This window comes from Falsiruegeria litorea R37 (assembly GCF_900172225.1).
In the GTDB taxonomy this organism is placed as follows: Bacteria; Pseudomonadota; Alphaproteobacteria; order Rhodobacterales; family Rhodobacteraceae; genus Falsiruegeria; species Falsiruegeria litorea.
The window spans coordinates 1-226,769 of sequence record NZ_FWFO01000001.1 but is presented as its reverse complement, the minus strand read 5'-3'; the positions used below and the strand labels follow the sequence as shown (position 1 = coordinate 226,769).

General features: G+C 58.4%; 221 protein-coding genes, 3 tRNA genes, 1 rRNA gene and 1 riboswitch (1 of these 226 running past the window's edge). Of the genes, 106 read left to right on the top strand and 119 right to left on the bottom strand.

The features are described 5' to 3' along the window. Window positions 1-1,664, top strand: the 3' portion of a protein-coding gene (locus TRL7639_RS01125; protein WP_085793978.1) for an NADPH-dependent 2,4-dienoyl-CoA reductase. It extends 364 nt beyond the left edge of the window; the window shows 1,664 of its 2,028 coding nt (coding positions 365-2,028); its start codon lies off the left edge, out of view; the stop codon is at window positions 1,662-1,664. A 116-nt stretch (window positions 1,665-1,780) separates the two neighbouring features. After that, window positions 1,781-3,301 carry a trimethylamine methyltransferase family protein gene (locus tag TRL7639_RS01120; protein WP_085793977.1) on the top strand — a complete coding sequence of 507 codons (1,521 nt, stop codon included), beginning with the start codon at window positions 1,781-1,783 and terminating at the stop codon, window positions 3,299-3,301. 17 nt (window positions 3,302-3,318) lie between these two features. Here TRL7639_RS01120 and TRL7639_RS01115 read toward each other — a convergent pair whose 3' ends face one another. Both TRL7639_RS01115 and TRL7639_RS01110 read right to left on the bottom strand, forming a co-directional pair. Continuing rightward, on the bottom strand, window positions 3,319-3,759 hold the full coding sequence (locus tag TRL7639_RS01115; RefSeq protein ID WP_085793976.1) for a DUF4399 domain-containing protein: 441 nt from the start codon (window positions 3,757-3,759) through the stop codon (window positions 3,319-3,321). Between the two features lie 98 nt (window positions 3,760-3,857). Then, window positions 3,858-4,190 carry an NIPSNAP family protein gene (locus tag TRL7639_RS01110; protein WP_085793975.1) on the bottom strand — a complete coding sequence of 111 codons (333 nt, stop codon included), beginning with the start codon at window positions 4,188-4,190 and terminating at the stop codon, window positions 3,858-3,860. 71 nt (window positions 4,191-4,261) lie between these two features. Between TRL7639_RS01110 and TRL7639_RS01105 the strand changes: the two genes are divergently transcribed. Both TRL7639_RS01105 and TRL7639_RS01100 read left to right on the top strand, forming a co-directional pair. Further along, window positions 4,262-4,942, top strand: coding sequence for an ArsR/SmtB family transcription factor (locus TRL7639_RS01105; RefSeq protein ID WP_085793974.1), 681 nt, complete (start codon window positions 4,262-4,264; stop codon window positions 4,940-4,942). A 314-nt stretch (window positions 4,943-5,256) separates the two neighbouring features. Next, window positions 5,257-6,162 (top strand): LysR family transcriptional regulator, encoded by a 906-nt coding sequence (locus TRL7639_RS01100; RefSeq protein ID WP_085793973.1) that lies wholly within the window; start codon window positions 5,257-5,259, stop codon window positions 6,160-6,162. A gap of 87 nt (window positions 6,163-6,249) precedes the next feature. Here the strand turns inward: TRL7639_RS01100 and TRL7639_RS01095 are convergent, their stop codons facing one another. The 6 genes from TRL7639_RS01095 to TRL7639_RS01070 all read right to left on the bottom strand — a co-directional run bounded on the left by TRL7639_RS01095 (window position 6,250) and on the right by TRL7639_RS01070 (window position 10,448). Next, window positions 6,250-6,846, bottom strand: a complete 597-nt coding sequence (locus tag TRL7639_RS01095) for a pyridoxamine 5'-phosphate oxidase family protein (RefSeq protein WP_085796197.1) — start codon at window positions 6,844-6,846, stop codon at window positions 6,250-6,252. Between the two features lie 70 nt (window positions 6,847-6,916). After that, complete coding sequence (locus TRL7639_RS01090; protein WP_085793972.1) at window positions 6,917-7,825, bottom strand: OmpA family protein; 909 nt, start codon at window positions 7,823-7,825, stop codon at window positions 6,917-6,919. Next, entirely contained in the window at window positions 7,822-8,394 is a 573-nt protein-coding gene (locus TRL7639_RS01085; protein ID WP_085793971.1) for a peroxidase-related enzyme, read from the bottom strand. The genes TRL7639_RS01090 and TRL7639_RS01085 overlap by 4 nt, the downstream gene beginning before the upstream one ends. Window positions 8,395-8,409: 15 nt before the next feature. Beyond that, the gene (locus tag TRL7639_RS01080) at window positions 8,410-9,120 is read right to left on the bottom strand and encodes a GNAT family N-acetyltransferase (protein WP_085793970.1); all 711 of its coding nucleotides are present in this window, start codon (window positions 9,118-9,120) and stop codon (window positions 8,410-8,412) included. Further along, the gene (locus TRL7639_RS01075) at window positions 9,117-9,839 is read right to left on the bottom strand and encodes a competence/damage-inducible protein A (protein ID WP_085793969.1); all 723 of its coding nucleotides are present in this window, start codon (window positions 9,837-9,839) and stop codon (window positions 9,117-9,119) included. The genes TRL7639_RS01080 and TRL7639_RS01075 overlap by 4 nt, the downstream gene beginning before the upstream one ends. Window positions 9,840-9,908: 69 nt before the next feature. Continuing rightward, a complete protein-coding gene (locus tag TRL7639_RS01070) occupies window positions 9,909-10,448 on the bottom strand; it encodes a TetR/AcrR family transcriptional regulator (protein ID WP_085793968.1) in 540 nt (179 codons plus the stop codon). 98 nt (window positions 10,449-10,546) lie between these two features. Between TRL7639_RS01070 and TRL7639_RS01065 the strand changes: the two genes are divergently transcribed. Genes TRL7639_RS01065 through TRL7639_RS01055 form a run of 3 tightly spaced genes read left to right on the top strand, consistent with a single transcriptional unit; the run spans window position 10,547 to window position 12,536 of the window. Further along, window positions 10,547-11,302, top strand: a complete 756-nt coding sequence (locus TRL7639_RS01065) for an SDR family NAD(P)-dependent oxidoreductase (protein ID WP_085793967.1) — start codon at window positions 10,547-10,549, stop codon at window positions 11,300-11,302. A 41-nt stretch (window positions 11,303-11,343) separates the two neighbouring features. Beyond that, window positions 11,344-12,051: a DNA/RNA nuclease SfsA gene (sfsA, locus tag TRL7639_RS01060; RefSeq protein ID WP_085793966.1), complete on the top strand. Its 708-nt coding sequence runs from the start codon at window positions 11,344-11,346 to the stop codon at window positions 12,049-12,051. Between the two features lie 5 nt (window positions 12,052-12,056). Continuing rightward, window positions 12,057-12,536 carry a GNAT family N-acetyltransferase gene (locus tag TRL7639_RS01055; protein ID WP_085793965.1) on the top strand — a complete coding sequence of 160 codons (480 nt, stop codon included), beginning with the start codon at window positions 12,057-12,059 and terminating at the stop codon, window positions 12,534-12,536. Between the two features lie 21 nt (window positions 12,537-12,557). Here TRL7639_RS01055 and TRL7639_RS01050 read toward each other — a convergent pair whose 3' ends face one another. Further along, window positions 12,558-12,986, bottom strand: coding sequence for a VOC family protein (locus TRL7639_RS01050; RefSeq protein ID WP_235820226.1), 429 nt, complete (start codon window positions 12,984-12,986; stop codon window positions 12,558-12,560). A gap of 162 nt (window positions 12,987-13,148) precedes the next feature. On the opposite strand from TRL7639_RS01050, the gene map reads away from it, so the two are divergent. Continuing rightward, complete coding sequence (gene map / locus TRL7639_RS01045) at window positions 13,149-13,955, top strand: type I methionyl aminopeptidase (protein WP_085793964.1); 807 nt, start codon at window positions 13,149-13,151, stop codon at window positions 13,953-13,955. On the opposite strand, the gene TRL7639_RS22950 is transcribed toward map, so the two are convergent. The 4 genes from TRL7639_RS22950 to TRL7639_RS01030 form a co-directional block, all read right to left on the bottom strand. Then, window positions 13,949-14,119: a hypothetical protein gene (locus TRL7639_RS22950; RefSeq protein WP_165759716.1), complete on the bottom strand. Its 171-nt coding sequence runs from the start codon at window positions 14,117-14,119 to the stop codon at window positions 13,949-13,951. The two genes, map and TRL7639_RS22950, sit on opposite strands and share 7 nt — an antisense overlap. A gap of 37 nt (window positions 14,120-14,156) precedes the next feature. Beyond that, the gene (locus TRL7639_RS01040; RefSeq protein ID WP_085793963.1) at window positions 14,157-14,792 is read right to left on the bottom strand and encodes an HAD family hydrolase; all 636 of its coding nucleotides are present in this window, start codon (window positions 14,790-14,792) and stop codon (window positions 14,157-14,159) included. Between the two features lie 91 nt (window positions 14,793-14,883). Then, complete coding sequence (gene rsmD / locus TRL7639_RS01035) at window positions 14,884-15,444, bottom strand: 16S rRNA (guanine(966)-N(2))-methyltransferase RsmD (protein ID WP_085793962.1); 561 nt, start codon at window positions 15,442-15,444, stop codon at window positions 14,884-14,886. Next, window positions 15,441-16,652, bottom strand: a complete 1,212-nt coding sequence (locus TRL7639_RS01030) for an NAD(P)/FAD-dependent oxidoreductase (protein ID WP_085793961.1) — start codon at window positions 16,650-16,652, stop codon at window positions 15,441-15,443. Before TRL7639_RS01030 ends, rsmD begins: the two co-directional genes overlap by 4 nt. 98 nt (window positions 16,653-16,750) lie before the next feature. Here TRL7639_RS01030 and TRL7639_RS01025 point away from each other — a divergent pair, with 98 nt between their 5' ends. Beyond that, window positions 16,751-17,236 (top strand): peroxiredoxin, encoded by a 486-nt coding sequence (locus tag TRL7639_RS01025; RefSeq protein ID WP_085793960.1) that lies wholly within the window; start codon window positions 16,751-16,753, stop codon window positions 17,234-17,236. Window positions 17,237-17,383: 147 nt separating this feature from the next. On the opposite strand, the gene TRL7639_RS01020 is transcribed toward TRL7639_RS01025, so the two are convergent. The 4 genes from TRL7639_RS01020 to TRL7639_RS01005 are packed head-to-tail and all read right to left on the bottom strand — an operon-like array spanning window position 17,384 to window position 20,145. Beyond that, entirely contained in the window at window positions 17,384-17,677 is a 294-nt protein-coding gene (locus TRL7639_RS01020; protein ID WP_085793959.1) for a 4a-hydroxytetrahydrobiopterin dehydratase, read from the bottom strand. Continuing rightward, window positions 17,674-18,861 carry a GNAT family N-acetyltransferase gene (locus TRL7639_RS01015; RefSeq protein ID WP_085796195.1) on the bottom strand — a complete coding sequence of 396 codons (1,188 nt, stop codon included), beginning with the start codon at window positions 18,859-18,861 and terminating at the stop codon, window positions 17,674-17,676. The genes TRL7639_RS01020 and TRL7639_RS01015 overlap by 4 nt, the downstream gene beginning before the upstream one ends. A 58-nt stretch (window positions 18,862-18,919) precedes the next feature. Continuing rightward, window positions 18,920-19,690, bottom strand: a complete 771-nt coding sequence (locus TRL7639_RS01010) for a glycerophosphodiester phosphodiesterase family protein (RefSeq protein WP_085793958.1) — start codon at window positions 19,688-19,690, stop codon at window positions 18,920-18,922. Continuing rightward, window positions 19,687-20,145, bottom strand: a complete 459-nt coding sequence (locus TRL7639_RS01005; RefSeq protein WP_085793957.1) for a RidA family protein — start codon at window positions 20,143-20,145, stop codon at window positions 19,687-19,689. The genes TRL7639_RS01010 and TRL7639_RS01005 overlap by 4 nt, the downstream gene beginning before the upstream one ends. Window positions 20,146-20,460: 315 nt before the next feature. Between TRL7639_RS01005 and TRL7639_RS01000 the strand changes: the two genes are divergently transcribed. Then, on the top strand, window positions 20,461-21,252 hold the full coding sequence (locus tag TRL7639_RS01000) for an MlaA family lipoprotein (protein ID WP_085793956.1): 792 nt from the start codon (window positions 20,461-20,463) through the stop codon (window positions 21,250-21,252). Further along, window positions 21,242-21,850 (top strand): MlaC/ttg2D family ABC transporter substrate-binding protein, encoded by a 609-nt coding sequence (locus TRL7639_RS00995; protein ID WP_085793955.1) that lies wholly within the window; start codon window positions 21,242-21,244, stop codon window positions 21,848-21,850. Before TRL7639_RS01000 ends, TRL7639_RS00995 begins: the two co-directional genes overlap by 11 nt. 334 nt (window positions 21,851-22,184) lie before the next feature. Here TRL7639_RS00995 and TRL7639_RS00990 read toward each other — a convergent pair whose 3' ends face one another. Beyond that, window positions 22,185-24,368: a transglycosylase domain-containing protein gene (locus TRL7639_RS00990; RefSeq protein WP_085793954.1), complete on the bottom strand. Its 2,184-nt coding sequence runs from the start codon at window positions 24,366-24,368 to the stop codon at window positions 22,185-22,187. 258 nt (window positions 24,369-24,626) lie between these two features. Between TRL7639_RS00990 and TRL7639_RS00985 the strand changes: the two genes are divergently transcribed. Further along, on the top strand, window positions 24,627-24,965 hold the full coding sequence (locus TRL7639_RS00985; RefSeq protein ID WP_085793953.1) for a P-II family nitrogen regulator: 339 nt from the start codon (window positions 24,627-24,629) through the stop codon (window positions 24,963-24,965). A gap of 34 nt (window positions 24,966-24,999) precedes the next feature. Continuing rightward, the gene (locus TRL7639_RS00980; RefSeq protein WP_085793952.1) at window positions 25,000-26,316 is read left to right on the top strand and encodes an ammonium transporter AmtB; all 1,317 of its coding nucleotides are present in this window, start codon (window positions 25,000-25,002) and stop codon (window positions 26,314-26,316) included. 59 nt (window positions 26,317-26,375) lie between these two features. On the opposite strand, the gene TRL7639_RS00975 is transcribed toward TRL7639_RS00980, so the two are convergent. The 3 genes from TRL7639_RS00975 to sseA all read right to left on the bottom strand — a co-directional run bounded on the left by TRL7639_RS00975 (window position 26,376) and on the right by sseA (window position 29,740). Continuing rightward, entirely contained in the window at window positions 26,376-27,569 is a 1,194-nt protein-coding gene (locus TRL7639_RS00975; RefSeq protein ID WP_085793951.1) for a patatin-like phospholipase family protein, read from the bottom strand. A gap of 132 nt (window positions 27,570-27,701) precedes the next feature. After that, window positions 27,702-28,886 (bottom strand): amino acid aminotransferase, encoded by a 1,185-nt coding sequence (locus tag TRL7639_RS00970; protein WP_085793950.1) that lies wholly within the window; start codon window positions 28,884-28,886, stop codon window positions 27,702-27,704. Further along, window positions 28,886-29,740 carry a 3-mercaptopyruvate sulfurtransferase gene (gene sseA, locus TRL7639_RS00965; protein ID WP_085793949.1) on the bottom strand — a complete coding sequence of 285 codons (855 nt, stop codon included), beginning with the start codon at window positions 29,738-29,740 and terminating at the stop codon, window positions 28,886-28,888. The genes TRL7639_RS00970 and sseA overlap by 1 nt, the downstream gene beginning before the upstream one ends. A gap of 186 nt (window positions 29,741-29,926) precedes the next feature. Here sseA and TRL7639_RS22860 point away from each other — a divergent pair, with 186 nt between their 5' ends. From TRL7639_RS22860 to TRL7639_RS00950, 3 genes are read left to right on the top strand one after another with little or no spacing between them, the layout of a single operon-like run. Continuing rightward, complete coding sequence (locus TRL7639_RS22860; RefSeq protein ID WP_133057586.1) at window positions 29,927-30,271, top strand: hypothetical protein; 345 nt, start codon at window positions 29,927-29,929, stop codon at window positions 30,269-30,271. Window positions 30,272-30,322: 51 nt separating this feature from the next. After that, window positions 30,323-31,045 (top strand): HupE/UreJ family protein, encoded by a 723-nt coding sequence (locus TRL7639_RS00955; RefSeq protein ID WP_085793947.1) that lies wholly within the window; start codon window positions 30,323-30,325, stop codon window positions 31,043-31,045. 20 nt (window positions 31,046-31,065) lie between these two features. Continuing rightward, window positions 31,066-31,671, top strand: a complete 606-nt coding sequence (locus TRL7639_RS00950; protein WP_085793946.1) for a transmembrane anchor protein — start codon at window positions 31,066-31,068, stop codon at window positions 31,669-31,671. A 51-nt stretch (window positions 31,672-31,722) separates the two neighbouring features. On the opposite strand, the gene smpB is transcribed toward TRL7639_RS00950, so the two are convergent. The 3 genes from smpB to TRL7639_RS00935 form a co-directional block, all read right to left on the bottom strand. Next, complete coding sequence (smpB, locus tag TRL7639_RS00945) at window positions 31,723-32,199, bottom strand: SsrA-binding protein SmpB (RefSeq protein ID WP_085793945.1); 477 nt, start codon at window positions 32,197-32,199, stop codon at window positions 31,723-31,725. A gap of 56 nt (window positions 32,200-32,255) precedes the next feature. Continuing rightward, window positions 32,256-32,525, bottom strand: coding sequence for a CBU_0592 family membrane protein (locus TRL7639_RS00940; protein WP_085793944.1), 270 nt, complete (start codon window positions 32,523-32,525; stop codon window positions 32,256-32,258). 69 nt (window positions 32,526-32,594) lie between these two features. After that, window positions 32,595-33,491, bottom strand: coding sequence for a LysR family transcriptional regulator (locus tag TRL7639_RS00935; protein ID WP_085793943.1), 897 nt, complete (start codon window positions 33,489-33,491; stop codon window positions 32,595-32,597). Between the two features lie 86 nt (window positions 33,492-33,577). Here TRL7639_RS00935 and TRL7639_RS00930 point away from each other — a divergent pair, with 86 nt between their 5' ends. Further along, window positions 33,578-34,216 carry a class I SAM-dependent methyltransferase gene (locus tag TRL7639_RS00930; protein WP_085793942.1) on the top strand — a complete coding sequence of 213 codons (639 nt, stop codon included), beginning with the start codon at window positions 33,578-33,580 and terminating at the stop codon, window positions 34,214-34,216. A gap of 18 nt (window positions 34,217-34,234) precedes the next feature. Here TRL7639_RS00930 and TRL7639_RS00925 read toward each other — a convergent pair whose 3' ends face one another. Beyond that, window positions 34,235-35,050: a sulfotransferase family protein gene (locus TRL7639_RS00925; protein ID WP_085793941.1), complete on the bottom strand. Its 816-nt coding sequence runs from the start codon at window positions 35,048-35,050 to the stop codon at window positions 34,235-34,237. Window positions 35,051-35,196: 146 nt separating this feature from the next. Between TRL7639_RS00925 and TRL7639_RS00920 the strand changes: the two genes are divergently transcribed. Next, window positions 35,197-36,774 carry a DUF5928 domain-containing protein gene (locus TRL7639_RS00920; RefSeq protein ID WP_085793940.1) on the top strand — a complete coding sequence of 526 codons (1,578 nt, stop codon included), beginning with the start codon at window positions 35,197-35,199 and terminating at the stop codon, window positions 36,772-36,774. Between the two features lie 39 nt (window positions 36,775-36,813). Here the strand turns inward: TRL7639_RS00920 and TRL7639_RS00915 are convergent, their stop codons facing one another. The 9 genes from TRL7639_RS00915 to TRL7639_RS00875 form a co-directional block, all read right to left on the bottom strand. Further along, window positions 36,814-37,332, bottom strand: coding sequence for a hypothetical protein (locus tag TRL7639_RS00915; protein WP_085793939.1), 519 nt, complete (start codon window positions 37,330-37,332; stop codon window positions 36,814-36,816). A 126-nt stretch (window positions 37,333-37,458) separates the two neighbouring features. Further along, window positions 37,459-38,100 carry a DUF1523 family protein gene (locus tag TRL7639_RS00910; protein WP_085793938.1) on the bottom strand — a complete coding sequence of 214 codons (642 nt, stop codon included), beginning with the start codon at window positions 38,098-38,100 and terminating at the stop codon, window positions 37,459-37,461. 12 nt (window positions 38,101-38,112) lie between these two features. Continuing rightward, the gene (locus TRL7639_RS00905) at window positions 38,113-38,382 is read right to left on the bottom strand and encodes a hypothetical protein (RefSeq protein WP_085793937.1); all 270 of its coding nucleotides are present in this window, start codon (window positions 38,380-38,382) and stop codon (window positions 38,113-38,115) included. 1 nt (window position 38,383) lies between these two features. Further along, entirely contained in the window at window positions 38,384-39,727 is a 1,344-nt protein-coding gene (locus TRL7639_RS00900) for a DUF6638 family protein (protein WP_085793936.1), read from the bottom strand. Window positions 39,728-39,855: 128 nt separating this feature from the next. Further along, window positions 39,856-40,425 carry a hypothetical protein gene (locus TRL7639_RS00895; RefSeq protein ID WP_133057585.1) on the bottom strand — a complete coding sequence of 190 codons (570 nt, stop codon included), beginning with the start codon at window positions 40,423-40,425 and terminating at the stop codon, window positions 39,856-39,858. A gap of 129 nt (window positions 40,426-40,554) precedes the next feature. Next, the gene (locus tag TRL7639_RS00890; RefSeq protein ID WP_085793934.1) at window positions 40,555-42,492 is read right to left on the bottom strand and encodes an AAA family ATPase; all 1,938 of its coding nucleotides are present in this window, start codon (window positions 42,490-42,492) and stop codon (window positions 40,555-40,557) included. A gap of 54 nt (window positions 42,493-42,546) precedes the next feature. Continuing rightward, window positions 42,547-43,665, bottom strand: a complete 1,119-nt coding sequence (locus tag TRL7639_RS00885) for a hypothetical protein (RefSeq protein WP_085793933.1) — start codon at window positions 43,663-43,665, stop codon at window positions 42,547-42,549. 1 nt (window position 43,666) lies between these two features. After that, complete coding sequence (locus TRL7639_RS00880; protein WP_085793932.1) at window positions 43,667-43,888, bottom strand: hypothetical protein; 222 nt, start codon at window positions 43,886-43,888, stop codon at window positions 43,667-43,669. 131 nt (window positions 43,889-44,019) lie between these two features. Further along, window positions 44,020-45,099 carry a coiled-coil domain-containing protein gene (locus TRL7639_RS00875; RefSeq protein ID WP_085793931.1) on the bottom strand — a complete coding sequence of 360 codons (1,080 nt, stop codon included), beginning with the start codon at window positions 45,097-45,099 and terminating at the stop codon, window positions 44,020-44,022. A gap of 236 nt (window positions 45,100-45,335) precedes the next feature. On the opposite strand from TRL7639_RS00875, the gene TRL7639_RS00870 reads away from it, so the two are divergent. After that, window positions 45,336-46,151, top strand: coding sequence for a cyclase family protein (locus TRL7639_RS00870; RefSeq protein WP_085793930.1), 816 nt, complete (start codon window positions 45,336-45,338; stop codon window positions 46,149-46,151). A 224-nt stretch (window positions 46,152-46,375) separates the two neighbouring features. Further along, complete coding sequence (locus TRL7639_RS00865; RefSeq protein WP_085796194.1) at window positions 46,376-47,497, top strand: serine/threonine protein kinase; 1,122 nt, start codon at window positions 46,376-46,378, stop codon at window positions 47,495-47,497. 70 nt (window positions 47,498-47,567) lie between these two features. Here TRL7639_RS00865 and TRL7639_RS00860 read toward each other — a convergent pair whose 3' ends face one another. Both TRL7639_RS00860 and TRL7639_RS00855 read right to left on the bottom strand, forming a co-directional pair. Continuing rightward, the gene (locus TRL7639_RS00860; RefSeq protein ID WP_085793929.1) at window positions 47,568-48,488 is read right to left on the bottom strand and encodes an NAD-dependent epimerase/dehydratase family protein; all 921 of its coding nucleotides are present in this window, start codon (window positions 48,486-48,488) and stop codon (window positions 47,568-47,570) included. A 175-nt stretch (window positions 48,489-48,663) separates the two neighbouring features. Continuing rightward, window positions 48,664-49,881, bottom strand: coding sequence for an aminopeptidase P family protein (locus TRL7639_RS00855; RefSeq protein WP_085793928.1), 1,218 nt, complete (start codon window positions 49,879-49,881; stop codon window positions 48,664-48,666). Between the two features lie 273 nt (window positions 49,882-50,154). Between TRL7639_RS00855 and TRL7639_RS00850 the strand changes: the two genes are divergently transcribed. Continuing rightward, window positions 50,155-51,630, top strand: a complete 1,476-nt coding sequence (locus tag TRL7639_RS00850) for an NAD-dependent succinate-semialdehyde dehydrogenase (protein ID WP_085793927.1) — start codon at window positions 50,155-50,157, stop codon at window positions 51,628-51,630. Here TRL7639_RS00850 and TRL7639_RS00845 read toward each other — a convergent pair. After that, the gene (locus TRL7639_RS00845) at window positions 51,627-52,043 is read right to left on the bottom strand and encodes a globin domain-containing protein (protein WP_165759715.1); all 417 of its coding nucleotides are present in this window, start codon (window positions 52,041-52,043) and stop codon (window positions 51,627-51,629) included. The two genes, TRL7639_RS00850 and TRL7639_RS00845, sit on opposite strands and share 4 nt — an antisense overlap. A 168-nt stretch (window positions 52,044-52,211) precedes the next feature. Between TRL7639_RS00845 and TRL7639_RS00840 the strand changes: the two genes are divergently transcribed. Together TRL7639_RS00840 and TRL7639_RS00835 are read left to right on the top strand one after the other, a co-directional pair. Further along, window positions 52,212-54,392: an esterase-like activity of phytase family protein gene (locus tag TRL7639_RS00840; RefSeq protein ID WP_085793925.1), complete on the top strand. Its 2,181-nt coding sequence runs from the start codon at window positions 52,212-52,214 to the stop codon at window positions 54,390-54,392. Between the two features lie 103 nt (window positions 54,393-54,495). Beyond that, window positions 54,496-55,743 (top strand): Hsp70 family protein, encoded by a 1,248-nt coding sequence (locus tag TRL7639_RS00835; protein WP_085793924.1) that lies wholly within the window; start codon window positions 54,496-54,498, stop codon window positions 55,741-55,743. A gap of 264 nt (window positions 55,744-56,007) precedes the next feature. Here the strand turns inward: TRL7639_RS00835 and TRL7639_RS00830 are convergent, their stop codons facing one another. The 7 genes from TRL7639_RS00830 to TRL7639_RS00800 all read right to left on the bottom strand — a co-directional run bounded on the left by TRL7639_RS00830 (window position 56,008) and on the right by TRL7639_RS00800 (window position 63,549). After that, entirely contained in the window at window positions 56,008-56,475 is a 468-nt protein-coding gene (locus TRL7639_RS00830) for an Hsp20 family protein (protein WP_085793923.1), read from the bottom strand. A gap of 147 nt (window positions 56,476-56,622) precedes the next feature. Beyond that, a complete protein-coding gene (locus TRL7639_RS00825) occupies window positions 56,623-57,426 on the bottom strand; it encodes a trypsin-like serine peptidase (protein WP_085793922.1) in 804 nt (267 codons plus the stop codon). After that, complete coding sequence (locus TRL7639_RS00820) at window positions 57,423-58,235, bottom strand: trypsin-like serine peptidase (protein WP_370808703.1); 813 nt, start codon at window positions 58,233-58,235, stop codon at window positions 57,423-57,425. Before TRL7639_RS00820 ends, TRL7639_RS00825 begins: the two co-directional genes overlap by 4 nt. Window positions 58,236-58,331: 96 nt before the next feature. Continuing rightward, window positions 58,332-59,525 (bottom strand): iron-containing alcohol dehydrogenase, encoded by a 1,194-nt coding sequence (locus tag TRL7639_RS00815; RefSeq protein WP_085793920.1) that lies wholly within the window; start codon window positions 59,523-59,525, stop codon window positions 58,332-58,334. A 63-nt stretch (window positions 59,526-59,588) separates the two neighbouring features. Further along, window positions 59,589-60,911, bottom strand: coding sequence for a glycolate oxidase subunit GlcF (gene glcF / locus TRL7639_RS00810; RefSeq protein ID WP_085793919.1), 1,323 nt, complete (start codon window positions 60,909-60,911; stop codon window positions 59,589-59,591). Window positions 60,912-60,914: 3 nt separating this feature from the next. Continuing rightward, window positions 60,915-62,042, bottom strand: a complete 1,128-nt coding sequence (locus TRL7639_RS00805; protein ID WP_085793918.1) for an FAD-binding protein — start codon at window positions 62,040-62,042, stop codon at window positions 60,915-60,917. Window positions 62,043-62,100: 58 nt separating this feature from the next. Then, the gene (locus TRL7639_RS00800; RefSeq protein ID WP_085793917.1) at window positions 62,101-63,549 is read right to left on the bottom strand and encodes an FAD-linked oxidase C-terminal domain-containing protein; all 1,449 of its coding nucleotides are present in this window, start codon (window positions 63,547-63,549) and stop codon (window positions 62,101-62,103) included. A gap of 80 nt (window positions 63,550-63,629) precedes the next feature. On the opposite strand from TRL7639_RS00800, the gene TRL7639_RS00795 reads away from it, so the two are divergent. Then, complete coding sequence (locus TRL7639_RS00795; protein WP_085793916.1) at window positions 63,630-64,340, top strand: DUF599 domain-containing protein; 711 nt, start codon at window positions 63,630-63,632, stop codon at window positions 64,338-64,340. A gap of 36 nt (window positions 64,341-64,376) precedes the next feature. Beyond that, window positions 64,377-64,724, top strand: coding sequence for a hypothetical protein (locus tag TRL7639_RS00790; protein WP_085793915.1), 348 nt, complete (start codon window positions 64,377-64,379; stop codon window positions 64,722-64,724). Here the strand turns inward: TRL7639_RS00790 and rlmH are convergent. Both rlmH and rsfS read right to left on the bottom strand, forming a co-directional pair. After that, a complete protein-coding gene (gene rlmH / locus TRL7639_RS00785; RefSeq protein ID WP_085793914.1) occupies window positions 64,721-65,191 on the bottom strand; it encodes a 23S rRNA (pseudouridine(1915)-N(3))-methyltransferase RlmH in 471 nt (156 codons plus the stop codon). The genes TRL7639_RS00790 and rlmH overlap by 4 nt on opposite strands. Window positions 65,192-65,231: 40 nt before the next feature. After that, window positions 65,232-65,591: a ribosome silencing factor gene (gene rsfS / locus TRL7639_RS00780; RefSeq protein ID WP_085796193.1), complete on the bottom strand. Its 360-nt coding sequence runs from the start codon at window positions 65,589-65,591 to the stop codon at window positions 65,232-65,234. A 253-nt stretch (window positions 65,592-65,844) separates the two neighbouring features. On the opposite strand from rsfS, the gene TRL7639_RS00775 reads away from it, so the two are divergent. From TRL7639_RS00775 to TRL7639_RS00745, 7 genes are all read left to right on the top strand, one after another. Beyond that, window positions 65,845-65,943 carry an isopropylmalate isomerase gene (locus TRL7639_RS00775; RefSeq protein ID WP_235820224.1) on the top strand — a complete coding sequence of 33 codons (99 nt, stop codon included), beginning with the start codon at window positions 65,845-65,847 and terminating at the stop codon, window positions 65,941-65,943. Between the two features lie 53 nt (window positions 65,944-65,996). Further along, on the top strand, window positions 65,997-67,403 hold the full coding sequence (gene leuC, locus TRL7639_RS00770) for a 3-isopropylmalate dehydratase large subunit (protein ID WP_085793913.1): 1,407 nt from the start codon (window positions 65,997-65,999) through the stop codon (window positions 67,401-67,403). A 38-nt stretch (window positions 67,404-67,441) separates the two neighbouring features. Then, entirely contained in the window at window positions 67,442-67,984 is a 543-nt protein-coding gene (locus tag TRL7639_RS00765; RefSeq protein WP_085793912.1) for an HdeD family acid-resistance protein, read from the top strand. Between the two features lie 58 nt (window positions 67,985-68,042). Continuing rightward, window positions 68,043-68,870, top strand: coding sequence for a hypothetical protein (locus tag TRL7639_RS00760; RefSeq protein ID WP_085793911.1), 828 nt, complete (start codon window positions 68,043-68,045; stop codon window positions 68,868-68,870). Continuing rightward, window positions 68,870-69,475, top strand: a complete 606-nt coding sequence (gene leuD / locus TRL7639_RS00755; RefSeq protein WP_085793910.1) for a 3-isopropylmalate dehydratase small subunit — start codon at window positions 68,870-68,872, stop codon at window positions 69,473-69,475. Before TRL7639_RS00760 ends, leuD begins: the two co-directional genes overlap by 1 nt. A gap of 332 nt (window positions 69,476-69,807) precedes the next feature. Beyond that, on the top strand, window positions 69,808-70,641 hold the full coding sequence (locus TRL7639_RS00750; protein ID WP_085793909.1) for a hypothetical protein: 834 nt from the start codon (window positions 69,808-69,810) through the stop codon (window positions 70,639-70,641). After that, window positions 70,638-71,711 (top strand): endonuclease/exonuclease/phosphatase family protein, encoded by a 1,074-nt coding sequence (locus TRL7639_RS00745; RefSeq protein WP_085793908.1) that lies wholly within the window; start codon window positions 70,638-70,640, stop codon window positions 71,709-71,711. The genes TRL7639_RS00750 and TRL7639_RS00745 overlap by 4 nt, the downstream gene beginning before the upstream one ends. Here the strand turns inward: TRL7639_RS00745 and TRL7639_RS00740 are convergent. Further along, window positions 71,658-72,566: a Rossmann-fold NAD(P)-binding domain-containing protein gene (locus tag TRL7639_RS00740; RefSeq protein WP_085793907.1), complete on the bottom strand. Its 909-nt coding sequence runs from the start codon at window positions 72,564-72,566 to the stop codon at window positions 71,658-71,660. The two genes, TRL7639_RS00745 and TRL7639_RS00740, sit on opposite strands and share 54 nt — an antisense overlap. 88 nt (window positions 72,567-72,654) lie before the next feature. Between TRL7639_RS00740 and TRL7639_RS00735 the strand changes: the two genes are divergently transcribed. Then, window positions 72,655-73,566: a LysR family transcriptional regulator gene (locus TRL7639_RS00735; RefSeq protein WP_085793906.1), complete on the top strand. Its 912-nt coding sequence runs from the start codon at window positions 72,655-72,657 to the stop codon at window positions 73,564-73,566. On the opposite strand, the gene TRL7639_RS00730 is transcribed toward TRL7639_RS00735, so the two are convergent. Further along, window positions 73,542-74,075: a redoxin domain-containing protein gene (locus TRL7639_RS00730; protein WP_085796191.1), complete on the bottom strand. Its 534-nt coding sequence runs from the start codon at window positions 74,073-74,075 to the stop codon at window positions 73,542-73,544. The genes TRL7639_RS00735 and TRL7639_RS00730 overlap by 25 nt on opposite strands. 93 nt (window positions 74,076-74,168) lie before the next feature. Between TRL7639_RS00730 and leuB the strand changes: the two genes are divergently transcribed. Next, window positions 74,169-75,272: a 3-isopropylmalate dehydrogenase gene (leuB, locus tag TRL7639_RS00725; RefSeq protein ID WP_085793905.1), complete on the top strand. Its 1,104-nt coding sequence runs from the start codon at window positions 74,169-74,171 to the stop codon at window positions 75,270-75,272. 7 nt (window positions 75,273-75,279) lie between these two features. Here the strand turns inward: leuB and TRL7639_RS00720 are convergent, their stop codons facing one another. Continuing rightward, window positions 75,280-76,872: a Na/Pi cotransporter family protein gene (locus tag TRL7639_RS00720; protein WP_085793904.1), complete on the bottom strand. Its 1,593-nt coding sequence runs from the start codon at window positions 76,870-76,872 to the stop codon at window positions 75,280-75,282. A 127-nt stretch (window positions 76,873-76,999) separates the two neighbouring features. Here TRL7639_RS00720 and TRL7639_RS00715 point away from each other — a divergent pair. Continuing rightward, a tRNA-Pro gene (locus tag TRL7639_RS00715) sits at window positions 77,000-77,076 on the top strand. Window positions 77,077-77,145: 69 nt separating this feature from the next. Here TRL7639_RS00715 and TRL7639_RS23245 read toward each other — a convergent pair. The 6 genes from TRL7639_RS23245 to TRL7639_RS00690 form a co-directional block, all read right to left on the bottom strand. Continuing rightward, on the bottom strand, window positions 77,146-77,331 hold the full coding sequence (locus TRL7639_RS23245; RefSeq protein WP_235820223.1) for a tyrosine-type recombinase/integrase: 186 nt from the start codon (window positions 77,329-77,331) through the stop codon (window positions 77,146-77,148). Between the two features lie 64 nt (window positions 77,332-77,395). Then, window positions 77,396-78,106 (bottom strand): tyrosine-type recombinase/integrase, encoded by a 711-nt coding sequence (locus TRL7639_RS00705; protein ID WP_085793903.1) that lies wholly within the window; start codon window positions 78,104-78,106, stop codon window positions 77,396-77,398. Continuing rightward, a complete protein-coding gene (locus TRL7639_RS22945) occupies window positions 78,106-78,342 on the bottom strand; it encodes a hypothetical protein (protein ID WP_165759714.1) in 237 nt (78 codons plus the stop codon). The genes TRL7639_RS00705 and TRL7639_RS22945 overlap by 1 nt, the downstream gene beginning before the upstream one ends. A 160-nt stretch (window positions 78,343-78,502) precedes the next feature. Then, the gene (locus TRL7639_RS00700) at window positions 78,503-80,521 is read right to left on the bottom strand and encodes a head maturation protease, ClpP-related (RefSeq protein WP_085793902.1); all 2,019 of its coding nucleotides are present in this window, start codon (window positions 80,519-80,521) and stop codon (window positions 78,503-78,505) included. Further along, the gene (locus TRL7639_RS00695) at window positions 80,487-81,095 is read right to left on the bottom strand and encodes a hypothetical protein (RefSeq protein WP_133057584.1); all 609 of its coding nucleotides are present in this window, start codon (window positions 81,093-81,095) and stop codon (window positions 80,487-80,489) included. The genes TRL7639_RS00700 and TRL7639_RS00695 overlap by 35 nt, the downstream gene beginning before the upstream one ends. A 64-nt stretch (window positions 81,096-81,159) precedes the next feature. Next, window positions 81,160-81,357, bottom strand: coding sequence for a hypothetical protein (locus TRL7639_RS00690; RefSeq protein WP_085793900.1), 198 nt, complete (start codon window positions 81,355-81,357; stop codon window positions 81,160-81,162). Window positions 81,358-81,470: 113 nt separating this feature from the next. Here TRL7639_RS00690 and TRL7639_RS00685 point away from each other — a divergent pair, with 113 nt between their 5' ends. Beyond that, window positions 81,471-81,722 (top strand): helix-turn-helix domain-containing protein, encoded by a 252-nt coding sequence (locus TRL7639_RS00685; RefSeq protein WP_085793899.1) that lies wholly within the window; start codon window positions 81,471-81,473, stop codon window positions 81,720-81,722. A gap of 1,571 nt (window positions 81,723-83,293) precedes the next feature. On the opposite strand, the gene TRL7639_RS00675 is transcribed toward TRL7639_RS00685, so the two are convergent. From TRL7639_RS00675 to speB, 4 genes are all read right to left on the bottom strand, one after another. Next, a complete protein-coding gene (locus TRL7639_RS00675; protein WP_085793898.1) occupies window positions 83,294-84,988 on the bottom strand; it encodes a DUF262 domain-containing protein in 1,695 nt (564 codons plus the stop codon). Window positions 84,989-85,137: 149 nt separating this feature from the next. After that, the gene (locus TRL7639_RS00670; protein ID WP_085793897.1) at window positions 85,138-86,232 is read right to left on the bottom strand and encodes an AAA family ATPase; all 1,095 of its coding nucleotides are present in this window, start codon (window positions 86,230-86,232) and stop codon (window positions 85,138-85,140) included. Next, a complete protein-coding gene (locus tag TRL7639_RS00665; RefSeq protein ID WP_133057583.1) occupies window positions 86,229-86,657 on the bottom strand; it encodes a hypothetical protein in 429 nt (142 codons plus the stop codon). Before TRL7639_RS00665 ends, TRL7639_RS00670 begins: the two co-directional genes overlap by 4 nt. 723 nt (window positions 86,658-87,380) lie before the next feature. Continuing rightward, window positions 87,381-88,310, bottom strand: coding sequence for an agmatinase (gene speB / locus TRL7639_RS00660; RefSeq protein WP_085793895.1), 930 nt, complete (start codon window positions 88,308-88,310; stop codon window positions 87,381-87,383). Between the two features lie 201 nt (window positions 88,311-88,511). On the opposite strand from speB, the gene TRL7639_RS00655 reads away from it, so the two are divergent. The 6 genes from TRL7639_RS00655 (at window position 88,512) to TRL7639_RS00630 (ending at window position 93,659) form a co-directional block, all read left to right on the top strand. Continuing rightward, window positions 88,512-89,123 (top strand): TetR/AcrR family transcriptional regulator, encoded by a 612-nt coding sequence (locus tag TRL7639_RS00655; protein ID WP_085793894.1) that lies wholly within the window; start codon window positions 88,512-88,514, stop codon window positions 89,121-89,123. A gap of 226 nt (window positions 89,124-89,349) precedes the next feature. Next, on the top strand, window positions 89,350-89,628 hold the full coding sequence (locus tag TRL7639_RS00650; RefSeq protein ID WP_085796189.1) for a (2Fe-2S)-binding protein: 279 nt from the start codon (window positions 89,350-89,352) through the stop codon (window positions 89,626-89,628). Beyond that, the gene (bfr, locus tag TRL7639_RS00645) at window positions 89,591-90,076 is read left to right on the top strand and encodes a bacterioferritin (RefSeq protein ID WP_085793893.1); all 486 of its coding nucleotides are present in this window, start codon (window positions 89,591-89,593) and stop codon (window positions 90,074-90,076) included. Before TRL7639_RS00650 ends, bfr begins: the two co-directional genes overlap by 38 nt. Then, complete coding sequence (locus tag TRL7639_RS00640; protein WP_235820221.1) at window positions 90,048-91,574, top strand: di-heme oxidoreductase family protein; 1,527 nt, start codon at window positions 90,048-90,050, stop codon at window positions 91,572-91,574. The genes bfr and TRL7639_RS00640 overlap by 29 nt, the downstream gene beginning before the upstream one ends. Continuing rightward, window positions 91,574-92,578, top strand: a complete 1,005-nt coding sequence (locus TRL7639_RS00635) for an imelysin family protein (RefSeq protein WP_306456272.1) — start codon at window positions 91,574-91,576, stop codon at window positions 92,576-92,578. Before TRL7639_RS00640 ends, TRL7639_RS00635 begins: the two co-directional genes overlap by 1 nt. A gap of 1 nt (window position 92,579) precedes the next feature. Then, window positions 92,580-93,659, top strand: coding sequence for a DUF1513 domain-containing protein (locus TRL7639_RS00630; RefSeq protein WP_085796188.1), 1,080 nt, complete (start codon window positions 92,580-92,582; stop codon window positions 93,657-93,659). Here the strand turns inward: TRL7639_RS00630 and TRL7639_RS00625 are convergent. Then, window positions 93,646-94,161 (bottom strand): potassium channel family protein, encoded by a 516-nt coding sequence (locus TRL7639_RS00625; RefSeq protein WP_085793891.1) that lies wholly within the window; start codon window positions 94,159-94,161, stop codon window positions 93,646-93,648. The genes TRL7639_RS00630 and TRL7639_RS00625 overlap by 14 nt on opposite strands. Window positions 94,162-94,433: 272 nt before the next feature. Next, complete coding sequence (gene trhO, locus TRL7639_RS00620) at window positions 94,434-95,351, bottom strand: oxygen-dependent tRNA uridine(34) hydroxylase TrhO (protein ID WP_085793890.1); 918 nt, start codon at window positions 95,349-95,351, stop codon at window positions 94,434-94,436. Between the two features lie 173 nt (window positions 95,352-95,524). On the opposite strand from trhO, the gene pncA reads away from it, so the two are divergent. The 3 genes from pncA to pncB all read left to right on the top strand — a co-directional run bounded on the left by pncA (window position 95,525) and on the right by pncB (window position 99,765). Next, window positions 95,525-96,118, top strand: a complete 594-nt coding sequence (gene pncA / locus TRL7639_RS00615) for a bifunctional nicotinamidase/pyrazinamidase (RefSeq protein WP_085793889.1) — start codon at window positions 95,525-95,527, stop codon at window positions 96,116-96,118. A 198-nt stretch (window positions 96,119-96,316) separates the two neighbouring features. Continuing rightward, window positions 96,317-98,413, top strand: a complete 2,097-nt coding sequence (locus TRL7639_RS00610) for a hybrid sensor histidine kinase/response regulator (protein WP_235820220.1) — start codon at window positions 96,317-96,319, stop codon at window positions 98,411-98,413. Between the two features lie 62 nt (window positions 98,414-98,475). After that, window positions 98,476-99,765, top strand: a complete 1,290-nt coding sequence (gene pncB, locus TRL7639_RS00605; protein ID WP_085793887.1) for a nicotinate phosphoribosyltransferase — start codon at window positions 98,476-98,478, stop codon at window positions 99,763-99,765. Here the strand turns inward: pncB and TRL7639_RS00600 are convergent. The 7 genes from TRL7639_RS00600 to TRL7639_RS00570 all read right to left on the bottom strand — a co-directional run bounded on the left by TRL7639_RS00600 (window position 99,762) and on the right by TRL7639_RS00570 (window position 108,305). Next, a complete protein-coding gene (locus TRL7639_RS00600; RefSeq protein WP_085793886.1) occupies window positions 99,762-100,682 on the bottom strand; it encodes a DMT family transporter in 921 nt (306 codons plus the stop codon). The genes pncB and TRL7639_RS00600 overlap by 4 nt on opposite strands. After that, entirely contained in the window at window positions 100,675-102,126 is a 1,452-nt protein-coding gene (locus tag TRL7639_RS00595) for an aldehyde dehydrogenase family protein (RefSeq protein ID WP_085793885.1), read from the bottom strand. The genes TRL7639_RS00600 and TRL7639_RS00595 overlap by 8 nt, the downstream gene beginning before the upstream one ends. A 57-nt stretch (window positions 102,127-102,183) precedes the next feature. Further along, on the bottom strand, window positions 102,184-103,782 hold the full coding sequence (locus TRL7639_RS00590; RefSeq protein ID WP_085793884.1) for an ABC transporter ATP-binding protein: 1,599 nt from the start codon (window positions 103,780-103,782) through the stop codon (window positions 102,184-102,186). Further along, complete coding sequence (locus TRL7639_RS00585) at window positions 103,779-104,594, bottom strand: ABC transporter permease (protein ID WP_085793883.1); 816 nt, start codon at window positions 104,592-104,594, stop codon at window positions 103,779-103,781. Before TRL7639_RS00585 ends, TRL7639_RS00590 begins: the two co-directional genes overlap by 4 nt. A 121-nt stretch (window positions 104,595-104,715) precedes the next feature. After that, window positions 104,716-105,663 carry an ABC transporter permease gene (locus tag TRL7639_RS00580; protein ID WP_085793882.1) on the bottom strand — a complete coding sequence of 316 codons (948 nt, stop codon included), beginning with the start codon at window positions 105,661-105,663 and terminating at the stop codon, window positions 104,716-104,718. A gap of 10 nt (window positions 105,664-105,673) precedes the next feature. Next, a complete protein-coding gene (locus tag TRL7639_RS00575; RefSeq protein WP_235820219.1) occupies window positions 105,674-106,687 on the bottom strand; it encodes a ligand-gated ion channel in 1,014 nt (337 codons plus the stop codon). Window positions 106,688-106,817: 130 nt separating this feature from the next. Next, on the bottom strand, window positions 106,818-108,305 hold the full coding sequence (locus TRL7639_RS00570) for an ABC transporter substrate-binding protein (RefSeq protein ID WP_085793880.1): 1,488 nt from the start codon (window positions 108,303-108,305) through the stop codon (window positions 106,818-106,820). Between the two features lie 174 nt (window positions 108,306-108,479). Here TRL7639_RS00570 and panB point away from each other — a divergent pair, with 174 nt between their 5' ends. The 4 genes from panB to TRL7639_RS00550 all read left to right on the top strand — a co-directional run bounded on the left by panB (window position 108,480) and on the right by TRL7639_RS00550 (window position 112,143). Next, window positions 108,480-109,319 (top strand): 3-methyl-2-oxobutanoate hydroxymethyltransferase, encoded by an 840-nt coding sequence (panB, locus tag TRL7639_RS00565; protein WP_085793879.1) that lies wholly within the window; start codon window positions 108,480-108,482, stop codon window positions 109,317-109,319. Continuing rightward, window positions 109,316-110,167, top strand: coding sequence for a pantoate--beta-alanine ligase (gene panC / locus TRL7639_RS00560; RefSeq protein WP_085793878.1), 852 nt, complete (start codon window positions 109,316-109,318; stop codon window positions 110,165-110,167). Before panB ends, panC begins: the two co-directional genes overlap by 4 nt. A gap of 69 nt (window positions 110,168-110,236) precedes the next feature. After that, the gene (glpK, locus tag TRL7639_RS00555) at window positions 110,237-111,715 is read left to right on the top strand and encodes a glycerol kinase GlpK (protein WP_085793877.1); all 1,479 of its coding nucleotides are present in this window, start codon (window positions 110,237-110,239) and stop codon (window positions 111,713-111,715) included. Then, a complete protein-coding gene (locus tag TRL7639_RS00550; protein WP_268875827.1) occupies window positions 111,679-112,143 on the top strand; it encodes a VOC family protein in 465 nt (154 codons plus the stop codon). The genes glpK and TRL7639_RS00550 overlap by 37 nt, the downstream gene beginning before the upstream one ends. Before the next feature lie 278 nt (window positions 112,144-112,421). Here TRL7639_RS00550 and TRL7639_RS00545 read toward each other — a convergent pair whose 3' ends face one another. The 11 genes from TRL7639_RS00545 to TRL7639_RS00495 form a co-directional block, all read right to left on the bottom strand. Next, window positions 112,422-113,675, bottom strand: a complete 1,254-nt coding sequence (locus TRL7639_RS00545) for a flavin-dependent oxidoreductase (protein ID WP_085793875.1) — start codon at window positions 113,673-113,675, stop codon at window positions 112,422-112,424. A gap of 61 nt (window positions 113,676-113,736) precedes the next feature. Continuing rightward, window positions 113,737-114,279, bottom strand: coding sequence for an isopentenyl-diphosphate Delta-isomerase (gene idi / locus TRL7639_RS00540; protein WP_085793874.1), 543 nt, complete (start codon window positions 114,277-114,279; stop codon window positions 113,737-113,739). Window positions 114,280-114,478: 199 nt separating this feature from the next. Beyond that, window positions 114,479-114,892: a c-type cytochrome gene (locus TRL7639_RS00535; RefSeq protein ID WP_085793873.1), complete on the bottom strand. Its 414-nt coding sequence runs from the start codon at window positions 114,890-114,892 to the stop codon at window positions 114,479-114,481. Window positions 114,893-114,994: 102 nt separating this feature from the next. After that, complete coding sequence (locus TRL7639_RS00530; RefSeq protein ID WP_085793872.1) at window positions 114,995-116,011, bottom strand: P1 family peptidase; 1,017 nt, start codon at window positions 116,009-116,011, stop codon at window positions 114,995-114,997. A 4-nt stretch (window positions 116,012-116,015) separates the two neighbouring features. Continuing rightward, window positions 116,016-116,369, bottom strand: a complete 354-nt coding sequence (locus tag TRL7639_RS00525) for a cupin domain-containing protein (RefSeq protein WP_085793871.1) — start codon at window positions 116,367-116,369, stop codon at window positions 116,016-116,018. Beyond that, a complete protein-coding gene (locus TRL7639_RS00520) occupies window positions 116,366-117,112 on the bottom strand; it encodes an SDR family oxidoreductase (RefSeq protein ID WP_085793870.1) in 747 nt (248 codons plus the stop codon). The genes TRL7639_RS00525 and TRL7639_RS00520 overlap by 4 nt, the downstream gene beginning before the upstream one ends. 316 nt (window positions 117,113-117,428) lie before the next feature. Continuing rightward, entirely contained in the window at window positions 117,429-117,848 is a 420-nt protein-coding gene (arfB, locus tag TRL7639_RS00515) for an alternative ribosome rescue aminoacyl-tRNA hydrolase ArfB (protein WP_085793869.1), read from the bottom strand. Between the two features lie 296 nt (window positions 117,849-118,144). Then, a complete protein-coding gene (locus TRL7639_RS00510) occupies window positions 118,145-118,774 on the bottom strand; it encodes a queuosine precursor transporter (RefSeq protein ID WP_085793868.1) in 630 nt (209 codons plus the stop codon). Window positions 118,775-118,871: 97 nt separating this feature from the next. Beyond that, the gene (locus tag TRL7639_RS00505) at window positions 118,872-119,717 is read right to left on the bottom strand and encodes an esterase-like activity of phytase family protein (RefSeq protein WP_235820218.1); all 846 of its coding nucleotides are present in this window, start codon (window positions 119,715-119,717) and stop codon (window positions 118,872-118,874) included. A gap of 11 nt (window positions 119,718-119,728) precedes the next feature. Next, window positions 119,729-120,565, bottom strand: a complete 837-nt coding sequence (gene mepA, locus TRL7639_RS00500) for a penicillin-insensitive murein endopeptidase (RefSeq protein WP_085796187.1) — start codon at window positions 120,563-120,565, stop codon at window positions 119,729-119,731. Window positions 120,566-120,590: 25 nt separating this feature from the next. Then, window positions 120,591-121,973 carry an MFS transporter gene (locus TRL7639_RS00495; protein ID WP_085796186.1) on the bottom strand — a complete coding sequence of 461 codons (1,383 nt, stop codon included), beginning with the start codon at window positions 121,971-121,973 and terminating at the stop codon, window positions 120,591-120,593. 190 nt (window positions 121,974-122,163) lie between these two features. On the opposite strand from TRL7639_RS00495, the gene TRL7639_RS00490 reads away from it, so the two are divergent. The 3 genes from TRL7639_RS00490 (at window position 122,164) to yaaA (ending at window position 125,394) form a co-directional block, all read left to right on the top strand. Next, complete coding sequence (locus TRL7639_RS00490) at window positions 122,164-122,451, top strand: YggT family protein (RefSeq protein ID WP_085793866.1); 288 nt, start codon at window positions 122,164-122,166, stop codon at window positions 122,449-122,451. A 100-nt stretch (window positions 122,452-122,551) separates the two neighbouring features. After that, entirely contained in the window at window positions 122,552-124,591 is a 2,040-nt protein-coding gene (gene recQ, locus TRL7639_RS00485; RefSeq protein WP_085793865.1) for a DNA helicase RecQ, read from the top strand. A gap of 32 nt (window positions 124,592-124,623) precedes the next feature. Then, complete coding sequence (gene yaaA, locus TRL7639_RS00480) at window positions 124,624-125,394, top strand: peroxide stress protein YaaA (protein ID WP_085793864.1); 771 nt, start codon at window positions 124,624-124,626, stop codon at window positions 125,392-125,394. On the opposite strand, the gene TRL7639_RS00475 is transcribed toward yaaA, so the two are convergent. Further along, on the bottom strand, window positions 125,385-127,613 hold the full coding sequence (locus tag TRL7639_RS00475) for a response regulator (RefSeq protein ID WP_085793863.1): 2,229 nt from the start codon (window positions 127,611-127,613) through the stop codon (window positions 125,385-125,387). The two genes, yaaA and TRL7639_RS00475, sit on opposite strands and share 10 nt — an antisense overlap. A 136-nt stretch (window positions 127,614-127,749) precedes the next feature. Here TRL7639_RS00475 and TRL7639_RS00470 point away from each other — a divergent pair, with 136 nt between their 5' ends. The 4 genes from TRL7639_RS00470 to TRL7639_RS00455 are packed head-to-tail and all read left to right on the top strand — an operon-like array spanning window position 127,750 to window position 136,624. After that, a complete protein-coding gene (locus TRL7639_RS00470; protein WP_085793862.1) occupies window positions 127,750-133,179 on the top strand; it encodes an alpha-2-macroglobulin family protein in 5,430 nt (1,809 codons plus the stop codon). Next, on the top strand, window positions 133,176-133,736 hold the full coding sequence (locus TRL7639_RS00465) for a putative glycolipid-binding domain-containing protein (protein WP_085793861.1): 561 nt from the start codon (window positions 133,176-133,178) through the stop codon (window positions 133,734-133,736). The genes TRL7639_RS00470 and TRL7639_RS00465 overlap by 4 nt, the downstream gene beginning before the upstream one ends. Next, entirely contained in the window at window positions 133,726-135,759 is a 2,034-nt protein-coding gene (gene pbpC / locus TRL7639_RS00460) for a penicillin-binding protein 1C (protein ID WP_085793860.1), read from the top strand. Before TRL7639_RS00465 ends, pbpC begins: the two co-directional genes overlap by 11 nt. A 19-nt stretch (window positions 135,760-135,778) precedes the next feature. Then, on the top strand, window positions 135,779-136,624 hold the full coding sequence (locus TRL7639_RS00455; protein ID WP_085793859.1) for a 2-keto-4-pentenoate hydratase: 846 nt from the start codon (window positions 135,779-135,781) through the stop codon (window positions 136,622-136,624). Between the two features lie 27 nt (window positions 136,625-136,651). On the opposite strand, the gene TRL7639_RS00450 is transcribed toward TRL7639_RS00455, so the two are convergent. The 7 genes from TRL7639_RS00450 to TRL7639_RS00420 all read right to left on the bottom strand — a co-directional run bounded on the left by TRL7639_RS00450 (window position 136,652) and on the right by TRL7639_RS00420 (window position 143,984). After that, window positions 136,652-138,151, bottom strand: coding sequence for a TRAP transporter large permease (locus tag TRL7639_RS00450; RefSeq protein ID WP_085793858.1), 1,500 nt, complete (start codon window positions 138,149-138,151; stop codon window positions 136,652-136,654). Continuing rightward, window positions 138,148-138,732, bottom strand: a complete 585-nt coding sequence (locus TRL7639_RS00445) for a TRAP transporter small permease (protein ID WP_085793857.1) — start codon at window positions 138,730-138,732, stop codon at window positions 138,148-138,150. Before TRL7639_RS00445 ends, TRL7639_RS00450 begins: the two co-directional genes overlap by 4 nt. Window positions 138,733-138,793: 61 nt before the next feature. Next, complete coding sequence (locus TRL7639_RS00440; protein WP_085793856.1) at window positions 138,794-139,840, bottom strand: TRAP transporter substrate-binding protein; 1,047 nt, start codon at window positions 139,838-139,840, stop codon at window positions 138,794-138,796. Window positions 139,841-139,921: 81 nt separating this feature from the next. After that, entirely contained in the window at window positions 139,922-141,112 is a 1,191-nt protein-coding gene (locus TRL7639_RS00435; RefSeq protein WP_085793855.1) for a 3-hydroxybenzoate 6-monooxygenase, read from the bottom strand. Window positions 141,113-141,115: 3 nt separating this feature from the next. Further along, the gene (locus tag TRL7639_RS00430; RefSeq protein ID WP_085793854.1) at window positions 141,116-141,814 is read right to left on the bottom strand and encodes a fumarylacetoacetate hydrolase family protein; all 699 of its coding nucleotides are present in this window, start codon (window positions 141,812-141,814) and stop codon (window positions 141,116-141,118) included. Further along, entirely contained in the window at window positions 141,811-142,848 is a 1,038-nt protein-coding gene (locus TRL7639_RS00425) for a cupin domain-containing protein (RefSeq protein ID WP_085793853.1), read from the bottom strand. The genes TRL7639_RS00430 and TRL7639_RS00425 overlap by 4 nt, the downstream gene beginning before the upstream one ends. A 569-nt stretch (window positions 142,849-143,417) precedes the next feature. After that, window positions 143,418-143,984, bottom strand: coding sequence for a helix-turn-helix domain-containing protein (locus TRL7639_RS00420; RefSeq protein WP_085793852.1), 567 nt, complete (start codon window positions 143,982-143,984; stop codon window positions 143,418-143,420). Window positions 143,985-144,073: 89 nt separating this feature from the next. Between TRL7639_RS00420 and TRL7639_RS00415 the strand changes: the two genes are divergently transcribed. Further along, window positions 144,074-144,370 carry a DUF6525 family protein gene (locus TRL7639_RS00415; RefSeq protein WP_085793851.1) on the top strand — a complete coding sequence of 99 codons (297 nt, stop codon included), beginning with the start codon at window positions 144,074-144,076 and terminating at the stop codon, window positions 144,368-144,370. Window positions 144,371-144,504: 134 nt separating this feature from the next. Further along, window positions 144,505-145,680: an acetyl-CoA C-acyltransferase family protein gene (locus tag TRL7639_RS00410; RefSeq protein ID WP_085793850.1), complete on the top strand. Its 1,176-nt coding sequence runs from the start codon at window positions 144,505-144,507 to the stop codon at window positions 145,678-145,680. A gap of 31 nt (window positions 145,681-145,711) precedes the next feature. Here the strand turns inward: TRL7639_RS00410 and TRL7639_RS00405 are convergent, their stop codons facing one another. From TRL7639_RS00405 to ubiE, 3 genes are read right to left on the bottom strand one after another with little or no spacing between them, the layout of a single operon-like run. After that, the gene (locus tag TRL7639_RS00405) at window positions 145,712-146,698 is read right to left on the bottom strand and encodes a 4Fe-4S dicluster domain-containing protein (RefSeq protein ID WP_085793849.1); all 987 of its coding nucleotides are present in this window, start codon (window positions 146,696-146,698) and stop codon (window positions 145,712-145,714) included. 26 nt (window positions 146,699-146,724) lie between these two features. Further along, window positions 146,725-148,254, bottom strand: a complete 1,530-nt coding sequence (ubiB, locus tag TRL7639_RS00400; RefSeq protein WP_085793848.1) for a 2-polyprenylphenol 6-hydroxylase — start codon at window positions 148,252-148,254, stop codon at window positions 146,725-146,727. 3 nt (window positions 148,255-148,257) lie between these two features. After that, on the bottom strand, window positions 148,258-149,010 hold the full coding sequence (gene ubiE / locus TRL7639_RS00395) for a bifunctional demethylmenaquinone methyltransferase/2-methoxy-6-polyprenyl-1,4-benzoquinol methylase UbiE (RefSeq protein WP_085793847.1): 753 nt from the start codon (window positions 149,008-149,010) through the stop codon (window positions 148,258-148,260). Window positions 149,011-149,096: 86 nt separating this feature from the next. Between ubiE and mutM the strand changes: the two genes are divergently transcribed. From mutM to gyrB, 8 genes are all read left to right on the top strand, one after another. Then, window positions 149,097-149,948 (top strand): bifunctional DNA-formamidopyrimidine glycosylase/DNA-(apurinic or apyrimidinic site) lyase, encoded by an 852-nt coding sequence (gene mutM / locus TRL7639_RS00390; protein WP_085793846.1) that lies wholly within the window; start codon window positions 149,097-149,099, stop codon window positions 149,946-149,948. A 65-nt stretch (window positions 149,949-150,013) separates the two neighbouring features. Then, complete coding sequence (gene acuK, locus TRL7639_RS00385) at window positions 150,014-150,790, top strand: acryloyl-CoA hydratase (protein WP_085793845.1); 777 nt, start codon at window positions 150,014-150,016, stop codon at window positions 150,788-150,790. Between the two features lie 236 nt (window positions 150,791-151,026). Further along, window positions 151,027-151,290 carry a 30S ribosomal protein S20 gene (gene rpsT, locus TRL7639_RS00380; RefSeq protein ID WP_085793844.1) on the top strand — a complete coding sequence of 88 codons (264 nt, stop codon included), beginning with the start codon at window positions 151,027-151,029 and terminating at the stop codon, window positions 151,288-151,290. Window positions 151,291-151,832: 542 nt separating this feature from the next. Next, complete coding sequence (dnaA, locus tag TRL7639_RS00375; protein WP_085793843.1) at window positions 151,833-153,236, top strand: chromosomal replication initiator protein DnaA; 1,404 nt, start codon at window positions 151,833-151,835, stop codon at window positions 153,234-153,236. A 247-nt stretch (window positions 153,237-153,483) separates the two neighbouring features. Beyond that, window positions 153,484-154,602, top strand: a complete 1,119-nt coding sequence (gene dnaN / locus TRL7639_RS00370; RefSeq protein WP_085796185.1) for a DNA polymerase III subunit beta — start codon at window positions 153,484-153,486, stop codon at window positions 154,600-154,602. 62 nt (window positions 154,603-154,664) lie between these two features. After that, window positions 154,665-155,762: a DNA replication/repair protein RecF gene (gene recF, locus TRL7639_RS00365; RefSeq protein WP_085793842.1), complete on the top strand. Its 1,098-nt coding sequence runs from the start codon at window positions 154,665-154,667 to the stop codon at window positions 155,760-155,762. After that, window positions 155,759-156,379, top strand: coding sequence for a LysE family translocator (locus TRL7639_RS00360; RefSeq protein ID WP_085793841.1), 621 nt, complete (start codon window positions 155,759-155,761; stop codon window positions 156,377-156,379). Before recF ends, TRL7639_RS00360 begins: the two co-directional genes overlap by 4 nt. Window positions 156,380-156,457: 78 nt before the next feature. Next, complete coding sequence (gene gyrB, locus TRL7639_RS00355) at window positions 156,458-158,875, top strand: DNA topoisomerase (ATP-hydrolyzing) subunit B (protein ID WP_085793840.1); 2,418 nt, start codon at window positions 156,458-156,460, stop codon at window positions 158,873-158,875. 539 nt (window positions 158,876-159,414) lie between these two features. Here gyrB and TRL7639_RS00350 read toward each other — a convergent pair. Continuing rightward, window positions 159,415-160,878, bottom strand: a complete 1,464-nt coding sequence (locus tag TRL7639_RS00350; RefSeq protein WP_235820214.1) for an adenylate/guanylate cyclase domain-containing protein — start codon at window positions 160,876-160,878, stop codon at window positions 159,415-159,417. Between the two features lie 399 nt (window positions 160,879-161,277). After that, complete coding sequence (locus TRL7639_RS00345) at window positions 161,278-162,078, bottom strand: class I SAM-dependent methyltransferase (protein WP_085793838.1); 801 nt, start codon at window positions 162,076-162,078, stop codon at window positions 161,278-161,280. Window positions 162,079-162,215: 137 nt separating this feature from the next. Here TRL7639_RS00345 and TRL7639_RS23520 point away from each other — a divergent pair, with 137 nt between their 5' ends. Further along, window positions 162,216-162,602, top strand: coding sequence for a GFA family protein (locus TRL7639_RS23520; protein ID WP_085793837.1), 387 nt, complete (start codon window positions 162,216-162,218; stop codon window positions 162,600-162,602). Window positions 162,603-162,831: 229 nt separating this feature from the next. Here the strand turns inward: TRL7639_RS23520 and TRL7639_RS00335 are convergent, their stop codons facing one another. Next, window positions 162,832-163,461: an MSMEG_1061 family FMN-dependent PPOX-type flavoprotein gene (locus tag TRL7639_RS00335; RefSeq protein ID WP_085793836.1), complete on the bottom strand. Its 630-nt coding sequence runs from the start codon at window positions 163,459-163,461 to the stop codon at window positions 162,832-162,834. A 1,212-nt stretch (window positions 163,462-164,673) separates the two neighbouring features. After that, on the bottom strand, window positions 164,674-165,663 hold the full coding sequence (locus TRL7639_RS00330) for an AraC family transcriptional regulator (RefSeq protein ID WP_085793835.1): 990 nt from the start codon (window positions 165,661-165,663) through the stop codon (window positions 164,674-164,676). Window positions 165,664-165,904: 241 nt separating this feature from the next. On the opposite strand from TRL7639_RS00330, the gene TRL7639_RS00325 reads away from it, so the two are divergent. From TRL7639_RS00325 to TRL7639_RS00260, 14 genes are all read left to right on the top strand, one after another. After that, complete coding sequence (locus TRL7639_RS00325; RefSeq protein ID WP_085793834.1) at window positions 165,905-167,146, top strand: dipeptidase; 1,242 nt, start codon at window positions 165,905-165,907, stop codon at window positions 167,144-167,146. Window positions 167,147-167,199: 53 nt separating this feature from the next. Next, on the top strand, window positions 167,200-167,685 hold the full coding sequence (locus TRL7639_RS00320) for a FixH family protein (protein ID WP_085793833.1): 486 nt from the start codon (window positions 167,200-167,202) through the stop codon (window positions 167,683-167,685). Then, window positions 167,675-168,847, top strand: a complete 1,173-nt coding sequence (locus TRL7639_RS00315; RefSeq protein WP_085793832.1) for a cytochrome-c peroxidase — start codon at window positions 167,675-167,677, stop codon at window positions 168,845-168,847. The genes TRL7639_RS00320 and TRL7639_RS00315 overlap by 11 nt, the downstream gene beginning before the upstream one ends. Window positions 168,848-168,862: 15 nt before the next feature. Continuing rightward, the gene (locus TRL7639_RS00310) at window positions 168,863-169,258 is read left to right on the top strand and encodes a GYD domain-containing protein (RefSeq protein ID WP_085793831.1); all 396 of its coding nucleotides are present in this window, start codon (window positions 168,863-168,865) and stop codon (window positions 169,256-169,258) included. After that, window positions 169,251-170,720, top strand: coding sequence for a metal-dependent hydrolase family protein (locus TRL7639_RS00305; protein WP_165759712.1), 1,470 nt, complete (start codon window positions 169,251-169,253; stop codon window positions 170,718-170,720). Before TRL7639_RS00310 ends, TRL7639_RS00305 begins: the two co-directional genes overlap by 8 nt. A gap of 60 nt (window positions 170,721-170,780) precedes the next feature. Beyond that, window positions 170,781-171,044 (top strand): DUF3302 domain-containing protein, encoded by a 264-nt coding sequence (locus TRL7639_RS00300; RefSeq protein ID WP_085793829.1) that lies wholly within the window; start codon window positions 170,781-170,783, stop codon window positions 171,042-171,044. Continuing rightward, window positions 171,041-171,964 (top strand): efflux RND transporter periplasmic adaptor subunit, encoded by a 924-nt coding sequence (locus TRL7639_RS00295; protein ID WP_085793828.1) that lies wholly within the window; start codon window positions 171,041-171,043, stop codon window positions 171,962-171,964. The genes TRL7639_RS00300 and TRL7639_RS00295 overlap by 4 nt, the downstream gene beginning before the upstream one ends. Next, entirely contained in the window at window positions 171,946-173,208 is a 1,263-nt protein-coding gene (locus TRL7639_RS00290) for a carbohydrate porin (RefSeq protein WP_085793827.1), read from the top strand. Before TRL7639_RS00295 ends, TRL7639_RS00290 begins: the two co-directional genes overlap by 19 nt. Before the next feature lie 495 nt (window positions 173,209-173,703). After that, window positions 173,704-174,126, top strand: coding sequence for a hypothetical protein (locus TRL7639_RS00285; RefSeq protein WP_085793826.1), 423 nt, complete (start codon window positions 173,704-173,706; stop codon window positions 174,124-174,126). Then, on the top strand, window positions 174,119-174,616 hold the full coding sequence (locus TRL7639_RS00280; RefSeq protein WP_085793825.1) for a hypothetical protein: 498 nt from the start codon (window positions 174,119-174,121) through the stop codon (window positions 174,614-174,616). Before TRL7639_RS00285 ends, TRL7639_RS00280 begins: the two co-directional genes overlap by 8 nt. A gap of 1 nt (window position 174,617) precedes the next feature. After that, window positions 174,618-175,910: an AAA family ATPase gene (locus tag TRL7639_RS00275; protein WP_085793824.1), complete on the top strand. Its 1,293-nt coding sequence runs from the start codon at window positions 174,618-174,620 to the stop codon at window positions 175,908-175,910. 88 nt (window positions 175,911-175,998) lie between these two features. Further along, the gene (locus TRL7639_RS00270; protein WP_085793823.1) at window positions 175,999-176,256 is read left to right on the top strand and encodes a hypothetical protein; all 258 of its coding nucleotides are present in this window, start codon (window positions 175,999-176,001) and stop codon (window positions 176,254-176,256) included. A gap of 198 nt (window positions 176,257-176,454) precedes the next feature. After that, window positions 176,455-176,796: a hypothetical protein gene (locus tag TRL7639_RS00265; protein WP_165759711.1), complete on the top strand. Its 342-nt coding sequence runs from the start codon at window positions 176,455-176,457 to the stop codon at window positions 176,794-176,796. Window positions 176,797-177,056: 260 nt separating this feature from the next. After that, window positions 177,057-180,359: a DEAD/DEAH box helicase family protein gene (locus TRL7639_RS00260; RefSeq protein ID WP_235820212.1), complete on the top strand. Its 3,303-nt coding sequence runs from the start codon at window positions 177,057-177,059 to the stop codon at window positions 180,357-180,359. A 348-nt stretch (window positions 180,360-180,707) separates the two neighbouring features. Here the strand turns inward: TRL7639_RS00260 and TRL7639_RS00250 are convergent, their stop codons facing one another. The 4 genes from TRL7639_RS00250 to TRL7639_RS00235 form a co-directional block, all read right to left on the bottom strand. Beyond that, entirely contained in the window at window positions 180,708-181,652 is a 945-nt protein-coding gene (locus tag TRL7639_RS00250) for an ornithine cyclodeaminase family protein (protein ID WP_085793820.1), read from the bottom strand. 75 nt (window positions 181,653-181,727) lie between these two features. Beyond that, window positions 181,728-183,383 (bottom strand): TniB family NTP-binding protein, encoded by a 1,656-nt coding sequence (locus TRL7639_RS00245; RefSeq protein WP_165759710.1) that lies wholly within the window; start codon window positions 183,381-183,383, stop codon window positions 181,728-181,730. Then, window positions 183,380-184,072, bottom strand: coding sequence for a Mu transposase C-terminal domain-containing protein (locus TRL7639_RS00240; RefSeq protein WP_085793819.1), 693 nt, complete (start codon window positions 184,070-184,072; stop codon window positions 183,380-183,382). Before TRL7639_RS00240 ends, TRL7639_RS00245 begins: the two co-directional genes overlap by 4 nt. A 36-nt stretch (window positions 184,073-184,108) precedes the next feature. Further along, on the bottom strand, window positions 184,109-185,338 hold the full coding sequence (locus TRL7639_RS00235) for a TnsB C-terminal domain-containing protein (RefSeq protein WP_085793818.1): 1,230 nt from the start codon (window positions 185,336-185,338) through the stop codon (window positions 184,109-184,111). A gap of 562 nt (window positions 185,339-185,900) precedes the next feature. On the opposite strand from TRL7639_RS00235, the gene TRL7639_RS22855 reads away from it, so the two are divergent. The 6 genes from TRL7639_RS22855 to TRL7639_RS00205 all read left to right on the top strand — a co-directional run bounded on the left by TRL7639_RS22855 (window position 185,901) and on the right by TRL7639_RS00205 (window position 189,815). Then, the gene (locus TRL7639_RS22855) at window positions 185,901-186,215 is read left to right on the top strand and encodes a hypothetical protein (protein WP_165759709.1); all 315 of its coding nucleotides are present in this window, start codon (window positions 185,901-185,903) and stop codon (window positions 186,213-186,215) included. Between the two features lie 96 nt (window positions 186,216-186,311). Beyond that, complete coding sequence (locus tag TRL7639_RS00225; RefSeq protein ID WP_165759708.1) at window positions 186,312-186,743, top strand: c-type cytochrome; 432 nt, start codon at window positions 186,312-186,314, stop codon at window positions 186,741-186,743. A gap of 11 nt (window positions 186,744-186,754) precedes the next feature. Beyond that, window positions 186,755-187,096 carry a copper resistance CopC family protein gene (locus tag TRL7639_RS00220; protein WP_085793816.1) on the top strand — a complete coding sequence of 114 codons (342 nt, stop codon included), beginning with the start codon at window positions 186,755-186,757 and terminating at the stop codon, window positions 187,094-187,096. 2 nt (window positions 187,097-187,098) lie between these two features. Next, the gene (locus tag TRL7639_RS00215) at window positions 187,099-187,965 is read left to right on the top strand and encodes a CopD family protein (protein ID WP_085793815.1); all 867 of its coding nucleotides are present in this window, start codon (window positions 187,099-187,101) and stop codon (window positions 187,963-187,965) included. Between the two features lie 8 nt (window positions 187,966-187,973). Beyond that, window positions 187,974-188,411, top strand: a complete 438-nt coding sequence (locus TRL7639_RS00210) for a c-type cytochrome (protein ID WP_085793814.1) — start codon at window positions 187,974-187,976, stop codon at window positions 188,409-188,411. 864 nt (window positions 188,412-189,275) lie between these two features. Further along, window positions 189,276-189,815 (top strand): RNA 2'-phosphotransferase, encoded by a 540-nt coding sequence (locus TRL7639_RS00205; RefSeq protein WP_085793813.1) that lies wholly within the window; start codon window positions 189,276-189,278, stop codon window positions 189,813-189,815. 145 nt (window positions 189,816-189,960) lie between these two features. Here TRL7639_RS00205 and TRL7639_RS00200 read toward each other — a convergent pair. Continuing rightward, window positions 189,961-190,036 (bottom strand) — tRNA-Lys (locus TRL7639_RS00200). 212 nt (window positions 190,037-190,248) lie between these two features. Here TRL7639_RS00200 and dapF point away from each other — a divergent pair. Continuing rightward, a complete protein-coding gene (gene dapF / locus TRL7639_RS00195) occupies window positions 190,249-191,091 on the top strand; it encodes a diaminopimelate epimerase (protein WP_085793812.1) in 843 nt (280 codons plus the stop codon). After that, window positions 191,088-192,344 carry a tRNA (N(6)-L-threonylcarbamoyladenosine(37)-C(2))-methylthiotransferase MtaB gene (gene mtaB / locus TRL7639_RS00190; protein WP_085793811.1) on the top strand — a complete coding sequence of 419 codons (1,257 nt, stop codon included), beginning with the start codon at window positions 191,088-191,090 and terminating at the stop codon, window positions 192,342-192,344. Before dapF ends, mtaB begins: the two co-directional genes overlap by 4 nt. A gap of 3 nt (window positions 192,345-192,347) precedes the next feature. Here the strand turns inward: mtaB and TRL7639_RS00185 are convergent, their stop codons facing one another. The 5 genes from TRL7639_RS00185 to TRL7639_RS00165 form a co-directional block, all read right to left on the bottom strand. Further along, window positions 192,348-193,046, bottom strand: a complete 699-nt coding sequence (locus TRL7639_RS00185) for a methyltransferase family protein (RefSeq protein WP_085793810.1) — start codon at window positions 193,044-193,046, stop codon at window positions 192,348-192,350. 75 nt (window positions 193,047-193,121) lie between these two features. Further along, entirely contained in the window at window positions 193,122-193,910 is a 789-nt protein-coding gene (locus TRL7639_RS00180) for a cytochrome c1 (RefSeq protein ID WP_085793809.1), read from the bottom strand. Window positions 193,911-193,925: 15 nt separating this feature from the next. Next, entirely contained in the window at window positions 193,926-195,257 is a 1,332-nt protein-coding gene (gene petB / locus TRL7639_RS00175; protein ID WP_085793808.1) for a cytochrome b, read from the bottom strand. Between the two features lie 12 nt (window positions 195,258-195,269). Beyond that, complete coding sequence (gene petA, locus TRL7639_RS00170; protein ID WP_085793807.1) at window positions 195,270-195,830, bottom strand: ubiquinol-cytochrome c reductase iron-sulfur subunit; 561 nt, start codon at window positions 195,828-195,830, stop codon at window positions 195,270-195,272. Window positions 195,831-196,042: 212 nt separating this feature from the next. Continuing rightward, window positions 196,043-196,654: a glutathione S-transferase gene (locus tag TRL7639_RS00165; protein ID WP_085796182.1), complete on the bottom strand. Its 612-nt coding sequence runs from the start codon at window positions 196,652-196,654 to the stop codon at window positions 196,043-196,045. A gap of 174 nt (window positions 196,655-196,828) precedes the next feature. Between TRL7639_RS00165 and TRL7639_RS00160 the strand changes: the two genes are divergently transcribed. Together TRL7639_RS00160 and TRL7639_RS00155 are read left to right on the top strand one after the other, a co-directional pair. Then, window positions 196,829-197,716 (top strand): amidohydrolase family protein, encoded by an 888-nt coding sequence (locus tag TRL7639_RS00160; protein WP_085793806.1) that lies wholly within the window; start codon window positions 196,829-196,831, stop codon window positions 197,714-197,716. A 106-nt stretch (window positions 197,717-197,822) separates the two neighbouring features. Continuing rightward, on the top strand, window positions 197,823-198,722 hold the full coding sequence (locus TRL7639_RS00155) for an alpha/beta fold hydrolase (protein WP_165759707.1): 900 nt from the start codon (window positions 197,823-197,825) through the stop codon (window positions 198,720-198,722). Here TRL7639_RS00155 and TRL7639_RS00150 read toward each other — a convergent pair. After that, window positions 198,710-199,336, bottom strand: coding sequence for an FMN-binding negative transcriptional regulator (locus tag TRL7639_RS00150; RefSeq protein ID WP_085793804.1), 627 nt, complete (start codon window positions 199,334-199,336; stop codon window positions 198,710-198,712). The two genes, TRL7639_RS00155 and TRL7639_RS00150, sit on opposite strands and share 13 nt — an antisense overlap. A gap of 61 nt (window positions 199,337-199,397) precedes the next feature. Continuing rightward, window positions 199,398-199,546: riboswitch (FMN riboswitch) on the top strand. Between the two features lie 69 nt (window positions 199,547-199,615). On the opposite strand from TRL7639_RS00150, the gene TRL7639_RS00145 reads away from it, so the two are divergent. From TRL7639_RS00145 to TRL7639_RS00130, 4 genes are all read left to right on the top strand, one after another. Then, entirely contained in the window at window positions 199,616-200,056 is a 441-nt protein-coding gene (locus TRL7639_RS00145) for a 6,7-dimethyl-8-ribityllumazine synthase (RefSeq protein ID WP_085793803.1), read from the top strand. Window positions 200,057-200,198: 142 nt separating this feature from the next. Continuing rightward, complete coding sequence (gene aroC, locus TRL7639_RS00140; protein WP_085793802.1) at window positions 200,199-201,299, top strand: chorismate synthase; 1,101 nt, start codon at window positions 200,199-200,201, stop codon at window positions 201,297-201,299. Then, a complete protein-coding gene (locus TRL7639_RS00135; RefSeq protein ID WP_110647087.1) occupies window positions 201,283-201,942 on the top strand; it encodes an HD domain-containing protein in 660 nt (219 codons plus the stop codon). The genes aroC and TRL7639_RS00135 overlap by 17 nt, the downstream gene beginning before the upstream one ends. Continuing rightward, window positions 201,939-202,883, top strand: a complete 945-nt coding sequence (locus TRL7639_RS00130) for an AEC family transporter (RefSeq protein ID WP_085793801.1) — start codon at window positions 201,939-201,941, stop codon at window positions 202,881-202,883. The genes TRL7639_RS00135 and TRL7639_RS00130 overlap by 4 nt, the downstream gene beginning before the upstream one ends. Here the strand turns inward: TRL7639_RS00130 and TRL7639_RS00125 are convergent. Then, a complete protein-coding gene (locus TRL7639_RS00125; protein WP_085796180.1) occupies window positions 202,880-204,196 on the bottom strand; it encodes a CoA transferase in 1,317 nt (438 codons plus the stop codon). The genes TRL7639_RS00130 and TRL7639_RS00125 overlap by 4 nt on opposite strands. After that, entirely contained in the window at window positions 204,189-205,697 is a 1,509-nt protein-coding gene (locus tag TRL7639_RS00120) for a malonate--CoA ligase (protein ID WP_085793800.1), read from the bottom strand. The genes TRL7639_RS00125 and TRL7639_RS00120 overlap by 8 nt, the downstream gene beginning before the upstream one ends. Window positions 205,698-205,791: 94 nt before the next feature. On the opposite strand from TRL7639_RS00120, the gene TRL7639_RS00115 reads away from it, so the two are divergent. From TRL7639_RS00115 to TRL7639_RS00105, 3 genes are all read left to right on the top strand, one after another. Further along, complete coding sequence (locus TRL7639_RS00115) at window positions 205,792-206,730, top strand: DMT family transporter (protein ID WP_085796179.1); 939 nt, start codon at window positions 205,792-205,794, stop codon at window positions 206,728-206,730. 56 nt (window positions 206,731-206,786) lie between these two features. Continuing rightward, window positions 206,787-207,386, top strand: coding sequence for a cob(I)yrinic acid a,c-diamide adenosyltransferase (gene cobO, locus TRL7639_RS00110; protein WP_085793799.1), 600 nt, complete (start codon window positions 206,787-206,789; stop codon window positions 207,384-207,386). 123 nt (window positions 207,387-207,509) lie between these two features. Further along, on the top strand, window positions 207,510-208,520 hold the full coding sequence (locus tag TRL7639_RS00105; RefSeq protein WP_085793798.1) for a hypothetical protein: 1,011 nt from the start codon (window positions 207,510-207,512) through the stop codon (window positions 208,518-208,520). A gap of 47 nt (window positions 208,521-208,567) precedes the next feature. On the opposite strand, the gene TRL7639_RS00100 is transcribed toward TRL7639_RS00105, so the two are convergent. The 3 genes from TRL7639_RS00100 to TRL7639_RS00090 form a co-directional block, all read right to left on the bottom strand. After that, window positions 208,568-210,136, bottom strand: coding sequence for an alkaline phosphatase D family protein (locus TRL7639_RS00100; protein ID WP_085793797.1), 1,569 nt, complete (start codon window positions 210,134-210,136; stop codon window positions 208,568-208,570). Window positions 210,137-210,268: 132 nt separating this feature from the next. Beyond that, window positions 210,269-210,634, bottom strand: coding sequence for a hypothetical protein (locus TRL7639_RS00095; protein ID WP_085793796.1), 366 nt, complete (start codon window positions 210,632-210,634; stop codon window positions 210,269-210,271). A 183-nt stretch (window positions 210,635-210,817) separates the two neighbouring features. Then, complete coding sequence (locus TRL7639_RS00090; protein WP_085793795.1) at window positions 210,818-211,684, bottom strand: branched-chain amino acid aminotransferase; 867 nt, start codon at window positions 211,682-211,684, stop codon at window positions 210,818-210,820. Window positions 211,685-211,841: 157 nt separating this feature from the next. Here TRL7639_RS00090 and TRL7639_RS00085 point away from each other — a divergent pair, with 157 nt between their 5' ends. The 6 genes from TRL7639_RS00085 to dxs are packed head-to-tail and all read left to right on the top strand — an operon-like array spanning window position 211,842 to window position 217,071. Beyond that, window positions 211,842-212,354, top strand: coding sequence for a MarR family winged helix-turn-helix transcriptional regulator (locus tag TRL7639_RS00085; RefSeq protein ID WP_085793794.1), 513 nt, complete (start codon window positions 211,842-211,844; stop codon window positions 212,352-212,354). Beyond that, on the top strand, window positions 212,351-213,052 hold the full coding sequence (locus tag TRL7639_RS00080; protein ID WP_085793793.1) for a response regulator: 702 nt from the start codon (window positions 212,351-212,353) through the stop codon (window positions 213,050-213,052). The genes TRL7639_RS00085 and TRL7639_RS00080 overlap by 4 nt, the downstream gene beginning before the upstream one ends. A 42-nt stretch (window positions 213,053-213,094) precedes the next feature. Then, entirely contained in the window at window positions 213,095-214,021 is a 927-nt protein-coding gene (locus TRL7639_RS00075; RefSeq protein ID WP_085793792.1) for a histone deacetylase family protein, read from the top strand. Beyond that, the gene (locus TRL7639_RS00070; protein ID WP_085793791.1) at window positions 214,018-214,260 is read left to right on the top strand and encodes an exodeoxyribonuclease VII small subunit; all 243 of its coding nucleotides are present in this window, start codon (window positions 214,018-214,020) and stop codon (window positions 214,258-214,260) included. Before TRL7639_RS00075 ends, TRL7639_RS00070 begins: the two co-directional genes overlap by 4 nt. Continuing rightward, entirely contained in the window at window positions 214,261-215,127 is an 867-nt protein-coding gene (locus tag TRL7639_RS00065; protein WP_085793790.1) for a polyprenyl synthetase family protein, read from the top strand. A gap of 15 nt (window positions 215,128-215,142) precedes the next feature. Beyond that, window positions 215,143-217,071 carry a 1-deoxy-D-xylulose-5-phosphate synthase gene (gene dxs / locus TRL7639_RS00060; protein WP_085793789.1) on the top strand — a complete coding sequence of 643 codons (1,929 nt, stop codon included), beginning with the start codon at window positions 215,143-215,145 and terminating at the stop codon, window positions 217,069-217,071. Between the two features lie 58 nt (window positions 217,072-217,129). On the opposite strand, the gene TRL7639_RS00055 is transcribed toward dxs, so the two are convergent. Further along, a complete protein-coding gene (locus TRL7639_RS00055) occupies window positions 217,130-218,002 on the bottom strand; it encodes an SDR family oxidoreductase (protein ID WP_085793788.1) in 873 nt (290 codons plus the stop codon). Window positions 218,003-218,091: 89 nt separating this feature from the next. Here TRL7639_RS00055 and TRL7639_RS00050 point away from each other — a divergent pair, with 89 nt between their 5' ends. Then, entirely contained in the window at window positions 218,092-218,724 is a 633-nt protein-coding gene (locus TRL7639_RS00050; protein WP_085793787.1) for a class I SAM-dependent DNA methyltransferase, read from the top strand. A gap of 104 nt (window positions 218,725-218,828) precedes the next feature. On the opposite strand, the gene TRL7639_RS00045 is transcribed toward TRL7639_RS00050, so the two are convergent. From TRL7639_RS00045 to TRL7639_RS00030, 4 genes are all read right to left on the bottom strand, one after another. Next, entirely contained in the window at window positions 218,829-219,608 is a 780-nt protein-coding gene (locus tag TRL7639_RS00045) for a carnitinyl-CoA dehydratase (RefSeq protein ID WP_085793786.1), read from the bottom strand. Continuing rightward, window positions 219,605-221,623, bottom strand: coding sequence for an acetate--CoA ligase family protein (locus tag TRL7639_RS00040; protein WP_085793785.1), 2,019 nt, complete (start codon window positions 221,621-221,623; stop codon window positions 219,605-219,607). The genes TRL7639_RS00045 and TRL7639_RS00040 overlap by 4 nt, the downstream gene beginning before the upstream one ends. A gap of 284 nt (window positions 221,624-221,907) precedes the next feature. Then, a complete protein-coding gene (locus tag TRL7639_RS00035; protein ID WP_085793784.1) occupies window positions 221,908-222,207 on the bottom strand; it encodes an Rdx family protein in 300 nt (99 codons plus the stop codon). Window positions 222,208-222,211: 4 nt separating this feature from the next. Next, window positions 222,212-223,375 (bottom strand): acyl-CoA dehydrogenase family protein, encoded by a 1,164-nt coding sequence (locus TRL7639_RS00030; protein WP_085793783.1) that lies wholly within the window; start codon window positions 223,373-223,375, stop codon window positions 222,212-222,214. A gap of 80 nt (window positions 223,376-223,455) precedes the next feature. On the opposite strand from TRL7639_RS00030, the gene TRL7639_RS00025 reads away from it, so the two are divergent. Next, window positions 223,456-224,394, top strand: coding sequence for a GlxA family transcriptional regulator (locus TRL7639_RS00025; protein WP_085793782.1), 939 nt, complete (start codon window positions 223,456-223,458; stop codon window positions 224,392-224,394). Here the strand turns inward: TRL7639_RS00025 and TRL7639_RS00020 are convergent. From TRL7639_RS00020 to rrf, 4 genes are all read right to left on the bottom strand, one after another. Then, the gene (locus TRL7639_RS00020) at window positions 224,391-225,485 is read right to left on the bottom strand and encodes a hypothetical protein (protein WP_370808702.1); all 1,095 of its coding nucleotides are present in this window, start codon (window positions 225,483-225,485) and stop codon (window positions 224,391-224,393) included. The two genes, TRL7639_RS00025 and TRL7639_RS00020, sit on opposite strands and share 4 nt — an antisense overlap. Before the next feature lie 208 nt (window positions 225,486-225,693). After that, window positions 225,694-226,395 carry a gamma-glutamylcyclotransferase gene (locus TRL7639_RS00015; protein ID WP_165759706.1) on the bottom strand — a complete coding sequence of 234 codons (702 nt, stop codon included), beginning with the start codon at window positions 226,393-226,395 and terminating at the stop codon, window positions 225,694-225,696. Between the two features lie 134 nt (window positions 226,396-226,529). After that, a tRNA-Met gene (locus TRL7639_RS00010) sits at window positions 226,530-226,606 on the bottom strand. Between the two features lie 69 nt (window positions 226,607-226,675). After that, window positions 226,676-226,769, bottom strand: a 5S ribosomal RNA gene (gene rrf, locus TRL7639_RS00005); the annotation flags it as partial.

The window sequence follows — 226,769 nt, the reverse complement described above, 5'->3', positions numbered from 1 at the left end:
CTCCGATCTCTCCCTTCCCGCCGAATGAGTTGGACGAGGATGGGATCGAAAAGCAGATCGCAGACATCGTGAACGCATCCGTTTTGGCCCAGAAAGCGGGCTATGACGGGGTCGAGATCATGGGATCCGAGGGGTATTTCATTAACCAGTTCCTGGTCACCCACACCAACAAGCGCGAGGACCGCTGGGGCGGGTCTTATGAAAACCGCATGCGCCTGGCCATCGAGGTGGTGCGCCGCACGCGTGAGGCCGTCGGGACAGATTTCATCATCATCTACCGTCTGTCGATGATTGATCTCATCCCCAACGGTTCGACCCACGACGAAGTTGTGCAACTTGCACAAGAGATCGAAAAGGCGGGCGCCACGATCCTCAACACTGGCATCGGCTGGCACGAGGCGCGTATTCCCACCATCGCCACTTCAGTCCCACGTGCAGCCTTTGCCTGGGTCACCAAAAAGCTGATGGGCAAGGTGTCGATCCCGGTCATCACCTCGAACCGGATCAACACACCCGAAGTGGCCGAAGAGGTTCTGTCCACCGGATGCGCCGATATGGTCTCGCTCGCGCGCCCGATGCTGGCGGATGCGGATTTCGTCAACAAAGCCATCGCCGGGGACGCGGCCAAGATCGCGCCCTGCATCGCCTGCAATCAAGCCTGCCTTGATCACACGTTTGGCGGCAAATTGACGTCCTGCCTGGTGAACCCTCGTGCTTGCCATGAAACGGAACTGGTGATCAACAAGGCCGAGACCACCAAATCCGTCGCCATCGTCGGTGCTGGTCCGGCGGGGCTGTCCACCGCAATGGCCGCTGCTGAACGGGGGCACACCGTAACTGTGTTCGACCGCGCTGATGAGATCGGCGGGCAACTCAACATGGCCAAGCAGGTGCCCGGCAAGGAAGAGTTCTGGGGCCTCGTCGATTGGTACCGCACCATGATGGCCGATCTGGGCATCTCCGTCGAATTGGGCCGCGAGGTCGGCGCGGATGACCTGGCGGGCTTTGACGAGGTGATCATCGCAACCGGCGTCACGCCACGCGATCCCGGAATCCCCGGTCAGGACCGCGGCAATGTCCTCAGCTACATCGACGTGCTGCGCCACAAGGCCCCCGTGGGCGACCGCGTGGCAGTGATCGGCGCAGGCGGTATTGGCTTCGATGTTTCGGAATTCCTGCTGCACGACGGCGACAGCCCAACCGAGAACCTGCCGCTGTGGATGAAGGAATGGGGCGTGACCGACCCGGCCGAACACCGCTCGGGTCTGGCTCCGGAAGGTCCCCAGCCGCATGCGCCTGCCCGACAGGTAACCCTGCTTCAGCGCAAGAAACAGGCACACGGCAAGGGCCTGGGCAAGACCACCGGCTGGATTCACCGCGCCACACTCAAGATGAAGGATGTGAACTTTGTCGGCGGGGTGAACTACGAACGTATCGACGATCAGGGCCTGCACATCAGCTTTGGCGAGGAACGCGCAGAGCCAACCGTCATCGAATGCGACACCGTCGTGCTTTGTGCCGGTCAGCTCTCGGAGCGTAGCCTTGCGGATGCGCTGGAGGCCAAAGGCGTGAACTGCCACGTGATCGGCGGTGCTGATGTAGCTGCTGAGCTGGACGCCAAACGCGCGATCAATCAGGGCACGCGCCTGGCCGCATCTCTCTAACGCGCCAACACATCCATGTGACACCTGCCCCGGGACCGACGCTTTGTCGTTTCCGGGACAGAACGGCACCCCATATCCCTCTCACGGTTTTCTGACCAACAGCCGAGAGAGGGATCATGACACGCCCAGCCCGTCGCCGCCGCACCCAAAGACCCACAGGCAAAATCGCCCCGCAGATCATCACTGGCGCGCGTCGAGAAATCCCAACCTATGACTTGATCAGCACCGAAGGCCTGGAACAGATCGAGGCCCGGTCAGAGCAATTGTTGCAACAAATCGGCGTCCGCTTCGTCGAAGACCCAGAGGCGCTCCGCCTGTTTCACGACGCAGGCGCCGAGGTCCAAGGCGACCGGGTCCGTTTCCCGCCCGGGCTGCTGCAGAAGGCACTGGAAACCGCACCCAAGACCTTTCGCCAGCACGCGCGCAATCCCGCGCGGACGATTGATCTGGGTGGCAAGAATGTAGTCTTTGGCCCAGGCTATGGCATGCCCTTTGTAAGCGATCTGGATGGCGGGCGGCGCTATGGCACGATCCGCGATTTCGAGAACCTGACTAAGTTGGTCTACATGTCGCCTTGGCTGCACCATTCCGGCGGCACCACCTGCGAGCCCACCGACCTGCCGGTGAACAAGCGCCATCTGGACATGGTCTATGCCCATCTGAAGTGGAGCGACAAGCCCTTCATGGGTTCGGTCACCGCCCCGGAACGGGCCGAAGACAGTATCGAAATGGCGCGTCTTGCCTTTCGGGCGGAGTTTGTCGACCAAAACTGCGTGATCATGGCCAACATCAACATGAACTCACCGCTGGTTTTTGACTATGCCATGTCCGGCGCCATCCGAACCTATGCCGCCGCCAATCAATGCCCGGTCATTGTCCCCTTTGTCCTGGGCGGCGCGACGGCGCCGGTGTCGATGATCGCTGCTGTAACGCAAGCCTATTCCGAAGTGCTGGTGGGATGCGCATTGGCCCAATTGGTCAGGCCCGGTTCACCGGTGGTCTTTGGCAACTTCGTGACGACCGTGGACCTGAAATCCGGCTCGCCCTCATTCGGCACACCTGAATCCGCACTCGCCTCTTACGTCGCCGGGCAACTGGCACGCCGGGTCGGGCTGCCGATCCGCTGCTCAGGCGCCTTCACCAGTTCCAAGGTACCGGACGGACAAGCCATGATGGAAAGCGTCACCGCCTTGCATGCCGCCGTCCTGAGCGGCGCCAACTTTGTGCTGCAATCGGCGGGCTGGTTGGAAGGCGCGCTGACCATGTCTTACGAAAAACTGGTCATGGACGCGGATTATCTCGGCGCCATGCACCGCTTCTTAGGTGGCCTGCCCCTGGACGACGAAGCCTTTGCAATGGACGCCTTTGCCGAGGTTGGCCCCGGCGGTCACTTCTTCGGCTGCGGCCACACCATGCGCAACTATGAAACCGCGTTCTACGACGCCGAGCTGTCCGACACGCAACCGTTTGAGACCTGGTCGGAACAGGGCGGCCCAGATTCGATTCGGCGCGCCAATCGAAAGTGGAAAGAAGACCTGCAGCGGTACGAAGCCCCTTCGCTGGATGCGGCCATAGACGAAAGTCTGAGGGACTTCATGGACCGTAAAAAAGCCACCCTACCGGACCTTTGGCACTAGGCAGTGTGGCAACCGCGTTATTCCACCGTGATGGTGATCACATCGGACACAACCGGTGTGGAATGGGGCACATGTCCATAGTCACCCAGCACCAATTGCAGCGTATGTTGTCCGGGCGACAGATCTAAGGTCACTTCGGTCTGGCCTCCGCCAAAGTGCAGATGGTTGTCGTCTGCTGGTAAGCCGTTTGACAACTCATCCGCACCATCCTCGCCCTCACCCAATGGCGGGCGGTCGATGAGCAGGTGGTGATGGCCTGTGTTTTCCTTTTCCGTACCCGAAGGCGCCACGCCCATACCGCTGAGGCCAAAGACCACTGTAACCGGAGACGAAACGGCGTCCCCATCGGATAGGTTCGCAAAGTAGACACGCGCATCGGGACTGGACGGCGTTTCCCCGCCAGCCCAGGCGGGGACCGCGAGCAAGGTCAGTGCTAGAATGGCAGCAAGGTGTTTCATCTATCTCTCTCCTCAAAAAATGTCTTTCGACATCTATGGACGATAGCACAACGCGCCCAGTTTTCGAATTTGGCCGCGTCAATCGCCAACACGCCGTTTCATTCCGAAGGGTGTTTTGCGCTGTGCGGGGTGGAAACACATTTCAACCAGGTGCGATCCTCACGCAGTAGGAACTTCTCCCGTTGCGCAAAATCGTAATTCTTCCGCCCTAAAGGATCTGCAGCCAATCGCAGGCGATAGGCCTCATACTCAGCCAAGTTGGGAATGTTGTAGACCCCATATGCCAAAGTGGACGACCCCTCGTGCGGAGCAAAATAACCCATCAGGTCAGCGCCGCATCTTGGAATGGCTTGCCCCCAGTTTCGCGCATATTCAGCGAACTGCTCGGTCTTGGTCGGGTCGATGTGGTAACGAATGAAACATGTCAGCATGTGGATCTCCTGTGTCAGTAGCGATGGTCTAAACACTTTCGCCCCGCTGATGCTTCGACTATGATCGAAGTATGAAAAACGGACCTGACATCGCACGCGTGGCCGCCTTGATCGGCGATCCGGCGCGCGCCAACATTCTGACCGCCCTGATGGCTGGCAAGGCGCTCACCGCGACCGAGCTTGCGTCCGAGGCCGGTGTTACGGCGCAGACCGCCAGCACCCATCTCAAACGGCTTTTGGATGGCGGGCTGTTGCGCCTGCGCGGGCAAGGACGCCATCGGTACTATTCGCTCTCGGGGCCGGACGTGGCGGCAACTTTGGAAAGCCTGATGGGCTTGGCTGCAGGCCACGGGCACCTGCGAACGCGGACCGGGCCCAAGGATGCCAAGTTGCGAGAAGCGCGGGTCTGCTACAATCACCTGGCCGGAACGCGGGGCGTGCAGATGTATCGCGCGATGATCCAGCGCCGGTTTCTGACAGAAGCGGACGATCTGGTGAAACTGACCGATCAAGGGCGCGCGTTTGTTACCGAATTCGGGATTGATCTGTCTGCTCCTACCCGCAGCAAAGCACCCTTATGTCTTGGCTGCCTGGATTGGAGCGCGCGGGAAACCCACCTTGCCGGGCGATTGGGGCGCGCGATGTTTGCGCATATGGAAGAGCGGGATTGGATCCAACGCACGTCCGGATCGCGGCATGTACAGTTTACTGCGGCGGGCCGCAAAATGTTCGAACAATGGTTTCCTGTTTGATCGAAAGTGACCTGTACGAAAAAACAAGCCCTCCCGCCCGTCGTCTAGGTTCCTGAGCGGAACCTCTCCTCCCGTTGGGCCCGGCAGCGCGCGGGCAATGCCCGCGCGCTGCCGGGCCCCCGCCGTCCGCAGGACGCAAGACCGAAGGTCGCGCAGGTGGCGATGAAAGAGGGCCGGAAACGATTGTTTCGTCGTTTCCATGACGCAAACGATCCGCGACAAAACCCTGATATTATCTCACCTCTGCCCCGTTCTCGCCCAGATTGACCAGCATAACCGACCCTCGAAACGCTGAATAAGCTGAGGAACCGAGCATGGATCGACTGACCGAAATGGAAGCCTTTGCCAATGTGGTGGACCAAGGGGGTTTTACAGATGCCGCCAAGAAAATGGGCATCTCAAAATCGGCTGTCTCCAAGCACGTCTCAAGCCTGGAGGCCCGCTTGGGTGCGCGCCTTTTGAACCGCACCACGCGGCGTGTCAGCCCGACCGAGATCGGCCTGGCCTATTACGACCGTGCCCGCCGTGTTCTGAACGATGCAGGCGAGGCGGACGCGCTTGTCACCTCGATGCAATCTGCGCCCTCGGGCTTGCTGCGGATCAGCGTGGCCACCGATTTTGGCGTCAATCACCTGTCGCCGGTTCTGTCGGATTTCCTATCTGATTTCCCGGACATCACGGTCAACATGGTCCTCAACAACCGTTATGTTGAGCTGATTTCCGAAGGCTTCGACATGGCCGTGCGCATTGGTGAGCTCGAAGACAGCACTCTGCGCGCCCGCAAGTTGACGGAAACCACCAAACGCATGATCGCAAGCCCGGAGTATTTCGAGAAATACGGCCGCCCGCAAAAGATCGACGACCTGAACGAACACAAGCTGTTGCATTATTCCAACCAGTCCAGCGGCAACGTCTGGAAACTGACGGCCCCTTCGGGTGAAAAGCGTCAGGTGCGCACCGCTGGCTGGCTGAGCGTCAATGACGGACAATCCCTGCTCAACGCCGCCATCTCGGGTCTGGGGATCGCCTACTTGCCCAGCTACCTCTATGCTGATGCACTGGAACAGGGATTGGTCGAGGACGCCATGCCGTCGCTGCCGGATGAAACTCAGGGCATCTATGCGGTCTACCCGCCCGGACGTTTCACACAACCCAAAGTCCGCGCTTTCATCGACTTTCTTGTCCATTCCTTTTCCGAAAAAGGCCCGATGGACTGGTAACGCCAATTTTGCTTCCCTTGGCAGACCAACTGGACCCCGTTTGCTTCTGCATGCGGGGTCAATTTCATTTCTGCCTTGAGTTCCCGATTAGTACAGCGTCTCGCGATAACGCTGTTCCGTGTAGGCCTGATCGGTCGAAGCCACGTCCAGTTCCGAATGATCCCGAACCATTTCATAGAGTGTCGCAACCGGCCGTTCCGCGGGCCAACTTTCTGGCTTCCACAGCCTCGCGCGCATTGGCGCCTTGCCGCAATGGGTAAAGACCTCGTCCGCCGTAACCCGAATGACCGTTTTGGGGCTGCGGCCATTGATTTGGAACTGATCACACAAGTCCCGTTCCTCAAGGACTTCGGCAGTTCCGTTCACGCGCAACGTCTCGGACACCGACGGGATCAGAAACAGAAGCGCCACTTTGGGATGAGCCAGAATATTCATTAGCCCATCAATCCGGTTGTTGCCGGGACGATCGGGGATCAGCAGTGTTCTATCGGTTTCGACTTTGACGAATCCCGCAGGGTCCCCCTTGGGAGATACGTCCAGATTTGTGCCATCTGACGTCGCAAAAATCAGGAAAGAGGCGTGTTCAATGAAAATGCGGCAATGATGATCAAAATGCGAAATGACCTTGGCCGCCGCATGTTGGGACGCGTCCCCATAAAGTTCTCTGAGTCGTGCAGGAGTCAAACTACTGTTCCCTTTGTAAATGCTGTCGGGGGGGCTGAAAACCAGCGGCATCCCCCCTTTCAATCACGGCTTATCGAACCGGCAAAACAACGGCTTCGACACGTCGGTTCGCTTCACGTCCCTCAGGTGTCGCATTCGAATCCACCGGCGCAAGATATCCTGCTCCCGCCGTTTCCAGTTGTTCCGCCGCCACCTCAAAGGCCTCGATCAGGCGCGCCTTTACGGCCTCGGCACGGCGTTGGCTTAGCGCGGTGTTGCGTTCAAGCAGCCCGATGTTGTCCGTGTGCCCCACAAGAACAACCCGGCGCGCTTCATCCTGTTTCAACCAGTCGGCCAATTCAGACAAAACAGCAAAGGGTCCGTTGCCCAAGGCATCTGCCCCAGTTTCGAATTCGAGATCATTCAGAATCACATGCCCCGAGGCTTCTAGGTTTGCTGCAATACCTGGCTCGGGCACCTCTTCAGCTTCATCCGTTTGAGCAACCTCCAATGGGACGACCTCGGCGGGTGTCACCGTGATGACCTGAACATACGCGTCAGGAGGATTGCGGCTGACCAGCAGGCTCAACACCTCATCTTCTCGGATTGCGGACATGAACCGGTAATCTCGAATCGAGACATACATATCCGGCGATGGAACCACCTCGGTGCCGAAACGGAAATCAAATCCCCCGCAAGCCTCTGCGGGGCAATCCAGCAAAACGTCATACCCCTGGGCCTCGATCTGATTCCGCAGCGCGGCAAAGACCTGCAATGTCGTCTTTGAGCCCACGGACATGCGCCAGGTGCGCTTGACCACGCGCCCCTGCACCTCTCGCGAGGGAACACCGGTGCCGTCCCAGACGGCAATCGGCAATTCGTAGCTGTCCAGCGGATTGTCCCTGTTGGTGAGCTGCCGCGCCTCAGGCGGCAAAGCCAGCTCCTGCGCCGCAGCAGGCAAGGCCGCAAACACGGCGCAGAGAGCAAGGGACCGGATCATCTGAACTGACTGTGATACTCGTCGTTGGGCACCATAGCAGTGGCGCTGGCCACGCGGTTGGACATGTTGAAGAACCCGATCACGTTGGCCAGATCCCAGATGTCCCGATCAGAGAGCCCCACGTCGCGCAGCGCTTGGCGATCAGCTTCTTCGGTCTTGGCGCTGGCAGTGGTGACCTTTTCGGCAAAATCCAACATCGAACGCTGGCGCACATCCAAGGGCGCGACGCGATAGTTCATCACCAACATCTCGCCCAGCTTGGGGTCGCCTGACAATTGCCGCACGGCTGCGCCATGCGCCACAAGGCAGTAGAAGCATTTGTTGATCGACGACACCACAACAGCGACCATCTCGCGCTCCAGCTTGCTCAACCCGCTAGGGGCCAGCATCAGGTCGTTATACATGTTGGTAAAGGCGTTCAGCTTGTCGATGTCAAAGGCGTTGGCCTTGAGCACGTTGGGCACCATGCCCAGCTTTTCGACGCAGATGTCGAAATAGCGCTGCGTCTCTTCCGGCAGCGGATCGACCATGGGCAGATCCAAGGCGGTGGGTTGGTTGTCTTTGGTCACGTCTGTCTCTCTCCCCTAGACAAGATGGCGGTAGTGATACTTGCTGACCGGTAGCATTCCCAGCGAGCGGTAGAGCGCATTGGCGCCTTCGTTTGCATCGGTGCACATCACGCTCAAGGTGTTGGCACCGTTTTCCTGCGCCCAAAAGGCCGCGCCGCGCATCGCCCATTTGCCCAGGCCCTGCTTGCGTTGGAATGGGACGACTTCGACAGCGTGGACCATGGCAACCCCGTCATGAATGGCGGCATAGGCAGCCCCACCGGGTTTGTCATTGAAACGCATCAGGATACCGGTCTTGGGTCCTTTGGCACGATCCATCACGGCCAGTCGCGCGGGACCAATCCCACCGGCTGCCCAGATCTCGCGCATGATCGCCAGCGGTTCCCAAATGGTAAAAACGGTGACACGCGGGATGACCAGATCGGTCAGCTGTGCCACCGGGCAGGAATAGATCGTGACAGCATCGACAACCTGATAGCCGCGCGCGTCCAATTGCGCGTCCAGCGCCTCGTCCCCCGGACGGATCATGAAGATCTGCTTCTGTCCAAGGTTGCGCATTGCGCCCTCAACCGTTTCAATCTCTGCCTCGGTCACGGGGCCATCTGCGGTCGCGGCTGACACACGGCTGCCGCCGCCTTTCCCCTCGCGCAGCACAAAAGGACCGACAGCATGTCGTGCTGCGGCAGGCCAGGTCTGGTCGATGACATCAAACCAGTTCACGCTCACAGCTCCAACTCCCGCGCCAGCCGGGTCACTGCGGCGTCAATGCGTGCCCCATCGGTGCCACGCACAACCACATTCGCACCGAACACACCGTCTTTTTGAAACGGGTAGCAGCCGATCGACAGATCAGCGAAATCCTCGGCCAACGTTGAAAGGGTCGAGGCGATGTCCCCCTCGCCGCGATTGACGCGAAGGGTTTGTGACAAAAGCGGAGCACCGCCAGTCAATGTGGGCAGGACGCTGGCGACCATGGCGCGGAACACGCTGGGGACGCCGGCCATCACATGGACATTCTCCAATGTGAAACCGGGCGCGGTCGAGACCGGGTTTTCGATCAGAACAGCGTCGTCCGGAATACGGGCCATGCGCAGGCGGGCCTCGTTCAGCTCCAGCCCAGTCGCTTGGTAATGCGCCTCGAGCAGTGCCCGCGCGTCCGCACGCACGTCGATGTGCTTACCAAAGGCGCGCGCGATGCAATCGGCGGTGATGTCGTCATGGGTGGGGCCAATGCCGCCGCTGGTGAACACATGGTCATTGGCCGCCGACAGCGCCTTGACCGCCTGCTCGATGGCAGTTGCATCGTCGCTGACAATCCGCACCTCGCACAGATCGATGCCGTGTTTCGTCAGCTCCCCAGCCAGGTGAAACATGTTGGCATCACGGGTCCGCCCCGAAAGGATCTCATCCCCGATGACAAGCATGGCAGCCTTTGGGTTCGACATGGGTCGGCCTCCTGTGAAACGCGATTGCAAGATATCTGTCCTGCCCTGCCCCGCAAGGGCAGAAAGCGTCTAAGGCGCAGGTGTCGCAGATATCCGGTCAAAAAGCGCCATGTCATCCAGGCTGCGTGCCAAGATCATCGCACCCTCTAGCTGCGCGATCAAAGCACCTGCCTTGACGCGCGCGTTCCCCGCATCAAAGTCCTTGGCGACATAAACATTGCTCAGCCAGTCCATATTGCGTTCGAAGAACATACGGGTTTTTACGGCAACCGGAGCAGGCAGATCGCTGATCTCCGCGCCGAACATCCCACACAGACACATCAACCCATCGTCCAACAACGCACTGCGATAAGCCGCTACGTAGCGCTGGATCATATCATCAGGGGCAGCATCCCCCGGCTCGCCCAAAGCAGTCAGGAAGTTCTCTGTGTATCGCTCGGCTATCGCGGCCCCAAGCGCCTCTTTGTTGGCAAAGTGGTAGTGCACGCTGGCAGCTTTGATCCCGATCTCACCCGCGATGTCGCGGAAGCTGAACGAGTTGTATCCGCCCTGCCGCGCCATGCGCTCTGCAATGTCCAGAATACGGGTCACAGTGTCGGGTTGGGCCATGTGGTTTCACCAAATTTTCTACCTATCAGTAGATAGGGGTTGAAATAAAAAACGCAATCGCCAATCTATCTACCTACTAGTAGATAGGGAAATACTTCATGACACAGACAACCACATTCATCATCGGCGGGTCGAGCGGTATGGGCCTTGCCTCAGCGCGCATTCTGGTCGAACGCGGAGAACACGTGACACTTGTCGGCTCGTCCAAGGACAAGTTGCAAGCCGCGCAAGCCGACTTGGGCGAGGCGGTCGAAACACTGCAGGCCGATCTGCGCGACACAGCTCATGTAAGCCGCCTGATCCAGGCCATCGACGCCACCCCCCGACACATCACCGGCCTGATCAATGCCGCGGGAACCTTTACCCCCCAACCCTTCCTGGATCATGACGCGCAGGATTATGACAGCTACATGGACCTGAACCGCGCGACCTTTTTTGCGACCCAGGCCGTGGCGCGCAACATGGTCAAACATGGCAGCGGCGCGATCGTGAATATCGGGTCGATGTGGGCAAAACAGGCAATCAAAGCCACGCCATCCTCAGCCTATTCCATGGCCAAGGCCGGGCTGCATTCCCTGACCCAACATCTTGCGATGGAACTCGCCCCGCACAACATCCGGGTCAACGCCGTTTCGCCCGCTGTCGTCGTCACCCCGATCTATGGCGCCTTTATCAACCCCGATGAGATCGAGGCCACACTGACTGACGGGTTCGACAGCTTCCATCCCATTGGACGCGTGGGTCAGGCACAGGATGTGGCCGAGACGGTCGTGCATCTGCTGTCGGACCGCGCGACTTGGGTAACTGGCGCGATTTGGGACGTGGACGGGGGTGTAATGGCCGGCGTGGCCTGATCCCTCTTTTCCCATGGGCGGGGGTGCGATAGGCCTGGGGCATGAACTTCCCCACCCCCCTGATCCCCGCCCGCCTGATCCGCCGCTACAAACGCTTTCTGGCCGATTGCACGCTAGAGGACGGGCGCGAAGTGACGGCGCATTGCGCCAACCCCGGCTCGATGATGGGGTTGGCGGAACCGGGATCGAAAATCTGGCTGGAGCCCAATGACGATCCCAAGAAAAAGCTGAAATACGGCTGGCGGCTGGTCGATCACGAGAACGGGCATTTCACCGGCGTCGACACCTCGGTCCCCAACCGGGCCTTGCGCGCGACTCTTGAAGCGCGGGAGCTCCCTGAGTTAGCGGCCTATGACACCGTCCGGGCTGAGGTGAAGTATGGCGAGAAAAGCCGGATCGACTTTCTGCTCTCGGGCCCCGACCTGCCCGATGCCTATGTCGAGGTCAAAAGCGTGACCCTGTCACGCCGGCCGGGCCTGGCCGAATTTCCCGACAGCGTCACCGCACGCGGCACAAAGCACCTGAACGAATTGGCCAAAATGGTTGAACACGGCCATCGCGCCATCATGCTCTATCTGGTGCAACGGACCGATTGTGATCGCTTTGCCCTGGCCGCAGACATCGACCCGGCCTATGCGGCGGCTTTTGATGCCGCGCATCAAAACGGTGTCGAGCGTCTGATCTATGCCACGCGGATCTCTCCCGATGGGATCACCGTCGATACCTCGCGCACCCTGCGGACCGAGTAACAATTATGAGTTATGAGATAACCGAACTGACAACAGACCTAATTCCGCAAGCGGCTGAGGTGTGGCACGCAGGCTGGCACGAAGCGCATGCTGACATTGTGCCAAGTGATCTGACCAAGCTGCGCACCCTGGACAGCTTCGCCTCGCGGCTGGTGAAGTACGCAGCTACAACCCGTATCGCGGTTCAGGATGGGCAAGTCTTTGGTCTGTGTGTGGTTCTGAAGGATGAGATCAATCAGATGTATGTCTCTGCCCAGGCACGCGGCACGGGGTTGGCGGCTGACCTGATCCAAGACGGTGAGCGGCGTATTCAAGCGAGCGGCCACGCGACCGCCTGGTTGGCCTGTGCCGTCGGCAATGACCGCGCCGCGCGATTTTATGAAAAGCGTGGCTGGGTCAACGCACGCACTGAAATCTTGCGCTTCGAGGCAGGCGTCGGAACCTATCCATTGGAAATCTGGCGGTTCGAGAAGTCTCTGACCTGAGCGGCCAGAGACCGTAAAGGTTCAGCCAAAGACGTAGAAGCACAGCTTGTTGCCGTCGGGGTCGCGCACATAGGCACCGTAGAATCGATCCGGCACACGCTGTCCCGGTTCGCCTTCGTCTGTGGCACCCAGGCTGATGGCACGGTCGTACATGGCCTGTGCTGCGTCCTTACTGTCGGCAGGAAAAGCGATCATGCCGCCGTTGCCGTGGTGACACGCCTCGCCATCGTAAGGCGTGCAAACGGCCACCATGGGCGCGCCCGGTTCAGCGCCGATAAAAGCGATGCGGCCCGCGTCGATCACGACCTTTGCGCCCTTGTCGGCAAACAGTCCTGTGTAAAAGCTTTTGGCGCGTTCCATATCTGACACGCCGACGGTGACATAACCGATCATCTGATTGTCCTGTTCTGTTTGGGTTCGTAGTTGCGCCAAACGCTTGACCAAGCCCATGGGATTATCAAATCACGAAACCGATATGTCCGACGAAACAACATAGGACCTTGCGTCTCACTCGGGTATGGGCCAAAGGCCAGCAATCGAACGCCCTCTGGCCCTTTCCGCGCAAGCAGACTAAATAAGGGCCAAGCGCGCAACGAATGGAGCCCCGCGTTGATGAAAGAACATCGTGGCCGCCTGACAAAGGACGGCATCCGCATTTACGAACAAGGCGACTTTGCCGGCATGCACGCCGCAGGGGCGCTTGCGGCGCAGATTCTGGACGACATCGCACAGCACGTGTTTCCGGGCCAGACCACAGGTGCCATCGACGGGATGATCACCCAGATGGTCGAAGACGCGGGCGCGACCTCGGCCACCATCGGTTACAAGGGCTATCAGCACGCCAGTTGCATCAGTGTGAACCATGTGGTCTGCCACGGCATTCCGGGGGACAAGCGGCTCAAGGATGGCGATATCCTGAACATTGACGTGACCGTTATTGTCGACGGCTGGTTCGGTGACACCTCACGGATGTATGTGGCGGGCAAATTGCCACGCAAGGCCGAGCGCCTGATCCAGGTGACCCATGACGCCCTGTTCAAAGGCATCGAAATGGTCAAGCCGGGCAACACGTTCGGAGATATCGGTCACGCGATTCAAGCTTACGTCGAAGCGCATCGGATGAGCGTTGTCCGCGATTTCTGTGGTCATGGCCTGGGTCAGGTGTTTCACGCTCCGCCCAACGTTCTGCACTATGGCCGTCCCGGCACCGGTGCGGTTCTGGAAGAGGGCATGTTCTTTACCATCGAACCGATGGTGAACCTGGGCCGTCCCGAGACCAAGACACTGGCCGACGATTGGACCGCCGTGACCCGCGACAAATCACTGTCGGCGCAGTTCGAACATTCCGTGGGTGTGACAGCGGACGGGGTCGAGATCTTTACCCTGTCACCGGGCGGCAAGTTCCACCCAACTTACTGATCGTCCTCTTTGGCTTGCTGGTTCTGCCAAAGCGCCAGCAACAAGGTCGTATCCCCCACGGGCGTCACCGAATCATGGATGAACACGGATGACCGGCGCGGCTTACGCTCTGGTCCCGTAGCTTCTTTTGTACGCTCAAACGGCCCCCATAGGCTCGGTGTCATCGTGCGATCCATGCAAAGCACGGTAGCACAAATTGCCTCACAGTTCCAAAAGCGCGGGCAAATCGGCCATGTCGTGGAACACCTGCGCGCCATGGGCCGCCAATCGGGCACCGTCATCATGCTCGGCATACCCAAAGCACCGCATGCTTGCCCGTTGCGCCGCAAGAGTGCCGCTTGGGCTGTCTTCGATCACAGCTGGTGACTTGGCCCCAAAATGCTGCGCGGCTGCCAGGAACAGATCGGGTTCAGGCTTGCCGACACCGAACTCATGCGCCGAGAACATGACGGTCTCGAACCGCTCCCACAGGCCATTCTGACCCAGAGTGATCCGCATCTTCTCGCGACTGCCATTTGAAGCGACGCAATAGGGGATGCCGCGCGTATCCAGATGCGCGAGCACTCCGGGAATACCCCGCACCACAGGCACGCCGCCCTTCAGCGCAGCATAGGTCTCGGCATAGATTTCATCGATCCAGTTGTCCGGCAAGTCCGCGCCCATGTCGCGCGCCATCTGCATACCGCCCATCATCGTGGTGCCGACGAACTGGCTCATGCAATCTTTCAGCGTCATTTGCACACCGTAGCGGGCCAGATTGTCGACCATCACCTGGTTCGATACCACTTCGCTGTCCACAAGCACGCCATCGCAATCGAAAATCACCAAATCAACCATGTCTCTGCTCCAAATCGCTTTTCGGGACAGGTCTAGCGGTCGGGATTGTTGGTCGCAAACGCAGGCTCGGCAAAGGCCCGCCCGTATCATTTCACTCTGAAACAGAGCGCCACAGCAGCGTGACATGCGTGTCGCCGTATTTGCGCCGGTCGTGCAGATCGAACCCCTCTGGCACGTCCATCGGGGCGCTTTCCTCCCAGACGATCAGGGCGTCATCTGCAATCCATCCACCGGCCGCGGCCAGGTTCAGCGCCTTTTGACCCAGGTCCTTGCCGTACGGCGGATCAAGGAACACCAGATCATAAGGCGCGTCAGCGTTGGGTCCCAATCGCGTGGCATCCCGCCGGATCATCGCCGTGCGGTCCCTGCTGCGGGTCAGGTCGATATTCTTGCGGATCAACCCCTGCGCCACGCGCCCGTCATCGACAAAGCTGACGTGGGCCGCACCACGCGACAACGCCTCAAGCCCGAGCGCGCCAGTACCCGCAAACAAATCAAGCACGCGGGCGTCTGGAATAGCGCCCGTGTGCATCAGAACATTGAAGAGGCTTTCGCGGACGCGGTCCGTGGTGGGACGCAGGTGTGCGCCCGCATCCCCTTTACCGACCGAGGCCAAGGCGCGGCCTCGGAAATCGCCCGCAATGATCCTCACGCTTTCAAAAGCGGTTTCAGATCCGCCTCGGGATCACCCACAACTGCGGGATCAGCTGTCTTGCCACCATCAATCAGTCGCTTGCCGACCATATAGGCGCGCGGGTCGTTCATGGCGTCGACGGCCAGCAGCTGATCGCCCTTGTAGTACCAGAACGAGGTTGTCAGCCCCTCGCCCTTGCGGGTCACGACGCGGTCATAGCCGGTGTTCAAACCCGCGATTTGCAGTTTGACGTCATACTGATCCGACCAGAACCATGGGGTGGCGATGTAGTCCTTGTCCACACCCATCATGTTCTGCGCCACAACCTCGGCCTGATCGATCGCGTTGGGAACGCTTTCCAGACGGATACGCTCGCCTTGGTAGGGGAACGACGCGCAGTCACCAGCGGCCCAGATCGACGGATCAGAGGTGCGGCCGTGCGCGTCGGTCTTGATGCCATTGTCCAGCTCGACACCGGCCATCTCGGCGAGTTGGGTTGCGGGGGTAATGCCCACGCCCACAACGGCAAAATCGATCTCAAGCTCGGTGCCATCGGTCAAAACAGCACCGGTCACCTTACCATTGGTGCCGACGAGGTGATCCAAGCCCACGCCTTCGCGGATGTCGGCGCCATGGCTGCCGTGTAGGTTGCGGAAATAGTCACTGGTTTCAGGCGCAGCAACACGTTGCAGGATGCGGTCGGCCATTTCGACCAGGGTGACCTGAACACCGCGCTTGGCGCAGACAGCCGCCGCCTCGAGCCCGATGTAACCGCCACCGATGATCAGGGCACGCGCGCCATCCTTGAACTCGGGCGCCATGGCATCGGCATCAGCCAGATCGCGAACAAGGAACACGTTTTCCAGATCGCCGCCGATCTTGGCGGGCAGGCGGCGCGGGTCCGAGCCGGTGGTCAGCGCAAGTTGGTCGTAGCTGATCACCTCGTCGCCCACAGTCACGGTCTTGGCAGCTGCATCGATTGCTGTCACACGGCTGCCCAGTTTCACGGTGATATTCTGCTCTTCGTAGAAAGACGCAGGCCGCAGGAACAGGCGTTCCAACTCCATATCGCCCAGCAGGTATGCCTTGGACAGCGGCGGGCGCTGATATGGCAGAACGGGCTCGGCCCCGATCAGGGTGATCTCGCCCTCGAACCCATCCTTGCGCAGCTTAGCTACAAGGGACGATCCCGCCTGTCCGGCCCCGATCACGACGATATGGCTCATTTTCTTCCTGCCTCACTAAAAAATGATGGTCACCTGTCGGCCAACAGCTATATGCCCAAGGGCACAGAACCGCAAATCCAACAACGAGGTATCAAAGTATGATTGCAGTTGGCGAACAAATTCCCGACGCCACAGTGACGTTTATGGGCGCTGAAGGGCCGGAGCAGATCAACATCGCGGACAAGGCCAAAGGGCGCAAAGTTGTGATTTTCGCGGTGCCCGGCGCTTTCACTCCGACCTGCCATTCCGCCCATGTTCCCAGCTTCATCCGCACCAAGGATCAGTTCGACGCAAAGGGCGTGGACGAGATCATCTGTGTCTCCGTCAACGACCCCTTTGTGATGTCCGCCTGGGGCGAGGCAACCGGTGCATCCGAGGCCGGATTGACCATGATTGCCGACGCAGAATGCACATTCACCGACGCCATCGGAGCCCGCTTTGATGCACCGCCCGCGGGCCTGATTGCCCGTTCGATCCGCTACGCGATGCTGGTCGAGGATGGCAAGGTCGTGGCCGTGAATGTCGAAGAAAACCCCGGCATGTGCGAGCTGTCTGCTGGTGAAGGTTTGTTGGACGTCATCTGAGTTTGAACGCCCCGAAGCTGCTGGTTTCGGGGCGTTTTTCTACCCGCTCTATAATTGTCACATATGACAAGCAAAAATCCGCCTATGGGCCGACAAATTGATCAAAGCTTGAGCAACTGGACTAAATTCAGACGCGTTTGATTCGGCTCAGACCAGCGAATCCATCTTACGCGCCAGTTTGGCATCCAACGACGACACCCCACCCACATCATGCGTGGTCAGCACCACCTCGACCGTACGATAAACGTTGCTCCACTCTGGGTGGTGGTTCCATTTTTCGGCCCAGATGGCGGCCCGTGTCATCCAGCCAAAGGCCTCGACAAAATTGTCGAAGATGAAGGTCTTGGTGATCGCATCGCGTCCCTCGACCATGGTCCAGCCGTTGTCGAACAGCGGATCCAGCAGCGGGCCGCGGGTGGCGTCAGAGAGTTTCTCGGTCATTGCTGTTCCTCCACATCCACCTTCTTGAAGGGGCCATAGTCCGTCAACAGCTCAATCTCCTGGTCAATCGCCTCGCGCTCGGCCTCAAGGTACTTGGCGATGGCATCAGCAAAGCCGGGATCACCCACCCAATGCAGACTGTGGGTCTGTGTCGGCATGTACCCGCGTGCCAGCTTGTGTTCGCCCTGTGCGCCTGCCTCAACCCGGTGCAGCCCTTCGGCAATCGCCAAGTCGATGGCGCGATAGTAGCACAGTTCGAAATGCAGGCAGGGATGATGTTCGATGCAGCCCCAATACCGGCCAAAGAGAGTCTCGCGGCCGATGAAATTCAACGCCCCGGCCACATAGGCTCCGTTCCGTTCCGCCAGTACCAGCGCCATGTCATCACCCATCGTGTCATGGGCGATCTCAAAGAACTGTCGTGTCAGGTAGGGCGATCCCCATTTGCGCGCGCCGGTGTCCTGATAGAACATCCAAAAGGCATCCCAATGTTCCGGGCGCAATTCGTCGCCAGAAAACGTTTGGATCGTGCCGCCAAAGTCATTGGCCTGCCGCCGCTCTTTGCGCAGCGTCTTGCGCTTGCGTGAGGACAGCGCCTTCAGAAAGCCGTCGAAATCTGCGTAGCCATCGTTGAGCCAGTGAAACTGCTGCGTGGTGCGGTGCATCAGGCCCATCTCGCGACCGATCTCGGCTTCGGCTTCGGTGCAAAAGGTGACATGTAGGGATGAGACAGTGTTGTCTGCCGCCAGTTGCACCATCCCCTGCACCAGCGCCGATTGCCCGATCCCCTCATAACCTGGCTTGACCAGAAACCGTCGACCCGTGGCCGGGGTAAAGGGCACAGCGACCTGCAGCTTGGGGTAATAGCGCCCGCCAGCACGCTCATACGCATGGGCCCAATTGTGGTCGAAGATGTATTCACCCTGACTGTGTGACTTGGCATACAGCGGCGCGGCGGCGATCATCATGCCGTCCAGATAGGCGGTCAGATATTGCGGCTGCCAACCGGTTCCAGGTCCAAGAGAGCCGCTCTCTTCCAGCGCGCTCAGAAATCGGTGTGTGGTAAACGGGTCTAACGGACGGCCGCCATCTGCAGCCTCGGGACAGGCGCAGGCATCCCAATCCTGCGCTGAAACCTGCGACAGTGATCCCAGAACCTGTATTTCGATCTGCGCCTGATCCATCATCCCCTCGAAATTCCTTTGGGCTGTGATCCTCTATCTGTGGTTCCGGCTTCGGCGATCAAGCGGGCGCTTGAGCAAGATAACCCTCAAAGGTCACGTTTTGGGCGATCCTGCGTGCCAGGTGATCTTGCGCTGCCGACTTGGAGGTCCAACACAGGATATCCGCCCCGCCTGCCTTCAGTTCGGCCACGCGCGGACGGTCCAGATCCTCAACCTCGTGGCTGATAAAGCATGACTGGGTCCGGTCAAAGTCGGGAATGTCCCGCAGATGGTCACACACAACCTGTGACAGCGGCCATTCCGCCGGATCATAGGCGCTGGTCACGATCCCACGTGGCACGTCCGGCATCAGATCGGCCAGCAGGGCCACGCTGTTGGGGTTGAACGACATCAGCGCGACCGGCCCCTCATAGCCTCGCAGCGCTGTCACTGTGGCACGCTCTAGTGGACCGATTGCGGTGCCCATAGCCCCATCCTGATCCTTGAGCTCGATAAGCAGAGGCACGCGACCAGCCACCAGCTCCAGCACCTGGGTCAGGCTGGGAATGTGTTCTTCCGCGTTGCCCAAAAGCGTCGTGGCCTGCGCCTGCTGGGATGAGATCAAACGGATCGCGCCAGGCGAGCCGGTCAGGCGCCTCATGTCATAGTCATGAAACACCATGGCCTGCGCGTCCGAGGTCATCTGCAGATCGATCTCGATCCCGTATCCCGCATCCATTGCCGCGCGGATGGCCGCGCGGCTGTTTTCCGGGCGCCCGTCCTTCACATCATGCAGACCACGATGCGCGATAGGCGCGCCCAAAAAGCTCTGTGGCAGTCGAGGGATCATTTGATCTGGAAGAAACCTTCGATTTCTACTGCAACGCCTAGCGGCAGAGCCGCCGCGCTGACAGCAGATCGGGAATGACGGCCCGCGTCCCCCAACGCTTCGACCATGAAATCGGACGCGCCGTTGATGACCTGCGGCTGCGCGGTAAAATCTGCGGTCGAATTCACAAAACCGGTCAGCTTGACGACGCGCACCAGACGATCCAGATCACCACCACAGGCGGCCTTGACCTGCGCCAGTAGGTTAATGGCACAACGACGGGCGGCAGCGGCGCCGGCCTCGACCTCCATATCGTCACCCAGTTTACCCAGAATCAAACCGTTTTCATCGTTCGAGATCTGTCCAGAAACATAGACCATGTCCCCCACCTGAACATAAGGCACGTAGTTGGCCGCCGGAGCCGGAGCATCCGGCAGCGTCACACCCAGGCTTTCAAGTTTGGCTTCGATGCTCATGGCGCGTCCTTTCGAATTTCGCAATCGCGGGGACGCTAGCCGGGATCGCGAGTTTCGAAAAGCCCGAAACGCAAGCTGAATTGGTCACATCAGCAAAAACCATGTTTGTGCCAAACCAGAAAACAATCGCCCATATTCAGCGGAAAGAACCGCAGACTGCTTTACGCGCTGCACTTAGCAAGTTAAATGCGGGTTTGTTCCTTTTGTGTCACACATCGGCCTGTATACTGCGATGCTGCTGTCAGGGACATTGGTTGCGATTATATCCAAGGCTTGGCAATCTAGCTGGAACTTGTTGAACGGATTACGAACAGAATGACCAATTTCGCCGGAACCGCTCTGCGCTTGTGCACCATGGCTCTGGCCCTGTTTGTTGCGGCCTGCGCTCAGACGACTACTGTCGAACAAGCCAACGGCGCATTCCATGACCCTTACGAGAACGCCAACCGCTCGGTTCACTCGTTCAATCGAGGCGTCGACAGATATCTGTTCCGGCCTGCGTCGAAAGGATACGTGAAAATCTTTCCCGATCCGATGGTCACCAGCTTCAACTCTTTTGCCGAGAATATCTCTTTGCCGGGCCAGGCGGTCGACTATCTGCTGCAGGGCAAACCCAAGGAAAGCGGCATTGCTCTTTATCGGTTCCTAATCAATTCCACCGTTGGCTTTGCTGGTCTTGCCGACCCCGCCACTGACTTCAAGGTCCCACAGGTCGACACGGACTTTGGTGAGACGCTCCATGTTTGGGGCGTGGGCGAAGGCCCCTATTTGGAGTTGCCACTGTACGGCCCATCGACCACTCGAGACGCGGTCGGCGTCATCGTCAACCTGTTCACCAACCCGTTGGATTTCGCCCCAACACGCCCGGTCGACAACCTTGGGCTTTATACGGAAATCGTACGCCGCATGGGCGATCGGGGCCGGTTCTCGGACACTGTCGATTCGATTTTGTATGAAAGCGCAGACAGTTACGCCCAGGCCCGCCTGATTTACCTGCAAAACCGCCGCTTCGAACTGGCAGGCGATGACGAGGACGCCTATCTTGGTCTGTACGCCGATCCCTATTCCGATGCGTCAGACCCCTACGAGGACCCCTATGCCGAGTGATCTTTTGAACCGCCGCACTTTTGTAGCTTCTGCCGCTGCAGGGCTTTCCCTGGCAATGCTGCCGTTGCCTGCCGTCGCCCTGACCGAAGCCGGCGCGCGCAACCTGGTGAACAATGTTGTTTCCGAAATCAACCGGGTCATCGCCTCTGGCAAATCCGAAGCAGCGATGTTGCGCGACTTTGAAAAATTGTTCGTTCGCTATGCGGACGTGCCGATCATGGCGCGCTACGCCTTGGGCGCAGACGCCCGGTCAGCGTCAAAGGCACAGATGCGAAACTTTACGAAGGCGTTTCAGGGTTACATATCGCGTAAATACGGCCGTCGGTTCCGCGAGTTCATTGGCGGTGAGGTGACCGTGAAATCGGCCCGCAAGATCAAGGCTGGTTATGAGATCAAGAGCCTGGTCAAACTGCAGGGCTCGGCCCCGTTCGATGTGACCTTCCTGGTGTCAGACAAGTCCGGCAAGGACAAGTTCTACAACATGTTCATCGAGGGCGTGAACCTACTGCTGACCGAACGCACGGAAATTGGCGCGATGCTGGATCGACGCAAAGGCGATCTGAACAAGCTGATTGCGGACCTGTCCAAGGCGGGCTGAAGCGCCAGCACCCGGATGATGTGATCAAAGTAGCCGCCCGCCACTACAAGGGGCGGCTCTCTCTTTATGAGTACTTATCTGGCTGGACCAGGGCACTCCCGCCCGTCGGTCGTGCATCGAAGATGCACGCCTCCCGTTGGGCCGGGCCGCCGCGCTGCGCGCGGCGGCGGGTGACCGTTCGCAATCTTGAGGAATGGAATGGAGAACTCACGTCTGGTCGCAACCGCGCCGAGCCGTTAGGCGAGGCGCCCGGCCCAAGGCCGCCAGCGTCGCCTGCGCAGCAGGGGACAGCGCGGGCGCGGGAGCACTCCCGTTTTGCCACACCTGACTGCGCTCAGTTCCGCCCGCCAAAGATATCCTTGAGCAGCTGATCCACCGCATCGCCAAATCCGCCGCCTTCACGATTACGTTTTGGTTCCGGAATGCGCGTCGGTCGCACCGGCGCACGCATAGGCAGCGCTTTGGGTGTCAGACCGTCCTGAACCCGCACCATCGTTTCATGCCAAATCTCGGCTGGAAGGCCGCCCCCCGTCACACCGGACAGCGGCGTATTGTCGTCATACCCCATCCACACGCCGGCCACATAGTCCGCCGTAAACCCGATGAACCAAGCATCCCGTGCGGCCTGTGTCGTCCCGGTCTTGCCAGCCGCTTGCCAACCCGGAAGTGCGGCACGGCGACCAGATCCTTCGGCAACAACTTTTTCCATCATCCAGATCAGCTGCTCTGCCGCGCCGGTTTGGATCACCCGCTCACCGATGCCGCCACCAGAGCCCATCAACGGCGTTTCGTCCCCCAGCAACTGCAGCTCGACCAGACCATAGGGTGTCACAGACGAACCGCCGTTCAGAATTCCGGCATAAGCCCCGGTCATCTCCAGCAGCGTACTTTCCGATGCCCCCAAGGCGAGTGCGGGACCTGCGGCCAGGTCGCTGTCGATACCAAAATCCGACGCCACCTTGCGCACCAGATCGCGCCCAACGGCTTCGGACACTTTAACCGCCGGAATGTTCAGAGAATCCTTGAGCGCCTGCGTTAGCGTGACCTGACCATAGTACTTGTTGGTATAGTTCTTGGGACACCACTCGCCCGAACCTGGAATGTTCAGGCAATAGGGCGCGTCCACAACGGTATCGAGCGGTGAGTACCCAAGCTCCAACGCCGTGGCATAAACAAAGGGTTTGAAGGCTGAACCGGTCTGGCGCATCGCTTGCGTCGCCCGATTGAACGCACCAGTCACACGGGTCTTGCGACCGCCCACCATACCGCGCACGGCGCCATCTGCCGACATCACCACAATCGCGGCCTGCGCCTTTGACCCTTCGCGTACCTTTTCCTGGAACACGAAATTCATCGCCTCTTCAGCCGAGGTCTGAATGCGCTGATCCAGCGTCGTGCGAATGATCACATCTTCGGTGGTGTTGCGGGTGAAATACTCCGGCCCGCTCGACATCACCCAATCTGCAAAATAGCCACCTGCCCGAGCCGCGGCCGCTGCTGACAGCTCGGCTGGGTTCGCTCTCGCGCCATCTGCTTGCGCAGAGGTCAGATACCCTTGGTCCTCCATCAGCCCGACAATCACACGCGCACGGTCTTGCGAACGTTTGAGGTTGTTCGTAGGCGCATATCGCGTGGGCGCCACCAGCAAGCCTGCCAGCATCGCTGCCTCTGACGGGTTCACTTCGGCCGCCGACTTGCCGAAGTACCGCTGGCTTGCGGCCTCGAACCCACGGGCACCTGCCCCCAGGAACGCGCGGTTCAGGTAGATAGTCAGGACCTCGTCCTTCGAGTATTTGACCTCCATCGCCATCGCATAGACGGCTTCCTTGATCTTGCGCCACAGCGATCCCTGGCGGCAGTCGTCTTCATAGGCTTTCTCGGAGTCCCACTGCGTCTCGTCATAGGGCACGCCAAGACATAGTAGCTTGGCGGTCTGTTGTGTGATGGTCGACCCACCATGGCCAGACAATGGCCCGCGCCCCTCGCTCAGGTTGATGCGCACCGCGCTGGCAACGCCTCGTGGGCTGATCCCGAAGTGACGATAGAACCGCTTGTCCTCGGTCGCGATGACCGCGTTCTTGAGGTGGGGCGAAACCGTGTCCGTTGTGACCACGCCTCCAAACTGGTCACCGCGCCAGGCAAACACATTGCCGTCCTTGTCCAGCATCGTCACGGATCCACGCGCGCGCCCGTCAAGCAGGGCCGTTACATCCGGCAAGGTGGTATAGACCAGGCCAATCGCCAGAGCCAGCAACAGAGCAACAATCATGCCGATGCGCCAGGTGAACCCCCAGATCAGGCCAAAGACCCAGCCAATGGCACGCCGAACCCATCCAAAGATCCCACCGCCCCCCGACTTGCGGGCTGGCTTGCGGGTCTTGCGACTGGCTGTTTTCCTGGTGGTGGCCTTCTTCTTGGGCGCGGCTTTGGATTTGGGCTTGGCCGCCGTCTTGCGGGTTGCCGACGGATACCGTCGGTCCGCAACCAATGGCGGTTTCCGCCGCTTTGAATCACTCATGCTCTACCCTGCCCGGTTCTGGCTTTTGCCGCACAATACCCCGATGCGCCTCGGGTGTTGAGGTGTTATTCACATTCAATTCCCCTTTTGCGTCCGCCTAAATTTTAATCCTAGGCGCTATTTTGTGCAAAAAATGTGCAAATCTTCCAGATTTTCGCATGATTTCCGCTGCGCCACGGTTTCTCTGCATCGCAGCAACAGTCTTGATCACCTCATCAAGACACGCAGGCCCACACCTGCTCAATCGAGGGGAACACAGTGAAACTCATCATCGCAACGATCAAACCGTTCAAGCTGGAGGAGGTCCGCGAAGCTCTGACCGAGGCCGGCATCCGCGGCATGATGGTCACCGAGATCAAGGGCTTTGGTTCACAGTCGGGCCATACAGAAATCTATCGCGGCGCGGAATACGCCGTGAATTTTGTCCCCAAGATCAAACTGGAAATCGTAGTTGCCGCCTCGATGGTCGATCAGATCGTCGAAACCATTTCCAGCACCGCCCGCACCGGCAAGATCGGTGACGGCAAGATCTTTGTCCTGGACGTCGAACAGGCCGTGCGCGTGCGCACCGGGGAAACCAATGACGACGCGCTCTAAGCGTCCGCACACTCTTATCCAAGGGAAAATCGAAATGAACCTTCTCAAGACACTTCCTGCTGCGGCCGCGCTCATTGCCCTGCCGTCGCTGGCCCTGGCGCAGGACGCTGCCGCGCCGGGCTTTGACGAAATCGGCCCCTATATCATGACCACGCTGCTGTTCTGTATGGCGGGCTTTCTGGTCTTCTTCATGGCTGCAGGCTTTGCCATGCTCGAAGGCGGCCTGGTGCGGTCCAAGAACGTCACCATGCAGATGACCAAGAACATCGCGCTCTATTCGATTGCCGCCATCATGTACTGGTTCGTGGGCTTCAACACGATGTACCCCGGTGATTTCAACGGCTTCTTCGCCATTGGCGGCCCGACCGTGCTGGACGCGGTTGGCGTGTCGGCGGCAGACGCAGCTCTGGATTACGCCTCGGTGGGTTCGGACTTCTTCTTCCAACTGGTGTTTGTGGCCGCGACCGCGTCGATCGTGTCGGGTGCATTGGCCGAGCGGATCAAGCTGTGGCCCTTCCTGATCTTTGTCGTAGTTCTTACCGGTCTGATGTATCCGATTTCCGGTTCGTGGAAATGGGGCGGTGGCTGGTTGGATGCCATGGGTTTCCAGGATTTCGCCGGTTCGACCGTCGTACACTCGGTCGGTGGCTGGGCCGCTCTGGCAGGTGCCATCGTGCTGGGTCCGCGTATCGGTAAATACGGCAAAGACGGTAAGGTCATCCCGATCCCGGGTTCGAATCTGGCGCTGGCCACCCTGGGTACCTTCATCCTGTGGCTGGGTTGGTTCGGCTTCAATGGCGGCTCGCAGTTGGCCATGGGCACCGTGGGTGACGTATCGGACGTGTCGCGCATCTTTGCCAACACCAACATGGCTGCGGCAGCTGGCGCAGTAACCGCGCTGATCCTGACCCAGGTGATGTTCAAAAAGCCCGACCTGACCATGGTGCTGAACGGTGCTCTGGCTGGCCTGGTATCGATCACCGCTGAACCGCTGGCACCGACCCTGTTCGGCGCGCTGTGGATCGGTGCTGTGGGTGGCGTGATCGTGGTCTTCGCCGTGCCCTTCCTGGACAAGCTCAAGATCGACGACGTCGTTGGTGCGATCCCGGTTCACCTGTGCGCCGGTATCTGGGGCACCATCGCCGTGATCTTCTACAACTCGGACGCAACCCTGATGACTCAGCTGACCGGTATCGTGGCCTATGGCGTCTTCACCTTCGCCGTCAGCCTGGTGCTGTGGTTCATCCTGAAATCGACCCTGGGCATCCGCGTCAGCGAAGAGGATGAGGTCAACGGCCTGGATATGGCCGAACTGGGGATGGAAGCTTATCCCGAATTCTCGCGCGGCTGATCCGTCATAGATTGAAACCAATGGCCCGAGCCTACTGGCTCGGGCCTTTTTCATGCGCCCTACTCAAAGTCCTCGACTGTCCAATCTTGAATGTCATAGAGCCACCCTTCGCGCGCGCTGCCCGCAGCATGACCCACCGTGAACAGTGCGTTCATGTAGTCGCGATCAAAGGGTTCATCCGGCTTTTGCGTGAAGTCACGCGGAATGTAGGTGATGTTGGCACCCAGCCCGTCCCGCTTGGCCAGCGACAGAATGCTTTCGATGTTGCCGATGCTTTGCGAGCGGATCAGCATCTCGAACGCGCGGTCCGCCACTGCTGTGGCATTGCCAGGAAGCGGATCAAAAGTAGGCTCTAACGTCTTGTTGTGGATCAGCCAGATGGTGTTGCTTCGCCCGCTCAACCCCGCCCGTCGCAGCATCTGGCCCATAGGCAAGCCAGCCGGATAGACAAACACCTCGCGGGTTAGCCCGCCGTCGACATGCAGCTCTTCTCGGCGGATATCGCCATCTGTCACCTCGATGGTGATGGGCGGGAACACAACCGGGATGGCGGCCGAGGCCAAGATCACATCGCGGATCAGGGTACGGGCCTGCGGCGTTTCGATCTGCGCCATCTGCCCGATGTCCCAAAGAACGGGTCGCTCGGCATCGATGTTGGTGGTACCTACCAGCAGGCGGCGCCCTTTGCGGTGTTCGACGGCGATAGCAGTGATCAGATCATCCGAAAGTTCACGCTCGATCGCGGCGCGCAGCGGTGTCGTCTTGCCCAGGAAACCCCGCCCAAAAATCGCGCCTGCCACATCCAGCCGCGCCACGTCCCGCGTGGTTGTCTGGGTATAGAACCGTCGTAGCCGCGCGTCATATTCCGAACCTAGAAAGGCGAAGGGCGCAATCAGGGACCCGGTCGAAATGCCGGTGACAATATCGAAATCCGGCCGTTGACCGGATGCCGTCCACCCGTTCAGGACGCCGGCCCCATAAGCACCGTGCTGCCCGCCTCCTGACAACGCCAGAATGTTCAATCCACGCCCGCCCGGCACCTGCGCCAGGGTCGGTTGCAAGTTCGATTGAAGCGATACCAATTCTTCGCGCCCTCCGTCTTCGAACAGACGCACATCAGCCGTAGCTGCAGAAGGGTAGAAACGTTCATAGGTCTCGGCGGTCGGCGTGACGTTGGTGCGGTCATAGCTGCCCGCACAGGCCACCAGAACGAGACTCAGCAAAAGAAAGAGGGCAAATCGGAAACTGGGCATGGGACAGCAAGTCTGTTCGAGGAACGTTGACCTGCGGGTGCCACAGAACGCTCAACAAAAAAAGCCGCCTGTTGCGTAAACAGGCGGCTTTTTCGTCATTTTTGGCAGATTAACAGCACTTTGGTGCGAAAATCAGACCCCGGCGTCCACAATCGCCTTGGCCAGAATCGGCACCGTCTGCGCGTTCAGGCCTGCAATGTTCATGCGGCTGTCGCCCACCATGTAGATCGCGTGCTCAGCGCGCAATTTCTCGACCAGCTCGGGCGTGGTGCCCAGGCGCGAGAACATGCCGCGGTGCTGTGCGATGAACCCAAAGCGATCCGAGCCGGTCAGGCGCTGTAGCTCGTCCGCCAACTGCTGACGCAGACCCAGCATCGAGATGCGCACGTCTTCCAGCTCGGCCATCCAGTCCGCGCGCAAGGCGTCGTCGTTCAGGATGGTGGTCACGATACGTGCGCCGTGATCAGGCGGGAAGGAGTAGTTTTGACGGTTCAGGAACGCCAGCGTCGCCTGGTTCAGCGCTGTCTGGCTGCTGTCGTTCGACACAGCCATCAAGAGGCCGGTGCGCTCACGATAGACACCAAAGTTCTTAGAACAGGACGCCGCGATCAGGCATTCCTTGACCGACGAGGCCACCAGGCGCACGGCCTGCGCGTCTTCTTCCAGACCGTCACCAAAGCCCTGATAGGCAATGTCGACCATCGCAACCAGGTTCTGGGCATTGATCAGGTCCACGACCTCTTGCCACTGCACCAGGTTCAGGTTGGCACCGGTCGGGTTGTGGCAGCAACCGTGCAGCAGCACCACGTCGCCCGCTTTGGCGGTTTTCAGGTCCTCGATCATCCCGTCGAAATCGACGCCGCGCGTTTCGCTGTCAAAATAGCGGTAAGGCACGGTTTCCATACCCAGATAGTTCAGGATCGAAATGTGGTTCGGCCAGGTCGGGTTCGACACGAACACGCGTGCGTCGGGTGAGGCCATCTGGATCAGCTCAAACGCCTGACGGCACGCGCCGGTGCCGCCGGGGGTCGCTGCTGCCCCCACGTTTTCGCGTGCAACAGAATCGCCCAGGATCAGCTTGATCATGGCATCCGAATAGGCCGGATCGCCCACCAAACCCACATAGGACTTGGACTCTTGCTCTTCCCAAATCTGCTGCTCGGCCGCCTTGACCGCACGCATCACCGGGGTGACGCCCTCGGCGTTCTTGTAAACCCCGACACCCAAGTCGATCTTGGTGTCGCGCGGGTCTTCGCGATAGGCTTGCATCAGCGCCAGGATCTTGTCTGCTGGCTGCGCTTTGAGGTTTTCGAACATCAGTTCTCTCCGGTTGCGACGGGCAGGGTTGGGAAGGCACCCCATTCGGCCCAGGAGCCGTCATAAAGCGAGTAGTCGGATTTGCTCAAGCGGTGCAGGGCCAGCGCCAGAACGGCAGCGGTCACGCCTGATCCGCAGGTGGTGATGGCGGGTTTCGACAGATCGACCCCGGCGGCCTCGAAAATCTCGCGGCAGGCTTCGGGGGATTTCATCGTCCCGTCTTTGTTCAAAAGTGTATTGAACGGCACATTCTTTGAGCCGGGAATGTGACCCGACCGCAGCCCTTCGCGCGGCTCGGCAGCTTCGCCCCGGAAGCGCGCAGCAGAGCGGGCATCGATGATTTCGTGATCTTCCAGCTTGGCGGCCGCGGACACCTGGGTCACATCTCGCACCAGATGGTTCTGTACGCGGACCGTCATGTGACGGTCCCGGATCACCGGCGGCAGATCTTCGATCTCGTGCCCTTCGGCTTGCCATTTGGGCAGACCTCCGTCCAGCACGGCGACATTGTCCTGCCCCATCAGCTTGAACAGCCACCAAACACGCGCCGCTGACATCAAACCAGCGCCGTCATAGACGACAACCTGATGCCCATCACCTACGCCCATGGCCCGCATCCGCGACATGAACTTTTCAACCGGCGGCACCATATGCGGCAAATCCGAGCGACGATCAGAGATGTCGTCGATATCAAAGAATCGCGCGCCGGGAATATGGGCCGCCTGATATTCGGCCTCAGGGTCGCGATTCTCGGTCGGGAGATACCAGGACGCATCCAGAACCCGCAGGTCCGGATCCTTAAGGTGATCGGCCAGCCAACTGGTGGATACGAGTGTTTTCGGATCGTCGGTCATACATGCCTCCCCTATGCGCTAGATTGTCCGTATACCCACTGGAAATCTGGTGCAAGTCCAGCACAGGGCCATGCGGCACAAGAACCGCATCCAGGGCCCGAAAACCGCCGATACCGCCGAGTCGGCAGACTTGACCCCATCCCCCAAGGGGGGATATGCACACCTAAATCAATCGAGCACCCGGTCATGAGCAGACTCACCTACATGTTGCAAATGCTGTTTGCTGTCGTTCTGACGGCGGGCATTCTGCTGCAGGGTCTGACCGGGGTAACGAACCACCTGCCGCAGATCGACCTTGAGGGCGCTGCCCAGATCAACGATCACGGCCACAGCCATGATCCGGTGGTGGATGTCGCCTGGTCCGACCACGGACACAGCCACGACGTAACCGATCACGACCACAACCCCGGCCTCACGGTTCCGAGCGAGGATCCGTCTCCCCTTCCACCCCTCACCAAAGACGCTTGGACAATAGTTTCGCTGATGGTCTGGGATATGCAGCACGGGCTGGAGCGACCTCCGAGAGTTTGACGTTTCCTTAAACGAAACACACGCAAACAAACTCTATCGGAGCATATACTCATGACTTCTGTACCCCGCAGCGGGGTTGGACGGCGCACGCCCGTTTTCGCAACCCTGTTGGGCCTTCTCGCACTGTGGTTCAGTGCCAGTGTGGCCGCTGCACATAACGTGACCCCCGGCGATGCCGGTTACATTCAGGAAATCTGGGGCGTCAAGCTGATCCCCTTTGCCTATCTGGGCGCCAAACACATGGTGACGGGATACGACCACATCCTGTTTCTGTTCGGTGTCGTGTTCTTCCTTTACCGGATGCAGCACGTCGCCATCTATGTCAGCTTGTTCGCTGTCGGCCATTCCACAACCATGCTGTTGGGCGTCTGGTTTGGCTGGAACGTCAACGCCTATCTGATTGACGCCATCATCGGCCTGTCGGTTGTCTACAAGGCGCTCGACAACCTGGGTGCCTATCAGCGCTGGTTCGGGTTCCAGCCCAACACCAAGGTGGCGACGCTGATCTTTGGCTTTTTCCACGGCTTGGGACTGGCGACCAAGATCCTGGACTACGAAATTGCGCAGGACGGCCTGTTGCCAAACCTTCTTGCCTTTAACGTCGGCGTCGAGATCGGTCAGATTCTGGCCCTGTCCTTGATCCTGATCGTCATGGGCTACTGGCGTCGCAGCACCAGCTTCTGGCGCCATGCCTATACCGCAAATGTTGTGATGATGACCGCTGGTTTTGTCCTGATGGGCTATCAGCTCACCGGTCTTGTCCTGTCCTCATAATTCGAACATCGAGATATCCAATGTACAACGCAGAAAAACCGAACCTCGAAGAGCTGCCCAGCAGCGCACAATTGCTCAAGTCGACCATCATCGCGGCTGTTGCCGCTGTGGCGATCCTGATCACCATCGTCCTGCCTTCTGAATACGGCATCGACCCCACCCGCATTGGCCGTGTTCTGGGCCTGACCGAAATGGGCGAGATCAAGACGCAATTGGCAGAAGAGGCGGAGCAAGACCGTCAAGCCGCCGGGGAAGAGCAATCCAGCATTCTGGACCTGTTCTTTTCGGCCGCCTATGCACAGCAGGCCGAGACCTGGAAAGACGAAATCAGCTTTGAACTGACGCCCGGACAAGGTGCGGAATGGAAGCTGGTTATGGACAAGGAGGCAGAGGCCGAGTTCCGCTGGTACACCTCGGACGCTGTCGTGAACTATGATCTGCACGGCGACGGCAGCGGTCAGTCGATCTCGTACAAGAAAGGTCGCGGCCTTTCGAGCGAGACCGGTACAATCACCGCAGCGTTCACAGGCAACCACGGCTGGTTCTTCCGCAACCGGACAAGCGCGCCGCTCACGATTACCCTGCAGCTGCGTGGGGCTTATTCGGACGTCAAGCGCACCTACTGACCAAAGTGGGGCGGCCGAACGGTCGCCCCGCAAAACCCCAGCCCATCAATGTCAGCCGTGATCCTTGAGCAGGCGCTGTTTTTGGCGCGACCAATCTCGCTTGGCCTGGGTTTCGCGCTTGTCATGGTTCTTCTTGCCCTTGGCGATGCCGATCTTGATCTTGGCCTTGCCACGGTGATTGAAATACAAAACCAGCGGCACCAGGGTCATCCCCTTGCGCTGTGTTGCGTTCCACAGGTCAGACAGTTCCTTGCGCGAGACCAGCAGTTTGCGACGGCGGCGTTCCTCGTGCTTGAACATCTTGGCCTGCTCATACGGTGCGACGTAGGAGTTCACGAGCCACAGTTCACCGTCATCCACAGTGGCATAGCTTTCGGCAATATTGGTTCCGCCGACGCGCATCGACTTAACCTCGGACCCTTCGAGCATGATGCCGCATTCGAGATCGCTCTCGATGGCATAGTCGAAACGGGCCCGCCGGTTCTCGGCAACCACTTTATAGTTCGGATCTGTCTTTTGCTTGGCCATGGGGGCCAGATTTAGGCGCGCAAGCGTCCCGGTGCAAGCGGGTCTTGCACCGAAAATCAGCCTGAGCGGCGCGCACGCAGGTTCTGAACAATGCCCACGATGCTGATGATGATCCAGAACCCTTCCATCAGAACCGAGGCCAGGTTGAAGTTGTGGCTGAGCGAATAGATCAGCAACAGCGCCCCCAGCAGGTTCACCAAGGGGAACAGCAGATCGTCCGAGTTCAGATATCTCATCTGGGTCGCGAAATAGGCCAACGCGATGATCAACGTGCCAAGGGTGCCAACAGCATCGGGCCAACTGAGTGTGGAAAGGAAATCGGACATAGAACCTGCTCAGAAACGTTTGACCTGCGACCTACCCGGCCCAAGGCAGGCAGGCAAGGGATCACCAACTTACGCCGCGTCCTTGGACAGGAAGTCCCCCAGCAGATCAAACACCAATCGAATGCGGCGCGATGTGTGAAGCTCTCGATGTGTTGTCAGCCAAATTGGAAAACGTACCGGCTCCAACGCGCTCACCACACGTTCGACCGATGGACAGCGGCGGGCAACCTGATCGGCCATCAGCGACAGCCCCAGCCCCTGTTCCACCATCGCCCAGGCCGCACTGCCCGAGGTCGAGCCCATGCGGAAGTTGTCCTGCGAAAGTTCCACCCCTTGCTCACCGAAAAAGGCGATCATCCGCGAGATGTCTCCGAACGAAATGAAATCATGCGCCTTCAGGTCCGCCAAAGAAACAGGCCGCCCGCGTTCCGCGAGATAACTGGGCGCTGCGTAAAGATGCGCGGTCGTTTCGGCGACCAAACGGGCAAACAGCTCGGGTTGTTCGGGTCGCACATGCCGGATCGCGATGTCCGCCTCGCGCATTTGCAGATCGCGCAGGTCATCGGCCGATACCACATCGACCTCAAGCTTGGGGGCAACTTCACGCAGGCGCAGCAGAGCCGTTGGCATGACATGGGTGCAGAACACTTCGGACGCGGTGATGCGTACGGTGCCGTCGATGGACTGGGACTGCCCACTGGCCACCAGCGACAGGTGCATCGCGGCCGCGCGCATCGATTTCGCATGGCCCAGCATCTCGCGCCCGGCGTCCGTCAGAGCAACGGATCGACCGGAACGCTCGAAAAGGGTCACGCCTAGGTCTTGCTCTAACGCCGCGATCTGACGCCCGATGGTGGGCTGGGTTTGTCGCAACACGCGCGCCGCCGCCGACAGGGACCCCTCCTCTGCCGTCGCCAGAAAAGCCCGCACATGGGACCAATCAAATGAGACACCCTGCCAATTCATGCATTTCTGTATAACAGCTGAACAGATTTGGACAATTCACCAATGATTTCCGCATGGGTTAAACAGTATTCAAAGGAGATTACACCATGGCGCAAGCAACTGCATTCTGGGATGGCATCGCCGAACGCTATGCGAAATCCCCCATCAAAGACGTCGAAGCTTATGAATACACGCTAGAGCGGACCCGTTCCTACCTCAGCGCCAATGACCAGGTGCTGGAACTGGGTGCAGGTACCGGTTCAACCGCGCTTCTGCTGGCCCCCAATGTGGCCCGCTATGTGGCCAGCGATCTATCCCCCAAAATGACCGAAATCGGCCAAACCAAGGCCACCGATCAAGGAGTGACCAATGTGGAGTTCATTGCAGCGGATGTATCGGATCCGCAGTTTGCGGGCGCGCCTTTTGACACAGTGCTGGCCTTGAACCTACTACACCTGCTGCCCAACCTGACCCAGGATCTGAAGCACATTCATCAGATGGTCAAACCGGGCGGGTTGTTCATCTCAAAATCCGTGTGCCTGAACGCAAAGGGCCTGCCCCTGCGCCTGCGGTTCATGAAGCTCGCCATTCCGCTGATGCAGATTCTGGGCAAGGCCCCCTTTGTCCGTTCCCTGACGATCGAAGAGTTGGAACGCGAAGTGACAGAAGCCGGATTCGACATCATCGAAACCGGCAGCTACCCGGCAGTTCCACCAAGCCGATACCTCGTGGCGCGCCGGGTCTGATCCCGGCGCAAGGCCGCCTCAGGACAGTTTGGCGTGCACTTCGTCCAGGTCGATCTGATCAATCGGCATCTTGTTGGCCGGGTTTTCAAAGTCGTATTTGAAAAGATCGAAATCGCGCTTGTAGATCTCGTACACCAGATGCATCGACAGATCGTCGAAGTAATCTTCGACCGGATGCGCACGCTTGGGACCGTGACCTTCGGATTCGTTGAAACGCGGGATCTGGCTCAGGTCGATTTTCACCGGAGTTTCGATGTGGTTCAGAACGTCCTGCATGCCATCGTTGAACTGCTCCGTCCAGACGATGTTATCATAGCGCCCGCCATTGGCGATGAAGGTTGAGACATGACCAGACATAGCCGACCAATGAATGTCCGGATCCATAGGGCGGCGCCAGCGGATGGTGTCACGTGCAAACAGCAGGAACCGGCGAAAGCTCTTGATCTGGTCAAACTCTTGCTTGCCGTCATCACCTCCGACCTCGATCCCGTATTTGTAGATCAGAGTCGGCACCAGATTGCCACGATACCGCTTGCCGTTGCGCTGAATGCCACAGATCTTGTCAAAGAAAGACGACAGGATGCGCGTGTAGGGGTTGCGGACACAGGTGAAGGCGTAAGACTTGTGCGCCTGCACATTGCGCGTGATGGGCCCCTGGCTTTCGTCTAGCGCCCACTTGTGCAAGCCGCCTTTGGCGTCGTGAATGTCCCCATCAAAGAACTCGCCATGATCCGAGTAATACATGATCTGCCCAATGGTCGAGCAGGCACATTTTGGCACCACTCGATACACAACACTTTCACTTTCCGTCATCCAGGTGCCTGGAAAACCCATCTGTCTTGCCTCCGTACCCCATTTAGCCCTAGCTTAAGCGTCAGGCGTCTTTGCCTCAAAAAACCAAATAAACCCTGTTTATTCAATCGGTCTTCATCTTTAACAGGGTAAACAAAGGGCAGAAACAAGGGTTCATCGTTTCCAATATGGCAAAAATTGCCTACATCTTGCTGTGCCACAAGGATCCGGATGCCATCATCATGCAGGCCGAGCGGTTGACTGCGGCCGGCGACTATATGTCGATCCACTTTGATGCTAGCGCGAAATCCGAACATTTTCGCAAGATCAGAACCGCCCTCGCCGACAACCCCAACGTCACATTTGCCCGCAAGCGCATCAAATGCGGCTGGGGGGAATGGTCGCTGGTTCAGGCAACGCTTTATGCGATCGAAGCTGCAGTAGACGAGTTTCCGCGCGCCACGCATTTCTACATGCTGTCGGGCGACTGCATGGCAATTAAGACGGCGGAATACGCGCATCAGTTCCTTGACGACAACGACAAGGACTTTGTCGAAAGTTTTGATTATTTCGAAAGCGATTGGATCAAGACCGGCTGGAAAGAAGAGCGGCTGATCTACCGCCACTGGTTCAACGAGCGCACCCAGAAGAAACGCTTTTACGCCATGTTCAACCTGCAACAGCGGTTGGGGTGGACACGCGAAATCCCCGCCGACATCCAAATCATGATCGGCAGCCAATGGTGGTGCCTGCGCCGCCGAACCGTTGAATGGATCCTGGATTTCACCCGCACCCGCCGCGACGTGATGCGGTTTTTTTCGACCACCTGGATCCCGGACGAGACGTTTTTCCAGACCCTGGTGCGTCACCTGATCCCCGAGGATGAGATCGACAGCCGCACGCTGACCTTCTTGATGTTCTCCGACTACGGGATGCCCGTCACCTTTTACAACGATCACTATGATCTTCTACTCAGTCAGGATTTCCTGTTTGCCCGCAAGATCAGCCCCGAGGCCAAAGAGCTCAAATCCCGACTAGGGCGGCTGTATGCGGCGCATGACGTTGAATTCCAGATCTCGAACGAAGGGCGCAGTCTTTACAAATTCTTGACTGGCCGTGGCCGCATCGGACGGCGGTTTGGCATGCGGTTTTGGGAGACCGAAAGTTCTTTGGGGCGAGAGCGTGAGTTGATGATTGTCGTCTCCAAGAAATGGCACGTCGCCAAGCGTCTTCTGGATCAGATCCGTCATGTCATGAACGTGCCCACCATAGAATACCTGTTCAACGAGGAGGGCGCGCCGCTGCCCGACTTGGGCGGCATTCAGGCAACACTGGAAAAGCGCACTCGTCACCGCCGCGCACTGATGCGCATGCTGTTCGAATACTATGACACCGATCGTCTGATCATCTGCATGGATCCCTCGAACCTGGACCTGATGCATGACTTCTTCTCGGACCGCTCAGTGACCCGAATGCTCGAGATCGAATGCAAATTCACGGACGAATACCTGATCGGCCACGCCCACCGTGTCGGCCTTGCGGGCGAGCGGACTCCGCAGGCTACGTTGGAACGTCTGCTACCCACGATCCGCAACGATCTGGCTTATGAAGGGGACCGCATCCGCGACGCTGGTTTTGCGCGCTATGGCCGCATACGAGAGTCTGCGCAGCCCGAAGAAAACGCCGAAAAGCTGTCCGAGTTTCTTTCGATTTCCTGGGAACAGGGTCTGCGCCTGGCGCAGACCGAGTATTTGTTTGCGGACTAGACGCAGAATTCAGGGGTCCTGCGGCTAAAGTTTCCAACGTTACTTGAACGTCAGCACACCCTTGTAGTCCGCAATCAATGGTGTCTCGACACCTTCTGGGAAGTTGATCACAAAGGTGTCGGTCTGGATGTTCTGACCTTTGTAGGCCTTCATTTCATAGTTCTGCACCGCCTGACCAGTAACCGTGACAGTATCGCCGGTCTCTTCGGCGCCCAGGATCTTGTAGCTGCGATCCAATTCTTTGTAGTCCTTGAAGTACTCCAGGTACTCCTCGGGAATTTCGATATCCGCATAGGCCTGAACCTCTTCGCGGGTAAAGTTGAACACGTCATCGGGAAGCCCATAACCATATTTGGTCGTGTACTGGGCTGTGGCGTTTGGCATGAACATGTTGATCATCGGAGGGTAATTCTCTGCGATCAGGTTCGAATAAAAGCTGTCCACCAGCGCCTTTGCGTCCTCGACCTTATCAGCCAGGGCAACCTGCCCCGACGCAACCACTGCCACTGCAGCAGCAAAAATAGCACGTGTCGAATTGGTGAAATTGGTAGCGGTCATTATCGTTCTCCTAATTACTGTCATATATGACAGGAATTTGAACATAAGTGAGCGCTGCTGCGTTTCAACCACTTAACCCGCAAGAAAAAAGCGCCGCAGTTTCAGCGGCGCTTTTGGCTTTGTGTATCAGGCCTTCCAGCTGTCCAACCATCTGCGGAACCGGCCCCGCTTTTCGTCGATGGCATCGCCAGCGGCATAAAGGCTGTCCTCGACGCTTTCGACCATCGGATCGATCTTTGCAGCGCGGAACCTGCGCCAGCGCACGTAGATCGCCCAAAGGATCGCCGCCAGAACGGTCAGGAAGATGATGTTGAACCAGGGGATCGGGCTGTAATCCGGCCCATCCACCGGGGTGACTGAAATCGCGTTGGGAAAGATGGACAGAAACTCATTTCGCCAACCATAGTGCATCACTGACACCCATTCCGGGTTGTCCTTGGACGACACTTTGTCCGCCGCTTCGGTATACAGGTTCGCGGTGTCGAACTTGAAATAGAACGGCCAGCCCCAGCCCGTATCCTCGTTCCGATAGACGATCGGCCGCCCATTGGCGCGCACTGCCTGGATGAATTGCACATCCCGATTGATCAGGGTGGCAGATTGATCATCCGGCGTGGCCCAGAACATCCGGGTCCAATCGTTCAGCTCCTGACGCTCTTCATAGGTGTTGACGATGCGCACCGTGTCGTGCTGCGGCAGCGCATAATGCAGCGTGGCCCCGACAAAGCCCCAAAAGATCAGGATGATCGCCCATTTCACATAGCCCATGCTGTCAGGCCCTCACATAAAGTTCCGAATATAGATCAAGGCCACAATCGCGACCCATGGCACGATATAGACCCCAAGGATAAGTTTGCGGCGAAACGACTGGTCATAGCGTTTCAGCCCACGTTCGACAAAGGCATCCTTGTCGCCCTTCATCGCCTCTTTGCGTTCCCAATGCTCTGCCAGCTTCCGCTTGCGCACCGCGCGTGAATAAAACGACAACCCGACATAGGCAATCGTTTGCACCACAAACAGAACAACCAACAAGCGGAACAAGGCAATCATCTCAACGTCTCCTGACTGCGCCCCACGGACCGACCCGATCAATCAGATCGTCGCGACGCTCAGGTTCTGCGCCGCTCATGTCCGGCTCATGACCAAAGAGTGCCTCGCGTGCGCCTGCCTTGTCCACCTGATACTCCTGCGCCAGGAAATCAGCAACAAAGGCCTTCTTGACCTCGGGCCAGTGCGCATAGGTGCGGTAGAACAGCTCTTTGTGGCAGATGAACAGCTGGCGCACGTCCAACGGGCACAGTTCCGCCAGCAGCATGTTGACCAGATCGCGGTGCGGCGTGTCAGCCGCGCGCAGGGTGTAGAAATACGCCGGATGGTCCGAGCTGATGCGCGGCCAGCTGCCCCCGGACTTGGCCCAGGACATCAGCTGCGACAGCCCGTGATACACTTCCGGTAATTCATCCACATGCCGCCGCGCCAGCCGCCGCATGTCGCTCCGCCCCAGTTCGCTCAGGTCGATACCAGCGTTCGCTGCCGTGTCGATGGTGATGAAATCCATCTTTTGCTGCAGGATCGCCGCCGCATCCACTCCGCGCGCCTTGACGATGGGTTCGGCCAGATCGTTGTAATCCAGAAACTTGGCGATCCGGTTCCGGTCGCTCAGGTCAAAGACATATTTGATCGGCAGCGCGTCGTCGGGCTTTTCGCCGCTCACGATCACCGCCGGATGGTCCAGGTCGGTGAACAGATACATGCCACCAAAATGCGCCGTCCAGAACGCGCCCTGCTCAAACGTCCCCTGGCTCAGATGCACCGGGTTACGCGTCACATCGCCGGTCTGTTTCGCCGCCCCGATCATGTCGGCAATCAGCACATCATCGAACCAGGCGTCTTCCTCGGTTTTGAACCGCTCGACCATATTCGCCAACTGCGTCGCGGTCTTGAGCGTCCCACCCACGGTGTCGGCCTCAACCTCAACGCTTTTCAGGTCAAACAGATCCCGCGCCGATCGGATCTTGAAGACCGAGTTCACCAGCTCCCCCGCCACAGCATCCGTGGCCGTCAGGGCAAACAGCTGGCTTTCGTTATCCTCGATGAACTGGCGCAGAATATCCCGCGAGGTCGAGAATTTCACATTCAACAACGGCGCCCGCTTCTGCTCGGTCGTGAGCAGAATGAACTGCCGATTGACCCCATTGGGGTTAAGGTAGAGCGGATCCCCCAGCTCCTCCCCCACTTCCGGCGAAAACCCAGAGATATCGACGTGAAAGTCATTCAGCTGCGTGGCCTTGCCGCTCAGATGCTCAAGCGCACGGTTATAACGTTCGATCAGGGCCGGGCTGGAGATATGGACCAGATTTCCAAACATTAGGCCCTTCTCAATCAATCTCTTCATGAAACCTCCTGTCTGCCCCACCGGTAGCGGCGCGCCCGGCCCGAGGGCTGGTGCGGAACGCGCCCGCCCTGTGGGGCGGGTCGGGCGCGTCGCGGCTGCGCCGCGCAGTCCGTAATTCGACGCATCGCTCAAACCTTCCCTTTAAGAAAATCAACGATTGGCCGAAATGCCGTTTGAATCTCACGAGCGGCTTCGCAGGTTTTTTTGTAAGCTAAATCTTTCAAGAACTCATCAGCGGAATGAACACCAGAAATACGTTCCTGATTGGAAGCATAAGCAGTCTCGTCCGTAGCTAAAATCTTGCGCAGCAAGTTTCTCTCAGTCTGTTCTATTGGCTCAAACATGCGATAGATTTCGCTACCCCACCTCAGTTCTCCCTCAGCCAATATCTCTTCTACGGCCTTCAGGGGAACTTTGGTTTTTCCAAAGCGAAACCAATAAACAAAATAGTTTGGCCCCAAGTTTTCCTGTGGGCCATTCTCTAGTTGGCGCTCTTCAGGTGAAACGTCGGGATGAGTTATTTCCAAAAGCGACTTTCGGTATTGATAGATTGCCGCTGCCAAACGCTTGGCCAGATCCGACTCGCGCTCTTTTCTCCATGTCTCTAGGCCGCGGCACGCTGAGTAAGCACCCCACATCGCTGCTGAACCACCTAAGAGAGTTCCGATTGCGATAAGAACGTTCGGAGCTTCAGACATGGTCCACATTCTCTCTTCTTTCCCGATCCGTTTGAACTCCAATCACTCCCCAAGCCCCCTCCCCAAGGGGGGGAGGGAGGGGGCTGCGCGGCAGAGCCGCGCTGGTCTGCGGACACATTTGTTGTGTGTTCACCCCTTCCCCTCCAAATACCGCTTCTTCGCCTCTTCCTGACGGCCAAAGTCGCGGACCATGGCGTCAATCGCGACCTCGTCGCTCTTGTCGGCGTAGCGGAATTCGCTGTCGGCGTAGCGGTTGATCTCTTGCAGGACCATGTCCACCGTGATCGGCACGCGCAGCTCGGATATCATCGCCTTTTTGGTGTCGTAATCCTTGAACAGGAACAGCTCGGGGTTCTCCATCCACTCATCCGGCAGCTCAAAATCCATCGCGCGGACCTTGACCGCATCGGTGATGTTCTTGATCGCACGACCCGTGAACCGCTCATCCGCCTGTTGGATGCCCTTGAGGTAGGTGCCCAGCTTAGCAATCGTATCCAGCGTGCCGATCTGGTTCGACACCCGGTCGAACACATCCAACAGCCCCGCTTCATGGGGCCGATTGTGCCCCTCAAAACTCGCCGCCACTGCGCGTTTTATTTCCTGCGCCGCCATCAGGTCGTGATCACCCAGAGGGATGTCGTGGTTCTTGCCCATCAGCAGCGACAGGATGTCGATGTAATCCTCGCGGCTTTGCGGCCCATCCACAAGGAACCGCGCCCCCGCCCGCTGGCGCAGGGCGTCGTCGACATTCTCGGGGTAGTTCGAAAACATGCCGAATGTGCAGTTGCCCCGCACAACCGTATTGGCGCCCGCAAAGCTTTCCATCAGCACTGCGGTGATTTCCAGCTGCCCGGCGGAGGACTGCCGGTCGCCCCGCTTGCCCGCCAGTTGGTCAATGTCGTCGATGGTGCCAAAGCCAATCACCGACGGGTCGATGATCGTGTTGATGAATGCCTTGGCGTTCTGGCCAGATTTGCCCTGATAGCTGTCGATGTTGTCGGTCGACAGGTTCTGGTAGCGGAACGGATAGCCCGCGACCTGACAATAGTCGTTCAGCAGCCCCGCCATCATCTGGATCAGCGTCGTCTTGCCCGTCCCCGGCTTGCCGTCGCCCATAAAGGTAAAGATGAACCCACCAAGCTCGGCAAAGGGGTTGAGGCGGCGGTCAAAGTCATAGGCCATCAACATCTTGGCCAGCCGCAGCGCCTGATACTTGGCGATATGGTTGCCCACCACCTCGGTCGGCTTTTTGAAGGTCATCGTCAGCGTGGTGGATTTCGCCTTGGAGGCCGGTTCAAACCCCCGCAGGGTCAGGTCATCCGCCTCGACATGCCACGCGCTGCCCGCGAACCCCGCCAGATGCTGCGCCGATTGCGCCCGCTGCGCGGCCTTCTCCATCAACGCTTCGGCATAGGCGCTGACCGCAGCCACCAAGTGTGCGTCATCGGGCGCTTTGGTCGCAAGCACCTGATCCAGTTCCCACAACGCGCCGTGCAAGGCAATCTGACCATTGTCGGTCAACAGCTCCTCCACCTCACCCACGTCCACGGTGGTCTCGGTCAGATGCGACGACATCAGATAGGCCAGCGCATTGCCCAGAACATGGGCCGAAATCAGCGCCTCGGCCGTCAGCAGTTCCGAAAACTCCGCCTTGCGCGCAGGCGGCAGATCCCCCGCCAGATTGGCCCGTTTCAGATCGCCCAGCGCGGTTTGATCGGAATACACCTCACCCATCGCCAGCGAGATCGCCACCGCCCGCCGCAACCCGTGCTGCACCGTCGCTTGTAGCGGAGAGGTCAACGCGTCCCCATCATCCGCCGCCTCGATCCGGTCAATCAGATGCACCCCATCGGCCTGCACCGTGCGGCGCGTCACCAACCCCGGCGTGGTGGATCGAAACCGCCGCCGCGCGCCAACGCCGGGGCTGCGTTCGGGTGCGGTGCTTTCCGCGACGGGTTTGGCGATCCGGGGCGCATGATCGAACCCCTCAAGCAGCGCGGTCGCTGCGGTGTAATGCTTGCGAATATCCTCTTCGCGCAATTCCATCTGGTCAGACGTCAAACTCATTTCACCAACCCACTTTTCTTCTCGTTCAAAATACGGCCGCCGGAGGCATTAAATTCAGTAACGCAACACCTGCCCCGACCTGCTCACGACAAACTTGCGCACATCGCCAAAGCCGGGCGGATCCTGCTCGGCCAGCACCTGAAACGGGCGCTGCGGCAGGATGATCGAGCGTTGTGTATGCGTCGCCCCGGTTTCGGCCCCGCGCCCGCCAAATGGATCAAGCGCAAAGACCTCGCGTTCGACGGTGGAAAACCAGCCGGCGCGCTCTTCGACCACATCCTCGCTTTCCAGCTCTTCGGTGGTCCAGGCCAACGCCCAATCCTGCCCCTCGGGCGCGCCCGCATCCTCAAGCACCTGGCGCAAGGGCCCCGATTGCTCGGTATAGGCCGAGGAATACATCGGCCCCACGTGGAACCGTTTCAGCCGCTTGGGGTGCAGGTCGTCGAAATCCTGATCGAAGCCTTTGGCGATGGTCACCAGCTTCAGCCCGCCCAAACTTTGCGCCATCAGATGAGCCTGCACCTCAGGCCAGCGGCGTTCGTCTTTGGGCAGGGCGGTCTTGCCGCTGTCCTCAACCTCCATCAGGTAGATCACCGGCAGGTTGATCTGGCTGTCATAGACTGCCCAGTGGAGCATAAACTTGCGCCGGTCCCCCGTGTTGCCAATCCAAATGCTTTCCGGGTCATTGCGCGCCCAGAACAGCTCTCCCTTCATCAGCTCTTCGTAATAGAGCCGCTGAGACAGCGCGAATTGCAGCCGCGTGGGCACCTGTTGCTCGCCAATGATCTGGCGCACCATGTCATGCTTCAACTGCGCCTCGGACGGCATGTTCTCCAGATGCCTCTGCGCCTGTTGCGCGTCGTTAGCCATGGTCATCAGCTCGGCCGCCACCGGAAAACCGCTGTCGCGCCGGTCCATTGCCAAAGAGCCGAAAAACCGCCCCGTATCGCGCCCAACCAGCAGATACTTCATGCTGAGCGCGCGAAAGGTGTAGAGCAACCCTGACAGATAGCGCGAGACGATCTTGACCTCTTCTTTCGAGATCGCCCCCTCGGCCTGCATATTCGCGGCCACGCGCAGCAGGTGCACGGTGATCACCTCGAACTTGCGGAAGTACCGGCGCGAAGCAAAGGTGTCGGTCAGGCCGACGTGGTCATGGGCTGGGTCGGTCACTTCACTTTCTCCAATCCAAATCCCGTTCCAGCCAAGCATCCAACCGAGCCGCAGTCAGTGCCAACGCAGGGAACCAATACCCCAGCGTGACCAGAACGTTAGTGCCCCACTTAAGAAGGAACATCACGACAAAGCTGCCCCCGAGGGCATAAAATCCAATGCTGGCAAGCCAGGCGCGCTCCAAGGAAATACCGGTAATCAACAGCAAAACGAGCAGTATCATGGCTAGAAACAACCGGACCTCCAATTTGTGCCAACGCGGCCTGAAACTTGGGTCCAGCTCTCTGATACTCTTAACGTGTGTTGGTCGGCCAACGCGCACGGAACTGCGCGGCCTGTCTCCCCACAATCGCATCACCCACCATACAAGTTCTTGTCGTGCTTCTCGACGATCGAGGCGAAGCGGCGGGCGAAACGCTCGTCCGCCTTGGCCTTTTTCTCCAGCACGTCGCGGGCAAAGACCATATGGTCCTCATGCGCTTCCAACATGTCGGCCATCTTCTGGTTGGTCGCGGTGCCGATGGCGGCCATGGCGGTCTGCGCCTCTTGGTCGGTCTGAACACCGATCTCGTTGATCCGGTGTGCCACGTCCTGCTGCTGCGCCGTCTTCAACGATTTGGTCAGCGCATCGTAAAGAACCACACGCTGCTGCGTGTCTGTCTGCAGCTTGTTGATCAGCACCATCTGCGTCGCCGCCTGGTTCTGCAGTGAATCGACCCAGGATTTACCCTTTTCGATGTAACGCTCCAACGTCTGGCTTTTGGCCAGCTTCACCTGCTCGTCCTGCACCAACGCGTTATAGGTCTTGTTCAGATCGGCCAGCTCGGTTTCCAGCTTGGTCCGCGCGGCGGCGTCCTGTTCGACGCTGATCTTGTTTTCCAACTCGATGATCTTGGGATCCATGCCCAGGATCTCGGCCCGCACGCTTTCCAGTTCCTGCACCGTGAATTCGCGGTCATCCAGCGTCGAGGTCAGGTTGGTTTCCACCTTCTCGCGCTGTTCTTCGAGCACGCCCAACTGCCCCTGCAACAGCTGCACGATCACATCGGATTTCGCGATCAGATCCTGCAGCTTGTCGTCGATATTGGCCGTGCGCATCCGCTCTTGCCGCATCGATTCCGATTTGGCCTTGGCAAAGATGCCGACAAAGCTTTCCCAACCGGTTTTCGAGCGCATTTCGTCGAAATCCTTGGAAAAGGCCGATGTCACGTCGTCCAGCCCCATGATCAACTCGGCGATGTTGGAATTCATCACCTCGGTGTGGGCGTGGACGTCTTCCAGAGTGGCATTTTCGATGTCAATGTCCGCCTCGGCCGTGCCGATTTTGTCGCGCGCGGCCTCGATCCGGCTGGTCAGCCCTTCGATCTGCGACTGGCTTTCGCGCACGCGCCGCTGGGTTTCCTGGATCATCGTTTCAAATTCACTATTCGACATCCCGCTCTATCCCTTTTTGTTTGTATACAATTGCATATAGGGGATGTTACAATGATTTACATCCCCCGCGAGTCTGAGTTTGGTGAAAGTCTCGCAAAGCGGGATCGGAATTGAAAGGGGAATGCGCACCCAATCAGGATGGGGATCAACCTGACAAACGCGTGTACGGACATCGATCCTGCCATATCCATGCTAGGATAATCCGCATTGACCCATCCACAGCAGGAGAAAGTGCAATGTGTGACATCTGTGTAATGAATGCCGTGAAAGACCGAATGCTGAGCCGACGTTCGCTGTTCAAAGGGGCAGCACTGGCTGGCGCAGCGGCAACACTTGGCAGCGCCACGACCTCTCCTGCATTGGCACAGGGTCACGGTGGCGCCGAAGACATGACCCACACCGTCAGCCCTGAATTTCCGACCTATTTCGGTGCGCCGGGAATCTCGTCCGAGCAACCCTTCAACTTTGCCGAAAACGGCTTCAACCTGCTGAATCTGCAGATCAATGAACACACAGGAACCCATATCGACGCGCCGCTGCACTTTTCGGCCGATGGGGCCTCGGTTGACGAAATCCCGGTCAGCCAACTGGTCGCGCCGCTCTGCGTCATCGACATCGCGGCAAAGGCAGCAGAAAACGCGGACGCGCAGGTTACACCCGACGACATCAAGGCGTGGATCGCTGCCCACGGGGATATCCCCGCCAATGCCTGCGTTGCGATGCATTCAGGCTGGGGTGGCAAAACCGCAACCGACGCCTATCGCGGATTTGACGGGCAGGCGATGCATTTTCCGGGCTTCCATGTCGAGGCTGCGCAAATGTTGATGGAAGATACGGCAGCCGCATCCATCGCCGTGGACACCCTGTCATTGGATCATGGTCCCTCTGCCGATTTTGCGGTGCATTATGCCTGGTTGCCAACAGGTCGGTTCGGCATCGAAAACATTGCCAACCTCGACAAAGTGCCCGCCAGCGGCGCGACCTTGGTTATTGGCGCACCCAAACACAAGGGCGGCACCGGAGGGCCTGCGCGCATTCTGGCGCTGGTCTGACATTCAAACCACGCGCGCATGCGACGGTTGCGCGCGGGCAGGGCGTGTGTATTGAACAGTCTTCCCCGCGCGCAGCGGCAGTGCTATATCGCCACAGGGCTCATCGGCGATGGCGTCGCCAGAGAGGTTCTCTCGCCCTGCACCCACGCTCCTGTACGCCGGGACTTTCAATCGGGAGATTGAGGGCCCCGCCTGATGCCTCCCCCAAAAAGATGGAGGCACCCATGGCTTGGTCGCCTGATAAAACTGAAGTCAAAAGCTGGAATGAATGGGACACGTTGCGCCATGTGATCGTGGGCCGTGCCGATGACTGCCACATCCCCCCCGAAGAGCCCGCGCTGGACGCCAAAGTGCCCGAAGACAGCGACATGCGCGGCCAATGGGGCCGCCGCCCGCAGGAAACGATTGATCGCGCCAACGAACTGCTGGACAATTTTGCCGATCAGCTGCGCAAGCGTGGTGTCCGCGTCGATCGCCCGGTGTCCATCGACCATTCGCAGCCCGTGACAACCCCGGATTTCCACACCGACAGTCAATTCGGCTGCATGCCGCCGCGCGACGTGCTGCTGACTGTGGGGCACGAGATGCTTGAAGCGACGATGTCTTATCGCTGCCGCTGGTTCGAATACCTGAACTATCGCCCGCTGCTGAAGCAATACTGGGAGGAAGACCCGAACTTCCGTCACGAGGCCGCGCCAAAACCGCGTCTGACTGATGCGGATTATCACCCGGACTATCTGAGCGAAAAGATCGGCGACGCGAAACGTCTGGAGTGGGCCGCTGAGAAGTTCTTTGTCACCACCGAAGAAGAGCCCTTGTTCGACGCCGCCGACGTGCTGCGGTTCGGCAAGGACCTGGTGGTGCAGCATGGCTTCACCACCAATCTCAAGGGCATCGAGTGGCTGCGCCGTCATTTCCCCGATCACCGCGTGCACACGGTGAACTTCCCCGGCGACCCTTACCCGATCCACATCGACGCAACATTCACGCCGCTGCGCCCGGGCCTGATCCTGAACAACCCACAGCGTCGCCTGCCCGAAGATCAGCGCGGCATGTTCGAAAAGAACGGTTGGGAGATTGTGGATGCTGCACAGCCGGCGCACAACACTCCGCCGCCGCTCTGCTATTCGTCGACCTGGCTGTCGATGAATGTACTGGTGTTGGACCCCAAAACCGTCTGTGTGGAAAAGTCCGAGGTCTATCAAGCCGAGCAAATGGACAAGCTTGGCATGGAAGTGGTCGAGGTCGACCTGCGCGACGCCTATGCATTTGGCGGCGGGTTGCATTGCTGCACCGCAGATGTCTATCGCGATGGGGAGTGCGAGGACTACTTCCCGAACCAGTGATCCGGACGAAACCATGCCAGAATATGAAAACCCCGCCAAATTGGCGGGGTTTTTTCATTGGCGCAGTTGCTCACGTATTCAGAATACGCTTCTCACCATCTGTAGTGGCCGATGCCTCAACCAACGCATCCCGGTCATAGCTCAGAAATGTATTTTCGATCCCCTGATTAAAGCTGAATGTGAAATCCCATCTGAAATCGCGGACAAACCTGCTTACATCCAAGGCGCAAGGGTAATCGCGGAAGGGAAAGAACTGTCTTGCCGCAATGCCCACCGCATGGTTCCTGGCATGAATGATGCTCACGCCTTCGCCAGATGCAGCAGCGACCTTACGAACCCAGGTTTCAGCGTTCATCGTTTCCGGCTCGGCCACGTTGTAGATTGCCTTCTGGCCAAAATTCGTCTCGGCAAAACGCACAATGATGCGGGCCAAATCTTGCACGTGAAGAAATTGCAGCTGCGCGGACCCATCGCCCGGCACAATCACAGGTCGCCCACTCAGCACACGCGACCAGACAAAGGTTTCGCGATCATTCGCATTGTTCGGGCCATACAGATACGGTGGCCGCAAAATCGCAATAGGGCATTCTGTGCGCTTGGTCAGAAACTCATCCACCTCAGATTTATCAGCGCCATATTCGCCCCAAACCTCGGCCCCGCCCAATTGGTCATCTTCCGTCGGCAGATGAGGCGTCTCACGATAGACGGCAGCGCTGCTTAGGTGAATCCACCGCCCAGCAGAGGGGCCAAACGCCGAAAACGCGATCTCAACCTGCTGCTTCGTGTATCCACTGGTGTCGACAACCACATCATACGCAGCCTGATGCAGACCAACCGCTGCAGGGTCATCGCGATCCGCAACAAGTTGGGTGACAACCTCTATCCGCTGATTGCCCCGATTCAAAACCGATACGTCATGGCCTGAATTCAGCAGCGCCGGAATAAGCGCCCGACCAACAAACCCTGAACCACCAATAACCAGTACTTTCATCAATACGTTCCTAAAGGTCCAAAAGAATAGCCGCAGCGATAACCGCACAACCCTAACGGGTCAAACGTCTTCTTCAGGAAGCCCTAGGAAACAGGGCATAGCGGGGTGAGATCTGCTCAAACCCCAAAAATGGATCGGGCCGCACCCAATGATGCGGCCCTCCTGATTGACCGCCTTACCCAACCACGTTGAATTCAGGCCCATAGGGGTAGCCAGTGATGTTCTCGTTGCCGTCTTCGGTGATCACCAGGATATCATGCTCGCGGTAACCACCGGCACCTGGCTCTCCATCCGCGATGGTCAGCATCGGTTCCATCGAGATGACCATCCCCGGCTCCAGCACCGTGTCGATGTCTTCGCGCAACTCCAGCCCGGCTTCGCGGCCATAGAAATGCGACAACACGCCAAATGAATGGCCATAGCCAAACGTGCGGTATTGCAGCAGATCGCGCTCTTGGAAGAATTCGTTGATCTTATGCGTGACGTCCGCACAGCTGACCCCCGGTTTCAGCAGCGACATACCGTATTCATGCGCGGCCACGTTCGCCTCCCAGATCTTGAGCGAGGCGGGATCAACCTCTTGGACAAACATCGTCCGTTCCAGCGCGGTGTAATAGGCGCTGATCATCGGGAAGGTGTTGAGGGACAGGATGTCACCACGCTCCAGAACGCGGCCCGTCACCGGGTTGTGTGCGCCGTCGGTGTTGATGCCGGATTGGAACCAGACCCAGGTGTCACGGTATTCCGCGTCCGGAAACCGCTTGGCGATCTCCTGCTCCATCGCATCACGACCAGCCATCGCCACATCGATCTCGCGCACGCCAGCCTTGACCGCATCGCGGATAGCGTAGCCGCCCACGTCAGCCACATTGGCACCATGCCGGATCAGAGCAATCTCGGCAGGCGATTTATGCATCCGCTGACGCATGGTCGTCTCGAACAGATCAACCATGGTGATCGGTTTCAGAAAATCTTCCATCTTGTCGCGCTGCATCAGCGTCAGGTGATCGCCCTCGTACCCGATCACCTGCCCCTCGCCGGTCACCGACAGAATCGCCCGCCAGTAATTGTCACGCTGCCAGTCGGTGTAAGTGATGTTGTCACCATATGAGCGGCGCCAGGGCTGGCCCGCATCAATGCCCGCACTGATGGTGACGCATTCGGTCTCGGTCACGACCAACGCGTAAGGACGGCCAAAGGCGCAGTACAGAAAGCCGGAATAATACGCGATATTGTGCATCGAGGTGAACACGGCTGCCGAGGCTCCCGCGGCTTCCATCCGTTCGCGCAGCTCGGCAAGACGCGCCTCATACTCGCTGTCGTCAAACGGCAGCGGTGCCTTTACCCCGTTGTGATAACGGTAGAAATCCGGACGCGGTGTGGTGATGGTCATTCGTGTGACCCTCCTTTTCAGAAAGGTCCTGGCGTTCAGGACAGAACATGGGCGCATGCATGCTGCATGAGGCGACGCCATCGCCAGAGCCCGCGCGCACATTGACGAGAACCCACGAGTCGTGCAACCCCTTTCGTGACACGATCTGAAAGGTGCTTGAGTGAACGTTCACTTTACTCTGGACTGCTCATCCTTTATGGCTTGGCACTAGACAAACCCACCCGCAGATGCATTGTGTGCACACAAACGACTTTATGAGCCGGAGGCCAACCCATGCTGGACGCAACAACCGATCTGAAATCGCTGCTCAAGGACCCCGAGCTCTTGGCGACCAAAGCCTATATTGGCGGTCAGTGGGTCGATGGCGATAACGGCACCTTTGCCGTGACCAATCCCGCCCGCGGTGACGTGATCGCCGAGGTCGCGGACCTGAGCCGCGCACAGGTAGCCGGTGCCATCGCACAGGCCGAAGCCGCCCAGAAAGAATGGGCCGCAATGACCGGCAAGGAACGCGCCGTGATCATGCGCCGCTGGTTCGACCTGATGATGGCGAACGCGCAGGATCTGGGCACCATCCTGACCGCCGAACAGGGCAAACCCCTTGCCGAAGCCGTGGGCGAAATCGGATATGGCGCGTCTTTCATCGAATTCTTCGGCGAAGAAGCCAAGCGCATCTATGGCGAGACGATCCCGGGCCACCAGCGTGACAAGCGCATCACCGTACTTAAACAGCCCATCGGCGTTGCCGCCTCGATCACACCTTGGAACTTCCCCAACGCGATGATCACCCGCAAGGCCGCACCTGCGCTGGCCGCTGGCTGCGCGTTTGTGGCACGCCCCGCCAAGGAAACCCCGCTTTCGGCCATCGTCATGGGCGTTCTGGCCGAGCGTGCAGGCATCCCCGCAGGCGTCTTCAACGTTGTGCCGTCGTCGTCGTCCTCGGAGATCGGCAAGGAATTTTGCGAAAACCCCGGCATCCGCAAGCTGACCTTCACCGGTTCGACCGAAGTGGGTCGCATCCTAATGAAGCAGGCCGCCGATCAGGTCATGAAATGCTCGATGGAACTGGGCGGCAATGCGCCGTTCATCGTATTCGACGATGCCGACCTGGACGCCGCCGTCGAAGGCGCGATGATGTGCAAATTCCGCAACAACGGACAGACTTGTGTCTGTGCCAACCGCATCTATGTGCAGGCGGGAGTCTATGACGAATTCGCCGCCAAACTGAAGGCCGCTGTCGAGGCGCTGCAAATCGGTGATGGCCTGGCCAATGGCACCACCACTGGCCCGCTGATCAACGCCGAGGCCGTCGCCAAGGTCGAAGAGCATATCAAGGACGTCACCGACAAAGGCGGCGCAGTCCTGAGCGGCGGCCTGCCACACGATCTGGGCGGCACCTTCTTCCAGCCCACCATCGTCACGGGCGTGACTCAGGACATGATGGTTGCCCAGGATGAAACCTTTGGCCCGCTGGCCCCGCTCTTCAAGTTCGAGAACGAAGATGACGTCATCGCCATGGCCAACGACACCATCTTTGGTCTGGCGTCGTATTTCTATGCCAAGGACCTGAGCCGCGTGTACAAAGTCGCTGAGGCGCTGGAATATGGCATCGTTGGCGTGAACACCGGCATCATCTCGACCGAGGTTGCACCGTTTGGCGGCATCAAGCAGTCGGGCCTGGGCCGCGAAGGCAGCCACCACGGCATCGAGGACTATCTGGAGATGAAATACATCTGCATGTCGGTCTAATCGGCGTTTTTGGCAGGGCGCGTGACCATCATCGACGTTAGTTTGATGATGGCGCGGGTCCAGGCCGCTTCTTCTTCGGGGGTCAATTTCCCCTCCATCACCTCATGCAACGCGGCCACAAGCGATTGGGCCGCGTTTTGCATATGCGCCTCACTTAGATGAAATCGCGCATGGTTGCTGGCCAGAATCTTGGCCAGTTGCTCAAATGACTCGTAATTCGAAAGGCTGCGCACAGTCGACGCAAGCATGGTCGTGAACATCTCTTTCTGCTTGATGAAATCACCTTGAAACAACGACTCGACTTCAGGGATCCGGGCAAACAGATGCTTATAGAAATGATCCGTCAATTCGGCTTTCCGCGCGAAGATGCGGGCAAAACTGGCTTGAACCAAAGCGATATCAGAGCTGTCCATTGAACTGGGCCTTCTGCTGGGCGGAGCCGCAGTATCCCGACGAACGATTAACGATCGGTTTCCGTGAGACGAACTCATTCTCACAAATCTGATTCAAAACTGTCGCACAGCCTTCAACTTTGACGGTCATCCCCCATTCATCTGACAAATGAATTGAGGATTCCTGGCATGACCGCACGTCTGATGTGTCTGACCTCCGCCCTCGCCCTAACCGCCGGTTCGGCGCTGGCCGAGATGAATTTCAACCGGATTGCGACTTTCCCAGTGGTCCAGAACATAGACGAAGGTCAGGACAACAGCCGCGAAACCTCGCCCGAGATCATCGCCGCCACGGCCGATGGCATGACGCTGGTCTACACCGACAGCCCCTTGGGCGGCATCGGCCTGATCGACATCACCGACCCCGCCAACCCCGCGCCCCTGGGCAACCTGGACCTGGGCGGCGAGCCGACATCCGTGGCCGTGATTGGCCAAACCGCCTTTGTCGGCGTCAACACGTCCGAAAGCTACACCGCGCCTTCGGGTAAACTGGTCTCCATCGACTTGACCAGCAAAAGCCAGATCGCCGCCTGTGATCTGGGTGGCCAGCCCGACAGCATCGCCGCCGCGCCAGATGGCAGCTTTATCTCGGTCGCCATCGAAAACGAACGCGACGAGGACCTGAATGACGGAATCATCCCGCAATTGCCCGCAGGCAACCTAGCGATGGTTCCGCTGACAGATGGCGATTTGGACTGCGCAGGTATGAAGCTGGTCGACCTGACTGGATTGGCCGAAGTTGCCTCTACCGACCCGGAACCCGAATTCGTCGACATCAACGCCCTGGGCGAAACCGTCATCACCCTGCAGGAAAACAACCACATCGCCGTGGTAGGCAAAGATGGCACAGTGATCAGCCATTTCTCGGCCGGGGCTGTTGACCTGACCGGTATCGACGCCACGGATGAGCGCGGCGCGCTGATTTTCACCGAGAGCCAACAGGGCCGGTTGCGCGAACCCGACGCGGTGAAATGGATCGACGATCAGCATTTCGCCACCGCCAACGAAGGCGACTATCAGGGCGGCTCGCGCGGCTGGACGATCTTTGCCAAGGACGGCACGGTCGTCTACGACAGCGGCACTTCGTTCGAACACGCGATCATTGAAATCGGCCACTACCCCGACAAACGCTCGGACAGCAAAGGGGTGGAGCCTGAAAGCGTGACCGCCGCAACCTTCGGCGATACACCGATGATCTTTGTGGGGGCCGAGCGCGCCTCCATCGTGGGCGTCTATGATGCCACCGACCCCACCAATCCCGTTCTGAAACAGCTGCTGCCGTCAGGTGTCGGCCCCGAGGGCTACGTCGCCATCCCCGAGCGCGGCCTGCTGGTTTCAGCCAACGAAAAGGACCTGATCGAGGACAAAGGCCCCCGCGCCCATGTCTCGATCTTTGAGTACCAGAACGCACCGGCCAACTATCCGCATCTGACGTCCGCCGGAGCAAACGAGCTGATCGGTTGGGGTGCCCTGTCTGGTCTGGTCGCGGATCAGGACGGCATGATCTATGCGGTCAACGACAGCTTCTACGGCTTCCAGCCCTCGATTTTCAAGATCGACCCCAGCCAGTCCCCCGCCCGCATTGTCGACGTGATCCGCATCACCCGCAACGGCATGCCTGCGCAGAAACTCGACCTCGAAGGGATCACCCTGGACGGCAAGGGCGGCTTCTACGTCGCTTCTGAGGGGCGCACCGACCGCGTCATCCTTCATGCGATCTATCACGTGCAGGCAGACGGTTCGATCAAGGCCAAGAAGGGCGAGATCGGCCTTCCACCCGAGTTGATGGCGGTAGAGAAACGCTTTGGGTTCGAAGGCATCACCAAAGTCGGCGACACCCTGTGGATGGCCGTGCAGCGGGAATGGAAAGACGACCCGGCCCACCATGTGAAACTGGTGGCCTACAATCTGGAAACCCAGGAATGGGGCGCTGTGCACTACCCCAAGGCCGCGCCGGACACCGGTTGGGTCGGCCTGTCGGAAATCGTGACACACGGCGAGCATGTCTATGTCATCGAGCGCGACAACCAGCATGACCATCGCGCCGTCACCAAAAAAGTCTATCGCATCCCACTGACCGAAATGGTCCCCGCGCCCCTCGGCGGCACGCTGCCTGTGGTCAGCAAAGAGCTTGTCCGCGACCTGATCCCCGACCTGACATCAACCGGCGGCTATGTCCTGGACAAGGTCGAAGGCCTGGCCATTCTGCCCTCAGGTCAGGGCTGGATCATCACCGACAACGACGGGGTCGACGACGCCTCGGGCGAGACGATGTTCTTCACCATCGGTAACGTCTCGACCGGCAGCTGATCCCGCAAAGCGTGAAAAAGGGCGTCAGGCTTTCCCCGCTTGACGCCCTTTTTGCCCACGCCTACACAGGCCGCTTTCCAGTTTCAGGCAAGAGGGGTCGGGCATGGCACAGAACAGCCCTGTTTTGGGTATTGATTTCGGAACCTCCAACTCGGCGGCAGGCATCCTGCTGGATGGCAAACCGCATCTGATCGAAATCGAACCGGGGCAACAGACCCTTCCGACGACGTTTTTCTTTGACTTCGACACACGCCAAACCCTGATCGGTTCGTCCGCCAACGCCGCCCTGACCGACGGGCTCGAGGGGCGGTTCATGCGCGCCCTGAAACGTGTGCTGGGCACCGGCCTGATGCACGAAAAACGCCAGATCCTGAACGAGCGCGTGACCTTCGTCGACATCATCGCCCGCTTCCTGAACCGCATCAAAACCCGGGCCGAGGCGCAAACAGGGCTGACATTTGAAATCGCCCTCTCAGGTCGCCCCGTCAACTTCCACGGTCCGGGCGACACCCGCGAAGCGCAGGCCGAAGATGACTTGCGCCAATGCTACCTTACAGCTGGGTTCAAGAATGTGAGCTTCATGGCCGAACCCGAGGCCGCCGCGATTGCCAGCGGGGCCACCCTGGGTCGCGGTCTGATCGTCGACATCGGTGGCGGCACGTCCGACTTTTCCCTGTTTGAGACGGGTGCAAGCGGGAAGGTTACGATCCTCGCCAACCACGGCATCCGCATCGGCGGCACCGATTTCGACCGCGCCATCAACGTCGATACGGTGATGCCCCTGCTTGGCAAAGGCACCCAGCTGCGCAAGGACATTGGCGCGGGTCTGCTGACCGCCCCCAATGCGATCTTCAACGATCTGGCAACGTGGGAAAAGATCCCCTTTCTCTACACCGCCCAAACCCGCCGCATGGCGTCCGACATGGCAAACCTCGCCGAAGAACCCGCCAAGCTGCAACGGTTGGTGACCGTGCTAAAGGACGAGTTGGGCCACGATCTGGCCTTTGCCGTCGAACGCGGCAAGATCGACGCCAACAAGGCCGAAGTTGTACAGGCGCACATTTCTCTGGACATGATCGAACATGCCCTTGCTGCGCCATTGGATGCCCTCGACATATCCCGCAGTTTGGCCGCCTTCTCGACCGCGCTCTACGCCGGTGCCCGCGACACGCTGCACATGGCCGACTGCGCGCCGGGCGACGTGGGTCACGTGATCTATGTTGGCGGCTCCAGCCTGATGTCGTTGGTGCCTCAAGCGATGCAGGCTCTTTTACCCGAAGCCGAACACAGCTTTACCGAGGTCTTCACCGCCGTCGCCGACGGCCTTGCCATCGCGGCCAACCGTCCTTGAGACAAGCCCCTGACACCTGCGACGGAACACAACCGCGCCGCGCGTCAGCGCGGCGCCCGGCCCAACCCCGAGGGGTCTTTCGCCAGAAAGGCGCCAAGGGGGCGGGAGCCCCCCGAAAATGCCAAACCCCGCACCACTGTGGCACGGGGCAGGATAACCGAGGGAGGGAGCGGTTATCACGCGCATCTTGTGTGAAACACGACGCGCAGTCTTGGCCCCCTCGCGCCCGAATTCCGCAATGGACGCGAGGGGTGGGAGGTTTCTTCAGTTGACGGGCTTGGCGTCCACCAGCTCCTGCTCAACCGATGTACCGGATGCGATCTCGATCCGACGCGGTTTCAGGGCTTCGGGCACTTCGCGCTGCAACTCAATGTGCAGCATCCCGTCCGTGTGGCTGGCGCCGGTCACGCGCACATGGTCTGCCAGGGTGAACCGACGCTCAAACGCGCGGGTGGCGATGCCACGGTGCAGATAGGTGCGCTCGGTTTCGTCCGCGGCCTTCTTGGCCGACACAACCAGCGAATTTTCTTTCATCTCGACCGACAGGTCGGCATCCGAAAACCCAGCCACGGCAATCGAAATACGATAGGCATCAACGGCGGTTTTCTCGATGTTGTAGGGGGGGTAGCTGGGCTGTGCCACGTCGTTGGTCAGAACCCGGTCCATCAGGTCCGCAATCTGGTCAAAGCCGATGCTGGCACGGTGCAGCGGTGCAAAATCAAAACTACGCATAGGTCGTCATCCTCATCTCTTGAGCGAATTAACTCTGTTGCCCTCCAACTGGACGGGCGGTTGTTTTCCACCGAACCCCTGTCTCAGGCGGTCCGGTAAAATTCAGATGGGATGTTGGAAATCGGGTTTCAAGACCCGGCGTCGAACTTAAGGTCGGACGAATTTGGCGCCTGTCGAATTGCGGCTCGACCCGACCTGCACTCGACGAACACTCGCCTTCGGCACGGCGGCTTCAACCCGCAACCGCTGTTTCAAATATGAAACCATATCAGGTAGTTCCATACCCCATGCCACCTTGCGCCCCTGCGCCTGCGACATGGCGGACACCACAGACAGAATAAGTCCCCGGTTGCCCACTTGCGCAAAAACCGCAGACCCGGACGACCCAAAGGTGACGTTGCAGTCAAAGGCTAAAAGCCCCTCGGCCCGATGCAGCACCTGACACGATCGCTGACGCGAAATTGCCTCAGCGCGTCCCCGACCATAAGACGAAACACTGACTTCGAGCCCGTCCAGGTTCCCCGAATGCAAAACGAACGGATCGGCCTGCGCCACCGTGATCGGCTCGGCCAATCGCATCAATGCAACGTCGACACGCACGCGCTCGGCCGACGGTGGTTGGTTGGCTACAAAATCGGGATGGGTCGCAATCTGGCGCACGCGACGTTCCGCAATCGCCTGACCATCACGCAGACCTGCGCGAAACACGATCTCGTCTACCGGGTAATGCGCGCCTGTCGATTTATCAAAGGCGCAATGCGCAGCCGTCAGCACCAGATCAGGCGCAATCAGGGTTCCGGTACAAAACCCCTTGCCTGCCAAATCCAGACGCCCCACGGCCTCCCAGCCAAGAACATCCTCACGATCCGTCAAACGCACCAAACCTGTGTTCTGTGCCTGGGCCATTCCACCCATCGCAACCCCAAGGATCAGTGCAATCAAACCCTTCATGGTTTCACGAACTTTGCGCCCATCTCGCGACGTCCTTGACCAACCTGAATGCGGTTGGTCGAGGGTGGCGGGGCTTGGTTGAATCCCTGTCCGGATGCCAATTGTGCCCTGAGCAGCACCAGAGATTCCTCAAGCGCCGTGCCCAAAGCGACCCGGTCGCCCTGCACCTCGGCCTTGGCCGAGACCACCGACACAATGCGCGGCTCCTGCCCCGAGAAAGAAAAGATCGGCGCTCCGGATGATCCGAAGTCCACATCACACGACATCACCAGAATGCCCTGTTGCTGCGCCATGACCGAGCACACTTCTTGCAACGATGGCGCCTCGGACCGGCTTTGCGCGTAGGACACGACGCCCACATCCTCGCCTCGCGTCGGACGTTTTCCAGTCTGGAACGGCACAACGGTCGTGTTTCGGATCGGGCGCTGCAGCTCCAGCAGGGCGACATCATTGCGCACACGTTCGGTCGAGACCGCGCCGTCATAGACGTAATCTGGATGGATCACCGCGCGGCGGACGTAACGATAGGCCGAGGCGCGCCCATTGCGCCAGCCAGCCAGAAACTCGATCTGCTCAGCGTCGATGCGGCCCTTGGTGGATTTGTTGAACAGACAATGCGCCGCCGTCAGCACCAGATCAGGTGCGATCAACGCACCCGTGCAGAAACCGGTACCGTTGATGTCCAGACGGCCAACCGCCTCCCAGTCGCGTCCCGAATGGGTGGTATCCAGTCGCTGCAGGTGCGCATCCTCGGCCGCTGCCGCACATGGCATCAGGGCCAGAACAAGGGTTTTCAATAGGGTGCGCACGCAAACCTCCGGGACTTGAGTTGTCTCAGATTGGTAGGAGCGCGGTGGGGCGAAATTAGGGCACACCTGCGGCAACTTGGGATCGCTTTTGCGCGCTTATCTGGCCTTTCGGATCGCCTGTTCGACCAACTGGCGCGCGGTGTTCAGGTCAACGGCTACGGGATTGGTTCCCGCAGCACTGTCGTGCAGCGATTTTTCTGCAATTCTTTCAACGCAGTCCAAAGGCACGCCAATCTCGGCCAGGGATTTCGGGATCTCCAAATCGTCCAAAACGCGCTCGACCGCCATGACCAACCCGACCGGACGGCCATCGGCAACCTGCATCGCCTCAGCCATGCGCCGCGTCTTGACCTCCATATCGGGCAAATTGAACCGCATCACCACCGGCAGGATGATCGCATTCGTCAACCCGTGCTGAGTGTCATACTCGGCCCCCACCATGTGCGAGATCGCATGCACCATCCCCAGCCCTTTCAAAAAGGCGATCCCGGCCAGACAGGACCCAACCAGCATCCCACCCCGCGCCGCCATGTTGTCGGGCTCGCGGTAGGCCACCGGCAACCATTGCGAAATCAGGGCCAACGCTTCCAACGCCAGGCCATCGCACAGCGGATGAAATTCAGGCACGCAATAGGCCTCGATCGCGTGGGTCATCGCATCGACCCCGGTCCACGCGGTCAGATGCGGCGGCAGACCAACCGTCAGCACCGGGTCCAACAGGGCCAGCGCCGGTTTCAGATCGGGATGCCAGATGCAGAACTTCATGCCCTTTTCGACATGCGTAACCATCGCCGTACTCTCGGTCTCGGCCCCGGTTCCGGCGGTTGTCGGAATGGTGATCAACGTGGGAAAGGGTTGATCGGCAGGCACGTCCGGCACGGGCTGTTCAAATTCAAACGCCCATAGGTCGATGTCATTGTTGGCGGTCAGGCAAATCGCCTTGCCCCCATCCATCGCGCTGCCACCGCCAATGGCGATGATGGCGTCATGTTTCCCGGCGCGAAAGACATTACACCCCGCGCCGATCTCGTCACCCCGGGGGTTGGGAGAGATCTCGGAAAAGACCTGACTCTCCAGACCGGCGGCTGAAAGATACCCGCTCAGCTCTGCAATGAACGGCAGGTCACGACTGCCCCGGTCCGTCACGATCAACGGGTTGCTTGCGCCCAGCGCGGCGCAACGCGCGCCGATTTCGGACAGACGCCCAGGACCATAGGCGATGGGAACGGGAAACGTCCAATCATGCGGCTCCAGCAGTCTGTCTTGGTCAATTCCCGCCGGGTTCCCCATCTGCGCCTCACTTTGTTACGAGCTGTTGACGGGCACCCTAGCAGCCCAGAAGAGCGCGGCAAGTCAACGCAAGATCGGCACCTCGGGTGCGCGTTTGCCCGGCGCGGTCATCGCAGGCGGCTGCGGACCGCCGGTCGCCCAATCGAGTAACTCGACCGTGTGCACAATCGGCACCTCGGTCCCCGATCCAATCTGCATCATGCACCCAATGTTTCCCGCGGCGATCAGATCAGGCTTCTTGGCCTCCAGCGTCCGCACTTTGCGCGCCTTGAGCTGCCCGGAAATCTCGGGCTGCATCAAGTTGTAGGTGCCCGCGCTGCCGCAACACAGATGCGAATCCGCAGGCTCCACGACTTTGAACCCGGCCCGCTTCAGCAAGGTCTTGGGATGCGTCTTGATCTGCTGCCCGTGTTGCAATGAACAAGCCGCATGATAGGCCACGGTCAGCCCCTTGTCCTCGCCTTGCGGCAAGTCCAGCTGCATCAACAGCTCGCTGATATCCATAGCGATCCCCGACACCCGTGCGGCATCTTCGGCCAGTGGGTCATTGCGGAACATGTGGCCATAGTCCTTGACCGTGGTGCCGCAACCAGAGGTATTGATTACAATCGCATCCAGCCCTTTGCCATCCATCTCAGCCACCCAGGCGTGGATGTTTTTGGCAGCGGTTTTGTGGCTCTCAGCCGTCTTGCCCATGTGATGGGTCAGAGCACCGCAACACCCCGCACCCTCGGCCACCACAACCTCACACCCCAACCTCGTCAGCAGCCGGATCGTGGCGTCGTTGATGTCGGTGTTCAGCGCCTTCTGTGCACAGCCTGTCATCAGCGCCACCCGCTTCTTGCGCGGCTCAACAGGCGCAAAACTCTGTGGATCGTCATTGCGACTGACCGGCGGGATCGTCTTGGGCGCCATGTCCAACATCGCCCGCAGCCGCGCGTCCGGCATCAGCCCCCGCAACGGCCGCCCGATCTTCGCCCCCAACAGCGCCAACCGGAACCGGGTGGGATAGGGCAGGATCTGCGCAAGCACCCAGCGCAACGCCCGATCCGACAGGGGCCGTTTGTAGTTGTCCTCGATGTACTCTCGCGCGTGGTCCACCAGATGCATGTAGTGCACACCCGACGGACAGGTGCTCATACAGGCCAGACAGGACAGGCAACGGTCAACATGTTTGACCACCTTCTCATCCGGCACGCGGTTGTTTTCCAGCATGTCCTTGATCAGATAAATCCGCCCCCGCGGACTGTCCAATTCATCCCCCAGCACCTGATAGGTGGGGCATGTCGCGGTGCAGAACCCGCAATGCACGCAAGACCTCAAAATCTCGTTCGAGCGCTGGATCGCAGGGTCCTGCAACTGCTCTGGCGTAAATGTCGTCTGCATGTCTTACCCCATCAGTCCCGGATTAAAGAGCCCACGCGGATCAAACCGCTGCCGCAACTGCGCGCTAATCGCTGCCAGCGGTACGGGTTCAGGGTGGAACCGCCCAAATGCTTCGAAATCATTCATACCTGCACGCACAAGGCTGACGTGCCCATCGAGTTTGCCAAGCTTTGCCCGCAGGTCGACGCCCTCGGGTGCAAGTGTCCAAATCAGACCACCACCCCAATCCAAGATGTGTTCAAAATCCCAAGTTCCAGCCACCCGAAGCAGGTCCGTCGGCTTTATGGATGTCTTCCAGATATTTCCGGATCGACCGGAAAAAGGCGTTACATCCCGGACAGAACGCCAAAGTAGCTGGTTTTCTTCGGACTCCGAAACGACCTGATCTGGCTTCAGATCCGAAAACAATTCGAGCAACTTACTCACCCGATACTTCACGGAATCTTCAAAACCCTCCACACGAACAAGAGTTCTTGAGACCCCGTTCGGATCCGTCTTGGGTTCAGGCAACCGCGCAGCCCCAGAAACTTCATAAGGTGAGGTCAGCGCGTCCGAGAAAATTTTACTCGCAGCGGTCCATCCACATCCATGCCAAACCAACGTCGCAACTGTTTCGGGCTTGGGCAGCACTTTTAGCGACACTTCGGACAACACACCCAAAGTGCCCCAAGACCCGGCCATCAGCTTGACCAGATCATAGCCGGTGACGTTCTTCATCACTCGGCCACCATTCTTGATCACCTGCCCCGACCCGTCGACATAGCGAACCCCCAACAGGAAATCGCGGCACGCCCCCGCCTGCACCCGGCGCGGGCCCGATACATTGGCGGCCACAACCCCGCCAATCGTCGGCTCACCTGTTGTGCCCAACACCCCGCGATGGTCCATCGGCTCAAACGCCAACCGCTGACCTTCGGCAGCCAGTGCCGCCTCGATCTCGGCCACCGGCGTGCCGGCCTTGGCCACCAGCGTCAAAGCGCCCGGCTCATACAGCTCGATGCCGCTAAGCCCAGCCACACTCAACTCGGCTCCTGGCCCGGTAACACCCCGCGTGCCGCCGCCCACAATCCGCACAGGCTCATTCAATCCGGCCACGATCTCGGCCAGCTGGCCCTCGGTCTCTGGTCTCATTTCATCTTTTCCAAAATACTCTGGGGATTTTGGGGCAAAGCCCCCATCAACGCCTTGATTACTCGGCCGCGATCTTTGCCTCGCGCCGCGTTTCCGTCACCGACAGGGGGAACACCTTCGCCGGGTTGAGCAGCCAGGCCGGATCAAACACGTCCTTCACCGCCATTTGCGCTTCCAGATCTTCGGCCGTGTACTGATGCAGCATCAGATCGCGCTTTTCGACGCCTACCCCATGCTCGCCGGTCAGACAGCCACCCGCATCGACACAGAGCTTCAGAATCTCGGCGCCGAACTCTTCACAGAGTTCCAGATCACCTGGCTTGTTCGCATCAAACAGGATCAGCGGGTGCATGTTGCCGTCGCCCGCGTGGAACACGTTGCCCACCGGCAGGCCGTACTGTTCGCTCAGCTCACCAATCCTGCGCAGGACCATGGGCAGCGACGACACCGGGATTGTACCGTCCAGACACATGTAATCGTTCATCTGCCCCATGGCACCAAAGGCCGATTTGCGCCCCAGCCAGATCTTGGCGCTTTCTTCCGCCGACTGGCTTTCGCGCAATTCAACCGGGTTGTGGCGCTTGGCGATCTCAACGATCTTAGACAGCTGATAGTCGATCTCGGCCTCAGAGCCCTCGACCTCGACAATCAGCAAGGCGTGACAATCGGGATAGCCTGCTTTGGCAAAGTTCTCGCAGGCTTGAATGCATAGCGTATCCATAAACTCGATCGCCACAGGCAGGATGCCTGACTTGATGATGTCGCTGACGCAATGACCTGCAACCTCATTGTCGTCAAACGCGATCAGAACAGGCCGTGCGCCTTCGGGTTTGCGCAGAATCCGCAAGGTGGCCTCGGTAACGACACCCAGCTGCCCTTCGGAGCCACAAATGACGCCCAGCAGGTCCAAACCGCCAGCGTCCAGATGCCCGCCACCAATTTCGACCACGGTTCCGTCCATCATCACCATAGTCACGCCCAACAGATTGTTGGTGGTCACACCATACTTCAGACAATGCGCCCCGCCCGAGTTCATCGCCACATTCCCGGCAATGGCGCAGGCCAGCTGTGACGAGGGGTCGGGGGCGTAAAAGAAATCCTCTTCCTCAACTGCGCCGGTGACGCTCAGGTTGGTGCGTCCTGACTGCACCCGGATGATCCGGTTGGCATAGTCGGTTTCCAGAACGTCATTCATCCGCGCCACGCCCAGGATCACACTATCCGCCGTCGGCAGCGCCCCACCGGCCAGCGACGTGCCCGAGCCACGCGGCACCACCGGCACGCCTTCTTCGTGGCAGATGCGCAGGACGCCCGACACCTCTTGGGTCGAGGCTGGAAGCACCGCCAACATTGGCGGACACTTGTAGGCTGTCAACGCGTCGCACTCATAGGCGCGTGTCTCTGCCTCGTCATGAATGACGGCATCTTCGGGCAACACACGCTGCAACCGCTCAACCAGCCGTGCCTTACGCGCCAGAACGGCCGCGTTGGGTGTGGGCATTTCCATAAGGGATCCTCCAGTTGGTAAAATAATATTACCAATTATGCGATCTGGCAAGTCCAACTGGTAAGTCGTAGGGTCGCGCCATGACCTGGATTGACCGCGCCCTGTTGTTTTCGCCGCTGGATTATGTGGCCGTGACCTGCCTGATTGCCGGATGGCTTTGGATTGGGTGGCGGATCGAAAACCCAACCCCGAGCAAACCTTCGGTCTCGGCGTTGATGGACGCGTTTCGGCGCGACTGGATGACGCAAATGGTGACACGGCAGCCGCGCGTTTTCGACGCGCAACTGGTGGGCAACATGCGTCAAAGCACATCCTTCTTTGCCTCAACCTCGATGATCGCGATCGGTGGTGCGCTCGCGCTGTTTGGCAATACCGAAAGCCTGGCAGGCGTTGCCGAAGATCTGGCCATTGGCAGTGCTCCCGCCATGGTGTGGGAGATCAAGATCCTGATTGCGCTGCTTCTTTTGTCCAACGCCTTCCTTAAATTTGTCTGGTCTCACCGTCTGTTTGGCTATTGCGCGGTGTTGATGGCGGCCGTTCCAAACGACCCCGACGATGTCCACGCCCATCCCCGGGCAGCCCAAGCCGCCGATATTTCGATCACGGCCGCGCGCAGCTTCAACAAGGCGCTCCGCACGATCTATTTCGCGCTGGCCTCTACCGCCTGGATGCTGGGGCCTGTGGCGCTGCTTTTGGCCACTGCCGCGACGCTTGCCATTCTCTATCGACGCGAGTTCGCCTCGCATTCGCGCGGGGTTCTGCTCAAGCTGCCCCCAAACACACAGACGTGACCTGAACCCTCATCGAATTCACGATAAGCTTCGCGCATGAGATATCTGATCCCCGCCCTGTTTCTGGCTGCACCCGCTCTAGCCGACGCGCCTGTTGTCGAAAAAGTCACGGCCCGCGCCAGCGGCGACACTTGGCGATTCGACGTCACCATTCGCCACCCAGATACAGGCTGGGACGACTATGCCGACGGATGGCAGGTTTTGGACATGGACGGCAAGGAGCTGGGGATGCGGGTGTTGCATCACCCACATGTGGACGAGCAACCGTTCACCCGGTCGCTGAGTGGGGTGAAGATTCCCACAGGCACAAAACAGGTGCAAATCCGCGCCCGCGATTCGGTTGGGGGATGGGCAGAGGAATCGACCGTCATCGACCTGCCCTAGGTTCGGTGATACGGCCCGCCCGCCAGAATTGTCGCGGCACGATAGAGCTGCTCGGTCAGCATCACCCGCACCAACATATGCGGCCAGACCATCTTGCCGAACGAGATCGAAAAATCCGCCTCGGCGCGCAGCGACGGGTCGATCCCGTCCGCCCCCCCGACGACCAGAGCCAGATCCTGCCGCCCGGCATCGCGCCACTTGCCAAGCTGTCCGGCAAAATCGGGCGATGACAGAACTTTGCCGCGCTCATCGAGTGTGCAGATCACCGCCCCCTTCGGCAGCGCCTTGCGCAGCAACGCAGCCTCGGCCCCCACACCTGCGTTTTTCTTATCCTCAACCTCGATCACCCGCGCAGGGCCAAGGCCAAGCGCCCGCCCTGTCCGGTCGAACCGGGTCAGATAATCGTCAATGAGGGTTTTCTCGGGTCCGGCCCGCAAGCGGCCGACCACGCAAATGCTGATACGCATGATGTGTCACCCGCCCCAAACACTCAGGGGCGAAAGCGCCTCAGTTCGCCGAGGCGCTGCTACCTTGCGGCAGCCACATCTTTTCCAGCTGGTAGAATTCGCGCACCTCTGGGCGGAAGATGTGCACAACCACATCGCCCGTGTCGATGAGAACCCAGTCGCCGGCATCCTTGCCTTCGACCTTCGAGGTGAACCCGAACTCCTGCTTGATGCGGTCTGTCAGCTTCTCAGCCATCGACGACACCTGACGCGTCGAACGACCTGATGCGATGATCATGTAATCACCAATCTCGGTCTTGCCGCGCAGGTCGATCTGCACAACATCTTCGGCCTTGTCATCGTTAAGAGAAGAAAGGATACGCTCAAGCAGCTTTTCGCTGGTGAGTTGGGACCCGGCCATCACTGCGGCCTGGCCATCGGTGGTTTTGACCACCTCTGCATGCGTTGACAGGACATTGTCCTCCTTTGTTTCGCACATTTGGTTTTCACCCGATTCCCGCCGGGGAATTCCGGCGCCGGGTGCATTTAAGGTAACAACGCCCAGATGACAATTCAATGAACGCAGATAGTGAGCTCACGCAGCTGTGCCCTCACGGCACCGCGAAACCACAGCAGACCTTGATAGACTCACTTTGCGCCTGTATCTGGGGCACATGACACCCGTTTATGCCTCATGCATCTATCTGCAAGACCGCGCCCGCCTGCGCGAGCGGTTCTTTGGGGCTGCCCGCACGGTTCTGGCCCGCCTATAAGCGGCGACCAGCCACCACATTGCCAGCTATTTCCAAACCACGGGAGAGGACCGATGTCCCCCAAGACACTCTATGACAAAATCTGGGATGCGCATGTCGCGCATGAGGCCGAAGACGGCACAACCCTTCTGTATATCGACCGCCACCTGGTGCACGAAGTGACCAGCCCGCAGGCGTTCGAGGGTCTGCGCATGACCGGCCGCAAGGTACGCGCACCGGAAAAGACCATTGCCGTTCCGGACCACAACGTGCCGACCACAGCAGGCCGCGAAGATCCGAGCCAGATGACCGAGGAAAGCCGCATCCAGGTCCAGGCGCTTGACACCAATGCCAAGGAATTCGGCATCCACTATTACCCGATGAACGACGTCCGTCAGGGCATCGTGCACATCGTCGGCCCGGAACAGGGCTGGACCCTGCCCGGCATGACCGTGGTCTGCGGCGACAGCCACACCGCCACCCATGGTGCCTTTGGCGCGCTGGCGCATGGCATCGGCACATCCGAGGTTGAACACGTTCTGGCCACCCAGACGCTGATCCAAAAAAAGTCCAAGAACATGAAGGTGGAAATCACTGGCAAACTGAAGCCGGGCGTGACCGCCAAGGACATCACTCTGGCCGTAATCGGCGAAACCGGCACTGGCGGCGGCACCGGTTACGTCATCGAATATTGCGGCGAAGCGATCCGCGACCTGTCGATGGAAGGCCGCATGACCGTCTGCAACATGGCCATCGAAGGGGGCGCACGCGCCGGCCTGATCGCGCCGGACCAGACCACATACGATTATGTCCAGGGTCGCCCGCACGCTCCCAAAGGCGCTCAGTGGGAAGCCGCGCTTGACTGGTGGAAGACACTCTTCACCGACGAGGGCGCGCATTTCGACAAGGTTGTCACGCTCAAAGGCGAAGACATCCAGCCCGTCGTCACCTGGGGCACCTCGCCCGAAGACGTGCTGCCGATCACCGGCGTTGTCCCCTCGCCCGAGGATTTCGAGGGCGGCAAGGTCGAAGCGGCCCGTCGCTCGATCGAATACATGGGCCTGACACCGGGTCAGAAACTGACCGACATCGAAATCGACACCGTGTTCATCGGCTCGTGCACCAATGGCCGCATCGAAGATTTCCGCGCCGTGGCCGAAGTGGTCAAAGGCAAGAAAATCAAGGACGGCATGCGCGCCATGATCGTTCCGGGGTCTGGCCTTGTCCGCGCCCAAGCCGAAGAAGAAGGCCTAGCCGACATCTTCCGCGAGGCCGGTTTCGAATGGCGTCTGGCAGGTTGCTCGATGTGCCTGGCCATGAACCCCGATCAGCTGTCTGAAGGTGAGCGCTGCGCCGCCACCTCGAACCGCAACTTCGAAGGGCGTCAGGGCTATAAGGGCCGCACCCATCTGGTCAGCCCCGCAATGGCTGCCGCTGCGGCACTTACAGGACGGCTGACAGACGTGCGTGAACTGGTATAAGCTCCACTCAAATATGAATATTTGAGAGGAATAGAGACATGAGTGACTGGCTGAAAATGCTCCTACTGGGGCTTCTATCCATCGTATTTGGCGTGTTCATCTTGGGCGCGCCGGTCGTGGCCTCGATCGCGGTAACCGCGATCACCGGCATTTTGTTGCTGATCAGCGGCGGTTTGCAGGTGGTTGGCGGCTTCACGGTCGAGGGTATGGGAAACAAGATCCTGTCCATCCTGATGGGCGCGATTATGCTGTTCCTTGGCTGGTCATTCCTGGCTCATCCGCTGCAGGGCACCATCTCGCTCGCGATGCTGGTGCTGATCCTGTTCATGGCAGGCGGTATTGCCCGGGTCATCCTGTCGTTCCAGATGCGCGGCACCGCGTATTTCTGGCCGACACTCATCTCAGGCATTCTGTCCATCGTGCTGGCTGGTATCATCTGGACCAACGCGGCGGCTGAACCTGCATGGTTGCTGAACCTGGTCGGAATCCTTTTGGGGATCGAGATGCTGTTCAACGGCTTTGGCCTGCTCTTTGCCGCGCTCTTCATGCGCGGCGCCGAAAAGGACACCGGATCGGCCTGATCTGACACCGGTTCACCGGACAGACCCATGAGGCCGACGAGACGCAAAAAGGTAGTGAATGTCATTCAGTACGCCCTTGCCGCCCGTCGCCAGCCTGTGGGTTGGAGGTGAGCTGAACTGGCTGCACAAACTGTGCCTGGCCAGCTATGCCTATCGTGGGCATGAGGTCGTGCTGTTTTTCATGGCAGACACGGCCCCATCCGTTCCACCCGGGGTCCGCACGGCACCGATCACCGACATCTGGGACCCGGCCCCGGCCGGTCACGCAGATGCGCCTGCTTCGATGCTGTCGGACCTGTTTCGGCTTCACTTGCTGAAAAAGACGGACATGGTCTGGATCGACACTGACATGTTGGCCGTGCGCCCCATGCCGACTGCCGACTACCATTTCGGGTTTGAACCGACAGGTTCGATCAACGGAGCTGTTTTACGTCTTCCAAAGGCATCCAAAGCGCTGAACAAGCTGCTCGAATGGTTTGATGACCCAGAGTGGATTACGCCTTGGCTCGGCGAAAAAGACCAGGCTGAGATCGCAAAGGCTCCACCAGGCAAGCGATTGCTGCGGGCCTTCGAACTTAGACGCCCTGCGGTTGGCCCACGGGCCCTTGCTTACACACTTCGCAAATGCGGCGAGCTCAAACACGCTCAAAAGCCAGATGTCTTCTACCCGTTGCGCGGCGTCATGACCGACGTTCTGTTCAGCGGACACTGTCACCAGGACAACTGGCTGACCGAAAACACTTTGGCGGTGCATCTCTATGACTCGATGGTCCGCCTCTATCACAAACGACACAGACCTCAAAAACACAGCTTCATCGCCCGTACGGCACATCAGATCGGCTTTGATCTGAGCGGGCTGAAGCACCAGAAGCAAGGAAACCTCTAATGGAAAAGTTTGAAAAACTTCACGGCATCGCGGCTCCCATGCCCCTCGTCAACATCGACACTGACATGATCATCCCCAAGGTGTTTCTGAAGTCGATCCAGCGCACCGGCTTTGGTGTGAACCTGTTTGACGAGATGCGTTATAACCGCGACGGCACCGAAATCGCCGATTTCGTGCTGAACAAGCCGCAATACCGCAGCGCCGAGATTCTGGTGGCGGGCGACAATTTTGGCTGCGGTTCGTCGCGCGAACACGCGCCTTGGGCGATTGCCGATTTCGGCATCAAATGTGTGATCTCGACCAGCTTTGCCGACATCTTCTTCAACAACTGCTTCAAGAACGGCATCCTGCCCATCGTCCTGCCCCAGGAACAGGTCGACGTTCTGATGGCGGATGCCGAAAAGGGTGAAAACGCGCGTATGACCATCGATCTGGAAGCGCAGGAAATCACCACCTCGGATGGTCAGGTGTTCTCCTTTGACGTGGACGCGTTCAAAAAGCACTGCCTGCTCGAAGGTCTCGATGACATCGGCCTGACCATGGAGAAAGCCAGCTCGATCGACACCTTCGAAGCACAGGCCGCACAAGCCCGTCCCTGGGTTTGATTCAGGTCTCAAATCAAGATCAATGATTCCAATCACTTGGGCCGCATTTCGATGCGGCCCATTTGCGTTTTGCGGTCCCCGCCACAAATTCCACAACATTTAGTGCCTGCCGGGTGCTTTGCCCCATTTCTGCACCACCAATGATGCAAAGACGCACCAGTCTTGCCATCTTTTCGCCTGAAATCAGGTATTTCGTGGGTCGGTGACTTGAGCGGGTGACCAAATGGCGGCACAAATGGGGCCAAAATGAGGCACAGACCCTTCGGGGTTTGATCAAGTTGGAACAAAGGCTCGGCAACGCATCGGCCTGTCCAGTTTGAAGGGATCGGACAGTGATTGCACGCATCACGGGCGCGGCTTTGCGCGGGATATTGGTGGCCTTGATGGTGGTCACGCCCGCGTTGTATTTGCCGGGCTATACAACGAATTCTCCTGAGATCGTGGTTCTGCTCGCGATCCTTGCATTCGTGCTGACTTTTGCCGAGTACAACTCGACCTTTCCCAGCTTTATCGAATTCCGCGATGCCCCGCCCCTGAACCGCTTGCGGTTCATCGCGCTGATGTCGATGGTGGTCTTGCTGACACTGATCTGCAAACACAAATACGCCCCCACCAATGTCACCACGCTGTTTGCCGGGATGGGCGTTTTGATCGCGCATCTGGTTGATTTCCCGTTCTCACCTGTTCGCCTGGTTGTTCTGATGCTGCCAGACCATGCGACTTTGAACACCGTCAATTCAGTACGCATTGCGGCGGGCGTGTCTTACGTTGTGGCGCTTGCCACTGTTGCTGCATTCTATATCGCCATCCGGGTACGTGGCTGGCCGATTGGAAACGGCGCGTTCAATGTTTGGATCAATCTGCCGCTGTTTGACCCAACCACTGGCGGTGACGTGGTCTCGCGCCTGCAACGCGATGGTCGGATCAACGTGGTCCTGGGCGTGTTGCTACCGTTCTTCATCCCCGCGCTGGTCAAGGCGACGTCCGATTTGGTCAACCCGATTATGCTCGACAACCCGCAAACGCTGATTTGGACAATGAGCGCATGGGCTTTCCTGCCCGCCTCGATGATCATGCGTGGCATGGCGATGCTGCGCGTTTCGGACCTGATCGAAGAAAAGCGCCGTCGCGCCTATGCCAACGCCGAGGCCGTGCAAACCGCATGAGGTGGCTGCTGCTTGTGCTGGCCCTGTTGCCGAGCATAGCCACAGCCGAGCCCCTGCGTATAGCAAGTTTCAACACAGAACTGTCTCGCGATGGCCCCGGCCTGCTGCTACGCGATCTGCAAAAGGGCAAGGACAAACAGATTGCCGATGTTGTAGCGGTCATAGGCGAAACCTCACCCGATATTCTGGCCCTACAGGGCGTGGATTGGGATCATGACGGGCTGACGCTGGATGCTCTGGCCAGTGCCTTGGCCGACGCCAGCTCCCCCTACCCCCACCGGCTGGCCTTGAAACCCAACAGCGGGATGATGACTGATCTGGATCTGGACGGAGACGGTCGCCTGGGCGGACCGGGGGACGCCCAAGGGTATGGCAAATTCACAGGTCAAAACGGCATGGTCATCCTGTCGCGCTATCCCATTGACCACGCCGAAGTGCAGGATTTCTCGACACTTCTGTGGAAAGACCTCCCTGGCGCGCGTCTGCCCCAACGCAATAGCGCCCCCTTCCCGTCCCAAGCTGCGCAAGACATACAACGCCTGTCCTCTGCCGGGCATTGGGTCGTGCCGATTGAAACCCCTGTGGGTCGCATTCACCTGCTGACATCCCAGGCCGGACCGCCCGTGTTCGACGGGCCTGAGGATCGCAACGGGCTGCGCAACCGGGACGAAAACCGCTTTTGGACGCTGCTTCTGGACGGCACACTTGGCCTTGCCCCGCAAAACCGCTTCGTTCTGCTGGGCGGCACCAATCTGGACCCTTGGGACAGTGACGGCTATGGCGAGGTGGTGCAGGGCCTGCTTGACGACCCGCGCCTGCAAGACCCCGCCCCCACCAGCGACGGGGCGGCAGAGGCACCCGACCAAGGGCACCGCAGCCCCAATGCCACTGACACGGTTGAGTGGGAGGGCGTCGGCAGGTTGCGGGTCGATTACGTCCTGCCGTCCCGCGATTGGACCGTTCAGGCCTCGGGTGTCTATTGGCCGGCCAAAGGCGAGCCAGACCATGAGACAGCTCTAGGTGCCAGCCGCCATCGCTTGGTTTGGGTTGACCTGACCGCCAAGGAGTGAAGCCGGAATGGCCGATGCCAATGCTTGCTCCACCGGCGTCTCTTGAAACTCCGGCAACAACTCGTGAAACCGCGTCCCATCCAGACTGTGAGCGGTGCGCCACAAATAGCTCATCTCGGCCAAGCACCGCGCCATCGGCCAGACCGGCTGCAACATCTTGATCGGCAACCAGTTCATTCGCTTGATCGCCACATCACGACCCAGGAGGACGCCCAGATGCTGCGCCAGTTCCAAGCCGCTTGCGGTGTAACCCGGAAACGGCACATCGCAGAACCGGGGCAGGTCATGCCGCATCTCGGCAAGTTGCACCGCGGCGCGACACAGGTCCGGCAGATAGACCCAGCTGTGATCAATATTGGGATCGCCCGGATAGACGAACCGCCCGCTAGACAGCTTCTTGGCCATGATCATGTCGAACCAATTGCCCGAGGCTTGGGTGTCGATGAAGTCCCCCGCCCGCAAGATGATCGTCCGCACGCCGGACTCGGCATAGGCGCGCTCCATCTCAACCCGAATGCGCCCCAGCGGGTTCTGCGCCTGGTGCGGTGTGGCCTCAGACCAAGGCGCGGGTGTGTCGGCGCCAAAGACATAGATGTTGCCCGGAACAAACACGGTGGCATTGCTCAGTCGCGCCGCCTCGATCACTTGCGCATGCAGCCGGGGTACCTGCTTGGCCCAATCGGGATAGGCCGGGTTCCAGCCATTCACGATCACATCGACACCTTGAGCAGCCAGGTTCAGACTGTCGCGTTTGCGATCAAAGGTTTTGACGGTCCACCCGGCGGTCCAAAATTGCTCGGCAGCATTGCGGCCAAATCGGCCTGTAGCGCCCAGAATAAGTGCGGTTCTGGTCATGGAAATCCTCCTTAGCTTGGCACAAGGGTATCCATTCACTTGGGCAGTATGAATTGCCCTAGAATGCAGATCGTGTATTCACTCGTGAATGGACGATACACTCACCTCAACCGACTGGACCCTGATCCAAAGCTTCGTCGCCGTTGCCGAACACGGCTCTCTCTCTGGTGCGGCCCGCGCATTGGGCCGCAGCCAACCCACTTTGGGGCGGCAAATTCAGGCGCTTGAGACGTCGCTTGGCGTATCCCTCTTCGACCGCCACGCCCGCGGGCTGAGCTTGAGCGACACCGGCAGCCGCCTGCTCCCACTGGCGCAACAGATGCACGAGGCCATGCAGGCGTTGACCCTGACGGCAGCCGGACAGTCCAAGGACTTGAGCGGCACAGTGCGCCTGACCGCCTCTGTCTTCATGTCCCATCATGTGTTGCCTGACATACTGGCCAGGATCCGGCAAACGGAACCGCAGATCCAACTGGAACTGGTCCCAACAGATGCCACCGAAAACCTGCTCTACCGCGAGGCCGACATTGCCATCCGCATGTACCGCCCCAGGCAGCTCGACATCATGGCGCAACGCGTAGGCAGCATCGAACTCGGCGCCTATGCCGCGCACAGCTATCTTGACCGCAAAGGGCACCCAGAAAAGATCGAGGATTTGTTTGACCACGACATTGTTGGCTATGACGCCAACGATCTGATCATCCAGACAATGCAAGAAATGGGTTATTCGGTGAGCCGCTCGCAATTCCCGGTGCGCTGCGACAACCAAAGCGCCTATTGGCAGCTGGTGCGCGCGGGCTGTGGCATCGGGTTCTGCCAGACATCCGTGGCCGACGCAGACACGACAGTTGCAAAGCTTGACCTGGACCTGAACATTCCCCCGCTCGAGGTCTGGCTTGCCGCGCCCCAAGCGATGCACCAGACCCCGCGCATTCGCAGGGTCTGGGATTTGTTGGTGACAGAGCTATTGGCCGTTCAGGACGGCAAGTCCCCGGTGTAAGCGCCACGCGGCGGATAGTTGTTTTCCAACGCCCATTTGATGCCACCCAGCATGTCCGCCGTTGAAGGCCGCGCAAACGGCGTCGTCTGCTGCCAGCCGAAATACAGCGTCCGGTCTGGTGCGATGTAGAAATGCCCCGGCTCTGCAAACAGGTCTGCCTCGGCCGAATCCGGGCGCTTGGACGAAATCCACAGCCCCCAATCCTCATGCGCGGCTTTGAGCGACAGCTCATACCCCACGCGCAGCTTCGACGTACCCGCCTTTTCAACCGTCTGCTCGGCACGATCCTTGGTGTCGGTGCTGATCATCACCACCTCGATCCCCTGCGCCGCAAAGTCATCCAGCGCCGCCTCGACCTCGGCCATCTGGCGAATGCAGATCGGGCAATGCAGGCCCCGGTACACGATCACCACGGTCCCATTTTCCCCGTGATTCTTATCCAGATCAAAGGTCCCTTGACCCAAAGTTTCAATTGTTAGCGCAGGAACCTGTTTTCCCGGTGTCAGCATCATCAATTTCCCTTGTTTTTGCCGGGATCGTCACATTGACCCCTCTGGCTGCACACGCTAGGCCCATTGCGACAGAACGCAAGGAGAGCCCCGATGTCCAACCCCTCGCTCCTCATCCTTCCCGGTGATGGAATTGGCCCTGAAGTCATGGCCGAAGTGCGCAAAATCATCACTTGGTTCGGCGACAACCGTGGTCTTCAATTTGACGTGAGCGAGGACCTGGTCGGCGGTGCAGCCTATGACGCGCATGGTGCCCCCCTCTCGGACGAAACGATGGCCAAGGCGCAAGAGGCCGACGCCGTCCTGCTGGGTGCCGTGGGTGGCCCCAAATATGACGATCTGGATTTTTCGCTGAAGCCCGAACGTGGCCTGCTGCGCCTGCGCAAGGAAATGGACCTCTATTCGAACCTGCGCCCGGCGCAGTGCTTTGATGCGCTGGCCGACTTCTCGTCATTGAAAAAGGACATCGTCGCCGGTCTGGACATCATGATCGTGCGCGAGCTGACCTCGGGCGTCTACTTTGGCGAGCCGCGCGGCATCTTTGAAGAAGGCAACGAGCGCGTGGGCATCAACACCCAGCGTTACACCGAGTCCGAAATCGAACGTGCGGCCCGCTCGGCGTTTGAACTGGCGATGCGCCGGGGCAAAAAAGTCTGCTCGATGGAGAAGGCCAATGTAATGGAATCCGGCATCCTGTGGCGCGAAGTTGTGACCCGCGTGCATGCCGATTATCCCGAAGTGGAACTCAGCCACATGTACGCCGACAACGGTGCCATGCAGCTGGTCCGCGCGCCCAAACAGTTCGACGTCATCCTGACCGACAACCTGTTCGGCGACATCCTGTCCGACTGCGCCGCCATGCTTACCGGCTCGCTCGGCATGCTGCCGTCCGCCAGCTTGGGTGCACCCATGGCCAATGGCCGCCCCAAGGCGCTGTACGAACCCGTACACGGCTCGGCACCCGACATCGCGGGCGAAGGCAAGGCGAACCCGATCGCCTGTATCCTCAGCTTTGCCATGGCGTTGCGCTATTCGTTTGATAATGGCGCCGAGGCGGACCGCCTTGAAGCTGCCATCGAAAAAGTTCTAGCCGATGGCGCCCGCACCGGCGACCTGCTGGGCGAAGAGGGCGTGACCCCGCTCTCGACCTCGGAAATGGGCGACACCATCGTCGCTGCTCTGAACGACAGCCTGTAATCCAGGTTTAGCCCGCGTCGGATACTTCTGGCGCGGGCAGCTCCTCGATCGCGACCATGTGGTGATGCGAGACGCGTTCAACATGATGGAGCGCCCGCTGCAACCAACGCAAGGCGTCGGTATGCGCAAACACCTGATCAAGTGAATACAGCCCCGCGTGCTCGCTCAACATCATCGCCCGGCGATGACGCTTGCGACGCTGTTCGACCAGATGCCCCAATCGCTCGACCCGTAACACGTTGCGCGAGGTGCCCAGATTGTCCGCCGACCGGCGCAGCAACGCGCCCGCGGCCAAAGCCGGACGTCGCAAGATCGGATCGCCCAACAAATCAGCAATGCGTTCTGTCTGCGCACTGCGCTCTAACAGCCGCGACAGGTGATCCAACTGGTGCAACATCGCGGCATAGGCCAGTTCGTCCTCAGCGTTGTCCTCGGCCAAGCGGACGTCTGACAGAAATTCTTGCAGCTCGGCCAAGCCGTCCCGGCACGACTGCAACGCGGCGAGCGGGCGATAATCCTGCTCAGGTGCCATCGCAGCCCCCAAGGCGCGAAATTGACGCTCAGCGATCAAAGCCATCGCACTGCGTGCGGCCAACAAGGCAGACCGCCCATCGCTAAGCAGCCCTCGGTCCAGTTCAAACAGCCGCTCGGGGTGTCTTTCCGGCAAAACCTGCGCGATGAAGGCTGCGAACCGTGGCGTAATCGGCAGAAACAGCCCCGCCCCGACCAGATTGAACCCGGTGTGAAACACCAAAAGCGCGGTCATCTCATCGGTGCGGATCGCCAATTCCTCTAACCCGCCCTTCACCAATAACAACAGCGGAAAGGCCACGGCCGAAGTCACGATGTTGAAGATAAGATTGGCCAGTGCAGTCTGCCGCATGGACGTCGACCCACCCAGGGCCGCCAGCAAAGCGGTAAAGGTCGTGCCAATGTTCATACCAATGACAATCGTCGCCGCCTGCACCAATGTGATCGCCTGCGCCGACAGCATCACCAGCGCCAAGGCCATCGCCGCACTCGACGATTGCATCAGAATGGTGACCACCGCGCCAATCCCGGCCAAGGCCAGCAAGCCGCCCAGGCTCGCGCCAGGCAGCATATCCGGGGTCAAATGCTCGGTCAGGTCACCCATACCCGTCTGCATCAGGTCGATCCCGATCAGCACCAAACACAAGCCCGACGCAACGCGCCCCACCCGCGCCAAGGCACCGCGCCCCAACAGATCGACCAGCGCGGCGGGAAACAGAACGGCCATTGCTATGGTTCCCAATTGCAGCTTCAGCCCTAGCAACGACACCAACCAGCCCGTTGCCGTCGTCCCGATATTGGCGCCATAGATCACGCCCAAAGCCTGCGCCATACTCAGCAGCCCAGCCCCAACAAACCCGACGATCATGACGGTTGTGGCGCTCGATGACTGCACGATGGCTGTCATCAGCGCGCCTGTGCAAACCCCGCGAAACGGAGTCGTCGTGAACCGCGTCAGAACCTCACGCAGGTTGCTTCCGGCGGCAGATTTCAAGGCGGCGGTCATGATCTCCATGCCGACCAGAAACATGCCGATGCCACCAACCAGAAAATAGAGGTTCCCGCTCATGTCCGCTCCCCGTTTTGCCTTACGTTTACAATCAAGCCACCCATGCACAAGAGGCGCGAATTTCGCCAGCGTCTTAACGAATCCCCTTGCGCAAGCCAAACTGCGAGTATAGATCACGCGCCACGGTCGGAGTGTAGCTCAGCCTGGTAGAGCACTGTCTTCGGGAGGCAGGGGTCGGAGGTTCGAATCCTCTCACTCCGACCAATAAATTAAGGCGCCCAAGGGCGCCTTTTTGTGTTTAAGACAGTGCTCCGAGGTTCATTGAACCTGAGCCTAGTCAAACTCCAACGCGCTAGCGACCTTGCGGAGGTGTTCCGGACTGTAGCGCGCATAGACGGACGCCGTGATCCGCGGATCCGAATGGCCGAGAAACTGGGCGATCTCCTCTATGGCTATGCCTGCCTCGGCCATGTGAACAGCGGCCGTGTGCCGTAGCACGTGAGGCGAGACATCTAGCAATCCAGCATCGACTGCGGCCGCCTTGAAGCCCTTCTTGATGGACTTTACCGGGCCGCCTGCCCATTCAATGACGTAGTTCGTTCTTGATTAGCTTTTCAAAGCCGTGATCGGCCAGCCGATCACCCTTGAGGTTCTGCCACCCGAGCTTGACGACATCAGACCGTGCGCAGGCGGTGTACAGCATCAGCGTGACCGCTGTATGCGCCACAGAGCCCGCCTTGTGATACTCAAAGAACTTTTGCAGCTCATCCTCTGTCCAAGTGTGGAACCCTTGCTTGTTGGTCCGCATTTTCTTGATCCCAGCCGTTGGATTGGATGTTCGCCACCCGATCTCAACAGCGTGGTTCAAGAGCATCTTGAGCATCCGCAGGCGATTGTTGCGCGCGGATGGCCGATCTGTCAGCGGTTCCAGCAACTTGATCACATGTTGCCGCTTCATTTGCTTCACAAGCCTATGGCCATGATCCTCTCGCAATCGCTCGATTTCCCGCCGATAGGTTGATTTGGTGCTGTCTTTCAGCGACACAAATTCAGGGCTTTTGTAGTACGAAACGGCAAGCGCATTGACGGTGCCTCGTTTGGTGCCCTGTCCGCCAATCTCTTGCGACTTGTAGCCGCTCAGGGCCCTCTCATAATTTCGACGGAACTCATTCGAGCCATACTCGCCGTGAATTTCAGTCGAGAAACCCTTTTTGCGAAACCGGTAGCGGCGCTTTTGGTGGCGATCAAAGTATGCGGTAATGCCCGGAAACTCGCGTTTGATCCGACGAGACATCAGAGATCGCCCCAAGTGTCTTCCTCATCCTGTGAGGGCAGTGCGGCCGCGCAGGTGTAAAGCTCAGTCACCAACCAGAGGCGACGAGAACCCACACAACGCGGTTTCGGCATTGCACCGGTTTCGACAAGCTCAGAAAACTTGCCGGGCGACAGGTTGAGCATGGCGGCGGCGCTGGACTTGCTGACGCAAATCGCGGGAATACTGGATTGAATTGGGTTACTGGACAACTTCATTCCCCGGTGGATATGCCCCGGCGAGGAAAAGGAAAAAACCTCACCGGGGCCGTCAAGGATGCTGGCATGTCGACAGCCAGACATCCCGCTACATGTGGCATCAGGCACAACCAAACCTCGCCACACGTTTGATAAGGGCGCAGCTCACAGCGCCCTTTGCTTATGCGGATGGGCTCATGTACCAGCCGCGATGATCGGTGAAGCCCGCGCCGAAATCCATGCGGACTTTGTATTCGATGCCATCCACCTCGAAGCCCTCGCGCGTAAAAAGCTGAGGCCCAGCCACACCGTCAAGGTAGGCGTGCTGCAAACCATCGGGAGCACCGGGGGCCGCGCACACATACCATGCGCTTGCGCTGGTCAGGCGGGGCTCTACGAGCAGTTTCAGCTTGCCAGCGAACGGGTTAGCATTTACCACCTCGCTTGCCGCGATTTCGGTTAGGACTTGCTCAGCGAGCGTTTCCAGCTCAGGCGGCACCACAAGGAATGTCGGGACCACATTGATTGCCTCACCCGCAATGCCGGTCTGGCGGCGCATTGCGACCCGAGCGGTGCCAAGGCTAGCGACTGACAGGGTTGCCGACGCTTGCGCAAGGTTCCCGTGATCCGCATGGAACAGGGTTTTGCCATCCGAAAGCTTAGGCCCGAGCCCCGCGTTTTCTTCCAGCAGCCCGGCGAACAGTTTGGCCTCAGTATTGGCCGCACCTTGGCCCAGCAGCGGGAACATGTTCGAAAACACGTCGAGATCATCATTCACGATGGCTTGGCGCGTGATCCCGAAAATTTTGCCATAGGTTTTCACCGCAAAGGTTTCGTCGCCTTCCTCAATCGTCCCGGCCTTGAATTCGCCTTGCTCATTCACTTCCTCAAGATCAGGGCCAGCGGAAACTTTGACGGAATGCAGCGCCCGAAAATTGGACGCGGCGATTTCGCGGCTGGTCTGTTTGATGGCCGATTGCGAAGCCTCATAAGCGCTCGACAAGGACATGTTGCCCACATCCCGCAGGATGTTGGGGAAGTCGCTGGTTCCATGCAGCGCCATCTCCACCCGTGAGGCGACAGAGGCCATAGCGGTGCTTTTGCCGTTTTGCTGCAAACAGATGTCAGCGATCTCCGACAGCGATGCGCCCGCAAACTCACGGCCCATTGTCGGCTCATGCGCCCGGTTCACGCGCGAGTAGATGCCATCGGCAACCTTGCGGGCGAAGCCATCACCGCTATCCCAAGAGTGGCCGACTGAATTTCGGCCATAATAAGATTCATCAGACGTGCGGCGCGTGACAGGGGCGGACTGCGCTGCAAGTTCGCTCAGTACAAATGTTTGGGCGGCTTCGAAAGTTACGCCCTCATTGATCCACCCCTCTAGCCGGGATTGCGCATCTACACGCTGTGCAAGCGGCTGCATTGCCAAGTTTGTAAGCGCTGTTACACGTTTGAGTTCTTTGCGGGGGTCGCTACGGTCCGCTGCGCCCATTACCGGCGAAAGGCTGGGGGGCGTTGCCGTGGTTTCGGGGGTTTCAGTTTGAACTGTCGATTGGTTTGCCATTATTTTTGCCTTTGAAAAGTCGTTGATCCAATGGTTTTGAACTGACATTTGGATCAGGTTTGAAGGGGAGTGTGCATAGGCCCGGTAATCAAATTCCGCCGGGCTCGTTTGTTCGCCATCGGGCAACGCAACGTTTGCGAAGCCTGCCGCGACCGCCTCTTCCGGCGTGAACCAGCTCTCAGCAGTCATGATTTGGCGGATTTCGCTGATCGGCTTGCCTGACCGTTGTGCATAGATTTGCGCTACCGCGTCAGAAATCTTGTCCAGACTATCCGCAACCCGCCGGTGCTCCCCACTGGTGCCGCGATAGCTAGTAATGTCCTGTGAGGGATCGTGGATCATTAGAACCGATCCGGCGGACATTTCGATCCGGTCGCCAGCCATCATGATCACCGAAGCCGCACTTGCGGCGATGCCCTGAACGATGATCGTCTTATGGCCGGGATAATCAGAAAGAACCGAGTGGATAGCAGTTCCGTCAAAGGCAATGCCGCCGCCAGAGTTCAAACGGATGCGGATAGGGCCTGAAAGCAATGCGAGAGCGTCGGATACAGTTTCAGCGTCAAAGTCGATGCCGACGACGCCATTTAGGGCTAGTTCATGCATCGTGCTTCTCAGCAAAGTCGAGAACATCGGAAACCTGCGATTGTTTCCCCGCCTCAATCACTCCACGCAATACGCTAGTGACATTGAACAGGATCGCACGAACTTGGTGTTCTTTCCGATCTTCAATTCTCTCGGCACATTCAACAAGCGATCCAGCGAAGTGTTCCGAGCCATACCAGAGCTCACCTTGATGCATAGTCGCATCAACTGTTGTCACGTGCCAAGTGTCATTTGATTGAGCCAGAATTCCGGCCAAGCCACCATCATACTTCGCGCACGCGTTAAGGATGCTATTTTGAGCAATCGCTGACGCGGCCATAGGTGGCAAGCCATCATACCGTTTGCTGATTTCAGGCTCTTTGGCCTTGTCGGGAGATTTGTACTCCGACAAATTCACCATCACTTGAAGCCTCAGAGCGTCTTCAAGCGTGTAGTCCGTCCAACGCGAATGAAGCTTTTCACCGGGCGGAACGGAAAACTGTTCTCGATCCATAAAAGGAAGTTGATCTCGCCGCTTGTAGTTTTTGAACTGTGCTGCATCCAAGCGCACGCAGCTCAAAAGTTCATTTAGTCTCATGGGTTTTTCCTCAAAAAGTGTCACTTGACACTCTTTAGATAGGGCTTGATCAAAAAGGTGTCAAGTGACGCCTTTCCGTTTTCAGAGATTAGTTTGGGACGATACCCACGACACCAGTGACTTCATCGGCCAAAATGACAATCTCTCTTGCGGCCCGTTGAAGTGCCGCTCGCCCTTCAAACGTTACCTCGCCCTCAGGGGCGTACAGGGCCAACTCCACAAGGTTGGCGAGGGTTTTGAGGCGTTCCGCAGAAGAGGCAAATTCAAGCTCAGGATGATAGGTCATAGCGAAGTTCCTTGGTTTGTTGTTTGTTGTCGCGAACCTTAAAAGGTGATACCTTTGGGTCACACTGACAGGATTAGATCAAAATGATCTAAGATCAATAGGAAAAGATCAAAGTGAGCGAAAAATATCATCCGACAGGCAGGCAGATCGCTGCAGCACGAACTCTAATTGGCATGTCGCAGCCGGATTTAGCGGATGCGGCAAACATCTCGGTGCCGACACTTCGCCGGATGGAAGCTAGCCCCGGTGAAGCAACAGGGCTGGCGAATAACGTGGCAGCGGTTCAAGCGGCGCTTGTGGCGGCGGGCATTGAATTCATTCATCCAAACGGCGGAGGTGCTGGCATTCGCCTCACTGGCGCATAGTCGCGGTGCATTGGCCGCCTAGCGGCGGCAAACTCTTTCGATGAAGGGGGAAGAATTGCTTCGGGCGCACTCGGACCACGGCATGAATGCAGGATTTTTAGCGGCTGTTGATCCCAAGTTGGGACTAGCGGTGCCGATTTGGGACTAGGCTGGGACTAGCGAAATCAAGGGCTTCTTGGAGAAAACTTGTAATATCAATAACTTAAGTTGCAATCTGGGATTAAGGGATCATTGGGACTAGTATTCCGGGGCTCTCTATGGGCGAGCGCCAATAATACACAAGCGAAAAGATCATGTATAACTTTCGGTTTTCTTCACATTAAGGGGATTACTAGTCCCTTAGTCCCAAATGGGGAAAATACGAGGAAAAGTGATGCAAAAACAGCAAGTTGAAGTTGGGATTAGCAAATTCCACTAATCCCAACTAGTCCCAGATCAGGCTTGTTAATCCCAAATGGTTTATTCCTTGAACCAGCACCTTCCGGACTCGCGATGCGCATCGCTTTTCGGGCTAAACAATCAAGCCTTTAAAAAACAACAACAACCCAAACCTGCAGGTATTATTTTACCTCAAATACAGAACTTACATGCGGCGCGAATTACCCGCATGATGCAATGTCACCGGAAGGACCCAAGATGCTCACTCGGATTAAAAGTGCGACCCAAAAATTTGATAACGGCAAAATACCCCCCCAGCTCCTCCACCCCCATCGGATGGCACCCCCAAAATGCGTCGTGAACAAATCGCCTGTCTGCTCAGATGCAAATTTACCTCTCGTGCTTGGCTTTGCTCTCAGAAGCCGGAGAAGTGAAATCAAAGGCGCGGACACCGTTGTTAGCTCCACAATTGAGACAAAGTCGCCAGTCCCACCTTGTCTCGACCTGTCTCGGTGATAGTGGGATGGGACACGGGAGAGGGACACCCCCCGTAGGGGGGTGCCCTCCTGTCCCGTTCTACACCCCAAGGACTTGCCTCTGTCTCATTTTCAAATGCTACTAACAACCCAATGGTCCATATCGCCTGATCCAGCGACGCCGGAACACCACACTGGCCTCGAACAATCTGGGCGAACAAGCGTTCACCTTGGCCAGACCCTAAAAGATAGTCGGGCCACAAAGCGAAATTTGCCACCTGAGCCGCAGAGAAGCACCTCAGAGCACCGCAAGGCCCTTTAGAGCACCCCCCACGCCGCGCATTGTTCCCGCCCTCAGAGAGTCCCTCAACGACTCACCTGATTGAAGTGCTGAGTTTGGGCCGGTAGTGGCGGCAGGAATGACTTCCAGCATTTAGAGTGCGGCGCAATTTCCTTGCTGCGTGGCAATTGCAATGCCCCTGAGGTCCCCCTTCCGAACGGTAGGCACCATGGCCTATTTCCCATTCGGTTTGACCGCCCTGTGAGCTAGTTAAGACCCGAAGCCCGGCGCTCAAGGCTCTCAAGGCTCTCAAGGCTCTCAAGGCTCTCAAGGCTCTCAAGGCTCTCAAGGCTCTCAAGGCTCTCAAGGCTCTCAAGGCTCTCAAGGCTCTCAAGGCTCTCAAGGCGAGTGGCGCAGAGGATTGCACTACGCAAACACTAAACCTTCCAGATTTTTGTTCTGGCTAGCTCGGATAGCCGCATCGTATTGAGGCGGATAACATCCGAGTCCAGCATATCAACTTCCTCCAATATGTCAGGAAGCTTATAACCGCGCTCCTTTAGTATTTCCTTTTTCTGTTTAAATTTGTTGGTGGAAAGCATCTCGTTGGTTTTCGAATCCACCAGCATTAAGTTCCCAAGCTGGCCAATTAGGTCATCGGATTCCCCATCTTTTGCACTCGATTGAGGCAGTAGATGTTCTATTGTCAAATCATCAGTTTCGCCGATGTAAGGCTGGCTTTCGAACAGCGCGACCTTTTTGAGAACGTACTGTACAAGCGCCTTCTGTGAGGAATGGCTCTTTGTGTAAATGATTTGCTCGAAGCCCGCGTCGAACTCTGAGGTCGGCACTTCCCGTTCCCGCAGCTTCCCAACCAAGTCAGCTATAGCCTTTCCAACTTCGTTGCTATCACTGGCTGCAAAAACCTGACGGCCAAACGACGAGTACATACCCGAAATGCCGCCAGACGACCTTGAAGATGTCACCGCGTTGAAAGAAAAGTGAAATTTTTCGATATTTGCCAGCGCATTACGCAACACTTTGTATTTGATCACGCCATCCTTGTATGCCCTGATCAGTGACAGCATTCCTGGCGTCGGCTGAACGACTTTGAATGTTCGCATTGCCGCCAGCGAGCGGGAAACGTCCTTTTCGGGCTTATCCCACCCATAGTCAGTGTCGAAAATCGAACGCCAAAGATCAGAATCAGACAGCAGTCGATTCAGGTGTGCCTTTGCATTCTTCTTCGTAACTGCCTCTTTGAACTTTTGGAATGTCTTTGCCTTTGTGACAAAATCGTATCTAGATTGCCATGAGTGAACTATGAAGGTGTCTGGGTCTAAAGGCATCGGAGCACTCGAGATAGTATCCAAAACCTTACCCCACTTTAGTTTCGACTGATCAACGCCAGCCTCGGGTTTGACAAACTTTGTAAAATGGTTTCGAAGCAAATCTGACAATGCGAGGTCCTTTCCTCGCGTATTCAACGTTTCAAAGATCAGGTACGCATCGTCTTCGTTGTCCAGCGTGACCAGAATAACGTTCAAATCAAAAACTGTATCCCTGACCCTTGACAGCCAATCTGTTGCATCCTGCACATTTTCGTCTTTTGTCTGTTCCTTGTTGCCTAAAAATTCGCTGATCGCATGGCCGATTTTTTCATTAAATATTCCAAACGCCTTTTGGATCGCCTCCTCTTCACGCCCGATTTCATACGGAGCCTCTGCAGGGCCGTTCTTCAGAATTTCCTCCTGAAGATAAGGAAATGATGTCTCAGTTTGCAGCACGTAGACGGTTTGGTTTTCGCGGTCCTTTTGCTCAACAAATGCCTGCAATCCGTCCGCAAGATCAATTTGATCTAGTGATTTGAAGCCCTCGCGGATCGCGCAAAGAAGAATTGTCAGCGTTGTCAATCGTTGCTGACCATCCACAACAGCCAGTGAAGACCGACCCACCGTATACACGACCATAGAGCCGATAAAGTAGGCCTCGGACAGATTTTCGATGATGTCTGACCAAAACTCGTTGACGTGGTCCGGCTCCCAAGAGTACGCCCTCTGGAACCTTGGAATTAGAAATGTGCTGCCCTTCAAAAGCTGATCAATTCTCTTGTCTTGGGATTCGATCTTCAATTTTTCGCTGCCTTTTGATGAATTTCTTTTTCAGCAGCAGGTTAACCTCCGGTTGAGACCAATACAACCAAATCGTGTGAGGTGATGGTGGGTCCGAGCACCTCACTCCTTTGGGTTTGTAACCGTTCTTACCGTTCTCGCACCTTTGCTCAATCCTTCAGTGCCCAAACCAGATTGTCGCGCACCGAAACCAAGCCTTTGCCCTTTAGAACCTCAACCTCGCGATTGAATACCCGCCGGTGGGTTTCTCGTTTGTCCGAGGCGGATAGCTGACCGCCCGCAATGCTCGCTTCCATCCATTCCTTGTGCGGCACGCAGGGGGTGCCGGGATAGCGTGGATCGCGCAAAACTTCACCGCGCTCTACAAGCAGCTCACCCAAAGTATTCAGTGCCGCCAGAGCTGGGCCGCTGACTTGAGGCCTTTCGTTGTTACCCCCATTGATTGGTTCGACAAGGCAAGTCGTGACGGGGTCGCCGTCTTGATCGCGCCCCAGCTCGATCTGTTGAAGCGAATAGACGAACTTGTACCCAGTCGGCCCGTCCCGTTGTTTTGTCACCTCAGCGGTGATCACCCCGACCTCATCGCGGGTCAGTTCAATCTCAGTATCAACCGCCGCCCTGAGCGAAGAATGCCCTCGCGCGCCCCTCGCAATGTCTTTGCCGGAATGGTGGATCAGCATGATATTCGATCCGGTGCCACGCCGCAGCACGTCGAGGTTCTTAACCAGATCAGCAATATCCGGTGCGGTGTTCTCATCGCCTTCCCCCATCACACGCGACAGGGTATCTACAACGATGAGATCAAACTTGCCGCTCTGTGACGCCAAGTACTGCACCATTTCGACCATTGAGGCGGCATCGGATGCTTTGCCCGCGAAAGTCACCGGCGCGGCAATGACCCAGAATTCAGGATCATCCAAAGCGGAAACCCGGTTCGGAAAGGATGAGCCGCCCTCTGCCGCGATGTAGAGAACGTTGCCCTTGTTGACGCGGTGATTGCCCCAAGGCTCGCCCTTTGAAATGTGGTGTGCCAAATCCAGCGCAAAGAACGATTTGCCCACGTTGGATTGACCAAAGACAACCGTCAGGGTGCCCTTATCCAACCATCCCTTCACGAGATAATCCCGATCCAAGGACGGTTCAAAATTCCCGGCCCATGTTGCCGCTGCCAGCAATTCCTTGGCTTTTGGCTTCAACAGCGCTGGATCGCTCCGCATCGGCGTCACGTTGTCAAAATCGCTCATGACGCCACCTGCCGAAACGCGCCAGTCGGATCAACACGCGACAGGAATGCCCTCTTGTCCTCAAGCTCGAAGCCATTCCACAAACGGACAAACAACCGCTTCCTGTCCGGCAAGGGAGCGCTGTCAGTGTGCAGCTTGGTCAAGAAATCGGGATCATCAAAATCAGGAAGATCGCACTCGATTTCAGGATGCGGATCAGCCGGGCGATTGCGGCGATATTCTTCCGCGACCTCAGCAAAGAGCGAGCCGCCGCCCCAAGCTTCCCGCGTTGCCCAGGCTTCCTCCAAAATCTGGATTGCCAGTTGATCAGCATCATCGGGCGAAATTTCATGTGCGAGTTCCTCAACCTCATAGACATCCAGTGCCGCGATGCACTTCAAAACGAATTTTACTGCCCTTGAAAGCTCAGGGACAAAGTTCGACACAGGGGAAGATTTCTGTGACGTTTCAACGGGGATGTTTTGGCCGGTTCGACACTCCAAGTCATTGGAATGAATGGGACTACCCGGTCCTCTCACTCCGACCAAATTTTTCAACGTAATTTTGAGATTTCAGGGAGTTTCTCCCAGGAACCGTCACTTTTTCTATCTGCACCCACTTTGCCCAAAGCACTGGAAAGGTTGGAACCCAACAGCACCATTAGCGTGGAATGATCAGTCCGAACCCCAAGGGTGACATGCAAGGACACGTCTGTACGCTGGCCGGGATCGATCTGTGTGTGCATCACCGCAGGTCGAAATGATCGGCGGACATCGAACTGCGCATGCGAATAAGGGCACCGGGGTCGGTTCAACGCCGCGCCAATCACGGGGGTGGTGCACCCATTTGTCTGGGTTCAAAGCGCGTTGTAACTGCCACATGGATGCCAGGTGATCCAATTGAACCGACTGTCAAACCTTTGGACCGTCCCCGCACAACGGTGAGACATGGTTGGTGATGCGTTTTGCAATGCCACGCATACATTTGACATTCGCTCTGGAGACGCGCACTTCAGTCGTTGCCACGCTGTTCGCGGCAATAATGCCCATGGCAGCAAACGCTGAGCACAAGAAGATCTTATCCATTTGAAACTTCACTGGGTCTCCTGCCCAAGATTTTCCGGCGAAAGCAGTGCAATAAGCCCCCTTTCGGCGTTTCTGCGAATACGGTCAAGATTTTCGACTTACCCGGGCCGCGCGCAGGCAGAGCATTTCGGCACAAACCATTGCCGCCGCCAGGGCAGTGATGTCGACTACGTCATGCGCGGGCAGTACTTCGACCAGGTCAGACGCGACAATATTGATGTCGGTAAGTTCTCGCCTGATCGACAACGCTTGGTACGAGCTCAATCCGCCTGGAACCGGTGTTCCTGTGCCGGGCGCGAAAGCGGGATCCAGGCAATCGATATCAAAGGTCAGATAGGTTTTGTTGTCACCTACAACCTTGCGAACAATTTCAGCAATTTCACCCGGGCTGCTGGCGTGCACCTTATCCGCGCCAAGGATGGTCATTCCAAAGTCACCTTCGCCCTCAAAGGTGGTGCGGATACCGATCTGAACGGACTTCTTCGGGTCTATTACACCGTCTTCGATGGCATATCCGAAAATTGCCCCATGATCCTGCACACGATCGTCGGACGGCTCGACGTCGCGATGCGCGTCGAAATGAATAAAGGCCAAAGGCCCGTGAACCGCAGCGACCGCCTTGAGCAGCGGGTAGGAACAATAGTAATCACCGCCCAGTGAAAGCAGATAAGCCCCGCTTTCAACAATTGGGCGGACGTGTGCTTGGATCGTTGCATCTATCGATGGCGCGTCCGCGTAATCAACAGGACAATCGCCATAATCTATCGCAGCCAGTGTATCAAAGGGGTCGAACTTCCAGGGCCAGATCGGACCAGTTGCAAAATGAGCCGACGCCTTGCGAATGGCCGCCGGCCCGAACCGAGCGCCAGGCCTATGAGAGACCGCGCAATCGAACGGAATTCCGGTGACGGCAACGTCCACCCCGGCAAGATCGCGCGAGTATTTGCGACGCATAAAGCTTAGCGCGCCGGCAAACGTGTTTTCGCATTGGGTGCCTTTCAGATCTGTACGCAAAAAGCCTGATCTACTTCATCCCAGGGCACGTTGACCTCAATGATTTTGCTTCGACGATGGAGGGACGCTATGTGATTTCATAAAATGATTAAATACTCAGTTTTAAAGTTCCAACCCGGTGAACCGTCTGGTTCCTCGCAATCGAAGTTGCTACTTTGAATTTGCGGACCCAAACCGTTCAGACGCCAATGCTGAAAATTCATGAAAGAAATGAGCGCGATGCGCAAAACGCCACTTCAACCGCGTGCCCGAGCCAAAGTGGAAGAAATCCTTGCAGCATCGCGGCAAGTCCTTGTGGAGCGTGGGTTTGAAAACTTCACGACGAACCACGTGGCCGATGCCGTCGGGTGCCGTATCGGCACTGTCTATCGATACTTCGCCCATAAAGACGACATCTATCGACGCCTGTATGACGAATGGCTCGCCGAAGAAAAGCGGGTAAACATGCAGGCATTAGAAGACCTGACTGAACCAATGAATGCCGCGGACTTGGTAGCTTTTCTGTTTCGACGACATATTAGTGAACACACGGCCTTTGACCACGCGCTTGCGGTTGAGCTGACCAAGGCAATGATGATGAACGATCGCATTCGCGAGGCCGATAAAAGTTATGAGGCCGACATTGTGAACACCGTGCGCGATAACGTTCTGGCATATTCGAACCAACAGTTTTCGCCCATGCAGATCAAATTTGCGATGCGTTTGGCCGTGTCGCTGTTGTTGATGGTAAGCATCGCCGAAGATCACGAACGCAAACAGATCGAGGACCTGGCGATCGAAACCCTGAGGAACACTGTCAAAAGTTGGATGTAGGGATAAATTCGATGCCCGGCGCGCTTTGGAGCGTTGGCAATTGGATCTACAGGCGTGAGACAGGTCTTGCTGAACTTTGCCTTTGCTGCGGTTTGACAGGAATCTTTTCTTATTCCTGAGTGTTTTACTTAAAAAATGTCTGAATCTTGGATTTTGCCGCTGGCACAGACCTCAATACCCGACTATTAAACTTGGGTAAATGGATTTTCGCTACGGCCAGAAAAACATGATCGTATGTCACTGTACCAATATCTCAGACCACGAGATCCGCGCGGCAATCGACTGGATGCGCGCGTCCGATCCCAAAGCGATCATCACCCCTGGGAAAATCTATCACGCCCTTGGAAAGGCAGCGGATTGTGGCGGATGCATGCCATTGTTTCTCGACACGATGCGGTCGAATGATAACCTAGAAGTACCAATGCAATTGCGGCGGTTGCGCGTCGCAACAACACGGGAGAGTGGTTATGAAGGGCGACGCAAAGGTTATCGAGTATCTCAATAATTCCCTACGGCATGAGTTGACGGCAGTCAGCCAATACTGGTTGCACTACCGTTTGCAGGAAGACTGGGGCCTGGCCCATATGGCCAAGAAAAGCCGCGAGGAATCCATCGAAGAGATGGAGCATGCCGACAAGCTGATCGAGCGGATCATTTTCCTTGAAGGTCACCCCAATCTGCAGAAACTGGACCCGCTGCGCATTGGGCAGAACCCTCGTGAAACGCTGGAGTGCGATCTGGCGGCTGAAATCGACGCTCGGGCGCTTTATGCCGAGGCGCGTGATTACTGCCGCGAGGCCGGCGATTATGTTTCGATGTCGCTGTTCGAAGGGCTGCTCAAAGACGAAGAAAGCCACATTGATTTCCTTGAAACTCAACTTGACCTGTATGATCGGATTGGCGCCGAAAATTATGCGATGCTCAATGCCGCAAAAATGGACGAGGGCGAGTAAATCGCTCTTTGGGGTTGCCGTTCTGGCGGCGACCCCTGGTTTGTCGGACGTCCAGTCCGACCCACATCTGAACACCATTCCCCGAACACAAGACGAGTTGCACCGCATTCAAGCAGTGACAGCACCCGCGCGCGATTTTTCTGGGGCCGAGAAATTTGAAACCCGCCCCGGCGGTGCCGCATCTGTCCCTGCAAGGAATGATACAGACGCATTTTCGCAACCTTCCGGCAACATGGAGTTCGAGCGCGAGTTAGACTTCCAACTCGGCAATGGCCTGTTCAAAAAGCTCTGGGTATCGTCGCCATCTTCAACTCTGGCCTCGGATGGGTTGGGGCCGCTCTACAATGCGCGTTCTTGTCAGCGTTGCCACATCAAGGACGGACGCGGCCATCCGCCCAATGGATCGCAGGACAAAGCGGTCTCGATGTTCCTGCGTGTTTCGATCCCAGGCGGAGCCGAACCCGAAGGGATCGAGGATTACATCGCGACACGGCCTGATCCCACCTATGGGCAACAACTCCAGGATTTCGCGCTGCCGGGTCATCCGGCGGAATACACGCTGCAGGTCACCTACTCCGAGCATCCGGTTGTTCTATCGGGCGGTGAAGTCGTCACTTTGCGCGAGCCAAAGTATGAGGCGGCGAACCTGGGGTACGGACCGCTGCACCCCGATGCGATGCTCAGCCCCCGCGTCGCCCCACAGATGATCGGTTTGGGCCTGCTCGAAGCCATTCCGGCCAGTGACATCCTTGCGCATGTGGACGAGAATGACGCAGATGGCGACGGTGTTTCCGGGCGCGCGAACATTGTGTGGTCGGCGGAATTCGATCAGCCAATGTTGGGCCGCTTTGGCCTGAAAGCCGGTTCACCAACGGTCAATGAACAGTCCTCTGCCGCTTTTTCCGGTGACATTGGCATATCGAGCCCGCTGTTCCCCGATCCCTGGGGCGAATGCACAGAAACTCAGACCGCCTGTCGCGCTGCGCCACATGGGGACACCGACGTGCGCGGGTACGAGATCGACATGGATGCGATGAACCTCGTCACATTCTACGGCCGCAATCTGGCCGTGCCCAACCGTCGAGACGAAAACGACTCGCAAGTGCTGCGCGGTAAGCAGGTGTTTTACGAAACCGGCTGCATCGCCTGCCACACACCCAAGTTTGTGACCCACCGGTTGCGGGGTCAGCCCGAGCAGAGTTTTCAGCTGATCTGGCCTTATTCGGACATGTTGTTGCACGACATGGGTCCTGGCTTGGCTGACAATCGCCCCGAAGCACGCGCAACCGGATCTGAATGGCGCACGCCACCGCTGTGGGGAATTGGCCTGACACGGCAAGTCAGCGGTCACACGCAATTCCTGCACGACGGGCGCGCGCGGTCGCTGCTCGAGGCCGTCTTGTGGCACGGCGGTGAGGCCCAAGCCCAACGTGAAGCCGTGGTTGCCATGCCCAAGCCCGACCGCGATGCCCTTGTTCGATTTCTGGAGAGCCTTTGATGATCCGCGCACTTGCCCTGTCTTTTGCCATGATCTTACCTATTTCAGCCACGGCAGATCAGGTGGATGCGATTTTGGACCGGCACGTTTTACCCGGCTTCACCGACCTGGCTGAATCAAGCCTTGTCATGGCCCAAGTCGCGCAATCCGACTGCGCGCCGTCATCCGAACGGCTCCAAGCGGCCTATTCAAGCTCCTTCGACGCCTGGATCGCCGTCAGCCATCTTCGCTTTGGTCCGACCGAGATCGAGAACCGTGGCTTTGCCCTGGCGTTTTGGCCCGACAGCCGAAACAGTACACCCAAAACCCTCGGCGCCTTAATCAAAGATCAAGACCCGATCGTCAGTGACCCAGAGGCGTTTCAGTCCGTATCAATCGCGGGGCGTGGTTTCTTTGCACTGGAATATCTGCTGTTCGACGAACGGTTGAGCACGCTGGGCAATGAGACTTATCGTTGCTCTTTGGTTCAGGCCATCACGCAGGATATTGCCGTGGTCAGCCAAGCCGTAAACCGCGATTGGCAAGACCGATATGACGCCCTGATGCGAACGCCGACCCAAGGCGGCATTTATCAAACGCGGGCAGAGGCCTTGCAAGAGTTCTACAAGGCGCTCGACACTGGGTTGCAGATCAATGCCGACCTGCGTTTGGGGCGCCCTTTGGGCACGTTCGCCAAGCCCCGCCCCAAACGGGCCGAGGCCTGGCGGTCTGGTCGGTCTTTGCGTCATGTCCGATTGTCTCTGGAACAGTTGCGCGTTTTGGCCTGGCTTCTGACTGCAGGGAATGCTGAACTGGCACAAGAGTTGGACACCAAATTCGGGACAGCCTTGACCAGAATCTCGGCGCTGGTAGATCCCGATTTCTCGAGTGTCGCGACTCCGGCAGGTCGGATCCGGGTCGAAGCGTTGCAGCAGGCAATTAACGACATTCGGACCGAGGTGACGCAGTCGCTTGGGCCAGCCTTGGGCGTGTCTGCGGGCTTTAATTCTCTGGATGGTGATTGAGATGGCGACGCGACGCAGATTTCTGGCCGGGCTTGCAGTCAGTGGCCTGATCCCCACAACGGGATGGGCGGACGTTGGCGCTCCTGCATTCTTGTCTGCTGCTGGCGGTTCAGATGGCACCTATTGCCTTGTTGGGCTGACAGATCGGGGCGAACCTGTGTTTCAAATCCCCCTGCCCGCCCGAGGGCATGCAGCTGCGGCCCACCCCAATCGCGCCGAGGCCGTGGCGTTTGCTCGCCGACCCGGTCGCTTTGCGATTGTTCTGGATTGTGCAACAGGATCCGTTCTGGCCAGGCTTGATGCTCCGAAGGGGCGGCATTTTTATGGCCATGGTGCATTTTCCGCCGATGGCCTGCTGCTTTTTACCACCGAGAATGCCTATGACGCCGCCCGCGGTGTCGTGGGCATTTGGGACACGCGAACATACCGTAGGCAAGGAGAGTTCCCCTCGGGCGGCATTGGTCCCCATGACATACGGCTCATGCCTGACGGAGAGACATTGGTTGTCGCCAACGGAGGTATTGAAACGCATCCCGACAGCGGACGTGCCAAGTTGAACCTGCCGCTGATGCAACCCAACCTGACCTATCTGTCGGCAGAGGGAGAGGTGCTGGAACAGGCGGAATTGGCGCCCGAGATGCACATGAATTCAATCCGCCATCTGGATGTGAGGGCAGACGGCTTGGTGGGCTTTGCCACCCAATGGCAGGGCAGCACGGCCGACAGCCCCTCGGTCGTTGGCCTGCACCGTCGTGGAGAAGCGCCCGAGCTTTTGAGCGCCACGCTGACTCAGGCGCGAGCAATGGACGGATATGGCGGCAGCGTTGCGTTTTATGAAGGGGGAACGCGCATCGCCGTGTCGTCGCCGCGCGGCGGATTGGTGCAATTGGGGGATGTTGGGGCGCGCGTTGTCGATAGCCAGCTCAACATGCCGGACGTTTGCGGTTTGGGTGTGTCTGATGGGGCTTTGCGGGCGTCGACTGGAACAGGGGCGTTCTGGGCGGCAACGGCCACGCCCACGATCCTGACCCAGCAACCCGTGGCGTGGGACAACCACTTGGTACGGGTCAGTCGCGGTTGAAACGGCGCTGTGCGCGGTGGGAATAAATCCCCACAGCCGCGGACACGAACAGGCCTAGCAGGATGTAGCCAGTTACGGCCTCTGCCACGGCGACGCCACGGCAAACGCCCTTTGGGTGCAGATCTCCGAACCCGACCGTCGTGAAGGTGACGTACGAGAAATAGAGCACATCGGCCGCGTTCTTTGCACCCACAACGCAGAGGTCGTAGTACCCGAACGAGCCATAGACGGCAGCAAACAGAAATGGCACGACCTGAATGAAGGACACTCCCATCAGCAACAGCTGATGGTGTGGGGATTTGATGCGGGTGGCGTAGACCCAAATCTGCGAGATCATCCAGACCGTGAGCCCGATAATAGCCCAGGTGCCGATGGTGTTGCCTGCGGTGTCTTCATGCAGGTGGGACAGAGCGTAGAAGGCCACTGAACTGACAACCATCAGCCCGAGCGACCCAATCAAAGTCGAGCGCCACCATTCAAGGTTCATTTCCGGCTCTGTCATTTTCCCTATCCCATCGGCCCACTCTGCTTTCGCCTTGAAACATAACGCTTTTGCTCAGGTGAGAGAATGTCGAATTATTGGTGATCCTCTGCACGTCGGGGGGGGATCGCTCCCGCCCGTCGTCAATGCCCCTTGCGGGACATCTCCTCCCGTTGGGCCGGGCGCCGCGCTTTGCGCGGCGCGACACCCAAGGCCGCCAGCGGTGCTGACAAAGTCAGGATCGCGCGGGCGCGGGAGCTTCCCCCTCACCTTAAGTTACGTTCGGCAGACGCTCACTTTGTTTGCGGTGTGGTGCCAAGATGCTCTTCGCCACGGGCTCGCGACAGCACGATCTGTTTTTGTCGTTCGCGAAACCGATTTTTGTCCGCTTCCGAGGTTTCATCCACGCAGCGGTGGCACGATACGCCGTGTTCGTATTCCGGGCGTTTCATGTCTTCGGGCAGGATCGGTCGGCGGCAGCCGTGGCACAAGGCGTGCGGCCCTTCAACCAACCCGTGCCCCACCGACACACGGTTGTCGAAGACAAAACACTCACCCTCCCAGGTGCTGTCTTCTGCTGGCGTCTCTTCAAGATAGCGCAGAATACCACCCTTTAGGTGATAGACATCCTGAACCCCTTGCCCCAGCAGGAAATTCGTCGATTTTTCACAGCGAATGCCGCCCGTGCAAAACATGGCCACACGTTTGTTGTGAAAGCGATCCTTGTTCTCCTCCCACCAGGCCGGGAATTCACCGAAGCTGGTCGTCTTGGGGTCGATAGCCCCCTCGAACGTGCCAATCTCGACCTCGTAGTCGTTGCGGGTATCAATCACCACCACGTCGTCCGAGCGGATCAGGTTGTTCCAGTCTTCGGGCTCGACATAATGACCCACGCGCGCCACTGGATCGACATCGGGTTGGCCCATGGTCACGATTTCTTTCTTCAGCCGCACCTTCATCTTTCCGAAGGGAGGGTGGTCGCTTGTGGCCTCTTTCCATTCCAGACCTGCGCAACCAGGCAAAGCCCGCACGTGCGCCAAAACCGCGTCAATACCTGCCCGAGGCCCCGCGATCGTACCGTTGATCCCCTCTTGCGCCAAAAGCAACGTACCTTTGACACCCTTGGCTTGGCACAGCTCAAGAAGCGTCGGCTTGATGGCTGCCGGATCAGGGAATCGGGTGAAGTGATAGAGTGCTGCAATCGTGTACATATGACGGGCCTTAGAACCATGTTCCATTGTGTGCAAGGGGCCGAAACACCTTATTTCCATGAGCAAAACTTGCAAATTACAGACATGTTATTCGGTTTTCACCAGATCATGAGTGGTTTGCAAAGCACTGTCAGCGGGTTACACCCGTGATCAGAGACCAAGGGAGAGCGGGAATGAGCAACGCGCTGATCGTCATTGATGTGCAGAACGATTTTTGCCCGGGCGGCGCGCTTGCCGTGGCCCAGGGGGATCAGATCGTGTCTGGGATAAACGCCATGATGGCGGATTTCGATGCGGTGATCCTGACGCAGGACTGGCATCCATCGGGGCACTCGTCCTTTGCCAGCTCGCATCAAGGCAAGTCCCCGTTTGAAATGACCGAAATGCCTTATGGCCCTCAGGTTCTATGGCCGGATCACTGTATTCAGGGCACAAAAGGGGCCGCGTTTCACCCCGGGCTGGACACGTCTGGCGATATGATCATTCGCAAGGGGTTTCGGGCAGGTATCGACAGCTATTCGGCGTTCTTCGAAAATGATCAGGTTACGCCGACGGGGCTCGAAGGGTATCTGAAAACACGCGGGATAACGGACCTTGTTATGGTGGGATTGGCGTTGGATTTCTGCGTTCATTTCTCGGCCGTCGATGCGGCTCGTCTTGGGTTTCAGGTTACTGTTGATCGCCTCCACTGCCGAGCCATCGACATGGATGGCTCTCTGGTGGCTGCCGAAACTGCCATGCAGAATGCAGGCGTGAGACTGACCTGAGGCAAAAGTTGTAATTTCTTAACCGACGGACCGTTACGCTTCGGACAATGGTGATCATTGTTCTAAGGGCCGGTCATGCCTGAGAATGCCTCGTCAGACGTGGGTCGCTTGGCCGCGTACGAGCGACAATACAGCCGCAGGGGGTTGCTAATTCGATACGCGCGCGGGCGGGTGGCGAATTTTTCTGCGCGTCAAATCATGACATTGATCGGTGGCGTGGTCCTGGGCACCATGAACAGCCCATGGGTGGGCGCGCTGACCATGTGCATTGCCCTGCTGGGTGAAGCTGTCGACTGTCTCTACCTGCGGAACGCGGACCGGTGGATTGCCCAAGGTGTGCCATTTCCCCAATTGCGTCTTGTCAGCACACTGACAGCAGGGTTTCAGGCCGCAACCATATCCATCTGTGTAATCTTGGCGTGGACAGGACCCGTGACCGGGTTGTCGCCCCTGTTTTCAGCGGCTTTTTTGGCAGGCGCCGCGATCAACGCAGGATTGGTTCTGCCGTTTCACCGTCCGGCAGCGGTGGCTCGGCTCAGTGTTTATGGCGCAACGGCTATTGGCCTTTTGGCCTATGACATGCTCACCAGCAAAGTGTTTGGTTCAGACTTGATGATGAATGTGGCGGGCGCGTTCATGCTCGCCTACATGGTCGTGCTGTTTTTGCAATTCGTAGTCAGTGGGTTTCATCGCCACAAGCGGTCGATGTTCGAACTTACGGAAAAAGGACGCGAGTTGGTCAACAGCCGGAAAGAGGCAGACAGGCTGTCTTTGGTAGCGCGCAACGCAAACGACAGTGTGATCGTGTCCGGCCCCAAGGGTGAAATCCTGTGGGTCAATGACGCGTTCAGTCGAATAACCGGCTACGCCCCGGAAGAGGCCGTCGGGCACAGCCCAGGTGAATTGCTCAACTCTGCGGACACTGACCCAAAAACGATCAAGGAAATCCGAGACGCCATTTTGAGCGGGCAACCCTATCGCGGCGAAATCCTGAACACCACAAAGGATGGCCGGGCAATCTGGGTCGAAACCAACCTGGTTCCAGTCCTGGATGACAACGGCCAGGTCGAGGTGGCCGTGGCCGTCGAACGCGATATCACTCAGGCCAAGATACATGCTCGTGAGATGGCGGCTGCCCGTGAGGCTGCAGTCGAAGGTGCGCGCGCCAAGGCCGAGTTTCTCGCCACCATGAGCCACGAGATCCGCACCCCCATGAATGGCGTGATCGGCATGACCGAGCTTTTGCTGGACACACCTCTGACCCAGGATCAACAAGACTACACCGACACCATCCGCAGCTCAGCGCGTGCCCTGCTGACCATCATCAATGACATTCTCGATCTGTCGAAAATTGATGCGAAAAAAGTAGTTCTGAGCCTTGTTGACTTCGATCTCGATCGCTGTTTTCAAGAAACACTCCGCTTGCTGCGCCCACAAGCATTGGACAAGGGACTGACCCTCACACTTGATGTGTCGGGTCCCTTGCCAAACAAGGTTCATGCAGATGACGGACGACTACGGCAAATTCTGATCAACCTGATCGGAAACGCGATCAAATTCACTGAAACAGGTGGGGTTACAGTGGAACTGTCAGCCAGCCGCTGGGGCGACGGACATTTGCTCAGGTTCGATGTGATTGACACAGGGATTGGTATCCCGCCGGACAAGATCCAGCGCATTTTCGAACGGTTTTCACAAGCTGACGCAGCGACCACCCGCCTTTATGGGGGGACCGGTCTTGGACTGACGATTTCACAAGAGCTGGTTCAAATCATGGGCGGAGAGATCCGCGCCGAATCCAGCGAGGGGGCCGGGTCCCGGTTTAGCGTCGAATTACCTGTGGCAGCGGTCAAAGAGAGAGAACAGCAAGAGATTGGCGCAATCTCCGCTTGCGAACGGGATTTTGATAGCCTGACGGGAAAACGCGTGCTCGTGGCCGAAGACAACAAGGTCAACCGCCTGCTGATGCGCAAATTTCTGGCCGATACTCCCATTGACCTGACTTTTGCTCACGATGGGCAACAGGCCGTTGATTGCGTTTCTGACAATCCGCCAGACCTGATTTTCATGGATATGTCGATGCCGGTGATGGGGGGCATCGAAGCCACTCGACACATACGCAAAATGGCCGGCAAGCAACCCGCCATCGTCGCACTGACAGCAAACGCATTTGACAGCGACAAAGCTGCCTGCCGTCAGGCTGGGATGAACGACTTTCTCAGCAAGCCGGTCCGCCGCGCCGATCTGCTGGCTTGCATGTTGGCGCAATTGAATGACGACAAGGCGCCAACGTAATCAAATTGCGTTGCCGGTGAACGTGGCGTATCCATGCTGAAGTCAAACGACGAGGACTGCCCGTGGACATTGCTACACGCGTCTATAATCACAAGTGGAAGATCGACCCGATCGTCCGCTCGTTGATTGATACCGATTTCTACAAACTTCTGATGTGCCAATCGGTGTTCCGCAACCGTCCGGACACGGATGTGACCTTTTCGCTGATCAACCGCTCGACCCATATCCCGCTGGCCGATCTGATCGACGAGGGAGAGCTGCGCGAGCAGTTGGATCACATTCGGTCATTGCGGTTGAGTCGTGGCGAAAGCACCTGGCTGCGCGGCAACACCTTCTATGGCAAGCGCCAGATGTTCCGCCCCGATTTCATGGAATGGTTCGAGGGTCTGCAATTGCCGCCCTACCACCTGGAACGAAAGGGCGATCAGTATGAGCTGACGTTCGAGGGCAAGTGGCACGAAGTCATGCTGTGGGAAATCCCCGCCTTGGCGGTGTTGATGGAGCTGCGTTCTCGCGCGGTAATCAACGACATGCGCCGGTTCGAACTCCAAGTGCTTTATGCCCGCGCGATGACCCGCGTCTGGGAAAAGATCGAGCGCTTGCGGGGCATTCAGGGTTTGAGCATCGCCGACTTCGGCACCCGCCGCCGCCACAGCTTCTTGTGGCAGGACTGGTGTGTCCAGGCCATGATGGAGGGGCTGGGCAGCAGCTTTACCGGCACCTCGAACTGCCTGATCGCCATGCGGCGCGAGGTCGAGGCGATTGGTACAAACGCGCACGAGCTGCCGATGGTCTATTCCGCGCTGGCCCGGGACGACGCGGAACTGGCACAGGCCCCTTACGATGTTCTCAGCGACTGGCATGACGAACACGAGGGCAACCTGCGGATCATTCTGCCCGACACCTATGGCACCAAGGGATTTCTGGATCGCGCACCGGATTGGCTGGCAGGTTGGACCGGTATTCGTATCGACAGCGGTGACCCGGCTTCGGGTGCCGAGGTTGCAATCGACTGGTGGAAGGCGCGCGGCGAAGATCCGACAACCAAACGCGTGATCTTCTCGGATGGCTTGGATGTCGATAAGATCGCCGAGCTACACAAGCAGTTTGCGGGACGGGTCAATGCCTCGTTTGGGTGGGGCACATTGCTCACCAATGACTTTCGCGGGTTCGTGCCCGATGACGGCTTGGCGCCGTTCTCGCTGGTCTGCAAGGCGGTCTCAGCCAACGGTAATCCGACGGTCAAACTGTCGGACAATCCCGAAAAGGCGATGGGTCCAAAGGACCAGATCGAAAGATACAAACGCGTGTTTGGCGTTGGCGAACAAGAGGCGATCGAGGTGGTGGTTTAGCGCCTCAGTCGCCGCTCGCGCCAAATTACCAAAAGCCCACCAGAGACAATCAGGAGTGCGCCCGGAAACAGGTCGCTCCATGGTGCCTCGTCGAACACCAACCAGCCTGCAACAAAGGCAATCGGGATGCCGAAATAGCTGAACGGGGCCAGGTTGCTTTGTTCTGTCATCCGGTAAGAGATGACCAGACACAGCACCGCGGTGCCGCCAAACATCCCCATGGCCACGATCCAAAGCAGATCCTGGGTGCTGGCGATCGGGGAAAACCCGCCAGCAAACAGCGCCAATGCGAAGGCCCCGAACAGGGCGGCCACGACTGAATATAGATTGATCAAGGGTGACGGCACATCGGGGTCCATCTGGCGAGCCGTCACTCCGGTCAGGGCATAGAAAAACGCGGCTGCCAGAGGGGCCATCGCATCCAGCCCAAAGTCTTCGCCTAAGGGGTTCATGACCAAAACCACGCCGACAAACCCTAAGAGCACGGCAAACCACCGGATCATGCCCACTTTTTCGCCCAGCATTGGCACGGCGAGCGCAGTCATGAAAATGGCGTTTGAGTACGAAATCGTCGTGGCCGTGGCAAAGGCCATGACACCCAGAGAGTAGTAGAAACAAAACTGGGCAAAGGTCACGATCACACCGCGCATCAGTCCCAGCTTCCATTGACGCATGCGCCAGGGTCGGCCGGATTTACGCCAATTGGGCGAGGACCAGAGGGCGATCACGCTGGGAAAGATGCCAAAGAAGTTGCGATAGGCGGACAGCTCGGCCGCCGAATAGCGCGGCGACAAATATTTGATGATCAATCCCATGATGTCGAACAGGGTCAGCGCCAACAGCGACAAGGCAATCGCAAGGATCAGGTTATCCTGATGTTTTGATGTAGCCGACGGCGTGGCCGCATGCTCAGCCATGATAGGCCGCGACGGTCTTCAGTTGCGAAAACCCATAAAGCGCCTCGAACCCTTTTTCGCGCCCATGACCGGATTTGCCTACCCCGCCAAAGGGCAGTTCGACGCCGCCACCCGCGCCGTAGTTGTTGATGAACACTTGCCCCGCATGCAGCTGTTTTGCCAACCGCATCTGACGGGCACCGTCGCGGGACCAGATGCTGGCGACCAGGCCATAGTCGGTGGAGTTGGCGATGCGCACGGCCTCTTCTTCGGTGTCGAACGGGATCAGCACCTGCACAGGGCCAAAGATTTCGTCCCGCGCCAGCGTGTGGTCGGCGGGCACATCAGCAAAGAGCGTGGGACGGACATAGGCGCCAGTGTCGGGCGCATGATCGACAAGGACACCCTGGCCCGCGATGGTCAGATCCGCACCTTTGTCGAGGAAACCGGTCACAATCTCTTTTTGCCGGTTCGAGATCAGCGGACCAACCCGCAGGTCATCGCACGCTGGGCCGACGGTAAGTGCTCCATAGGCCTCGGCCATGCGGGATTTGACCGTCTCATACACGCCGCGCTGTACGAGAATTCGAGATGAGGCAGAGCAGGTCTGACCAGCGTTTTGAATACCAGCGTTGACCAGAAATGGCAGGGCCGCGTCCAAATCGGCGTCGTCAAACACCAGTTGCGGGGATTTGCCGCCCAACTCCAGCGTCACAGGCACCACGTTCTTGCCCGCCGCCTGCTGCACCAGGGCCCCGGTCGCCACCGACCCGGTGAACGAGATGTGGTGGATGCCGGGATGCGCCGACAGTGCCGCGCCCGCCTCTGCCCCGATACCCGGAACGACGTTCAGGGAACCAGCGGGGAAACCGGCCTGTACCGCCAGATCGGCAAAGGCCAATGCGGTCAGACAGGCTTCTTCCGCCGGTTTCAGAACAGCGGCGTTTCCCATTGTCAAAGCCGCCCCGACAGAACGCCCGATGATCTGCATGGGATAGTTCCAAGGCACGATATGGCCGGTCACACCATGCGGTTCGCGCAAGGAATAGACGGTATAGCCATCCAGATAAGGGATCGTTTCGCCATGGATCTTGTCTGCCGCCCCGCCGTAGAACTCGCAATACCGTGCAAGCGCCACGGCATCGGCACGGGCTTGGGTCAGCGGTTTTCCTACATCGGCGGCCTCGATGGCCGCCAATTCGTCGACCTTATCCAGAACCAGTTGTCCCAGCCGGGTCAGAAGACGACCGCGCTCGAATGCAGGCATCCGCCCCCATTCACCGTCCAAAGCGGCCTGAGCCGCCTCAACGGCTGCATCGATATCTGCGGTCTCGCCCCGTGCGATCTGGCAGATCTCGGACCCGTCCGAGGGGTTCACCAATGGCAACGTCCGCCCCGAGGTGGCCGGGCGCCATTCGCCACCAATCAGGCACAGTGTCGGATCAAACCAGAGATCGGTGGTCATGGCGGGCTCCAATTGTTTTGAAATATGTCGTGCGCGAGTAGGGCGCGAGTTGCGCAATCATGCAACCCCTTGTGTGATCTTGGGCAAGCGTGGGGCGGCAGCCAAAAGCGCCTCGGTATAGGGGTGCTGAGGGTCGGTAAACACCCGCTCGGTGTCGCCTTGTTCGACAATCTTGCCTGCTTGCATGACCATCACCCGGTCCGTGATCGTGCGCACCACGTTCAGATCGTGGCTGATGAACAAGTAAGTCAATTCATAGGCCTCACACAGTTCAGCCAACAGATCGAGGATTTGCGCACGCACCGAGACATCCAAAGCCGAGACCGCCTCGTCAAACAGGATCAACTCGGGCCGGATGATCAGCGCGCGCGCGATGGCGATGCGTTGCCGCTGGCCGCCAGAAAATTCGTGGATGTATTTCCCGGCATCATCTGGGGACAGGCCGACGGCTGTCAGCATCTCGGCAATGCGATCGCTGCGTTCCGCTCCTCGGGGTGGGGTATCGAGCAGGTAGAACGGCTCGGTGATCAACCGGTCCACTTTGTGGCGTGGGTTGAAGCTGCCGAATGGGTCTTGGAAAACCACCTGCATCTTGCGTCGCACCGCGCGGTTGGGCGTGTGGCCGGAAAACACCGGGTTGCCGTCCAACAGGATATGGCCGCGCTGAACCTCTTCGAGGCCCAGAATGGCCCGTGTCAGGGTCGACTTACCGCAACCGGATTCCCCTACCAACCCCAAGCGTTCGCCGCGGTGGAGGGTGAAACTGACGCCATCGACCGCGCGGTGAAACTCTGGTTTCGAAAAAAGCCGCGTGCGGGGCTTGCGATAGTCGCGCACCACATCGGCGACGGCCAGCAGCGGTTGCAAATCTGACACCGGGGGCAGTGTAACCTGGTGATCCGAGGCCTCGAACAACATCTGGGTATAGGGGTGCTGCATGTGGCGCAGCAGATGCCGGGTGTGCCCGGTTTCGACCACCTCACCGTTGCGCATGACCACGATCTGATCGGCAAGATCGGCGACAACGGCCAAGTCATGGGTGATCATCAACATTCCCATGCCATATTCGGTCACCAGCCCCTGAAGCAGGTCGAGGATCTGCGCCTGCGTCGTAACATCAAGTGCTGTAGTTGGCTCATCTGCGATCAACAAGCGAGGACGCAAGGCAATGGCCATGGCGATGACGACGCGTTGGCGTTGTCCGCCCGACAGCTCATGCGGAAACCGTGAAAGAGGGAAGCGGTCAGGGGGCAGGCCGACGCGAGTCAGAACCTCGCGCGCGCGCTCTTCGGCTTGGGCCGGTGGCATGGCCTTGTGGATCAGGATCGTTTCCATCACCTGGTCGCCGATGGTCTTGACTGGGTTGAGTGCCGTCATCGGTTCCTGAAACACCATCCCGATGGATTGACCGCGCAAGGCGCACATCTGCTCTTCGGGCAGGTCTAGCAGCTCTTGGCCGTCCAGCTGGATCGACCCCTGGGCCCGGGCTGCTTGGGGCAACAACTGCATCACCGCAAGGGCCGTCATCGACTTGCCGGATCCGCTCTCGCCTGTCACGGCCACGATCTCACCCGGGCCAAGTGTCAGGTCGACACCCTTGAGAATGTCATGCGCCCCAATCGACAGGGATAGGTTCCGGATCTCAAGCAGGCTCATGTACGGGCCACCCGGATGCGGGGGTCGAGCCAATCGCGCAGCCCGTCGCCCATGAGGTTCAGACCCAGCACCGTCAGGATGATGGCACAGCCGGGGATCAAGGCCAGATGCGGCGCAAAGCTGACCATCGTTTGAGCATCCGCCAGCATGCGGCCCCAACTGGGTGTGGGGGGCTGTGCGCCCAGACCGACGTAGCTGAGGCCTGCCTCGGCCAGTATGCCCAGGCTGAACTGGATGGTGCCCTGCACGATCAACAGGTTCGCAACGTTGGGCAGGATGTGTTCGGCTGAAATGCGTGCGGCCCCTTTGCCAGCGACGCGGGCGGCCATGATGAACTCGCGTTCCCAAAGCGACAATGCAGCCCCGCGGGTGATGCGGGCGAAAACGGGGATATTGAAGATGCCGATGGCGATGATGGCGTTGATCGCGCCTGCGCCGAAGATGGCGGTGATCAGTATGGCGATGACAAGCGAGGGGAAGGCAAAGACCAGATCATTGCCGCGCATGATCACCTCATCCAGCCACGATCCCTTGCGCGCGGCAGCGGTCAGGCCAAGTGGGACACCAGCGGCCATGCCGATGCCAACAGCGACCAAAGCAACAGCGATTGAGGTACGGGCGCCGACCATGATCATCGACAGCATATCGCGGCCAAAGTGATCCGTGCCCAACCAATGGGTCGCGTTTGGCGGCTTCAACTTGTTGGGGATGTCGAGCGCGGTGTGATCGTAGGGCGTCCACACAAATGAAAGTACGGCGGCAAGCACCACGAGTGACGATAGGGCCGTACCAAAGATCAGATTGCGGCTCATGATGACAGTCCGAGCCGGGAGGGGGCACCGTGGGCGAGGCCGTATGGTCGCGCTGCGTCCATACGGCCTCGCCCACGGCGCGGTCCCGCAAAATCGAGAGGGAGTACCACAACTCGACCGATCATGTCCGGCTCCTCAGGCGTGGGTCGACGGCAGCATAGGCCAGATCAACGACGAAATTCACAACGATCACCGCGAAGACCAGGAGCATTACCACCGACTCCACCACAATCAGATCGCGGGACGAAATCGCTTGAAATACCAGCCGCCCCAAGCCTGGCAAGTAGAACACCTGTTCGATGATGATCGATCCGGCAAGCAGGAAGGAAAACTGCAACCCGATGATCGTCAACACCGGGATCAGTGCATTGCGCAGCCCGTGGCGCCACAGGGCTTGACGGCGGCTGAGACCTTTGGCGCGGGCCGTGCGCATAAAGTCCTCTCCCAGCACATCCAGCAGCGCCGATCGCATGACACGGGCAAGGATGGCAGCCTGTGGCAGCGCCAGCGCAATGGCGGGCAAGGTCAGCGACTGCAGCGCGGCCCACCCCCCCTTGTCCCAGCCCGCAAAACCACCCGCGCTAAACCAGCGCAGGTTAATGGCAAACACCAGCACCAGCATCATTGCAAACCAGAAGTTGGGCACTGCCACACCCAACTGTGTGGCTCCCATCACTGCGATGTCCCCGGGCTTGCCCCGGCGCGAGGCGGCGTAGATGCCCGCAGGAAAGGCGATGAGTGTCGACAGTGTCAGTGCATAAAGCGCCAGCGGCAAGGACACCCACATCCGGTCCGCGATCATCTGCGACACCGGCGTTCGATACGTGTAAGATGTGCCGAAATCCCCGGTTAGCATACCGCCGACCCAATCCAGGTATCGCTCGGTTTTGGGTACGTCCAAACCCAGCTCGGCCCGAAGGGCTGCCAACGTGTCGGGCTGCGCGTTCACCCCAAGCATGAAGGAAGCCGGGTCCCCTGGGGCCACTTCGATCACAGCAAAGATCACCAGCGAGGCGACCGCAAGGCTGAGGATCAGCGACAACAGGCGTTTGAGGGCATAGCGTAGCATCGGCGCAGGGTCAGGACACAACGAGATAGTTCATGACAGCAAACCCCACGATGGCGGCATACCCCAACGGATAAATCCACTTGATCGCATAGTTGTCGAGCTTACGCGCCAAATCTTCGCGACCCGAGGTTTTGAGCCGCCTGAGCAGGACGCTGAATATGATGATCGCACCGGTGACGACAAACATCCATTGCAGGATGAAATCCAGGAAAGTCAGGTATCCCAGTTTCGGCAAGTCATCCGAGATCACCCAGTTGAAAGCCACAAACACCAGCAGGTTAGCCCCCGCAATCTCGATCCGTTTGCGGTATTCGTCCAGAAAGAACAGCGCCCAACTGCAGGCGATCAGAACCAGCATCGGCATGAAGATACGGATGGCATAATACATGACGTGCCGCCGCCCTTCGAACGCAAGCGCAACTTTGGCACTGGGGGCTCCGGACAGGCCGGTGGTGGTGCTCAGCACCATGTTGGGGCGTTCAAGGATCCATTCTTCTTCGCCCAGCAGCTCACCCAGGCCCGAAAACTCTTCGAGCACCGTGTATTGAACGACATCTGCTGGAAAGACCGAGACGATTTCGAAAAAGAACTGCTGCTGATCAAAGGGGTATTTCTTAAAGTTGAAATAGGGCGCCTGCAACGTCAGCGAGGATTTTTCGAAATAGGTCACCTGTCCGGTGTGCTCGATGGCGACGACGGATTGATGGATCCAGCGGTTCGATTGCTGGTTCTGGATGACAAAGGCCGGCACGATCGTCGGCAGGCTGGAGGCGTATTCGACAAAAGCCTCGGGCTTTACAATACGCGCGTCGCGGCCGATCTCGTCGCGGTCAAAGGCAAGCGCCGGGTCGTGCCAGCGCGCGCGGATTGTCGCCACGGCGCCAAAGTTTTCAGATTTTTGGTCGACAAATGAGATCTGGTCAATATGGATGCCAACCCCAACCTGAAGCGGGTTTTCGGGCGTGCCAAGGGCCCTGTCCATGTCAGATCGGAACAGACCCTGCGCCAAGGCCTGAACGGGCATCAGCAGGACCGTCGCAAGCAACAGGCAGAGCAGCAGCAGAATTGGCTTTGAAAAACGTAAGGTATTCATATCACGCAGAAAGTATCGAAGTCCTTCACCGGGCCCGATTGTGGGCCCGGCAGTGTATTGGTTATTCGGCCCAGCTGACGGCGGTCAGATCGTTGGCTGCGGTTGGGGCGTTGACCCACAAGCCCTGAACGCCCGCCTTGGCGACGCTCAAAGCGGCCAACTGGAACAGATAACCGTTCACGTAATCTTCCGATATCATGGTCTGCGCCTGGCCCAAAAGCTTGGTCCGCTCGTCCGGGTCGGTTGTCGAATTCAGCGTTGTCATCAGATCCTGAAAGGCCGGGTTGTCGTACTGGAAGTAGTATTCGGGTCGGGCGTAGATGCCGATGTCCATCGGCTCGGTATGGCTGACGATGGTCAGGCCAAAGTTCTTGCCTCGGAACACCGTTTCCAGCCACTGCGCCCATTCGACGTTGGTAATCTCGGCCTTGATGCCGACCTCGGCCAGTTGTGCCGCGATGATTTCGCCCCCACGGCGCGCATAAGACGGCGGCGGCAGGTGCAGGGTTGTCTCAAAGCCATCGGCAAACCCCGCTTCGGCCAGCAGCGCCTTGGCCTTTTCCGGGTCATAGGCGGAATTGCCGGTCAGATCGACATAGGCCGGGTGGTGCGGGGCGAAATGTGTGCCAATGGGCGTGCCATATCCAAACATCGCACCATCGACGATGGCCTGACGATCAATGGCATGGGCCAGCGCCTGACGGACGCGCACATCATCAAAAGGCGGTTGCTTGTTGTTGGTCGACAAGATGGTCTCACCCTCGGTCGATCCGACAAGAACCTGGAACCGCGGATCCGCATCAAACTGTGGCAGGTTTTCGGGGGCGGGGAAACCGCTGAAGACATCCACATCTTCGGCCATCACTGCGGCAAAGGCGGCGGTGGGGTCCGAAATGAACTTGAACGTGGCCTTTTCCAGCGCCGGCTGATCGCCCCAGTAATCGGCGTTGCGTTCCAGGTCGATCTTGTCGCCCTGCACCCAGCCCGCGAATTTGAAGGCGCCAGTGCCGATGGGGTTGGTCTTGATATCGTCAATGCTTTCGGGCGCGACGATCACCGCATCGCCCCATGCCATGTTGAACAGGAAATTGCCGTTGGGCTCTTTGAGCGTGACCTTGACGGTCAGCGGATCGACTACCGCAACATCGGTGATCCCGGCGAACAGGGCCTTTTGTGCGTTGGCGCTGTCTTCGGCCCGGGCCCGGTCCAGGCTGAACTTGACGTCTTCGGCATCCATTGTGGTGCCATCGTGAAAGGTCACACCGTCGTGCAACTTGAAGGTATAGACCGTGCCGTCATCCGAGATTTCCCAGCTTTCAGCCAGGCCCGGTACGATGGCGCCATCGCCCATGAATCGGGTCAGCCCCTCGAACACATTGGTGTAAACAACCGAGTCGATGGCCTGTGCTGCAGCGCTGGTCGGGTCGAGGTGAGGCGGCTCCAATTGCATTGCGACGGTGATGTCCGACTTGGCAAACGCCTGTGTGGCCAACAGGCTGACGCTTAGCGCCAAAGCCGTTCGAAATGTGTGTTTGAATGCATGTCCCATTATGTTCTCCCCAACAATATGTCGCGTGCCCGATCCGGGAATCTGGCTGCCTAATCAACACTGTTTCCTTAAACCTCGGGTCAATCAAGGAAATGTTGGCGCAACCGGTCTTTATGTGCGCGGTGCAGAAATGCTATGCCGCGCCGCAACATAATACTCCCGCAGGAGGGAACCATGAGTGCCACTGCCCGCAAGCAAGCGCCAAATGCTGAAGATATCCGTGCCCGAAAAGGGGGCGAACCGCTGGTCAGTTTGACCGCCTATACCACGCCGATGGCCAAATTCATGGACGCGCATTGCGACTTTGTTCTTGTGGGCGACAGCGTCGGCATGGTGCTGCATGGGCTGACCTCGACCCTGGGTGTGACGATGGACATGATGATCATGCATGGCCAGGCCGTGGCACGCGGGCTGTCCAGCGCGATGATGGTGATCGACATGCCGTTCGCGTCCTACGAAGAGGGGGCACAACAGGCGTTTCGCAACGCTGCGCGGTTGATGGCGGAAACGGGTGCCGGGGCCGTAAAGCTCGAAGGCGGGGTCGAAATGGCCGAAACCATCCGCTTTCTGGTCAAGCGCGGTATCCCGGTGATGGCGCATATCGGCCTGACGCCACAGTCGATCAACACCCTTGGCGGCTATAAGGTCCAAGGTCGCGATGCGCAAGCCGAGGCGGTTTTGGCTGATGCCCATGCCGTGGCGGACGCGGGAGCGTTTTCGGTCGTGCTGGAAAAGGTGCCACAAAAACTGGCGGATCAGATCACGGCTGAGATTGCCATTCCAACCATTGGCATCGGTGCCTCTGCAGGGTGTGACGGTCAGATTCTGGTTGTTGACGACATGCTGGGCTTTTTCACTGCTTTCAAACCGAAGTTCGTCAAACGCTATGCCGATCTGGGCGATCAGGCCGAGGCCGCAATCGCCGAATATGCAGCCGAGGTGCGCGCGCGCAGCTTCCCCGCTGTGGAGCATGTGTTCGCCGATCAGGCTCCCGCAAAAGGGTCCAAGACATGACTGCCCCAATTCTGCGCTCTCTGGCCGAGTTGCGTGATCTGACTGCCACCTGGAAACGGGCGGGAGAATGCATTGGTGTGGTGCCCACCATGGGGGCATTGCATGCAGGCCATCTGTCGCTGGCGCAGGCCGCGCGCACAGGGTGCGACCGGGTAATTGTCACGATTTTTGTGAACCCCAAGCAGTTCAACAACCCCGAGGATCTGGAAAACTATCCCCGGACTGAGCATGAGGATGCGGAAAAATTGGCGCCCTTGGGCATCGACGCGATCTATGTGCCGGGACCGAATGAGGTTTATCCCAGCGGCTTTGCAACAAACGTCTCCGTCTCGGGCCTGACAGATGTGATGGAGGGCGAGTTTCGCCCCGGTCACTTCGACGGCGTGGCGACCGTGGTGGCAAAACTGTTCCTGCAGACCTCTGCCGACCGGGCCTATTTCGGGCAGAAGGATTATCAGCAACTGATGCTGGTCACCCGAATGGCCCGCGATCTGGATATTCCGACCGAAGTCATTGGCTGCCCAACCGTGCGCGAGCCTTCGGGTCTCGCCATGTCCTCGCGCAACCTTCGCCTGTCGGACGAGGGGCTGATCAAGGCCGCACAACTGAACCCGATCATGCAAGACGTGGTTCAGGCGCTGGCGCAAGGGGGGTCCTTTGCGCCATTGGCGAAACAGGCGCGAGACCGGTTGGAGCAGGCCGGGTTCACTGGCATCGAATACTTCGATCTGCGCTGCGCAACCTCGTTGGAGGCTCTGGACACACCTACGCGTCCCGCGCGGATGCTGGTGGCGGCCTGGATGGAGGGCGTGCGCCTGATCGACAACATCGAAGTGCCAAAGGTCTGAAATCTGGGCTGGAACGTGTCCCCGTGCTCGGGCTAACCTCGCTGAAAATTCAGCGGGGAGCGCGCGGCAATGACCTATATTCTGGCAATCGATCAGGGCACCACATCCAGTCGGGCGATCCTGTTTGATGGTGACATGGCGCGCGTGGGCACTGCGCAGCAGGAGTTCACACAGCATTTCCCGCAAGCCGGATGGGTTGAGCACGATGCCGAAGAGATCTGGTCGACCACTCTGGCGGTCTGCCAAGAAGTCTTGGCCAATCACGGCATTGGTTCGGACCAGATCGCGGGGATCGGCATCACCAACCAGCGCGAAACCACCGTTTTGTGGGACCGTGAAACCGGCAAGCCCCTGCACAATGCCATCGTCTGGCAGGATCGCCGCACCGCTGCGATCTGCGATGCGTTCCGTAGCGAGGGGTGCGAGGATGATATTGTCGCCCAAACCGGCTTGCTGCTGGACCCCTATTTCTCGGGCACTAAGGTCAAATGGTTGCTTGACACCATTCCCGGCGCGCGGGAACGAGCGGAACGGGGTGAGGTTCTGTTCGGAACCATCGACAGTTTTCTGATCTGGCGTCTTACGGGCGGCAAGGTGCATGCCACCGATGCCACCAACGCGGCGCGGACCCTGCTGTTCAACATTCACACCGGTGAGTGGAGCCCCGAGATCTGTGATCTGTTGCATGTGCCCGTGGCCATGCTGCCCGAAGTGCGTGATTGCGCCGCGGACTTCGGCTCAACCGAGCTGTTTGGCGGATCAATTCCCATACTGGGCGTGGCTGGCGATCAGCAGGCGGCAACCATGGGGCAGGCTTGTTTTCAGCCGGGCATGATGAAATCCACCTATGGCACTGGCTGTTTCGCGCTGCTCAACACCGGGTCGGACCCGGTGGTGTCGAACAACCGGCTGCTGACCACCATTGCCTATCAGCTGGGCGGGCAGAGGACATATGCGCTCGAAGGGTCGATCTTTATCGCAGGGGCCGCCGTGCAATGGCTGCGCGATGGCCTGGGGATTATCGAAAGCGCTCCGCAAAGTGGTGAGCTGGCCGCGCAGGCCGATCCGGCGCAGAACGTGGTGCTGGTGCCTGCGTTTACGGGCCTCGGTGCGCCTTATTGGAAACCCGATTGTCGCGGTGCGGTCTTTGGCCTGACCCGCAATTCCGGCCCAGCCGAGTTCTCTAAGGCCGCACTGGAGAGCATCGCCTATCAGACCCGCGATCTGTGGGAGGCGATGCAAGGGGACTGGGGCGGCGACGCCGACGTGACCTTGCGCGTGGATGGCGGCATGAGTGCTTCTAATTGGGCGATGCAGGGGTTGTCGAACTTGTTGGGCGCGTCCGTGGACCGTCCGGTAATGCAGGAAACAACAGCGCTTGGCGCAGCGTGGCTTGCGGGGATGCAGGCGGGGGTCTATCCGGATCAGGCAGGCTTTGCCGACACCTGGGCTCTGGATCAGCGGTTCGACCCCAAGATGGCAGAGGCCGATCGCGAAGCGGCTTATGCGCGGTGGAAAACGGCCGTGGCAGCAGCAATGGCGTTTTGAGGGTTTCCCACCTCAATATCGTGGCCAGAGACGTGGATCGGCTGGCCGAATTCTATCGGCGGGTCTTTGGTTGCCAGGATCTGCGACCCCCGCGCGAGTTGTCAGGCAAGGCCGTGGACCGCGGCATCGGGTTGCGTGGGGCAAAGATCCGCTCGGTCTGGCTGTCCTTACCCGGGGCAGTTGATATGTTCCTGGAACTCTTTGAGTTTGCGGCTTACGAAGATCGCCCTGCAGGCAGCGCCAATTCGGCGGGCTACGCGCATGTTGCTTTTGAGGTCGAAGATCTGCAGGCAGCTCATGAAGGCATCCTGCAAGCAGGTGGGTCCGCCTTGGGCGAGGTTACGAATCTGGGGTCCGACGAGACGCCGTATTTTGCCGTCTATATGCGCGATCCCGAGGGCAATATCATCGAGCTTGAAGGGAGGTAAAACAAGGTTTGCTTCAGGTTCGGGGGTGCTCCCGCCCGTCGTCAATTTTTCTTGTCAGAAAAACCTCCTCCCGTTGGGCCGTGCCGCGCTGCGCGCGGCATTTGGCGTTGCGCCGAACGCGAGGCGATCGTCGCTACCTTGGTCGCGAGAGGGCTGTCTTGCGGCAAATCTATGCGACCCGACGGGACCGCGCCGCGCAAAGCGCGGCGCTACGCCCAAGGCCGTTCGTGGTGCTGACGCAGTCAGGATCGCGCGGGCGCGGGAGCTCCCCCGCCCTCTTACTCGGACAATCGTGCACCTTCGGGAATGATCTTGGACTTGGCGTTCAGGGCTTCGATCGAAAAGCCGGCGGTGGTTTTGTACTTCTCGGCGTGTGATGCCAAATCGGCACGGGGAATGACGTCATTGATGTCGTCGAAATCACCGCCACACAGATCCTCCACCCGTTGCAGCACCGCGTCAGGCCCGCCGCCCGCCCGATTGGCCAAGCCCACGCCTGTTGTCACTGGCCGAACTTGGTCCTCGTAAGCCTTCAGCGCTCGAGATGTCACCCCATGCTCCAGCAGACAAGCGCCAACCACGCGGGCGTCGACGATGGCCTGGCTCGCACCATTTGAGCCGATCGGATAGGTCGGATGCGCCGCGTCGCCCATCAGGCTCACGGCCCCATGCGTCCAACGCGGCAACGGGTCGCGGTCAACCATCGGATATTCATAAACCGCCTGCGCGCCCTTGATCAGTGCCGGAACATCAACCCAATCGAACTGCCAGCCTGCAAAATCAGGCAGGAAATCCGCGATGTCAGCGGGGCGGTTCCAATCCTCTTTCTTCCAGGCTGCATCCAGGGCAAAGCGCTTTTCCGCGATCCAGTTGATGGTGGTCATTCCGCTGCCCGCGTCCGGCACCGAGATCGGATAGGCCACAATGCGCAGGTCATCGTGACCGATCATCACCATTGCGGCCCCGCCGCGGAACTCGGGCGCTTGGGTTGTTGCGCGCCACAGCACGCGCCCGTTCCAGATCGGTTCGCCTTCGTCCGGGTACATCTGCGCGCGCAGGGCAGAATGGATGCCATCTGCAGCCACGACCAAGGATCCGGTCTCGGATCGCCCCCCCTCCAACAACAGGGTCGATGCACCCTCGAACCCAACCGCGCGCGCCCCGGTTTCGATGCAATCGGGCCCGGCGCGGTCGACCAGGGCGCGATAGAGCATCATCTGCAATTCGCCCCGATGGACCGAGTACTGCGGCCAAGAGTAGCCAGCCCAGGTGCCGCGCGGCTCTTCCCAGATGGTTTTGCCCAGTTTCGAATAGAACCCGTATTGCTTGGTGCGCACACCGATGGCATCCAACTCGTGCTCCAACCCCATCTCGAACAGCTCGCGCACGGCGTTGGGCTGCAAGTTGATGCCCACGCCCATGGGGCGGATCTCTTGAGTGGCTTCAAAAATACGGAATGGCACGCCGATCTGGTGCAATGTCAGCCCAAGGCTCAGCCCCGCGATGCCGCCCCCGGCAATCAGAATGGTCAATGTTTCTCTCCCCTAGCTCAGGCAAGAGAACCAAGTTCGAATGTAACTGACAAGGGTGGCCTCAGGCCTTGGCCGAGATAATCAGGTCCGGACCAAAGATGGTGTCGGCGTGATGCTGCAGATAAATCTTGAGCCAGGGCGTGAACCGTTCGGGGTGGCGCTGCACCTCGGCCAGCAGGTCGTGATAGTCGATCCAGCGGGTCTCCATCACCTCATCCGGGTTTGGCTCCATCGCCAGATCCCCGCGCGCATGAGCGAGGAAGACATCGACCACCTCGTTCTCGACCATGCCGTTACCAACATCGGCATGGTATTCCAGCCGGTGGCGGTATTCGGGATACAAACCAGTAATCCCAAGTTCTTCGTTCAGACGGCGCACGGCGCATGTGCTCGAGGTTTCGTCCCAGTCGGGATGGGTGCAGCAGGTGTTCGCCCACAGACCCGGCGTGTGGTATTTGTTCATCGCGCGCCGCTGGATCAGGATATCCATACCGCGCACGACAAAGACCGACACGGCCTTGTGTTTGAGGCCCTTTTCGTGCGCCTCAAGCTTGTCTACGGGTGCCAGCTCTCCATCCACCCAGGCGGGGATCAGGATGCCCATGTCGATATTCCTGGAATGTGATGCTGTGTGCGGGTCATGAAGGGTCGGTGTGCAAAGTGTCTGGTCGAGTTGATGGAACGCAAAGGGCGCAAAGCAGCCCCGTGACATCAAAGGTGGCGTCGAACGTCAAGCCGATCAATCGCACGAAAGGCCGCAGGGGCTGCGGCCTTTTGTTCCTTTTGCGCAGATTGGCCCGGAATTACTCGGCCACGACGCTTTCAAGATAGGCATAGATGTCTTCCGAACCCTTCTTGAGCTTGAACGACATCTTGGATTTGGCCGATGTGTTGTCGAGATAGGTCTTCAGGAACCCCTTGGGGTCCTTGGTGTACTCGGCAAAGTTTTCCGCATCCCAGACCAGGCCCTTTTCACCGGCTTCCACCAGGCTGGCGCCGTATTTGAACCCATCAACAGTGCCTGCAGTGCGGCCCGCGATGCCATAAAGGTTCGGGCCGGTTTTTCCGCCCTTCAGGATGGTGTCGCCCGCATCGGACACGATGGTGTGGCAGGCTTTGCACTTGTTGAAGGCTTTCTTGCCTTTCTCGGCGTCGCCCTCGGCCAGGGCAGGCACGGCCAGCAGGCCGACAATCATCGTCGCAACAAGACGTTTCATGGCTTATCTCCATTAAATTGGCTGCCCCTAAAGAGGGGGCGCACGGCGCGAGAGTCAAAACGTCACTTTGACGCGCACCCCGGATGCGCGGGAATTTTGGCGTTAGCCTCTGTTGGCCTGGGACCATGTCGGCAAAAGATCGCCGGGCGCGGGTGTAGCCAAATAGACCGCGCGGCAGATGGCACGCGACAGACAAAGGGCTGCGGCGTGGCCGATCATTGTCAGATCGCGTTCCGGGTTGGATAACAGGCGTGCCCCGGTCGATACCGAAAACACCAGGTCTCCGTCCCCCGGTGAATGGGCCGGAACCGTGGCGCGTGCGATGCCATCGTGGGCGGCGATGGCCATCCGCTGGCATTGCGCCTTGGACAGGTTCGCATCGGTGGCGACAATGGCGATGGTGGTATTGGCGCGGTCCTGTGATTGCTGCCGCATCGCCATCAGCTTGCGGCTGTCCTGGCTGCGCCCCAGGCCACCGTTTGGATCCGGACCAACGCCGCCGAACTCGGCGTCTATTTCGAAATTTGCCGCCCAGAAATGCCGATCCCCCGGTGTTGTGACACTGCCCATCGGATTGACGCCAACCAGGGCCCCAACCGTTGTGCCGTCGCCCATCACCAGCGAGGCCGAACCCAAGCCCCCTTTGAGCATCGAGGTCAGCGCCCCGGTGCCCGCCCCGATGGTGCCCAGATCGAATGTATCACTCGCGGCCTCGAACGCGGCGCGCCCCAAGGCGCGATAAGGGTTCTCGGACCAGTCCTTTTGCCCACCATTGAGCAGGTCGAACAGGATTGCACCAGGGACCAGAGGAATGATCGCCTGCCCGACCTGAAACCCGCGCCCCTGCGCGCGCAGCCCATCGACAACACCGGAACAGGCATCCAGCCCGTAAGCCGATCCGCCCGATAGGGTCAGTGCCTCGACCCGGGCCACGGATTTGTCGGGGGCCAGCAGATCGGTTTCGCGGGTGCCGGGGGCGCCGCCCATGACATGGACCGAGGCGGTAAAGGGCTTGGCTGCAGTCAGAACCGTGGTGCCGGATTTCAGGGTGTTGTCCTGCGCATTGCCGACCAACAGGCCATCGACATCGGTGATCAGGTTCTTGGGACCGGGCTGCATGGCGTCATATCCTGGGTTTGGGCGCGGCAGTTGCTGGATCGCCAGTGTTTGGCACACCTTTGGGTTCGATCAACAGCACCTTGCATTCGGCATCGGCGCGGGGTCGATGGGTTACGCCCCTGGGCACGACATAAAGCTCGCCTGCGCGTACGGTCTCGGGTGCTTGCCCTTCGATGTCCATCACCATTTCCCCCTCAAGGACGAAGAAGAAGTCATCGGTATCCTCGTGGTGATGAAAGGGAAACGCGCCCTGAAACTTGACCACCATCACGTCGTTGTCGTTGTAATCGGCAACCACATGCGGATCCCAATGAGATGTGAACCGCGCCAGTTTTTCGGTCAGGTTCACACGGCTCATATGCACCGGCCCCCGTCGACTTCCATCGCAACCCCGGTGATCATGCTGGCCTCGTCCGAGCACAGGAAACAGGCCGCGTTGCCCATATCCTCGGGCTGGGAAAAGCGGCCCAGGGGGATGGTCGAGAGGAATTTGGCGCGCACCTCTGGCGTGTCCTCACCCATGAAGGATTTCAAAAGCGGCGTTTCTCCGGCCACCGGGTTGATCGCGTTCACCCGCACACCCGAGGGGGCCAGTTCGACCGCCATCGCCTTGGTCGCGGTGATCATCCAACCCTTTGAGGCGTTGTACCAATTCAGGTTCGGTCTGGGAGAGACACCAGCAGTCGAGGCAACATTGAGGACGGAACCGGAACCGCGTTCTTTCATGTGGGGAACAAGGGCACGGGCAGTCAGGTAGACGGATTTCATGTTCACATTGAACACGCGGTCGAAATCCGCCTCGCTCACATCCTCGAGCGGGGTAGGCAGGTGGGTGACGCCCGCGTTGTTGACCAGTATGTCGAGGTGGCCGAGTTTGGCCAAAGCCGCTTCGGCCATGGCATCGACGGAAACCGCGTTACCAACATCGACCTGATGGGCGATTGCATCGCCATCCATCTGGTTGGCGATCTCCTGGGCGGCATCCAAATTTATGTCTGCAATCATCACACGTGCACCTTCGGACACGAACTTGGCCACGATGCCCGCACCAAAGCCTGACCCGCCTCCGGTCACAATGGCTGTTTTGCCCTGCAGTCTCATGTGTTTCCTCTCCCCTGAAAACGCGATGTTGGGGGTACACTAACAGCGCGCGCAAAGGACGCCAGCCCAAAGCGATCGCGAAGTCGGCTCTTCAGGACACGGGGGTGCTCCCGCCCGTCGTCAATTTTTCTTGCAGAAAAACCTCCTCCCGTTGGGCCGGGCCGCGCTTCGCGCGGCGGGTCTCGCCTATGCAGAACAGGTGCCCCAAGCGGAACCGCGCCGAGCCGAGGGCTCGGCGCCCGGCCCAAGGCCGTTAGCTGAGCTGACGCAGTCAGGTCTGCTCGGGCGCGGGAGCACCCCCGAGCCTGCACAGGTTTCAATCGTCGGTAATTCTGCCACGCAGGGATTTGACCTCGCTGCGCGCCTTTTTGGCTTGCAGCCTGCGCCGAACCGATCCCTTGGTGGGTTTGGTCGCGATCCGGCGTTTTGGGGCTTCCAGCGCCTTTTGGATCAGGACCACCAGTCGTTCGCGCACGATCTCGCGGTTGCGGATCTGCGAACGGGTTTCGTCGCACTGCAAGATCAGCGCGCCCTCTTTGGTCCATCGACGTCCCGCCAGCCGTCTAAGGCGGGTCTTTACCGCCCCCGGCAAGGACGGCGACCGCTCAGCTTCGAACCGCAGTTCCACCGCAGTCGACACCTTGTTGACGTTCTGCCCCCCGGGGCCAGAGGCTCGCATGAAACTCTCCGTCAACTCCCAGTCCTGAATGGATATGTCATCTGTGATCCGCAGCATGGCGCGACCTTACAGCGGCCCCCGCACGTCAAACAGAGTAAAATCGAAAAGGGCCGCCCAATATCGGACGGCCCTTCGAAAGGTTCAGGAGGTCGGGTCGGTCAGAGCATGCTCACGGACCTGAACTCAGATCGTTTCGGGTGGCGTTGCCGCCAAGGGTTGCCCTAAAAGGCGCGCTCCCGAATTGTTCCGACACCTCTCTCCAATCTCTTTCTCGACACTGGATCACCTCCTTTTCTTTTGTTGAACTCAAGACCGAGCGTGACACGGGTTTCCGAATTCTCCAAATGAAATCGTCAGGCTGCGCTGCCGTTGGGGTCCAGACGCCGAACAATCAGGCGGAAAGGGATCAGCGCAATCAGGGCCAGGGAAAGTTTGACCAGCCAGTCGGCAAAGGCCAGCGAAACCCAAAGCGGCGCAACAGGACCAACACCCAGCATCGGGATGGCTTCGTTTGCCCAGGACACATCGTTGCCGGGTTCCAGCCAGGCCAGCTGCGCCGAAAATGCGATCGAAAAGAAAAAGGCCGTGTCCACGCAAGAGCCGATCAGGGTCGAGGCCAACGGCGCGCGCCACCATTTGCCGCCACGCAGGGCGGCAAAGATGCTGACGTCCAGCATCTGTGCGGTCAAGAATGCGATGCCCGACCCCATAGCGATGCGCAGCGTGACCAGCGGGCCGAATTCGCCCATGATCTGTGTGCCGATCAGCGAGCAGACTACGCCTACGACAAAGCCCACAAACACAACTCGACGTGCCGGACCTGCGCCATAAACGCGGCTCATCACATCAGTGACCAGGAATGCGAGTGGATAGGTGAAGGCTCCCCATGTCAGCCATTGGCCAAACAGGAATTGAACCAGGATGTTCGAGGCCACAACAATGGCGGCCATGGCAAGAATGCCGGGTAGATGTGCGCGTGTCATATGTCTGAGCCCGTTTTTTTGACAAGGTAGCGGCGACTTGTCCCGCCAGACTGACGGGTAAGCGGCGCGTTTAGCCAAAAACACCGACCAAAGCAAGTCAGTCGGGCAGCGTGTATTCCACCAGCTCGGTTTGTTGGATGATCAGAAAGTTGTCATCCGCCACCATCGTGGCCCGCAACTGCCCTGCGGCGTCGCGCCAAATAGAGACCCCTTCGAGATTGTCATGGGTACCGGACCGAGTCCGCAAAAGGATCGTGCCGTCCTCTGGCATACCGCTGCTCAAGTCCCAGCGACGCAATTGGGTTCGAAACCCCAGAAACCCAGCAGCGCGTTCCAGCAGATAGAACCGCCCATCAGGTCCAAAATCCGCGCCCACGGGCAGGAATTTCCCTGATTTCGGCAGGGAAAAGGGCTGCGACCAGGCGCGCCCGCTCCAGCGATAGACGGGAATGCGTCCATCAGCGGTCAGCCCTTTCTCCGGCATCGTGTAAAGCCGACCACTGTCGTCGATCGCCAGGGACTCGAACGAGCCGTTGCCGGCCATCTGTTTGAACGCATCAGGGTGCAGCAACACATTTGTCGTGTTGTCGCCCCTGTTGTAGCGCGCAATCCTGTGGATGCCCTCGAACGAGATATAGACAGAGCCATCCTTGCTGATTGCCATTCCTTCGGAATCGCCTGCCACCCCCCTCAGGGTCTCGCCCTTGCTCGACAGCACGCGCGCGCTCGAGGTGATGTCGATGTTGCTGACGGTCGCGCCGTTTCGCGAAACACGAGCGGTCAGAATGATACCCCGATCGTTGAGCAGCGTCATGTCGCGCCCATTCTCGGACATCTCCAATGCGGACAGACCGCCAAACCATGGGGACGTGTGGTGCCAACTGTAGCTGCTCAGAAAAGTGGCCTTGGCCGTATCCACCGCGACAACAGATCCTGTCAGCAAAAATGTGAAAACTACTGAGACTGCAAGACCGAGACGCATTGTTTGGGAAGATCCGCTAGGACGTATTCACGCCGTTTCTTGGGGGGAGGCGCGTTAGGATCACGCGGCTTCGGAGGGGGTGGGCTGATGATGTTATTGACCCAGGTTTGCGCTTCGGCGCAACCATCCCCCTTGGGAGGGGGATCCTGATTGACGCACCCTTTTGCGTTGCGCGGACATTTCAGGCGCACATGGAAATGATAGTGGTGCCCATACCAGGGCCTGATCTTGCGCAGATAGGCGCGATTGCCTTTTTCGGCGTTGCACATCGCAACCTTGGCGCCGGGGAAGACAAAGATGCGCGCGGTGCGTTTGTCCTTGGCGGCGGCCTTGATGATCTCGTGATGCTGGCGGGTCCAGTTGCTGTTCACAAAGGCCCCCTTGTTGCGGCGCAGCGAAATGGACGAGATGCTTTCGCGTTGCTGACGCGACAGGCGCAGGTTGTTGGCGGGCAGCATCCAGATATCGATGTCCAACCCGATCTGATGGCTACGGTGTCCGGTTAGCATCGGCCCGCCACGTGGTTGGCTGATGTCCCCGATATAAAGCCCGCTCCACCCACGCTGTTTCGCGGCTTTGCGGCTGAGCTTTTCGATGAAATCGATTGTTTCGGGATGACCCCAGTTGCGATTGCGCGACAGGCGCATCGCCTGCCAGGTCGGACCGGTTTCCGGCAGTTGCACCGAGCCTGAGGCACAGCCCTTGGAATAGCTGCCAAATGCGCTGGCGCGTTGGCGCGAGCCGGTGTCCATTGCCCCGAACAGCTGTTTCGCCAGAGGTTCGGCCGAACCCGGCAAGGCCAGCACCATCAGGGCCAACCCATAGACCAGAGATTTAACCAGAGGGTTCACTCGTACGTACTCCTTGCGGTTTCACCCAGCGTAGCAGGAAGAGCCCAAGGATAAAGAGTAGAATGACAGGTGACACCCCAAGACGCGCGCTTCCGGTCATCGTGGTGGCAACGCCGATCAGGATCGGGGCGATAAAGGCCGTGGCACGTCCGGACAGGCCATAAAGACCAAAGCTCTCTGTCGGAGCATCGGGGTCGGCGTGTCGCACCATAAGGGAACGGGATGTGGCCTGAAGCACACCTCCCATACCGCCGATCATGACGCCGCAAACCATGAAGATCGTGTCAGGCAGGCTGGATCCCGCGGCCAGCGGCAGGCCAAAGATTGCTTCGCGCGACATGCCCACCACGATGGCGCAGACCACGATCAACACCCAGATGGACCCGACGATAACCGGTTTGGGACCATATCGCGTGTCCAGCTTACCTCCGATCCAGCTGCAAATCGTGGCCGATATGGCGCCCAGAATACCAAAGATGCCGATCTGCGTGACGGGCCATCCCAGCACGCCCACCGCATAGATCCCACCAAATGTGTACAGGCCGTTCAACGCATCCCGATAGAACATCGACGCCGCCAGATAGGCCGACAAGCTGGGTTGATGGCGTAGATTGGCGATGGAATGGCGCAGCATCGCCAAGGCCTCGGACACCTTGCCTGACCCGCGCCGCTGGCGTGGCATGCGCACCCAGCGAAAATAAGGTATCATGAAGATCACGTACCAGACTGCGGTAAAAGGACCGACAAAGCGGGTGCCCTCACGCATGTCAGCATTCAACAGGCCCAGCCCGGGCTCTAGCCCAGCAATTGTGCGGCCATTCCCCTGCTCGGCGAACAGAGCAAGAATGATCATCAGCGCCAGAACACCACCAGCATATCCAAAAGCAAAGCCAGAGCCTGAGATCTTGCCCACCTCGTCTTCGCCCCCCAGGTCGGGAAGCTGCGAATTGGTAAAGATCAACGCATATTCGGCACCGATGAAGCCAAAGGCAAACAGGCCCAGCATAAGATACAGGTTCGATCCATCCAGCGCAGTGAACCACAGGCCGGTCGCACCGATCACATACATGATCGAAAACACCACAACCCAAGGCCGTGTGCGCCCGGTCGTATCTGCAAAGGCCCCCATGATCGGTGCGCCAAAGGCGATCACCAATCCGGCCAGGGCCATTCCCCAGGCCCAAAGCGTTTGAGCACTGGCTGCCGCCATTTTGGCATCTTGGCCTTGGGTCATGAAAAACTCGGCTGCGACACCCGCAAAGAATGGACCAAAGATAAAGGTCACCAACAGGGTGTGATACGGCTGGCTGGCCCAGTCAAAGAACCACCACCCCCAAACGCGCTTGCGCGCAGAAATCTCTGCCATCTTCATCCCCAATGCAATTGGTTCGATATGACGGGCATTTGGCAAGTGACGCAAGGAATATCACATGATGCTATTCGCGCCGTGGCCAGCGCGGCACACATGGGCCGCGTCAACCATCGCCGCGTGCGGCTCTTGCCCTTTTTGGTGGCGGTGACTAGGTGTCGGTAAGACTAAACCGGAGAACGCGCCCATGATGGCAATTTACGGACCGCTGCAACTGATCCTACAAGTCGTATGGTTCTTTATCATTGCGCATGTGATCATGAGCTGGTTGATCAACTTTCAGATCCTCAACCTGCATCAGCAGATGGTCGCACAGATCTGGTATGGCCTGAACCGCATCCTGGAGCCGATCTATCGCCCGATCCGCAACGTCCTGCCGGACTTGGGCGGCATCGATCTGGCGCCGTTGGTGGCCTTGTTGGTGGTGATCTCATTGCAGAGCTACATCCTGCCATCGATCTTTGGCTTCATCTGATTCCTTCTGGGTCGGCTTGTCGCTCTTGTTCACGGAATCTTAGTATGTGATTGTGTCTGCTAAGAGCAGACACACAAGATACTGATAAGGCACCCGCCCCATGTTCGACGCCGCGCCGCTGTTGCGAGATGTCTTTGGATTCGACGCCTTCCGCCCCGGGCAGGAAGAGATCGTCGATGCCGTGACCGCAGGCGAAAACGTGCTGGCCATCATGCCCACGGGCGGCGGTAAATCCCTGTGTTTCCAGCTGCCTGCGCTGATACGCGAGGGGGTCACGGTGGTGATCTCTCCGCTGATTGCCCTGATGCGCGACCAGGTGCGCGCGCTACAAGAGGCGGGCGTGGCGGCCGGGGCGCTGACATCCGGCAACACACCCGAAGAGACCGAAGCGGTTTGGGCCGCGTTGGATGCGGGCGAGTTGAAATTGCTCTACATGGCGCCCGAACGTCTGGCCTCGGGTGCGGCTATGGGCATGCTGCGTCGGATCGGGGTCAGCCTGATCGCCGTGGACGAGGCGCACTGCGTCAGCCAATGGGGGCATGATTTCCGCCCCGATTACCTGCGCATCGGCGAGCTGCGCCGCGCCTTGGACGTGCCGCTGGCAGCCTTTACCGCAACGGCAGATGCGGAAACGCAGGACGAGATCGTCGAAAAGCTGTTCGACGGTGTCCCGCCGCGCGCCTTTTTGCGCGGGTTCGACCGGCCTAACATCCACCTCGCCTTTTCCGCCAAGGACAATCCCCGCCGCCAGATCATGGAATTTGCTGCCGCGCGCAAAGGGCAATCCGGCATCGTCTATTGCGGCACCCGCAACAAGACCGAGACCCTGTCGCAAGCCCTGCGCGAGGCCGGGCATTCCGCCTGCTACTATCACGGCGGGATGGAGGCCGAAGATCGCCGCATCGTGGAAACCCGATTTGCCCGCGAGGATGGGTTGATCGTGGTGGCGACCGTGGCCTTTGGCATGGGCATCGACAAACCGGACATCCGCTGGGTTGCGCACGCCGACCTGCCAAAGTCGATCGAGGCCTATTATCAGGAGATCGGCCGCGCCGGGCGCGATGGGGGACCTGCGGAAACGCTGACGCTCTTTGGCCCCGACGACATCCGCCTGCGCCGCTCGCAGATTGACGAGGGGTTGGCCCCGCCCGAACGCCGCGCGGCAGATCACGCCCGGCTGAATTCGCTGCTTGGCTTGGCTGAGGCGTTGGAATGCCGCCGCAAGACCCTGCTGGGGTATTTTGGCGAGGCGGATGTGACCTGCGGCAAATGCGATCTGTGTGACACGCCTGCCGATGTATTTGATGGCACCACGCCCGTGCGCATGGCGCTCTCGGCGATCCTGCGGACCGAAGAATGGTTCGGCTCGGGTCACCTGATCGACATTCTGCTGGGCAATGAAACAGACAAGGTCCGCGCCCGCCGTCACGATCAACTGCCCACCTACGGCGTGGGCAAAGAATACAGCAAGCCACAATGGCAGGCGATATTCCGGCAAATGATGGGGCATGATCTGGTGCGCCCGGACCCCGAACGCCACGGTGCGCTTCGCATGACCGAAATCGCCAAGCCGATCCTCAAGGGCGAGGCCGACATTCGCCTGCGCCGCGATTCCATCCGCAAGGCGGCCCGGCGGCCAGCGGTCAAGGCGATGGTCTCGGACGAGGATGCACCGCTGCTTTCCGCGCTCAAGGCCAAGCGTCGCGCACTGGCCGAGGCCGCCAAAGTGCCCGCTTATGTGATTTTCCCGGATCGCACCCTGATCGAAATGGCCGAGCGTCGCCCTGCTTCGCTGGATCAGATGGCGCGTGTCGCCGGCGTTGGAGCCAAGAAGCTGGAGCGCTATGGCTCACTCTTTCTTGAAGTGATCACCGGCGCGATTGAAGAGCTGCATCCGGCCCGGCGCAAGCTGGCGGTGCGGGATCGCGGTGATATCTATGATCAACTGCTTGAAAAGCAAACGGAATTGGCGCGCGGCACCGGTGGGATCGACAAGCCGCTCAGCTGCTCGGCCTCGCAATTGGCCAAGGTGGCACAGCTGAAACCTGATGATCGTCATGGGCTGGAACGGGTGCTGGGCGAACGCCGCGCGGAACGTTTTGGCGATGCCTTTCTGGACGTACTACGCGCTGCGGGCTAAGTCTGCGGGAACCGACAAATTGGGGGCAGAACATGCTTGTGGTGATTTCCCCGGCCAAACGGCTGGATTGGGCGGAACGTGATGTGACGGCGACCGAGCCCGCGTTTCAGGATGACGCGATCCGGTTGGCCAAGACAGCGCGCAATCTGACCTTGGGCGATCTGCAGAAACTGATGGATATCAGCCCCGATCTGGCGCGTCTGAACCGGGATCGGTTCAGGTCTTTTGTCGAAGAACCCGATGGCGATGTAACCCGCCCTGCCGCGCTGGCTTTTGCCGGTGACACGTATCAGGGGCTCGAAGCCGCGTCGCTCGATGCCGAGGAACTGGCCTGGGCACAGGATCATCTGCGCATTCTGTCCGGGCTTTATGGTGTGTTGCGCCCTCTGGACCGCATCCAGGCCTATCGGCTTGAGATGGGCAGCAAGTTGAAAACCCGGCGGGGCAAATCGCTGTATGACTATTGGCGCGATCAGCTGAGCAAGGCGCTGAATGTTCAGGGCGAAGCCGTGGGATCAGATGTTCTGGTGAACTGCGCCAGCCAGGAATACTTTGGTGCCGTGGCCCCCAAGGCGCTGAACCTGCGGGTGGTTACGCCTGTGTTCATGGAAGACAAGGCAGGCGCGCCCAAGATCGTCAGCTTCTTTGCCAAGAAAGCGCGCGGAGCGATGGCGCGCTACATCATCCAGCACCGATTGACCGATCCCGAAGGTATCTTGGAATTCGATACCGGCGGGTATGCCTATCGCGCTGACCTGTCCACGCCGGAAAAGCCAGTATTTGTCCGCCCCTATCAGTCCTGATCCGCATCCGATTTGTTGACCGGCAGCGCATCTGCCGGTTGATGCTCTGCAATGCGCTCGTGAATAAGCCCCTTGCGCAGTGGCTTGGTCATGTAAAAGTCCAGACCGGCGGCCAGGATCCCCTCGGAATCGCCGTCCATAGCATGGGCGGTCAAAGCTACGATTGGCACATGATGGGCAGCGCCGTTTTCCAGCTTGCGAATTTCGCCCGTCGCCTCCTTGCCATCCATTTTCGGCATCGAGATGTCCATGAAGATCAGGTCAGGTTCGAAGCTGCCAAAGGCTTCGACGGCTTCAAGACCGTTGTTGGCAAACTTCAGCTCGATGTCCAACTCTTTGACCATCTTGCGGAACACCAGCTGGTTGGTCCGGTTGTCTTCGGCTGCCAGGATTCGCATCCGGCGCTTGTCTGATTGCGGCGAAATTTGTGCATCATCCTGCGCCTCAGGGGCAGACGGGCCTGCTTCGGCAGCATCGGACGGCTTGGGTGTCTTGGCCCCCAGGTTTGACAGGCGCGAGAACAACTCGGCCCGGGGAATGGGTTTTTGCAAGATACCTTGCAGCAGCTTGCTCGCCGGGTCCGCTTGCGCAACGCTGGGATTGGACGACAGCAGTACAAATGGTACGCCGCCCCAACCGCGCTCATGCAGGGCGTCGACCAACTCCAACCCGTCCAGATCGGGCATGTTGTGATCGCTGAGCACCAGGTCGACGCTTTTGTCGATGCAATCCAAAGCCTCTTTGCCCGAGGAACAAGAGGTGACGCTGACTCCCAGTTGGGCAAGTTGTTTTTGCAGGATTGCACGGTTCACGGACAGATCGTCGACGATCATCACATGATGGATTTCACCCAGGAAATTTGGCGGTGCCGGTTGCGGTCCTTCGGCCATATCCATCGTTACACGGAACCCGAAACAAGACCCAATACCCTCTTCGCTCTCAACCCAGACCGATCCCTCCATCAGCTCAACCAATCGGCGCGAGATTGCCAGGCCCAATCCGGTGCCTTCGAACTTGCGGTTGCGCTCGTCCTCAACCTGATTGAATTCACCAAAGATGTGGTCGATTTTGTCAGCGGGGATCCCGATGCCGGTGTCTTCGATTGCGACATGGATCGCGCATTTTTGCGAAACGGGGTCGGGTACACCTGTGACACGGATCAATACATGCCCCTTGGACGTAAATTTGATCGCGTTGCCCACCAAATTGGTCAGTACCTGGCGCACGCGCCCCGGGTCGCCAATGAACAGGGTTGGCAGAAACAGGTCATAATCAACCAACAGCGTTAGCCCCTTGTCCCGCACTGTCGGCTGCAACAGCATTGCGATCTCGTGAATGCAACGCTCCAAATCAAAGGGCTCGGGGTGCAGGATCAACTTGTCGGCTTCGATCTTTGAATAATCCAGAACGTCGTTGATGATGACCAGCAGCGCCTCACCCGAGTTCTTGATCGTGTTGGCGTATAGCCTCTGTTCCTCGTCCAGCGCTGTATCGGTCAGCAGCTCCGCCATGCCGACAACCCCATTCATCGGGGTGCGGATTTCATGACTCATGTTCGCCAAAAAGGCCGATTTGGCGCGGTTTGCTGCTTCTGCGCGTTCCCGCGCCGCCCGCAATTCGGACTCGTAATGTACGGTCGAGGTGATGTTCAGCGCCAGACTCACCACGTCACCGCCGTGGCCACGCTGATCGATCAACTTGATATATTGATCGTTCCACATTCGCATGACGACAGGTTCAGGGTTGGGGGCCATCCAACGTTCAGTCATCATGTGGCGCCATTCGTCTGGCGCCAGGCTTTCGGTGTTGACCAACCCCTCATCTGTGAACAGTTGCAAAATCCGCATGTACGAGATGCCCGGAGCGACCTCTTCGAGGCCGTCAAAAGCGTTCAGATAAGCGGTGTTGGCACCGATCAGATTGCTGTCGGCGTCAAAAAACGCAAACCCATCCTGAATGGTCTGAATCGAATGCCACAGGCGACGCTCGGCAATCTCGATTTTGGCGTTGGCGACCGTCAGGTCGGATTTGACCTTTTCGTTTTCGTCCCGGACAGTCGCAACCTCGGCCTGCTTTTCGCCAATCTTGCGTGTCAGGGCCAAGGCATGGCGTCCCAGCTTGCGATTGGCCGCGCTCAGCTCGGCTTGTTTCAGCTCAAGCAGGCGCTCGGCAGCCAGACGCGCACGCCGTTCCTCGGCCAATTTGTTGACAAGGCTCATTCCAGACAGTCCCCAGGCGGTTCTTGCCCGCAGCATCCGACGAGTCGGTGAACAAGTATTTAAGCAAGTCTCAATATGGGAATCGTTGCCAAAGCGCCGCCCCCCGTGCGACCCTGCCGCAAACAGGGAGGGCAGCATGCCACGCTTTGTCATCAGTCTAATTGCTCAATTTCTTTCGATTTTTTTCTTTGCCGGGGCGGCGGTTGCGCAAAACTCGGTGCCTGATTTTCGCTACGTGGTGACCCAGGACATGGATTTTTACGGCGCCGATCTGGATGCGCTGTTTGATACGGACCTGAATTCCTGCGTGCGGGCCTGCTCCGCCAACCGCCAATGTGCAGCGTTCACGTTCAACACGCGGTCAAATTCCTGCTTCCCCAAAAGTGGCGTCAGCGATCAGACCCCTTACGAAGGCGCGATTTCGGCGCAAAAGATCGCGACGCCCGCAGAAGCCACACAGCGTGGGGCGGCGCGTATGCAGGCGCTTGATGTTCTGCAAGAGCGCGATTTTTCGCGGGCTGCGACCCTGGCGCGTGATCTGGGCTTGCGGCATCGCGCCGGCGGCCGCGATATCGAGGCGGTTTTGGGGGCCATGCGTGCCTCGACTTCGGATCCGGTTCGGGCTTTGGGCTGGACCGGGGTGGCGCTGTCACTGACCGACCGTTCCGATCTGTGGGGCGAATACGCCCGCCGTCTGTTGCAAATCGAACCGGACGCGCGACGCCGATCCGAGGTGCGCGCGATGGCGATTTCCGCCGCGCTGAACGGTTATTTGCGCTCTGACACCGCCGGTGCTCAAGTGACAGCGCTTGAGCTTTTGTCACAGGCATTGGAGCGCTCCGGTAGGGGGCGCGACATGGTGTCCGTCCTGCGGGTCGCCTCTGAAATCCAACCGCGTGAGGACATTCTGGCGGCCTTGGAAAGTGCGATCGCGAAATATGGGTTCCGCGTGGTCGACAGCACCGTTGAAAGCGACGCCGCCGCCCCGCGGATCTGCGTTCAGTTTTCCGAACCGCTCGAAAAAGCCAGCGTAGACTACGACCCCTTTGTGCAATTGCAGACCACGACCCTGTCAGTACAGGCCGATGATCAGCAGCTGTGCGTCGACGGTGTCGAACATGGCGAGCGGTACCGGTTTACCCTGCGCAAAGGGCTGCCCGCCGCATCCGGAGAAACGCTGCATCGCGACGTGACACTGACCCATTATGTGCGCGATCGGTCGCCCTCGGTCCGGTTCCCGGGGCGGTCTTATGTGCTGCCCAAAACAGCCGAAGCCGCGCTGCCGATTGAAACCGTGAACCTGACCCAGATCGACCTGCGCCTGCGCCGGGTCAGTGACCGCAACCTGCTGCGCGCGGTGCAGGACGGGTTCTTTGGCCGTCCGCTCAGTCAATGGCAGGACCAGCAATTCGCGTCCGAGATCGCGCAAGAGGTCTGGACGGGCACAGCGGATGTGACCAGCGAGCTGAATCGCGACATGACGGCCCGCCTGCCTTTGGCCGAGGCCATTGCCGGACAACCCGCTGGCATTTATGCGCTGACAGCGCGTGTTCCGGGGGCCGATCCTTATGACGATCCAGGCGCGACCCAGTGGTTTGTCCTGTCTGATCTGGGCCTGCGCACGGTGTCTGGCACCGACGGTTTGCATGTTTCGGTCCTGGGTCTGGGCGATGCCAAGCCGCGCGCGGGGGTCGAGGTCACGATGATCTCGAAAGCCAATGCGGTTCTGGCAAAGGCTGCAACTGACGCGAATGGCACTGTGCGCTTTGACGCGGGCCTGACACGGGGGAGCGGGGCTGCTGCACCCGCGATGGTCTTTGCCCGCCAAGGCGACAGCGACATCGGCTTCCTGTCGCTTACCGATCCAGCGTTTGATCTGTCTGATCGCGGGGTCGAGGGGCGGCCCGCGCCCGGCCCGGTCGATGTCTTCCTGACCACCGATCGCGGTGCATACCGCGCGGGCGAAGTGATCAATGCCACCGTTTTGGCCCGCGACACCGTCGCACAGGCCATCGACGGTGTGCCGATGACCGCGATCCTCAGCCGACCGGACGGGGTGGAATACCTGCGCCGCGTGTCCAACGGGGGCGTTGCGGGCGGCCATGTCTTTGCTCTGCCGGTGGACGCCAGCGTGCCGCGTGGGTCCTGGCGACTGGATATCAAGAGCGACCCCAAAGGCGCAGTTCTGGCCAGCCAGACCGTGCTGGTCGAGGATTTCCTGCCCGAACGCATCGACTTTGACCAAAGCCTGCCAAACGCGCCCCTGCGTCCCGGTGACAGCGTGCCGCTCAGCATTGACGCGCGCTATTTGTTTGGCGCACCGGGGTCCGATCTGACCACCGACGGGCAGGTTGTGATCCGCACCACGCAAGAGCTTGCGGCCTATCCCGGCTATCGCTTTGGCCGCTATGACAGCTCGGTCACCGCGCAAAGCAGCTATTTCGGCGGCGAACGCACGGATGACCAAGGCAAGGCGCAGCTGTCTGTGGACATCCCCCAGATCGACGCCGCCGGTCGCCCGCTGGAGGCAACCGTGATCACCCGGCTTGCCGATGGCTCGGCCCGCCCGGTGGAACGTCGCCTGAGCGCGCAGGTCAACCCACCCACGGATGTGATCGGCATCAAACCGTTGTTCGAGGATGTCGTGGCCGAAGGGTCCGAAGCCGCGTTTCAGATCGTCGGTCTGACACCGGATCTGACACCACAACCGATGCGCGTGCGCTGGACCTTGAACCGGGTCGAGACACGCTACCAGTGGTATCAGCTGTACGGCAACTGGAACTGGGAGCCGACCACCCGCCGCACCCGCATTGCGACGGGTGAGGCTGATTTGGGCAGCGACCCTCTGACGGTGTCGCAGCCCGTGGATTGGGGCGAGTACGAGCTGGTCGTTGAACGTCTTGATGGCACCTACACCGCAGCTGCATTCGATTTCTATGCTGGATGGTATCAGGGTGGGGATTCCTCGGTCACACCCGACCGGTTGGAACTGTCGCTGGACAAGGACAGCTACGCCATCGGCGACACCGCGCAACTGCGGATCGTGCCCCGCATGGGCGGGACTGCCTTGATCCAGGTGATGTCGAACGAGGTGATCCACCGCGAGTTGGTCGAGGTCTCCGCAGGCGACACGCGCATCCCCCTGACCGTGACCGAGGAGTGGGGCAGCGGCGCCTATGTCACTGCCACCGTAATCCGCCCGATGGACGTGAACGCAGGCCAGAACCCAGCCCGTGCGCTTGGGTTGGTGCATGCAATGGTCGAACCTGAGGGCCGCAAGCTGGCGGTCTCTATCGACACGCCCGAAGTTGTACGGCCCCGTCAGACGCAAAAGGTTGGTGTCACGGTCGCAGGTGCGACTGAAGGGGACGACGTCTATCTGACGCTCGCCGCGATTGACGTGGGTATCCTGAACCTGACCGGGTTTGAAAGCCCCGATCCCCAAGGCCACTACTTTGGCCAGCGGCGTTTGGGTGTGGAATTGCGTGACGTCTACGGCCGTCTGATCGACGGCATGAACGGGGCTATGGGCCAGGTGCGTTCGGGCGGGGACGCGGACAACGGCATGCGGATGCAATCGCCGCCACCCACGCAGGACCTGATGGCCGTGTTCAGCGGTACGGTGAAACTCGGGTCTGATGGCAAAGCCGAGGTCGAAGTACCGCTGCCTGCCTTCAACGGCACGGTTCGCCTGATGGCTGTGGCTTGGTCTGATCGAGCGGTGGGCCAGGCCGAGCATGACATGCTGGTGCGCGACCCGGTGGTCCTGACGGCCAGTCTGCCGCGCTTCCTGGCGCCAGGGGACAGCAGCCGCATGCTGCTCGAGGCCGTGCATGCCGATGGCGCAACCGGAGAGATGCAGCTGCGTATCACCGCTTCGAACGGCGTGCAGATGGGTGACGTTCCCGCTGCTTTTGCACTGGAAAGCGGCGAGAAGGCATCCTTTGCCATCCCGATCCGTGCCGGTGGCGTGGGCGATCCAACCATCGAACTTGCCCTGACCACCCCCGATGGCGTGACGCTGACGCAATCCCTGCGGATGCCGGTGCGCGCCAATGATCCTGTGGTGGCACAGACCCGCCGGTTTTCGCTGGCCGGTGGCGACAGTTTCTTGTTCTCTGACGATGTCTTTGCCGGTCTGCGCCAAGGATCGGCGCGCGCCATCCTGTCGGCTGGCCCCTTGGCCAACTTCGATGCACCGGGGCTGTTGAGCACGCTGGACCGCTACCCCTATGGCTGTACCGAACAGATCACGTCGCAGACCATGCCTTTGCTGTACATGTCGTCGGTGGCACAGGCCACGGGCCTCGGCAGTGGAGCGAAGATTTCGGCCCAGATCGACGCGGCGATTTCGCGCGTGCTGACACGGCAGGCGTCGAACGGGGCCTTTGGCCTGTGGCGTGCCGAAAGCGGAGATTTCTGGCTCGACGCCTATGTCTCGGATTTCCTGAGCCGCGCGCGGGCCGAGGGGTTTGTGATCCCCGACCGCGCCTTTGCGCAAGCGATGGACAACCTGCGCAACCGCATCAACTATGCCCCCGATTTCGATTTCGGGGGCGAGGATGTGGCCTATGCCCTGATGGTGTTGGCGCGCGAGGGGGCGGCGTCGATGGGCGATCTGCGCTATTATGCGGATGTAAAGGCCGAGGCTTTTGCCACCCCGTTGGCAGTCGCGCAGCTTGGGGCGGCTTTGGCGATGTACGGTGATCAGACGCGGGCCGATGCCTTGTTCGCGCGCTCTGCTGGCCTGTTCGAAGAGCACGGGTTCGGGGACAACGCCTATTGGCGCGCGGACTACGGCACCACGCAACGCGATGCGGCAGGCCTGCTGGCGCTTGCAGCCGAGGCAGGCAGCGTGACGGCACAGAATGCCGCTTTGATCAGCCAGGTCAGCCAGACCAGTGACCGCCTGTCCACGCAAGAGGCCGCGTGGACCCTGCTGGCCGCGCAGGCGCTGATCAAATCGCCCGAACACGCCGGACTGATGGTCAACGGCGCGCCGGTATCGGGGCCGTTTGTGCAAGTGCTGCAAGGCGCGGGCAGTGACAGCTACAACATCACCGCCGCCGATGGCCAAACGACCGAGGTGACACTAACCACCCTTGGTGTACCTGAAATTGCACCTCCTGCGGGTGGCACGGGCTATGGCATCACGCGGCAGTATTACTCGATGGAGGGCGCACCGCTGGAGCGTCGCAGTTTTGCCGTGGGCGAACGTTTTGTCACGGTTCTGACAGTTGATCCGTTCGAACCCTCGGGCGCGCGGCTGATGATTGACGATCCCCTGCCCGCCGGGATCGAGATCGACAATCCCAGCCTGCTGCAATCAGGCGATGTACGCTCGCTTGATTGGCTGGACCTGTCCGAAGCGACACATGCCGAATTCCGCTCGGACCGGTTCCTGGCGGCTGTCGACATGGACAACAGCGAGCAGGTGACGGTGGCCTATGTGGCGCGCGCCGTGACACCCGGCGAGTTCCATCAGCCAGCGGCGGTGGTCGAAGACATGTACCGCCCCCGCTACCGGGCCCGGACACAGACGGGGCGGGTTGAGGTCACGCCATGACCCAACCCCTGGCCACGGCACATTGGCAGCGCACGGTTGGCGAAGGCACCGACCGTTGCACCCTGTCGGGCGTGGATCAGGGGTGGATTTTGATGGGCTACGCGGTGTGGCGGGTCGACGGAGTTGGCTCGCGCCTGAGCTATGATGTGCGCTGCGGTCCCGACTGGCAGAGCCTGTCTGCTGATGTCGCCGGAGAGGTTGAGGGACGCCAGATCAACCTGCGTCTGGTGCGCTCAGCCGAGGGCTGGCTGCTCAACGACGTGCTGCAACCGGGCACCGGTGAGTGCACCGATCTGGATCTGAGCTTCACCCCCGCAACCAACCTGTTGCCGATCCGTCGCCTTGGCGGGGTTCCGGGCGAACAGGTAACGGTGCAGGCCGCCTGGCTCAAGCCGGATCTGGATGAGGTCGCGCGGCTGGACCAGATCTATGAACGTGCACCCGGCGGGCAAGTGCAATACAACTCGCCAAGCTTTTCGGCCCTTCTGGACGTGGATGCGAGTGGCTTTGTCACCGGCTATCCGGACGGCTGGCACGGGTGGGTTGATGAGGCTTAGGGGTGCGATCATCTGCTTTACTCTGGCGTTTGGGCTGTTTCTGAGCGCTTTGGCGCGGGACGGTTTTGATACCTGGATCGACCGCACGGACTTGCCAGCCTTCCTGTCGGACACGTCGGTCGAAGTGCGGGATCGGAACGGGCGTCTGTTGCGCGCCTATCAGGTCGGTGATGGCATCTGGCGGCTGACACCGGGGCCTGTGGACGCCACCTACCTCACCCTGTTGAAACGGTACGAAGACAAACGGTTCGACACCCATGCGGGCGTCGATGCTCTGGCCATCATGCGGGCAGTCGGGCAAGCGATCTGGAACGGTCGCCCAGTGTCTGGGGGATCGACGCTCACAATGCAGGTGGCACGCCTGCTCGAAGACGGGACCACGGGGCGCTGGTCCGGCAAACTGCGCCAGATGCGTGTGGCGCTGGCCCTGGAACGGCGGCTGAGCAAAGAGCAGATCCTGGAGCTGTACCTGACTCATGCGCCCTTTGGCGGCAACCTCGAAGGCGTCCGAGCGGCATCGCTTGCATGGTTCGGAAAAGAGCCACGCCGCCTGACCGCCGCGCAGGCCGCGCTGTTGGTGGCCTTGCCGCAATCCCCCGAAACCCGGCGTCCGGACCGCCGCGCAGACGCCGCACGGGCCGCCAGAAACCGCGTTTTGGCGCGTATGGAGGCTCAAGGCATCCTGCCTCAAGCAGAGGCGCAAGCCGCGCTGACGGAACGGGTGCCCGCCACACTGCGGCCGTTTCCCGCGCTGGCGCCGCATCTGGCAGATCGCAAACGCGCCCAATACCCGGACCGTTTGCTACATGACCTGACCCTCGAGGCCGACGCTCAGGCCCGGTTGGAACTCTTGATCGCACAAGCCGCGCGCGAGGCCGGGCGCGCCATGTCGGCTGCACTGGTCGTGGCGGACGCCAAGACCGGAGAGATCATCGCCTCGGTCGGCTCCCCCGAATACGCAGCCGACCGGCAGGGGTTCATTGACATGACTCAAGCGATCCGCTCGCCCGGATCCACGCTCAAACCGCTGGTGTATGGGCTGGCCTTTGATCAGGGGCTCGCCCACCCCGAAACCCTCATTCACGACGGGCCAGTGCAGTTCGGTCGCTATGCGCCGCGCAACTTTGACGGACAGTTTCGCGGTGATGTGCGGGTTCGGGACGCTTTGCAGATGTCGCTCAATATACCTGTGGTCAAGCTGACAAACGCCCTTGGTCCGTCGCGCCTGATGTCTGCGTTGCACCGGGTGGGCACCCGTCCGAAACTGCCAACAGGCAAACCGGGGCTGGCCATCTCTTTGGGCGGCATCGGGATGAGCCTGCAGGATCTGGTGCAGCTTTACGCCAGCCTGGCACGCGGCGGACAAGGCGTCGACCTGCGCGACGATTTGCTGATTACTCCGACCGAAACAGGTCGGGTTCTGTCACCCGTTGCTGCCTGGCACGTCAGCGATATTCTGGCCGGCCTGGCGCCCCCGCGCGGGGCGCCGGCTGGCGTGCTGGCCTACAAAACCGGTACATCCTACGGCCACCGAGACGCCTGGGCGATCGGTTATGATGGGCGCCATGTGATTGGCGTCTGGATGGGGCGCGCGGATGGCACCCCTGTTCCCGGCGTCTTTGGCGGCGATCTGGCAGCACCGGTTCTGTTTCAGGCATTCGGTCGCTTGAAATCAGCTTTTGATCCAATGCCCCCGCCCCCCGCCGCCACGCTGATTTTGGGCGCAGCCAAGCTGCCGCAACCACTACAAAGGTTCGAGGCGCGCTCCAACACCACCAGCGGCAACAGGCCAAGCCTGATCTTCCCGCCCCACGGTGCGCGTCTGGACACGCAAGGCGAGGCGCTGACCATCAAGCTGCGCGGCGGTCAGGCCCCCTTTGTCGTGTTGGCCAATGGTGTCCCCATGATCCATGGCATGCAGAGACGCGAGTTCGAAATCACCAATCCGGGACAAGGGTTTTCGCAGCTGGTGGTGATTGACAGCGCCGGCCTGTCTGACCGGGCGGACATTCGAATAGATTGACCCAGAAGGAGACTGTGACGTGAAACCTGGCTTGCCCCTCTTGATTGCTCTGTCCCTGAACACAGGCGCGGCTTGGGCCGAATGCGCCAGCGATGATCAGATCGCGGGTTTTGTCGCGGATTACATCTCCAACACTCCGACGGCAGCCTTGTCCAAGGATGGCACGATGGCGGATGCGCTGTGTACCCAGGCCAAACTCGTTCACGCGATGACGGCTCATATGGGGCCGGTCATCGGCTACAAAGCCGGTCTGACCAGCAAGCCAGCGCAAGACAGGTTCGGGGTAAGTGAACCGGTTCAGGGCGTGCTCTACCAGAACATGATGCTGCCGGACGGGGCCGAAGTGCCCGCAACCTGGGGCGCGCGCCCAGTGTTCGAAGCGGATCTGATTCTGGTGGTCGCCGATGCCGCCATCAACCAGGCAACGACACCAGCCGAGGTTTTGGCGCATGTCTCAGCCATCCGCCCCTTTATCGAGCTGCCAGACCTGACCCTGGCAAAAGGCGAACCAATCACTGGCGTAACCCTGACTGCCATTGGTGTCGCACCCAAACTGGGCGTTTTGGGCAACCCCATCCCGGTAGAAGACGCGGATGCGATGACGGACAGGCTGGCTCAGATGCAAGTGACTCTCGCTGCCGCGGACGGGGAAATCCTGTCCCAAGTTCCCGGTCAGGCCGTTCTGGGTCACCCGGCCAATTCCGCCCTGTGGCTCATGTCCAAGGGGATCACGTTTGCACCCGGTGACATGATCTCGGTCGGGTCGTTCGGCCCCCTGTTCCCCCCTGCAAAAGGCAAGGGCGGTGCGCGCGCCACCTATGACGGATTGCCGGGCAACCCCTCAGTTCACGTGACCTTCAACTGACCTTGTCTTGCGAACCAAGGCGGCGCCTCATAGCGCCAGCAAGAACAGGGTGATCGACGGGAACGCGACCAGAATGATTACCCGGATAATGTCTGAGCCGACAAAGAACATCACCGCCTTATAAGTCTCGACCATCGGTGTCTTGCGATCCATCGCGTTGATGATGAACAGGTTCATCCCCACCGGCGGCGTGATCAACCCGACCTCGACGACAATCAGCACCAGAATGCCGAACCAGATCGCCACATGCTCGGCCTCCATCCGGTTGGCCATGCCCTTGGTCACCCGAATGCCCAGCTCCTTCATCTCGGCGCGGGTCAGCTCGGTGCCGTTGGCAATCGCGTCTTTGATCGAGGCGAGCGTTTCCGCGCCCATCCCCTCGGGCACACCTGCCGCCAGCACCTCGCGCGCGGCATCGGCCTGCAAAGCGGCGAGATTGACCAGATCGAAGTCCATCGCCGAGATCACCGGGAAAAAGATCGGGATGGTCAGCAGGATCATCGAAAGGCTGTCCATCAGACAGCCAAAGACCAGATAGAAACACAGGATCAGTGCCAGAACCATCCACGGGCTGAAGCCCTGGCTGACCACATAATTCGACAGCTCTTGTGGCACCTGAGTCAGCGCCAAAAAGCCATTGTAGAACCCGGCCCCCAGCACGATGAAAAAGATCATCGCGGTCGAGCGCGCGGTGACGGTGAAACTCTCGACCAGCGAACTGCGCGTCAGTCCACCATTGAAGAACGCAATCACAGCCGTGCCAAACGCACCCACAGCCGCGCCCTCGGTTGGGGTGAACCACCCCAGATAGATACCGCCCACCACAAGGCCAAAGACCAGCAGCACGGGCCAGACTTGAACAAGGGCCGCAAACCGCTCGGAGTAGGGCACCGCAGGCCGGGTGCCGGCACTTTCGGGATAAAGCCGCACATAGACAGAGATCGCGATGACATAACCCAACGCCGCCATGATGCCGGGGATGAATGCCGCAAGAAACAGTTTGGCAATGTTCTGCTCGGTCAGGATCGCATAGATCACCAAAACAACCGATGGCGGGATCAGGATACCAAGCGTGCCCCCCGCCGCCAGGGTCGCGGTCGAGAACCCACCGGCATAGCCATATTGCTTCAGCTCGGGCAGGGCCACGCGCCCCATCGTTGCCGCCGTCGCCAATGATGAGCCACAAATCGCGCCGAACCCTGCACAGGCCCCGATAGACGCCATCGCAACACCGCCCTTGCGGTGACCCAGCCAGCCCTCGGCGGCCTTGAACAGCGCATTCGACATGCCGCCCAGGGTCGCGAAATGCCCCATCAGCAGGAACATCGGCACGATGGTCAGCGAATAGCTGGAAAAGGTCGTGTAGGTCTCGTTCTTCAGGCGCGCAAACGCCACCTGCGTGCCGTCGGTGACCCAGATCAGGCCCACCAACCCGACCAGAAACATCGCCAACCCAATTGGCACCCGCAGGAAAATCAGCACCATCAGGGCAGGAAAGGATGCAATCCCAATCTCAAGCGAACTCAATGGCTTGCCTCCATCCCATCGTGGATCACGATGCGACCCGTCAGGAATTCATAGATCCGAACACCCGCCATGTAGATACCAACAACCGCTGCCGCCAGCGACGCCACAAAGCTCAGGCCATAGGCCCACCAGATCGGGAATTGCAGCAGGAACGTCGTCTCGCCGTATTGCCGCTTGCTCAGCATCCCATCGCCCAGCTTCCACGCAATCAACACCAGCACGCCCGCAAAGGCGACCTCGATCACCATCCGCAGGAACCGGTTCACCGCCTTGGAAAAATTGTTCGCCAGAATATCGACCGAGGCATGGCCCGCCGTGATCTGACACAGCGGCATAAAACAGAAGATAGCAAAGGCAACGCCTGCCTCGACCAGTTCGAAATCGCCGTTCACCGGGCCGATGCCAATCGCAATCGCCCAATCGGCAAAGCCGGGCGCCAGTCCCTGCATGAAATCGCCGTGGAAAAAGCCGTTCAGCAAACGGCCCAGGATAGAAGCACAGGTCAACAGGATCAGCGCGCTCAGGACAATCCCGCCGACAATGGCCAGCGTGCGGGCCAATCCCATCATCAGCTTGTGCATCGGTCGTTCGTCTTTCTTGAAATGGCGACCGTGGCGGCAGCACCGCCACGGTCAGATGTACTTACTGCGAGTACTTTTCGATCAGCATCTGCGCTTCTTCGATCAGCGCCTTGCCGTCCTTGCCCTTGCTTTCCATGTCCGCGATCCATTCGTCATAGATCGGCATGGCCAGCGCCTGCCATTCGGCGGTCTGGTCGGCATCCAGCGTGATGATGTTGTTGCCCAGATCCTCGGCGATCACACGCGACGGACCATCAGCATCCGCCATGGTCCCACCCGCAAAGACCGAAAACTCAAGGCCCGAGTTATCGTCGATCACCTTCTTCAGGTCATCAGGCAGGCTCTCATACTTGGGCTTGTTCATCGCCAAAACGAAGGTCAGCGTATACAGCGCCTTGCCAGTGAACTCGGTGTGGTTTTCCACCAGCTCCGGAACCTTCAGCGCAGCAGTCACTTCCCACGGAATGGTTGTTCCGTCGATCACACCTTTGCTCAGCCCCTCGGGTACCGCAGGCACCGGCATACCAACCGGGGTCGCGCCCAGCTTGGTCAGCAGCGAATTGACCGAGCGCGAACCGCCGCGGATCTTCATGCCTTGCAGATCGTCAGGCGATTCCACCGGATCAGCCGTATGGATCAGGCCCGGACCATGCACCCAGGTGCCCAGAATATGCACATCCTTGAACTCAGTGTCCTTCATGTGCTTTTCGAACATTTCCCAATACGCCCGGCTCATCGCGCGTGCATCGGTCATCATGAACGGCAGCTCGAACACTTCGGTCGATGGGAAGCGGCCCGGAGTGTACCCCACAACGGTCCAAATGATGTCGGCGACACCGTCGATTGCCTGGTCCATCAGCTCTGGCGGCTTGCCACCCAGCTGCATCGACGGATAACGCTCGACCTTGATCCGGCCACCCGAATCCTTTTCGACATTGTCGGCCCAGACGTCCAGCACCAGCTTTGGCACGTTGGCCTGTGCTGGCAGGAACTGGTGCAGTTTCAGCGTAACCTCTTGTGCCAACGCCGAAGTTGCGCCGAATCCGGTGGCCATGGCCGCCACCGCCGCGCCGCCGATCAAACCCATCAGGGTTCTGCGATAAGTCATGTTTTCCTCCCTTTGATCCCTCTTTGGAGCAATATAATGCAAATCTGGATCATCAATGCAATATATTGCTACAGTCTTTGGTCACGACGCCGCGCTCTCCAACCCGGTGCCGCCATAGAGCCATTCGATCTCCGCGTACCAATCTTGCGGCGTCTTTGCCCGCATGATGGCGTTTCTCAATTCCGCATGAGCCCCCGCGGGATGATAAATGTGCTCTCCGATCTCTCGAGACTGCAACTGAACGCGCGCAGTACGCAAGCGCCGTTTCTGCTGATAGGCGCACAAAGCCTGTTCCAGATCATCATGGCTGGCCACCATGTCCGACAAGCAAACCGCATCTTCCATCGCCATACAGGCGCCTTGGGCAAAATATTGCAGCATCGGATGGGCCGCATCGCCCAGCAATGCCACGCGCCCCTCGACCCAATTCATCACCGGATCGCGGTCACACAAAACCCACAGTTTCCAATCCTGCCCCTGTTCGATCACCTGTTGCGCCAAGGGATGCACATGCTCGAACCCGCGCCGCACCTCTTCGACCGGAACGGGCTTGCCTGCCACTGGCTCGGGCGCGTGGTTGTGATAGGTCACCACGAGGTTGAAATTTTGCCCGCCCGACAGCGGATAATGCACCACATGGCACTTGGGCCCGGCCCACAACGTCGCCGCATTCCAGCGCAGCGCCTCGGGCATCTGCTCCACCGGAATGACTGAACGATAGGTGGTATGCCCCGACACCCGAGGTGGCCCATCGTCCAGCATCTGCTTGCGGACTTTTGACCACAGCCCATCCGCCCCGATCAGCACTGCGCCGTCAACGCGCGTACCGTCGCCGAGCACCGCATGAACACTGCCGTCTTCCTGTTCATAGCTCTGAACCGCCGCTTCGGTTCGCAATTCGATCAGCGGATTCGCCTCACAGGCGCTCAGAAAAACCCCGTGCATTTCGCCCCGATGCACAACGGCATATGGGTTGCCCATGTGCGCGCGAAATTCATCGCCCAGCGGGATGCGCGTGATCTCTTCCCCGCTCAGGGCATCCATCAAACGCAGATTGTCGATGTAAACTGCCATCGCCCGTGCGGCGTCACCCACACCCAGATAGTCAAAAGCATGAAACGCATTGGGGCCCAGCTGAATTCCGGCCCCGATCTCTCCAAACCGCGCGGCTTTCTCCAGAACCAGAACCCGCCGACCACGCTGCGCCAGGCCCAGCGCTACAGCAAGACCGCCAATCCCCCCGCCAGCGATCAGGATGCGGTCTTGGCTCATGGCCTACTCCGCCTCGCTCAACTTCAGGGCAATCGGATCCAGCCCGTCAATACCGCCCTCGATCACATCACCCGCCACAACCGGCCCAACACCTGCAGGCGTCCCGGTCATGATCAGATCACCCGGCCGCAGATGATAGAACCCCGACAGATGGCAGATGATCTCGTCGATCTTCCAGATCAGCTCTTCCAGGGTGGCGTCCTGCTTGACCTCACCATTCACCGACAGATGGATGCGCTTGGCGTCATCCGGAGACCACCCGTCCACCTTCGTCAGCGGAGCAAACACGGCAGCGTTTTCAACATCCTTGCCCAGATCCCAGGGACGCTGTTTGTTCCGCTCACGGATCTGCAGATCCCGCCGCGTCATGTCCAAGGCACAGCCATAGGCGTACACGGCATCCCACGCCTGCCCGCTATCGGCGCGAAACACCGGCTTGCCGATCGCAAAGGCCAATTCCATCTCGTAATGAAAGTTTTCGGTGCCCGGAGGGTACGGCACCGTCGCGCCCGACAAAATCGCATTCGGCGCGGATTTGGTGAAATAAAACGGCGCCTCGCGGTCCACCTCGTTCCCCATCTCGGCTGCATGGGCAGCGTAATTCCGACCAACGCAGAAGATCCGCCCGATTGGATAGGTGGCACTTTCGCCATTCACTGGAATGCCGGGGGTCTGGGGCAGGGAAAACAGGCTGTCGCTCATCGCGCGCGCTCCTCATAGTAGCCAAGCTTGTCCTGTAGCGGACGGTCATGAATGCGGATCACAAAGGCCTCGCTCTCCGCCTGATGAGAGATAGCGGCAAAGACCGGCGCCGTGAACGTGTCCTTTGGCCCCCAGTCGATCACTTGCCCGTCAACCTCGGTCCGGCCATGCCCCTTGATCACATGGAACGCACAGGATGAGGACCGCAAGGGCGGCTTCTGCGACTGCCCCGCACCAAACATCATCGCCGTGAACCCCAACGTCGGCAGAATGTCCTCTCCTGTCTCGGGGTTGACATAGTCCAGCTCCGCAATCTCATCCCCACCATAGGCCGACATCTGGCGCAACGCCGCCTCGGTCCCGGTCCAGGGGTAGCGCAACATCGGAAAGCGGCGGGCGCGGTGACCTGGCCTCCGGGTAGGGGCAAGACCCGCCGCCTTGTACTCGACCTCGCTGGCGTCCGGCCTGTTGCGTTGGGGCTGCAAGTCGCCCTCAACCGCATAGGACCCTTCAAGCTGCACAAACACCGGCAGGTCCAGGGCATCCAGCCACACCACCGGCTCATTTCCATCGTGTCCGTGATCGTGCCACTCGCCCGAGGGCGTCAGAACCAGATCGCCTTCTTCCATCGGCAGGCGCTCGCTGTCGACCACCGAATAGCCGCCCGTCCCCTCAACAATGATCCGCACGGCCGAGGGCGTGTGCCGATGCGCGGGCGCGCTTTCGCCCGGCAGCAACAATTGCATCCCCAAATAGATCGACGCCGTCGCCTGCATCGCGCCCGTCCCACGCCCCGGATCAGACAGCACCAGCACCCGGCGTTCGGCCTTTTCCACCGGCGTCAGTTCTCCGGCTTTCAGCAACAAGGGCCGCAACGCGTCATAGTTCCAATACCCCGCCTGCGTCACCGGCTGCGGCGCGCCGTGCGGCAGCACATTACGCATCATCGGCCAGAGCGGCGCCACCCCCGCCTGCTTCAACTCATCGCGATACGCCTGCGGTAAATCCTCCAACTCCCCCAAAGGTTCGGACATGTCACTCTCCTCTCAACCGCAGTATGATGCATACTTATTGTGGAAAAACCCATCAAATTGACGCCGGTTAGCGAAAAAGATCTAACCATAGCCATCGCCGAGAATGCGAAACGGGCCAGATTTCGCCAACAACTCCTGATTGCATAGGCGTGAAATTGCTCACTTTTGCCCTTTGACCCCACTGGTTGCTTTTCCCGGTTGCGTTGACCCGGACTCAACGTCCAACTGCACCAGGAAACATGATACATTGGGGACCCTGAACACACGCGGATCACAATCCAGGACCGGATGTTTCGACCAATCGGCGATCCGCACTACCTTTATAGTGAATTTTACATACAGAATTTCATCGGTGCATTGACGTCTTCGACCACCCCCCAGTTTGTAGGTCGAGCACGTTGAATACGTATCCCTGCTCACGCAGGCGCGCCGATGGACTGGTCAGCAAGCCGTGTTTTCTGGCGATCTGACCAATGGCCAGGCTTTGCCGCTACACCCAGCCTGGCCTCCCCCGTCAAAGAGAACCCCCTCCTCTTTGGCGGGGACCACCTTAACAGCTGGACCTGGTCCTAAGCGTTCTTGACGATCAGAAAGACGCGCGCCGGCTGATCCCCAGCTTCGATGGAATGGGCGATATCCGCCGCATAGCGCGCGGTGTCCCCGGCGTTCAGCGTGTTGCTCGCGCTGCCGGATGTGACCCGCACCGCCCCCTCCAGCACCGTCAGCTGCTCGTTGGCGCCGCGCGTGTGTGGCTGGCTGTTCAGCGCGCCCCCCGCTTCGAACCGAATGTCATACACCTCGTGCCCGCCGGCCTCTTCGGGTGGCGACAGGATCTGAATGCGACACCCCTGCCCCATATTGTCGATACTGGGCACATCTGACGCGCGCAGAACCTCGATCTTGTCCGTGGCCTCGCCATCTTCGAGCAACCCGGCAAAATCCACCTGCAACGCGCGCGTCAGGTTCCACAGGGTTGCAATCGTGGGACTGCTTTCGCCGCGCTCGATCTGACTGACCATCGAGCGGGAAACGCCCGACAGATTCGCCACCGCTTCCAGCGACAGACCCTGCGCCCGGCGTGCCTCTTTCAGGCGCGCGGGCAAGCGTGTCAGGATATCGTCTGCATTCTCCGTCATAACGGAGTCTCTGCCCGTCTTTTGCCGCTCTTGTCAACTCTGGCCGCGGTCGATAGATACGCGTTACGTAATAACATTACACACTTCTTATGCGCAGAAACGTCACCTCCTCCCTCCGGCGCCGCAAGGCCGCCCCGATGACCCGCTTTGATCGTCTCCCGCCCGAGCTGCGCGGTTGGCTTCAGCGCGCCATGCTCAGCTGGTCGGTGAAATCAGCCGAACGGATCTGGGCCAAGGCCATGCGCCAACACCGCGGCAACGTACAGGCCGCGTTGATCGAGCTTGATCGACTGGAACGCGCCCATATGAACCGCGACATCGAACGCATATGGGGGCCGGATCACCCCGGGCTGGTGGACGCGTGCGGACTGCAAAGAGCCGCGTAAAACCGGTGCACGGGTAGTGCACGCATTGTGCACGGGGTGTGCACACGGGTTTTCCGCCATTTTGATGACGGCACGTTCCCGCAGACAGGCCCGTGCTGCACATGCATAATACCGCCAAATCGAGAGGAGACATTATGACCGACATCGTGATTCTGGACGGTGCCCGCACCGCCATCGGCACCTTTGGCGGGGCGCTTGCCTCGACCGCCCCCATCGACCTGGCCACCGTCGCCACCGAGGCCGCGCTAGAGCGTTCCGGGGTTGAGGGCGCGCAGATCGGCCATGTGGTTTTTGGCCACGTGATCAACACCGAACCCCGCGACATGTACCTCAGCCGCGTGGCCGCCATGCAGGCGGGCATTCCCAATGGCACGCCCGCGATGAACGTCAACCGCCTGTGTGGATCGGGCGCGCAAGCCATTGTGTCTGCAGTGCAATCCCTGATGCTGGGGGATGCCGACTTCGCCCTGGCAGGTGGTGCCGAAAGCATGTCGCGCAGCCCCTTCATCATGCAACAGGCCCGTTGGGGTGCGAAAATGGGCGACGTCAAATCGCTCGACATGATGCTGGGCGCGTTGAACTGCCCGTTCGGCACCGGCCACATGGGCGTCACGGCGGAAAACGTCGCGGACGAACACCAGATCACCCGCGAACAGATGGACGAGTTCGCAATGACCAGCCAGACCCGCGCAGCGGCAGCCATTGAGGCAGGCCACTTCAACAGCCAGATCACACCTGTGCAGGTCAAGGTCAAACGCGACATGGTCGACTTCATGGTGGATGAACACCCCAAGGCCACAACGACCGAAGCTCTTGCTGGCTTGCGCCCTGTCTTCAAGAAGGACGGTCGCGTAACTGCCGGAAATGCAAGCGGAATTAACGATGGTGCAGCGGCGATGGTCTTCGCCACAGCCGACGCAGCAGAGAAGGCCGGACTGAAACCCAAGGCCCGCGTTCTGGGCTACGCCCACGCCGGTGTCCGCCCCGAAGTGATGGGCATCGGCCCGGTTCCGGCAGTGCAGAACCTGATGGCTAAAACGGGCCTCTCGGCAGATGATTTCGACGTCGTCGAAAGCAACGAGGCCTTCGCCTCGCAGGCCTTGGCGGTGAACAAGGAACTGGGTCTGGACGCGGCCAAGGTGAACCCCAACGGCGGCGCGATTGCCCTGGGACACCCGGTCGGCGCAACCGGCGCGATCATCACGCTCAAGGCGCTCTATGAGTTGGAGCGCACAGGTGGCTCCAAGGCGCTGGTCACCATGTGCATCGGTGGCGGTCAGGGCATCGCCATCGCTCTGGAACGTCTCTGATTCAATTAAACTTTTCTGGCTAGGGTCGCGGTCATTCAGCCGCGGCCCTTTCCTTCTTCCGGGCTAACTTAACGGCCAAGTTCAACCCCACGCCGGGCCGCGACCAGGGGCATTGCGCGATGCAGATCGCGCAGCCGTGGGTCTGGTTGAAGAACGGCAGGCATTTGTCGAAGTCCACGTACCATTTGCGCGTCCCTCGAACCATTTTCTTGTCAGGCGACAACGCTTCGGGTGGGCAGGCATCCTCGCAAATCCGACAGCTCTGACAGAAGGCATCGATTTCATGATCTTGGGCTGGGGTCGGCTCAAACGGTGCATCAGTCAGAACCGCAGATAGGCGGAATGAGGCACCAAGTTCCGGATTGATGATCGAGCCATGCTTGCCTAATTCGCCAAACCCACAGGCCAATGCAGGTGGGATCATCGCCAAGGCCCCGGTCATCGGGCCTGTAACGGCTTCAGCCGCCCACCCCTGTTCCCTGATCCAGCCTGCCACAGTCTTGGCCGCCAAAGCCGCGCGGGCGTATTGGGTCATGACCTCCAGCCCCGCGCGCGGTTCAGGTGCTGCGGAAATTTCGCCATAGTCGTGTTGCACGCCCAGAATGATGACCCGCGACTGCGGGATGTCATAGCCGTCAAAAACCCAATCGGGCTGCATTTCAGCCACGCCGGTCATCTCGCAGACACCATCCGCCACAAACTGGTCTAGCCCCGTTGTCCACTCTGCTGGTGGCTTTGAGACTGCAACTGGTGCCAAGTCGGGCAAAACCGCATCCAGGATTTTCTGCCGTTCGGCACGTTGCTCGGCAAACGCCGGTTCCTTGGCCGATTGGGTGTAAAAATATAACTGCAGAGGGCCGTGTGGAATGTCCATCGGGTCCGGTGCCCAATAGACCATCGCAGGGTTACGCGGCTCAGGCTCGCCCAATCCGTTGATCTCGTTTCCACTGATTGCGGGCTGTCGTGCAACCTGATCGGGGTCTGGCTCAAAAGGGCGATATGGGTTCGGTTTCGGCATGACCCGAACCCTAGCACGATTTCAGCTCAGAACAGTGCGTCCGCCAAAATCACCAACACACCGCCAACAACAGCGCCGCCCAGAACCAACCAGACGCGGCTTTGAAAGGACCTTGGCTTCGGCTCATCTTCGACTGATTGCGCGATCAGGGCCTTTTCAACCAATGCAGGCAAACGCGGACCAAAGCGGGCCAAGACCATAGCCGTCTTGGAAAGATCGGACACGATGGCTCGGGGGCCGATGGATTGTTTAATGTAGTCTTCGACCACGGGCCGTGCGACGTCCCAGATGTTGATGTGGGGGCTCAGCGACCGAGCCACGCCTTCGACCACCACCATGGTGCGTTGCAGCAGGATCAGCTCGGTTCGGGTTTCCATGCCAAAGCGTTCTGTCACCTCGAACAGGTAGTTCAACAACCGCCCCATCGAGATCTGGGTGGCGTCCATGCCAAAGATCGGCTCACCCACCGCACGCAGGGCACGGGCAAATTCATCTACGTCCTGGTTGGCGGGAACATATCCGGCTTCGAAATGAACCTCGGCGACGCGTTTGTAGTCGCGGCGGATGAAGCCAAACAGGATTTCGGCATAGACCCGGCGGGTGTATTCGTCGATGTGGCCCATGATGCCAAAGTCATAGGCGATGATGTCACCATTGGGCGCGACCTTCAGGTTGCCCTGATGCATGTCGGCGTGGAAATACCCATCGCGCAGCGCGTGCATCAAGAACAGGCGCAGCACCCGCTCACCCAGATCAACGCGGTCGTGACCAGCGGCATCAATCGCGTCATTGTCACCCAGTGGCACCCCATCGGCCCACCCCAGCGTCATCACGCGGCGCGAGGACAGGGACCAACGCACAGGGGGCAGTTGGAACCCGCCATCATCCTTGGTGTTGTCAGTAAACTCGGACGCGGCCGAGCTTTCCAGCCGCAGGTCGAGCTCACCCCGCACAACACCGTCGAAATGTTCGATCACCTCCATCGGGCGCAAACGGCGCGCGCCGGGGGCGAACAGATCGACGATGCGGGCAGCCAGATAGAAGGCATCCACATCCTTGCGAAACGCTTTTTCGATCCCCGGACGCAAAACTTTGACCGCAACCTCGTCACCCGTGGTCGCCAGCGTCGCCTTGTGCACCTGTGCGATTGAGGCAGCCGCGATCGGCTCGCTGAATTCGCTGAATATCTCGGGGATGGGTTGACCCAGCTCGCGTTCAACCTCGGCCATCGCCTCGTCCCTTGGGAACGGGGGCAGCTTGTCCTGCAACACGCGCAGCTGCTCTGCCAACTCATCGCCGACCACATCCGGCCTAGTCGACAGAACCTGACCAAACTTGATGTAAGCCGGACCAAGCGCCGTCAGCGCACGGGTCGCCGGGGGCATGTCAGGGTCGCCCTTGTAGCCAAGCCACTGAAACGGCTTGCCCAAAGCATGCGCTACAAAGCGCAAGAGCGGCGGGGCCTCGAACGCGTCGAGTACCACATTCATGGCGCCCGTCCGCTCGAGCGTTGCGCCTGTACGGATCAGGCGAATGATGTTGTGAGGTCCACGCATGTCTTAGAGCTTCCAGCCGGAATGCAGCGCCGCAATACCCATCGACAGGTTGCGGTATTTGGCATTGCCGAAGCCCGCTGTGCGCACCATGCTCAGGAATGTCTCTTGGTCCGGGAACTTGCGGATCGATTCCACCAGATACTGATAGCTGTCGTAATCCCCGGCGATGGCCTGCCCCATACGCGGGATGACGTTGAAGCTGTAGAGGTCATAGAGTTTCTGCAGCCCTTCGTTGGGCAACTGGCTGAACTCCAGCACCATCAGGCGGCCACCGGGGCGGAGAACGCGGTACGCCTCGTTCAGCGCCTCTTGCGGGCGGGTCACGTTCCGAATGCCGAACGAGATCGTGTAGACGTCGAATGTGTTGTCCTCGAACGGCAGGGACATGGCGTCGCCCACCACCCAATCCAGACTGTCGGCCAGATGCGATGCCTCGGCGCGTTTGCGACCCTCGACCAACATCGGTTCGGTCAGGTCCAGTACCGTGGCGTGCCCGTGGCCGGCACGGTCCAAAAACCGGAACGAGATGTCGCCGGTGCCGCCCGCAACATCCAACAGCTTTTGTCCGGGGCGCGGCGCCAGCCAATCCATCATGGCATCTTTCCACACCCGGTGGATGCCCATGCTCATGACATCGTTCATGATGTCATATTTGCTGGCCACCGAGTTGAACACGCCCTGGACGCGCCCGGCCTTTTCACCTTCGGGAACTTCGGAGAAACCAAAGTGAGTGGTCTTTTGACTGTTCTCGGACATGGGCCTTGCCGTTTTCTGATTTCGCCCCTGTTATAGGGCGTTGGAACACGGGCACAATGCGGCCCTTTGGAATTGGGAGTCCCATAATGCCTGAACTGCCCGAGGTCGAGACCGTCCGACGTGGCCTGGCCCCCGCGATGGAGGGCGAGGTGATCGAGCGGGCTGACGTCAACCGCCCGGATCTGCGCTGGCCTTTCCCGGAGCGGATGGCCGAGCGATTGACCGGCGCGAGGGTGCAGCGATTGGGGCGGCGGTCCAAATATATCCTTGCGGATCTGGACACGGGTGAGACGCTACTCATACATCTGGGCATGTCGGGGCGCATGACGGTGTCGGGTGATCCCCTGGGACAGTTCGTGCATGACCACCCCATGCCGGAAAAGCACGATCATGTGGTGTTCCACATGGCCAACGGTGCGCGGGTCACGTTCAATGATCCCCGCCGATTTGGTGCGATGGACTTGCTGCCGACCGCGACGGCGGCTGACCACAAGCTGCTGTCGGTGCTGGGGCCAGAGCCGTTGGGCAATGATTTCCATGAACAACATCTGGTTGAATCGTTCCGCAGCAAGAATACGCCGGTCAAATCCGCACTGCTGGATCAGGGAATCGTCGCAGGTTTGGGCAATATTTACGTTTGCGAGGCATTGTTTCGCGCCGGAATTTCGCCACGTCGCAAAGCCGGAAAAATTTCCGCTACCCGCGTTGCCGCCCTTGTTCCAATCATCCGGCAGGTGCTGTCTGATGCGATCGACGCGGGCGGATCGTCGCTCAAGGATTTCCGCCAAGCTGATGGGGAGCTTGGATATTTTCAGCACAGCTTTGACGTCTATGGCCGCGAGGGAGAGGCCTGTCGCACCCCCGACTGCACTGGAACAGTGAGCAGAATCACCCAATCGGGACGCTCATCTTTCTACTGTTCGCAATGCCAAAGATAACTTGAACCATCTTCCCCTCGTGGTAAGGAATCGGTCCAGAACGGAACAACCGAAAGCACATCTCCATGGCCTTTGAGACGATCATCGTCGACGTTGAAGACCACGTAGCCCTCGTGAAACTGAACCGCCCCGATGCATTGAACGCGTTGAATGCCCAGTTGATCGGAGAGCTCTGCACAGCTCTGGAAGAGGCTGACGCAAACGACAAGGTGCGCTGCATCGTTCTGACGGGATCGGAAAAGGCGTTCGCCGCAGGTGCCGACATCAAGGAAATGTCGGAGAAATCCTTTGTCGAAGTTTACACCGAAGACCTGTTCGGCACCATCGGCGACCGCATTTCAGCTGTGCGCAAGCCGATCATCGCAGCTGTCGGTGGCTACGCACTCGGCGGCGGCTGCGAACTCGCCATGATGTGCGATTTCATCATCGCCTCTGATACCGCCAAGTTTGGCCAACCCGAGATCAATCTGGGCGTCATCGCAGGCATTGGCGGCACGCAGCGCCTGACCCGCTTTGTGGGCAAATCCAAGTCGATGGACATGAACTTGACTGGCCGCTTCATGAACGCCGAAGAGGCCGAACGCTCGGGCCTGGTAAGCCGAGTGGTTCCCGCCAAAAAGCTGATCGAAGAAGCGACCGCTGCGGCCCAGAAGATTGCCGAGAAATCGCAACTGTCAGCGATGGCGGCCAAAGAAGCAGTGAACCGCAGCTACGAACTGACCCTGAACGAGGGTCTGCTGTTCGAACGCCGCGTGTTCCATTCGATGTTTGCCACCGAAGACCAGAAAGAGGGCATGGCCGCCTTCCTGGAAAAACGCGAGGCGCAGTTCCGCGACAAATGACGTCGCGTAATGGAATCACTTCTTGGGAGCGGGCAGGTCATTGACCTGCCCGTTTCGTTTCGGGGGCCCAGGCGCAGAATCGGCTTGGCATTCCGGGCAAACTTGGCTAGATAGCGCCGCAATATATGCGCGTGCGGCCCGCTCTGGCTAGAATCACACCGGTGACCTTATACCCGGATTGGGCTTGGCATTGCGCTAACTTGAACAAACCGAACCGAGATAAAGGTCAGAAAACCATGGCAAATTCGCCCCAGGCAAAAAAGCGCGCCCGTCAGAACGAAACCCGCTTTGCCGTCAACAAAGCCCGTCGTTCGCGCATCCGCACCTTCCTGCGTAAAGTCGAAGAAGCAATTGCATCGGGCGACAAAGAAGCCGCAACCGCTGCTTTGCGGGCCGCTCAGCCCGAGCTGATGCGTGGTGTGTCCAAAGGTGTCTTCCACAAAAACACCGCATCGCGGAAGGTGTCGCGCCTGGCAGCCCGGGTCAAAGCCCTGGGTTAATTCGCGACTCGCACAAAAGCGTTTTGTGTAAAGGCGTTGCCATTGGCAGCGCCTTTTTTTGCGCCTGTTGCAAGGATGCCCCGTTGCTGCGAGCGCGAGAGATTCTTTGTCCCCAAAGGCAGAGTCAACATCAGAGTTTCGTTGCCGCTCCGCACCCGGACTTGCTACCACTGTTTCAGCGATTCACTCGCTTGGGGGGACAGGCAGCAAGGCACAAGATCTGACAGGCATCAGAGAAAGTGCAGTGCGATTGCTGATCGTCGGGACATCTCGGCATGATCGGTCTGCTATGGGTTTCGTGGAACACCCTAGCCCTGTCGAAAATGAGTGTAACGGGTAACGAGGATGCGCAATCCGTCGTCATAAGGCGGATGTTTGTCTTTGTTGGTTGTTTTCGTGCGGGTTCTGGCCTGTACGACGCCGATGCTAGCGCGTCGGTGCACAATACCTTTGTGTGTAATCGCCGCCGGGACTGGTCCGGTGAATTGGATGGGTAATAACAGGCTGAATGGCCGCTGATGATGGGACGCGTGAGGCGCTGGATGACACAAGAAAAATGGGGACAACTCCGTCAAAAACTGCTCAAGACAGTTGGACAAAACAACTACTCGACCTGGATCGAACCGCTTGAGTTCCAGGAACTGCACGATGGGGTTGCAGTCTTTACGGTTCCGACAAACTTCATGGGGAATTACGTCAGCCAGAACTTTGCTGACCTTATCCTGTACGAGTTGAACAGCTCGGGCGAATCCGTTCAGCGCATTGCATTTCGTGTTGCGGCGAATTCTCCGGCCCGCCCCGCGTCAACGACGAAGGCCGCACCGCGTTCTACCGAAGACAAGCCTGCTGCTGCTGCGCAGACCGAAACTCGTGCCACAAGCAGCGCGTTCGAACCGCTGGACTCTCTGCAGGCCGCCCCGCTGGATGCACGCTTTACCTTTGACAGCTTTGTTGTCGGCAAGCCCAACGAACTGGCCCATGCCGCTGCGCGCCGCGTGTCCGAAGGCGGCCCAGTGACCTTCAACCCGCTGGTTCTGTATGGCGGCGTTGGCCTTGGTAAAACGCACCTGATGCACGCCATCGCCTGGGAACTGAAATCGAAACGCCCGGACCTGAATGTGCTGTACCTGTCAGCAGAACAGTTCATGTACCGCTTTGTGCAAGCCCTGCGCGAACGCCGTATGATGGACTTCAAACATCTGTTTCGATCGGTCGACGTTCTGATGGTCGATGACGTGCAGTTCATCGCCGGCAAGGACAGCACGCAGGAAGAGTTTTTCCACACCTTCAATGCGCTGGTGGATCAGAACAAGCAGATCATCATCTCGGCCGACCGCGCCCCTGGTGAGATCAAGGATCTTGAAGATCGCGTGAAATCACGCCTGCAGTGCGGCTTGGTCGTTGATCTGCACCCCACCGACTATGAACTGCGGTTGGGCATTTTGCAGAACAAGGTTCAACAGCACAAGATCACCTACCCCGATCTCGAGATCGCCGATGGTGTATTGGAGTTCCTGGCCCATCGGATCTCGACCAACGTGCGTGTGCTCGAAGGTGCCCTGACCCGTCTCTTTGCTTTTGCCTCGCTGGTGGGGCGCGAGATCGACATGGATCTGACGCAGGACTGCCTGGCCGATGTGCTGCGTGCGTCCGAGCGCAAGATCACGGTTGAGGAGATCCAGCGCAAGGTCTCGGACTACTACAACATCCGTCTCAGCGACATCATCGGCCCCAAGCGCTTGCGCTCATACGCGCGCCCGCGTCAGGTGGCGATGTATCTGTGCAAGCAGCTCACCAGCCGCTCTCTGCCCGAGATCGGCCGCCGCTTTGGCGGGCGTGACCACACCACGGTCATGCACGGCGTCAAGCGCATCGAGGAGTTGAAACTGACCGATGGGCAGATCGCCGAAGACGTCGAGATGCTGCGCCGCGCACTCGAGGCGTAAGCCCGACAACCATCCCTTACACAAAGGCCCCGAACAGTGCGTCGGGGCCTTTTTTGTGACCTCTTGGCGGTCTGCCTGTGGGCTGAGGCCAACGTTTTGGCGCGATCTGTGTCTGATCGGCCACGCGGGCCTTGACGCCCCCTGCATTCCAGCGGACAAATCCATGAAAAAACTTGTACCGCAGGCCTGACCCGTTAGGGTGCCTGTCCCGGCCATCTCACTGGCCCAAGAAAAGGATGTAGGGATTATGAAGATCAGCATCGAACGCGGCACGCTGCTCAAGGCCGTGTCTCAGGCCCAATCCGTTGTGGAACGCCGCAACACCATCCCAATCCTGGCGAATGTTCTGATCGAAGCCGAAGGTGACAGCGTCCAATTCCGCGCCACCGACCTGGATATCGAAGTTGTCGACAAGGCCCCCGCTCAGGTCGAGCGCGCAGGCGCCACCACCGTCGCCGCGACCACTCTGCACGAGATCGTGCGCAAGCTGCCTGACGGGGCACTTGTGACACTGACCGCTGACAGCGCAACCGGTCGCCTGACGGTCGATGCCGGTCGGTCCAACTTCTCATTGGCGACACTGCCGCGCGAAGATTTCCCGGTTATGGCCTCGTCCGAGTATCAGTCGAACTTCACCGCGCCCGCGGGAATGCTGCGCCGCCTGTTCGACAAGTCGAAATTTGCGATCTCGACCGAAGAGACCCGTTATTACCTGAACGGCGTCTACCTGCACGTCACCGACGCCGACGGCGGCAAGGTGTTGCGTGCCGTGGCCACCGATGGCCATCGCCTGGCCCGTATCGATGCAGAGCTTCCCGCAGGGTCGGCGGACATGCCGGGCGTGATCGTACCGCGCAAGACCGTGGGTGAGCTGCGCAAGCTGTTGGACGATGACGAGATGGATATCGCCGTGTCGGTCAGCGAAACCAAAGTGCGTTTTGCCACGCCCGACATCACCCTGACATCGAAGGTGATCGACGGTACCTTCCCTGACTACACGCGCGTGATCCCGCAGGGCAACACCCGCCGGTTGGAGGTGGATGCATCCGAATTCGCGCAAGCCGTGGACCGGGTTGCGACAGTTTCGTCCGAACGCTCACGCGCGGTGAAATTGCAGCTGGAAGAAGACCGCTTGATCTTGTCGGTCAATGCTCCCGACAGCGGTGCGGCCGAGGAAGAGCTGGCCGTGGCCTATGGTGACGAGCGGCTCGAGATCGGGTTCAACGCCAAGTACCTTCTGGAAATCGCATCCCAAGTGGATCGCGAGAATGCGGTGTTCATGTTCAACTCGGCCGGCGATCCGACCTTGATGCGCGAAGGCAATGATCAGAGCGCGGTTTATGTCGTCATGCCGATGCGTGTTTGATCGCGCATTCTGCGCAATGCCTGCGGCGCGAGTATTTTTGAAAAGATGAAGGGGGCGGTCACGTGTTGGCTCTGACCGAGTTGACCATCTCCCACTTTCGGTCCCACAAGGTGGCGCGGCTGTCGTTGGATGGCCGGCCTATTGCCATTCACGGGGCCAACGGGGCGGGCAAGACCAATATCCTGGAAGCAGTGTCCCTGTTCTCGCCCGGACGCGGGATGCGACGTGCCAGTGCGGCCGAGATGACCCGGCGGCCCGAGGCTTTGGGCTGGAAACTTCAGGGCGTGCTGGACGTTCAGGGCCAATCCCACGAGATCGAAACCTGGTCCGATGGGGGCGCCGCCAGACAAGTGCGGGTCAACGGCAAGGCGGCCAATCAGGTGGCTTTGGGGCAGCTGTCGCGGGTCGTTTGGCTTGTGCCCTCAATGGATCGGCTGTGGATCGAAGGGGCAGATGGGCGGCGACGGTTTCTGGACCGCATGGCGTTGAGTTTTGATCCCGGCCACGCCGAGGCGTCACTGCTTTACGAAAAGGCCATGCGCGAGCGCAACAAACTGCTCAAGGAGCAGATCCGCGACGATCACTGGTACGTGGCGCTGGAACGGCAGATGGCCGAGGCAGGGGCCCGTATCCATCAGGGACGGCTGTCGGCTCTGGAACTGGTCCGTCAGGCGCAGGAGCGGGCGCAGACGGCCTTTCCGTCCGCCGATTTGGAGTTGGTGCAAACCGAGGGTGCCATGCCTGAAACCGAGGCCGACCTGCGCGAGGCGCTGATCGAGAGCCGGTTCCGCGATCTGGCGGCAGGACGCACGTTGGTCGGACCGCATCGCAGTGACCTGTACGGCGTGTTTGCTGCAAAAGGTGTGCCCGCCAAGGATTGCTCGACGGGTGAGCAAAAGGCGCTGCTGGTGTCACTGATCCTTTCCAACGCCCGCGCATTGGCCGACCAGACAGGGGCACCGCCCATCGTTCTGCTGGATGAGGTTGCCGCCCATCTGGATGCAAACCGCCGCGCGGCGCTGTATGACGAGATCTGCGCGCTTGGCACCCAAGCCTGGATGACGGGCACAGGGCCCGAGCTGTTCGCCGAGTTGGAGACCCGCGCGCAGTTCCTGGACGTCACCGAACAAGATGGCGTGTCCGAGGTTCACGCCCCATGACCATCACCGCCTGGGAGTTGACCCTATACGCTGGCGCCCTGCTGGTTTTGTTCCTGACGCCCGGCCCCGTCTGGCTGGCAATCATCGCACGCTCGCTGAGCGGTGGGTTCCAGGCGGCCTGGCCATTGGCCCTTGGCGTCGCGATTGGTGACATCCTCTGGCCGCTATTGGCGATCATCGGCGTGTCCTGGCTGGTCAATGAGGTCGAAGGTTTCATGACCGTCCTGCGCTATGTGGCCAGCGGGGTGTTCCTGTTGATGGGGATCGGCGTGCTGCGTCATGCAGGCGACACGATCCGCGAAAACAAGGCGCTGACCAAACCCGGAAAATGGGCGGGATTCATGGCTGGGCTGATCGTCATTTTGGCCAACCCCAAGGCGATCCTGTTCTACATGGGCATGTTGCCGGGCTTCTTTGACCTCAGCCAGATCACCCGCACTGACATCCTCCCGATCCTTGCGCTGTCCTTCACTGTACCCCTGCTGGGCAACCTTGCCTTTGCCCTGTTCATCGACCGGTTGCGCAGTGTTTTGACCTCGCCACAGGCCATGCGACGGACCAATATCATGGCTGGTTGCCTGTTGATTTGCGTGGGTCTGATCATTCCCTTTACGTGACACAAAATCTGGTGGGATGGCGTGACAATCCCCCCCAGAAAACGTATAAGGTGACAAAATAATGAAGGTACTCACCGCATGTCCGAAGACAATCAGGCACCCGAAGAATATGGCGCCGATTCCATCAAAGTTCTCAAGGGCTTGGAAGCCGTTCGGAAACGCCCCGGCATGTACATCGGCGACACCGACGATGGCTCGGGTTTGCACCACATGGTGTATGAGGTCGTGGACAACGGAATTGACGAGGCCTTGGCCGGTCACGCCGACCATGTGACCGTCAAAATTCACGCCGACAACAGCGTTTCCGTCAGCGACAACGGGCGCGGGATTCCGGTGGGCATCCACGAAGAAGAAGGCGTATCCGCGGCCGAGGTCATCATGACCCAGCTGCACGCGGGCGGTAAGTTCGACAGCAACTCGTACAAGGTTTCGGGCGGTCTGCACGGCGTGGGTGTGTCGGTTGTGAACGCCCTGTCCGATTGGCTGGAGCTGCGCATCTGGCGTGATGGCAAAGAACATATCGCACGCTTTGAGCGCGGCGATACGGCCAAGCATCTAGAAGTTGTTGGTGACTGCGGCGAGCAAACCGGAACCGAAGTGCGGTTCCTTGCTTCGACCGATACATTCTCGAACCTCGAATACTCGTTCGAAACGCTGGAAAAACGCCTGCGCGAGCTCGCCTTCCTGAACTCGGGTGTACGCATCATCCTGATCGACGAACGCCCTGCAGAGCGGCTGGAATCCGAGCTTTATTACGAAGGTGGCGTGAACGAGTTCGTCAAATACCTCGACCGCTCCAAATCCCCGGTCATGGACGCACCGATCTATATCAAGGGCGAGCGCGATGACATCGGCGTTGAAATCGCCATGTGGTGGAATGACAGCTATCACGAGACGGTGCTGCCATTTACCAACAACATCCCCCAGCGGGATGGCGGCACCCACATGGCCGGCTTTCGTGGCGCGCTGACACGGACGATCAACAACTATGCACAGTCGTCCGGTATCGCCAAAAAGGAAAAGGTGAGCTTTACCGGTGACGACGCGCGTGAGGGGCTGACCTGCGTGCTGTCGGTGAAGGTGCCCGATCCCAAGTTCAGTTCGCAAACCAAAGACAAATTGGTCAGTTCCGAAGTCCGCCCTGCGGTCGAGGGGCTGATGAACGAGAAGCTGGCGGAGTGGTTTGAAGAGAACCCCAATATTGCCAAACAGGTGGTCAGCAAGATCATCGAGGCCGCTCTGGCCCGCGAAGCCGCCCGCAAAGCCCGCGAATTGACCCGCCGCAAGACGGCGATGGACGTCAACTATCTGGCTGGGAAACTCAAGGATTGCTCGGAAAAAGACCCGTCGAAAACCGAAGTCTTCCTTGTCGAGGGTGACTCGGCTGGCGGTTCAGCCCAAACGGGTCGCGACCGGCAAACACAGGCGATCCTGCCGCTCAAGGGTAAGATCCTGAACGTCGAACGCGCGCGATTTGACCGTATGCTGTCGAGCCAGGAAATCGGCAACCTCGTGATGGCGCTTGGCACTGGCATTGGCCGGGATGAGTTCAACATCGAAAAGTTGCGCTACCACAAGATCGTCATCATGACCGATGCGGACGTCGACGGCGCCCACATTCGCACGCTGCTGCTGACCTTCTTCTATCGGCAGATGCCCGAGTTGATCGAAGGCGGGTACCTCTACATCGCGCAACCACCGCTTTACAAAGTGTCGCGTGGCAAATCCGAAGTGTACCTGAAAGATCAGGCCGCAATGGATGACTATCTGGTCAATCAGGGCGTTGATGGCGCGGTTCTGAAACTCGGCTCGGGTGAAGAGATCATCGGCCAAGACTTGACCCGCGTGGTCGATGAAGCGCGGCAACTCAAGCGCGTGCTGGATGCCTTCCCGACGCATTATCCCCGCCACATCCTGGAACAGGCCGCTGTGGCCGGTGCCTTTGTACCTGGCGCCGTGGATGCAGACCTGCAAGGCGTGGCTGACAAGGTCGCTGCGCGTCTGGACCAAATCGCGCTGGAATACGAACGTGGCTGGCAGGGCCGGATCACCCAGGATCACGGTATTCGCTTGGCGCGTATTCTGCGCGGCGTCGAAGAGGTGCGCACACTCGACGGCCCAATGCTCCGCTCGGGCGAGGCACGCAAGACCGGCAGCTTCACCCAAAGCCTGCAAGAGATATATTCGACATCCTGCCAGTTGATCCGTCGTGACCGTGCCCAAGTCATCCATGGCCCGCTGGACCTTCTGCGTGCCATCCTCGAAGAGGGCGAAAAGGGTCTCTCGCTGCAACGCTACAAGGGATTGGGCGAAATGAACCCGGACCAACTATGGGAAACCACGCTGGACCCGGATGCACGCACCCTGTTGCAGGTGCGAGTGGATGACATGGTTGAAGCCGACGATCTGTTCACCAAGCTGATGGGCGACATCGTGGAACCGCGTCGCGAATTCATCCAGCAGAATGCGTTGAGTGTGGAAAACCTAGATTTCTAAGGGGTTGTAGGTGTGCGCATAGCACTTCGCACACCCCATAATATTGCGCAGTTCGCCCATAGTTTTTCGCAATTCAAAGAAACATCATCGCGAACCGGCATTGAACATATGCATGCAGCCTTGGAAATTCCTCGAAGGCACTCTCAATCAGCATGGGATTGCCGCCTTCAAGAACAGTTCTGCTGAAGTTCGGAATAGCTGTTGATGCCCTGATCTAGGAACTTGCTCTGTATTTCATCTTAACTAGTCATCAGAGCAGGCGATCAAACACCTTGGGCGGAAACCGGTCATTCTCTGCAGTCGCAAAACAAACTCTCGCAGTCGAAGAAAGCAGACATTCAGCCTGAAAAGCCCGACAAAAGTCGTCAGATGACCGCAAGGAGCCCAAAGCGGAATATCCCAATCTGGGCGTTAAACCGAAAAGAAGAGAGCTGCACCCGACACCGTCATCCATGAGTTCTGTGTCTTAAATAGCGCCCTGATTTTTGCTTTCGCTGCAACTGAGCCCTAATACCGGTTCAACTTTTTCGGATTACGTACTAGCTCGCAGGTCGTCCATCGAGTTTCTCAAGCGCCTCACGCAAAATGGATGCTGACAGCTCACGCTCGGTGTCGTTCATGAGGGCGTGGTTCATCTTCAGGGAAAGGTTCGCTTCCCTGCGATGGAAAGTTAGTGCTTCTGCGGTGTCTAGCTCCGCAGTTCTGCGCACCTGAAAGGTCCTGATAGGGCGCTCAAACCCCTTTACGCGCATCGGCTCCTGCTCATCTGCAGCAATCCAATCCTTTACAAGGGCATAAGTCTCGTTAGCCAAAAGGATGCAGCCATTATCAGCCGCAGATTCCAGACGCGCCGCCAGATTCACTTCGCTACCGATAATCGTGTAATCAACTCTTTGATCTGAGCCGAAATTTCCCACTGTGCAATAACCTGTATTGATGCCGATGCGCAGATCGAAAGTTTCTTCCAACCCCAGGTTTAACCATTCTTGTTTCAACTCACGGACACGCTCTTGCATTTCAATCGCCATGCGGACGCATGCTAGTGCATCCTTCTTCGCACCCTTGCTTTCAGGATCCCCAAAATAGACCACAATTGCATCACCGATGAACTTGTCGATTGTGCCACCATGGCTTTCGGCAATTAGAGACATTTCAGTCAAATATCGGTTGAGCAACGTCGACAGCTCTTCACTTTCCAATCTGTCCGTGATCTCGGAAAAGCCGACTATATCCGAAAAGAAAACGGTCAGCTTTTTGCGTTTTGAAACAATTTCTTCGGTTTGCTCTCCTGTCAGAATCGACAAGTATAGTTGTGGGGAAAGGTACTTGGCTAAGCGGTGAGACAGTCTCTCCATTGTTTCTGCGCGATCAGCCTTGGCCAACATGCTGTCGACTTGTGTCAGAACGTTCATTTTGGTTTTTTGCCAATTCGCGGCTACGCCGAAGAACGTGATTGTCGCCAGTGATGCAGAAACCAAAAGTGCAGTAGAAACCGGAAGATGTCCGAAAAAGGCCATCCCGAAGCCGTTTGCAAAGATAACCGGAAATGCGGCCAGCGAGCCTGCGATAGGCGATGAAGCCATTGAAACCAAAGACGCAAGAGCGAATGAAGACGTACCAAGCACGATCACCATCGATGTGACCGGATCTGCAAGCCTTAACGCCAGCAAGGAGAAGATCGTCCAATTGAGACCGATGAGGCCCGCGTAAAAATTGATTTTTTGAATGCGGCGCGAGCCGACGTCAGTAGGCCTCTCACGATGACGAAGCCGTAAGTAACTGCGGATTGATTGGGCGACCAATATCGCCGTTAGCGCATAGACGAATACCGCACCGCTAGAAATGACCAAATTTGGGTCGATAACAAAAAAGATCAGTGCCAGGGTGATGTTGCCGAGGACAATACTGGGGTTGAACCGCTGAACCTCGACCGATTGCTGGATGCGGATCTCTCTTTCGACCAAACGACGTTTAACTGCATCAGAAACGAGGACTTGATTCATACTGGGACCGTTTTCCAAGTTCTGCATTAGTGGGTTCACGCCTGCAATCTATTTGAGAATGTCAGAATTCGACAAACCTTTCCAGTTTGATGGTTTCGACTGCAAGATCCAGCCATCCCGTCCAACAAGTAACTGGAATATCCCCTTGGCTCGCCGCAATCTACCGCATCGTCCCGCACACCACCAGTTCGCCTACGGTTTGATTTCGCGCCCGCAGCGAATGGCTGGTTCGACGGGCCGCAACGCAGCAATCCACGGGGCAGCAGACGGCGTCTCTGGGCCGTCCACGACAAGGGCCTGAGACTTCGTAGCTGGATTTTCTGCGGCCGATCTAATGGCGGTAGAGAGCCCACTTTGACCGATGCTGCGCAGCGCATGAAGGTCTCATTTCCCGATAGACTATGGGCGTCTGGCAATCAGTGTTGCGAATACCTGATATCCATAGAGAGTGCCTTCTTTTGCGCGACGGCGATACTCAGCAACTAGGCCGTTATGCAATTCTCCTCCAATTTCCCCACGTTTCATCAACACTTTGCCAGTTTCTTCGACCCAAGGAAGCATTTGGTCGTTATCCAGAACGCTGCGGCTTTGGAAATTGAAGTCTTCGACTTTAAACCCCGCGTCAGAAGCGAGCTTTTTCAACTTGGCGACCGCATACGGATCGGTGACGAACTCTTTGACAAATATCTTGGCGCATGCGTCGAGAGGATCGTTTGGTAGGTTTCCCAGTGACGCTTTTGAAAAGTCAGCATCACATAAGATAAGACGCCCTCCAGACTTTATGACGCGCACGGCTTCGGTCAAAAGCGGAACTGGATCTTCAACATGGGTCAGCACAGTGTGCATGATCAAGTTATCAACCGACCCATCTTCCAACGGCAGAGACGCCCCTGCCGCAACCTCAAACTCAACATTTTCATGGTCACTGACCCGCGTTCTTGCTTCTTGGACGAAGCCCACAGATGGCTCGAAACCAATAACACGCTCAGGATTGGCTTTCTCGGCAACACGGCGAGTGACTGCTCCCGCACCGCACCCGACTTCAATCGTCAAGCTACCTTCAGCGAACTCGAGTTTCCCCAGATATCTTGAGACGATCTTCTCCATTATGGGGTCGGACTGACGTTCGTCCATAGAATCAGCAAACGCTGAAATGAACTCGGCACCTGCTGCATCTACATCTTGAAACGGATCCGACATCCCATGCCCCTCCAACAACGCTTGGTTTTCTTAGCCAAAAACCATAGCATCGCGAAAGCCAAGGGCAAGCGGGGCTAGAGCAAGATGGAGGCTAGGATGTGCGGGGGCATTGTGCTGACTACGCAAAGAGGTCAAAGATGAGTAAAGGGATTTCTGGCGGATGTAAGTGCGGCGCGGTCCGGTATCGTGGAGAACTTTCTGATATTTCATCTTTCCGATGCTACTGCCGCGATTGCCAACAGCTCACCGGAACCGGGCATTCGGAAATGTTTCCATTGGTCGCAGAGACCTTTCAGCTTGAGGGCCCCTCTCGGGAATATCAAATGGCCGGTGGATCGGGCCAACCCACTTGGAGCAGCTTTTGCTCAACCTGCGGCTCTCCCCTGACCCGGCGCAGTGAGCGAATGGAGCATTGCTTGTATGTACATGCTTCATCACTCGATGAACCTGAAAAGCACAAACCGAGCCGCATACTCTACGCGGACGCAGCGCAACCTTGGGACAAGCCAAACTTGGATGAATAGGCTGATCGAGCAGCCAAAACTTATTTGTTTTTTATCGGCGACAACGATCGGTTTTTGCCCTGCCGACCGAAAGCGGTCGTAGGTGTAATCACGGCGAAGGTCGGGGAAATTCCGCTTAGTAGCCGTCGGGTGGTGAGTTGCTCCCAAAAGCCCGACAAAAGTCGTCAGATGACCGCAAGGAGCCCGAAGCGGATGCTGCCATGTGCTCGGATGACAGTTGTCCGGAACTTCAGTAGAGCCGAGTACCTTCATCTGCCGTGTGATCGTCCTCGACCTCTTGAAGCGTTTGTTCGCGGTCAACTGTGGATATCACCCATTCAGCGAGTGTGGGGGCCGACTTTCGCTTGGGCCAATGGTCAGCGTGCCACAATCGAGATCGAATGAATGACTTAGAACAGTGCATGAAGGCTTCCTCGACCTCTATAACAAGCGCGAGCAAAGGTTGCTTGCCGTTGATCGCATGCCGTTTGCTGATCGCAGCATCTCGAACAATGCGAGCCTTGCCCGCAACACGCAGCGTATCGCCGTGACCCGGTACGACGAAGAGAACAGCGATGTTCGGGTCTTCCAGTAGATTTTGAAAGCCATCGACACGGTGGTTGCCGAGCCGGTCTGGAATAATGAGTGTTTTGTCATCGTAAACTTCTACGAAACCAACTGGGTCACCTTTCGGCGAAACATCAATCAGACCGTTAGACGCTTTAGTTGCAACGACAATAAATGGTGCAAGCTCAATGAATTTCCGCGCAGTATCATTCAGCCGATCACTTACCTTGAGAAAAGTGTTGGTAAACCCTTCGGTCGGCAGCAGTTCTCTAAGCCGTTCAATACTTTCAATCTGTTCATCAACTTCCAACACAACGCTCTCCGGTCAACTTCGAAGGGAAAGTGTAGCCGATGCGCCGATTTTCTCAAAGCCGCCATTGGCGCAACCGCATCGAATTGGTGGTTTGTCCCGCGATCTGTAAATTCGAACAGATCCGGATTTCGCACACGCGGCGAATGACCGGTAAGCGGGCTGCGGCTGCAGAAACGTGAAGGTAGGGCGAAGGTCCGGAGTGGGCCGTTTGTGTCGTGTGCCTGGCTGCGTTCATCGCGACTTTGCAAAGTCCACTTCCTGCGCCTTGCGGCCATTAGAACAGAGTGGAACAAACTCCCAAGATCCGTTCTAAGACGACCGGACAGCGGGAAGTGCGTGTTAGCAACCTTGGGGGCCTTTACCTATCCAGTCGCCAGGATCCTTTCGTAGGGCGAAATTGGAGTTGGCGAGATAGAAGAATTTCAAGCGGCCAAGTAAATTTGCCCCCACAATGCCATAGCAAGGCTCTTCGCCCAATTCTTGCTCATCTCGTTCTGATTGCATTGCAATTGCCTCACAATCTAAATGGGGGAAATCATGCAGACTTATGCGCAATTCGTGCAATCTTATGGGGTGTGTGCAGCTTTGTACGCGTCCCTACAAACCCCTGTAGGTGCGCGCATAACTCTGCATCACCTTCATTGAATTCATTAAAGAAATTCACGGAGTTTCGCCCATAATACTTCACAGCGTTTGCGCATAATTTTGCACGATTTACCCATAAGGTTGCATTTTTTTCTTAAGTCTCTACCTCGTCGGGCGAGCGACATCAGCGGGATCAACTTTGAGGTTATGATTCTCTAGCATTAAGTGCATTTGATGTCGCAAAGTGCAAGATTTAGTTGAGCTTGGCCCGCGGTTTGTACGTCTCGCCTTCAACGCCCCCAACGGGAGGAATACGGGTTCAGCATTTGTAGATATAGGGTGGGCTGTTGCCAGTCGCTGCTTTCTCACGCAACAGCAGTCATGCGCAGATTGCGGGCTTTGCAAAGTCGAGCGAATGGGCATACGTTGACCTTCAGTTGCTCCCGCCGCAATGTCTACTTTGTGCTGACCATCCATTACGTGCAGGCCGTGATCAGCTCGCAGTAAACTTTCGTTGCTTTTTGAGAATTCCATGCAAGCAAAAGGCCAAATGCTGATCTGAATCAAGCCATACCAAATTTCAAAGGGCGCGAACGGGCAGGATCGACTAGACAAGGCGAATTCAATTCATCTTTGTTTCGACCGGGCCTTAGAGGGCGTTTCACCTGTCCAGCGTCGATAAGCCCGTGCAAAATTGGATGCTTGTGTAAATCCAGTGTGAAGGGCGATTTCTGTCACCGTCATCTTACCTTCGCCAATTGCCGTGGTTGCGTATTGCTGCCTTTGTTTATCCAAAATTGCCTTGAAGGATGTGCCTTCGTTGGCCAGCTTTCGGCTCAGCGCCTTGGGGTGAAGGCGGCAGGCGCGGGCGGTTTTGGTGATGTCGAGCTTGGGATCACTTATGTGTTCGTTGCAGAAGCTCCGCACCGCTTCCTCCAAGGTGTCATACTCCTTGTCCGCCTCTCCCAAAGATTTGTCGACGGGCGAGTACGCCCGGTTCATAACCATCCATCGAGAGGGAAAACGCAAAGTCAGTCCCATCTTTGAACCGGTGATCAAGGAAGAACGGGGGAGCAACCACTCGGGCACGACGGTTTCGTCTACGACTACGGCCAGTACATCCTTTGAGTTCCAGGCTTGGCCCACACGTGGTCGAATTTGCTCGATAAGAAGTGCCAGGGTAAGCGCATCCGGGTGGGCCGGATTGGCGTCCGGTTCGACTTTTCGAGCCATTTTCAGCGTCGCGTATTGCCCGTCATTCTCTAGCCTATAGTTGGTGGAATTCCCATAGGATCCAACAGAAATCAAAAAACGATCCAGCAAATTACCCACCGTTTGCTCGCTGGCCAGATGCTGTGTCACCGGTCCCATCGCATTTCGTGCCATGTCGCGCCCGACTGTGGCCCCCAAAAATGGATCCCCAAGCCGAGTGGCGATTTCATCAATGGTTTCATAGATGGCTTTTACTGGGATGAGCCGATCAAAATCCGTTCTGACGGAACGGGAGATTTGCATATCGTCTAACAAGAGATCCACATCCCCTCCACGACCTTCGAAGTGGAGTATGAGCGGCATCAGGAGCGCGGCGCGAACCAATGGGGGGGAGCTATCAGGCATCCGACTAATCTAGACCAATTAGCTTGGCGTTGTCATTCATTCAAGGACGGCAATATGATGTTACTGTACCCAAGGGATAAGACAGCCACGTTTTCCCAGACTAACTTCGAACATAGATATGTCGCCACCACCATATTTTTTCCAACACGCGCAAAGGCTTCGCGGATTTGAAAATTTTCTCGCCAGCCGCAGTTACAGACTGTCCACGAAATCCGGGCACCACCATTGAAAAGGACAATTCATGTCAAACAAGAACACGTTTTCCCGCCGTGAACTGATGGCCCTGGCAGCGCAATCCGCTGCGGCCCTCCCCCTTCTTGGTGCACCGGCCCTGGCCCGCGAACTGGATGAATATGGCGGGTTTAGTGGCAACAAGAATTTCAAATACATCAGCGCCCCGGCAACGGTCTATGATTTTGGCCTAACACCGGAACAGGAAGATCACGCCAAGGAATTGCACGAGTCCCTGATCATCTTTGACGGTCTTTCGGAGTGCACATTCTACCCCGAGTTCATCACCAACATGAAACGTGGGGGCGGCACATCTGGCAACTTCTCGATTGGGATTTCGGACATGCTGCGCTGGACCCCGGACACCGTTTTCAAGCCGCAGGAATGGTGGAGTTGGGAGGCGTTGAATAGGGATCTGGATGCACTTTATCGCATGATGCACCTATTCCGAGATGACGCGATGATGACGTTGAACCATGCGGATATTCTGGAGGCAAAGAAAACCGACAAAGTCGGCTTCATGCCGGGCACACAGAACACCAAGTTTCTGGACGACGCTGTAAATCGCCTGGACGAGATGCACCGCAAAGGGCTCCGCATCGTTCAGATCACCTACAATGCGACAAACGCAGTCGGGGCTGGCAGTGCTGAAGCGCTGGAAAACCGCTTTGGTCTCAGTCGCTTGGGTCACATGGTGGTTGAGCGGATGAACGAGATTGGGATGCTGGTCGATACTGGCCACAGCTCGCCTGAAACTCAGATGCGTGCGGCGGAAGTCTCGACCAGGCCCATCGTCATTTCGCATGCGGGGATGTTGTCAAAGATTAATCAGACACGGGCGACAACGGATGAGGCCATCAGGGCAGTCGCTGACAAAGGCGGCGTGATGGGGGTTATCAGTACGCCTACGGCCATTGCTGGCAGTGACAAATGCACCGTCGAAGATATGCTCGATAACGTTGATCATGCGGTTAACATTGCAGGTGTTGATGGTGTCGGATTCGGCTCTGATTTCATTATCCCGGCGACATTCGAACAAATCCTGTCTGCCCCGGAATGGGACGAAGAAGTCGTCGCAAACATCGGAGAGTTCGAGGTTTGGCCCTGGTCCGACGGGCATGTGGGCTGGGAGAACAACTCGGCCTATCCGAACATGACCCGTGGCCTGATCAAGCGTGGCTATTCGGACGAAGACATCGCCAAGATCATGGGTGGAAACTTCCTGCGAGTGATCAAAGACACCATTGGGTAGACCAGCGAAAAAGGAGGCCGGAGGCATCATACGTCTGTGGCTGGCTCAACATCATGCATTGGTTGCTCCTGCTCTTGCTCTCAATCTTCGCCCTGCCGGATATGGCAGGCGCAATGGATGCCATTGGCAAGGTGCGCCGGGAACGCCCGGCGGATCTGGACACGTCCACAACAGTGGCCACCCGGTACGGAACGTTGCAGGCGTCCTATGAGACTGATTTTCCTAAACTTCCTCTGAATGGCGTGCACACTTGGCGATTGTCCTTGCAGGACAAGAACGGCCTGCCGGTTGTCGGCGCGGACATAGTTCTGACTGCGGACATGCCCGAGCATCTGCACGGCATGACCACCACTCCGCTCGTTCAAGAGTCTGATACACCGGGTCTGTACCTTGTTCGTGGAATGAACTTCCACATGCCCGGGTACTGGGAGGCCACTCTGGACATCTCGGGAGCAGGAAGCCGTCATCTTTTGCGTTTCAACCTGATTATCGGTGAAAACCAGAGTGCCCCAGCCAAGGGAGGTACAGATGGAAGCTAAATCTCTTGGTTCGTGGGGACGGGTCGACTTGTTGCTGGCAGCATTCTGCTTTTGCGTGGTTCTATCCAACCCGAGCAAGGCCGCAGAAATTGATCCCATTGATTGGACTGAACGCGAGTTGGCGCTGATCAAATCCCTATCGTTGTCCCAACTGCCGCCTCCACCACTTTCACCTTCGAACAAATACGCCAATGATCCAAGCGCCGCAGCGTTGGGGCGTGCGATATTCCACGACACCCGGTTCAGCGCCAACGGTAACGTCAGCTGTGGGACCTGCCATCGGCAGGACTATGGGTTCACCGATGACCTTCCCCAAGGCATCGGCATTGATGTCGCCAGCCGCCGCACCATGCCAATTGTCGGAATGGCCTATCAGAAATGGTTCTTTTGGGACGGTCGGGCGGATTCGCTCTGGTCACAAACACTTGGCCCGCTGGAAAACCCCGTTGAGCACGGGATTGACCGGTATCAAGTGCGACAGCTTGTGATGACGCATTACTTGCAGCCCTATCAGCAGGTGTTTGACGGCGACGCCAAAAGCCAATCGGTCAATCAGGTGTTTGCGAACATCGGAAAGGCGTTGGCAGCGCATGTCCGCACAGTGCTGCCGGAAATAACCCGGTTTGATCTGTATGCCGACGCGTTGCGCAGCGGCAGCAACAAAATCAGCATCCTGACGACAGCGGAAACACGTGGTCTGAGGCTGTTTGTCAGCAAAGCCAAATGCGTCAATTGCCACAATGGCCCCATGTTCACCAACGGAGAATTCCACCATTCGGGAACTCCGGAAAACGGAGAACCGGATGCGGGGCGGGGCGCAGCTTTTCACGATCTTGAGGCCACAGAATTCGGGTTCTTTGGTAAATGGAGCGACGCAGATCCGCAGGCAGACGGTGATCATATCCGGTTCTTAGACCGGAATACGCACAAGTACGCTGGCACGTTCAAGACACCTACCTTGCGTGGCGTGTCTGATCGCCCTCCGTACATGCACAACGGCGCTTTCAACTCTCTGGCACAGGTTCTGAACAACTATCGCGCCGTGTCCGGGTCGACGCTCGCGGACGAGGTATTCCACGGTGATCTGACGGATCGGGATCTGGTCGATCTTGAGGCGTTCTTGGGAACCTTGTCGTCAAACTCCAACGATATTCACAACTAGCTAAGGGGAAACTCAATGAAAATGATGGCTCTGGTGACTGCGCTCTCAATCCTTGCGACCAGGGCACATGCCGAAGGAACGACCCGCTATATGCTGGAAGGTATCGCAGACCCATCGACCTGGGGTGCAATTCTTGCAAATCCTCAGGATCGTGGCCCCAACGCCGAGGCGCTCATGAACGCCGCAGGATGCGAGCTGATCGACTACTACTTTGGGATGTACAACTACAAAAGCTACGTCGTCATTGAGTGTCCGAAATCCGTCGATATCGGGCCGATTCAGATTACCATGTTTGGAGCTGGAACAGTCGATACTGGCACCGCGACTCCCATTGTGACCACATCGGAAATGGTTGACGTGGCAAAGGCTGCTCAGAAGATATCCGGCTCCTATGGCGGGCCAAGTGAGTAATCAACGCACCAGGCACGCAAGCGGTAAGAAACTGAACATGCTTTTTGCCTGGATATTATGCGAAGGGAAAAAGCTTTTGAGTACAACATCTTGGAGAATTGATATGATGATGAAGGCACTAACAGTTATCGCGTTTTCCCTCGCAGCGACGATGGCCTCGGCCCAGGATGAGCCAGCACAGACATTGTTTACGAACGTCAATGTGTTCGATGGTGTCAATGACGGGTTGCTTGAAAACGCAAACGTGTTGGTTGAGGGAAACCTGATCAAGACAGTCTCGACCGCTGCGATTAACGCAGGCGGGGCGACTGTTATCAACGGCGACGGGCGCACCCTGATGCCCGGCCTGATGGATATGCATACGCATTTGTCTATTGTGCGGGAATTATCAACGGCGCGTCACGAGCTTAGCCCTCTTGCACATGGCGCAATTGCGATGAAGCGGGCTGAAGGCATGCTCATGAATGGGTTTACCACTGTCATGGATGTCGGCGGGCCGGCGACTTATCTAAAGGACCTGATCGACGGAGACGCTGGCTTTTTTGGGCCGCGCATCTATTCCGCCGAGGCCTTCATTACGCAAACTAACGGGCATGGGGATTTTCGCACGCGGATGGAATACAACCCCAACAACTCCGGGGGGATTAGAAGTTGGTATGAATACTACACGGCTTGCATTGCCGACGGCGTAACCGAAATCCGGCGCTGTGGCAGAGAGAACTTTCGGAAAGGTGCAACTCATCTAAAGATGATGGTCGGTGGCGGTGTTTCCAGCAGGTTTGATCCGCTGCATGGTTTGCAGGGCTCACCCGAGGAAATTGCGGCAGCTGTGGAAGTGGCGCGAAACATGAAGACCTTTGTGACCGTGCACGCATACACCGATGAATCCGTTCGTATGGCTGTTGAGGCCGGTGTTCCGCATATTCTTCACGCTCCATTGATCACCGAAGAGACGGCCAAGTTGATGGGAGAAAAAGGCGTCTACATGCAGCCCAATCTGGAAGCGGTTCTCGGGCTTTCAGAAGAGAATGCAGCAGCGTTTCTGTCACCGGCAAGCTTTGCCAAGTGGAAATCGATCTACGACGAATACCCTGTCGCCATGGAGGCGGCGCTCAAGCATGGGGTGAAGATCGTATTTGGCACCGACCTTCTGGCTGAGTGGAATCAAACCCTCGGATTCGACAAGACTGCGGCCCTCGAATTGCTGCAACTGGAGAAATACCTCGGCTCGGCTGGCGCGCTTCGGGCGGCAACGTCAACGGCAGCAGAGATCATCGATCTTATGGGGCCAAACAATCCATACACAGCAGGCGCTCTGGGTGTTGTTGAGGAGGGTGCATACGCTGATCTGCTTCTGGTCGACGGCAACGTTTTGGAAGACCTCGCGCTTTTGACTGACCCGGGCAAGAACCTTGTCGTGATCATGAAAGACGGCGTGATCTACAAGAATACGCTGAACTGATGCCATAAAAGCGGGTGGCTCACGCTGCCTGCTGACGAAATTTGAATTAGGGGAGTTCTCATGACCGCACTTGATTACATCGCTATTGGTATGATCCTTTTCATGGCGGGTCTCGGGATAGGGGTTTTCGTATTTCTAGGTGGTTGGCCCGGTCGGGTGGCTGCAAAGCGCAGACACCCCTATCGATCAGCGGTTTCCGTCGGCGGCTGGATTACCTTGATTGCTGGTGGTGTTCTATTCCCCCTCGTGTTGATTTGGGCCTATGCCGGATCCACGGATGCTGAAGTAGCTGCGACGGATGTCGCGGAAGGCGGTGCCGCATGATCATGCTTCTGGTAGGTGGCTATACGGGCCTGCTTTGGGTGCTGGTAAAGGTTGGCGTCTTCCCGAAATGGTATGGCTGGATGAAGATCTCACCCATTGTTGTGGGTGTCGTCGCTTTCATGGTGATCTTCCTGCCGCTCAACTGGAATGCGCCCATGGGCGGAACTGTGGTCACAGTCGGCTCCGTCGGGATCAAGCCAGCAGTTGCTGGACCTGTGACCGAAGTTGTCGCCGTCTCGCACACGCCGATTGCCAAAGGCGAGGTTCTGTTTGAGATCGACAAGACACCTTACGCGGCGGCTGTGCAGCAAGCTAAGGCTCAGCTGTCTCTTGCCCAAGACCAATTGACACGCAAAGCGAAACTGTTGGCAAGTAACACGGTCGCTGAAGCCGAGGTCGAAGCCCTGCGCGCCAATGTGGCGGTGGCCGAGGCGGCCGTCACCCTTGCTGAGGTTGATCTGGCAAACGCCACCGTCCGGGCGCCTTTTGACGGTATTATTCCTGCCATGACCCTGCTGTCAGGCAACCGGGTGACGCCCAATGTGCCGGTGCTGGCGTTCCTCGACATCGACAAGCCTGTCATCAATCTTGTCCTGAGCCAAAACCAAATCCGCAATGTCAAACCAGGCCAAAAGGCCGAGGCGGTGTTCAAAGCATTTCCTGGACAGACGTTCCAGGGAACCGTATCGGGCCTCTATCTGACATCTCCGGATGCAGAATACGATCTGGATGGCGCTACGCCCGAAGTGCCGGCAATCACCGATACAACCTATGTCGTAGTGTTGAACCTTGAGACACACGGGGTAACCCTGCCGCCCGGCTCTTCCGGTCAGGGGCTGGTGCTGACAGATCAGGGGGCAAAGTTCCAATTCATCAATCAACTGACCCTACGGATGACGACATGGTTGAACTTCTTCTGATGTGGTGCCGGATTGCATTGGCTGTCTTGGTGGCAAGTTTTGCTTCAGCTGCGGTTGCTCAGGACTTAGGTCCTCGGGATCGGCTTGAGGTCGCCGCGACAACTTCGATAGGTGGCCCTGCGAGCGCCGAAGCACAGCAGGAACAAGATCGGCTGCGCAGGCTGCAAACCTCACGATGGCCCGGATTTGACCGCACCATCGATCCTGCTGAGTCCTGGAAAGAGAGGTTGCGAAAAGACACCGGCCTTGCCCTGTCGTTTGACTATCAGGCGCTTTATCAGACCTCCAACAGCACCGTTTCCGGTGTTGACCAAGGCGCGGCAGGACAAGCCAGAATTCTGGGCACATGGACACTTGCAGATCGTGACGGCAGTAACCCCGGCAGCTTTGTCTTCATCCTCGAGAACCGGCACAAGCTGGGCCTGGACCAGACACCCGCCGGTCTCGCTGGCGAGATTGGCTATGCCGGGCTCACTGGCCTGACCTTTGGCGACAATGGCTCCGTCCTGTCTGTTGCCTATTGGTCTCAGGCGATCATGGGAGGGCGCGGCGGCCTCGTTGCGGGCCGAATTGATCCGGGCGATTACACCGACATTCTGGGCTACGTGAACCCCCGCACCGGGTTTCAGAATTTTGCGATCAATTACAACCCAGTCCTGACAATCCCTGATCCCGGCTTTGGAATCGGTGGCGGCGTCCACCTGACCGATCAGATCTATGTGCTTGGGATCGTTTCGGATGCAAATGGGTCGTTGACGGATGTTGACTGGTTTCCGGGAGGGGCCGAGTTCTACAAATACGCTCAGATAGGCTGGACGCCCGCCCGGAACCAACGCTACCTGACCAATATCCACCTCGGTGCCTATCACATCGACGCCCGCGCGGACAAAGGCCTGCCATCCAGCTCGGGTGTCGTTCTGTCCGGCAACTACACATTTGAAAACGATCTGATGATATTCGGGCGGCTTGGATGGTCCGACGGCAATGACCCGATTGCCCAAAGGGGGGCTACAGGCGGGCTGATCTGGCGACCGGGGTTCTATGATGACCTGATTGGCATCGCTGCAACCTGGGCAGAACCCGTAACCGCCGGGTTGAAAAATCAAACCACATTCGAGGCCTTCTATCGCCTGGACATCTCTGACAATTTGGCACTAACGGCAGACGTGCAATATCTCAAGAATCCGGGATATAACGCAGATGATCCGCTCGTGCTCGGCCTTAGGTTGAGGTTCAACCTGTAAAAAGCCGACTTAGTCGGCGTGCGCAACGAAAATCGGAAAGCCGTTCGATGCGCTGTGCAGAAACGTCTGATAAGAACTGCCTGCCGTCATTGCGAGCGGCCGAAGTCGGTAGCAATGCTCTGGATCCGGGCTGCAATATACCCCGAATCGTCTTACTGCTGGCAACTCAAGACCGATGAAATCTGCCAACCCAGTTGGCTGAATCAGCTTTCCCCGCACACTCAAAACGGGAAGGTTCCCGGAACTACGCGGTGAATTTTCAGTTTTTTCGTTCTCGGTCTTGACGTCGCGACCCAAGTTCCTCCAGCCTTGGAGCATGACCAACGCACGCATCAACTGCCAGCGAATATCGACCTGAGGTCGATAGCCCACACGGAAACCTGTGGGAGGCAGCATTGGTATGCGGGCGGGGTTTATGTTCCTGTAATTGCTCCAGATTAGAGTGCACGAGTCGGTTCGATTCCGACGCCTCCTACCACTTATTGGAGGCAAAACATGTCCGACAACTCCGGATCCAAAGACGAACCCACACGCCCGCTCAAGTTACATGCAAACGACGATTTGGTCGCGGAAATCAAAACCCGCATTGTGAATCGCGAGCTCAAAGAGGCGGTTCTGTTCGATATGAGCACCGGCCGGATTTACTCTGATCTCGAATTGGAGAGTCGGCGCTTTCTAGGCTTAGACGCTGTGATGAAAATCGTCTTTCCGATGATTGCCTTTGACGCGGACAGCCGAACTCATTGTCGTGTTGCTGATCTCCTGATCGATCTGCCTGACAATGATTTCAGCGCACTGAGGTCGGTTGTGCAGGCTGAGATTCAAGAGGGTCTTAGCCGGTTGGTCGTCCATTTTGAGAACCTTAAGCCGAACAATCCGACCGGAGCTAAAGAAGGGACGGAGCAATCCGATGACTGAAGGCTTCGATTACGACGACATCCGTGGATCGGTCGAGAAACACCTCGGCGAGGACAATGTCGGCTGGGTTCAGATCGTCACCGAGTGTTTCGAAAACATCAAACTGCACTGTGACAAGGTCGAAAAGAGTTTTCCTCCCGTCGGCCAGATCAAGCAGAAATACGGTTCCCTTCGCATCCACTTGGATGGCGTGCGAGAAGACCCGTTCATCCAGTCGATTCTGAGGGAGGCGGTTCAGAAAGCAGACAGATCATGCGAGCGCTGCGGAAACGCCTCGGCGATTCAGTGCATCGGTTACCGGTATGCTAATCTGTGCTGCTGGCATGCCCATGAGGCGGCCGCCGAACGAATGGCGGACTTTCCGACGGTCAGCTTGAATACCCAAGTCCGGAGCGAAGCTCTCCAGTGCCGCAGCTGTGGCTACTTCGGGCAAATCTCCTGGGGTGTCTCTGGTCACCGGTGTCCCGCCTGCGTCTCAAAGGGGTGGTGAGATGGAGGCCGACACAACATGGATCGACGGCGAGGTTTTTGCCCTGGCCGGGTTCGATCACGACAACGCGGACATCGTCAGGGTGGCCCTGATTGCTGTGAGGGATTGCGACTGTTGGGACACCATCAAAAGCATGGTTCTCGAAACGGCTAGAGTCAAAGATCTCAGGGAAGTCTTGTGCAATCGGGTCGAGGAGGCCGCACAATACAGCGACGACCCGGAAGACTGGCGCGAAGTTGAATTTGATCGGTTGACGGAGATTGATCCGTTTGCCGCAATCAGCGGAGCCAAAGCGTTGGATCAGATGGCCACCAGGGATATCTGGTTGAATGTCATGGCACTCATCGCGAAGGCCCACGCAAAGGCAACTTCTCAGGATGCCTATACCGGAAGTGGCAAACAGCCAGGAGTTGCTCGCTACCTCGTCGACAATGTGAACTTCGAATACCTGCCTCGGAACCTTCAAAGGGATATGCCAGCCCATATCCGGGAACTCGTCGAGTGGAGTGAGCAGTTTGCCAGGTTGGCATCCCTGAATGATTTGGACACGCTCCGGGCCGTGTCCAGACGCTTCCCTCATTGCGAGCGGCTCATTGAAGGTATTGCTGAGGGCATTGAAACTAGCTGGGGCATGGGGTCGGACATCATCCAAATCCCGCCCACACTCCTTGTCGGGTCACCTGGCGTTGGCAAAACTGCGGTGGCCAGACAGATCTGTAAGGCGCTCGATCTGCATGCTAAAATTGCAAATGTCGGCGGGAAATCCGAAAATCATCTGTTTGGCTTATCCGCTGGGTGGCACACTGCGCATCCCGGAATCGTAACAGACGCGGTTGCTACAGCCCGAGTTCTGAACCCAGTGATCATCCTGGACGAGATCGACAAGACACATTCCGGGCGCAATGGGGACATTGCTGGCGAACTCCTGGGCATGTTGGAGCCGTTGGAAGCCAGGCGCTACCGGGAGAAGTACCTGGCGGCTGACGTGGACGCCAGCCATGTGAGCTGGATCCTCACAGCGAATGATCTGGAAAACGTTCCAGCTCCGCTACGCAGTCGCTGTACGATTTACGAGATCCCGGTGCCGTCACCGCACCAGCTGCCAGAGATCATCACAAGCCTTGTGGACGAGTACGCCTCAGAACACGGGCTAAGGCGGGAGTTTTTCAGGCTGGATGTCGGCGATGTCGAGGCTCTCACGGAGACCTACAAGGTCCACCACTGTGTCCGGTTCCTGAACCGGCTGGTCCGTGGCCTCCTGCACCACAAGTCGAGAAACCTTGCACGAAACTGAAGGAGCGTATGCCCGGCGGCCCGGGGCACGCCCGGGCTGAACAACCTGCCTAGCGATCAGTGCAGCCAATCACATGAAAGGAACGAGGATGCTGACAGTTGTTGTTTATGTGAACGAAACGCCAGTCGCCAGGGCGCTGGTCGGCAATATGTCCGATCTCGCTGATGTCAGCGACTACAAAGTCCGGGTGGTCGAGCACGGAGCACCTGACCTGGACATCCCGGCCAGCGATGTCACCGGCTGGATCAAAGACCATCCACGCCGAACCAGTGTGTGGCATCTGGTTCGCAAAATCGCAGAGATGGCAACAAGCGAACATAGCGGGTCAAGGGTCGGGACTGAGTGATGAGAGCAGTTTCATCAAAAACCAACCGTGCCGCCGATTTCACAAAAGTTCCGGTTTGGCCCTGACGGATCAACCCAACTCCCTGCTTGAGCGACATCAACGAAAGGAACCACATCAATGACTAGACCCAGACAAGAAGCAACATTCAAACCACTTCAATTTCGAGTAACGGAGGAGGAGTTTGACTATTTCTCAAAGATGGCAGCCGAATTCGCGGGCTTCAGACATGGCGCGAAAACCGCACTCTTTCGCGAATTGATTTCGCACTACGAATGCAATCCGGGCTCAGATGGCGATCCGTCGGGGAACTCGAATGTCGCCAACCGGCCTCTCAATGAGCAGCTTTCGAAAATGGAGGCCATTCTTGCGGATGTGGAGCGGCAGCAGGCCGCCCTGCTTGACCGATTAGGGGAACACGAGGAACGTGAATGCCGGCACAGCCCTGACAAATTTGGAACCGAGACGAGCGTTGCAAACCACTCTGAGCAAATAGGCCTCGGCGATTTGCTGAGCAAGCTCTCAGCGAAGATCTTTCGCTAGGACTCAGGTGAAACAACCTTAGAAAGTCGACCCTCATGGCGAGATCCAAAGGCGTGAAAGAACGGACAGAGATGATCAATCTCAATAGAACCTACATCCACTTGTTTTTGGGTGTACTTTCTGGATCATCAGAAGTGCCGCAACCGAGTTTCTTGCCTGGGCAATTGCTTCACATGCCAGATTAGGCCAATCATATGTTCCGCCTCCCGCCTTGGCTTCGAACCAAGCCAAACAAGATCCTGAAGACTACTGAGCCACCGATGGCCCTCGAAGCTGGGGACGCGGTCGCTAAGATTGGGACCAATATTGATCGGCCGGTCATTGATCTCTATCGCCCGCATATCGTCTCTGGCGACTGCCTGATCGTCACTGGTTACCAGGATTTTCTGTCCTCTCTTTCGATTTTGATGAAAGAGCTGCCAGACCTGAAAAATCCAGTGAACAAGAGCAACGACTGTATCCGGATCGCCTTCGGGATCGATACGCAAAATGCAAAGCGCTTTGGCAGGGCAAAGCCTGTATCCGAGGAAATGAAACTCTATTGGCTCGAGAGGTCCGGTCTTCAGGTGGAAGAAGAACGTGATCTGTTGGCTGTGCTTGCGAAGAGCGCAATCCAGCGAGGTAACATTGATCTCCGCGTGTTCGATCCTGAACTTGGCAGAGCCAATCTGGGCATTTCCAGTGATCGGAGAATGCACTCGAAAATTGTCTGCTCTCCAGTCGGCGCCGTCGCAGGCTCGGCGAACTTCTCTAGATCTGGCCTGTTCCAAAACATTAAATATGCTGATGGACTGGAAACAGGAACACACGCCCTTCAGCCTGAAAGACAGAAGGCCGCCGAGCAGATTTGGGAGAGTTCTGTCGATTGGAACGCAGCAGCCCTGGAAATCCTCGACAAGCTGATAAAGCCGGTTACTGCCGAAGACGCGGTTGCGCGGATGATTTGCGAGCAAAAAGGGTTCAAGCCCTGGCTCACCGGGGATCGGAAGGACATCACCTCCCATACACTCTATGGCTATCAACAAGACCTGACTTACGAGGCTTGTTCGATAGTCTATGACCACGGCCTTGCCTTCGTCGAAGCGCCGACAGGCTCGGGGAAAACTGAAATTGGCTGCCATCTCGCCGAGGCGCTTTCTGAGACGTTCTCCCGGGTCATTCCCAAATCTCCGGTTCATGGGGTGGCGCGCAAGAATGCAGCGGTGATCGCTCCTCCCAAGGTTATTCCGAGCTGGAAGAAATACTCGACAAATTCCCTGGCCGCAGTTGCCAACAGCATGCTCGCAAAACAGCATTTGCGCGGGGCGGGTGATGATAGAAAATCAGGGCTCAGGCTCGACCAGTACGGTGTCCTGATCATCGACGAAAGTCATACCGTTACGCCGGGGTTTGAACAGGCGTCCCAAATGGCTGCCGCCATCGAACTTGCGCCACCAAGCTGGAATGTCTGCCTGTCAGCGACGCTCCTTGGCAACCGGGATGTAGACTGGCTTGCTCATATGCAGGAGAAACGGGCATCAATCTACACCACGCCAGCTTTCATCCAGGAGATGGGAGAACTGTTCGAAAGAGAAATGAATGGTCTGTCTTGCCTGAATGGACAGGGAGAAAGCACGCCTGAGTTTTCTGAAACAGGATCAGCTCTCTCAAGGCAGGCTCGCGCAGAGCTTTCTAAACTCCTGTCGCCCTTCCTCACAAGAAGGCAACGGCGATGCATTGGCGAAAGCAAGGATCGAACGAGGCACAGCTATCCGAAGCTCGCCAATCATGGCCGTGCCAGGAAGCTGAAAACAACGAAGACCGAACAGGCTCAATTGGATGAGATTGTCTCGCTCTGCAAAGATCTCGCGCCCGGTGCCAGGGTTACGGCGGTGGAAAAATCCCGCTTTGGCCAGGCCAACACCCAGCAAAGCACGCAAGACCAACTCTACATCCGCAACCTTCAGAACATTCTCCGTGTCAGTTCCGCTCAAGCCCACTGGGAAATGGCCCAAGGGGCGATTGGAAAATGGCTTCGAGATTTCGAGCGCAAGACCGGCGCACGAAATCAAGACGATGGCATCCTTCAGGCTGACATGTTTTCGATGCTTGGAATTGATGCAGTGCCGTCATCTCCAAAGTGCGACGCACTTCAAAAGAAACTCAGTCTGCGCCCTTTGAGCGAACTGGACGAAAAACGCTACAAAGCCTGTTTGAAAATCCAGGAGAGCAAGGATCGAGTGGTTTTTCTTGCCGAGAGGATCGACACGCTGGAGATTTATGCAGAGGCGCTGTCTCAAAGAGGCCACCACATGAACTTCGTCGTGGGCATACCTGCAAGAGACAAGGAGCGGGCTGTAGAATCCGTCTTTGACGAGAGACCTGCAAGTTTCGTCCGCATCAAGGATGGCAAGTCAGTCGAATCCTTCTTCCGCCCTGGCGGGAGCAACTCCCCCTCCGGTCCTTCTTCTGTTTTCCTGACGTACAAAATGGCCGAAGGCATCAACCTTCAATCCGCTGACACTTTGGTCCTGCTCGGCGCCACTTCAAACCTGAAGGAGTTGATCCAAGGGCTCGGCCGGATTGATCGGATCGACAGCGCATTTGGCACCGTGAATTATCACCTCGTCGACATTCCGGTGGGCCAGTTCGCCTCGGATGAAAAGATCGCACAACGCATCGGGAACTACCGAACTTTGGCCGGCGAAGACCTTATCGACGCTGTGCTGGAGGAAGAACCGGAGGATGCCGAAGTGATCCTCGATAGCACTATAGAATATCTGGGATCTCAAAGAAGTCTGCGGAGTGGAAACCTTCATGACGTCCTAAGTCGCACAAAGCTCTCGGTTGCCCTTGACCGTATCAGGCTTCTGGAAAAGGCCGACATTCGCGGCACCTGGGGTGCTGAGCTTGCACTTCTTTCATCCAGCGAACGGTTTACAGCTCTCCATCTGAAAGGCGTGGATAAGCCCGGTAGCTTCTTCCCGCCGCGACTTGTTTTGCTTCGAGACACGGACGCAGGATTGGCCTTGGACCGGGACCAGGTGTCTTGTGCGACTTCGATTGAAACCGCTTTCGAGCGAACCCGACGTCTGGGCGCGGAAAAATCACACATGTCGCTGGCTGATCTTACAGAAGCCCTCGAAGCTATTTCGGGTCAGGTTGGAGCCCTGACGGAGTGGGATCTTCGTCCGGCTCGCGTCGAAAGCCTGATGATGGCCTGTGCTCAATTCATGAGCCGCAGCAGCCGACAGGACCTTGATGACCAGGATATGTTTGGTCATCTCTCGCTTCAGGCGGTCGAGATGGTTTGCGAAGCCTGGAGCCGCCTTCTTGATCCATTCTGGGAACAGGCAAAACACGAAGTACGAGCGAGTTTTGCCTATGAAGGCCTTCCGAAGGGCTACATCGCACTGGAGGCCATTTTAGAAATGCTTGGAAACGACGAGAACAGTTCCACCATGATCTTTGAAAAGATGAGCAAGGTTATCAACTCGGCCGAGCAGTTGTCTCGAAACCACGTCCCCGAGATCGGAGCGCGGGTTTCGGTCGTGCTCTTCTCAAAGGGGTCAGGTCAGCTCTAGGCTGGGTTTGGCAGTCCGTAGACGCCGAAAATGGTACCCTGAACGACAAGCCCGATTTGAAACCTTGATTGCCATTGGCTGATTCAGGACAAAACACTATTGTTTTCTGACGTTACAGAGGCAGGCACGAGTGAAAGCCCAGATGACCCCTTATTCAGACTTTCAGGGCAATTCTCGATGCAGAAGGAATCCCATATTCCGACTACGGGACCGCTTTCGTTAAAGAGTGGCATCAGGTGTTTTTTCACGACCCCGAAGGCAATGTTACCGAGGTGCATCAAGAAGTGGCTTAGGTTCGAGAGACGTTGAATTTAACTATCGAACCTAAGATGTTTGACGCGTTCCGTTTCAGATACCGACTTCAGTGGCCCTCCGAACCGCGAGAACGGCCGCTGCATAATCGCCCAGTGAAATTCCCCGAAATGCAAGAGCTGCCGGTCGAGCGCCGATGTTTTTCCCGCCCTCTCCCGAGACCAATTCGGTCAGATCGGCTGTGATATTCTTATAGGCAAGCATTGGTTTGTCACTTTCAGCCTCCTGCTTCCAGTCATCGACAATAACGGTCTTGAAAGCGCTCAAACTCTCGGGCTTCCATGGAATACAGGCATCGGTAATGGCAGCAAATGCATCTGACTTGAGCCACCGAGCATCGAGGAAGGGTTTAACGGAGTAATCAAGGGTTATCGATGAGATCACGATATCAGCGTCGTGCAGCGCTTCTTTTGGTTCGTCGGAAACCTTTGCCTCCAGGCCGATATCGCGGGCATGTCGGCACAACTTGTCGATACCGGTCTTGCCGCGACCAAAGACTCGGATGCGTTTTAGAGGGAAGAGGTCGTGGAAGGCATTCAAATGAGAATGGGCCTGCACGCCCGCTCCGACGAATGTGAGCGTTTCGGCTTCCGGGTCAGCAAGACGCCGAGCCGCCACGACGGACAATGCCGCTGTTCTTACCGCTGTGATCCAATTCGCTCCGAGGACGGCGCGCAAAAGCCCGGTCTGGGCGTCCAGCACCATGATAGCACCATTGATCGCTGGCAGACCTTTCGCCGGGTTATCAGGGCAGACAGTCACCTGTTTGACCACGATGAACCCATCATCGCCCGCCGCCAAGGTAGACATCGCATAGCGTCCATCACCGGGAAGGATGGCCGTTTTGGGCGCTGTGTGAAGCCGCCCTTCCGCCTTGTTAATCAACGCAGCTTCGATGGCGTCCGCGACTTCGGAAGGCCGAATGCCGAGCGCCTCCAGGTCACTATCGGAAAGGTAAAGAAAAGATCCGTTTGTGTTCATTGCGCCTGCTTTCGGTGTCTCTGACAGGGAAGTTTACCATGATGTACGACCGGCATCGTGCATTTCCGAAAATTATCAATCAGCTAGGGTAGCCAGGTCCCTCAATTTGACCAGATGTCCACGGCTGGTTTTGCCTTCAATCACAGCGCCGTGGGTTTTGATGCCCCGTTTGGCGAGGCCCGAAAGCAGTTTCCGTGACGTCGTATTTCTTGACTTGGCGATTGTGCCCAAGGGAACAAATTCACTTTGAAAGGCTGCCAGTTGCATTGGACTCACCAGGAAACTGACCCCAATCCCGTGAGACACAGTCCGAGATTCCAACAGCCCTTCCTTACACCAATGTGTCACTGATTGAGCTTTCCACCCCGTCAACTTCGCAACATCGTTGGCCGTCCAATCCAAAGAGTGCCGTTCTGATTTCAGAACGTATTCTACGTCGGATTTAAGGAACCTGAAATCGGCAAGTTTCGCATCGAGGGAAGCCAAAGTAGCCTGGACTGTTCCCTCACAGATCAGTTCCAATAGTTTCTTCAAGGCTATTTTGTCAGTCGTACGGCGCAGCGTAAGGTCCGAAAAAGCAACAGTGTCGCCTCCTGCATCTGTTGCCTTTCTTCGAATGCGCGAGACAAGTTCGATTAGGGTGTGGCACGCTGTCACCAAACCATGACGCCAGCTTTGATGATACAAATGTCCGTTGGCTAAACACTCTGGGCAAACCGGGTCCGACCAACGGCGATCATATTGCCAATCTAGAGAGGCAACATCAGTTTTGGCTTCGGGCGCAATGGCCGCCAATTCCCCTTGAGTAAGACGGCATGCCCTTTCCAAGTCGCTAATGTTTTCGATCAGCGGCCGTCCGTAACGGTAACCGAGGTCGGCGAAGAAATCAGGCCGGTGTTGCGCTTGAAGAACCGTTTTCGCGCTTCTTGCAATGCTCTCGTAAGTCAGAACGTTGTTGTTGATGAAGCCCACTGCACCATGCAAAACACGCATCACGACTCCAATTCGCCCACCGGAAACGCCATAGAGCCGTACGACCACCTCTTGAGAGTCAAAATCGAAACTGACACCAAGGTCCTGCAAATGACCAAATGCCGTAGCAATGGCGCCAGCGAAGTTGGTTTTTTCCTCCTCCAGCGACCAACTATAGGGTAGGATTTGAATGGTCTTCATAGAGCGGTCTCGGCACTGTTCAATCTCGTCAAGAATTTTCTGGAACTTGGGCAATCCGCAGAGAACGAGAGTTACGCCAGTATTATCTACAAGGCGCTTGAAGTGATCAGTGACGCCTCGCTTGGACAGATGGTGACCTCGTTCTGCACAATGGTTGCACTCATCCAGCGCAATCACCTGAATACCTTTGCTCGTGATTTCTCGGTAAAGTTGCGCTTCGATTTCTGAAGCGGAGAGCCCTCGCTTGCCGTTCAACCCTAGCGATGCAAGCATTGAACGGACAAGCATTTTGTCATTGGGCTTGTTGGGGATCGAGCCGATAGCGAAATCGCTGTCATACACCCAACCTTCAAGCTCTTTTGTGGGGCGCCCAAGTTCTCCCCGAATATCCTCCAGCATACGCGACTTCCCACACCGAGTGGGGCCGAGAAAAGGCACGATTGAACCACCAAGCTTCTGGGCCAGTGCAATGGTTTCAATCAATTCGTTGCGCGCCTTTTGATACAAGGTGTGGTGGATCGTCTGCTCGAGAACTGCTTTCAAGGCTTGATGGCTCAAAGGGGTTTCCGATTCTTGTTTGTTTTGGGCATGTTGTTTGGCATCACCAATGACGGTTTTTCTCGTTTGGGCTTGGCGGCATTGGTTGGGTCTACGCCTGGCGCATGGTTGGAACGTTCGATAAACTCGACATTTCGAGTGGCCGCGATCTGCATTGCCTCGCGCCGTTTCTTGGACAGACCTTTCCTGTTCTTGTCCTTGAAATCTTCGTAGATCTGCTGCTCGGCAAGAATAGCCTGAGTTTCGAGCTCTTCGATTTCGGGTGTACGCAGGGCTTTGCGGGCTTTGTCGAGCTGAGCAAAAGACAAAGCCGGACAATTTTCTCGCTTCGTGGGGACAAAGAAATGTTCCCTGGCGATTTCATCCCAAACGGCGATCTCCCGGATGTCGTTGGGATCGTAACGAATCTGGACCTTGTTGCGAATGCCAACGCGTTGGAGATAGGTTTGAAGTTCAAACGATGCGTATCGGATGTTCTTGTACATGATACCGTCGTGTTCAGCGACTCGGACGGCGTCTTCGACCATGAACATTTCTTTGATTTGCGCTTTCGGCGGTGCTGGTGGAATAATGTAGCGCTTGGCAAGCGACTCCCAGGCCGCTAAAGGCGACTCTTTCGTTTTCAGGATGTTCTGAACACGGCGCCTTTGTTTGATCGCATATGTGTCATATCTCCAGCGTTGAAGCATCTCCTCGACGTCATGGATGGTGTATACCGCTTCCGATTAGGCAATCTCAGTGCGTTTTTGAGCACCAATTTCCGATGTCTGAGAGGCTCCCTGAAACTGAGTAATGAACCGGCTGAGTTCAAGCATTAAGCGCTCGATGAACGGTTTCCTGTCGGGTTGACCGGGAACGCACTTTGACCAATCCAAAGTGGCCGACGACAAAAATGAAGCAATGAGGGGTCCGGAATTTTCAGTCCCTTGATCGGATACGATTTGTTGCGGTATACCGATGGCTTGAAATCTGTTTTGGATTCCAATTCGATCAAAAAAGGCGTCCGATTTGGGTGTAAAGATTTCCTTGATCGTCCTGGCCACAAGGCTGGAAGATGGAGCGCCCCAAGCTACTTGTAACCCCAGAATGACACCGGTAGCACAATCGATTGCTGCACATACCATTGGGCGGCCTACAGGATCGCCTTCGTCGTCAACACACCACACATCCAGTGTTGTGCTGTCGGCCTCAACCCGTTCAAGGGGAACTGTGATTTCTTGCAATTTCATAGCGAGCAGGTACTGCTTGCGCGCCTCGGAACTGCCCAATCTGAGCTTCACGATGTCCGCATGTGGTAAGCGTTGTACAATAGCCTTGACTGATTTGTGGCCACAGGGCCCCGGCTTCATGTCAAGCTCCTTACACTTCTCGCGGTACACGGCTCTCGCCAGTTTGCAGAGCTTAGTGATGGACATGCGATCTGACGTTAAGAATCTTTCTTCTAGAATATCGAGCGTGATATTCTCAAAGAGTAGGTCAAAGCGTGGTGTACGGTTTCCCTTGTTCTTGTGCTGTGGACGCAGGGCGGCTTCGCCTTTGTTTCGGTCGTCGGTGTCCCACTTCTTAACGGTTCTAAGAGATGGGAACCCACCCACTCTATGAAAGGCAAATGTGTCCGACGAAAAATCCAAGAACAATTGATTGTAAGCTGCTGTCCAAGTAAGGCCACCTCCGCGAAGAAGTCGGATTGCTGTCAGAATTCGCTTTCTGAAGCCGAGTTCCAGCTGATCCTTTTTGTCCAGCATGCGGTTCCGAGCACTTGTATCCTCATCAGGATCAAACGCCATTTCTGCGTGAATGAGGTCACGAAAGCGTTCATTGCTGATGACCACCTTAGAACCGTCCTTGTTGACCAGCGTCAAGGAGCCGTGGGTGACACCAACTTCGATGACTGAAAAAGCCTGATCGTCGAGTAGAACCAGCCAGCCGATGTATTTTTGGGCGGTGTCTTTCACAGTGGGACAATCTCCATATGGCTCATTTGGGTGGGATTACCTTTTGAGACGCGGGTGGCTGGACCGATCCGCCGGTTGCGAAGGTCAGCAGACAGAAGACCGCAAAGGATAGCGACTAAGAGCTCGTCGCTGGGCAAGCCAAAGTCGGACATTAGTTGACCGAGGAGCACGCTATTCTTGGGCAGATTTGAAAGCGCTGAACTGGTAGCCGCAGTTGGTTGCCGACCGCTCACTGCCTTGAGTGTCCGAACATTGCTGACCACGGTTGAGGTGAGTGTTTCGTCGGTAACCAAGATCCAGTGGCTACCTACCGCCTTGAAAAATTTGGGCAAGAACTCCCTGTGGAGACCCTCTTTCACCCATCTTTCAGCTTTGGTTTCGACGTAGGACGTTCGGCCGTCTTAGCACGCAGCGAAGGCCCGCTCTGGAGCCACTCTAACCAATGCTGCGCAATCCATGAACGTCAGGTAACGTTGTATTGGGTTTGAACTTGATATAATTTCTCCGTGTGAAGTACCTTCGAAACATAACCACAACGTTACTTGTCCTTCTTCTATTCTGCATGTCGGGACTGGGCGGCGTTGCGCACGCGTTGTCCAAAGATTGTGTTGGTGGGCATTGTGATGACCACCTGGTCATGGAAATGCAAGAAAGCCATGTTGGTCACGCTTCGGGGAAGCCAACGGATAGCGCTTCGAACGGCTCGAACGGAATGGAGCCTGATGAATGCAATCCGTTCCTGTGTAATGCTCTCGCGCTGACGTTTCCAGATTCCGAAGTATCATTTGACCAGTCTGAAGCAGCGTTGGCATGGCTGGTCACAAGCTTCTCGACGCTCAATGAACCGGAAAATCCGGACAGGCCACCTAACACTTGAAACAGATTTCCGACGCTGTTCACGGCAGTGAACACGTTCCAGTGTGCTGCGAATTATTTGCGGCACCACTCTGTTACATAAAGTTAGGACCAATACATGAACCGAAAATATCTCCTGATCGGCGCTTGCGCCGTGGCGACCGCCGCTGCCTACATCTTTCTACGCCCCGCTCCGGTTGACGACGTCGCGCAGTCGGCACCCGCCGAGGGCAATGCGATGGTGGCAATTCAGATGCCACCTATCGAGGGAAATGCTGCCATCGGACAACGTATATTTGAAAACGCGTGCGCAGCTTGCCACGGCAGCAATGCAGTCGGCATTGAAGGCGCCGGGCCGCCGCTGATCCATGTTATCTATGAACCCAGCCATCATGCAGACGAGTCCTTTCAACGCGCGGTCGCAATGGGAGTTAGAAGCCACCACTGGAAATTTGGCGACATGCCACCAGTTGAAGGCCTGACCCGTGGCGACGTAGCCATGGTTATAGACTACATCCGCGAAATCCAGCGCGCCAATGGAATAAACTGAGGAACCTCCCAATGAAGAAGCTCACCACAATTGCACTGACTTCCTTGCTTGCCACAAACGCTTTTGCCCATTCGAGCGTGGACACCACAACACCCGAAAACGGCGCGACAATTGCCGAAGTGCCCTCTGAGATCAGCTTCGATTTCGCGGATGATATTCGCCTGACAAAAGTTAACATGACTCATCAGGATGTTCATACCGTCACGCTTGATCTTGGAGATCAGACAAGTTTTGGCCGCGCGTTTGCGATCCCGCTTCAAAGCATGGGCGAAGGCATCTATCGTATTGAATGGCGCGGCTTGGGGGCAGACGGGCACGCCATGCAGGGCGAGTTCACGTTTACAGTGGATTGACCATGCCTGACATCTGGGGAATAGGCGCAATTTTGTCCAAGCTAATGCTCTATGTCGGTTTTGGTGGTGCGACTGGGCTTTTAATCATTCGGACTGCTTTTACCCACCTTTTGTCGCCACTCAGCGATAGGATGCGTGTGCAGATTGTGCTGTTGGCCGTGCTTTCATTTGCTGCCTCTGTCCTTGGTTTCATGCTGCGTGGCGGTGCCCTGACGGGCGGAGCGGATGGCATGACCGATCCGGAAATGCTCGGCCTGCTGTGGCGCACCCCGGTTGGCGACGTTCTCGTATATCGGATCACCGGAGCCGCATTAATCATCGGCGGAGTATTTATTCCCCTTGTTGGGCAATGGATCGCACTCGCGGGTGGATTGCTCGCTCTTTGGTCTTTTGCTCAGATCGGGCATGTCCCTGAACTGGAGACAACTGGCGTTCGCCTGCTATTGCTCATGCACCTTCTGGGAGTTGCGTTTTGGGTTGGCATTCTTAGTCCATTGCGGACGCTGTCGCAACGGCCCGAATATCTGAGCAAAGCGGCCATGTTGGGGCATCGTTTTGGGCAAGCCGCTTCGGTGATTGTTCCCGCACTGGTCTTGGCGGGGCTACTGATGGCTTGGATGTTGCTGGGCGATCTGTGGGCGCTGACAACAACAAGCTACGGGCAAATCTTGCTGATCAAGCTTGCACTTGTTGGCGTGATCCTGGCGTTGGCAGCAGCAAACAAATTGCGATTCGTTCCTGCCATGCAGGCAGGAGACCACAAGGCTGCCCGCCATTTGGCACGTTCCATTGAAATCGAAGCTGCGATCATTCTGGTGGTCCTTGCAGCAACCGCGACGCTCACCAGCGTTTTGACCCTACCGAATTGAGGTATCCCATGAACAGGCGGGACTTTTTAATCATCCTGTTTTTCAGCTTCGCAACGGGTGCAATTGCAGGTCACGAAATGGACAACCGAGATTTGGCTAATGGGCAGGACCTATACGCCGAACAATGTTCGTCTTGCCATGGTGCCAATCTCGAAGGGCAGCCGGATTGGCAGACGCCCGATGACAACGGCATTCTACCTGCGCCGCCTCACGACGAGAGCGGGCATACATGGCACCACGACAACCAGCTTCTATTCGAATACACCCAGCTGGGTGGCGAGGCGGCGTTGGCTGTGCGAGGTGTCACAGGCTTTGAAAGCGGCATGCCGGGGTTTGGTGATGCTCTCACCGATGACGATATTTGGGACATTTTGGCCTATATAGTTTCCACTTGGTCCGTGCGCGTTCAGGAAATTCAAGCGGGTCGCAATCTACCGCATCAGTGAAGCTATGTTGAGCAAAGCCGACTTAAGATTTTTGGCGGGAAATACCCGCAATTATCCGTTGATCCGCCTCGCAAAACCAGACTTTGCAATGGTCGCTATCTGCGCATGGCTGCTGTTGCTTGAGAAAGCAGCGACTGGCAGCAGCCCACACTATATCGACAAATGCTGAACCCGTATTCCTCCCGTTGGGGACGTTGAAGGTGAGACGTACAAACCGCGGCCCAAACTCAACTAAATCTTGCACTTTGCGACATCAAATACACTTAATACTGTTTGACGTCAGCGCCTATGGGTCCAAATAGGGTGATTTGATAAGAGAGTATTGTTGGCTCATCGTAACCACTGAGGAGTGGAAGATGAGGAAGACAACGAAGAGCCCTGGCGAGAAGATCGTCAAAGACATTGCCAACCAATTTGGGACCTCACCGGAACTGGCAGAGTATCGGATTAAGCGCCTGGGTCTATGGCGTGCGTACCAAAATCGCTCGATTGATCTTCGAGGCTGAACCTACGCAACTTTGCTGATGCAATTGTGTTTGCAGCCTGCTTTGGCGACGCTGCAGTGCGGCGATACCAACTTTGCTATAGTTGTTAAAAGTTTAAGGTGGCTCAGGCCGAGCATCAATGTCTGATGTGCCTGGCTGCGCCCGCCGCATTTCGAAACCGTGTTGGATATCGGGTTTGGGCCGCCTCATTCGGGCGAACTCCGTCTTGGGCCCTGATGCTTCTACTACATTGAGGTCTGGAACAAGCCAAAATCGATGAGTTCTACGATTGGACCGAACGAGTGCTTTATATGTAATTCCTAGGCGACTTCGTTCGTGTTAATCACCAACAAGACTAACGCACTCTCGCGGATTGGGTATGAGTAGAGAAAGCAAATTTTTAAGCTTGGTGCTTCGGCACAAACCTGAGGAGATCGGTCTTCAGCTTGATAAGCATGGATGGTGTCGTGTTGATGAACTGCTGCGGAAACTGAAAAAAGCCAACCGCAAACTAAGCCGGGACGAACTCGTTCAACTTGTGGAAAGCAGCGATAAAAAACGGTTCACTTTTTCTGAGGATGGTTCCCGGATTAGAGCAGCGCAAGGTCATTCGGTAGATGTGGACCTTGGCTTAGAACCTCGGCGCCCACCAGACGAGTTGTACCACGGAACGGCCAGCGCGAATTTAGATGCAATTTTCTCCGATGGGTTAAACCCTGGGCGTCGTCGCCAAGTGCATCTGTCAACCGACCCTGAGACCGCCGTGCGCGTTGGTCAACGGCACGGCAAGCCAGTTGTCTTGCGTGTCGAAGCGAAGCGAATGTTCGGCAATGGCTTCGAGTTCTTCTGTGCGGATAATGGTGTTTGGCTCACAGATAAGGTACCGGCAAGTTATCTTGGATTCGGGCAAACTGGCTGACAAAAGGTCAAACTGAGCCCGCCTGCTGTGAAACTTGTCCAAAACGATCGCGGTGCTTTGCGCTGACATCTACCGCTAAACACGACACTTGCACGCTTATGCGTTCAAAACGCACTCTTATGCGTTAATGACAATAAGGAAAAAGTGGTGAGCCGTGCAGGATTCGAACCTGCGACCCACTGATTAAAAGTCAGTTGCTCTACCAACTGAGCTAACGGCCCACTCTTTTCTGCTGGATCTCTTCGATCCGTGGCGCTCTCTAAGACATTTTACCGGGAAGGTTCAAGGCCTTATTTTACGCTTCGTGTCGCTTTGTTTCCGGTGTATCAGGCGACCCGATAGGCGGCCTAATTAGGGAGAGGGCGCGGGGGGGTCAACCCCTTTTTTCCAGAATCTTGCCTCAACTCTGGATTCATGTGCAGACCACGGTTATATGCCCGCCATGCAACAGAACGCCGATACCAATTTGCCCTTTATGAAGATGCACGGGCTGGGCAACGACTTTGTCGTTGTGGATGCGCGCGCGGGAGGTGTCACCATCACACCCGCCATGGCGCAGGGAATCGCACATCGTCAATTCGGCGTGGGCTTTGACCAACTGGCCGTGATCGAGAAAGGTGCGGGGGATGCGCATCTGGTGTTCTACAACGCGGATGGTTCGACCTCGGCTGCATGTGGCAACGCCACCCGCTGTATCGCGCGGCATCTGATGGAAGAGAGTGGCAAGACAGAGCTGCATCTGACCACCGATCGCGGCGATCTGTGGGCACGTGAGGCGGGCAATGGGTTGACGTCCGTGAACATGGGGCATCCGCAGTTGGATTGGCATGAGGTGCCGCTGGCGCATGAGGTGGACACCTTGCGCCTGCCCATCGACGGAGAGCCAACAGCGACCGGTATGGGCAATCCGCATTGCACGTTTTTTGTCGAAGACGCCGAAGCCATTGATTTGACAGCATTTGGCACTGCGCACGAACATCACCCGCTCTACCCCGAACGCACCAATGTACAGGTTGCCCAGATCGTCGGACCCGATCACATCCGTATGCGCGTGTGGGAGCGGGGTGTGGGCATCACGTTGGCCTCGGGCTCGTCCTCTTGTGCAACGGCTGTTGCTGCCGCCCGGCGCGGCCTGACAGGGCGCTCTGTGCGCATTGATCTGGATGGCGGTACGCTGCACATCGACTGGCGCGACGATGGCGTCTGGATGACGGGTTCCACGATGCATGTCTTTACAGGTGCCTTCACCCGTGAATTTCTGGAGAGCCTTGCATGAGCGCCCCCAAATTCACCACCCTGGGCTGCCGCCTGAACGCCTATGAGACCGAGGCGATGAAAGAGCTGTCACAGCAGGCGGGGCTTAAGGACGCGGTGATTGTGAATACCTGCGCCGTCACCGCCGAGGCGGTGCGCAAAGCGCGGCAAGAGATTCGCAAGTTGCGGCGCGAGAACCCCAACGCGCGCCTTATCGTCACCGGCTGCGCGGCCCAGACAGAACCGCAGACCTTTTCCGCGATGGAAGAGGTCGACGCCGTCATCGGCAACACCGAAAAGATGCAGCCCGACACGTGGAAGGGCATGGCCGCCGATTTCATTGGCGAGACCGAGACCGTGCAGGTTGACGACATCATGTCGGTCACGGAAACCGCCGGGCATCTGATTGATGGCTTTGGCACCCGCTCGCGCGCATATGTGCAGGTTCAGAACGGCTGTGATCATCGCTGCACCTTCTGCATCATCCCCTATGGTCGTGGTAACTCGCGCAGCGTGCCTGCAGGCGTTGTGGTGGATCAGATCAAGCGGCTGGTGGATCGCGGGTACAATGAGGTCGTGCTGACCGGCGTTGATCTGACGTCGTGGGGCGCGGACCTGCCTGCACAGCCCAAGCTGGGCGATCTGGTCATGCGGATCCTGAAACTGGTGCCGGATCTGCCGCGCCTGCGGATCAGCTCGATCGATTCGATTGAGGTGGACGAGAACCTGATGCAGGCCATCGCCACCGAGCCGCGCCTGATGCCGCATCTGCACCTGTCTCTGCAGCACGGCGACGACTTGATTCTGAAACGGATGAAACGCCGCCATTTGCGCGACGACGCCATCCGCTTCACCGAAGAGGCGCGCAAACTGCGCCCCGAGATGACATTTGGCGCCGACATCATCGCCGGATTCCCGACCGAGACCGAGGCGCATTTCGAAAACTCTCTGAAACTTGTGACCGACTGCGACCTGACCTGGCTGCACGTGTTTCCCTATTCCAAACGCGAAGGCACCCCGGCCGCCAAGATCCCCAACCAGGTCAACGGCAAGGTCATCAAGGCGCGTGCGGCCCGCCTGCGCGAAGCAGGGGACAGACAAGTCGCGCAGCATCTCAAGGCGCAATTGGGCAAGACACATCAAATCCTGATGGAAAACCCTCACATGGGGCGAACCGAGCAATTCACCGAAGTGCGCTTTGATGCGCCCCAGATCGAAGGACAGATCGTACGCGCAAATGTTGTTGGGATAGACGGCACTCAGTTGGTGGCCTGACCGCTACCAGATCAGCGGCAAGATGCGATAGCGTCGGATCTGGCAATAGCTCTCATACCCCGGCAAGGTGTCCAGCAGCATGCGTTCTTCGACGTTGACGCGGACCGACAGGGCCAGGAACACCGGCACCAGCATCACCAGGCTGGCCGGTGACCCCAGCCAGAGAGCAGCACCCGCCTGCATGATCAACGCTGACAGGTACATTGGATGTCTGACGAGAGCGTATGGTCCCGAAACAACCACTTGCTGCCCGGCGCTGGATTGGTCTTCGACATTCAGGATCGCGAACTGATTCACGAAGATCACCCAAACGATCAAGGCAAAGCCTGCCAAGGCGATCCAGCCGCCGATGGACGCGACCCATAGTGGGGGCGGGGGCAGCAACTGCCAGGCGAAAACATCCAAAGGCACAAAAACAACCGACGCCAGCAAGGTCATCAGGATAACCACCGTCGCCCAGAAGTCCTCGGTCGGTTGCGCGGCGCTGAACGGGGGCGTCAGGCGCGCCTCTAGGCTTTTGGGGGCCAACCATGCCAACATCACCGTCGCAGCGCTGACAAGCGCGCCGTAGGTCAAGATCAGCTCGACCCCTCGTCCCCACATCCACGATCCGCTGACCAGTCTTACCGGGCCGATAAGCGCGGCGGAGAGCACCACAAGTTGCAAGACAACATTCAACAATCCGCGGATCACAAGAGGCATTACCGACCCTACAATGCAAAAAAACCCCGGCACCTTGCGGGCCGGGGGTTTCGATTACCAGAGCTTTGATCCGGATCAGGCTTTCTTCTTGCCCTTTACCGGAGCCCAAAGACGCTTGTTGGTCAGGTACAGCAGAACCGACAGCAGGGTCAGGAACAGCACGCCGACAAAACCGGCTTGCTTGCGGGCCATCATCTTGGGCTCAGCCGTCCACATCAGGAAGGCCGACACGTCTTCGGACATGGAAACCACGTCGTTGGCGTGACCGTCGATGAATTCAACCTGCTCGTCCGACAGCGGCGGCGCCATCGAGATCCAGCCACCAGGGAAGGCGGTGTTCTCATACAGGATGGTGCCTGCTTCTTCTTTTTCTTTGCCAGTGTACCCGGACAGCAGCGAGGCGATGTATTCCGCGCCGCCCATACCTTTGACCAGCTGGTTGATACCCAGGCCGTAGGGGCCATGGAAACCGGCACGTGCCTTGGCCATCAGGCTCAGGTCAGGAGCACCCAGAGCAGTGACTGCCGGGAAGTGGTCCGACGGGATCGCGGGACGATCATCTTCCAGCTCTTCATCGTAGACCGAGAAGTTGTCAGCCGCATAAGCACGAACCTGATCCTCGGGGATGCCGGGGCCGTCTTCGTCCGACAGGGTCCGCAGGGGGACGTACTGCAGGCCGTGGCAGGCTGCGCAAACCTCGGTATAGATCTGCAGACCGCGCTGCAGCTGGTTCTGGTCGAATGTGCCAAAGGGACCTTCGAACGAGAACGCGAAGTCCTCGATGTGCTGTTCGCCACCACCTGCCGCAATTGCTGCGACAGGGGCAAAGGCCAGAGCGGCACCTAGTACAAGTTTCTTGAACATGGGTTTCGGTCCCTCTTATTCAGCTGGCGTGGCGTCGGCGTCAGCCTTGCCATAATGCGCGTTGAAGTCTTCTTCGATGGTTTCCGGCTGCGGCAGCGGCTTCTCGATCACGCCCAGCAGGGGCAGGATGACCAGGAAGTAGGCGAACCAGTAGGCCGAACCGATCAGCGAGAAGGACGCATAGGGTTCTTCGGCGGGCATGGCACCCAGCCACATCAGGACAAAGAAGTCCACGATCAGCAGGTAGAACCACCACTTGAACATCGGGCGATACTGACCCGAACGTACGTTCGAAGTGTCCAGCCAAGGTGCCAGTGCCATCACGGCAATCGCACCAAACATCGCGATCACACCAAAGAACTTGGCGTCGATGATGCCACCGGTCACAAAGCTGACCAGCTGCACCAGCCACACGTCAGCGGTGAATGCGCGCAGGATCGCGTAGAACGGCAGGAAGTACCATTCAGGAACGATGTGTGCAGGCGTCACCAGAGCGTTGGCTTCGATGTAGTTGTCGGGGTGACCCAGGTAGTTCGGCATAAAGCCTACAATGGCCCAGAAGATCACCAGAACGACGGCCAGACCCAGGAAATCCTTGATCACGAAGTACGGCCAGAACGGCAGGGTGTCTTTCTTGACGTCCTCTTTCGACGTGCGGCGCACTTCAACACCGGTGGGGTTGTTGTTGCCGGTGGTGTGGAACGCCCAGATGTGCACGATCACCAGCGCCGCAATCACGAACGGCAGCAGATAGTGCAGCGAGAAGAAGCGGTTCAGGGTCGCGTTGTCCACGGCCGGACCACCCAGCAGCAGGGTCTGGATCGGCTCGCCGATGAACGGGATCGCGCCAAAGAGGCCCGTGATCACGGTTGCGCCCCAGAACGACATCTGACCCCAGGGCAGAACGTAGCCCATGAAACCGGTGCCCATCATCAGGACAAAGATCAGCATGCCGATGATCCACGTGATTTCACGCGGCGCCTTGTACGAGCCATAGAACAGGCCGCGGAACATGTGGATGTAGACCGCAACAAAGAACAGCGAAGCGCCGTTCATGTGAATATAGCGGATCATGTAACCGCCATTCACGTTGCGCATGATGTGCTCGACGCTGGCAAACGCCAGGTCAACGTGCGGCGTGTAGTGCATCACCAGGACAATGCCGGTGACAATCTGCAGCACCAGGCAGAACGCCAGGACGATGCCCCAGATCCACCACCAGTTCAGGTTCTTGGGGGTGGGGATCATGATGGTGTCGTAAATCAGGCCGACGATGGGCAGGCGGCTGTGCAGCCACTTTTCGCCATTGCTCTTCGGCTCGTAGTGATCGTGCGGAATTCCGGACATGTTTGAGCCTCCTTAACCCAGTTTGAGCGTTGTTTCGTCGACGAACTCGGCGACGGGAACGGGCAGGTTTTCAGGCGCCGGACCTTTGCGGATACGACCCGATGTGTCGTAGTGCGAACCGTGGCACGGGCAGAACCAGCCATTAAATTCGCCTGCGCCGTCGCCCAGAGGCACACAGCCCAAGTGGGTACACACACCCATCATCACCAGCCATTCGCCAGCTTCGTCCATGGCGCGGTTTTCGTCCGATGCGTCCAGACCGGGCTTGTTGGCGTTGCGGTCGTCCTGGTCGATCAGGTCGGCCAGCTCAACGGCGCGTGCCTCGTCGATCTCTTCCTGCGTGCGGCGGCGAATGAACACCGGCTTGCCCAGGAACTTGACGCTGATCTGGGTGCCGACTTCGACACCGCTCACGTCCACGCGAATCGAGGACAGCGCCTGAACGTCCGCCGACGGGTTCATTTGGTTCACCAGAGGCCAAACGGCAGCCCCTGCGGTTACGGCACCTGCGCCAGCCGTGGCGTAGTAGAGGAAATCTCTGCGGGTGCCTTCGTGGTCTTCTGCGTGGGACACGAGGTTTTCTCCGATTCCAGCGCCCGGCGAACGGGCAAACATGCATCAGCACCACACGAATGCGGTGACTTATCGCGGGTGTCTAGCGGCAGGAAATTGGTTCGTCCAGCGGTCATAGGCGCGCAGGACCGAGTTATTCGCATTTCATGTCGCGGTGCGGACACACAATTTCAAGCTGCACCGCTCGTGAAACTCCAATTTCCAGCCGATTCTCACCCTTCGGGCGGGCGAGTCGCTTGCAAGCTGGGCCGCGATTCGAAATCTGCGTACCAGGCGGCCAGGGCATCGTTACCTTTGCGCCATCCGCGCGCGTCGTGGCGGAAATCCACGTACCCAAGGGCACAGGCCACCGCGATTTGGCCCATATCCAAAGGCCCAGCCAAATGAGCCATCCAGCGTTGGTTCAACGCTGCACAGGCCCGTTCGATCTTGGACCACTGCGCATCCGCCCAGCTGTCCCACTGCATTCCTTCGGGACGCAGCCGACCTTCATAGGTAATTAGCAGGGCAGCGTCCAATATCCCGTCCGCCAAGGCCTCCAGCGTCAACGTGTCCCACCGGGCAATACCGTCGGGATAGAGGCCACCTTGGGCGCGCGCGTCCAAAAACGCGCAAATCACCCGGCTGTCGAAAAGGGTCGGCCCATCCGGGCGCTCGAGAGCGGGCACTTTGGTCAGGGGATTCTTGCCCAATAGCGGATCCGCCGGATCCAGAGGCGTGCCGCTGGCGCCAATCAGTTCGACATCATCCAACTGACCGGTTTCATGCAAAAGCACCATGACCTTGCGCACATAGGGCGACGTTGGGCTGTAATAGAGTTTCATGGCGGCTGCTCCCTGTTTCATCCAATTGTCTTGCGCAAATGTGTAACCATCACAGCCAGGGTTTCAATTTCTTTCGCCTTTAACCCCTGGCCCTTATACGTCGGCGCTTTTCTTTCACAAAAAGCGATCCAGATCGGTCATGATGAGCCCATCATCCGATTGGAGGTCACCTGAATGGCAAAGTTTTCGACACTTATGACCGCCCTGTTGCTTGCACCTATTCTGACAACGACTGCGCTCGCAGATGATCGAACCCCGATTGGCGACGCCGTGCATGATCTGCCAATCTTTGACGCGCACATTCATTACAAGGAACCTGCATGGGACGCTTATCCAGTGGAAAGCGTGATCGAGATGATGGACCGCAACGGTGTGGCAATGGGTCTTGTGTCGTCCACCCCGGACGAAGGGACCATCATGCTCTGGGAATACGCTCCCAATCGCATCGTTCCCGAATTGCGTCCGTACCATGGCAGCGCGGGGTCTTCGAACTGGACCAAGGTCACGGATATGGAGGGCTATCTGACCGACCGCCTGAACCGCTATCCACACGAAGGGATTGGCGAGTTTCACATTCATCGCCTCGATACCTCGGACGAGCCGCTGTTTCGGTCGGTCATCAAAATGGCCCGCAAGCGCGACATTTACCTGCATGTGCATTCCAGCACCGAACCCATCCGCTGGCTTTACGCGCTGGACCCGCAGGTCAAGATCATCTGGGCGCACGCGGGTCTAGGCGACAGCGCAAAGGCGGTTTACGAGTTGATGAGCAGCTATCCCGATCTGCTCGCCGACACCTCACTGCGGGAAAACGAGATTTTGGGTTGGGGTCGGGGACTGGACCCAGATTGGAAAAAGGTCATCTTCGCCTTCCCGGATCGTTTGATGGTCGGCAGTGATACCTGGGTGAATGGTCAGTGGGATGATTATGACGAGATCATCCAATCAAACCGCGCCTGGCTGGCTCTGCTGCCGCACGACATCGCCGAACAGATCGCCTTTCGAAATGCCGAACGTGTCTTCGGTCGAAAGATCTCGATGGATCAGATCGGCACACGCTGACCCTCAGGGGAAATTTTCCTTCGTGCCCCAACGTCGCGTTTGTGCAGGCCGCGAACTGGCTTCTAGTCTCAACCTTAGATCCTGTTTGACCTGGAGAGGTGACGGCGTGCCCGAAACATCAACTTTGCATCGAGGCGCCTGCCAAATTGGCGATGTCACCCTCAGCTATGTTGAACGTCACGCCGACGAACGGGGCCAGGGGCCAACCTTGCTTTTTGCCCACGCCACCGGGTTTCACGCGCGAATCTGGGATCAGGTCATCAGCCACCTGCCCGCAGTACATTCGGTCTGCGTCGATCTGCACGGGCACGGGCAATCCACAGGCGGTCCGTTTTCCAATTGGTCTGAACTGGGTGACGAAGTGTCAGAGTTCATCCAAAGTCTGGGTCTGAGCAACCTGGTTTGCATCGGCCATTCTTTAGGCGGCCACGTTCTGACCCAGGCAACTGTTCAAAACCCGCAAGCTGTAGGGTCATTGCTTCTTGTAGATCCGGTTATCATGAACCCAGAGATCTACGCCCTTGCTGAAACTTTGTCGCCCAAAGGCGCTCAGCACCCCGCGGCACAACGCAAACGCAACTTTACCTCGGTCCAAGAGATGGTCGACCGCTTTCGCAACCGCTCTCCGTATTCGCTGTTCACGCCACAGGCGTTGCAGGACTATTGCCAACATGGGCTGCTGCCGACAGAGGGCGGGCTAACCCTCGCCTGTCCTCCCGAGGTTGAGGCCAGTTCATACATGCTGCCAATGACCGGCGCGTTCATTCTGGATCACTTGGATCAGATCGCCTGTCCGGTGACCGTGCTGCGCGGCCACACCATGGACCTGAAGTCATTCGGCGACTTCACCCGTTCGCCCACTTGGCCGGGACTGGCTGACGCCTTGCCCAACGGAACAGACGTTCACCGCCCGGACCTCTCTCATTTCATGCCCATGCAAAACCCTGCCTTTGTGGCAGACCATGTCGCGCGCGCCGCTCTGTTGGATCAGGTTCAACCTGCCTGACCCACGTCCTGCATCCACTGCGCCAGAACCTCGACCTCTGATCCCACGCGAGACGCCGCAATGCCGTCGGCAGCACCCAACCGTGCGTCGGCAGTCTTGTTCTGATTCAGCTTCCACGTCCCTTGAACATCCTCGATCATCAAACGACACGGCACGATCTGACGCATCATGCGACCCAAAGCTTCTGGGTCCATCTTGTCCGCGGTCCAAGCCGGTTTTGGGGCAAGACGCCCCTCGAACACCGCCGACTGGCGATCCAGCACATCCCGCAGCTCTGCCTGAGGTCGCAACTCAAGCCGCCCGATCAGATGCACCGCCGCATAGTTCCACGTCGGCACCTGATCCGGCACCCCGTACCAATCTGGCGAGACATAGGCATCCGGCCCGCTGACCGCGAGGCGGGTTTGAAGTGGCTGTTTTAGTGCCCGGACAATGGGATTCGACCGAACCAGATGCAGATCAGCCCAAGCCCCGTCATCCGACAGAACAAACGGCACATGGGACAGTAACGGTGCCCCCTCTACCGAGACCGCAAGAACCCCAAAACCCCGATCGCGCGCGAACTCTAGGTTCGCTTCATGGCTCTCGGTTCGAAAAACAGGATTCGGATGCATCAATTTCCCTCCGGCTTGCAGAATCGGTCTTGCAGAACCCACGCGCCATTGGCAAGGTCCACGTCGTTCTCAGGGCGGGGCGAAACTCCCCACCGGCGGTATGCAGGCATCATGACCCGTAAGCCCGCGAGCGGCCCTTTTCCAAGGGTGTCAGCAGATCTGGTGAGATGCCAGAGCCGACGGTCATAGTCCGGATGAAAGAGAACGTGCAGGACGGGGATAGGCCCGGCCCTGCTCGTGATCGCCTTGGGTGACGTGTCAGAACCAAAGGAGATTACGATGACACACACCCGATATGCCTTTATCAAGGCACAATGGCACGCCGATATCGTCGACCGCGCGCTCGACGGATTTCAGGAATTGATCCCAGCCGACCAGATCGACGTCTTTGACGTCCCCGGCGCGTTTGAAATGCCCCTTCTGGCTCAGGAACTGGCCAAGACAGGCCAATATGCCGCTGTGGCTTGCGCCGCGTTCGTCGTGGATGGCGGCATCTATCGACATGATTTTGTGGCTCAGGCCGTGGTCGATGGGCTGATGCGCGCAGGTCTAGACACTGGTGTTCCGGTCCTGTCGGTCTCGCTGACCCCACACCAGTATCAGGAAACAGATCATCACAACGCGATCTACCGCGCGCATTTCGTGGACAAGGGGCGCGAGGCCGCAAATGCCGCGCTGATGATCGGCCAGACCCGTGCGAAATTGTCAAACGCGGCCTGACCCTTCCTCTTGCCAAAAATATCCCGGGGGAGTCGCCAAAAGGCGACGGGGGCAGAGCCCCCTCCCCCGACTTCGACAAAGCAAATCCCCTTGAGGCCCAAAGCCCAGCCCGCTAAGCACGGGTCGCAAAGGAGCACGCCCCATGTCGATGAACAGCTTTGGTCACCTTTTCCGCGTCACCACCTGGGGTGAAAGCCACGGACCCGCCTTGGGCGCCACGGTTGACGGCTGCCCGCCAGGCGTACAAATCGACGCGGCGATGATCCAGCACTGGCTCGACAAACGTAAACCGGGCCAGAACAAGTTCACAACACAGCGACGCGAACCCGATCAGGTGAAAATCCTGTCCGGCGTCTTCGAAGGGCAAACCACAGGCACGCCGGTCCAGCTGATGATCGAGAACACCGATCAGCGCAGCAAGGACTATGGCGACATCATGGACAAGTTCCGCCCTGGTCACGCCGACATCACCTATTGGCAGAAATACGGCATTCGCGACTATCGGGGCGGCGGGCGCAGCTCGGCGCGTGAAACCGCATCCCGTGTGGCTGCGGGCGGGCTGGCGCGCGAAGCGATCAAACAGATCGCCCCCAATGTGCAGATCACCGGCTATATGACCCAGATCGGCCCAAACAAAATCGACCGCGCCAACTTTGACTGGTCGCAGATCGAACAGAACCCGTTCTGGACCCCCGACGCGCAGGCGGCTGATGATTGGGCGGAATACTTGGACGGGTTGCGCAAGTCCGGAAGCTCGGTCGGCGCTGTGGTCGAAGTTGTGGCCCGCGGCGTCCCCGCCGGCCTAGGCGCGCCCATTTATGCCAAGTTAGACACTGATCTGGCCGCCGCGATGATGTCGATCAACGCCGCCAAAGGCGTCGAGATCGGCGAAGGCATGGCCGCTGCCGAACTGACCGGCGAGGCCAACGCCGACGAGATATTCATGGGTCAGAACGGCCCGCAATACAGCTCGAACCACGCCGGCGGCATTCTGGGTGGCATTTCGACCGGGCAGGACATTGTGGTCCGTTTCGCGGTCAAACCGACCTCGTCGATCCTGACCACCCGCAAGACGATCACCAAATCCGGTGAAGAGACCGAGATCATCACCAAGGGCCGCCATGACCCCTGCGTCGGCATTCGCGCTGTTCCAGTGGGCGAGGCGATGATGGCCTGCGTGATATTGGACCACCTGCTTCTGCACCGAGGCCAAATCGGAGAGAACCGTGGCGCAATCGGCTGAGCTGCGCGAAAGGCTGCGCGCCATCGTCGCCGAGCGGATGAGCCGTGACAGCGCCCATGATCTGGCCCATCTCGACCGGGTCTGGCTGAACGTACAAAAAATCGCACCAGCCGAGGCAAACCAGACCGTTCTTCTGAGCGCAGCTTATCTGCACGATCTGGTGAACCTCCCCAAGGATTCCCCGGACCGCTCCCAAGCCTCTCGCATGGCAGCTGCCGAAGCCGGACCGATCCTAAGCGACCTTGGGCTGTCCGAGAGCGAAGTCAAAGCTGCGAAACACGCTATCGAGGCACATAGCTTCTCGGCGGGCATCCCGCCCGAAACCATCGAGGCGCAGGTGCTGCGCGATGCCGACCGGCTGGACGCGCTTGGCGCCATCGGCGTGGCCCGAACCTTTGCTGTGGCGGGCGCGTTGGGGCAGGAATTGTATCACCCCACCGATCCTTTTGCCGTAGCGCGCGACCTGAATGACATCCGGTTTTCTGTCGATCACTGGCGCGTCAAACTGCTGTCACTGCCCAAAGGCATGATCACTGACAGCGGCCGCGAACTGGCCCAATCCCGCGCGGCGTTGATGATCCGTTTCCTTGATGACTTTGCCGAAGAAATTGGCGCCACGGTACCCGAGGCCTGGACAACGTGAGCACCGACATCCTTGCCATCACCTTTCCGATCTATGCCGCCATCGCAATTGGCTATGTGGTCGTGAAACTGGGATGGTTCGGACAATCGGACATGCGCACCCTTGGCAAGTATGTCATGGACATTGCCCTGCCCGCACTTTTGTTCAACGCCATGGCCAGCCGTGACTTTGCCGAGGTGTTTCACCCCGGCTACATGCTGGTTTTTGCCCTTGGCGGATTGGCAACGATCCTGATCAGTTACCTGTGGTTCACCGCCACACGGACCGAAGCTTCGCGCCGTGCCGTGGCCGTCATGGGCACGACCTGTCCCAATTCGGGCTTCATCGGCTACCCGGTCATGCTGCTGACCTTTCCCGATCTGGCAGGCGTCATCCTGGCACTCAACATGCTGGTCGAGAACATCCTGCTGATCCCGATCTGTCTGATCCTGATGGATCTGGCCCGAGGCGGCGAGCAGGTATCCATCTCGAAACGAGTGATTGGCATCCTTTGGGGTGTCCTCAAGCGCCCGATGGTGATTGGCCTTCTGCTTGGGCTCGCTGTGTCGGTGGTGCGCGTCCCGATCCCCGGACCGGTCACGCAGCTGTTCCAAATGCTCGCGGCGTCTGCCTCGGCGCTGTCGCTGGTGGTCATCGGCGGATCTCTGGCCGGGTTGTCTTTGCGCGGCAACCACTGGAAAGCGGCCCAGGTGGCACTGGGCAAACTGATCCTGCATCCCGGCTTGGTGGCGCTGGCGGCTGTCGCCGTCACTGCGATGGGTCTGTCACTATCAACCGAACTGACCGCTGCCGTGATCTTGTCCGCCGCCATGCCCATGTTCGGCATCTACTCGGTCTTGGCACAGGAAAGCGGGCACGAGGGCATGGCCTCGATCGCCATGCTCATCGCAACCGCCTTTGGGTTTGTCACTTTGTCGGTTTTGCTGGGTGCCCTGACTTAACCCCAAGACGCGGGCGACGATCCCAGCTCGGCCGAAGGGCGATCCCACCACATCGGCGCGCCTGCAACCGCGACCCCAGCCTTCAATCGCTTGGCTGGTCCCCAAGGTGAGTTTTCGATCCAATCATCCAAATCTGCAGGTGTGGATCCTGTGATTTCGGGCCCAGAAACAGGCTCTAATTTGGCCAATACCTCTGCTGTGCGTGCCAAAGACAACCGCGCGCGGTGGATGCCATCGCCGCGAACGGCGCGTGTCAAAGCCGACACAACTGCGGCCGCCATAAAATAGCCTGTCGCGTGATCCAATGCTTGAACCGGTAGAGGATGAGGTTTGTCAGACCCTGACCAGCCCATGCCGGCCTCGGCAATGCCGCAGCTCATCTGCACCAACGAGTCAAACCCGCGTCGCCCGGTCCAAGGGCCCGTCCAGCCATAAGCATCCAGGCAGACCTCGATCAGGTTATCGGGGCGATCCGCACCGATCATCGCATCCAACGCGCCAGGTCTGTACCCATGCACCAGCACATCCGCCTGCGCTAACAATTCGTACAAAACTGCCTTATCAGAGCCTGTTTTCAGATCCAGATGACAGCACCGCTTGCCTAGAGTAACATCCGGCACAACACCCGGCTCACCCCAACTCGCCGGGTCCACGCGCAGGACATCGGCCCCAAACCCCGCCAGCGTTCGCGTGGCCACCGGGCCTGCCAAAACACGCGTCAGATCCAGGACACGCAACCCCGCCAAGGGTCGATCCGCCTTTGCCTGCCACTCGCGAACCTGCCCTGGATGTTGTTCCCAATGCACAAAAGGTTCCGCGGCCACAGCCGCCCCTTGCGGGTGCGCCTGCCACCCCGCGCGGCTGCGCATGGCAGCGGCAGCACCGCCAACCTCGACAATCGCGTCCTCCAACGTGTTTGCGTCCCACCCGGAAACCGCTTGCGCAACCACTTCCCGGTCCGCCCTACATTCCAGCACAGACAAGGCGGCCGCGCGATGATGAGGGGCGTTGGTGTGCAGTTTGATCCAACCATCACGGGTCTGGTAATCGCCCGCGATCGCATCCCAGGACGGCGGCACCTCCCACCCTTGCGGATGGATCGACCAAGTGAACCAAAGCGAGGCCAACCGACGGTCGACCTGCACGTCGGGTTTTGGGCCAAGGTTCAGTGCCGCAATCAAATCGGCGACTGCACTGCCAACTGCACCCATCGACTGACACGCCAACTCGGTCACGGCAAAACGGGATTTCCAAGCGCCCTCTCCGACTACATGGGCGGGGGACGTTCCAAAGGCCTTGGCACTCTCATCCATCTGCAAAAATCCCCGCATAAGTTTCGCGCAACGCCTTCTTTTGCACTTTGCCCATCGTGTTGCGCGGCAATGCATCCAGCAAGATCACGCGCTTGGGCTGTTTGAACTTGGCCAACTGTCCCTGCAACGCTTCACTGACGGCTTGGGCCGAGGTTCCGTCAACCTCGGGCACGACAACGGCCACAACACCTTCGCCAAAATCGGGATGCGGCGCGCCGATGACGGCGCTTTCCAGCACGCCGGGCAGGTCGTCGATCAGGCTTTCGACCTCTTTGGGGTAGACGTTGAAGCCGCCGGTGATGATCAGATCCTTCTCACGGCCAACGATGGTAACGTATCCGTCGGCGTCGATCTTGGCCATGTCACCTGTGATGAACCAGCCATCTGATTTCAACTCCTCGGCCGTTTTTTCCGGCATCTGCCAGTAGCCTTGGAATACGTTGGCGCCGCGCACTTCCAGAACACCAATCTCACCTGTGGGCACTTCTGCCCCCTCATTCATCACCCGCGCCTCGACCCCCGGCAGCGGAAAGCCGACGGTCCCGGCGCGGCGCTCGCCGTCATAGGGGTTCGATGTGCTCATGTTGGTTTCGGTCATGCCATAGCGCTCCAGGATACGATGACCTGTGCGTTCCTCCCACTGCTCATGTGTATCGACCAGCAACGGGGCAGACCCCGAGATGAAGAGCCGCATGTTGCCCGCCCGCGCGCGCGTCAGGCGGTCGTCGGCCAGCAAACGGGTGTAGAAGGTCGGCACCCCCATAAGCGCGGTGGCCGTCGGCATCGCCTTTAGAATTGCATCCGGATCAAAGCCGGGCAGGAACACCACCTTTGCACCTGACAGCAGTGCCACGTTCGTCGCTACAAACAGCCCATGGGTGTGAAAGATCGGCAACGCGTGGATCAGCACGTCGTCCGCCGTGAACCGCCAGTAGTCGCGCAGCTCAGTAGAATTCGAGGCAAGATTGTCATGGCTCAGCATGGCACCCTTGGATCGGCCCGTGGTGCCCGAGGTATAGAGGATCGCCGCCAGATCGCCGGGGTCGCGCGCAACCACGTCGAACCCGTCTTGCCCATCAGCGAGGTCGCGCAGACTCCCCTGTCCAACCGCATCCAGCGTCAGAACTTCTGCGCCACCGGAAATGGCCGAAATCTCGCCCAGCCGATCAGGGTCGCAGACGACGACGCGCGGGCTTGCGTCGCCCACGAAATACCCAACCTCAGGGCCGGTGTAGGCTGTGTTGAGAGGCAAAAAGATGCCGCCTGCCATGACCGTGCCCAGGTAAAGCTCGATCGTTTGAATGGTTTTGGCGACCTGAACAGCGACGCGGTCGCCGGGCAGCACACCACAAGACACCAATGCGGCCGCCATCCGCTCGGCTCCAGAAAACAAGGCCCCAAAACTCACCGTTTCACCGCCTTGCAAGTGGGCAAAAACATCATCCTCGCGACCCATGGATGACGCTTTGAGTTGTGAAATCAGGTGGTTCCGATCGTACATGGCCAATTCCTCTTTCTGCGGGTGCACAATGGGTGAACCGACGGGCGAAAATCAAGCAATTGATCTTTCCCAAACAAAGGCGCAGGTTCGCGCCATGGCAAAAAACTTAACATCGCATCGGCCTTTGCTGGCCATCGGCCTCAAGACCACCGCGATCTTTCTATTCACGGCAATGGCCGCGCTGGTCAAATACCTGTCCGAAGACATCCCGGCCGGCGAGGCGGTGTTCTTTCGCTCGTTCTTTGCCATTCCCGTCATCGTTGTCTGGCTGATCGCGCGCCGAGAGCTGCGCAACGGTCTGATTGCCAAGAAGCCCATGAATCATTTCTGGCGCGGGGTTCTGGGGACCTCTGCGATGGGGCTGACCTTTACCGGTCTGGGCCTGTTGCCCCTGCCCGAGGTCACAGCCATCGGCTTTGCCACTCCGATTTTCACCCTGGTTCTGGCCGCCATCTTTCTGGGCGAACGCATCCGCGTGATTCGGATCGGCGCGGTTCTGGTGGGGCTGTTGGGCGTTGTCATCATGCTCTGGCCACGGTTGGGTGGTGACGCCGAAGCCGATGACCTTGCGATGATTGGCGCGCTTTGCATACTGGCTGCAACATTTGCGCGGGCCTTTGTGCAAATCCACATTCGTCAGATGGTGCAAACCGAACATACCGCCGCGATCGTGTTCTATTTCTCGGCCACAGCTTCGATCCTGTCCTTGATGACATTGCCCTTTGGTTGGGTGATGCCATCGACCGAACAACTGGCCCTCTTGATCCTGGCGGGGATTATTGGCGGGTTCGCACAAATACTGGTGACGTCGTCCTATCGCTTTGGCCCGGCCTCCATGCTGGCACCATACGATTACACTTCGATGATCTTTGCGGTGCTGATCGGCTATTTCTGGTTCAGCGAATTGCCGACCGGAATGATGATCGCCGGTGCCACCCTGGTTATTGCCGCCAACGCCCTGGTCGTCTGGCGAGAACACAAACTGGGTCTGGAACGCGGCAAGGCTCGCGCTGTCACTGACCCCAAAAGTTGACTTTACCTTTGCGCCATAGCCCCTAGGGTATGCGGCGCAATACATAAGGGTTTCCCATGAGCGACGCAGAGAACCACAAAGAAAAGATGAAAGAGGTGCAGGCCAAGCACCGTGAACGGGTCTCGCAGTTGCAGGACCCCGAACAGGGCCTGGTATTGATCCACACCGGCAAGGGCAAAGGCAAGTCTTCGTCCGCGTTTGGCGTCGTTGTACGTGCTTTGGGCTGGGGCCATAAGGTGGCTGTGGTTCAGTTCATCAAGGGTAAGTGGAAGACGGGCGAGCGCCGGTTCTTTGAAGAGCACGGTCAAGTCACCTGGCACACCATGGGCGAAGGGTTCACCTGGGACACCCAGGACAAGGACCGCGATATCGCCGCCGCTCAAGCCGCGTTTGGCAAGGCCGCCAACCTGATCGCCAGTGGCGATTATGACCTGGTGGTTCTGGACGAGATCAACATCGCCTTGCGGTACGAATACCTGAGCGTTGAACAGGTGATCGAGGCGCTGGACAAGCGCACCGAGAAAACTGGCGTGATTTTGACGGGGCGCGATGCACCGCAGGCCCTGTGCGACTATGCTGATCTGGTCACCGAAATGACCGAGATCAAGCATCCGTTCAAGGCCGGAATCAAGGCGCAGCGCGGCGTCGATTTCTAGTCTAAGCCGCGTCATTTGTTGCTGATCAGCGTCCAGAAACACGCTAGGACGACCCGAGTTACCACTTGTGGTTGTAGGTGAAGGCGGTTTAGCATCGCCTCACCCCATCTGTTCGAGCAAGACATGAAACAGATCATCGCCTCTTTTGCCCTGCTGTTTGGTGTGGGCTTTGCCGCCGCCGGATCGGACCTGCAGGATGCGATTGACCTTTGGCTGAGCGGGAATGACACGGACAGCCTGCCAATTCTGTCAAACTTGGCCAAATCTGGGGACTCGGATGCACGGGTGTTGCTGGCGCAGATCGAGGTCACGGATAAAGGCCCCTCACCGTATCGACTGTCGCTGAACAAACAGCAATCGCGCGATCTGTTTCGGCAGGTAGACGAAACGTCCCCGTTTGCGGCAAGTTGGCTGACGGTCGAGGCGCGGAATGGCGATCCACTCGCCCAGGCACTTTTGTTGGCCCGCAGCGCAGCCCCGAATCTGAACGTTATCTCTCAACTAGCGATACTGGGAGAGCAACAGGCAACAGACCACCCCAGCCGCATCGTATCGCTGTATGGCACAGCCGAGGACCGCCAAGCGCTGTCCCAAAGCCCGTACTTGCTGTCCGAGCTTGCCCCTTATGTTGCCTATCTGTCGGACATGCCCGAGCCGCGCGGCGACGGGCTGGCAGCGCTGCGCCACATCACGGGCGATACGGACGGGATAGACGCAAGCGATGCTGAAACGCTTGGTATGGCCGAACAACTGGCCTTGGGTTTTGGGTTCGGCGATGCCTCTCCGGCGAACCGCTGGCACAAGGTGGTGCAGGATTGGGTCATGACCGCACCCGAAACCCGCCCCATCGCCAACCTGTGCTCGGCGCATTGCGGCTCGCAAGCACTGGCGTGCGGGATGGCGATGATGGCGCTGGCAGGTGGGTATTACGAAGTGATCCGCATCGACAGCCCGTTGGAAAAATTGATCCCGCAAGACGCCTTTCTGAACAGTCAGCGCGCACAGCTGATGACCTTGCGGCGCGCGGCACTGGCGAGATCCGAGACGAACAACCCTCCAGAGTTGAGCAAGATCGCCGCTTACTCTCAATGCGCAGCGGATCTGATTCAGGAAGAGAGACGGGCTTACCGTTGACTTGAAGTGGGCGCCCCAGTTGCACTGGGGCACCCGATCCGCGACGATCAGATCGCGCCGGTTTTCGGGTCCAATGTCACCGACCACAGCTCAGTGTCGGCGCGGTCCATCAGGCGCACGGTCATCTGCTCGGTTGCACCGTCGATGTCGACCAGACCAAAGAACTGCAATCCCTCACTGGGCGGAAGGTTCACACCCTGACCTTCGGCAGGTGCCTTGACGAATTTGACCTCGGGACCGAAGGTGCCGTCCAGCTTGTTGGGGCCGAACGTACCGGCGTGCAGCGGGCCCGAGACGAACTCCCAGAACGGTTCGAAATCCTGGAATTGCGCCTTGTTAGGGTCGTAATAGTGCGCTGCGGTGTAATGCACATCCGCCGTGAACCAGACGGTGTTTGTGATTCCACCGGTCTTGATGAACCGCAGCAGATCCGCGATTTCCAGCTCACGCCCCTTGGCCGGGCCACCGTCCCCGTTCGCAATTGCCTCGGCACCCGCCTGTTCACGCCAGTTGTCCCAGACGATCAGGCCGATGGGCATGTCGGATGCAATCACTTTCCAAGTCGCCTGCGACGCTGCCAACTCCCGCTTCAGCCAGGCCAGCTGCTCAGCCCCCAGGACGCGGGACTGATCGGTGATCTCATCCTCCATCGAGGAACCATTTGGCCCGCGGTAGCTGCGCAGATCCAGGAAGAAAACGTCCAGCATCGGACCATATGAGATCTTGCGATAGACGCGACCCGGCTCCGCAGGGGTGATCCGCAGCGGGGTCATCTCGTGGAACGCACGGCCCGCGCGCGATTGCAGCACGTGAACGGATTTCTCGGTATACCGGTCGTCCGATATCAGGTCTTTGGCGTCCGACCAGTTGTTGACCACCTCATGGTCGTCCCACTGGAAGAAAGTCGGGCAGACGGCGTTCATCGCCCGCACATGCTCGTCCATCAGGTTGTATTTCCACTGGGCGCGAAACTCATCCAGCGTTTCGGCCACCTTGCGTTTCTCGTCGATCAGGGTGGTGTTCTTCCAGATCAACTGCCCGTCTTTTTCGACCTCGTCCTGCATCGGACCATCGGCATAGACCGTATCGCCCGAGTGGATAAAGAAATCGGGCTTGTGCTGCGCCATCGTGGCATAGGTGCGCATGCCGTCATCATCGATGCCCCAGCCCTGACCAGCGGTGTCGCCGGACCACGCAAAGCGAACGTTGCGACGCGAGGTGGGCGCGGTACGGAACTGACCCACGATGGGCTCGGACGTGACATTGATGTCGTTCAGATCAGCCGCGACAAAGCGGTAAAAGATATCCTGATCAGACGGCAGGCCATCCACCAGCCGCTTGACGGCCAAGTCGCTGGTGGGGATGGCATCCATCGGGGCCAGTTTACGAGCGTTTGCAAAACTCTCGGTAGTCGAAACTTCCATCATCACGCGCGACGGACGGTCCGTGCGCGTCCAGATCATGCCCGAGGATGTGTCGACATCGCCGGATTGAACACCGTGCGTGAAAACTGGGCGCGAGGCTGCCCGGCTGATCGCAGGCATGGCCAGCGAGGCGGCAAAGGCTGTGCTGCCTGCCAGAAAGGCGCGGCGATGAGGCCGAAGGATCTTGGTCATAATGCTCTCCTGTCTTGCGATCATACTGCGATCGCGGGATTGGTGAGCTGATAAAGGCCGCGCCATTGTAAAAGGCGCGGCTCAGTTTCCTAACAGTATCACGATGATACTGTGACATCCATCGGGGTCACCTCAGGCGGTAACGCCCTGCTCGGGCGCGCTCAGCGAGATAACGGCCACCACCGCCGCGCCATTCACCCAATAGAACAGGGCATCCAGCCCGGTGAAGCCGAACAGGCCGGGTGCAAACAGAAATGTCAAACCGACAAGCAGGTCTACGGCCAGGTGAAATTTGTAAGGCAGCAACCGCCAGACACCTAAATGATGATCCGTCAAAACCGTCAGGACCAAAGCGGCCAGTCCGGTGACAACCGACAACCACAAAGCCAGCGGATTGGACTGCCCCAACCCCAGTAAAAACGGCAAACCCATCAGCGCCAGCGCAACCGGGTAGTCCAGGTAGGCGTGATTCGAGCGGGTGACAAAACGAAGAGACATTCGAATTCCTTTCCAAACTTGGTGTGACCTCAAGCTAGGAAAGAACGCTCGAACGCGTGAAACCAGATCGTCCCCAAGTTATTGCAGATCGTCCAGAAGTACGGGTGATCTCCGTATTGATCAGTACGCCGACGAAAAAAGCCCCCGCAAATGCGAGGGCTTAATCGGATTGCTTTACCAGATTTAGGCGCGAACCAGCTTCTCGTAGTCTTCCGCGATCTCGCGGGTCAGCGCGCCGACCTCAAACGTGTAGTCGCCAATCTGGCCCACTGGGGTGACTTCGGCGGCAGTGCCAGTCAGCCAGCACTGTTCAAAATCTGCCATCTCTTCGGGCTTGATGCGACGTTCGTGGACGGTGATGCCCTTGTCCTTGAGCATCCCGATCACGGTTTGCCGGGTGATGCCATTGAGGAAGCAGTCGGCCAGCGGGGTATGAACCTCGCCATCTTTCACGAAGAAGACGTTGGCACCGGTGGCTTCGGCCACATAGCCGCGCCAGTCCATGAACAGCGCATCAGAACAACCCTTGGCCTCGGCCTTGTGCTTGGAGATGGTGCAGATCATGTAAAGGCCCGCCGCCTTGGCGTGAACCGGGATGGTCTCGGGCGAGGGGCGTTTCCACTCGGCGATGTCCAGCTTGGCGCCCTGCATCTTGGCGTCGCCGTAATAGGCACCCCAACCCCAGACGGCGATTGCCATGCGGACCGGGTTCTTGGCCGACGCGACACCCATGTCTTCGCCTGACCCGCGCCAGACAACGGCCCGGACATAAGCGTCGGTCAGGCCAGAGGCCTTCAGGGTCTCTTCCTTGGCGGCTTCGATCTGATCGACCGAATAAGGCATCGGCATGTCCAGCGCCTCGGCCGAGGCGATCAGGCGCTCGGAATGTTCACGGCTTTTGAAAATCTTGCCGTTGTATGCACGCTCGCCTTCAAAAACCGAGCTGGCATAGTGCATTGCGTGGGTCAGAACATGGACCTTGGCCTCGCGCCAATCCACCAGTTCCCCATCCATCCAGATCACCCCATCGCGATCATCATAACCCGACATGCTGCATCCTCCTGAGCGAGCCGTTTTTGCACTTGTTGCGCAACTTACGACCGAAACGGTCACATTATTGCGCCAAAACTGCGACTCGATAGCTGTTCACTATTGGAATGTCAATAAGACTGACTTAAAGTGAACCAAAGCAAGAATGAGGCTCAGAATGTCCGACGGACGCTCGACCCCGGTCTATGGCAGCGAAAGCCTGCTGTTTCTGACCGATGAACAGCTCAGACAAGGGATCGAGGCGATGTTTTTTGCCTATCGCGGGTTTACCGCCGATCCCGACCGCATTCTGGCCGAAATGGCCTATGGCCGCGCGCATCACCGCGCGATCCACTTTATCAACCGTGCGCCCGGCACAACAGTGAACAATCTGCTGGCCATACTGGGTGTCACGAAACAGTCTCTTAACCGGGTTCTGCGCACATTGATCTCAGATGGTCTGGTGGAAAGCCGGGTGGGCAAGATCGACAAACGCGAACGTCACCTGTATCTGACCGAAGATGGCCGCGCGTTGGAGGCAACGCTGTCAGACGCACAGCGCAAGCGCATGCGCGCCGCGTATAAGGATGCAGGACCCGAGGCCGTGGCTGGGTTCAAACTGGTGCTCGAGGCGATGATGGATGCAGATATGCGCCGGGCGTATTCAAAGTTGCGGGATGGTACCTCATGAGTGAACTTGATGCTCACCTTTTGATCGTGGACGACGACGAGCGGATCCGCGATCTGCTCAAGAAGTTCCTGATGCGCAACGGGTTCCTTGTGACCGCAGCCCGCGATGCGGCGCATGCGCGGCGGGTGCTGTCGGGTCTGGATTTCGATCTGATCGTGCTGGATGTGATGATGCCGGGCGAGGACGGGGTGAGTCTGACCAAATCCCTGCGTCAAACCCACAGCACGCCCATCATGCTGTTGACCGCGCGCGGTGAAACAGAACATCGGATTGCGGGGCTTGAGGCTGGAGCCGACGACTATCTGGCCAAGCCGTTCGAGCCCAAGGAGCTGCTCCTCAGGATCAACGCGATCCTGCGACGTATGCCGGAAACCACGGCACAGGACACTGCGCCCAAAGTGCTGCACCTGGGTCCGATCCGCTATGACATCGAACGCGGCGAGATGTGGCAGGGCGAAGAATTGGTTCGCCTAACAGCTACCGAGAGCCAGTTGATGAAGATCTTTTCGGCACAACCCGGCGAGCCGGTCAGCCGCACAAAGCTGGTCGAGGATCTGGGTCGCGATCGCGGACAGGCACAGGAACGCGCCGTGGATGTTCAAATCACGCGTTTGCGCCGCAAGATCGAGCCGAACCCCAAACAACCCCGCTATCTGCAAACAGTGCGCGGCGCGGGTTACATGCTGGCAACCGATTGAGCCATTTGCCAGCCCACCTCTGTTATTGATAGCGTGGCCGCCATGAAAACCGCTTTGATCACACACGCCGATTGCCTTGGCCATGTCACCCCCGAAGGACACCCCGAACGGGTCGCCCGGCTGCAGCATATCCTGCACGCGCTGGAACCCTTGGACCTGAACCGGGTGACGGCCCCTATGGCGGCCGAAGATGACATCTTGCGCATCCACCCCGCCGACTATGTGCACGACATTCGCGCGACCCGCCCTACGGATGGGTTCAGGCAGATCGACGGTGACACCTTCATATCCCCCGGATCGGTCGATGCGGCCTTTCGCGCAGCTGGCGCTGTTGTGCGCGCGGTCGACATGGTGATGGGCGGCGAGGCGCCGAATGCGTTCTGTGCGATCCGCCCACCGGGGCACCATGCCGAGACCAGCACTGCCATGGGGTTCTGTCTGTTCGGCAATGCCGCTTTGGCCGCGAAACACGCGCTGGATCACCACGGGCTGAGCCGCGTAGCCGTCGTTGATTTCGACGTGCACCATGGGAACGGCACGCAGGACCTGCTGTGGGACGAGGCGCGCGCGCTGGTTATCACCAGCCAGCAAATGCCACTCTGGCCCGGTTCCGGTCGCCCTGACGAAGATGGCGTGCACGGTCAGATCCTGAACATCCCGCTTGCGCCGGGTTCCGGCAGCGCCGAGATGCGCGCCGCGTACGAGGGGCAAGCCTTTCCGCGTTTACGCGCTTTCAAACCGGAACTGATCATCATCTCGGCGGGCTTTGACGCCCATCAGGACGATCCGCTGGCCAACTTGAACTGGACCACAGGCGATTTCGCTTGGGTCACGGAACAGTTGTGCTCACTTGCAGGTGAGTTATGTGAGGGCCGTATCGTCTCGACTCTTGAAGGCGGGTATGATCTGAACGCGCTGAGTGCCGCAACCAAGGCGCATGTTGAAGAATTGATGAAGGCAGCGACATGAGTGACACCCCCGTCGACCAGATGACATTCGAACAGGCGATGAAAGAGCTTGAGGCCGTCGTCGGCAAGCTGGAACGCGGCGATGTCGCCCTGGACGAGTCGATCTCGCTCTATGAACGGGGCGCGGCGCTGAAAAAGCGATGCGAGGATGAGCTGAAGCGGGCCGAAGAAAAAGTCGCCGCGATCACTCTGGACGCCAGCGGTCAGCCGACCGGGACGAAACCTGTCGAAGGTCTGTAAATGTTTCGCGAACAGTTGGCGCGGGATGCCGCGCGCATTCAGAGCCAGTTTGATCTGGTTCTGGGCGGTCTCGATGACCTCGATGTGACGCAGGCGATGGCCTACACCACCCAAGGCGGCAAACGGTTGCGTGGTTTTCTGGTGCTGGAAAGCGCGCGCCTGCATGACGTGGCCGAGGATCAGGCGATCTGGCCTGCGGCTGGAATCGAAGCGCTGCACGCCTATTCGCTGGTGCACGACGATTTGCCTTGCATGGACGACGACGACCTGCGGCGCGGCAAGCCCACCATCCACGTGAAATGGGATGAAGGAACAGCCGTTCTGGCTGGCGATGCCCTGCAAACATTGGCGTTTGAACTGTGCACCCGACCCGAAGCGGGTTCGGCAGAGGTGCGCGCCGAGCTTGCCCTGACGCTGGCCCAGGCAAGCGGTGCGCAAGGCATGGTTTTGGGTCAGGCGCTGGACATTGCCGCTGAATCCGCAGCCGAACCGCTGAACCTGGACGAAATCACTCGCTTGCAAGCAGGCAAAACAGGTGCCCTGATCGAGTGGTCCGCCTGTGCAGGGGCACGGCTGGCGCAGGCCGACACTACCCCCTTGCGCCAATATGCCCAAGCCTTGGGTCTTGCTTTCCAGATCGCAGACGACATCTTGGATGTTGAAGGTGACGCCCAGAAGGCCGGGAAACGGCTGCAGAAAGATGCGGATGCGGGAAAGGCGACATTCGTGTCCTTGCTGGGACTGGACGCCGCAAAACGACGCGCTGCGGAACTGATCGAACAGGGTTGCGCCGCGCTTGAGACATACGGGCCGCGGGCCGACACCTTGAAGGAAGCCGCCCGCTTCGTTATTGCCCGCGACAGCTAGCCGTTAGAGGACGCCATGTCTGATCGCCCGAATACCCCGCTTCTGGACCTTGTGACCCGCCCTGCGGACCTCAAGCAGTTTTCTGATGCGCAGCTGACCCAATTGGCAGGTGAGCTGCGGTCCGAAACCGTGTCCGCTGTATCCGAGACTGGCGGCCATCTGGGCGCGGGCCTCGGCGTGGTGGAACTGACCGTGGCGCTGCATGCGGTGTTCGACACGCCGCGCGACAAGGTGATCTGGGACGTGGGCCATCAGTGCTATCCCCACAAGATCCTCACCGAACGCCGCGACCGCATCCGCACTCTGCGGCAAGAGGGCGGCCTGAGTGGGTTTACCAAAAGATCCGAGTCGCCCTATGACCCGTTTGGTGCGGCCCATAGCTCGACCTCGATCAGTGCCGCGCTTGGCTTTGCCGTGGCCCGCGATCTGGGCGGTGTTACACCCGAAGGGCTTGGTGACGCGATCGCCGTGATCGGTGACGGGTCCATGTCGGCTGGCATGGCGTTTGAGGCGATGAACAATGCAGGCCACCTGAAAAAGCGCCTGATCGTGATCCTGAACGACAACGAAATGAGCATCGCCCCGCCCGTTGGCGCGCTGTCGTCCTATCTGTCACGTCTTTATGCCGAAGAGCCGTTCCAGGAATTCAAGGCCGCTGCCAAAGGTGCGGTTTCACTGCTGCCTGAACCCTTCCGCGAAGGGGCCAAGCGCGCTAAGGAAATGCTCAAGGGCATGGCCGTTGGCGGCACCCTGTTCGAAGAACTTGGGTTTTCTTACCTCGGCCCCATTGACGGGCACGACATGGACCAACTGTTGCCGGTTCTGCGCACCGTCAAGGCACGCGCAACCGGTCCGATCCTGATCCACGCGCTGACCAAAAAGGGCAAAGGTTATGCCCCCGCCGAGGCTGCCCGCGACAAGGGCCACGCAACGGCAAAATTCGACGTCCTGACCGGCAAACAGAAAAAAGCGCCATCGAACGCGCCCTCTTACACCTCGGTCTTTGGCAATGCGTTGGTGCACCAAGCAGCCAAGGACGACAAGGTTGTGGCCGTAACCGCAGCGATGCCGGACGGCACCGGGTTGAACCTGTTTGCCGAACGCTACCCCTCGCGGTGTTTCGACGTCGGTATTGCAGAACAGCACGGCGTGACCTTTGCGGCGGCTTTGGCTGCGGGCGGGATGAAGCCGTTCTGCACGATGTATTCGACCTTCCTCCAACGCGGTTATGACCAAGTTGTGCACGATGTGGCCATCCAACGCCTGCCCGTGCGCTTTGCCATCGACCGTGCAGGCCTGGTTGGGGCTGACGGTGCAACTCATGCTGGCTCGTTCGACATTGCCTATATGGCCAACCTGCCCGGAATGGTCGTGATGGCCGCCGCGGATGAGGCGGAGCTGGTGCACATGGTGGCCACGGCCGTCGCACATGACGATGGTCCCATCGCCTTCCGCTATCCGCGCGGTGAAGGGGTCGGCGTCGACCTGCCCGAGCAAGGTGAAGTGCTGGAGATCGGCAAGGGCCGTATGATTCAGACAGGAGCGCGCGTGGCACTCTTGTCGTTCGGCACCCGCCTGGCCGAAGTACAAAAAGCAGCCGAAGCTCTGGCGGCCAAGGGTATCACCCCAACAATCGCCGACGCCCGCTTTGCCAAGCCGCTCGACCGCGGCATGATCCTGCAACTGGCCGCCGACCACGAGGCGCTGATCACCATAGAAGAGGGCGCTGTGGGTGGCTTTGGCAGCCATGTGGCGCAGCTGTTGGCCGATGACGGCGTGTTTGATGGCGGGCTGAAATTCCGCTCGATGGTCCTGCCCGATACCTTCATTGACCAGGCCAGCCCTGAAGCGATGTACAAGGTTGCCGGCATGAGTGCCGAACAGATCGAGGCCAAGGTGCTGGATGTGTTGGGTGTTGCCTCAATCGGCGAAAAGCGCGCCTAGCACGCGAGTCGCACGTCCGAGAAGCTCAAAACCGGTTCCCACTTTTGAGCAACATGCTTTAGAACCAGGCGTCTGACTTCCGCTCCAAGGCTTCGGTTTCGACCTTGAGCAAGGCACGCAACCCTTCGCGGTATGAGCGGTAGAGCAACTCTACCCCAAGTTCCGACTTGATCAGGTCATTGCGCACCCGCTTATTCTCGCCATAGAAACTGCGCGCCATGGCACTCATCCCCGCCTCGTCAAAGGGCACTTCGGCGGGCAGGGGCAACCCCAGCAGCTCTGCCGCCAACCCGATCACGTCCTGTGGCGGCGCGGGATCATCATCACACAAGTTGTAGATTGCACCCGGCCTTGGCTGCGCGATCGAGGCACGCAACACTTGCGCAATATCGTCGACATGGATGCGCGAGAACACCTGCCCCGGCTTCACGATGCGCCGCGCCGTACCCGCGCGCACTTTGGAAAATGGGCCCCGTCCTGGGCCATAGATCCCGGCAAGTCGAAAGATGTGCAGCGGCAGGCCAGGAATGGACTGCCAATCGCGTTCCGCTGCAACCCGCAAATCCCCCCTCACGGACGAAGGTGCGATCCCGGTGGTTTCATCCACCCATCCACCGTTCCGATCCCCATAAACCGCCGTTGTGGACAGATACCCGACCCAATCGAACTGATCCGCCCGCGCCGCAATCTCGTCGCGAAACTCGGCCAAAACCGGATCACCTGCCTCATTGGGACCTGCCGAGATCAGCAGGTGGGTCACGCCGTCCAAACTGGGGCGTGTGCCGGGCCATTGATGCATCTCGACCCCGGGCAGGGCCTTGCCGCGGTCCTCACCACGACTGGTACCGATAAAGCGCCAACCGTCATCCAGGCTGCGCACCAAGGCGCGAGCAGTGTATCCAAGGCCAAAGGAGAAGAGCGTCTTAGTCATGCCCCCTAGATGGTCCGAGCGGGGTCGGGATGCAAGCATTCCGGACGTGTCACTTGATTCGAATCCCTACATCGGCGTTTCATTGAGATATGAGTAAAAAAGAACCCGATCTGCACAGTGCATACGCACTTGAAACACCGGACGACCACAAACGGCTCTATGCCGAATGGGCGGGTGATTATGATGACAGCTTTGCAGCGCGCGAAGACTATCAACTGCATATCCACACCGCGCGGGCGTTTGTGGGCGCGGGCGGTCAAGGGCCAGTGTTGGACGTGGGCGCAGGCACCGGCCTGTGCGGTGGTGTCCTGGCGGGATTGGGCGTCGGGCCGATTGATGCCACTGACATCAGCGCCGAAATGTTGGATCAGGCGATGCGCAAAGACATCTATCGCGACGCGATCGAGGCAGATCTGAACGACGGCATCCCGGTGCCGCGCGAAAGCTATTCCGGCATCGTCTCGTCGGGCACGTTCACGCACGGGCATGTCGGCCCCGAAGTGATACCGGCCCTATTGCGCGTGGCCCGTCACGGCGCCCAGTTTGCGTTGTCAATCAACGCCAAGCATTTCGAGACGCAGGGCTTCTCTGACGCGCTAAAGGCTCTTGATGGGGACAAGATCCACAACCTGTCCCTGCCGCAAGTGCGTATTTATGGTGATTTGGCTGCAGGAGAGAACAAGGACGACACAGCCTTTGTCGCCCTGTTCGAAAAGACCTAGAGCGAAATCGGTTCAACTAACATCCTGAGCTATCACCCAACGCGTTGAAATCTCTGATTTCAGGCAGCGTTGAGTGATTCAGATTTGCCGATTTCTGCTTTGGCTTACTTACCCTTCCACACCGGGTCGCGTTTTTCGGCAAAGGCGCGCGCGCCTTCCAGATTATCCTCGGACCCGTAAAGCGTGTCGATGGTGGCCAACTGTCTGCGCTGTATCTGGTTCATGATATCGCGGAATTTGGCGTCTTCAGACTCGCGCACAACCTCTTTGATCGAGGCATAGACCAGCGGCGGGCCGCTCGCCAGCAGACGCGCCATTTCCCATGCGCGGTCCATCAGTTGATCACCTGGCACGATCTCGTTCACCAGTCCCCAATGCTTGGCCTCTTCGGCATCGAACCAACGCCCAGTCAGCAGCAACTCCATCGCCACGTGATAGGGGATGCGCTTGGGCAGTTTGACACTGGCCGCATCTGCGATTGTTCCTGAACGGATTTCAGGCAGGGCAAAGCTGGCGTGGTCGGCGGAAATGATGATATCGGCCGAGATCATGAGCTCCAGACCACCGCCACAGGCGATGCCGTTCACAGCGGCAATCACCGGCTTGTTCATGTCCCGCAGCTCTTGCAGCCCCCCAAAACCGCCAACACCATAATCGCCATCCACAGCGTCGCCATCGGCGGCGGCCTTCAGATCCCAGCCGGGACAAAAGAACTTTTCGCCACCGCCGGTCAGGATCGCGACGCGCAGTTCGGGATCATCGCGAAAGTCGCGAAAAACCTCGCCCATCACACGGCTGGTTGCCAGATCGATGGCATTGGCCTTGGGTCGGTCCAGCGTCACCTCAAGGATTGCACCGTCGCGTTTTGTCTTTACCGGGTTCATGAGCTTGCCTTTCGGATCAGAGCGTCGACCGCAACCGCGCCCTCGGCGGTGCAGATCAAGGGATTGATTTCAACTTCGGCCAGGGTATCGGCATTGGCAAGCACATAGGCCTGCACCGCGTTCACGGCCGCGACGATGGCGTCAAGATCAGCCGCCGGTTTGCCACGATAGCCGTGCAGCAATGGGGCGCATTTGAGCCTATTTAGAGCCTGTTTTACCTGATTTTGGGTGGATGGAACCAGCAAGGATACCGTGTCCCTCAGCACCTCGGTCAACACGCCACCTGCCCCTACGGTCATGACGAAACCATGCGCCGGGTCGCGCGTCACGCCAATCAGCAATTCGACCACGGCACCATCAGCCATTTCCTCGACGAGGACAGTGTCCGTGCCTACAGCGCGGGAGGCTTCATCTAGGTTGGACGCCTGCACACCCAAGCGAACGGCGCCATGTTCGGACTTATGCGCAAGGCCAATGCCCTTGACCGCAAAGGGAGGTGTCAACTCGGAACACGCCTGAGCCGCATCCAGTGCAGACACCACCATGTTTCGCGGGATTGGCAGGCCGTGTGAAGCCAAGGCCTCTTTGGCTTCAGCCTCTGTTAAAACTTGATCTGGCTCGGCTGTACCTGGCAGGCAAACAGGCTCTAATACAGGGGCTTTTGTATGGCTTGCGGCCTCAGCTGCCGCAAGCGCCTCTTCCAGCCCCATGATCGGAACAACGCCACCGGCCATCAATTCGTCAGCCACGTGTTCAGGCATCAACTCGGGCAGTGTTGCGACAACAGCAAAAGGCGCGCCTGTTTCTGCTCGGACAGCCAAGGCCGCTTGCGTGGCACAGGTCCAGTCTGTGTAATCGGTATGCGGGTAGTCGACGATGGAAAAGGTCATACCAATCCCCTCGCCCGTCATCCCTTTCCACGCGCGGGTCATCGCCTGCGTGTCGCGCCAAATGTAAGTGTGGTAGTCTAGCGGGTTTGCCAAGGCGACCATCGGGCCAAGCGCGGCTTTCAATTCCTGTTTTTGCGACTCTGACAAAGGGGGAAACACCAGATCGCGGGCGGTGGACAAGTCCGCAATCAAGCTCGCCTCGCCACCCGAGCAGCTGATCGACGCGATCTTGTTCGAGGTCAGCAGGCCATTGGCATGGAGCAGCTTCAACGTTTCAAGGAACGCGGGGAGCCCGTGCAAACGGGCGATGCCCAAACGATCCAACAAGGCTTGCGCACCCGCGTCGCTGCCAGCAAGCGAGGCGGTGTGTGACACCGCTGCCGCCTGTGCTTGCTCGGACGCACCGACCTTGAGCGCCACCAGCGGCACGCCCCGGTCATGGGCTTTGGCGGCCAGAGCTTCCCATTCGCGCAGGTTCCCAAAGCCTTCGATGTGCAGGCCGATGGCGGTAACCCGGTCATCGTCGAGCAACTGCCTGGCAATCGCCGCCTGCGATGTCTGCGCCATGTTCCCGCAGGTCACCATATAGGCAATCGGCAAGCCCCGGCGTTGCATGGTCAGGTTGATGGCGATGTTCGAGCTTTGGGTCAGGATCGCAACGCCCCGCTCGACCGGCTGCATCCCATGCTGATCCGGCCAGATCGCGGCCCGATCCAAGGCATTGACGAACCCATAGCAGTTCGGACCAAGGATGGGCATCCCACCCGCAGCAGCCACCAGCTGTGCTTGCAAATCAGCGCCGCTGGCGTCCTCGGCCAAGGCCTCGGTAAAGCCGGAAGCAAAGCACACCGCACCGCCCGCGCCCAATTCTCGCAATGACGATACGACCTCGAGCGTGGCAAAACGGTTCACCCCGATGAAGGCGGCGTCGATTGGGCCGTCCCAATCCTCGAGCTTCTCAATCGCCTTGATACCGGCGATCTCTTTACCTGAAGGGTGCACCGGAAAGATCCGCCCCTGATAACCGATGCGCTGTGCGGCCTCGATGATCGAGGCACACCATGCCCCACCACCAATCACGGCGATAGAGGTTGGGTTCAACACTCGGGCTAGGTCACGCGTCATGTCCACACCTCTGCGCTCGTCGAAAGCGCGGGAGCCTCGGGCGGGGATATTTGGAGCAAGAGGAAGCAAGGATTTCTTAACCTTGATGTTTCATCCTGATTGCACGGTACAGGCAGGGATGCCGATGACCGTGCAAGGGGAAGAGGATTCACCTTTTCCTTGGGGGGCTCTGGCCTGAGTCCCCCTTTTCCTCTTGCTCCAAATATCCCCGCCGGAGGCATGAAAATCCATGCATCAGCGCCTGCGCAGCACTCTGCCGTCGCATTGATCTGATCTGTATTCATCTAGTCCTGTGAAATGTCTGCCGCCCTGTCCAGATGGCCCAGGTCGCGTTCCGGGTCGATCCGGTCCCGCACGCGCGATTTCAGCTCTTTCACATCCGGAAAGCCGCCATCCCGCTTGCGTTCCCAGATCACCTCTTTGTTCAAAGTGATCTCAAACACGCCACCCGTCTCACCCGGCACCAGCGTCACCGACCCCAAATCCTCTTGAAAGGTCGAGAGCAGCTCTTGCGCCATCCAGGCAGCGCGGAGCATCCAGTTGCAGCCAATACAGTATGTGATCGAGATGGCGGGTTTTGTCATGGGGTCAGCCTCCTAGCGGTCTCAGCAGTTCTCGGCTGATGATATGCCGCTGGATTTCGCTTGTCCCCTCCCAGATGCGCTCAACCCGTGCGTCACGCCAGATGCGTTCCAGTGGCAGCTCGTCCATCAGGCCCATGCCGCCGTGAATTTGGATCGCTTCGTCCGCGACCATGGCCAGCATCTCGGTCGCTTTCAGCTTGGCCATCGACATATCGGACTCGGTGACGGTGCCTTGGTCGAATTTCCACCCTGCTTCCCAGGTCAGCAGGTCTGCGGCTTTCAGTTCGGTCGCCATATCGGCCAGCTTGAAAGAAATGCCCTGGAATTTGCCGATCTGCTGGCCGAACTGCTTGCGCTCGGCTGAATATTCAACTGCGTGCTGCATAGCCCGTTCGGCGCGACCCAGACAGGTGGCCGCAACCTGCAAACGGGTGGCCCCCAGCCAGGTGTTGGCCAAGTCGAACCCTTTGTGCAACTCGCCCAGCATGGCCGATTTCGGGATACGGCAATCGTCGAATTCCAGCACCGCGTTGGTATAGCCCCGATGGCTGACGTTTCGGTACCCGTCACGGACGGTGAAACCGGGGGTGTCCTTGTCCACGAAAAAGGCCGTGATCAGCTTCTTCGGTCCGCGCGGCGTGTCCTCTTCACCGGTCGCCATGAACACGATCGAAAAATCGGCGATGTCCGCATGACTGATGAAATGCTTGGTGCCGTTCAGGATGAAATCATCGCCATCCGCGCGCGCGGTCGCTGTCATGCCGCGCAGATCGGAACCCGCGCCCGGCTCGGTCATGGCCAAACAGTCCCACTTCTCCCCTTTCATGCAAGGGTAGAGGTACTTTTCCTTTTGCTCATCAGTGCCCGCCATCAGAATGTTTGACGGACGCGCAACACAAGTCCAGTGCAGCGCATAGTTAGCGCGCCCCAGCTCTTTTTCATACATCAGCCAGGTCAGTGTATCGAGGCCCGCGCCGCCCACCTCTTCAGGCATGTTGGCAGCATACAGGCCTGCCTCTATCGCTTTGACCTGCACATCCTTGATGATCTCCATCGGCAGGTGGCCGGTGCGTTCGACTTCGGCCTCGTGCGGGTAAAGCTCATTTTCAACAAAGGCGCGGGTGGTGTCGATGATCATCGACTGTTCTTCGGTCAGGCCAAACTGCATCTTATACGCTCCGGGCATGGGATTTGCCGCGTATCCTGATTGAGCTTGAAGTCAACACTATGCGAAAATAGAGTTTGATCATGCAGGATTGGTCAAAAACTTCCGCCGCGACGCAGCACATCGGTGTTCTATTGTTTGATGGTTTTTCCAACCATTGCCTTGCCAACACTGTCGAACCCTTGCGCGCCGCGAATATGCTGTCAGGCCGGGCTCTTTATGATTGGCAGTTTCTGTCTTTGGACACCGGTGCCGTCACATCTTCATCTGGCCTGCAGGTGGCCCCGCACCAATCGTTGAGCCAAGCAACAGGCGATCTGTTGGTGGTTATGCCGTCGTACGGCTTTCTATCGCACAGCGGCTGGAGAACCCAAGCGGCCCTACGCTCGGCTATTGGGCGGTTTGACACGCTGGTTGGAATGGACACAGGCAGTTGGTTGTTGGCCGAAGCCGGCCTGCTAGATCGTCATCGCGCCACCATCCACTGGGAAGAATTGATCGGTTTCGCAGAACGATTCCCCGAGGTCGAGGCCGTCCGCGAGCGCTTTGTCATTGACCGGGATCGCATCACCTGTTCGGGGGCTATGGCTGCTTTCGATTTGGTGATGCACCTGATCGGGCGCGATCAGGGGCAAGCCTTGGCGTTGGAAGTGGCACAATTGTTCATGACCCGGGATTCCGCACGGTCGCATTCAGGGGGCGCAGGACCGGCAAGCATGTTTGTGAACAGAGCCTTGGCAATCATGCAAGAGAACCTGGAACACCCCATTCCAATCCCCGAAGTGGCCCGGCGCGTTGGTCGAACGCAAAAGGTACTAGAAACAAGAATGAAAGAAGATCTTGGGGCGTCCCCGGCTCAGGTCTACCGACGCCTTCGCCTTAACCTAGCGCGAAAGCTGGTCATGGAATCGGATTTGCCAATAGCTGAAATCGCATTGCGGTCAGGGTATGACGACCCTAGCGCAATGACACGCGCATTCCGAAAAGAGTTTGGCAAGTCGCCCCGCGCTTTGCGCAGTTAATCTGAACGGGCTTCCATCCGCTGATTCAGGCGCCACACCCCCCAAGACAGCGGAATTGCTGCTAAACCACCAATAAGATAGGCAAGCGGTTCGTCCACAAAGCTTTCGAACATTTGCGTATACCCGTGGATCGCGGCAAAGGTCAGCCCCGCATTGAACAGCGCACGCTGGTTGTGTCGCGAAGCCCAAACAATAATGGCAACCAATGCCACGGCCCATAAGATTGCATAGGCGCCATCCGGAATTACCAGAGCATTTTCACGAAAAGCACCCCGCGCTGCATGGTAACTGTCCCAATCGGGGTAATCGCTGTATCGGCCTGGCCCCCAAATAGTCTCTCCAACAACATCGCCCCAAAGGGACGCAACCAAAGCACATAGATTAGCCACCACAAAGCCAAGTACAGCCAATATCCGCAGGTGGCGACAATCCCGCTCGTGCAGGTGCCGGGCGCCCCAGATGCAAGCTGTGATGAGAAAAGCCATCTGCACGATGGTCAGTGTAGGTTCGGGTGAATAGAACACATAGGCTGCGTGAAAATAGGCTGTGCCAGTCTCAAGAACTTGGGCAAATGGAACAATAGCCAGAGCTGTCACAACCCGAACATCAATCATCCAGCCGACCAAACCGATTGTCACTGCATAGTAGAGCAGGATCAGGTTTCTCAGTGGGGAACCGACCTGGTTCTGCATGACCAACAACTCAATGCCGACCAAATGCATGGAAAGCCCCATCAATATGACCGCCCCCAGCACAAAACCAGCAGACAATGCCCCGTTGCGCCATCGCCAAACCCCAAGGCCGGTCACAAGCGCACCAGCCGGTGTCATGATCCACCCTGCAATGTCCTCATGCTTTTCGACCAGTTCAATGCCGGCCCCACCCATTAACATTCCGGCGCCGATCAATGTCGCAGAGTTGCCAAACATACGGTAAGTGTCCGTCCCTTTGGCGAGGACCAGCAGACCTGCCACCAGCATCAATGTACCGGTTACAGCCACTGCCACAGCGTTTGCGAGCCAAAAGATAAAACCTGCCGTCGCCGCAATGATCCCAAAACACAAGATCGCGTTTACCGCCAAGCGGATCATGACCTCTCGCGAGCGCTCTTCAATCACACGAGCCTGATCAGGGCTTAGCGTTCCATCTTCGACAAGAGTCGTTGTATCTGCCACGACATGCATTGATTGACCTTTGTTCCGTCCGGGTTTCCAAAACTATACATCATTCGCCTCATTCCGAACCCGATCAAAAAAGAGCTATGCAATCTGCATGCGATGTCTGATTTGAACCGGGCGATTAAGGCCCTGTATCTGGCGTTTCTTTCAGCGATCGGGAATTTTGAGCTGACGCACGTATCAGCCCAGCCTGATTATGCAAAATCCGCATGCCTTCATCTTCCAGGCCCAGGTCATCCAAGTGACGAACCAGGGAATCAAGATAAGCGAAGTTCGGCCCCAAACTCCCTTCAGCCAACGCGATCATACCTGCGGCGGTGTCCAGTGGAACATTAGGCATATAACGTGAATTCGTCCTATCCATCAGAAACGTCAAAGCCTCAACTGGACCCTGAGGAGTCTCTATTTCCAAGAACGAAGGAACGTACGATCCCGAAAACATCTCGCGCCGCCACATGAATTGGGTTTCCTGATCGACAAGATCTGCAGGGATGCGAAAGACCACTCCATCGCAGTGACCCCCAGCGTCCAAAGCAGCCATTAACCCCGGGCGTTCATGGGTCCCTCTGCCCCCATCAAGACGCATGCAAAAGCTTCGATGCCACCCCTTGAGTGACCCGTAACGATACTCAGTCAAATGAACGGCAGGATCCCAGATCAAGGAACCGTACGCGAACACCCAAAGGTCTCGATTAAGGCGTTCGGACAGAACGGTTTGACGGTTCTGTTCCCGTTCTCGGTGATCCATGCGCCAACCCGGTGGCCACCCCTCTTCGATGGCTTGCAAATCAAGCTCGTGAAAGCGGTCTAATCCAAACCGCATTTCAGATTGATCTGGCGGAGTTATTTTACCGCGCAAGGCCGGTGTATGTTCGAAGACGTGACTAGGAAATGGCATACATCCATTAAGCCGAGATCGGCTTGGAACACCATAGTCTGCGCATAGTTTTGCAATATTGGTTGCGGGAGTAGGATTTGAACCTACGACCTTCAGGTTATGAGCCTGACGAGCTACCGGGCTGCTCCATCCCGCGACAGTTGACCGAGCTTGTTGTGCTTGGTCTGGATATTTCATCGAATTGAGAGTTTTTGGATTTTACTAGGTTTGGCGGTGAGCTACTCTCCCACGCCTTGAGACGCAGTACCATTGCCGCAGCAGTGCTTAACTTCCGGGTTCGGGATGGGACCGGGTGTTTC

What these genes read in the sequence shown, in the direction of transcription:
- TRL7639_RS01120 (WP_085793977.1), top strand. Translation starts at nt 1,781, where the DNA reads ATGACACGCCCAGCCCGTCGCCGCCGCACCCAAAGACCCACAGGCAAA.
- TRL7639_RS01115 (WP_085793976.1), bottom strand. Translation starts at nt 3,759, where the DNA reads ATGAAACACCTTGCTGCCATTCTAGCACTGACCTTGCTCGCGGTCCCC.
- TRL7639_RS01110 (WP_085793975.1), bottom strand. Translation starts at nt 4,190, where the DNA reads ATGCTGACATGTTTCATTCGTTACCACATCGACCCGACCAAGACCGAG.
- TRL7639_RS01105 (WP_085793974.1), top strand. Translation starts at nt 4,262, where the DNA reads ATGAAAAACGGACCTGACATCGCACGCGTGGCCGCCTTGATCGGCGAT.
- TRL7639_RS01100 (WP_085793973.1), top strand. Translation starts at nt 5,257, where the DNA reads ATGGATCGACTGACCGAAATGGAAGCCTTTGCCAATGTGGTGGACCAA.
- TRL7639_RS01090 (WP_085793972.1), bottom strand. Translation starts at nt 7,825, where the DNA reads ATGATCCGGTCCCTTGCTCTCTGCGCCGTGTTTGCGGCCTTGCCTGCT.
- TRL7639_RS01075 (WP_085793969.1), bottom strand. Translation starts at nt 9,839, where the DNA reads ATGTCGAACCCAAAGGCTGCCATGCTTGTCATCGGGGATGAGATCCTT.
- TRL7639_RS01070 (WP_085793968.1), bottom strand. Translation starts at nt 10,448, where the DNA reads ATGGCCCAACCCGACACTGTGACCCGTATTCTGGACATTGCAGAGCGC.
- TRL7639_RS01065 (WP_085793967.1), top strand. Translation starts at nt 10,547, where the DNA reads ATGACACAGACAACCACATTCATCATCGGCGGGTCGAGCGGTATGGGC.
- sfsA (WP_085793966.1), top strand. Translation starts at nt 11,344, where the DNA reads ATGAACTTCCCCACCCCCCTGATCCCCGCCCGCCTGATCCGCCGCTAC.
- TRL7639_RS01055 (WP_085793965.1), top strand. Translation starts at nt 12,057, where the DNA reads ATGAGTTATGAGATAACCGAACTGACAACAGACCTAATTCCGCAAGCG.
- TRL7639_RS01050 (WP_235820226.1), bottom strand. Translation starts at nt 12,986, where the DNA reads ATGGGCTTGGTCAAGCGTTTGGCGCAACTACGAACCCAAACAGAACAG.
- map (WP_085793964.1), top strand. Translation starts at nt 13,149, where the DNA reads ATGAAAGAACATCGTGGCCGCCTGACAAAGGACGGCATCCGCATTTAC.
- TRL7639_RS22950 (WP_165759716.1), bottom strand. Translation starts at nt 14,119, where the DNA reads ATGACACCGAGCCTATGGGGGCCGTTTGAGCGTACAAAAGAAGCTACG.
- TRL7639_RS01040 (WP_085793963.1), bottom strand. Translation starts at nt 14,792, where the DNA reads ATGGTTGATTTGGTGATTTTCGATTGCGATGGCGTGCTTGTGGACAGC.
- TRL7639_RS01030 (WP_085793961.1), bottom strand. Translation starts at nt 16,652, where the DNA reads ATGAGCCATATCGTCGTGATCGGGGCCGGACAGGCGGGATCGTCCCTT.
- TRL7639_RS01025 (WP_085793960.1), top strand. Translation starts at nt 16,751, where the DNA reads ATGATTGCAGTTGGCGAACAAATTCCCGACGCCACAGTGACGTTTATG.
- TRL7639_RS01020 (WP_085793959.1), bottom strand. Translation starts at nt 17,677, where the DNA reads ATGACCGAGAAACTCTCTGACGCCACCCGCGGCCCGCTGCTGGATCCG.
- TRL7639_RS01015 (WP_085796195.1), bottom strand. Translation starts at nt 18,861, where the DNA reads ATGGATCAGGCGCAGATCGAAATACAGGTTCTGGGATCACTGTCGCAG.
- TRL7639_RS01010 (WP_085793958.1), bottom strand. Translation starts at nt 19,690, where the DNA reads ATGATCCCTCGACTGCCACAGAGCTTTTTGGGCGCGCCTATCGCGCAT.
- TRL7639_RS01005 (WP_085793957.1), bottom strand. Translation starts at nt 20,145, where the DNA reads ATGAGCATCGAAGCCAAACTTGAAAGCCTGGGTGTGACGCTGCCGGAT.
- TRL7639_RS01000 (WP_085793956.1), top strand. Translation starts at nt 20,461, where the DNA reads ATGACCAATTTCGCCGGAACCGCTCTGCGCTTGTGCACCATGGCTCTG.
- TRL7639_RS00995 (WP_085793955.1), top strand. Translation starts at nt 21,242, where the DNA reads ATGCCGAGTGATCTTTTGAACCGCCGCACTTTTGTAGCTTCTGCCGCT.
- TRL7639_RS00990 (WP_085793954.1), bottom strand. Translation starts at nt 24,368, where the DNA reads ATGAGTGATTCAAAGCGGCGGAAACCGCCATTGGTTGCGGACCGACGG.
- TRL7639_RS00980 (WP_085793952.1), top strand. Translation starts at nt 25,000, where the DNA reads ATGAACCTTCTCAAGACACTTCCTGCTGCGGCCGCGCTCATTGCCCTG.
- TRL7639_RS00975 (WP_085793951.1), bottom strand. Translation starts at nt 27,569, where the DNA reads ATGCCCAGTTTCCGATTTGCCCTCTTTCTTTTGCTGAGTCTCGTTCTG.
- TRL7639_RS00970 (WP_085793950.1), bottom strand. Translation starts at nt 28,886, where the DNA reads ATGTTCGAAAACCTCAAAGCGCAGCCAGCAGACAAGATCCTGGCGCTG.
- sseA (WP_085793949.1), bottom strand. Translation starts at nt 29,740, where the DNA reads ATGACCGACGATCCGAAAACACTCGTATCCACCAGTTGGCTGGCCGAT.
- TRL7639_RS22860 (WP_133057586.1), top strand. Translation starts at nt 29,927, where the DNA reads ATGAGCAGACTCACCTACATGTTGCAAATGCTGTTTGCTGTCGTTCTG.
- TRL7639_RS00955 (WP_085793947.1), top strand. Translation starts at nt 30,323, where the DNA reads ATGACTTCTGTACCCCGCAGCGGGGTTGGACGGCGCACGCCCGTTTTC.
- TRL7639_RS00950 (WP_085793946.1), top strand. Translation starts at nt 31,066, where the DNA reads ATGTACAACGCAGAAAAACCGAACCTCGAAGAGCTGCCCAGCAGCGCA.
- smpB (WP_085793945.1), bottom strand. Translation starts at nt 32,199, where the DNA reads ATGGCCAAGCAAAAGACAGATCCGAACTATAAAGTGGTTGCCGAGAAC.
- TRL7639_RS00940 (WP_085793944.1), bottom strand. Translation starts at nt 32,525, where the DNA reads ATGTCCGATTTCCTTTCCACACTCAGTTGGCCCGATGCTGTTGGCACC.
- TRL7639_RS00935 (WP_085793943.1), bottom strand. Translation starts at nt 33,491, where the DNA reads ATGAATTGGCAGGGTGTCTCATTTGATTGGTCCCATGTGCGGGCTTTT.
- TRL7639_RS00930 (WP_085793942.1), top strand. Translation starts at nt 33,578, where the DNA reads ATGGCGCAAGCAACTGCATTCTGGGATGGCATCGCCGAACGCTATGCG.
- TRL7639_RS00925 (WP_085793941.1), bottom strand. Translation starts at nt 35,050, where the DNA reads ATGGGTTTTCCAGGCACCTGGATGACGGAAAGTGAAAGTGTTGTGTAT.
- TRL7639_RS00920 (WP_085793940.1), top strand. Translation starts at nt 35,197, where the DNA reads ATGGCAAAAATTGCCTACATCTTGCTGTGCCACAAGGATCCGGATGCC.
- TRL7639_RS00915 (WP_085793939.1), bottom strand. Translation starts at nt 37,332, where the DNA reads ATGACCGCTACCAATTTCACCAATTCGACACGTGCTATTTTTGCTGCT.
- TRL7639_RS00910 (WP_085793938.1), bottom strand. Translation starts at nt 38,100, where the DNA reads ATGGGCTATGTGAAATGGGCGATCATCCTGATCTTTTGGGGCTTTGTC.
- TRL7639_RS00905 (WP_085793937.1), bottom strand. Translation starts at nt 38,382, where the DNA reads ATGATTGCCTTGTTCCGCTTGTTGGTTGTTCTGTTTGTGGTGCAAACG.
- TRL7639_RS00900 (WP_085793936.1), bottom strand. Translation starts at nt 39,727, where the DNA reads ATGAAGAGATTGATTGAGAAGGGCCTAATGTTTGGAAATCTGGTCCAT.
- TRL7639_RS00895 (WP_133057585.1), bottom strand. Translation starts at nt 40,425, where the DNA reads ATGTCTGAAGCTCCGAACGTTCTTATCGCAATCGGAACTCTCTTAGGT.
- TRL7639_RS00890 (WP_085793934.1), bottom strand. Translation starts at nt 42,492, where the DNA reads ATGAGTTTGACGTCTGACCAGATGGAATTGCGCGAAGAGGATATTCGC.
- TRL7639_RS00880 (WP_085793932.1), bottom strand. Translation starts at nt 43,888, where the DNA reads ATGATACTGCTCGTTTTGCTGTTGATTACCGGTATTTCCTTGGAGCGC.
- TRL7639_RS00875 (WP_085793931.1), bottom strand. Translation starts at nt 45,099, where the DNA reads ATGTCGAATAGTGAATTTGAAACGATGATCCAGGAAACCCAGCGGCGC.
- TRL7639_RS00870 (WP_085793930.1), top strand. Translation starts at nt 45,336, where the DNA reads ATGTGTGACATCTGTGTAATGAATGCCGTGAAAGACCGAATGCTGAGC.
- TRL7639_RS00865 (WP_085796194.1), top strand. Translation starts at nt 46,376, where the DNA reads ATGGCTTGGTCGCCTGATAAAACTGAAGTCAAAAGCTGGAATGAATGG.
- TRL7639_RS00860 (WP_085793929.1), bottom strand. Translation starts at nt 48,488, where the DNA reads ATGAAAGTACTGGTTATTGGTGGTTCAGGGTTTGTTGGTCGGGCGCTT.
- TRL7639_RS00855 (WP_085793928.1), bottom strand. Translation starts at nt 49,881, where the DNA reads ATGACCATCACCACACCGCGTCCGGATTTCTACCGTTATCACAACGGG.
- TRL7639_RS00850 (WP_085793927.1), top strand. Translation starts at nt 50,155, where the DNA reads ATGCTGGACGCAACAACCGATCTGAAATCGCTGCTCAAGGACCCCGAG.
- TRL7639_RS00845 (WP_165759715.1), bottom strand. Translation starts at nt 52,043, where the DNA reads ATGGACAGCTCTGATATCGCTTTGGTTCAAGCCAGTTTTGCCCGCATC.
- TRL7639_RS00840 (WP_085793925.1), top strand. Translation starts at nt 52,212, where the DNA reads ATGACCGCACGTCTGATGTGTCTGACCTCCGCCCTCGCCCTAACCGCC.
- TRL7639_RS00835 (WP_085793924.1), top strand. Translation starts at nt 54,496, where the DNA reads ATGGCACAGAACAGCCCTGTTTTGGGTATTGATTTCGGAACCTCCAAC.
- TRL7639_RS00830 (WP_085793923.1), bottom strand. Translation starts at nt 56,475, where the DNA reads ATGCGTAGTTTTGATTTTGCACCGCTGCACCGTGCCAGCATCGGCTTT.
- TRL7639_RS00825 (WP_085793922.1), bottom strand. Translation starts at nt 57,426, where the DNA reads ATGAAGGGTTTGATTGCACTGATCCTTGGGGTTGCGATGGGTGGAATG.
- TRL7639_RS00815 (WP_085793920.1), bottom strand. Translation starts at nt 59,525, where the DNA reads ATGGGGAACCCGGCGGGAATTGACCAAGACAGACTGCTGGAGCCGCAT.
- glcF (WP_085793919.1), bottom strand. Translation starts at nt 60,911, where the DNA reads ATGCAGACGACATTTACGCCAGAGCAGTTGCAGGACCCTGCGATCCAG.
- TRL7639_RS00805 (WP_085793918.1), bottom strand. Translation starts at nt 62,042, where the DNA reads ATGAGACCAGAGACCGAGGGCCAGCTGGCCGAGATCGTGGCCGGATTG.
- TRL7639_RS00800 (WP_085793917.1), bottom strand. Translation starts at nt 63,549, where the DNA reads ATGGAAATGCCCACACCCAACGCGGCCGTTCTGGCGCGTAAGGCACGG.
- TRL7639_RS00795 (WP_085793916.1), top strand. Translation starts at nt 63,630, where the DNA reads ATGACCTGGATTGACCGCGCCCTGTTGTTTTCGCCGCTGGATTATGTG.
- TRL7639_RS00790 (WP_085793915.1), top strand. Translation starts at nt 64,377, where the DNA reads ATGAGATATCTGATCCCCGCCCTGTTTCTGGCTGCACCCGCTCTAGCC.
- rlmH (WP_085793914.1), bottom strand. Translation starts at nt 65,191, where the DNA reads ATGCGTATCAGCATTTGCGTGGTCGGCCGCTTGCGGGCCGGACCCGAG.
- rsfS (WP_085796193.1), bottom strand. Translation starts at nt 65,591, where the DNA reads ATGGCCGGGTCCCAACTCACCAGCGAAAAGCTGCTTGAGCGTATCCTT.
- TRL7639_RS00775 (WP_235820224.1), top strand. Translation starts at nt 65,845, where the DNA reads ATGACACCCGTTTATGCCTCATGCATCTATCTGCAAGACCGCGCCCGC.
- leuC (WP_085793913.1), top strand. Translation starts at nt 65,997, where the DNA reads ATGTCCCCCAAGACACTCTATGACAAAATCTGGGATGCGCATGTCGCG.
- TRL7639_RS00765 (WP_085793912.1), top strand. Translation starts at nt 67,442, where the DNA reads ATGAGTGACTGGCTGAAAATGCTCCTACTGGGGCTTCTATCCATCGTA.
- TRL7639_RS00760 (WP_085793911.1), top strand. Translation starts at nt 68,043, where the DNA reads ATGTCATTCAGTACGCCCTTGCCGCCCGTCGCCAGCCTGTGGGTTGGA.
- leuD (WP_085793910.1), top strand. Translation starts at nt 68,870, where the DNA reads ATGGAAAAGTTTGAAAAACTTCACGGCATCGCGGCTCCCATGCCCCTC.
- TRL7639_RS00745 (WP_085793908.1), top strand. Translation starts at nt 70,638, where the DNA reads ATGAGGTGGCTGCTGCTTGTGCTGGCCCTGTTGCCGAGCATAGCCACA.
- TRL7639_RS00740 (WP_085793907.1), bottom strand. Translation starts at nt 72,566, where the DNA reads ATGACCAGAACCGCACTTATTCTGGGCGCTACAGGCCGATTTGGCCGC.
- TRL7639_RS00735 (WP_085793906.1), top strand. Translation starts at nt 72,655, where the DNA reads ATGGACGATACACTCACCTCAACCGACTGGACCCTGATCCAAAGCTTC.
- TRL7639_RS00730 (WP_085796191.1), bottom strand. Translation starts at nt 74,075, where the DNA reads ATGCTGACACCGGGAAAACAGGTTCCTGCGCTAACAATTGAAACTTTG.
- leuB (WP_085793905.1), top strand. Translation starts at nt 74,169, where the DNA reads ATGTCCAACCCCTCGCTCCTCATCCTTCCCGGTGATGGAATTGGCCCT.
- TRL7639_RS00720 (WP_085793904.1), bottom strand. Translation starts at nt 76,872, where the DNA reads ATGAGCGGGAACCTCTATTTTCTGGTTGGTGGCATCGGCATGTTTCTG.
- TRL7639_RS00705 (WP_085793903.1), bottom strand. Translation starts at nt 78,106, where the DNA reads ATGTCTCGTCGGATCAAACGCGAGTTTCCGGGCATTACCGCATACTTT.
- TRL7639_RS22945 (WP_165759714.1), bottom strand. Translation starts at nt 78,342, where the DNA reads ATGAAGTTGTCCAGTAACCCAATTCAATCCAGTATTCCCGCGATTTGC.
- TRL7639_RS00700 (WP_085793902.1), bottom strand. Translation starts at nt 80,521, where the DNA reads ATGTTCTCGACTTTGCTGAGAAGCACGATGCATGAACTAGCCCTAAAT.
- TRL7639_RS00690 (WP_085793900.1), bottom strand. Translation starts at nt 81,357, where the DNA reads ATGACCTATCATCCTGAGCTTGAATTTGCCTCTTCTGCGGAACGCCTC.
- TRL7639_RS00670 (WP_085793897.1), bottom strand. Translation starts at nt 86,232, where the DNA reads ATGAGCGATTTTGACAACGTGACGCCGATGCGGAGCGATCCAGCGCTG.
- TRL7639_RS00655 (WP_085793894.1), top strand. Translation starts at nt 88,512, where the DNA reads ATGAAAGAAATGAGCGCGATGCGCAAAACGCCACTTCAACCGCGTGCC.
- TRL7639_RS00650 (WP_085796189.1), top strand. Translation starts at nt 89,350, where the DNA reads ATGATCGTATGTCACTGTACCAATATCTCAGACCACGAGATCCGCGCG.
- bfr (WP_085793893.1), top strand. Translation starts at nt 89,591, where the DNA reads ATGAAGGGCGACGCAAAGGTTATCGAGTATCTCAATAATTCCCTACGG.
- TRL7639_RS00640 (WP_235820221.1), top strand. Translation starts at nt 90,048, where the DNA reads ATGCCGCAAAAATGGACGAGGGCGAGTAAATCGCTCTTTGGGGTTGCC.
- TRL7639_RS00635 (WP_306456272.1), top strand. Translation starts at nt 91,574, where the DNA reads ATGATCCGCGCACTTGCCCTGTCTTTTGCCATGATCTTACCTATTTCA.
- TRL7639_RS00630 (WP_085796188.1), top strand. Translation starts at nt 92,580, where the DNA reads ATGGCGACGCGACGCAGATTTCTGGCCGGGCTTGCAGTCAGTGGCCTG.
- TRL7639_RS00625 (WP_085793891.1), bottom strand. Translation starts at nt 94,161, where the DNA reads ATGACAGAGCCGGAAATGAACCTTGAATGGTGGCGCTCGACTTTGATT.
- trhO (WP_085793890.1), bottom strand. Translation starts at nt 95,351, where the DNA reads ATGTACACGATTGCAGCACTCTATCACTTCACCCGATTCCCTGATCCG.
- pncA (WP_085793889.1), top strand. Translation starts at nt 95,525, where the DNA reads ATGAGCAACGCGCTGATCGTCATTGATGTGCAGAACGATTTTTGCCCG.
- TRL7639_RS00610 (WP_235820220.1), top strand. Translation starts at nt 96,317, where the DNA reads ATGACATTGATCGGTGGCGTGGTCCTGGGCACCATGAACAGCCCATGG.
- TRL7639_RS00600 (WP_085793886.1), bottom strand. Translation starts at nt 100,682, where the DNA reads ATGGCTGAGCATGCGGCCACGCCGTCGGCTACATCAAAACATCAGGAT.
- TRL7639_RS00595 (WP_085793885.1), bottom strand. Translation starts at nt 102,126, where the DNA reads ATGACCACCGATCTCTGGTTTGATCCGACACTGTGCCTGATTGGTGGC.
- TRL7639_RS00590 (WP_085793884.1), bottom strand. Translation starts at nt 103,782, where the DNA reads ATGAGCCTGCTTGAGATCCGGAACCTATCCCTGTCGATTGGGGCGCAT.
- TRL7639_RS00585 (WP_085793883.1), bottom strand. Translation starts at nt 104,594, where the DNA reads ATGAGCCGCAATCTGATCTTTGGTACGGCCCTATCGTCACTCGTGGTG.
- TRL7639_RS00580 (WP_085793882.1), bottom strand. Translation starts at nt 105,663, where the DNA reads ATGCTACGCTATGCCCTCAAACGCCTGTTGTCGCTGATCCTCAGCCTT.
- TRL7639_RS00575 (WP_235820219.1), bottom strand. Translation starts at nt 106,687, where the DNA reads ATGCCCGTTCAGGCCTTGGCGCAGGGTCTGTTCCGATCTGACATGGAC.
- TRL7639_RS00570 (WP_085793880.1), bottom strand. Translation starts at nt 108,305, where the DNA reads ATGGGACATGCATTCAAACACACATTTCGAACGGCTTTGGCGCTAAGC.
- panB (WP_085793879.1), top strand. Translation starts at nt 108,480, where the DNA reads ATGAGTGCCACTGCCCGCAAGCAAGCGCCAAATGCTGAAGATATCCGT.
- panC (WP_085793878.1), top strand. Translation starts at nt 109,316, where the DNA reads ATGACTGCCCCAATTCTGCGCTCTCTGGCCGAGTTGCGTGATCTGACT.
- glpK (WP_085793877.1), top strand. Translation starts at nt 110,237, where the DNA reads ATGACCTATATTCTGGCAATCGATCAGGGCACCACATCCAGTCGGGCG.
- idi (WP_085793874.1), bottom strand. Translation starts at nt 114,279, where the DNA reads ATGGGCATCCTGATCCCCGCCTGGGTGGATGGAGAGCTGGCACCCGTA.
- TRL7639_RS00535 (WP_085793873.1), bottom strand. Translation starts at nt 114,892, where the DNA reads ATGAAACGTCTTGTTGCGACGATGATTGTCGGCCTGCTGGCCGTGCCT.
- TRL7639_RS00530 (WP_085793872.1), bottom strand. Translation starts at nt 116,011, where the DNA reads ATGCAGCCCGGTCCCAAGAACCTGATCACCGATGTCGATGGCCTGTTG.
- TRL7639_RS00525 (WP_085793871.1), bottom strand. Translation starts at nt 116,369, where the DNA reads ATGAGCCGTGTGAACCTGACCGAAAAACTGGCGCGGTTCACATCTCAT.
- TRL7639_RS00520 (WP_085793870.1), bottom strand. Translation starts at nt 117,112, where the DNA reads ATGAGACTGCAGGGCAAAACAGCCATTGTGACCGGAGGCGGGTCAGGC.
- arfB (WP_085793869.1), bottom strand. Translation starts at nt 117,848, where the DNA reads ATGCTGCGGATCACAGATGACATATCCATTCAGGACTGGGAGTTGACG.
- TRL7639_RS00510 (WP_085793868.1), bottom strand. Translation starts at nt 118,774, where the DNA reads ATGACACGCGCACATCTACCCGGCATTCTTGCCATGGCCGCCATTGTT.
- mepA (WP_085796187.1), bottom strand. Translation starts at nt 120,565, where the DNA reads ATGGTGCTGGCCTTGCCGGGTTCGGCCGAACCTCTGGCGAAACAGCTG.
- TRL7639_RS00495 (WP_085796186.1), bottom strand. Translation starts at nt 121,973, where the DNA reads ATGGCAGAGATTTCTGCGCGCAAGCGCGTTTGGGGGTGGTGGTTCTTT.
- TRL7639_RS00490 (WP_085793866.1), top strand. Translation starts at nt 122,164, where the DNA reads ATGATGGCAATTTACGGACCGCTGCAACTGATCCTACAAGTCGTATGG.
- recQ (WP_085793865.1), top strand. Translation starts at nt 122,552, where the DNA reads ATGTTCGACGCCGCGCCGCTGTTGCGAGATGTCTTTGGATTCGACGCC.
- yaaA (WP_085793864.1), top strand. Translation starts at nt 124,624, where the DNA reads ATGCTTGTGGTGATTTCCCCGGCCAAACGGCTGGATTGGGCGGAACGT.
- TRL7639_RS00475 (WP_085793863.1), bottom strand. Translation starts at nt 127,613, where the DNA reads ATGAGCCTTGTCAACAAATTGGCCGAGGAACGGCGTGCGCGTCTGGCT.
- TRL7639_RS00470 (WP_085793862.1), top strand. Translation starts at nt 127,750, where the DNA reads ATGCCACGCTTTGTCATCAGTCTAATTGCTCAATTTCTTTCGATTTTT.
- TRL7639_RS00465 (WP_085793861.1), top strand. Translation starts at nt 133,176, where the DNA reads ATGACCCAACCCCTGGCCACGGCACATTGGCAGCGCACGGTTGGCGAA.
- pbpC (WP_085793860.1), top strand. Translation starts at nt 133,726, where the DNA reads ATGAGGCTTAGGGGTGCGATCATCTGCTTTACTCTGGCGTTTGGGCTG.
- TRL7639_RS00445 (WP_085793857.1), bottom strand. Translation starts at nt 138,732, where the DNA reads ATGCACAAGCTGATGATGGGATTGGCCCGCACGCTGGCCATTGTCGGC.
- TRL7639_RS00440 (WP_085793856.1), bottom strand. Translation starts at nt 139,840, where the DNA reads ATGACTTATCGCAGAACCCTGATGGGTTTGATCGGCGGCGCGGCGGTG.
- TRL7639_RS00435 (WP_085793855.1), bottom strand. Translation starts at nt 141,112, where the DNA reads ATGAGCCAAGACCGCATCCTGATCGCTGGCGGGGGGATTGGCGGTCTT.
- TRL7639_RS00430 (WP_085793854.1), bottom strand. Translation starts at nt 141,814, where the DNA reads ATGAGCGACAGCCTGTTTTCCCTGCCCCAGACCCCCGGCATTCCAGTG.
- TRL7639_RS00425 (WP_085793853.1), bottom strand. Translation starts at nt 142,848, where the DNA reads ATGTCCGAACCTTTGGGGGAGTTGGAGGATTTACCGCAGGCGTATCGC.
- TRL7639_RS00420 (WP_085793852.1), bottom strand. Translation starts at nt 143,984, where the DNA reads ATGACGGAGAATGCAGACGATATCCTGACACGCTTGCCCGCGCGCCTG.
- TRL7639_RS00415 (WP_085793851.1), top strand. Translation starts at nt 144,074, where the DNA reads ATGCGCAGAAACGTCACCTCCTCCCTCCGGCGCCGCAAGGCCGCCCCG.
- TRL7639_RS00410 (WP_085793850.1), top strand. Translation starts at nt 144,505, where the DNA reads ATGACCGACATCGTGATTCTGGACGGTGCCCGCACCGCCATCGGCACC.
- TRL7639_RS00405 (WP_085793849.1), bottom strand. Translation starts at nt 146,698, where the DNA reads ATGCCGAAACCGAACCCATATCGCCCTTTTGAGCCAGACCCCGATCAG.
- ubiB (WP_085793848.1), bottom strand. Translation starts at nt 148,254, where the DNA reads ATGCGTGGACCTCACAACATCATTCGCCTGATCCGTACAGGCGCAACG.
- ubiE (WP_085793847.1), bottom strand. Translation starts at nt 149,010, where the DNA reads ATGTCCGAGAACAGTCAAAAGACCACTCACTTTGGTTTCTCCGAAGTT.
- mutM (WP_085793846.1), top strand. Translation starts at nt 149,097, where the DNA reads ATGCCTGAACTGCCCGAGGTCGAGACCGTCCGACGTGGCCTGGCCCCC.
- acuK (WP_085793845.1), top strand. Translation starts at nt 150,014, where the DNA reads ATGGCCTTTGAGACGATCATCGTCGACGTTGAAGACCACGTAGCCCTC.
- rpsT (WP_085793844.1), top strand. Translation starts at nt 151,027, where the DNA reads ATGGCAAATTCGCCCCAGGCAAAAAAGCGCGCCCGTCAGAACGAAACC.
- dnaA (WP_085793843.1), top strand. Translation starts at nt 151,833, where the DNA reads ATGACACAAGAAAAATGGGGACAACTCCGTCAAAAACTGCTCAAGACA.
- dnaN (WP_085796185.1), top strand. Translation starts at nt 153,484, where the DNA reads ATGAAGATCAGCATCGAACGCGGCACGCTGCTCAAGGCCGTGTCTCAG.
- TRL7639_RS00360 (WP_085793841.1), top strand. Translation starts at nt 155,759, where the DNA reads ATGACCATCACCGCCTGGGAGTTGACCCTATACGCTGGCGCCCTGCTG.
- gyrB (WP_085793840.1), top strand. Translation starts at nt 156,458, where the DNA reads ATGTCCGAAGACAATCAGGCACCCGAAGAATATGGCGCCGATTCCATC.
- TRL7639_RS00350 (WP_235820214.1), bottom strand. Translation starts at nt 160,878, where the DNA reads ATGAATCAAGTCCTCGTTTCTGATGCAGTTAAACGTCGTTTGGTCGAA.
- TRL7639_RS00345 (WP_085793838.1), bottom strand. Translation starts at nt 162,078, where the DNA reads ATGTCGGATCCGTTTCAAGATGTAGATGCAGCAGGTGCCGAGTTCATT.
- TRL7639_RS23520 (WP_085793837.1), top strand. Translation starts at nt 162,216, where the DNA reads ATGAGTAAAGGGATTTCTGGCGGATGTAAGTGCGGCGCGGTCCGGTAT.
- TRL7639_RS00330 (WP_085793835.1), bottom strand. Translation starts at nt 165,663, where the DNA reads ATGCCTGATAGCTCCCCCCCATTGGTTCGCGCCGCGCTCCTGATGCCG.
- TRL7639_RS00325 (WP_085793834.1), top strand. Translation starts at nt 165,905, where the DNA reads ATGTCAAACAAGAACACGTTTTCCCGCCGTGAACTGATGGCCCTGGCA.
- TRL7639_RS00320 (WP_085793833.1), top strand. Translation starts at nt 167,200, where the DNA reads ATGCATTGGTTGCTCCTGCTCTTGCTCTCAATCTTCGCCCTGCCGGAT.
- TRL7639_RS00315 (WP_085793832.1), top strand. Translation starts at nt 167,675, where the DNA reads ATGGAAGCTAAATCTCTTGGTTCGTGGGGACGGGTCGACTTGTTGCTG.
- TRL7639_RS00310 (WP_085793831.1), top strand. Translation starts at nt 168,863, where the DNA reads ATGAAAATGATGGCTCTGGTGACTGCGCTCTCAATCCTTGCGACCAGG.
- TRL7639_RS00300 (WP_085793829.1), top strand. Translation starts at nt 170,781, where the DNA reads ATGACCGCACTTGATTACATCGCTATTGGTATGATCCTTTTCATGGCG.
- TRL7639_RS00295 (WP_085793828.1), top strand. Translation starts at nt 171,041, where the DNA reads ATGATCATGCTTCTGGTAGGTGGCTATACGGGCCTGCTTTGGGTGCTG.
- TRL7639_RS00290 (WP_085793827.1), top strand. Translation starts at nt 171,946, where the DNA reads ATGGTTGAACTTCTTCTGATGTGGTGCCGGATTGCATTGGCTGTCTTG.
- TRL7639_RS00285 (WP_085793826.1), top strand. Translation starts at nt 173,704, where the DNA reads ATGTCCGACAACTCCGGATCCAAAGACGAACCCACACGCCCGCTCAAG.
- TRL7639_RS00280 (WP_085793825.1), top strand. Translation starts at nt 174,119, where the DNA reads ATGACTGAAGGCTTCGATTACGACGACATCCGTGGATCGGTCGAGAAA.
- TRL7639_RS00275 (WP_085793824.1), top strand. Translation starts at nt 174,618, where the DNA reads ATGGAGGCCGACACAACATGGATCGACGGCGAGGTTTTTGCCCTGGCC.
- TRL7639_RS00270 (WP_085793823.1), top strand. Translation starts at nt 175,999, where the DNA reads ATGCTGACAGTTGTTGTTTATGTGAACGAAACGCCAGTCGCCAGGGCG.
- TRL7639_RS00265 (WP_165759711.1), top strand. Translation starts at nt 176,455, where the DNA reads ATGGCAGCCGAATTCGCGGGCTTCAGACATGGCGCGAAAACCGCACTC.
- TRL7639_RS00260 (WP_235820212.1), top strand. Translation starts at nt 177,057, where the DNA reads ATGGCCCTCGAAGCTGGGGACGCGGTCGCTAAGATTGGGACCAATATT.
- TRL7639_RS00250 (WP_085793820.1), bottom strand. Translation starts at nt 181,652, where the DNA reads ATGAACACAAACGGATCTTTTCTTTACCTTTCCGATAGTGACCTGGAG.
- TRL7639_RS00240 (WP_085793819.1), bottom strand. Translation starts at nt 184,072, where the DNA reads ATGCTTCAACGCTGGAGATATGACACATATGCGATCAAACAAAGGCGC.
- TRL7639_RS22855 (WP_165759709.1), top strand. Translation starts at nt 185,901, where the DNA reads ATGTCGGGACTGGGCGGCGTTGCGCACGCGTTGTCCAAAGATTGTGTT.
- TRL7639_RS00225 (WP_165759708.1), top strand. Translation starts at nt 186,312, where the DNA reads ATGAACCGAAAATATCTCCTGATCGGCGCTTGCGCCGTGGCGACCGCC.
- TRL7639_RS00220 (WP_085793816.1), top strand. Translation starts at nt 186,755, where the DNA reads ATGAAGAAGCTCACCACAATTGCACTGACTTCCTTGCTTGCCACAAAC.
- TRL7639_RS00215 (WP_085793815.1), top strand. Translation starts at nt 187,099, where the DNA reads ATGCCTGACATCTGGGGAATAGGCGCAATTTTGTCCAAGCTAATGCTC.
- TRL7639_RS00210 (WP_085793814.1), top strand. Translation starts at nt 187,974, where the DNA reads ATGAACAGGCGGGACTTTTTAATCATCCTGTTTTTCAGCTTCGCAACG.
- TRL7639_RS00205 (WP_085793813.1), top strand. Translation starts at nt 189,276, where the DNA reads ATGAGTAGAGAAAGCAAATTTTTAAGCTTGGTGCTTCGGCACAAACCT.
- dapF (WP_085793812.1), top strand. Translation starts at nt 190,249, where the DNA reads ATGCCCGCCATGCAACAGAACGCCGATACCAATTTGCCCTTTATGAAG.
- mtaB (WP_085793811.1), top strand. Translation starts at nt 191,088, where the DNA reads ATGAGCGCCCCCAAATTCACCACCCTGGGCTGCCGCCTGAACGCCTAT.
- TRL7639_RS00185 (WP_085793810.1), bottom strand. Translation starts at nt 193,046, where the DNA reads ATGCCTCTTGTGATCCGCGGATTGTTGAATGTTGTCTTGCAACTTGTG.
- TRL7639_RS00180 (WP_085793809.1), bottom strand. Translation starts at nt 193,910, where the DNA reads ATGTTCAAGAAACTTGTACTAGGTGCCGCTCTGGCCTTTGCCCCTGTC.
- petB (WP_085793808.1), bottom strand. Translation starts at nt 195,257, where the DNA reads ATGTCCGGAATTCCGCACGATCACTACGAGCCGAAGAGCAATGGCGAA.
- TRL7639_RS00165 (WP_085796182.1), bottom strand. Translation starts at nt 196,654, where the DNA reads ATGAAACTCTATTACAGCCCAACGTCGCCCTATGTGCGCAAGGTCATG.
- TRL7639_RS00160 (WP_085793806.1), top strand. Translation starts at nt 196,829, where the DNA reads ATGGCAAAGTTTTCGACACTTATGACCGCCCTGTTGCTTGCACCTATT.
- TRL7639_RS00150 (WP_085793804.1), bottom strand. Translation starts at nt 199,336, where the DNA reads ATGCATCCGAATCCTGTTTTTCGAACCGAGAGCCATGAAGCGAACCTA.
- TRL7639_RS00145 (WP_085793803.1), top strand. Translation starts at nt 199,616, where the DNA reads ATGACACACACCCGATATGCCTTTATCAAGGCACAATGGCACGCCGAT.
- aroC (WP_085793802.1), top strand. Translation starts at nt 200,199, where the DNA reads ATGTCGATGAACAGCTTTGGTCACCTTTTCCGCGTCACCACCTGGGGT.
- TRL7639_RS00125 (WP_085796180.1), bottom strand. Translation starts at nt 204,196, where the DNA reads ATGGATGAGAGTGCCAAGGCCTTTGGAACGTCCCCCGCCCATGTAGTC.
- TRL7639_RS00120 (WP_085793800.1), bottom strand. Translation starts at nt 205,697, where the DNA reads ATGTACGATCGGAACCACCTGATTTCACAACTCAAAGCGTCATCCATG.
- TRL7639_RS00115 (WP_085796179.1), top strand. Translation starts at nt 205,792, where the DNA reads ATGGCAAAAAACTTAACATCGCATCGGCCTTTGCTGGCCATCGGCCTC.
- cobO (WP_085793799.1), top strand. Translation starts at nt 206,787, where the DNA reads ATGAGCGACGCAGAGAACCACAAAGAAAAGATGAAAGAGGTGCAGGCC.
- TRL7639_RS00105 (WP_085793798.1), top strand. Translation starts at nt 207,510, where the DNA reads ATGAAACAGATCATCGCCTCTTTTGCCCTGCTGTTTGGTGTGGGCTTT.
- TRL7639_RS00100 (WP_085793797.1), bottom strand. Translation starts at nt 210,136, where the DNA reads ATGACCAAGATCCTTCGGCCTCATCGCCGCGCCTTTCTGGCAGGCAGC.
- TRL7639_RS00095 (WP_085793796.1), bottom strand. Translation starts at nt 210,634, where the DNA reads ATGTCTCTTCGTTTTGTCACCCGCTCGAATCACGCCTACCTGGACTAC.
- TRL7639_RS00090 (WP_085793795.1), bottom strand. Translation starts at nt 211,684, where the DNA reads ATGTCGGGTTATGATGATCGCGATGGGGTGATCTGGATGGATGGGGAA.
- TRL7639_RS00085 (WP_085793794.1), top strand. Translation starts at nt 211,842, where the DNA reads ATGTCCGACGGACGCTCGACCCCGGTCTATGGCAGCGAAAGCCTGCTG.
- TRL7639_RS00080 (WP_085793793.1), top strand. Translation starts at nt 212,351, where the DNA reads ATGAGTGAACTTGATGCTCACCTTTTGATCGTGGACGACGACGAGCGG.
- TRL7639_RS00075 (WP_085793792.1), top strand. Translation starts at nt 213,095, where the DNA reads ATGAAAACCGCTTTGATCACACACGCCGATTGCCTTGGCCATGTCACC.
- TRL7639_RS00070 (WP_085793791.1), top strand. Translation starts at nt 214,018, where the DNA reads ATGAGTGACACCCCCGTCGACCAGATGACATTCGAACAGGCGATGAAA.
- TRL7639_RS00065 (WP_085793790.1), top strand. Translation starts at nt 214,261, where the DNA reads ATGTTTCGCGAACAGTTGGCGCGGGATGCCGCGCGCATTCAGAGCCAG.
- dxs (WP_085793789.1), top strand. Translation starts at nt 215,143, where the DNA reads ATGTCTGATCGCCCGAATACCCCGCTTCTGGACCTTGTGACCCGCCCT.
- TRL7639_RS00055 (WP_085793788.1), bottom strand. Translation starts at nt 218,002, where the DNA reads ATGACTAAGACGCTCTTCTCCTTTGGCCTTGGATACACTGCTCGCGCC.
- TRL7639_RS00050 (WP_085793787.1), top strand. Translation starts at nt 218,092, where the DNA reads ATGAGTAAAAAAGAACCCGATCTGCACAGTGCATACGCACTTGAAACA.
- TRL7639_RS00045 (WP_085793786.1), bottom strand. Translation starts at nt 219,608, where the DNA reads ATGAACCCGGTAAAGACAAAACGCGACGGTGCAATCCTTGAGGTGACG.
- TRL7639_RS00040 (WP_085793785.1), bottom strand. Translation starts at nt 221,623, where the DNA reads ATGACGCGTGACCTAGCCCGAGTGTTGAACCCAACCTCTATCGCCGTG.
- TRL7639_RS00035 (WP_085793784.1), bottom strand. Translation starts at nt 222,207, where the DNA reads ATGACAAAACCCGCCATCTCGATCACATACTGTATTGGCTGCAACTGG.
- TRL7639_RS00030 (WP_085793783.1), bottom strand. Translation starts at nt 223,375, where the DNA reads ATGCAGTTTGGCCTGACCGAAGAACAGTCGATGATCATCGACACCACC.
- TRL7639_RS00025 (WP_085793782.1), top strand. Translation starts at nt 223,456, where the DNA reads ATGCAGGATTGGTCAAAAACTTCCGCCGCGACGCAGCACATCGGTGTT.
- TRL7639_RS00020 (WP_370808702.1), bottom strand. Translation starts at nt 225,485, where the DNA reads ATGATCCGCTTGGCGGTAAACGCGATCTTGTGTTTTGGGATCATTGCG.
- TRL7639_RS00015 (WP_165759706.1), bottom strand. Translation starts at nt 226,395, where the DNA reads ATGCGGTTTGGATTAGACCGCTTTCACGAGCTTGATTTGCAAGCCATC.